The organism is Flavobacterium erciyesense (genome assembly GCF_018069925.1).
GTDB classification, from domain to species: Bacteria; Bacteroidota; Bacteroidia; order Flavobacteriales; family Flavobacteriaceae; genus Flavobacterium; species Flavobacterium erciyesense.
The window spans coordinates 57,672-251,369 of record NZ_JAGPXB010000004.1 but is presented as its reverse complement, the minus strand read 5'-3'; the positions used below and the strand labels follow the sequence as shown (position 1 = coordinate 251,369).

Below are 193,698 nucleotides of genomic sequence, written 5' to 3'. Positions count from 1 at the left end.
TATTTAACCCCTTTAACACTTATGTGTTAAAGGGGTTTTTATTTACCGAGGTTAATGTGATATTTATCTCCTTGTACATGGTAATTATCATTTACTTATTGTCTTTGTTTTATTTGATGATTTTTTAAATTTTATTTTATTTGTTTGGAACGTAAAAGAAAATATTTTCTTAGTACCTTACGTTATTCTATTGGATTTAACCATCAATCTTTTATCATAATGAAAACAAAAACTAATATATCGCTCGTTTTGGCTTCTATTTTCTTCATTACATCTTGCCAAGACAAAAAACAAGAAGTGGAAGGAACTTCAAAGAAACAAAATGCTGAAAAGCCATTGACTGTGCAATGTTACAAAGCTATTTATGAACGTGATACAATAAATTTACAAGTTGAGAAATTCAATGGTGGTAAGATTGGAGGAAATATGCAAATGCAATTTGATAAAATGCCCATAAAAAAGGGTACTATTTCAGGTGAATTTAGTGGTGACACATTGTTTGTTAGTTATACCTTTATCGAAGGTAGTAATGAAAAAATAACTTTCAAGAATCCCATGGCTTTTTTAAAACGTGGAGAGCAGCTGATTTTAGGGAATGGTAAAATGCAGACTACTATGGGGGCTACCTTTTTCGTAAAAGGGGAACCTATTGACTTTGATTCTGTTAAGTTTAAATTTGACAAGGTTGCATGTGAATGATTTTAATATCACATAATAGAGGTTTTTCAGTTTTTTAAATAAATGCTGTTCTAAGGTCTAGAGTTTATTTAATGTGTTTTATTCTCAAGATGATTGCTTTTTTGTTGCGTAGCAAAATTAAAAAGCTTCCGTCACTTCGAGTGCTTTTGTACAGCGTAGCGTAACAAAAATGTAGTTAACCGTCACTTCGAGTAGCGGAGCGTATCGAGAAGTCGATACACTTTTTACAATAAAGCTATCGCATTTTGGATTAAAACACTCGAACTGACGAAGCTGTCTTCCCGTCACTTCGAGTGGTTTTTTGTGGGGTAGCGTAACAAAAAAGTAGTTCACCGTCACTTCGAGTAGCGGAGCGTATCGAGAAGTCGATAGGCTTCGTACAATTAAGCTATTGTATTATTGTACAAAGCACTCGAACTGACGGCCTAAATATCGGTTTTGTCCAGCGAAACGCATAAAAGTGTATCGAGTAAATCAATTCTTTTTATTCTACTTCTTGACCAAAGGTTAGTAAGTTGTGGTCCGGATCAAGTAACGCAAATTCCTTCTGTCCCCATGGTTTAGCAGATAATGGAGCATGTGGATGTATGAGAGTTCCTTTGTCAATCAATTCTTTGTAAAATTTTTCTATTTCGTTGGTTCTGATGTAGGTTCCTGAATAGTTTTCTAACGAGTCTAATTCTTTAAATTCAAAAAAGTGAATTTCTACTTGGTCCCGTTTTACTATCAAATAGGCTTCATAATCATGGGCGCTGATATCAACAAATCCGAGCTGCTGTGTGCAATAAGCTTTGGTTATAGCTTTATTGCGCATCGGAAGTTTAGGATGAATTTGTGTCAACATTTAAATTTGTTTTTAAGTTCATTATCTTTTTATTTTTCTTGTCTGATGTAGTGGCTTTTAGTCCATAAAACGCTAAGGTAATTATTTTAGACTTTGCTTTTTACTGCATTTTAACTTATTCTTTGTGATTTTGTTGTTGTTTTTCAGATAATTGATGAACTACGATCTAAGCATCCACTTTATTTTATTACCATTGCTATTTGAGCGGATATTTTAGTCGAAAAATCAATAAGTGGTTGTTTTTGCATTTGTTAAAACCATCCTAAAATTGTTATATTTGTTTACTTTATTGGCCCAAGCATATTTGTTGGTTAGCCTTACAAAGTTCAATCCAAAAACTATGATCCCAAACGAACAAACCAATACCACTTGGCTGTTTGAAATAACACCTAAGAATAAATTTTTCTCCCTCAATTTAAAGGAAGTATGGCAATACCGTGACTTGTTATTTTTGTTTGTAAAACGTGACATTGTAACGGTTTACAAACAAACTGTTCTCGGACCACTGTGGTTTTTCATTCAACCTTTATTTACCAGTATCACTTTTACCATCATTTTTAATAATGTAGCAGGGATTACTACAGGCACAGTACCTCCTTTTTTATTTAATTTGGCTAGTATTACGGTTTGGAATTATTTTACTTCTTGTTTGAACGGTACTTCCAATACGTTTGCAAACAATGCTGGTATTTTCGGAAAAGTTTATTTCCCCCGAATTATCGCACCTTTAACAGTGGTGATTTCAAATTTGGCTAAGTTTTTAATTCAGGTGTTTATTTTTCTTTGTTTTTTTATCTATTACTACAGCCAGAATGCTTCAATTTCTTTTAACAGTGCTACTGTTTTTTTTCCTTTAATTGTTATTTTATTGGGAGTACTTGGACTTGGGTTGGGTATGATGATTTCGGCATTAGTAACCAAATACCGTGATCTAACGTATCTTATTGGCTTTGGTGTTCAATTGCTCATGTATATTTCTGCAGTCTTTTTTCCTTTACAGTTAATTGCAATTAAAATGCCCAATTATGCTTGGCTTGTAAAATACAACCCCTTAGCGTATTGCATAGAAGCTACTCGTTATATGTTACTGAGTACGGGAGAATTTCCGATTTGGGGTATGCTATATACGGTTACAATTACGGTTAGTGTTTTTTTAATAGGGCTACTTTTTTTTAATCATACTGAAAAGAAATTTATTGATACGGTTTAAAGTGAGAAGTGAGAAGTGAGAAGTGAGAAGTGAGAAGTGAGAAGTGAGAGGTGAGATGTGAGAAGTGAGAAGTGAGAAGTGAGAAGTGAGAAGTGAGAAGTGAGAAGTGAAAAGTGAAAAGTGAGTAGTGAGAAGTGAGAAGTAAGAAGTGAGAAGTAAGAAGTAAGAAGTGAGAAGTAAGAAGTGAAAAGTGAGAAGTGAAAAGTGAGAAGTGAAAAGTGATTTTTAATTATTCACGATTCACCATTTATCATTCACAATTCACCACTCACGATTCACCAACAAACATTCATTAAAATATAAATATATGGATCATAAGGATTTGGAGGTTTGGAAGAAGAGTATGGATTTGGTTGTTCAGGTCTATCAAATGACACAATTGTTTCCAGACACTGAGAAATATGGTTTAACTAGCCAGATGCGAAGGGCAGCGGTTTCAATTCCTTCAAATATCGCTGAGGGTGCGGCCAGAAACGGAGATAAAGAGCTCATGCAATTTCTTTCAATTTCAATAGGCTCGCTATCAGAGCTAGAAACTCAATATTTAATCGCCATACGATTAGGTTTTGTGACAAAAGAAGATAGTTTTGACCAGCAATTAATCGAGGTGAAAAAGCTTTTGATTGGATTTAAAAATTATATAAAAAGAAAGTGAGGAGTGAAAAGTGAGAAGTGAGAAGTGAGAAGTGAGAAGTGAAAAGCGAGAAGTGATTTTAATTATTCACGATTCACCACTCACCACTCAGCATTCACAATTCACAATTCATCACTCACCACTCACGATTCACCACTCACGATTCACCACTCACGATTCACCACTCACCACTCACTAAAAAAAGAATGAAGGATATAATATTAAAAGCAGAAAACATCTCTAAACAATACCGACTTGGAGTAGTAGGTACCGGCTCATTGATGCATGACCTTAATCGTTGGTGGCATCAAATACGTGGCAAAGAGGATCCGTACTTGAAAATTGGCGAAACTAACGATCGTTCTACGAAAGGGGAGAGTGATTATGTGTGGGCACTTCAGGATATCAATTTTGAAATTGGTCGCGGTGAAGTTATTGGGATAATAGGGAAGAATGGAGCTGGTAAATCGACCTTATTGAAAATTTTATCACGTGTTACGGCTCCTACAACAGGTAGCATTAAGTTTGGTGGTCGGGTTGCCTCGTTGCTTGAGGTAGGTACTGGTTTTAATGGCGAAATGACAGGACGTGAAAACATCTATTTGAATGGTGCTATTTTGGGTATGACCAAAAAAGAAATTACCTCCAAACTCGATGAAATAATCGAATTTTCAGGCTGCCAGCGCTACATTGATACTCCTGTAAAGCGATACAGTAGCGGGATGTACGTTCGTTTGGCTTTTGCCGTAGCTGCATTTTTAGAACCTGAAATTTTAATTATTGACGAAGTTTTAGCAGTGGGCGATGCTGAATTCCAAAAAAAGGCCATCGGCAAAATGCAGGATATTTCTAAAACTGGTGGCCGAACGGTGTTGTTTGTTAGTCATAATATGGCGGCAGTGAAGAGTTTGTGTACAAGGGGGATTTTACTGGAAAATGGGAAGGTAAAATATGAAGGTTCTATTGACCATATTATTGAAAGATATCTTGAAGATGAGAAAACAACAGCTCATCGAATTTTGAGTGATGAGATAATTAAAAATCATAATGCAGATTTTATAAAATTGATTGAGGTCAAGGTAATCAATACAAGTAATGCTATTTCAATAAATCATGGGATTGCAGATGATATCAACATTGAATTTACATATGATATTTTAAAAGAAAATGAACTTTTTACACATGGTTTTAATCTATTTAATATTGAAAATATTCATATATTAAGTTCGCATGACAAGAGATCGTTAACATTGAGTGAAGCTTTGCCAATTGGAAGATATAAGAAATCCGTGATTATTCCTGGAAATCTTCTTGCAGAGGGGAGTTATACTTGTAGTTTTGCTATTATGCGATACAATCCATTTTTTGTAGAATTTCATGAAATGAATATTGTTGGTTTTAATATAATAGATGAGTTTGGAGACAAAACAGTAAGAGGTAATTATTTTGGACACTTCCCAGGGATAATTAGACCTGAATTAACATGGAAAATTAAAAGTAATGAGTAAGAAATCTACAGGAGAAAGATTGGAGTTTTTTGATTTTTCAGATGTTACTGTTGAACATTTACATCGGTATGCAATAGCAAATGATTTTGTTGAAGGTAAAGTTATATTAGATATAGCATCAGGAGAGGGGTACGGCTCTTATATTTTATCTAAAAAGGCCTTAGAAGTTATAGGTGTTGACATTGATTTCGAGTCTGTTCAGAATGCAAAAGAAAAGTATTTAAAAGATAATCTTAAATTTATTGTCGGAAACGCAGATAATATTCCAGTTGAGTCAAACTCAATAGATATTGTAGTTAGTTTCGAAACGATTGAACATCATGATAAACATGAGGAAATGTTTTTAGAAATAAAAAGGGTTTTAAAGGATGATGGTATTTTAATTATGTCATCTCCTGACAAAAAATATTATTCAGATATTCCAAAATTTAAAAATAAGTTTCATGTAAAGGAATTATATTTTGATGAATTTGAGTGTTTGACCAAAAAGCACTTTAGTTTTTCAAAATTTTATTTGCAAAAAGCTTATAATTTGAATTCGTTAGTTTCAAATATTTGCGATTTTAATAATATTGTTGTTTATTCAGGAGATCAGTCAAACGTTAGTAAAAGTGCTAATCAACATTTGTATATTTTAACTATAGCTGCTCAACACGATATTAATGAATTACCCACTTCCTTTTTTAATGGAGCTGATATTAATAAGGTTATATTAGAAAATTACTTGATATGTATTACAAATACAATTAGAAACACTACATCCTATAAATTTGGAAACCTATTTATAAAACCTATTTATTTGTTTAGTAGTTTCATAAAAAAAAGATTCAAATAATATTAAATATAAATCTGTTTTTAAAGTGAATATATCTGTAGCTATTTGTACTTATAATGGTGAAAAATTTCTGAGGCAACAATTGGATAGCATCTTATTACAAACCGTATGTGTTGATGAGGTTATAATTTGTGATGATTTATCAACTGATTCTACGATTGAAATTCTTCATGCTTATAAAAATAAATACCCAGGATTAATTAAAATATTTATAAATGAAAAAACTTTAAAAACAGTAAAAAATTTTGAAAAAGCAATAGCCCTAACCACTGGAGACATTATATTTTTAGCAGATCAAGATGATATTTGGTGTTTAGATAAAGTTGAAATTATGCAACGCTTTTTTTATGAAAATAAAAATTGTAAGTTATTATTTTCTGATGCAAAATTAATTGATGAAGAAGGGGGTGATTTAGATGCAATGCTCTGGGATAAATGGGGTTTTACTGAAGAGATTCAAAATAAATGGAAAAACAATAAAAATGCTTTTAAAGATTTAATTGCAAATTGTAATAAAATAACAGGGGCAACGGTTTGTTTTCATAACTCATTAAAGTCATTTATTTTGCCAATAGAATTACCAGAAGGATATTGGCATGACGCATGGTTAGGATTGCATGCTTCGGCTCAACAAGGATTAATGTTTACATCACAGTCATTAATTAGTTATAGGATACATGAAAATCAACAGGTTGGCATATCTCGCATTATAAATGAAGATTCTTACTTTAAATCTATAAAAAAATATATTTTTGTGATTATATTTTTTAAGAAATTAATAAAAATTTATCCTAATGAGAAAGGGAATTTGCCCATCTTAGAAACAAAAAATATTTTAATTAAACTATTAAAAAAATTAAAAAAAAAGTTCAGAAGTATATTAAACTAATTAGAGATTTTAATATTATAATCTCTTTAAATATATTTTGTTGAATCAATTTGTAATCAACTAAATTATGAATATTGCCTTTACTATTTGTTCTAATAATTATCTAGCTCAGGCAAAGACTCTAGGAGATTCTTTTTTAGAATTCCATCCTGATTGGAAATTTATAATTGGTTTGTGTGATGAATTTGATTCGTCGTTTGATTATAGTGCTTTCGATAAATTTGAAATAATTAAAGTAAAAGATATAAAAGTTCCAGAATTTGAAAGTATTGTAAAGAAATACAATATTATAGAATTAAATACGGCAGTAAAACCAACATTTATTAAATATATTTTTACAACTTGTGATGCTAATAAACTTATTTATATAGACCCTGATATTTTAGTCACAAGTTATTTTGAAGAAGTTATTGCAATTTTGGATACGAAAGATATCGTATTAACTCCTCATATTTGCTCGCCAATTGATGATGAATACGCACCAACGGATTACCATACTTTAAGAGGGGGGATTTATAATTTAGGGTTTATTGCTTTGGCACGATATGATAAAATAAAAGATTTTATACACTGGTGGCATGAGAGGGTTTTGAAATATGGTTTTTGTGATTTTAGTAATACTATGTTTTATGATCAACTTTGGATAAATTATGTACCAGCCATGTGGGACGATTATTTTATACTCAAGCATCCTGGTTATAATATGGCAAATTGGAACTTGCATGAACGATTATTAACACAAACTAGTAATGACGGGTTTGTTGTTAATGAAAAATTTTCATTACGTTTTTTTCATTTCAGTGGCTATAAATATAATAATCCAACTAGTATAGCTTCCTATTTAACTCGATATAATTTTGAATCCAGACCTGATTTGAAAAATTTGTTTTTTAAATACCATAATTTATTAAAAAATAATAATATTGAACAAATCAGTAAACTAAAAGTTTATTATTTATTTGTCAATAAAAGAGTTGCAGTTTCTCCTAGAAAGAAGTCTTTTTTAAGGAAAATTATTAATAGACTAAAAAAAATAATTAAAGTTTTTCTAACAGGAAATGTTTAGAATCAAAAAAATCATGTTGTTAATTTAAGTTATATCGTGAGTAAAATAAAGTTTAATTTAGTTTGTGTGGTGGTTATACCTGTTCATAGCGATAGTCCATCTAATTTGGAGTTAATATCTTTTAAGCAGTGTTTTGATATTTTAAAAAAACATGCCATAAAAGTTATGGTGCCTAAAGGCCTTAATTTAGAAGCTTATTTAAAGGTAGTACCCAATTTTGAAGTTGTTGAAATAGAGCCAAATTGGCAAAGTAGCCTTTTTATGTATAATAAATTAAAGTTGAGTTCTTTTTTTTATGATTTATTTAAAGAGTTTGATTATTTATTGACTTACGAATTAGATGCTTTTGTTTTTAAAGATGAGTTAGATTTTTGGTGTGATAAAAATTATGATTACATTGGCGCTCCATGGTTTTTTGGTTATTCCGAACCACTTTCAAATGATTTTATTGGTGTAGGTAATTCCGGTTTTTCTTTGAGAAAAATAAGCTCTATGAGAAATGCAATTCAGAAAATTTATTTTGAAGAGCATAAATATTTTAGAATATCTAAGAAAAAACGATTTTTAAATACAATTCGAATGCCATTAGATTATTTTAATATTTGGAGAAACAAAAATAATACTATTCAAATTGCGAGACATTTTAACGAAGATTGGTTTGTGTCTTATGTAATTCCAAAATATATTGTAGATTTTATCATTGCACCAATAGATGATGCTATTAAATTTAGTTTTGAAGTTAAGCCGGATTATTTATTCGATATTAATAATCAAATGTTACCAATGGGCTGTCATGCTTGGGATAAATATAATTTTGAATTTTGGAAGCCTCATATTTTGAATTTTGGATATCAATTTTAAAGCAATAAATCGCATTTTTTTTAATTATAATATATAATCAATGCAGAAGGTTTCTATAATTACCATCAATTACAACAACCTCGAAGGTTTAAAAAAGACCGTTGAAAGTGTTGTCAATCAAACGTGGCAAGAGTTTGAGTATCTCGTTATTGATGGTGGTTCTACTGATGGCAGTGCAGCTTTTATTGAGAGTCAAAGTGAAACTATTGATTATTGGGTCAGTGAACCAGACCAAGGAATTTACAATGCCATGAATAAGGGTATTGCCCAGGCCAGCGGGGAGTATTTGTTGTTTTTGAACAGTGGGGATCATTTGTATGGTGATAGGGTATTAGCACATAGTGTTTCTCATTTAACTTCTTATGATTTGGTTTGCTTTGATATGGAGGTACTGGGAAGAGAAAAATCTTCTGTTTTTTCAGCACCGGATGCAGTGCGTTTTTCTGATTTGTATTTTGATTTTTTACCCCATCCAACCACATTTATAAAAAAAGAATTGTTTGTCAAAGTTGGGCTTTATGATGAATCGTTTGCGATTATTTCTGATTGGAAATTTTTTATTTTGGCGTTGTTCAAATACAATTGCAGTTATACGAAAATAAATGAAACATTATCTACTTTTTATGCAAACGGGATAAGTTCAACAGGAAATCATTTGCAAGAAAGAAGGCAGGTGATGGAAACCTATTTTAGTGGTTATCTTTTAGATTTTGATGAATTGGCTTTGCATCGAAAATGGGCTCAAACGAATCGATTTAAAATATTGTCAGAACTTGAAAAGTCTGCATTAGGGAAGAAGGCAGCATCCTTTTTTCTTAGAACGGGGCTTTTTTTGTTTTCAAGAAAAAAATTAAACGATTTGTAACACTATTTTGCTTTGGAGTTAAGAACTATTTACACTTTTACGTAGGATGGATTTATATAATAAGAAAATATTATTAGTAATACACCAAGGCAATTTAGGTGGAGCAGAACGACAAGGATTAGGGATTTCAAAAATTTTGACAACTAAATACAATTGTACTGTTAATGTTTTATTGACCTATTCGCCAGAAACAACCTCTGAATTTGAGTATTTTGCCAAAGAATGTCAGGTTCAAAATATTTTGCATTTTGGAGGTGGGTATTTATTATTAAAAAGAGAGTTTAGTTATAAAAATCTTCAACGATTGGTTTGGTCTGTAAAATACCTTCTCCGATTGCGAAAAGGCATTAAACCCTATCAGCCCGACATCATCATCCCTTTTTTGAATTTTCCTTCTAAGGTTTCTTATTATTTATATAAAATGTTGCCTTCGGTTCAATTTACTTTTTGGCATCAATTGGGTTTGGATAGTAACAGTCTTGATATTTTTGAAAGTATTGCGGTAAATAACATTCCTTGTGTTATTGGTAATGCCAGTAATTGTTTGGATATGTTTAAGAATATATATATAGTAAATCCTGAAAAATTATTTGTTTTGCCACAATATATTAGTTTAGAGTATATAGAAGCTGATAAAGATTTGCTTAGAATGAAATATAGTATTCCTAAAGAATCTCTTGTGATTGGTATGATCGCTCACTATCGAGAAGAGAAATACCATGATTTAGTACTTGATGTATTCAATAAGTTAGCTATAAAATATGATACTATACATTTAGTTTTTTTAGGTAATATAGAAAATCAAATTTACGCGCAGGAAAAGTACAGCCAGTTATCAAAAAATATTTTAGAAAATAGGACATCAAACAGAATATCCTTGCTTTCGGGTTTTAAGGTTCAAGATATTTTGGGACTTTTAGATATTGGTGTTTTAATGTCTCGAATAGAAGGCATGCCTAATGCGGTTATGGAATATATGTTATATGGTTTGCCGGTTGTAACTACAAATCATCCGGGTTGTATTGAGTTACTTAAAGGCTCATCATTTTTAATAGAAAATGATGAGGCATCATTGTTTGACGCTTTAGAGAAATTAATTATTTCAGAAGAGTTAAGAGTATCGGAAGGAACCCTTAATCTCAATAAAATTAAATCCTATGATATGGATTCTTACTTAGTAAAAATGAATCTTATAATCAATAAAGCGCTAAAGATTTAATTACGTCACTTCTATATTCTTCTATCTTTGTTAAAAAAAAATATTTTTAATGAATACAATACTTAAAAATAGTCCCTTGATATCTATTGTCATACCTTGTTATAATGATTTGAAATTCATAGAGCAATCGGTACAATCTGCTTTAAATCAAACCTATGAAAATATTGAAGTTATTCTAGTTGATGATGGATCTGATAGTGATACAAAAGCTGTTTTGAAAAGAGTAGAGCCCACAATTTCAAAATTAATAACTCAAGATAATCAAGGACAAAGTACTGCCAGAAATGTAGGAATCCGATCTGCAAAAGGAGAATATATTTTAGTATTAGACAGTGATGATTTTTTTGAACCTGACTTTTGTGAAAAGGCACTCTTTTTTTTTCTGAAAAATACAGATATAAAAATAGTGACTTGTCAAGCAAACTTACTTTTTGATAATGGATTTTCTACTGTATCTAAACCAAGAGGAGGTACAATTTCTGATTTCATGTATTTTAACGAAGCTTTTGGCAGTACAATTTTTAAAAAAATAGATTGGGAAAGGGTTGGTGGATATGATGAAATAATGCGAAAAGGATTTGAAGATTGGGAGTTTTATATTAGGGTGATTAAGGATGGGGGTTGCGTTTTTGTTTTACAAGAGGTATTATTTAATTACAGAAAAAGAAACGATTCTACAACCAAAAGAGCCAATGCCATAAAGTATGAGCTTTTATATTATATTTATACTAAACACCAAGAATTATATAAAAATCATTTTGATACATTCGTTAAGAATTTATTATTAAAAACAGAGAGAGAAGAAACGGAAAAGATTAAAAATACAGAAAGATTGGAGTTTTTAATTGGTAAACGAATTTTACAGCCTTTCAGATGGTTTAAATTATTTTTGAAATAATTGAAAAAAATAAAAATGAAACAAGCTATTTTAATTACTGCTTATAAAAATTATAATCATTTAGAAGAAATTATTAATTTTTTTGATGAAAATTTTGAACTGTACATCCATATTGATAAAAAGAGTAAAATATCAGAAACAGAATTAATAAATTTGAATAAGTATGAAAATGTTAAGCTTGTTTCTCGAAAATTTAATGTGAATTGGGGAGGTTTGAATCACTTGAAATGTATCTTGTATTTATGTGAGCAAGCGCTTAAAAATCCAGATATTTATTATCTCCATCTTATTAGTGGCAGTGATTATCCAATACAAAAAATTTCTTCATTTTTAGATTTTTTTAAAATTAATAGTAATGAGGAATATTTAAATTATTTCGAAATCCCTAGACCAAATGGAGCTGATAATGGAGGAATGGATCGCATTGAATATTTTAATCTATATGATTTTTTTAATGCAAAAATTCCCTATGAAAATAGAATAATCCGAAGACTAATTTGTTTTCAAAGAAGGATAGGTTATAAACGGCCAATATCATCGAAAATTCCAAAACTTTATAGTGGTTCAACTTGGTGGAGTTTGAGTAGAGAATGTGTACAATATGTGATGAGGTTTACTTTTGAAAATAATTTTTTACTTAAAAGGATGAAATATACCTTATGTTCTGAAGAAATTTACTTTCAAACTATAATTTTGAATTCAAAATTTGCACTTAAAGTGAATCAAAATACTTTAAGATACATAGACTGGGTTACTAGAAATGGCAATAATCCAGCTGTTTTAGATACGAGTGATTTTGAAAAACTAGTGACAACTGATGCTTTTTTTGCTCGAAAAATTGAATATCCGCAATCTGTTTTATTAATGAATAAGATTAAATCTTTTTTAGAGATATGAAGCCCAAAGTTACCATCATTATGGCCACCTACAATAGATCAAAATATATTGTAGAAACATTAAATTCAATACAATCGCAAGTCTTTACCAATTGGGAATGTTTAATTATTGATGATGGTGGATCTGATACTACTATTGATGTTATTGCTCCACTACTTGAGAAAGACAGAAGGTTTCATTTTTTTAAACGTCCAGATACTTATATAAAAGGATTGCCCGGCAGTCGTAATTATGGATTGGACCTAGCTAAGGGTGACTTCATAATTTTCTTTGATGATGATGATATTGTGCATCCTCAAAATTTAGAAATTTGTGTGGAGGAATTAAGTAAACAAAATGTTTTTTTTTGCAGGTATCTACGAAATGTTTTCTTTGATGATTTTGACTATAATTTTGAATTTTCAAAAGAATATACTTCTTTTTTTGTAACTAAATCTCATGTTGAAAAACTATTAATAAACGAACTTCCTTTTAATTCTTGTGCAGTAATGTGGCATAGAGAGTGTTTTAAGGAGAATCGATTTGAGGAGCATCTAATGTATGCAGAAGAATGGGAATTGTATTCCAGAATATTATCTTCTGATATCAAAGGAATTTCTATTGAAAAATGTTTGTTTTTTGGGCGTAAACATGCCAATTCCAATACTGGAGAATTTTATAATAATAATCCTATACGCAGGGCTTCTAAAAAAGAGGCTATTTTGTTGGTTATTAAAAATTTAAAGGATAAACAGTTGCTGTCTTCTTCGCTACTTCGTTATTTTGTAACCCTGGCAACCGACTTTAGGGAGTATAATTTGTTTACGCAAATCATCACTTTACTTGAATTGTCAATCTTTGAAAGAATAAAATGGCAGTTTTTTTATAGTACGTTCCCTTTGCGTTTGTCTGTGTATAAATTAAAAAAAACATTTCGAAAAATATAATTCATGAAAATTCTCCTTTGTTTTGGAACCCGTCCTGAAGCCATAAAAATGGCGCCGCTTTTTCATGAGCTACAAACAAATAATGTTGACGTCCAAGTCTGTGTAACAGCTCAGCATCGGGAAATGCTGGATCAGGTTTTGGATTTTTTTTCCATTGTTCCTGATTATGATCTAGATTTGATGCAACCCAATCAAAGCTTGAATGCGTTAAGTGCCAATATTTTATCAAAGATGGACGGGGTGTTTGCTGTTGCAAAACCTAATTTGGTATTGGTACACGGAGACACTACCACCTCGTCGATAGTGGCTTTAGCCGCCTTTCATAACGGCATAACTGTAGGACATATAGAAGCCGGTTTGCGTACGTATAATAAAAAGGCACCTTTTCCGGAGGAAGTGAACCGTCAGTTGACCAGCAGAATAGCTGATATTCATTTTACCCCGACTGCTGTAGCAACCCAAAATCTATTGAATGAAGGCATCCTTCCGGCGGCTATCGTAGAAACTGGAAATACCGTTATTGATGCACTATTGTTGGCCGTTGTAAAAATTGAAACGGAGCATTATCAGCATCCCGAAATAGATCGATTGAAGCGTCTTATTCCAAGACATAAGAAAATGGTTCTGGTCACAGGGCATCGCAGAGAAAATTTTGGAGCCGGTTTTGAGCACCTTTGTGATGCACTTTTATCAGTTTCAGAACGGGAGGATGTTACGATAGTTTATCCCGTACATTTAAATCCCAATGTAAAAGATATTGTATATGAGAAATTGTCCGATATCGAAAATATTTATTTGATTCCACCGGTTTCCTATCCTGTTTTTGTGTGGTTGATGCAACAATCCTTTTTGATTGTGACCGATTCCGGAGGTATTCAGGAAGAAGCTCCATCCCTAAGGAAACCTGTTTTGGTTACCCGCACGGTATCAGAGCGACCTGAGGGTGTTACTGCCGGATTTTCTATTTTGGTAGGTACGGATCAGCAAAAAATCAGCACCACCATTTGTTCTTTTTTAGACGGATTCTCAGGATTTGGATCTTCCATCAATCCTTATGGAACGGGTCATGCTTCCCAAAAAATTACCGATTATTTATTAAAACACTATTAAAATGAAAATCCTTGTTATAGTAGATTCCATTAATATTGAAGACAGCAGTGGTTCAAAAGCTAATGTGGCGCTCATTACTAATTTGGTAGCAGCGGGATTTGATGTTTTTGTATATCATTATACCCAAAAATTCATTTCGTTGGAAGGTGTTTCCTGTTATGCAATTCCTGAAATAAAATACAGTCCTCTGTATTTCTTAAGTCGGATGCAACGAATTATAAGTCGGAATTTCAAGGTTAATCCGGCTCCTTTCTTGGAGCAGTTGTTTGGTTTTTCTTTTACTTTTTATAATGATACACGCAGTATCACTGCCGCGTTACAACAACAAAAGTTTCAGCCTGATTTAGTAATAACCTTGAGTAAAGGCGCCAGTTTCAGGCCTCATTATTCCGTTCTTAAACTTCCTCAATGGCATGACAAATGGATGGCTTATGTGCATGATCCGTATCCGGCCCATTATTATCCGCGACCTTACAATTGGGTAGAATCCAGCCATAAAGCCAGAGAAGCCTTTTTTTGGGCAGTTTCTACAAAAGCTAGATATAGTGCATTTCCCAGTTTGTTGTTGCACGAATGGATGTCGAGTTATTTCCCTGATTTTGCCCAAACAGGAGTTGTTATTCCCCATCAGAATACAAAGTATGTCGTTCAGAATACCTCTTTTCCATCTTATTTTGATGTTTCAAAATTCAATGTACTGCATGCCGGTAATTTGATGAAGCAACGCTCACCGGAAGGTTTGATAGCAGGTTTTCAACTTTTTTTGCAGCATTATCCTGAAGCCGGAAAAGAATCTCGATTGCTGTTGCTTGGGCCTGCTTCCGATCATACCCAACTATTGGAAAGCCACCAGAAACGGACTCCTGAACTTTACATTCATAACGGTATGATTTCTTTTGACACCGTTTATTTGCTGCAACAAAGTGTATCGGTTAATGTTATTTTGGAGTCAAAATCGGAAATCAGCCCTTTTTTGCCCGCTAAGTTTCCACATTGTGTTGCCGCTAATACTGCCATTCTTTCGTTAGCTCCTTATTATAGTGAAACGAAACGGTTGTTAGGTCCTGACTATGCGTATTGGTCCGAAGTGGATGATGTGCCAAAAATTGCAGCCTTACTCGGGGAATTGTATCTTTTGTGGAAACAAAACCCGAACCAATTGCTTTTAAACAGAAGTGATTTAGCGGAATATCTTTCGGTTTCGTATTTAAAAAAGACTATTGAAAATTTGGAAAAAAATAATCAGATATGACGCACGCCACTTTTACTATACTATTAACCACCAAAAACCGTAAAACCGATTTGGCTGTTACTTTAGCTAAAATCCAGCCCTTGCTAGTTTGTGACGGGGTAGCGTGTATTGTTTGTGATGATGGTTCTACAGATGATTCCGCTGTTTTTGTTCAAAACCAATATCCTCAAATTCAATTAATTCAGCATAAAGAGAGTAAAGGGCTTATTTACAGCAGAAACCGATTGTTGGATTTAGTGACTACAGAATTTGCCATTTCATTAGATGATGATGCCCATTTTATAACAACTAATGCGTTGTCGGTTATTGCTGACTACTTTGCTGCCAACCCCAATTGCGGAGTATTGGCCTTGCGCATTTTTTGGGGCTTAGTAGCACCTCATACTGTTGTTACTACTGAAACGCCCTCTCGAGTGCAGGGATTTGTAGGTTGTGGTCATGTATGGCGAATGAAAGCCTGGCGGAATATTCCTGATTATCCAGATTGGTTTATTTTTTATGGAGAGGAAGATTTTGCCGCCTATCAGTTGTTTAAAAATAACATTGAGATTCATTATTTACCGGAAGTTTTAGTGCATCACCGGGTGGATGTGAAAGCCCGAAAAAACAGCTCAGATTACACCCTGCGGCTGCGCCGATCGTTACGATCGGGTTGGTATTTATACTTCTTGTTTTATCCACTTCGGATGATTCCTCGTAAAATGGCGTATAGCATTTGGATGCAATTGCAATTGAAAGTGTTTAAAGGTGATTTTAAAGCCTTATATGCTTTGGTTCTGGCATTGTCAGATTTAATTTTTGCAGTACCAAAAATCATCAGGAATGCCAATCGACTGACGCTAGAAGAGTATAGTATTTATCAAAAATTAGCACCCACACAATTGTATTGGAAGCCTTAAAATAATCAAAAAATACAGATGAAAAATTATAGTAATTATGACAGAGGGAATTGGGCAGCACTTCAATTAAGTTCCGTTATTGATGTACTGCCCAATCGTGTTGTCAGTGATATTGGTTCCGGTTGGGGTTGGTTTAGACCTACTGTCGAAAGGTTTAATTTGGAATGGCAGCCGTTTGATTTTGTCAAAAAAATTGAAGAGTCCACTATTTGGGATCTTAATTATAAGGCGCCAGAGAATGTTAAAACTCCCGGTTTTGTAGTTTTTATGGAAGTATTGGAGCATCTTTCGAATCCGGAATTAGGGATACGAAATATAGCGGCGCATATAGCCACAGGTGGTTATATGGTACTAACCACTCCAAATCCATTGAGTGCGGAGAGTAAGTTTACTTACTTATTTAAAAATAATTTGTATGCTTTTCAATCCAAACATTTACGGGAGCACCATGTGTACGTTCCTTTACCTCATGTGGTACGTTTTCATTTAGAAAACAATGGATTCGAGGTTCTTGAATCAGCTACTATAGGAGATGTGATTCCTCCAAAAATAGATTTTACAGTCCAGTACTTCAAAGAATTGGTGCGTTATCTTTTTTTACAATTATTTGTTGCCTTTCACCCGGAATCCAAGGGGCATACACAAGGTTTTTTTGTTGTAAAAAAATAATTTTTACGATGTAAAATGCTTAGTAGGATACAATAGAAGGTTTATTTTTAGTTGCTAAAGAGGAATTACGAAAAAGGGATTTCGTAGATTTGGTGGTGGTTTTGTATGGGGTTAGTGATGATGGCCTATATCCGCTGGCCTCTACAATGGAGTAACTGTCGTGGTATTTTGTAAATTTGATATTTTGAAATATAGTGTTAAGACTTTTTTTATTTTTTTAGGTGATTTGTATTTAAAGTAGTATTAAAGTTCAAGGAGTATTTTTTGGAATTATAAAAAATAAGTATTTTTACAAGGATATAATTTCGCCAATGAAAACTATTGCCATTATTCCTGCTCGCGAGAACTCCAAACGTTTGCCTAACAAGAATTTGTTGCTGTTAGGTCAAATCCCTTTATTGGTGCACAGTATTTTATTTGCTCAAAGAAATCCGTCTATCATTGATGAAATCTATGTTACTACAGATAGTGCTGCCATAAAAAAAGTTGCTTTGCAGTATGGTGTTCAAGTGATTGACCGACCTGATGCTATATCGGGAGATTTTGAACCTACTGTAACGGCAATACAGCATGTTTTAGATACGGTTTCCTTCACTCCGGATCATGTAATTGTATTGCAACCCACCAATCCGTTACGTCCGGATTATCTGTTGCAAGATGCTTTTAAAGCCTATGCGAACAACAGTTGTGACAGTTTATTCACTGTTAGCAGGAATCATCAAAAACTGGGTAAAATTAGCAACCAATCTTTTATCCCTTTCAATTACGCTATAGGGCAGCGCAGTCAGGATTTAGAACCACTTTATTTTGAAAATGGCTTATTGTACATTACTCAGACAAAATTGATACGGGAAGGTAAAATATTTTCTGAAAACAGCCTCCCTTATGAAGTAAATCATATTTTTGCGACAGTAGATATTGACACGCAAGATGATTTGGATTATGCCGCGTATTTAATCAACAAATCGTCTCGACTGCGCTCGACCTGACAGTTGTTGCGATTGGAGAATTTTGTTGTCAAATCGAGCGCAGTCGAGCTTGCTTCTTTCGGATATCATTCAAAGCAAGCTTAGTCGAGATTAATTTAAATATTTATTTTAAAATTTAACCTAAAACCATTCATTACCAAAATGAACCCATATATCGAAATTGCAGGAAGAAAAATAGGTCCCGATTATCCACCATTGGTGATTGCTGAAATAGGGATTAATCACGAAGGTTCTTTGCAGACCGCTAAGGAAATGGTTGATGCTGCCCACAGAGCCGGTGTTGAGGTGGTCAAACACCAAACTCATATTGTTGCGGATGAAATGAGTGGCGCTGCCAAAAAAGTAATTCCTGGCAATGCAACTGTTTCTATTTTCGAGATTATGGAGCGCTGTTCGCTGAACGAAGCGGATGAGCTGGCTCTTAAAAATTATGTAGAAAGTAAGGGGATGATATTTATATCGACTCCTTTTTCTCGAGCTGCTGCGGAACGATTGCGAAAATTTGATATCCCTGCATATAAGATTGGTTCCGGTGAATGTAATAATTACCCTTTATTGGAACACATTGCTTCTTTCGGGAAGCCTGTTATTCTGAGTACCGGAATGAATACTATTGAAAGTATTACCAAAGCAGTGGCGATTTTTGACCAACACAATGTACCTGTAGCACTATTGCATACTACAAATTTATATCCAACGCCCATTCATTTAGTCCGTTTTGGGGCTATGATGGAAATGCACGAAGCTTTTCCGGATAAAGTTTTTGGTTTGTCTGATCATACCCTGAATAACAATGCCTGTTTGGGCGCAGTGGCTTTAGGAGGCAGTATTTTGGAGCGTCATTTGACCGACCACATGCAACGCACCGGTCCAGACATTGTGTGCAGTATGGATGAGCAAGCCTGTGCCGAGTTGATTACAAGTTCCAATGAAATTTGGCAGATGCGTGGTGGAACCAAAAAGCCCGCTTTAGAGGAACAAGTGACCATTGATTTTGCTTTTGCTACGGTTTGTACAATTGCTCCAATACAAAAAGGGGAGTTGCTTACTAAAGAGAATATTTGGGTAAAACGTCCTGGAACCGGAAAAATTTTAGCCGAACATTTTAATGATTTGATTGGGAAAATTGCTGTTCGTGATATTGATTGTGATGAACAATTAGATTTTAATGATTTTACGTAATAGTGGATTGCCAAGTCTTAATTGTATAAATAGCAAAAAAATCAAATAAGTATTACGAATTATTGAAATTAAAAAGTTGTCTCCTCGAGCGCAGTCGAGAGGCCTTTACTATACAAAAGTGTCTCGAGTGCGCTAGACATGACTGATAAATAATGAAAAAAAAAGTCCTTTTCCTAACAGGAACCCGAGCTGATTTTGGAAAAATAAAATCATTGATTTCAATTCTTGAACAACAAGAAGGATTTGAAGTTTTTGTTTTTGTTACCGGAATGCATATGTTGGAGCAATATGGCTATACGGTATTAGAGATTGAACGTTGTGGCTTCAAAAATATTCATACTTTTATCAATCATACTCATGAAACTACGATGGATTTGACCCTGGCCAAAACCATTGAAGGGCTATCTGCTTTTATCAAAACCGTTCCTCCTGATATGATTATAGTTCATGGGGATCGAGTAGAAACACTTGCCGGTGCCATAGTAGGCTCGCTCAATAATATTTTAGTGGCGCATATTGAGGGAGGAGAATTATCCGGTACGGTAGATGAGTTAATTCGACATAGTGTCAGTAAATTAAGTCATATCCATTTTGTTTCAAATGCTGATGCGGCCAAAAGGTTGATTCAAATGGGAGAAAAGATGTCTTCTATATTTACCATTGGTTCTCCTGATATTGATGTTATGTTTTCGGATGCGTTACCGAATTTGAGCGTTGTACAATCCTATTATCAGATTCCTTTTGATACGTATGCCATTGCCATGTTTCATCCCGTTACCACAGAAGCTGCCGAAATGCAGCATCATGCGGATCATTTTGTAGCTGCTTTGCTGGAAGATACTCATAATTATGTTGTTGTTTTTCCTAATAATGATTTGGGAACTAACGCTATTTTGGAAGCCTATAAAAAATTAGAGAATAATGCCCGTTTTCGAATATTTCCTTCTTTGCGATTTGAATATTTTCTGACTTTGCTCAAAAACGCACAATACATCATAGGGAACAGTAGTGCCGGAATTCGGGAAGCCCCTTATTATGGGATTCCTATTATTAATATTGGAACACGACAACAAAACAGAGCTGTTCATGCCGCTATTATCAATGTAGATTATGAAGCAAAGAGTATTGTAGCAGCATTAGCACTAATAGATACGCATAAAGTAGCTGCTTCGGATACTGATTTTGGTCAAGGAAACAGTACGCAACTTTTTCTGGAATCTATTGATAAAGAGGCTATTTGGAGCATTAATCATCAAAAACAATTTAGAGATATATAAAATGCTAATAAAAATAGAGCGTTATTTCAACTATCCGGATTTAAAAAGGCAAACTCCCAATCATTCAATGCAATGGGGTAGATTTACTTTTACAGAAGATACAATTGATACCTGTGATTATTTAATTATTTTAGAGTATCCTAAAGATGATTTTTCTATCAAAGTGAATAAAAATAATATTTTACATGTTTGTTTAGAACCGCCTAATGAAGTTTCTAAATACAGACAGTATGCCAATAAAAATGTAAAACTGATATTTAATCAATTGGATATCAAAAAGAATAATATTCTTTCTCATGGTGCCTTGCCTTGGCATATTGACAAAGATTTTGATTTTTTGAATCGTTTAAAAGTGGAAAGTCTGACTAAAGAAAATACTATAGTTTGGATTACCAGTAATCAAAGATCTTCTAAGGGGCATACTATGCGAATGGATTTTTTGGAAAACATTAAACCTCTTTCGTTTGTTCGACTTTATGGCAGGGGTATATGTCCAGTTGCTGATAAATGGGATGTTTTAAGCACCTCTAAATATGCTATTGCTTATGAAAATTTTGAAAGTGATTACTATTGGACAGAGAAAATTGTAGATTGTTTTTTGAGTTATACGATGCCATTGTATTTTGGATGTAATGCAATAGAAGATTTTTTTCCTAAAGATTCTTTCATCCAAATTGACCCCAAGGATAAACACATTAAGTTATTTTTGAAAGAAATAGCAACCTCCACAAAATGGGAAGAAAATTTGGATGCTATTGTAAAAGCAAGAGAATTGATTTTAAATGAATATCAATTATTTCCTTTTTTATCTCATCATATAGAAACTTTAGAATTACAAAAAGGAGCACATTCATTTTTACAAAAAGAAGAAGTTTATTTTAGAGGGGGTAATGATTATTTTGACAATTATCCTATTAGTGTGGGAATTGAAAAACAATCCCAAAAAATGATCAATAGATTTAGAAATATATTCAAATGAAACCAAAAATAAAATATCTTTATATATTAACGGACAGAGGATTTGGTTCCGAAATAAATAATCTTCTTTATGCCATTAACTATTCAAATAAGAAAAAATATGAATTTATTTTAGAATCGTCAATATGGAATTTTAAATTTAAAAATGGATGGAATGATTATTTTTATTCTTTAAAAATTGATAATTTTAGTGTGTCATTTAGAATAAGGTTATTAAAATTGTTTATAAGTTCAATAGGTAAAAATTATACTAATCTACATTTCAATTGGGATAGTAGTTCACTACCAATTAAACAAAAAATTTTCAAAATTGTTATTTGCCTTATAAAGGGTAGATATATTATTACAAGTTTTGAAACTTTTAGTGATTTAAGAAGATTTACTGTTGAAGAAATAGTGTCTAATATGAATCCTTTTAAAATTTCAATAAATAAAATTTTGATTAAGATATGGCAATTAAGATTAGAAAATTTTGATAGTTTTAAAAAAACGAAAATTATTGGGAATGATTATATTGTAATGCATATAAGACGAGGTGATAAAATTTCTAGTGGGGAAGACATTTTGTATACTGTTCAAGACTATATTGATGTTATGTTAAATTTAAATACATCAACAAATACAATTTTTTTAATGAGTGATGATTTTGGTACTTTTTTAGAAATTAAAGAAAAATTACCTAATTATACTATTTTTACAATAGCTGATTCAGAGAGGAATGGACATATACAATCAGATTTTAATGAGCTCTCAATCTCTAGTAGGAAAAATGAGATGATTAGTTTACTAACGGAAATTGAAATTGCAAGAAATTGTCGTTTTTTTATAGGGAGTCACAGGTCAAATTTATATAGGCTAATAGAATATTTCAAATTGAATAATTGCTATAGTGTGTCACAAAGTACACTAATAGATCCTTAAATTAACAAACACACAAAAAATATTTTTAGTTATTAAATTTAAATTAAATATTAGTAATTAAAACAATTCAGTAATATATAATGAAAAAAATAGGCATAGTAATCACTGATGGTGTTGGATTCCGGAATTTTGTTATGAGTGATTTCTTAGCAGAAGCCAGACTCCAATTTGATAGTATTATTATCTATTCGGGCTTGCCTATTAGTGCTTATCCTGCTGTTTTGCCATCGGGGGTTACTATAAAGGAATTGGATGTTTTTGTAGAAGGCAAATGGACCTGGTTCTTCAGGAAATGGAAAGAGCTGGCCCATCTATACCAATTTAAGTCTTTTTATGGGATGAGAGACAACTTGCATTCCGGGTATCCCAAAACCAACTCTGCCCGATCTCTTTTAGTCAAACTCATTTATTTTTTTACCCAAACCGTTCACTCTTCTGCCAGTATTTTGTTTGCGGAAAAGCTACAGTTTTTGTCTTTTGCTAAACATAAAATTACGAAAGGCTATATTCAAATATTGCGAGATGATCAACCGACCCATATTTTTTTTACCCATCAAAGGCCCCCATATTTAGCCCCGTTTTTATATGCGGCTATTGAATCTAAAATACCGGTCAGCAGTTTTATTTTCAGTTGGGATAATTTGGCTTCCAAAGGAAGGATGTTAGGGACTTTTGATTATTTTTTGGTTTGGAGTGATTTGATGAAAAAGGAGTTGTTGTATTTTTATCCTAATGTAAAAGAGGAACAGGTAAGGGTGGTTGGTACCCCTCAATTTGAGCCCTATGTTATGGACAAATACAAAACCGAAAAACAGGATTTTTATACTAAGTTTGCCTTAGAAGGTAATCAAAAAATAATTTGTTTCAGTTGTGCTGATGCCAGTATCGGAGCCAATGACCCCGTTGTAATTCGGACTATTGCCAATGCCATACGAGAAAATAAAATGGGATTCCCCTGTCAGTTTTTGGTGCGGACTTCTCCAGCAGAAGGTCCAGAACGATTTGCTGCTATACAAAAAGATTTTCCTGAAATTATCTGGAATACCCCCAAATGGATTTTGACAAGGGAAAATCATGCGGAAAGCTGGTCGCAACGCATTCCTAGTGAAGAGGATATCAGGGATTTACGTTCTTTGTTGGAATATGTTGATTTGAATGTTAATATGTGTTCTACGATGAGTCTAGATTTTATGTTATTTGACAAACCGGTAATTAATACTGTTTTTGGAAATCCTGAAAACGGTTTGTATGATGATCAACGGTTTTTAGGATATGATCATTTCAAAAAAGTAGTTGACAGCCAATCCGTGACCATTGCCCAAAACCCGACAGAGTTAATTGACCAAATCCAGGAGGCTTTAGCCCATCCTTCTGCAAGAACTAAAGAAAGAAAGGCCTTGATTGAATTGCAAATAAGTGAGGATTTAGTAGGAACTAGTAAGCGAATTGCCGCTACTTTATCAGAATGGAATGACAGAACCTAAAACAATTGCGGTACTCTGTAATTATGAACTGTTACCTGAAAGAGTAGGCGGAATGGATTACTTTTTTTGGCAATTTGACAGCAAATGTGTCGCCAATGGCATTCAGGTTCATTGGTTTTTTCCGAATCAATCGGATCATGGGAAATATGCCACTTTAACCGTTTTTGAAAGTGGATATCAATCGATCGAAAATTATTTTCTTAGTTTTTGTAAGACCAATGCAATCGTGTATACGCATATTATCACCCATTTTATCGAATTATGCACTCCTTTTTTTTATAAAATAAAGCAGTTCAGCGCTGCTAAAATAATTGCAGTAGACCACAATCCAAGACCAATTCATGGCTATCCTTTAAAAAAGAGAATCGAGAAAAGAATCAAAGGCCTTTTGTTTTCTAGATATATTACTGTTTTTGTGGGTGTTTCTGATTATACTGTAAATGAAATTATATGTGATTTTGGTTCTCATCTAAAAAAGAAAACGTTGACAATTTATAACGGGGTTGTATTGGAGGGTATTTTGGAACGAAAGAATCGGAGTATGTTACATCCCCGCTTTTTGACAGCATCGCATTTGCGGGAATCCAAAGGGATTCAGGATTTAATAGCTGCTGTCGCACTGCTGCCTGCCGAAATAAAGAATACCATTACAATTGATCTTTACGGGGATGGGCCTTACAAAAGTATATTGGTTGAAAAGATGAAACAGCATGATGTAGAGTCTTGTTTTACTTTTATGGGCAGCAGTCCCAACCTGAAAGCCTTGTTTTCGAATTATGATTATATGCTGCAACCCACCCACATGGAGTGTTTCAGTTTGTCAATTTTAGAGAGTTTAGCGGCTAATGTTCCAGTTATAACAACTAATGTTGGGGGAAATGAAGAAGTATTAGTCGATGGTGAAAACGGCTATATCTTTAAAGCGAAAGATATAGTTGCTCTCAAGGATATTCTAGAAGCGATTTATTTGGGCCATCTACGAATTGAAACGAATACCAGAACGCTGGTAGAGGATTCATTTTCATTGCATAGTATGGTTACAAATCATTTGGCTTTGGTACTACCGAATAAATCTTAATTTTACATTGTCAAATCTGTTTCAATACATATGTTTTTTAATTCCTTGTCCTTTGCGATTTTTCTTCCTATTGTTTTTGTTTTGTATTGGTTTGTTTTCCATAAAAATAAAACCACTCAAAACACTTTACTTATTATAGCAAGCTATTATTTTTATTCTTGTTGGGATTGGCGATTTTTATTTCTGTTGGTTTTCTCTACTTTTTTAGATTATTATACCGGTATTCAAATTGAAAAAGCTAAAAAAGAGTCGGCTAGAAAGTTTTGGTTTTGGTTGAGTGTGGGAGTCAATTTGGGTTTTCTCGGAGTTTTCAAATATTATAATTTTTTTGCCAGTTCTTTTGCCAGTTTGTTAAATGGTTGGGGCATACAAAGCAGTCCTTTGTTGTTAGAAGTGGTGCTCCCGGTTGGAATTTCCTTTTATACTTTTCACGGGCTATCGTATGTGATTGATATTTACTTAAAACGAATTAAAGCTGAACGTAATTTTGTCGATTATTCGTTGTTTGTGAGTTACTTTCCTTTGCTTGTGGCCGGACCTATTGAGCGCGCCACACATTTACTGCCTCAAGTAAAGGTAAAGCGCAATTTTGATTTTGAAAAAGCCAAGCAAGGAGTGTATCAGTTCATTTGGGGTTTGGTAAAAAAAGTAGTCATAGCAGATACCTGCGCTACTTATGCTAATGCTATTTTTGATCATCATGAGAACATGAATTCATTGTCACTAATTTTAGGTGCTGTTTATTTTGCTTTCCAAATTTATGGTGATTTTTCAGGATACTCAGATATGGCTTTAGGAATGTCAAAGTTATTTGGAATCGACTTACTTCGAAATTTTAACTATCCCTATTTTTCAAGAGATATAGCCGAATTTTGGCGCAGGTGGCATATTTCGTTATCATCTTGGTTTCGAGATTATGTCTATATTCCGCTGGGAGGTAGTAGTGGAGGCATGGGCATGAAAGTTCGAAATACCTTTATTATTTTTCTAATCAGTGGATTTTGGCACGGTGCCAATTGGACATTTATTGCTTGGGGTGCAATCAATGCGGTTTATTTTTTGCCCTTATTGCTTTTGAACCGCAACAGATCGAATATGGGTACTGTCGCTCTACCGTGGGAATGGCAATCGGTTAGCGTTTTTTTTCAAATGCTACTCACATTTGCCTTAAGTTGCTTGGCTTGGATTTTTTTCAGAGCACCAAGTATTGAGGCAGCAGTAAGCTACATCGTTCGCCTTTTTACGGAAGGTACTTTTGCTTCGCAATATCTAGAAAACGAACGATACAACTACGAAATTTTGCTTTTGGTAGGTGTTTTTGTAATCGTAGAATGGTACAGTCGTACTAAAGTAGAACCTATTTCTGGTAAGCAATCTTGGCTCAAACTAGCGGCTTGCTTGCTCGCCATTATTGCTTTAGGGACCTATTCGGATTATAAAGAGTTTATCTATTTTCAGTTTTAAGAGTTGTTTACTCTTTGTTTTCTAATTGTCAAACTGAGTGTAGTCTTCTTGTCACATCGAGTTCTTTAACCAAGCTCACGACAGGCTTATTGAATTGTCAAATCGAGTCCTTCGTCTGCGCTCAGGACAGGTTCTTCGAGATCGGTTCAAAGCAGCTTTCTTTAGATTGAAAAGTTTGTTATTTACAGATCAAAGCGTCTCGACTGCGCTCGACGTGACAGAAAGGATAGTACTTGCTGCATCGAGTTGTCAGATCGAGCGCAGTCGAGATCGGTTCAAATCAGCCTTCTAGAGATTGAAAAGTCTGTTATTTGCAGATCAAAGCGTCTCGACTGCGCTCGACGTGACAGAAAGGATAGTATTTGCTGCATCGAGTTGTCAGATCGAGCGCAGTCGAGATTGGTTCAAAGCAGCCTTCTAGAGATTGAAAAGTCTGTTATTTGCAGATCAAAGCGTCTCGACTGCGCTCGACGTGACAGAAAGGATAGTATTTGCTGCATCGAGTTGTCAGATCGAGCGCAGTCGAGATCGGTTCAAAGCAGCCTTCTAGAGATTGAAAAGTCTATTATTTGAAGATTAAAGCGTCTCGACTGTGCTCGACGTGACAGAAAGGATAGTATTTGCTGCATCGAGTTGTCAGATCGAGCGCAGTCGAGATCGGTTCAAATCAGCCTTCTAGAGATTGAAAAGTCTATTATTTGAAGATTAAAGCGTCTTGATTGCGCTCGACGTGACAGAAAGGATAGTATTTGCTGCATCGAGTTGTCAGATCGAGCGCAGTCGAGATCCGTTCAAAGCAGCCTTCTTTAGATTGAAAAGTCTGTTATTTTCAGATTAAAGCGTCTCGACTGCGCTCGACGTGACAGAAAGGATAGTATTTGTTGCATCGAGTTGTCAGATCGAGCGCAGTCGAGATTGGTTCAAAGCAGCCTTCTAGAGATTGAAAAGTCTATTATTTGAAGATTAAAGCGTCTTGATTGCGCTCGACGTGACAGAAAGGATAGTATTTGCTGCATCTAGTTGTCAGATCGAGCGCAGTCGAGATCGGTTCAAAGCAGCCTTCTTTAGATTGAAAAGTCTATTATTTGAAGATTAAAGCGTCTCGACTGCGCTCGACGTGACAGTGAGAGTGCCTTTTGTTACATCAAGCCCTTCGACTACGCTCACGACAGGCTAGTCGAGATTGACTTATTGTAATCTAATCTATATTTGTTAAATTAAAAGTCAAGGATATGAAATTTTACTATGTATACATTCTTCGATGTAATGATAATTCGCTTTATGTCGGTGTAACATCTGATATTGAAAGGAGAGTTATGGAACACAATGCTGGAAAATATCCGCAAGCTTATACACATAGTAGAAGACCTGTTGTTTTGGTTTTTTATCAAGAATTCACAGATTCAAACCAAGCTATTGAATTCGAGAAAAAAATAAAAAAATGGAGTCGATCAAAAAAACAAGCATTGATTGAAGGTAATTATGATCATTTACAAAATTTATCAGAATGCAGAAATGCTACACACCATCAATATAAATCAGATATCGAAGATGCGGAGAAATAGTAACTTTGAGCGTCTCGACTGCGCACGACGTGACAGCGAGTGTTAATTATGTCAAATCGAGTCCTTCGTCTGCGCTAAGGACAGGCTCATCGAGTTGTCAAATCGAGCGCAGTCGAGATTGACAAGATTGTTAGTTTTTGGATTAAAGCGTCTCGACTGCGCTCGACATGACAGCGAGTATTGTAATTGTTGAATCGAGTCCTTCCTGGAAGTTAATGGAAGGTTACTTTTGTCAAATCGAGCGCAGTCGAGATTCACAGGTTTGTTTATTTTTGTCTTAAAGCGTCTCGACTGCGCTCGACGTGACAGCGAGTGTTAATTATGTCAAATCGAACGCAGTCGAGATTAATGGTTGGCTAGCTTATGTATATTTAAAGGTCATGTTTTTTGCATATTAAAGCGTCTCGACTGCGCTCGACGTGACAGCGAGTATTGAATTTGTCAAATCGAGCGCAGTCGAGATTGATCGTTTTGTTTATTTGGCATGTTAAAGCGTCTCGACTGCGCTCGACGTGACAGTGTAATTTAGGTCACATCGAGTCCTTCGACTACGCTCAGGACAGGCTCATCGAGATTGGTATCTCTATTTTGTCTAAGATTAAAGCGTCTCGACTGCTCTCGACGTGACAGCGAGTCTTATTTATGTCAAATTGAGTCCTTCGACTACGCTCAGGACAGGCTCGTCGAGATTAATGGTTTAAATTTAATGAAGGCCAATAATTTTTAAAACACAATTAATAGTAAAATTGTAAATGAAACATTTTTTAATTTTTATCATAAAAATAGTTGTAGTGACATTTTTGTTACTTGTTGTCTTGGATATAGCTTATACGAAAGTGTATTTGCAATATACCAATCGAGGGAAAATTGGGCATGTAATCAATTCAAAAGACAAGCAGTATGATGTGGTTGTATTGGGATCGTCGCGTGCAAACAATCATTTTGTGACTCCAATGTTTGAGGCTCAGGGATTGAAAGCGTTTAATTACGGTATGAGTGGCGGTCATCTGTTCGAAGCTTCTTTGATGCTGAAACTAATGCTGGAACACAACTATAAAATCAAAAATATTATTCTTGAAGCCGACTTGAATCTGTCCAACGAAAAAGAGTCCGAAACAGTAGCGGCCCGTTTTATGCCTTACTTACATGAATCTACTGTTATTGCAACTCATTTTGAAGAGCAGCAAGGTTTTAATGCTAAATATTATCTGCCTTTTTACAGGTATATAGTTGCAGATTCTCAAATAGGATTTAGAGAGATGTATCAAAGCGCATTAAAAATGCCGACTAATGCTTTAAACAATCTAGGCTATTATCCATTAGGAAAAAAGCCAAATGCTAATATGAAAAACAATATTACCAATCTGAAACCCTTGCGGAATAAATACTACGAAGAAATTAAGCATCTTTGTAAAGCAAATGACATCAATTTAATTGTTTTGATGACGCCGATGTGCGAAAATACAAAAGGCCTAAATTATTTTGATAAAGTTAAGAAGTTGTATCCTGAGATTTACAATTATGAAAATGCCGTTATTGAAGATCGTTATTTTTCTTCTTGCGGGCATTTGAATGATGCAGGAGCGCGTCAATTTACCAAAGTAATTATTCAAGATTTTTTTAATTGATAACTATGAGAATAGCTTTTTTAACGCCAGAATATCCACACCAAAAGACCGGAAGTTCGGGAGGAATAGGTACCAGTATCAAAAATCTGGCAACGGGACTGTTGGCTGAAGGATGTGCTGTTCGTGTTTTAGTTTATGCTCAAAAAGAAGAGGGAATATTTTTTGATAATGGCATTTGCATTCAGCAAATCAAAAACGTGAAATTTAAGGGCTTGTCCTGGTATCTTACTCGAAAAAAACTGGAAAACATTATTAATACTTTACATGATAATAAAGAAATTGATGTGGTAGAAGCTCCTGACTGGACAGGAATTACGTCATTTATATCTCCTAAAAAATGTCCAGTTGTCATGCGGTTACACGGTTCCGATACTTATTTTTGTCATTTGGATCAGCGCCGTGTAAAATGGGTCAATCGGTTTCATGAAAAACGAGCATTGAAACATGCAGATGGTTTGCTTTCTGTAAGTCAGTTTACCGCTGATTTGACCAATGCAGTGTTTGGTTTGGATAAAAAATTCACTGTAATTCCAAATTCTATTGCTATTGATGCGTTTAGTTCCGATGATTCCAATACTAGAAATAAGCATACTATATTATATTTTGGCAGTTTAATCCGGAAAAAAGGATTGTTAGAGTTGCCTTTTATTTTTAATGCTGTGGTCGCCAAAAATCCGCAGGCACAATTGCTTTTAATAGGTAAGGATGTTCCTGATATTATTTCGGGTAATGCTTCGACCTGGGAGATGATGCAAGGATTATTTACTGCAGAAGCAAAAGCGAATGTACGTTATTTGGGGAGCGTTCCGTATGAAAATATAAAGAAACACATTGATGAAGCTACTGTTTGTGTTTTTCCTACATTTGCTGAGGCACTACCTGTTTCCTGGATAGAAGCCATGGCGATTCAAAAACCAATTGTAGCGTCCAATATTGGTTGGGCCACAGAAGTGATTGATGATGGGCTCAATGGTTTTTTGGTACATCCTACGAACCACGAGTTGTATGCCGGTACGATTGTTAAAGTGCTGGAAAATGAAAGTTTGCAAAAAGAATTGGGAATACAGGCGAGAAAAAAAGTAACCCAAAAATTTAATATTGCTCTTATAGCGCAACAGAGTTTAGTGTTTTATAGAAAGGTGTGTCATTTATGAATACTACTCTCAGTTTTACAAAAAAGGGATAAGTGTGATTCACCTGACCTAAAGGAGTCGTAAAGTACAGTATGCTGTCAAGCAATTAGCGGATGTACATCCAGCTAAGAAAATAACTATTTATACGTTTACATTATCAGATGGAAAGAATACAATTAAAAGAATATACTACTGCCTCAGGTGAAATCCTATTATATGTTGGGTTACCGGATTTTCAACAGTTAGAGGTTTTGTCTGCCGGAGCAGGAGATATTTGGCATAGTTCTTTTGAACAAGGGTATAAAAATGCTTTTCCGGAATTAGTTTATCAGACGGCTGTTTTTTTTTGGTATTTAAATGATTTTGACGGTTTAAAGCAATGTGTCAGCTGGAGGATTAATCCCAATGCCTTTGCGGTTCGGAAATCAGTATGGGACCTCACAAAAGGGTTTGATATCGATTACGAAAATCCTCAAATGCAGGCTTTAGATTTTGGTTTCAGATGTATCCGTTTTTTGGGTGTAGTTCCTTTATATGTCCATCATTTATTTCCTGTTGCTGCAAAAGAAACAGTCTTTATTTCGCAAAAGGACCGTCATCTTTTTTTTAGAAAAAATTATAAAATAAGCCATGCACTTTTTATGATTTACAGACTGGGCTTCTGGAAAATTTCGGAGTGGAGTACTTTATTTACCGTTAAGAATACTTTTCAAAAAAGAACCATTTCTGAACGTCTTCCATCGAGAATTCTTCTTCCTGTTCAGGGAAAACCTTCGGTAAGTTATATTATACCAACGATGTTCCGTCAAGAATATACCATGCAATTGTTAGACGATTTATCACATCAGCACTATATTCCTACCCAAGTCATTGTGGTAGATGCCACTCCTTCGAGTGACAGAGATGAAACGGCCTATGAACAAAAGCCATATCCGTTTGAATTAAAAGTAATCTGGCAACAGTCTAAGGGCAGTTGCAGGGCCAGAAATGAAGCGATTGTTTTATGTACTGGGGATTATATTGTCTTTGGCGATGATGATATTCGGATACCTGCGGATTTTATCGAAAACCATATCCGGTTTTTACAAACCTATTCGGTTGGCGCCTGTAACGGATTGGATATACGGGCAGAGCATCACCAGCAGCATTTAGGCCATTTAGCGTCTAAGTTAGACCAATTGAACCGACCACCGTATAGTTCGGGTTGTGCTCAAATGTTTAGCAATGCTAATTCATGTGTTAAACGGGAATTTGTAAATCAGTTGGTTGGAAATGACGTCAATTTTGATGGTGGTTACGGCGAGGATAGCGATTTTGGAATGTCGTTAAGCAAAATCGGAGTAGTGGTATTGGCCAATCCATATGCTGCTAATCTGCATTTAAAACCCCCTGGCGGAGGCTATCGTTTTTGGGGAACCCAGGCTCAACTACTTGGTAAAAAAAGAAAATCCCAGCCTTGGGAATTGGATACCCCTGTAAAGAATATAACCCCTATACCCAGTCCTACAGTGATGTATGGCATTCTGAAACATTACACACCTAAGCAGTTGACAGAATATAAGTATAAGCACTTTACGTATTATTTGTTAAGTGGATCTAAGCTTGGTTTTTTGTATCGTTTGCTGCGTCTGCCTTATAAGAATCTTCAGTTTAAGAAATCTGTTTTTTATGCCCAAAAATTACGAAATTTAGGAACTCGACACGACTAAAATATGAAATTGTCCCTGATTATTTGTACCTATATGCGTCCCCAATCGTTGCAGCAATTGTTGCAATCGGTTCAGGTACAAACCGTATTTCCGGATGAAATATTAATTATTGACGGATCTGTAAACCAGGAGACGGAACAGATGATTGCTCAAAAGAAGGTCGCCAATCTTCGTTATTTTTTAGTTCCGGAATCCTTTCGAGGGTTGACTAAACAAAGAAATTTTGGATTAGATCACGTGGCTTCCACCAGTGACATTATTGCTTTTTTGGATGATGACACTGAACTGTCTCCCACTTATTTTGAAGCATTAATTGATACCTTCGCTACTGATGCAACTATTTCCGGTGTAGGTGGTGTTGCGGTTAATGAGAATGGTTGGAGCTTAACCGTCCCCGATACAAAATACGATGCGAATCGTTATTTTCAGTTTGAGGGATTTGTTTATAAAGAAGGACAGCGCAATGTAGTGCGAAATTATTTAAGATTGCATTCTAATGTCGGACCCGGAAAAATGCCGGAGTACTCCCATGGTAAAACCTGTGGATTTCCTTTGACAGGTCGGATTTATGAAGTGGATCTGTTAGTTGGTATGTCCTTCGCCTTTCGAAAAATGGTATTTGATTCTCTTCGGTTTTCCACTTATTTTGAAGGGTATGGCTTGTATGAAGATGCAGATTTCAGTATCCGTGCTTTACAGTTTGGCAAAAATGTCATCAATACAAAGGTACAGTTGAATCACTATCATCATCCATCCGGAAGACCCAATTCCTATAAATACGGCAAAATGGTGGTTCGTAATGGTTGGTATATTTGGAGAACCAAAAACGCGAATCCCGATATTTCGGCCACTTTCAAATGGCATGCTATAACGATATTGTTGACTTTGATTCGGTTTACTAATACCTTTACAACGACTAAGAAAAAAGAAGCTTTTGCAGAGGCTGCAGGAAGAACCATTGGCTGGTGGAGTTTGTGGTTTAATAAACCAAATTAAAAAAAACATAAATATGAACAAATTGCAAATTCATCATTGGACTCCTCATCAAAATATGTTAATTTATTCATGGTTTTATTACTGTAAAACAAATGATTATGATTTTTGTTTGGAAATTAATGAAAAATTGCCATGGGAAGCAGCTATCTTATTTTTAAATGCGAAAACAATATATTTTGATTATTCCGACAGTCCATCCTTTAATTTAGATCCAGAGCAGTTTGATTTTTATCTTAAAAGAGCATTATTGCCTAGTGTAAATATTAAAAATGTTTATCCTCTAAATTTACAAGTGAATATGTCATACAAAGCACTACAATTACTGGTTAAATTTCCTTTTAAACAATTTTTCAATAAAAATAATAGAATAGAATTAATCAGAGCATTAGACTTTTTCAATAGCTTCACTAATTCTTCACATAATGCAATAGATATAAGAAAAATACCTAAGACTAAAAGTGATTTTGGCGGTAGGGTTATTTTTCATACTCGATTATGGAATCCAGCTAATCATGTAGATAGTGAAGAAAAGGAAAGAAGAGTTATTCAAAATGAATTTAGAATTGAAGCTTGTCGCACAATAAACAAACATTTTAGGAACGTATCTGTTGGTTTGTTTCCTGATGCTTTATCTAGTCAATTAGCACCTGATGTTTTATTAGATTTAAAAAAAACATCCTTAAAGCATTATTTGCACTTTATGAAAGAAAGTGATATTGGTATTGCTGATGATGGACTAAAAGATACTCCCGGATGGAAAATTGGCGAATATGTATTATATGGAAAGGCAGTAATTACTACACCAATAAATATTGTTGTAGAAAATTTTAAACCACAGATAAACTTTGAAGCTTTAAGTTCGCGTTCAGCTTATCATGAATTACCAGATAAAATTGCTAATTTGCTTAAAAACAAATCTTATTTAGATATGGGTCTTGCCAATAAAGATTGGAGCGATCGCTATATACACCCTAAAAATTACATTGAAAGAATTGTATCAAATCTAAAAATATAATGATTATGAAAAGAGTTTTGGTACGAGTACAGCAAGGAATAAGATATTTTTTCATCAATTTTTTAGTGGCATTGAGTTTTGAAAAAATAAAATTGAATGAATTGAAATTCCCCATTCATTTAAGAAAAAATACATCCGACATATTAACCTTTCATCAAATATTTACTTTTAAAGAATATGGAATGAATTTAGGCTTTGTTCCGAAGTTTATAGTTGATGCTGGCGCCAATATTGGGCTTTCCGCTGTCTTTTTTGCAAATAAATTTCCAGATGCGACAATCGTTGCCGTCGAGCCAGAAAAGTCAAATTTTGAAATGCTTTTGAAAAACACTAACAAATACAAAAATATTTTTTGCGTAAAGAAAGCGATTTCCAATCAGTCGGATTTGAGTTTCGATGTTGTCGACAAAGGTTTCGGTAATTGGGGATTTGTAACTCAAGTCAAAAATAATGGTCAACTGGAAAAAGTAGTTCATCAAGTTGATTCATTAACTATTGATGAGATTTTGGTTTATTATAAATTGGAATGCTTGGATTTACTTAAAATTGATATCGAAGGAGCAGAAAAAAACTTATTTGAAAGTAATTATGAGAATTGGCTACCAAAGACAAAATGTATAATAATCGAATTGCATGATGGCATCACAAAGGGTAGTTCAAAAAGTTTTTTTGCAGCCATTAGCAGATACAACTTTTCATATTTTAACAGGGGTGAAAATTTGTTGTTTATAAATAATGATTTAAACTAACGATATTAGAATGCAAGTCACTTCGAGTGTTTTTGCATACAAAAATCGGGCAAGTTCTCCATACATTTTAATCAAAAAATCTATCGTAGTTTTGATTAAAACACTCGAACTTACGATTGTGGTCGAGGAAGAAGTTTCCGTCACTTCGAGTGTTTTTGCGCAGCGCAGCAATGATGACAAGTCCACGTCACTTCGAGTAGCGTAGCGTATCGAGAAGTCGATACACTTTTTAAAATAAAGCTTACGCATTATTTTAAAAACCACTCGAACTGACGGCTACCACTTATTGACTTTATTCCCCACTACGAGTGCTTTTTATCTATTGTAGTGCAATTACGTTGACAACTGCCACGTCACTTCGAGTGCTTTTGTGCAGCGTAGCGAAAGAAAAGTGTATCGAGAAGTCGAACTGACGGCTGACACTTAGCAACTGGATTCCCCACTGCGAGTGCTTTTTATTTATTGTAGCGTAATAACGATGACAACTGCCACGTCACTTCGAGTGCTTTTGTGCAGCGTAGCGAAAGAAAAGTGTATCGAGAAGTCGAACTGACGTAACCTCATTCCCGTCACTTCGAGTGTTTTTGCGCAGAGAAACGCAGCGAAAATGTATCGAGAATCACTACTTTGCTTAACTTCTTTTATTAGATAAGTAGCTAGTCATTTCATGTTCAAAAACAAAAAAAAACACCCGTTTATTGGGTGTTTTTCTAAATTGGAATCGAAAATTTTAAAGCACTTCAACGATATTCAACGTATTGTAAGAGCCACTTTTTAAGGAGTATGACACTCCGTTTACTTCCTGAAAAAATTCAATCAAAAGTAGATGTAAATGAATGCCTGTTCCAGTAGGCACTGCTTCTGGAATCATGTCAAAAGTTACCTCGGTGGATTGAATGGGGTAGCTGTTACGTGGACTATAGCTTTTTGTATATTGGCCAGTAGCCAAATCAACTACTACAAATGCAGTTCGCATACTAAAATGCGTCGCAGTTGCTGGTTTGCTCAATTGTTCTTCGGGAACAAAATCACTCATAGTTACCGTGCCAGTTGCTGGATCGAGCGTGTAGTTAGCATGCAAAACAGAAGCCATTGGTGCTTGGATATTAAAATCAAATCCTTTAAGTCGTTGTTTTCCCTCGATACTGCTCAGGCCTACTTGCACTTTGCGCTTGCCTCGCTCGGAGGTGGCATCTAAGTTTTTGATGCTGTTCATGAGTTGTAACATACGGCTCGATAATTTTGAATCTTTGGCGTTGTTCAGCATCAAACCAACCGCGTCGCGAATGAGCTTACCCGCTTTTGCATTCTGACCAAACTCGCTCAAATTTTCACGAGTACGCGCAAAGGCAGGATCCGTCATTATTCTTTTCTTGTTGACACCCCCTTTGGTTCGAACCAAATGACCGTCTTTACTTTTGTAGAACGTTAGTCCGTCTAATGTTCCTTCCAATTTAATAATTCCTGATAATTTTCCCATTGTTGTTTGTTTAAGGGTTAATAATGATCAAAACTACAGCGGTTTTGTTTGATAGCCAACAACTTGGTGCTGGGTTTGGCGTTTGTTATAATTGTTGGCGCAATAGTGTAAAAAGCTTGTTTTGTCTTAGACATAGCATAAAGAACAGAAACGAATACAGTAGACTAAAAACGATAAAATAAGTGCATAAATACCGTTTTGTTCACTTTTTACCGAAAACATATTTTAAAAAAGGACTTTTAATAGTTAAAGAGTGTTATTTCCATACAGTTAATAATTCAATTTTAACTAGGGACATACTCCATACATACTCCATACATACTCGGTACATACCCTATACATAATGCATACATGATTGCAACTTTAAAAGAATTGTTATGACGTAAATAAATATGTCATTTTTAGATAGATATTTTGCTTGCCGAAAAATTTAAAAAGCTGTCTTTTTTATCTCGTGTAGAACTCTTTAACGGGTGAGTGGTGGTTGTAAAGTAATCCATATGATAAAATAACGACGCAGTATTAATTCATAAAATTCTTATAATTTATAATAATTTAAAATTTTAGAAATTTTTTTATTAACAATAAAACAATGTATAAATATTGTTAAAATATTTTTTTTTAGTATTTCAACGGATAAATGATTTATTTAGTCGATTATATGTGTTTTAGACTTAATTACTTTACTGTAAGAGATTAATCTGTAAGGAAACCTGTCAATAAGTTCATGAGGACCTATAAAAAATGTTTCTTATGTTTGTAGTTGTAATAACTGTAGATAGCTCAAAATCATATGAATAGAATTGTATTATACCCAAGCGATATTGTCTTACTCACCGATAAAAGTGAGAGCTATGCGCGTAAGGAAATACAAAATTTGAAGAAGGCTTTAAAAAAAGAACAACATCAAAAAGTGACAATTAAAGAATATTGCACCTACTATGGTTTTGATTATCAAGAAGTGGTTGCTGTCTTGTCCCGATCCAAAGTACAACATGCCTCTTAGTGACCTAAAGCGTTGGAATTCCGTTGCCCATATTCGATTGATTCGTTGCCAATCCCTCTTTATTAATTATATTTACAGCTTGTATTCATCTGGCACCATTTTACATGTGTATTGATTCTTTTTCAGGTGCAGGTGGTATTTTAATTAAATTAGGGTTATGAAATTGCTTATTATCACACAAATCCCACATGTTGTTGACAACAGACGCTATTACTCCTATGCACCCTACATTGATGAAATGAATATTTGGGGTCAATTTGTATCCCAAATTACCGTTGTGGCACCTTGTTCAAAAGCGGAACCTACTGCCATAGACAAAGCGTACGAACATCCAGAAGTTAAGTTTACAGCCGTTCCTGCAATCAATTTATTATCCATACTGTCCGTTTTTAAAGTAATGGTAATGCTGCCGTTGTTGCTTTGGCGCATTGCAAAATCGATGAATCAATCAGATCACATTCACTTACGTTGCCCCGGAAATATGGGTTTGTTAGGAAGTATTGTTCAAATAGCTTTTCCTTCAAAACCCAAAACAGCCAAATATGCTGGCAATTGGGATCCAATGGCAAAACAACCTTGGTCCTATCGTTTACAAAAATGGATTTTATCGAACACCTTTCTTACGCGTAATATGCAAGTACTGGTTTATGGAGAATGGCCCGGTAGTTCAACCAATATAAAGTCTTTTTTTACCGCAACATATACTGACCAGGAAGCCACTACAACCATCACACCACAAGTTATAGGCATTACGAACTTAGTTTATGTAGGTGCTTTAGTTAAAGGTAAAAATCCGCTTTATGCCGTTCAGCTTGTTGAAGCGTTGGTGCGCCAAGGGTTTGTGCTGCAATTAGCGATGTATGGAGAAGGTCCAGAACGATCTAATTTGGAACATTATATTGATAAAAATGATTTAAAAGGTAGCGTTGTTTTATACGGTAATCAAAACAAAGCGACTGTACAACAGGCTTATCAGAACAGTCATTTTGTGATTTTGCCATCACAATCCGAAGGTTGGCCCAAAGCGCTTGCTGAAGGGATGTTTTGGGGTTGTGTACCAATGGGTACGGCGGTTTCCTGCGTGCCTACGATGTTAGATCAAGGTCAAAGAGGGTTATTATTGGAACTGGATGCCGATACCGATAGTAAAAAAATGGCGCGCCTACTCAAAAATGAAAAAAAATATCATGAGTTGCAAATGAGGGCTATGGAGTGGTCCAGAAAGTATACGACTGATACTTTTGCAAAAGCCATTCAGGTACTACTTTCATCCACAAATGATCAGCGAATAAATGATTTTAGTAAAGCTTTAAATAGCGATGAAAAAGTACCAATTCGAATTATGCAATTAATCGATTCGTTAGAAGCAGGTGGAGCAGAGCGAATGGCTGTAAGTTATGCCAATGCTTTATCAAAACTAGCCGACTACTCTGCTTTGGTGGTAACGCGAAAAGAAGGTCCTTTACAAGATCAATTGGATGCAGCAGTACCGTATTTCTTTTTAAGAAAAAAAAGGAGTATCGATCTTAAGGCAGTTTGGCGCTTGAAAGGCTTTGTTAAAAAGAACCGAATTCAGGTGGTGCAGGCGCACAGCACCTCATTTTTTACAGCGGTTTTGCTTAAATGTTGTTTACCAGCCCTTCAAATAGTATGGCACGATCATTATGGCGACAGTGAATTTTTGAAACAAAGACCAGCAACTGTATTAAGATGTACTGCGCCGTTTTTTAGTGGCGTCATCACTGTTAATCAGAAACTCAAAAATTGGTGCGAGCGTGTTTTAAAAGTACCTTATGTATTGTATTTACCCAATTTTACTGCGCAAGAAAAAAATACTGAACTTAAAACCAACCTGCTGGGCCTGCCAGGAAAACGCATCTTATGCTTGGCTAATTTAAGACCTCAAAAAGACCAGCACCTTTTACTTGAAGTGGCTAATAAATTGCGATATTCTCATCCAGAATGGACTTTTCACCTTGTAGGAAAAGATTTTGAAGATGAGTATGCTACAACAATTAAGAAGAAGCATTTCGACTTAAAACTAGAAAAAAATGTGTTTCTTTACGGCAGTAAAATCGATGTGGCCGCAATTATCCAGCAGGTAGATATTGCAATTCTAACTTCTAAATCAGAAGGTTTGCCGGTAGCCCTTTTAGAGTATGCTGCACATAAAAAAGCAGTGGTAGTTACAAACGTTGGCGAAGTGCAGGCTGTTGTACAAAATGGTTTAAATGGTTTAGTAGTGCCTGCCCAAGAGGTGCAATTATTTTATGACGCGATAGTGCAATTGATTGAAAATAGTACACTGCGAGATAATTTAGGACAAGCCCTTTATGATACAGTGCAAGATCATTACTCTGAAATAAGGGTAATGACCAACTATTTGAATTGGTTGAAAAATATATTAAAATGAGAAAAGAGGATCAATCCTACTTGATGATTATACTGTTTCATATCCTAATTGGTTTTATGGGATACGCTTTGCCGTTTACCACAAAAATTTATGGGTACGGTATCTTTTTATACGGCATTTATTATGTTGTAAAAAATCAAAACCGAAATAATGAAGCTCTTTTAGCAGCAGCTTATATTGTGGGCAGTGAGGTTTTTTTACGAATGACCGATGGAAATCCGTTGTATGAAATCTCAAAATATGCCGTGATTGTATTTATTTTAATTGGAATGTATTACAGTGGTTTCTCAAAAGGAGCGGCACCCTATTGGATTTTCTTATTATTATTAGTACCCGGAATTATTTTGGCAACAGTTAATTTGAATTTTGATACGGATATGCGGAAAGCAATTGCTTTTAATATGTCGGGACCGGTTTGTTTGGGGATTGCATCTTTGTATACCTTTCGCAGAAAAATAAGTATCGCCGAAATGAACCGAATTTTATTGTGGTTGGGTTTGCCAATTATTTCATGCATGGTATATTTGGCCTTTTATACCCCAAGTATCAAAGATGTAATCACAAGTACAGAATCTAATTTTCAAACCTCAGGTGGCTATGGGCCTAATCAAGTGGCAACTATATTAGGATTTGGAATGTTCGTGTTTGTATCAAGAATTATTTTAGAGAGTAAAACCACGTTACATATAATAATTAATACGATTTTAGTCTTAAATATAACTTATCGAGGTATGGTGACTTTTTCGAGAGGGGGAATGATAACTGGTTTTTTAATGATCATCCTGTTGTTAGTGTTCTTGTATTTTAAATCCAACACAAAAGGTAAAGTTAAGCTGAGTTATATTTTAATTATTTTGGCTCTTGCAGGATCAGCCACTTGGAGCTATACTTCTTTGCAAACAGGTGGCTTGATAGAAAAAAGATATGCCAATCAAGATGCTGCAGGGCGAACTAAAGAAAGTCAGTTCACAGGTAGGGAAGATGTAGCTCAAAATGAAATTAATACCTTTTTAAAAAACCCTATTTTAGGAGTAGGAGTAGGAGTAGGAGCAGAGATACGAAAAAAGGAAACTGGAACTATTGTGTTGTCACACGACGAAATTACCCGTATGTTAGCAGAACATGGCTCATTAGGTGTTGTAGGCTTGGTGTTGCTGTTTTTTACTCCCTTAGTTTTGTATTTAGAGAACAAATTCAACATGTACTTGTTGTGTTTTGTTGCTTTTTGGTTTTTGACTATTAATCATGCCGCTATGCGTACTGCGGCTCCCGCATTTGTCTATTCACTTTCTTTGTTGAATGTGCAATTAGGATTACCCCAAAAAAAGCGATTAGAGAATGATTGAAACTTTGATTGATAGTGTTAGTTTGGCAAAGTATACAGCATTAAAATGCAAATAGAACGAAAACTAACTACGTTGCTTTTATTAAAAATTTGTTAAAAAAAAACAACTTTAAAGCAAATTGAATTCAGTCAAAATATACTAAATTGCAAGCCCAATCAAAATACCACACATGTTTGCAGTTGATAAAATGCATTTTGAAATTTCAGAGCGAAAGATGTTACTTCGGCTTTTTGATGTGTTCTTTGTTTTAACTGCTTTGTATTTATTGACTTATGTAAAAGCTTTTAATTATTTTGCAGTTGAGGCTGGAACCTACCACCGAGCGATTTTATTGGCCGTTTATCTTAATTTATTCGGAACAATCTTCGAAATGTACAATTTACAAGTGGCAAGCAATCAGTTTCAGGTGCTTAAAAGTACTTTAATTACAGCCTCTACCACGGTACTGATCTATTTGTTAACTCCCTATTTTTCGCCTACTTTACCTAACAATCGACTTCAAATCGTCTTGTTTTTTATAGTTGTATTTCTGAGTTTATTTGCTTGGAGAATGCTTTATGTAAGCTTTTTAGCTTCCAATAGATTTTTTCAAAAAGCAGTACTGCTCTGTGATCGGGTACAAGTAGAAGAATTAATTAAAGGTCTAGAAAATATTGATCCGCACTACAAAATTATTGGATTTGTTCCTTTGGATTTCGAATCGCAACAGGAAGTCTATCCCTATGTAAAGGAACTTGATGGAGAGGGAATGCTTTCGTTTGTGAAAAAACATGGCGTTTCCGAGTTAGTGATTGCTTCGCAAATAACAACTGGAATGACTACTAGTTTATATCAGCAATTACTCAAAGCATTAGAATCGGGAATAATTATTAGAGAATATACACAAGTTTACGAAAGTAAAACGCAGCGTATTCCACTGCAACACATGTCTCGTGATTTTTATCGCTTTTTTCCTTTCAGCCGCTCCAATCAAAATAAATTATATTTAGTTACCCTACGTGGCTTTGACGTTTCAGTCGCTGTTGCGGGTTTATTAGTGGGTTTGGCTTTATTGCCTTTGATTCTGTTGGGGAATGCCTTGGCTAACCGCGGTTCTTTGCTTTATACACAGGAAAGAGTGGGCAAGGATGGGGCTGTTTTTTCTATTCTTAAATTCAGAACGATGGTTAAAAATGCAGAGCTTGACGGTGCCGTTTTTACAACAGCAAATGACCGGCGAATAACTGCTTTTGGTAAGTTCATGCGTAAAACCAGAATAGATGAATTCCCGCAGTTTATCAATATACTTAAAGGAGATATGGCTGTAATTGGCCCAAGACCTGAGCGTCCTGTTTTTGTGAAAGAAATAGCCGCAAGTATGCCATTTTATGAAACGAGACACATTATCAAACCGGGGTTGACAGGTTGGGCGCAAGTCAATTATTCGTATGGAGAAACATTACAAGATAGCTTGATAAAATTGCAATACGACTTGTATTACATCAAGCACCGCTCTATTTATTTGGATCTAAACATCGCTTTTAAAACCATCACTACTGTTCTTTTTTACAGAGGGCAATAAGGTTGTTTGATTTTGTTTTTTTTGTAGTGCTTTGTTCAAAGTCCCTAGTCCTTAGTTCTTGGCTTTTAGTATTTAACACTTAACACTTAATACTTACTATTCACAATTCACTACTCACTACTCACAATTCACCACTCACCACTCACCATTCACAAACTAAATAATAATAGGAATTGGTTTTTTGTTTTGAATTAACATTCTGACAGATAGTACAGCACTTGTGAGTACAATAGGAAAAACTAAAATTAAATGTGGTTTATTAAGGCAATAGGCGGTATAAATACCCAAAGCAATTAAATTCATGGTTGCCAAGTAGTAAATTATTTTTTTGTTTTTCATACCATAAGCCAACAATAACAAAAGTAATAGAGGATTAAATACCAATAGGTTATAGTTATTGGCTAATTCTGCGTGTAATGAAAAGCTCCACGCTGTTGCAAATAATACCCCAATAAGTCCTAAAACCGTCATAAAAAATAATGAAAGTCCTTTTTTATTGAAACCCACGATAGCAAATAAAATTAGAATATAGCTATAGGGATTATTCCACCACGAAAAAGGAGTGGGCTGGTTATAAGGTAATACCGTTACCGTTTCTTTGGCTATTACCGATTTATTAAACTGTACTTTCTTTAGGCCTTCTAACAAATCAAAAGGTAAAAAAATACGGTTGGCTGTTTGGTCTACTTTGGATCCGAAGATGATGCTTGTGCCGAGTTTTTCGTAAAAATGACCATCAAAATAAGGAAGCAAAACATCGCGATAACTGTTATCAGTAGCCTCTTTTTTTGTAATTAGGTTGGTTTTAGCTGCCTTATTTATAGCGTCTACAACCATGCTGGTGCAGTTTTTATCAATGAATTTGTATGTATAATGACTATCTGCGGAGGTGATATCGTGCTGTAGTTGTTCAAATAGCCGTTGTTTGGCAGCAAGTGGGAGTACTAATTCTTGCTCATAAACCGCTCTTTGTTCGTATTGGTATTGAGCAATAAAATCGGCATACGAATGTGCTACTGCAAAATATTGTAAATCGCCTTTAGCAAATTTCATGACAAAGTTGGGCGTTTTAAAGTCGAAAGCACCATAGTTGTACACTGCATCAAAGCCAGTAGTTGCGTCTTGAACTCGAACCGCTGTATGACCAAATAAGGAATACGACTCGTTTCCGGTACCACACGTAAGCACACTAACTTTGCTTTGTGGTGATAACGATAGCGGTTGGGCATTAATAGCAATGCTAAATATTCCGATTAAAAAGAAAATAATGGATTTGTAAATTGAAAATTTCTGCATGAAATTCATTTTTATAATGTTATTCAATAGCTGCGATACTGTTTCTTTTTCATTTGCGAAAACAAAAAAAGCGTTGCAACTAAATGTTATTGGGTTACCTTCTAAAAAGACCCAAATCGACTTTAATTGAAAAAATATTCGAGTATAAAGCGGTGCTTTGATCGCCAATATCAGTCAGTGCATAATCAATTTGAATGCCTTTGTATTTGAATCCGAGACCAATATTGGGTTGAAATCCTACTTTGTCGGTACCGTCTAATTGTTGTACATTTTGGAAATTTCCCATTCCTGCACGAAGAAAAACCAGATCGGTATAACCAAACTCAAAACCCACTGCTGGATCAATACTAACAAAATCAGTAGCAATGAGGTCATTGGTTTTTGTAAAACGCATATTCAAGTTGGCCGCTGCTTCAATACTATAATCGTATCGGATGATAAATTTTTTAGCCAGTCCCAGTTGTGCTTTTGGAGCTGTAATCTCTGTACTTTCTGGTAATTCTTGATTTTGTCCCGGAATGGCATTGGCAATTTTTTGGTATTCCTCTTCATTAATATTCCAAACGTTATAAGTTGTTGTGATGTCGCGTACCATCAATCCAAAAGACCAATTGTTGCGTTCAAATTGTATTCCTGCATCAAAACCAAATCCCCAAGCATCGGCAAACTTTCCAATAACTCTTCGGATAACTTTAGCATTCAGTCCATATTGAAAACCAGGAACAGGCAATTTTCTAGCATATGAAAACGTAAAACCATAGTCAGCAGTTGAGAATAAACTTATCCTATTGTAATCAATATTGCCTTCGCTGTCAATTAATTCAGTGGTGTTTAAAATGTCATCTACTCCAAAGCGGATAAGTGAAATTCCGTACGCACTACGATCGTCAATAGGGCTGGCATAGGCCAAATAATCGTACTGCGCAATATTTGCAAAATAATTGGCGTGCATGAATGAGACTTCATGATCCTCCAATTGAACCAATCCTGCGGGATTCCAGTAACCTGAGTTGACATCCTTTGTAGAGGCTACTGCCGTATTGGAGCGCCCTAAAGCAGCTGCATCAACACCTATGTTCATAAACTCATTAGAATATTTTCTAACTGTTTGTGCAAAGGTGCTCATTGAAAGCATTGCGAATACGAAGAGAAGGCTTTTGTGTAAGGATGTCATTTTTACAAACAAGGGGTTTGTTTAATTTTTATCAAAAATAGAATTTTTTATTCAGCTGACTTTCATTTCCTGCTGAATTCTTTTGGGTTGATATGGTCTAGTAAGGTTGCTAGATAACGTTTCTAAAACAATTACGACTAAGCTTTCAATACATGCATTAATGAGTATAAACTTAAAAACGACTACCGCTCCTAAAAACTATCTTAAAAACGTATTTTTCATTGGCATATTGTACTAAATTTGCGCACTTATACTTTAAATCACAAGTCCATGTCGTTTGTAAAACATCTTCCTAATTCTATCACCTTACTTAATCTTTTTTCAGGATGTATCGCTCTTGTTTTTGCATTTCAGCAAGATTTTGAAATGGCTTTTTATTTTGTGTGTTTGGGTATTTTTCTAGATTTTTTTGACGGTTTTTTTGCGCGTATGTTTCAGGTATCTAGTCCGCTAGGCTTGCAATTAGATTCATTGGCTGATATGGTAACTAGTGGCGTAGTGCCTGGCGTGGTGATGTACCACATGTTGGTAAGTCATGCTTCTACCGCTGCTGCGCCTCATTTGCAAATTCTCCCGTACTTGGGTTTTATCATTACTTTAGGATCGTGTTACCGTTTGGCAAATTTCAATATTGATACACGTCAGACAGATTCGTTTATCGGTTTGCCAACTCCTGCCAATGCATTATTTATCTTGAGTTTGCCTTTGGTTTTAAAATACACCGACTCATTAATTGCAATTGAATTGCTTACAACAAATTACTTTTTATTGCTCATTACTTTATTGAGCGCCTATATGTTGAATGCTGAAATCCCGTTGTTTTCTTTGAAAATTAAAAAATTAAGTTGGGCAGGTAACCGTTTACAGATTGTTTTTCTTTTGATTTCAGTTTTGTTATTAGTGTTTTTCCAATACCTAGGAATTCCGTTGATAATTCTTTTTTATGTTTTACTTTCTGTTGTAAACAATAAATTGCTTCAAAAGTAAATTTGTCGTCATGGCTAGGCAAAAAATAGTTAGAAAAACGCGTATTGTACGAAAACCAAAAAAGAACAGCAATTGGCGTCGCTTTTTGTTTTCAAAATATGTAATCGGTTTTTTAGTTGTTTGTTTACTACTGGCTCTGGCATATCATTACCGTAATGGTTTAGCTTATTATTTTAGTTTTAAAAGTGATAAATCAAACACTGAAAGCGCATTATCTAAAAAACTTTCAGACGTTAGAAACATACAAGTACTTGCAAAACATGAAGGTAAAAGCATTGGAATCGATGTTTCTGAATACCAAGGGCGTATCAGTTGGTCTTACGTAGATACTTTAGAACAAAAATATCCTATTGATTTTGTTTTTATCAGAGCAACTGTTGGAAAGGATCGAAAGGATCGCAAATTTGATCAAAACTGGCTTGGTGCCAAAAAGAACAAAATGATCAGAGGTGCTTATCATTATTACCGACCCAACGAAAATTCTTTAGAGCAAGCCAAGCTTTTTATTGAAACAGTACGTTTGCAAAAAGGCGATCTACCTCCGGTTTTAGACATTGAAAAATTACCTAAAAATCAATCAATTGCTAATTTGAAAATAGGTTTGCGACGCTGGCTGGAAGCCGTTGAAAAGCATTATGGAGTGCGTCCCATTATCTATTCAGGAGAGCGGTATTATGATGATTTTTTGAAAGACGAATTTAGTGACTACCTTTTTTGGATTGCCAATTATAATTTTTACCGTGAATCAATCGACTCTGATTGGTTGTTTTGGCAGTTTACTGAAAAAGCTACTGTGCCAGGAATTGATGAAAATGTCGACGTAAATATTTACAACGGCGATGTGCAACAATTGCGTTTTATTACCATAGAATAGTTGGTTGGTCATCCTTTCCAATAGTTTTGAGAATGGAAATGCTTTTGCAAAAAAAAAGAGTTCTCAATTAGAACTCAATTTTCTTTTTACGCAATTCAAAGTTTTGACCTAAGTATACTCTTCGAACCATTTCATCTTCTACTAATTCTTCAGGTATTCCTGCTTTTAAAATACCACCTTCAAACATAAGGTACGTTTTATCCGTAATGGCTAAGGTCTCTTGTACGTTGTGGTCGGTGATCAAAATACCGATGTTTTTATTTTTAAGTTGCGCCACAATACGTTGAATATCTTCCACGGCAACAGGGTCTACTCCCGCAAAAGGTTCGTCTAATAAAATAAACTTCGGGTCGGTAGCTAAGCAGCGCGCAATCTCGGTACGACGACGCTCTCCACCCGACAACAAATCACCACGATTGGTACGAATGTGCTCTAAACTGAATTCGGCAATCAAACTTTCCATTTTAGCTACTTGTTCTGCTTTTGTTAAATTGGTCAATTGCAGCACACTCAAAATGTTATCTTCGATACTTAATTTTCTAAAAACAGAAGCCTCTTGCGCTAAGTAACCAATTCCTTGCTGCGCTCTTTTGTACATTGGATAATCAGTAATATTCAAATCATCCAAAAAAATGTTGCCAGAATTGGGTTTAACCAAACCAACAATCATGTAAAAAGAGGTAGTTTTACCAGCACCATTTGGTCCCAATAAACCTACGATTTCGCCTTGGTTTACCTCTACCGAAATGCCTTTTACAACACTACGACCTTTGTAGGTTTTGATCAAATTCTCAGCTCTTAATTGCATTACTTCTTGTTTTTATTTTAATGATATAGTGGTTTTAAAAAACTCTAGTTTTTAGTTTCAGGGTTCAAATGAACAACTAAAACTAAAAACTAAAGCCTCCTTTAACAATTTATTTGGTTGCGTTTTCTTCTAGCGCTTCCCAAAATTCGTATGCACGACGCAAATGTGGCACCACAATAGTACCGCCAACTAGGGTTGCAATTCCCATTGCTTCCATCATTTCCTCTTTAGTTACACCTTCTTTGTGGCTTGTTTCTAAATGGTATTTTACACAGTCATCACAACGTAAAACAGCCGATGCTACTAATCCAAGGAGCTCCTTAGTTTTTACATCTAAAGCACCCTCGGCATAAGCGTTTGTGTCTAAATTGAAAATACGTTTTACAATTTTATTATTGTCTGCCAATAATTTTTCGTTCATTTTTGAACGGTAGTCGTTGAATTCTTGAATGATATCAGCCATTGATTTTTTGTTGATTTTTTACTACTATTTTTGATATTAAGATACTTGCTTCATAGATGATTAGCATCGGAATGGTAACAATAATTTGACTAACCACATCTGGCGGAGTTACAATTGCCGCTACAATTAAAATTATAATTACAGCGTATTTCCAATATTTTCGTAAAAATACAGGTGTTACTAAACCAAGCTTGGTCAGGAAATATATAATTATTGGTAATTCAAAGAATAACCCACAAGCGATGACACTGGTTTTGATTAAACTGATGTAAGAGTCAATACTAAACTGATTTTTCACCACATCACTTATTGTAAAAGTGGCAAAGAAATTTACCGACATAGGAACGATTACAAAATAACCAAACAATACACCCAAGAAGAATAATAGGGAAGAAGAAAAAATGAAAAGCTTGGCGTGTTTTTTTTCAGAATCATACAAAGCAGGGCTAATAAATTTCCATAATTCCCACAAAATAAAAGGGAAGCCAAGAATGAATCCTGCCGTGATACACGTCCAAATCAAAACATTGATTTGGCCTTCCATATTGGTGTTTTGGATGATAAATGGCATCTCAGTAACGCAAATAGTTTCAGCAAAACCCAATTGATAGGATAAATCACAGAAAAAGCGATAGGTTACAAAACTAGGTTTTGTTGGGCCAAAAATAACATCGTCAAAAATATAATCACTGATAAAAAAAGTGATGGTAGCCAATACTAAAATAGCAATGGTACTGCGCACTAACAACCATCTTAATTCTTCAAGATGATCCAAAAACGACATCTCGTTTAAATTCTTTTTTGCCATTATACGATTCCTTCTTTTAATATGTCATGCAAATGCAATACACCTTTGTAATTTCCTTCGTCGACTACAATTAGCTGCGTAATTGAAAAATCTTCCATAAGATTAAGTGCGTCTTCAAGGCGATTTGCTGAGCTAGTGACTTTGGGGTTTTTGGTCATGATATCTTTTGCGGTAAGCGTAGCAAAGGTATCCGTTTCGTTTAGCATTCTACGGATATCACCATCAGTAATAATTCCAATTACTTGCTCGTTTTCAACTACAGCTGTTACGCCAAGTCTTTTTTCTGAAATTTCAAATATCACTTTTTTAATTGGAGCGTCTGGGCTAACCATTGGTTTTAAACTATGCTCCAACAAGTCTTGTACACGCATGAGTAACTTTTTACCCAAAGCACCACCCGGATGGTATATGGCAAAATCTTCTGCTTTGAAACCGCGCATTTCCATGAGGCAAACCGCTATAGCATCGCCCATGACCAGTTGTGCAGTAGTACTGTTGGTTGGAGCCAAATTATTAGGACATGCTTCGGTATCAACTGTTGTGTTTAAAACATAGTCGGATCCTTTTGCTAAAAATGAAGTCATGTTTCCGGTGATAGCAATTAAGGTATTGCCAAATCGCTTCAATAACGGAACCAAAACTTTAATTTCAGGACTGTTGCCGCTTTTGGAAATACATATAATTACATCTTCGTTTTGAACCATTCCTAAATCACCATGAATAGCCTCTGAGGCATGCAAAAACAACGATGGTGTACCTGTTGAGTTGAACGAGGCTACCATTTTTTGGGCTATTATGGCGCTCTTGCCAATACCGGTAACAACCAATCGTCCTTTAGATTGGAAAATGGCAGTAACGGCTCTGCTGAAGTTTTCGTCCAGATAGTCAGTTAGTTTAGCAATTGATTGGCTTTCGGAAAGAATGGTTTTTTTGGCGCTGGCCAGTATATTTTCTTTAGTGATCAAAACAGAATGATTAAAATTTGTATGTGTAAAAGAAATTTGTACCTTTAGGTATTGCAAATTTATACAAAATACCACGTAATAAAGAATGAATTCAAACGAAATTGACATACACAAAGAATTAAAGAAGTATTTTGGCTTTAGCCAATTTAAGGGATTGCAGGAACAAGTCATTAAAAGTATTTTGAGTCAAAAAAATACTTTTGTGATTATGCCTACAGGTGGAGGAAAGTCACTTTGTTATCAATTACCCGCTTTGATTCAAGAGGGGACTGCAATTGTAGTTTCGCCTTTAATTGCCTTGATGAAAAATCAAGTAGATGCTATTCGTAGCTTATCTTCAGAAAATGGAATTGCTCATGTTTTAAACTCCTCGTTGACCAAAACTGAAATTACACAGGTGAAAGCAGATATTAGTTCGGGTTTGACTAAACTGTTGTATGTAGCGCCAGAATCGTTAACCAAAGAAGAGTATGTTACTTTTTTAAGAAGCGTGCCTATTTCATTTGTAGCCATAGATGAGGCGCATTGTATTTCAGAATGGGGTCATGATTTTAGACCGGAATACCGTAATTTAAAGCACATCATCAAACAGTTGGGCGATGTGCCAATTATAGGACTTACGGCAACGGCAACGCCAAAGGTGCAGGAAGATATCTTGAAAAACTTAGATATGTCTGATGCTACCACATTCAAGGCATCGTTTAACAGACCTAATTTGTACTACGAAGTACGCACGAAAACAAAAAATATTGAATCGGATATCATTCGATTTATCAAACAAAATAAAGGTAAATCAGGAATCATCTACTGTTTGAGTCGCAAAAAAGTGGAAGCTATTGCCGAAGTTTTACAAGTAAACGGAATTTCTGCAGTGCCGTACCACGCTGGTTTAGATGCCAAAACTAGAGCTAAACATCAAGATATGTTTCTGATGGAAGATGTTGAGGTAGTTGTTGCTACCATTGCCTTTGGAATGGGTATTGACAAGCCAGATGTGCGATTTGTAATTCACCATGACATTCCTAAATCACTCGAAAGTTATTACCAAGAAACGGGTAGAGCAGGTCGCGATGGTGGCGAAGGACATTGTTTAGCGTATTACTCCTATAAGGACGTTGAGAAGTTAGAAAAGTTCATGTCCGGCAAACCGGTTGCCGAACAAGAAATAGGATTTGCATTGCTACAAGAAGTAGTGGCTTATGCTGAAACATCAATGTCTCGACGAAAATTCATCCTGCATTATTTTGGTGAGGAATTTGATTCAGCTACTGGAGAAGGTGCCGATATGGATGATAACGTTCGCAACCCGAAAGTTAAAGTAGAAGCACAAAAAGAAGTGGTGCAATTGCTAGAAGTAGTGCGTGACACCAAACACTTATACAAATCAAAAGAAATTGTTTTTACACTTATTGGACGTGTCAATGCGGTAATCAAAGCGCATCGTACTGATTCGCAATCCTTTTTTGGATGTGGAGCAACTCATGATGAAAAATACTGGATGGCTTTATTGCGTCAAGTGTTAGTTGCAGGCTATTTGTCAAAAGACATTGAAACATATGGAATTGTAAAACTGACTCCAAAAGGAGCTGATTTTATAGCTAATCCGGAATCGTTCCTCATGTCAGAAGATCATGAATACAATGAATCAGTAGATGAGGCTATTGTTACTGCAGCCAAATCAACAGGTGTTGCTGATGAGGTTTTGATGGGAATGCTTCGTGATTTGCGTAAAAAAGTGGCTAAGAAAATTGGCGTTCCTCCATTTGTTGTTTTTCAAGATCCTTCGCTGGAAGATATGGCTCTCAAATATCCAATTTCAGCAGCTGAATTAATCAATATTCATGGTGTTGGAGAAGGTAAAGCTAAAAAATATGGTAATGAATTTGTAGCCTTAATTAGTAGGTACGTACAAGACAACGATATTGTCCGACCGGATGATTTAGTGGTGAAATCTACTGGAGTAAATTCTGCCAACAAATTATATATTATTCAAAATATAGACAGAAAACTATCTCTTGACGATATTGCTTCGGCAAAAGGTTTGAATATGGATGCTTTGATTAAAGAAATGGAACAAATTGTGTACTCCGGAACCAAACTTAATATTAAATATTGGATTGACGAAATGCTCGATGATGATCAGCAAGAAGAAATTCATGAGTATTTCATGGAATCAGAAACAGATAGTATCGAAAAAGCTTTGAAAGAATTTGATGGTGATTACGATTTAGATGAGTTGCGACTTATGCGAATCAAATTTATTAGCGAGGTTGCCAATTAATAACGAGTTCAAGAATTTTTTTCTACCCCAAATGTATGGTCATCAGCATAATTATTCCAACTTACAATGAAGCGCTCATAATAGAAAATACAATCTTGCATTTGCAAAAAATTATACCGCCTTCGAATTGTGAAATCATTATTTCTGATGGCGGTAGCACGGATGACACCTTACAAATTGCTGAAAAATTAGGTGTAGTAGCAGTCCTTTCGCCTGTAAAAGGACGCGCTGGGCAAATGAATTTTGGCGTGCAAAATGCATCAGGAGAAGTGTATTTTTTCTTGCATGCCGATAGTTTACCTCCTGCAGATTGCTATATATCACTACAAAAAGCCTTTGCTCAAGGGTATAATTGTGGAAGTTTCCGCACGAAATTTGATTCCGATAGTTTTCTGTTAAAAGTTAATGCCTTTTTTACACGCTTCAATTATTTATTTTTTAGAGGTGGTGATCAGGGAATTTTTTTAACCAAAGCACTTTGGGAACGTGTCGGTTCTTACAAAGAAGAGATGTTTATCATGGAGGATTACGACTTCATTGCTCGAATTTGGGAACAAGGAAAATTCAAATTAATTCCTAAAGCGACCATGGTTTCTGCTCGAAAATATACTGATAATACATGGTTAACCGTGCAGTTGGCTAATTTGAAAATTGTACGCATGTATAAAAAAGGAGCCTCTCAAATTGATATGGTGACCACGTACAAACATCTTTTAAACTATCGTAAAAATGCATTTTAAAGACAAAGTAGTCTGGATTACCGGCGCATCTTCAGGGATAGGAAAGGAACTTGCTTTGCAGTTGGATGCGTTAGGAGCAATTTTGATTTTAACGTCTTCCAATCAAAGTTTGTTAAGTGAATTGCAGCCACAGCTGCAAAAATCAAAAATACTAGTTTATAATTTATTAGACATAATAGGAATTCCGGGATTGGTTGACGAGGCTTTGTCTTGTTACGGGCGTATTGATTTTGTGATTCAAAGTGCTGGTATTAGTCAGCGTGCTCAAGCTACCGAAACTGATATGGCAGTTTATGAAAAATTAATGACCATAAATTATTTTGCTCCAGTTGCAATCAATCAGGCTTTGCTGCCTCATTTTGTTGCGAAAAACTCGGGCCATAGCGTTATAATTAGCAGTGTAGCTGGATTAATGGGATTTCCTTTGCGTTCTGGTTATGCAGCCTCTAAACACGCTATCAAAGGTTATGTCGAAACGGTACAATGTGAGTTACTTGAAACCAAAGTACTGCATTCTATCGTATATCCAGGAAGGATTGATACTCCAATCTCGAAAAATGCCCTTCAAGGCAACGGACAACAGTACGGCACAACCGATGCGAATAACGAAGTGGGAATGGACGTAAAAATTTGCGCTCAAAAAATTATTAAAGGTATTCAAAAAGGTAAAAAAGCAATCGTAATTGTCAAAGCTGAACGTATTTTGCTGTGGCTATGGTGGTTTTGTCCCGCTTTGTATTATAAAATTGCTCATAAAAAAGGTTTACAAAATTAATATATAAACAGTCTATGCATCAGTATTTATCAGGAATTCAACAAGTAGGAATTGGAGTTAGTCAAGCGACAAAAGCCATGCATACCTACAAACATCTTTTCGGAATGGATGTTTTGATTTTTGATGATGAGGCTAAAGCTAGTTTAATGACGCAATATACTGGTGGAGTTGTATACAGCCGACGTGCTATTTTGACCATGAATTTGCAAGGCGGTGGCGGTTTAGAAATTTGGCAATTTAAAGACAGATCTCCAACTCAAGGTGCTCAAGTTGTCTTAGGTCAATTAGGGATTAATGCGGCTATTTTAAAATCTCGAAATTTAAAACAATCGCACCAACGTCTTTCTGCAATACAAGGTTTGGTTGTGAGTGCAATTGCATCAGGACCTGATAGTCAACCTTATTTTTATGTAACCGATACAGACTCAAATCATTTTAAAATAATTCCCTCTACCGATTGGTTTCAAAATAATGATTTTGATTTGGGTGGCGTTGTAGGAGCGGTTATTGGTGTAAGCGATATGGAAAAATCAATTGCATTTTACCAAACTATTTTAGGACTTGATACTATCACATACGATGATTTCTACACTGAAAATGGTCATAATTTTAGAAAAGTAGGACTTTTTAAAGCGGCAACAGGTAAGGGAGCATTCAATACCTTGCTAGGAAATGTAACTGTTGAATTGCTGCAAAATTTAGATCAAAAACAACCTAAAATTTACGAAAATAGGTTTTGGGGCGATTGTGGTTTTATTCATCTTTGTTTTGATGTTATTGCTATGGATGCTCTTAAAAATCATGCAGCTACACACGGATTAGAGTTTACAGTAGATAGCAACAATACCTTTGCGATGGATAATGCCTCGGGTAGATTTTGTTATATCGAGGATCCAGATGGCACCTTAATTGAATTGGTAGAAACACATAAAGTTCCTATCCTAAAAAAAATTGGTTGGTATTTAGACCTTCGCAAAAGAAATCAAGAAAAACCTTTACCGAGATGGATGATTAAAATGCTAGCTTTAAGTAAGGTAAAGTAATTACAAACTTTTATAAGTTTTGTAAAACCAGGCGCTTAAAGGCATGCATAGAAAAAGCACCAACGCTATAGTCCAATTAAAAATTACTCCTGTAATAATAGCCAGAAAAGCTACCAAAATAGGATAAAATAGCAACAGTATACCAAACAACACGGAGTCGTAAAAAACAGTATTCTTAGTTTTTTGCAAGGCTATTTTTTTAACCGAGTAATAAATTCCATAATTAGCCAAAAAACCTACGAAGGCTGGTGTCGCAACAATGTACTTTATAAATTTTGCTTGTAAGATTACTTGCTTTGGAAATATTTCAATATCCTTGGTGTCACTTTTTACCAACAAATTAGTGGTCATACCTGTTTTTAATTGTTTGTTGAATTCATTGAAAAAAACAGCTTCGTTCTCTTGTACATTTCTATCAATCGAAAAGGTTGGATTAAAATGTATCTCAACTTCTTTCGGGTTCTTGCGAAAGGAAGAATAATTGATCGCAGTGGGTTGAATTCGTAGGTTTTTTAATCCTGCTTCAGCTGCCATAAGCGCCAGTCGAGCAGTTCCTTTTTTTAACAGGCGTAGTTGCCATTCGTTTTTACAAATTCCTTCGGAGAAAATTAAAATCGTTTGATTCTGTTGGAGTAAATTGATACAAGTTTGAAACGTATCATCGTTTTTACTCAAATTCTCTTTTCCTTCACTTAATCGGTAAATTGGAATTAAATGCAAGGCTTTTAAAAATTGTGCTACTAATGGTTTTTTGAACGCATCGCCTCTTGCTAAAAAATAAATGGGTTGCGGGTAGTGCACAGCGATTACGATAGCGTCAAAAAAAGAATTTGGATGATTACTCGCTAAAATGGTAGCTTGGTTGGCTACAAAAGGCTCGTGAAAACGCGCTATCGTTTTATTGGTGTACAATGGCAATGCCACAGAAGCTGCTAGTTTAAAAAAATAATACATAGACAGTTATTTCCAAATAAGCGGTAAGTCTTTCTCCTCGTCGATATCTGTTAATTTTGGAAGGTCGAAATAAGTTAAACTATTTTCTTGAATACCAGCAATTGTGTCTGGGTAAACCGTTTCGGTACTCCAAGTTTTGTTTAAAAAAACAAATCCATGCAACTTTTTCATCCCCAACAAATAATAGCCACCGTCAAAAGTAGGGCCTATCACTGTGTCGTATGTTTCAAGTTGAGTAAAGGCGTCATCAATAATTGTGGAGGTCAGTTCATAGCAATCGCTACCAATGATACAAACCGAGGTGTAGCCCAAACTAAAAACTTCTTGAAAAGCAGTCTTCATTCGTTCTCCTAAATCAGAACCGTGTTGCACTTTTTTATGAAATTCGGTTTCCGGCCATTGATCCTTTCGTACAATCGCATCAGAATAAAAAAGGAATTTATCGGCAGCAACTGGGGTAACAATTGTTTGAGTATGGTGTAATAGTTTTTTATAAATTTCTAAAGCTTTCTCATTTCCAATTGTTTTAGCCAAGCGAGTTTTTACTTTGCCTAATTCTGGATTCTTAGTAAATAAAATGATTGCATTTTTTTGCTGCATAATTTTAAATTAAAAAGCTGCAGTTGAACTAGAACTGCAGCTTGTTAGGTTTAACAACAACCACCTCCGTTATAATGAAACGTCGACTCGCTGATGTAAATATCACTTCTGTTGAGGTCTGCAAGCGCTTGAGCTGTTTTATCGCATACCGCAAGAGGCTGATTTTTTAGTAAAGTATGCCCTTTTTTATCGTCAAAGTAATCTTCTTTACCATAATAAATCGCCGCTTTTCCAGTAAATACGCACGGTCCATCACTTGGCATCGGGTCTTTGATGGCGCAAACTTCGATACTTTCAATAAAAATTAGTTCATCTGTCGCATAATTTGCAGGATCTAAAATGCGGTACGGTCTTCTTCCTCTAATTTCGATAGTTCCAAAACCTACATCAGTTAACATTTTGATGTATTCTTTAATCGGAATACTTCCGCTAAGGCATAAAGCTCTTAAGTGGTCATCATTACGCAGAGTTTCGTTCATTTCTTGCTCGCACGTAGGATCACTCATAACCAATCGACCACCTGGCTTTAGCACACGATACATTTCTTGTAGCGCTTTTTTCAAATCATCTGTTTTGAAAATATTAAACAAGCAGTTTTGTGCAGCAATATCGATACTTTCATTTTCAATTGGTAGGTTTAAAGCATCTCCTTTTTTTAGTTCGACAAATTCACTTTTGAACCAATCGTTTTCTTGTTCAGCAACAATAAAATTCTGACGAGAAGCTTCTAGCATTTCATCGACTACATCTACACCAACTACACCACCTTTTTGGCGAGAAAAATAAGCAAATTGTAGTAACTCCATTCCGCCACCTACGCCAACATAAAGAATTTTTGGGTTGTTAATTAAGTCTTGTGCAGAGATGGTGCTTCCACAGCCGTAATTCATTTCTTGCATAATTTTTGGAATCTCCAAACCTGGGAATTTCCAAATAGGTGTAGTCGTGCAGCACAATCCTACATCAGGTGTTAAGGCGGCATCGCGGTAAAGGTTGACGGTAGCGTCTAAATAATTTTCCATTCGATTGTATTTCTTCTTATTATTAATTTTAAGTTTTAAATTTCGTTTCAAAGAATCCTTTTAAGAAACGTTGCGCTATGCAACAGCTCCTCCACAACTACTTCCAGAACCTGCTGTACAACCGTAACAGTGGTTGTTTACAATTATAGAGCGATCTTGCAACGCACTTGCATTAAAAGTACTGATGTGTTGTGTTGTTGGGTTACTCACTTTTAGTTCTAACATTTGATTAAAATCACAGTCGTAAATATAGCCGTCCCAACCTATTGAAATGGTGTTTCTACACATTACATTTTCTGCTGCTGTTGGGTTAAAGGCATCGATTAATTTGGTCATATAATCTTCATAATTTTCAGATGTGATCAAATAATCAAGATAGCGACTTACAGGCAAATTGGTGATGGCAAATAGGTTGTTAAAACTAATTCCAAAATCATTAGCAAGTGCCGTTTTGTATTCTTTTTCAAGTGCACTTTGATCAGGCGGTAAAAAGGCTCCCGCAGGATTGTAAACCAAATTTAATTTTAATTCGGAGTCTTCTTTGCCATAGCCCACCTCGTTTAGCATTTGTAAAGCTTTGATAGAACTTTCAAAAACACCATCACCGCGTTGTTTGTCAGTTCTATTTTTCGAATAAAACGGCAAAGATGAAATGACTTCAATTTTGTGTTTTTTGAAAAACTCAGGTAGGTCGTTGTATTTTTTGTTGGCAGTAATGATGGTCAAATTACAGCGAACGTACATCTGAATTCCTAGTTTACTTACTTCTTCTACAAACCATCTGAAGTGCGGATTCATTTCAGGAGCCCCACCAGTCATGTCTACAATTTTAAAAGTAGGATTAGCTTTGAGAACTTCAATGATTGTTTCCATTGTTTCCTTGGTCATGATTTCCTTTCGATCCGGACCTGCGTCGACATGGCAATGCGTACAAACTTGATTACACATTTTGCCCAAATTAACTTGAAATACTTCAAGGGCGGTAGGACGAAGAGGGCGTAAACCAATTGTATTTAGTTGGGAATGAAATGGTGTAAATTGCGTAGGATTTTGTTCCAAAACTGCCAGTTGATGCTCTGCTTTTGATAAGGAATTAGCTGTAGCTTTGAGTGATTTTAATTTAATTTTTACAAATTCGCTCATAAACTTATTTTCTTGACTTTATTCATCATTTGAACACCATGTACCAAACTAGCTCCACCACGAATGGCTGCAGCAACATGTACGGCTTCCATCATTTGGCTTTCGCTGTATCCTTTTTCATAGGCATCAGAGCTGTAAGCATCAATGCAATACGGGCATTGCACAGCATGCGCAACTGCAAGCGCAATTAATGATTTTTCTCGTGCTGTAAGAGCACCTTCTTTAAAAACTTCTCCGTAATAGCCAAAGAATTTTTCGCCCATTTCTTTTTGAAACTCAACGATATTGCCAAATTTTTTGAGGTCATCTGCGTTGTAATAATTTATATCCATCTCAGTTTTTAGTATTTAAAATTTTCTAGAAATAAACTCCAATCGTAATCGTTGTATTTTAGTTTTGGTTTTGTGCCTTTGGGAATGATTTTTAAATCTTCACAAATTTTTAAAATGCCTTTTTTGTTTCCAAAGTCTCCTCGAAACCAACTCATTAATATAGGTAGGTGCAAAGTATTTTTATCCTTGTCATAGCGCGCATCATTGCTCAAATAACTTTTAGTAGCTATGTCAAGTTGCTCGTTTATTTTAGCGGGGTCGTAAGAGAAAATTGGTGGACAACTTTTTGCGCCACAATTTAAGCTAAAATGAATTCTATAATCCACCTTTTCTACACGGTATTTTTTTTCTAATTGCGTCGGAAACAACTTCGAAAGTTTTCCTAAACTCAATTTGATACTTGATTTTCTTAAAAAACCATGTTCAATCATGTCTAAACTCAATTTGTTTCCAGCAACTACAAATTGCTTCGATTTAAAAAAGGAGTTGCGACTTTTATATTTTTCAGGATCTTTTTTTAAAGCATAATTAGTAAACCCGTTATAAAGATTGATGAAGAAGGCTTTCTTAAGATCATCTGTACCTAGTTGAGCGAGTAGTTCTTTTTCATCTGCTTTTGCAATAGCCTCGATCAAAGCTACTGTAGTTGTGTCGCCATATTTAGCAGCTTCAATAAAATCTTGCGAAATTTTCACATAATTTTTGGGTTGCGCCAATGCAACTTGAACAAAACAAAGGATAAATATTATATTTTTCATGGCATTGTTTTCGTAAATTTATTATTATTTACGAGATTTACCAATAATAGTTTTATAATATGACATATTTACAAAAGATTTTAGAATCAACAGAATTTTTAGTTTCAAAAGGAATAGCAAGTCCATCACTTGCAGTGGTTTTAGGAACAGGTTTAGGAAAATTTTTAGACCATCTGGTAGTTGAGCAGACCATTGATTATGGTGATATTCCGCATTTTCCAGTTTCAACTGTTGAATTTCATAAAGGCAAATTAGTAATTGGAACAATTGGCGACAAAAAAGTAATTGCCATGCAAGGCCGATTTCATCTTTACGAGGGATATTCTTTGCAGCAAGTGACTTTCCCCATCCGAGTATTGCATCAACTGGGAGTAAAGCATTTGTTATTAAGCAATGCTGCCGGCGGAATAAATAGTGCTTTTAAAAAAGGCGATTTAATTTTACTAGATGATCACATCAATTTGCAAGGAGGTAGCCCGCTTTCTGGATTAAATAGTTTTGAATACGGAGGCATTTTTCCGGACATGAGCGCGCCTTATGATGGATTTTTGAATGAGAAGTTTCAACAAATAGCTGCGAAGTCATCTCTTGAATTAAAAACGGGAGTGTATGCTTCTGTATACGGACCGCAACTTGAAACCCGTGCGGAATACCGCTATTTAGGTCGAATAGGTGCTGATATGGTAGGGATGAGTACCACGCCAGAAGTAATAGTAGCCAATCAGTTAAAACTGCCGTGCGCTGCAGTAAGTGTAATTACTGACGAATGCGATCCAGATAATTTAAAACCTGTTGATATCGCCGAAATTATTGCAATAGCTGGCAAGGCCGATGAAAAATTAAGCCAATTATTTGTTGACGTGATCAACAGTTTAGCCTAATTTATTCTTGGTACAACTCGCCACGATGAGGTTTTAGTGCATCACGAACAGAAATCATGTTCTCATCGGTCACAACCATAAAGGCAATAGCTTGCATTTCGCCTTGTACAGTGAAACCAGTAATGGATAAGGGTAGTTTTTCGATTTGAATGTATTCTTTTAAATGGATTTCGTGGTGCTCGGCTGTTTTGGCTGCTGCTGGTCCGCGGAAATCCCAAATTAATTTTATTTTTCTTGACATTTTGTATCGTTTTGGTGCTTGATATTTTTCGAGCACCAAAGGTACAAAGACTATTTTAAAAAGGGAGTCTTTCCCTATTTTCAAAAGCCTTTATTGGAGCGCTACTAGATGTCAGTTCAAAATAGTACTTTTGCAAACTGATTCCGAGTTTCAATATTCTACTTGGTAATCTGTAGAATCCAATACGTTAAAAAAATGCCGCAAGAACTCTTATTACAAGTCTCTCCCGAAACCGCAGCAAGTGAGTCGCTTTTAAAAACTCATTTGTCAAAACAAATCAAAGTTGCTGTTCAAGATATTGATCATGTTGTAGTTTTAAAAAGGTCAATTGATGCGCGCCAAAAGGCCATCAAAATAAACCTTAAACTATCAATTTTTTTAAAAGGTGAGCTGTTTCAAGAGCAAAAGGTGCAACTTCCTGACTATCCAAATGTCACTTCTGCTCAAGAGGTTATTGTGGTTGGTGCAGGTCCAGCAGGTCTTTTTGCAGCTTTGCAATTGATTGAATTGGGTTTGAAGCCAATTGTAGTTGAAAGAGGCAAGGACGTTCGAGGACGACGCAGGGATTTAAAAGCTATAAATCGAGACCATATTGTTGATGAAGATTCTAATTATTGCTTTGGCGAAGGTGGGGCAGGAACGTACTCTGACGGTAAATTATACACTCGCTCTAAAAAACGAGGTGATGTAACCCGAGTTTTAGAATTGTTTGTTGCTTTTGGGGCATCGCCAGATATTTTGGTCGATGCACATCCGCATATTGGTACTAATAAGTTGCCGCAGATTATTCAAGACATGCGTGAAAAAATTATCGAATGTGGTGGTCAGGTTTTATTTGAAACGCGTGTTACGGATATTTTGGTGAAAAATAATGAGGTTGAAGGGATTGTAACCCAAAATGGCGATACCATTTTATCTCAAAAAATTATTTTAGCAACTGGTCATTCTGCTCGAGATATTTTTGAACTATTAGATAGAAAAAAGATTTTTATAGAAGCTAAGCCTTTTGCTTTAGGCGTGCGTGCAGAGCATCCGCAAACTTTGATTGATAGTATTCAGTACAGTTGTGATTATAGAGGCGAACACTTGCCGCCAGCGCCTTACAGCATTGTCAAACAAGTAGGAGGTAGAGGAATGTACTCTTTTTGCATGTGTCCGGGAGGCGTAATTGCTCCTTGCGCAACAAGTCCTGGAGAGGTGGTAACCAACGGTTGGTCGCCTTCAAAGAGAGATCAAGCTACCGCCAATTCTGGAATTGTAATTGAGTTGCAGTTGGCAGATTTTAAGCCATTTGCTAAGTTTGGAGCGCTAGCTGGAATGGAATTTCAAAAAAGTATTGAGCAAAGCGCTTGGCATCTTGCAGGAGAAAGTCAAAAAGCTCCTGCACAGCGAATGATTGATTTTACGCAAAGTAAAGTTTCATCTGATATTCCAAAAACATCTTATGTGCCTGGGACAACTTCAGTAGAAATGGGACAAGTTTTCCCTGGTTTCTTGACGCAGATTTTAAGGGAAGGTTTTAAAGAATTTGGAAAATCGATGCGTGGTTACCTTACTAATGAAGCAATTCTTCACGCACCAGAATCTAGAACTTCATCGCCGGTGCGCATACCTAGGGACGTGTATACTTATGAGCATGTTCAAATTAAAGGTTTGTATCCTTGCGGAGAAGGTGCAGGTTATGCTGGCGGAATTATTTCAGCTGCAATTGATGGTGAAAAATGCGCTCAGATGATTGCAACGGTATTAAAAAACAACTAGTTTTTATTTCAACCAAAATCACGACTTTCGTAAGTTTTTAATCTACCCTCAAGTTTTAAAATAAAATGCCGTTGTTTTTTGCTTTTTGAAGCAGGAACAACGGCATTACTTTTTATTTTTTGGAATTCATCTCCATATAATCAATGGTTAAATTTGATAAGGCTTTCATGCCCAATACAAATCCACTTTCGTCGATATAAAAATCTGGGGTGTGATGCGGTGCTGTTTCAGCAATTGGTTTTCCTTTTGGCGCACCACCAAGAAAGAAATACAAACCTCGGACTTTTTCTTGAAAATATGAGAAATCTTCGGCGCCTGTTACAGCGGGAGTTATTGAAACTTTATTTTTTCCAGCTGTGGCTTCCAGTGTGGGAACCATTTTTTCAGTTAGTTCAGGATCGTTGTATGTAATTAACGTTTGATTGGTAATTTTTACATCAGCTGTTACACCTGCGCTTTCTGCGATTCCCTTTACTACTTGGTTTAATCGATTGTGTAGCAGCTTTTGCACCTCTTTGTCAAGTGATCTGATGGTTCCCGTCATAATTAATTCTTCGGGAATCACATTAGAGCGAACACCTGCATTGATTTGACCTACGCTGATAACTGCAGCCGATTCTGAAAGGTTAACATTTCGGCTCACAATAGTTTGAATGCCCATAATCATCTGCGCTGCCGTAGCAATGGGATCTACGCCCAACCAAGGATAGGCTCCGTGTGTTTGTTTCCCTTTTAATTTAATAGTAAACCAGTCTGAAGCTGCCATTGTACCTTTCGAACGGTATTTAATTTGTCCTACTTCAGTTTGCGCATTAATGTGAAGTCCAAAAATAACATCAACCTTCGGATTTTGTAAAACGCCTTCTTGCACCATTAATTTGGCACCACCTTCTTCACCTTCTGGCGGACCTTCTTCGGCAGGTTGAAAAATGAATTTCACAGTTCCTTTTAAATCATTTTTCATTGACGCAAGGATTTCAGCAGTTCCCATTAGTATGGCAATATGTGTGTCGTGTCCGCAGGCGTGCATCACTGAAACAGCTTTCCCATTATATTCACCTTCTGCTTTGGATGCAAACGGGATAGCAACTCTTTCTTTTACGGGCAGTGCATCAATATCCGCTCTCAATGCAACTACAGGCCCGGGTTTACCTCCTTTTAAAATACCTACAACGCCTGTTTTTGCTACGCCTGTTTGTACTTCTAATCCTAAACTTCGTAAATGAGTTGCTATTTTTTCGGCTGTTTTAAATTCTCGATTGCCTAATTCAGGATTTTGATGAAAATCCCTTCTCCAAGAAATAACTTGAGATTCTAATGCGGTTGCTTTTTTGTCAATTTTTGCTTTTAATGATCCAGTTTGCCCGGAGCTTATGCTACTAACGGCTAGTAATCCTAATAGAGGAAAATATTTTTTCATGGTTTTTGGTTATTTGATGCAAGTTAAAATTTCCTGTGATTTTATTTTTATGTTTTCAAAGGAAAGGCTATCAAACAAATATATGGAATTTATAATTGTTCAGAAGGTAGTACTTGAACTTCAACCACTGCATAAAAAAAACGCCTTGTTCTCAGGGACAAGGCGTTGTTGTGGTATTACTTTTTTTTCAATCTGTTTTTGAATAATTTTTCAAATTTTTCTAGTTTGGGTTGAATGACCATCTTACAATAAGGCTGTGAACTATTGTTTTTGTAATAATTTTGATGATACGACTCGGCTTTGTAAAATGCAGTCAATGGCTCAAGCGTGGTTACAATTGGGCTATCGTATACCTTGGCTTTGCTTAAATCTTTTATCAAAGCTTGTGCTGCTTTTTTCTCATTCTCGTTCTTGTAAAAGATAGCGGAGCGGTATTGCGTTCCAATATCAGCGCCTTGTCTGTTGAGTGTAGTTGGATCGTGAACGGTAAAAAACACTTTAAAAATCTCATCTAAATTAGTAACATTTTTATCGTAAGTAAGCTGCACTACTTCAGCATAGCCTGACTGACCCGTGGACACGTCTTCATAAGTGGGGCTGCTCGTTTTTCCGCCTGCATATCCAGATACGGCGCTTTGAACACCAATCAAATTTTCGTAAACTGCCTCAACACACCAGTAGCAACCACCAGCTAATGTGATGGTTTCTAAATTTGGTTTGGGCTTGTTTTGGGCAAATAATCCCGTTGTTAAAAGTAGGAAGGTAAAAAGTAGCTTTTTCATATTATTTGGCATCAGGTATAAAATCTAAAGCGATGGAGTTCATACAGTATCTTTTTCCAGTAGGCTCCGGACCGTCATCAAATAAGTGGCCTAAATGTCCGTCGCATCTTCCGCAAAGGGCTTCGATGCGCTCCATTCCTAAAGAATTATCTTTTTTATAAACGACACTGTTTTTATTGTCTTGTTCAAAAAAACTCGGCCATCCGCAATTGCTTGCAAACTTGGCGCCTGATCGGAAAAGTTTGTTTCCACAAGCGGCACAATAATAAGTTCCTTTTTCGTCGGTATTCCAATATTTACCTGTAAAGGGTCTTTCGGTATCTGCATTTCGAGAAACTTCGTAAACATCCTCGGGTAAAACTTTTTTCCATTCCGCATCGCTAACCTTTAACTTGGTTTGGTCAGTATTAGAGTAATATGGATTTCCAGGTTTTGAGATGGTGTTTGTTGCACTTACAACGACAGGCGCGGCTTGTTTTTTTGAAGTTTGTGCACACGCAGTAAGCATGAATAGCGGTACAATAAACAATTGACAAAGAATTCGTTGAGCTGTTTTCATGATTTTATTTTTTAATTTCAACACAAATGTAAATTGCTTTTTGCAATTAAAGTGTCGCCTAAAGGACAAATTAATACTTGTTTAAGCGAATTTTATAATAGTATTTACGGTTAAAAATTGTCTTTGGATTGATGCTGAGTCAACGATTCTAATAATTGAGCTTGAATTTTCAGAGTTTTTTTAATTTAAATGAGATTTTCATCTTGTTGAGTCAGTTTTGTGTAGAATAAAATTCTTTTTTTAATGTTTGAGAGGTATAAAAAAGCACAATTTTAGTTTTTTAAAAGATTTTCGCTCAGATTTACAGCTGATAATTTTTGTAAAAGCAATGCTATTTTGCAATAGAAATAGTTGATTTTTGCTTGAGGTATAAAGTATAATTTTGAATCATCATAAACGATTCAAAACGGAATGTTAAAGACTAAGGGGCAAATTATTTTTTTGTACTTTTGGAAGCATAATAAAGTAAAATGGTAGAAGAAAATGTAATTTTAGTAAATGAAAACGATGAGCAAATAGGCTTAATGCCTAAATTAGAAGCACATCAAAAAGCAGTTTTGCATCGTGCTTTTTCCGTTTTTGTTTTAAACAGCAGCAACGAAATTATGTTGCAGCAACGGGCACATCATAAATACCATTCTCCTTTGTTATGGACCAATACGTGCTGCAGCCACCAACGAGAGGGCGAAACTAATATTGAAGCAGGAAGTCGCCGACTTTTTGAGGAAATGGGTTTCAAAACTCCGTTAAAAGAACTTTTTCATTTTATTTACAAAGCCCCTTTTGACAATGGATTAACCGAGCATGAGCTTGATCATGTCATGATTGGGTACTCTAATGAAGAACCCAATATTAATCCCGAAGAAGTTGAAGCGTGGAAGTGGATGAAAATTGAAGATGTAAAAACCGATATGCTGCAGCATCCTGATTTATACACTGTTTGGTTTAAAATTATCTTTGATGAGTTTTACCACTATCTAGAAGAACATAAAAGTCCATTAGCGCCTTAAACGCTTACCCTAATACTATCAATATGAGAGTTACTATTTCGAGAAAAGCCCATTTTAATGCGGCGCACCGTTTGTACCGTAAGGATTGGACCTTTGAACAAAACGATGCTATTTTTGGTAAATGCAATAATCCTAATTTTCACGGTCATAATTACGACATGACGGTTAGCGTAACGGGAGCTATTGATCCTGAGACAGGTTATGTAATGGATGTGAAGTTTTTGAGCGATATTATAAAAGAAGAGGTTGAAAATCAATTTGATCACAAAAACTTGAATTTGGATGTGCCAGAGTTTAAAGATTTGAATCCTACTGCCGAAAATATTGTAGTTGTAATTTGGGATAAAATCAGAAAAAGAATCAAACCTGAGTTTGATTTAGAAGTAGTTTTATACGAAACGCCGCGTAACTTTGTAACCTATCGAGGAGAATGAAAGAGCTAAAAGTTGGTGATGTGATTCCGCATTTCACCGCAACGGATACCGAAGGGAATTTGTTTGACAGTAAGACTGTTTTAGGTCAAAAGCCTCTGGTAATTTATTTTTATCCAAAAGATAATACACCGGGTTGTACCGCACAAGCTTGCAGTTTCAGAGATCAATATGAAGATTTTAAGGAATTGGGTGCTGAAGTAATTGGAATAAGCGGAGATAGTACTAGTTCGCACCAAAAATTTGCCAAGCAATTTAAGTTACCCTTTATTTTATTGTCGGATAGTAACAAAGCCATTCGTAAACTTTTTGGAGTACCAACGGGTTTGTTCGGATTGATGCCGGGCAGAGTAACCTATGTAACTGATAAGAATGGAGTGGTTCAAATGATTTTTGACAGTATGATGGCAACCAAACATATTCCTAAAGCGCTACAAGCTATCCAAAAGTTAACTTCTAAGTAGATTACGTTTTTATATACACGAACCGTTGCGTGCTGATTGTAAAAAATAGAGAAGCGGTTGCGAAGATTATTTTTCAGCAAGCAACAGTTTTAGGTCCTAAAGTAGTTCATACTTAACGGAAAAGCTTCTATTTTAGAAATTTACAAATCATAGCAGCTAATAGAAAGATTATGTGTACTTTTGCAAACGCAAATTAAAATTCAAATTTTAAATAAATAGAAATGGCAAACGTTAAAAATTTAAAGAAAGACATCAACTACGTTTTAGGAGATATTATTGAGGCAGTTTACTTGTTCGAGATTTCAACTACAGGAAAACCAACTACTGAAACTAACAACTTAATTGACGAAGCTATTGCTGCTTTTGATGTTTTGATTACAAAAGTAAACGCTAAAAACGTTGAAAATAAAAAAGCACACTTCAAGCAAATTAATGTTGAGTTGGAACAAACTGCAAATCAATTGATTGCTAAAATCAACGAATTGTAGTCGAAAAAACCGATAAAAAAGTGTAAATTTATTTTGGAGAAGTCAAATTCATCCTTATATTTGCACCGGAAATGAGACGCCAGCGTAGCTCAGTTGGCTAGAGCAGCTGATTTGTAATCAGCAGGTCGTGGGTTCGAGTCCCTCCGCCGGCTCATTGTAAAAACCACCTTTTTAGGTGGTTTTTTTTGTTTTATACTTAAGTTGTTCAGTTGCAACGGCTTTGAATTTTAATAAAAATTTCTTTTAAAAAAGATTTGTATTATTCAAAAACCGCTGTATATTTGCACCCGTAATGAGTCGCCAGCGTAGCTCAGTTGGCTAGAGCAGCTGATTTGTAATCAGCAGGTCGTGGGTTCGAGTCCCTCCGCCGGCTCTTCGATAAACCATCTAACTTTTGTTAGATGGTTTTTTTTTGAACTATATCCAAGGAGCTATGTGCGTTGTCAATTGTACTAGTTTTTTATTTGAGTAGCTTTATAATTCACTATGTGCAATTGCTTTTAATTATTTCTTAATACTACTTTGTTGTTTTTAACGTCTGCTAAGCGATTAAAATATTTTTTAAAATAAAGTTGTGTTTTTTAATTTTAGTTGCGCACAAAGCAAAAAAAAACCACCTCCTTGAAAGGAAATGGTTTTTATGATGGGGAAATTTTTGGAATTGATTACTGCTTTGCGGAAGTTACAAATTTAGTTAGTTTTTTACCATACAGCGATTGTGCTACTTTTGGAGACATCGCCTTTTGAATGGTATCTAAATATTTTATGTTGATGTCGTAAATCTCAGATAAGGCAATGTATGGTGCTACTTCAAGATCTCTGTTGTTCAAAGCAAAATTAGTTGCAAACAAATACCTGCGTTTTAGGTTAGAGTCTTGTTTGGCTGATAAACTATCAACTACAGCATTGTTTTGTCTTTTGATCGCTTTGAATTTTTTTTCAACCAAGGTTAAATTCTCATCTGTGAAACGGCTTTTTATTTTTTTATACTCTTCAAATACATCATTGTTTTTTGATCCTGTTACAACAGCATCGGCTAAATAATTATCTAATGAGGTTTCGATGGTTAGATTTCCTGGTTCTGCAAAAAATGATAGGTTATTATCTAATGAATTGGTTACTCCACGGTCTAATGACAGATATAACATTTCAGGAGATTCAAGTGTAAAGTGACTTTCAAAAGTAGATTTACCATCAATTTTAATAGAATCAAGAATTACTAATGAAGTGTCAACGATGCGCTGAAGGTATAAAGTTCCGTTTTTTAATCCTTTGATATTTCCGGTGATATGCACATTGCCTTTTGATTCTGTTTTAGAACATGCCGCTAGAACAAGTACTCCAAGCACTGCTAAAATTGATTTTTTCATTTGAGTTTGATTGTTTTTGATAATTCATTTTTGCGTTATTACTGGAATTTTTGCCCAGAAACGACCCCAAGTTTGAATTTGTTATTTTCGCGCAAAATAAAGAAAATTGTTGGAATGAACGGACGCTAGTTTCATATTTTGACAAAAAAAATCCTAATTCATTTCTAAATTAGGATTTGTTATATTGTTTACTCTTTTATTAGCCTTTCAACCAAGCATCTTTGAGTGTTTTTTTAGTTGAATCTGAGGCATTGAGGCTTTCTACTTCTTCGTAAGGTAGTTTTACTTTACCTGTAATCACTTGTTCTTTGCTATTACGTTTTATTTTTATCACAATTGTTTCGTCTTCTTTCCATTTTTGACTATCGGTAATCAAGTCGTAAATGTTTTCCAAGCTGTAAGCTTTGTTATTAAAAGAAAGTAGTACATCATCACCTTTTAAACCTAATGAAGTGAAAAAGACGTTCAATTCATTATTAGGTAAAACCAAAATTTCTTTTGTAGCTTGATTTACTGTGATGTAAGGTGTTTGGCCTTTTAAAAATACATTTCCAGGCGATTTTGTAGTTGTTTTAGAGACTCCCACTTTGGCTAAGAAATCTGCATAAGGTATTGGAGTAGGTCCTGCAACATAGGTGTTCAAGAAATCGCCAACTTCTGGATAAGTAAATGAAGTGATTTTGGCAAATAACTCCTCGTCATTAAATGGTTTTGAAGCGCCGTATTCAACAGATAATTTTTGCATTAAGTCTAAGATACCTCTTTCGCCATTACTTTTTTCGCGAATAATTATATCCAAACACATTCCTATCAGAGCTCCTTTTTCGTAGACGTTTAGGTATTGTGCTTTGTAAGGCTCTGTCAGAACATTGGCGCTCATGGTTGTAAATGGCATAGTGTCATTCATTTTAGATGCGTTTTCGATCTTTTGAGCCATTCGAGTGTAAAAATCTTCTTCGGTGATTAGGCCTTGGTTGATTTGGAACAAATTGGCGAAATACTCAGTTACCCCTTCGTACATCCATAAGTGTTTTGACATTTTTGGTGTATTGTAATCAAAGTAATGGATCTCTTTCGAGTGAATGGTTAATGGAGTTACAATATGAAAAAACTCGTGCGAAACTACATCTTTCATATTTTTTACTAATTCGTCTTTTGGCAATACTTCAGGCATTACAACCGTTGTAGCTGTAGGGTGTTCTAAAGCGCCAAAACCCTTAGCATCATTAGGTTTCATGCTTGATAAATACAACAATACGGTGTATTTTTTAGTTGCATTGATTTTGCCCATAAATGTTTTTTGAGCAATCATCATTGTTTTCATTTCAGGCGTGATGCTTTCTGCAGTTATTTTGCCGCCAGGCGAAAATACTCCAATCAAAATTTCCATTCCATCAACAGTAAAGGTAGTATAGTCAGGTTTGGCATACATCACCGGATTTTCGATCAATTCAGCATAACGAGGCATGCTAAATACGTCATTGGTTTGACTTGCATCTCGATCAGTCATTGAGGTAGCTCCCCACAAGTTTGCAGGATGGGCAATGTTTACGGTATATGGCAAGTCGTTTTTGTCTTTAAAAAAACCTACAAAACCGTGCATGTTCAACATGAAATTAGTTCCTGAATCAATATTAGTTCCTGCTGGTGAAAACACATCGTTATTGCCAAAACCATTACCTTTTTCGGTGTCAAAAGTATCATTTACCAAATAAGTAATTTTCGCTAATGTTTTTGCATTTTTTATTATCCAAGTATTTTCATCTGCTTTGCTAGTGCTTAGTAAATTTCCTTTGCTGTCAAATGCTTTAAAGTCTTCGATGTATTTGCCGTAATCATCAACAGAGTAGGTCCCTGGAATTATCTTTGGGACACTATATGTTGTTTCATCAGCATTTATTTTTGGAGCAACAACGGTAACCAAAACCTTGTCGTCTTTTACATCCGTTAAGTTAATGTTTACATTAATTTGTTCTTTGGCTTTTGCCGATGTTACGGTATTTGTTGTTTTACAACTCCATAGTACGCTTGCAAGCGCTAAGGAATAAAGTATTCTTTTCATTGTGTATATTTAATTTTGCTTATTGGTCGGTGTAAAGCACCATTTGTTACAATTGTAGTTTTTAAAAAAGTAAAAGAGTTTGGCTTTTATCGTTTTACAATTGGAATACTATGTTTGATAGTGGAACTCTTGGATTAAAGCTAGTGTTTCTAGAGTATTGGGTACTTCAATGAATAATTTTTTGAAAGTATGATTTTGTAATTCTACAATGATACTTTTCGATTTGTCGCACACATCCCAAAAGTTTTTACCGTTTTGGTAATAGGTTCCTGCTGTAATAAGTCCTGGTATTTCGGTACCAGGACATCTAAAACCTTGCCAAAATTTAATTTCAGTTTCATCCTGATAAGCTTTCGTAATTTGATCTTGTCTAACCGTTATTTGATTTTCAAAAGCCCATAATTTATGCCATCCTTGAATTTCAAAAGTTAAACAATCATCTTTTTTAGTAACGTGAACCATGTTTTTTGGTGGTTTAAAACAAAAAAACTCCTGATAAATTCAGGAGTTTTCAGTATTAGTCTAATTTATTCTTTATGTAATATTTGCCGTCTAAGTCTTCATCAAAATCGTCTATTTTGAGTGGTTTTGGTTTTGGTTTATTTGCGATTGCTTTCTTTTTCCACATTTCGAATTTTTCAACTGGCATTTTCTTTTTCATGATTTCGAGAATCTCTTTTTCTGCCAGACCAAATTCTTTTTTTATGATTTCAAAAGGATTTTTTTCTTCTAAAGCCATAGCAACAAGTTTTTCTGTTTGCTCCCAGTTTAATTCTTTTCGGTTACTCTTTTTCATCACGTGAAAATTAATTCAAATAAGTTGTTAATGATTAATAAATTACAATTGTATTTGATATCAATATTAATAAAAAAAGTAATTAGTTTTCATCAAATACCGTTTTTTTTTACGCTCTTTCCAAATTTTTCTTTTAAATGTACTTGTATGAGTGGTGTTTTTTAAAATTGGAATGTAGGATATCGTTTTTGGAAGAGTTATTTTATGATTCTAAACGTTAAATTGATTCGGTTGCCAACTGGTTTTGCGGTTTTCGGAATTTGATGTTTCCAGCAATGTTGCGTGGTTCCTTGCATGAGTAAAAAACTTCCGTGCTCTAGGGTTATGCTTTTCTTTAAATTGGTAATCTCGTTGTGCTTGAGTTGAAATTGTCTTTCGGCGCCAAAACTAAGTGATGCAATTACCGGATTAACACCTAATTCTTTTTCGTTATCGGCATGCCAGCCATTGCTGTCTCTTCCGTCGCGGTATTGATTGAGTAGCACAGTGCTAAAATGCGTTTGGGCCACAGCTTCTACTTTCTCCTTTAGCTGAAGTAAAAGTGGCGACCAAGGATGCGGTTGCATGGTGATATTAGAATACGAATAGGATTTTCCCTCGTTGCCAAACAAAGCGGTAAGGCGTGGCTGCGGATGCACTTTGCCAAAAACACGAATATCGTCTTGTTGCCACGGGATATTTTGAAGCAAATCAGTAAAAATTCGGTCGGCTTCTTCTTTTGAAAAAAACTGAGGAAAGTATTGAATGTCTGCATCAGGAAGCTGAAGTAAAGGCGATTCCGAAGAATTGACAAACAAGGAGTTCATGGCTTTTAGGTGTATTGGTACGCCCAAAACATTAAAGCGAACTGCAATGGCATGCGCAAAAGCAATAACCATTTAGGTAAGCCCATATGTGCTTTTGGGTCAAAATACATGTACAAATGCGTTGGGAAAATAGCGATCAACAAAGCAATCACACCCCAAGCAGCATAGGTAGAGAGCACAGGTACACACAATGCGATTCCTAAAATAATTTCGGCAGCACCACTTGCGTAATTCATAAGCTTGTGGTTTGGGATGTAGGGCGGAATGATTTTTAAATACAATCTAGGATTGCGAAAATGATTGATTCCCGCAATGAAATAAATAAAAGCCATCCCGTACAAATGCCAAGGTAAATTCATGATAAATAGATTTGTCACGAATTTATAAAAATTTAAATGAAATTAGCATAAATGTTGTAAATAGATATTAAGCTTTTTTCTTAAAATTCACATTCATAATCACAATTGCCAAGATGATTAAAACAATTCCAACCCATTGAAGTAGAATTACTTTTTCGTTCAAAAGAAAATACGCCATAAGTACTGATACGGGGAGTTCCAGAGCCGAAACAATACTTCCCAAACCAATTCCTGTTAAAGGAAATCCTGCGTTTAAAAGCATTGGCGGAATAATTGTTCCAAATAGAGAAAGTATAATTCCCCATTTGAAGAAAATACTAAAATTAAAATCTTTTGCCGTAGAAAAAACTCCTAAAGCATCAGCTATTGCTGGAAATTCATTTGGAATTATTTGTGTAATTAGTGCGAAAATTAAAACCATTATTCCGCCACCAAAAAGCATGTAAAGACTTCTTTGCGCCGATGAAATTTCGGTTGCAATTCTATTTGCAGTAAACATGGTTGTGGTAAATGAAGTTGCTGCTAACAATCCAAAAAAGATTCCTAATGGATTTAATTTCACATCTGAATTTAGTAAGTTAGTTGCTAAAACAGTACCAATTAAAACAATAATTACAGATATAGTTTTGACTTTAGAAGGAGCTTTTTTCTCTAAAAACCATTCTAATAGCACGCCAATCCAAACTGTTTGCATTAAAAGAACAATAGCAATTGAAACAGGAATGTCAAATTTTACCGCTAAATAATAAAAAACGCTCGTTAGTCCAGTTGAAGTTCCAGCAAGCATTAATTGTGATTTGTTTTTTTTAGATGCTTTCACCGCTGTATTGTTGTTTCGGTTTCTTTGAAATGCATTGATTAATAAAATTCCAATAATTCCAAAAACAAATTGTGAAACAGTTACTTCTGCAGTTGTATAATTTTCATCATAAGCCATTCTTACAAAAGTTGCCAGCATTCCGTAGCTTGTAGCGCCTAATCCAACTAAAAAAACTCCTTTAAGTACACTATTATTTATCATCTTTGTTTCAAATTTTAAAAGCGGGCAAAGATAGTTTTTTAAAGTGATTAAAAAAGCCCTTTCACGGGATCATTCATAAGTCCGATTTTTTTAGGGTCAAATTGCAGTTTGTTTTGCAGTAAGGACGCGTACACACTTCTGAAATCGAGTTGGTATTTTAAATCGCCTTGATCTAAATCAACTAAATTCGGGTTGGCTCCAATTACTTTTCCTTTATTGCTTCCGCCAATGATAAACATTGGAGCCGCAGTGCCATGATCGGTACCGCTACCATTGTCTTTTACACGGCGACCAAATTCAGAAAAAACGACGATTGTTACCTGATACAGTTGTTGTGATTTCTTTAAATCCTGGTAAAAACTAAAAACTGCATCATTCAATTCAGTAAGTTTGTTTTTATGAATAGCCAGTTGATTGTCATGAGTATCAAAACCGTTGAGCGATGTGTAATATACTTTTGAGTTCAAGTTTCCTTTGATAAGTTTGGCAATCCACTCTAAATTTTTGGCTAATCCTGTTTTTGGATAAGCAATCTCTGAAGCTGCAGCTTTGCTTATCGCATTTTGAATATCGTCTGCGCCTTCAACTACTGAGTTGGCAATTTTTCGAACAAAATCCAATTGGGGATTGGTTGAAAGCTGAACGGGAGCTTCCGAATTTCTTTTTACCACAAATCGGCTCGGATCTTTTACTGTAATAGAATTGGGAGCATCGCCTTTCAATGCTAAATTATCAATCGTGTCAATATTTACTCCTGCAGTTGGTTGGTGCTCTTTGCATTGTAAATCCAAATAGCGACCCAGCCAGCCATCATTCAAATACTCTTGTTCTTTTGGGGCTGTTTGCCAAATTTCTTGACTGCGAAAATGGGAGCGAACCGGATTCGGGTAACCTACATTTTGCAAAACACTCAAATCGCCGTTTTGTTGCATTTGCGCAAAGCCACTTAAAGCAGGATGAAAGGCCATATCATTTGTGGCCGAAGCAACATCACCTTTACTAATGGCGATTTTTGGGCGGAGTTCGTAATACAAAGGATCTGAAAACGGAATAAAAGTATTCAAGCCATCATTACCGCCATTGAGTTGTACAAATACAACACATTGTTCACCAACTACCAAATTACTTTGTGAACCATAAGAATATAAAAAGTCAGGAAGCAGCAATGCGCCACCAGTTAGCGTTCCTGTTAGTGTTAAAAAGTGTCTTCTGTTCATAACTGTAGATTTAAATGATTTGAAACTCGGGCGATTTTACCATATAATTAAACAAACGCAATACGGCATAATCAGCCCCAATGGCATTGCTGTCAAAATCGTATTTTATTAATTTTTCAAAGTCGGCTTGCGCGTTGGCTTCTACTTGAAACAGCAAACGGTCAGACAATTGGGCAATTATTTTTTTGTGTGATGCCTTTTTATCCCAATTAAGTTGCACGGATGTTTGGCGCATTGGCTTATCGCTCATCATTTTGTTCGCATTTTGGTTCCTAAAATTTCCTTTTCCGTTACAAAGCAAATCGGCTACATTGTTGCGCTGTAAGTACATTTGAGAACTCAGCCACGAGTTGCCGCCATCCCAACCTTTTACATTGGGTTGATTGAATAAATCCATGCCTTGTTCTTTCATGAATAGCACCAAACCTCGCGTATTTGGGTTTTTTATTTGTAATTCATCTAAAAGTTGCAGACTGAATTCAAGTGGATTTTTAATCTTCGAACCAGCCGTTTTTTTATCATATTCTTCGGTTATCATTTTTACCAAAAGCGGTTGTATTTCAAAGTTTACTTTGCGGAAATAATCACCGTAGTACAGCACCAAATCTTCGGAAGGATTATCATAAATAAACCATTGCAGTATTTTTCGAGTGATTAAATAAGGTATAGCATTTTGTTCAAAAATAGCATCAATGAGCTGATCGGCTTTTAAATTCCCTTTTTTACCCAAATAAGTAAAAGGCTCATTATCTTCAAGAAACTTCCTGTATTGCGCTTTCTCTTCACCAATACCCAAACCTGCGAGTCCTTTTGCTCCGTTTTTGATATCCATTTCGGTGTAATTCCCAATACCAAGAGTAAAAAGTTCTAGGAGTTCTCGACTTAGGTTTTCGTTCCATTTTCCTTTTCGATTGTCAACATTATCTAAGTAGCGCACCATGGCATTGCTTTGAACGATTAATTTGGTAAGCGTTTTGAAATTCCCAAAAGCGTGTGTTCTTAGGATTTGGTTGTGTTGGTAAATCCAATAATTGACTTTTACTTTTTGAATGGTCGATACAAAATGGTTGTGCCAAAAGCAGGTCATTTTTTCACGAAGCGGAAAAGCATCTTGCTGCATTTTTTCGATCCAAGCCATTTTCATTTCCAATGACGTTTGCGCTTCTTGCTTTCGGATGGCTTTGGCTTGATCTGAGTTTGCATCTTTGAGTGTTTGTCTCAGCTCTTTAAATTCAGCCAATGTTTTTGGGCTTGTAGCCAAATAATCGGGCAATTGGTTATCGATTGTGGTAGCAAAAGATTTTTCTAGAAAATCATTCACGCCATTTTTTTCAATAAAATCGGCTTGCTTGGCCGAAAATCCGAGTCGTAACGACCATAATACAGATGATTTCATATCGGTAATTGCTTTATTATTAGATGGCTTGAGTTGTGAAAGGTTTAAGGATGTAGCTAATTCTTAACATTTACCATCAATAAAAACAATTTCATGAACCGTGCCACTGTAACATATTCTCTACAATTGCTACTTATGGGCATCAATCAAATCAATTATGAAAAAAATCATTGGCCTAGCAGTAGTAAGTATGTTTCATTTTTACACAGCTTCTGCGCAAACGGCCCCAGAACAAAAAACAGAAGTCGAAACTGAAAAAACGAACGAATTAAAAGAAGTAACAATCGTTAAAAACAAAAAGGCCATCGAGCAAAAAGCCGATCGAACTATTTTTAACTTTTCGGAACAGGCCAATCTCAATACCGGTTCTGTTTTAGAAGGAATCAAAAAATTACCCGGTTTAATTGCTTCGGATATTGCCGGGATGATGTATCAAGGTAAGCAATTGGATGTTTTTATGGACGGGCGTCCGCTGAATATTTCTACTAATGAATTAAACGCTTTTTTGGAGGGAATGCCGGCCAATGCTATCGAAAAAATCGAAATTATTACCCAGCCAGGAGCCGAGTTTCCTGCTACTTCGGGTGGCGCAATCCTTAACATTATTACCAACAGGAATGCGAAAAACTATTTGAGTGCAACGTATACCAACAGTACCAGTATTACAGATTATGATGATGTTCGTTTGCGAATGAATAACAGTTTGTTATTAAGTGCTAAAAACAAATATTTTGGATGGCAGCTTAATTTTGGTCAAAACTACCGCGAGTCTGCAGTTTGGACGGCTTTGGAGCGCAAAGAAAACGGAACAACTACAGTATTATCACAAACTGATGCGGACCGATTAGGACGCACTAATTTTGTGAAATCGGCTTTGACATTCGATATCGGTAAGGATCGATTGCTGTTGAATTATGACTTTACAAAAAACGATAACAACAGTAATACCTTGGGTTCAGGTCCTGGATTTAACACTGATGATACTTCGGTAACTGATGGTTTGCGTCAGGATGCCGTAATTACGTACCAGAAAAAATTTGATAATCCTGCAAAGAAATTAGAATTCAAATTCAATTATAATTCCAATACTAACGATTTCCTATTGCGTCCAACTGCCAATACAACACCAACATTGGATAACACTTCGCATCAGAAAGTTTACAACGGAAAAGTAGATTTTTCGCAACCTTTTGATTTTTCTGACGAAGGTAAATTGAGTATTGGAGCTTTGTACGAAGAGTTGCTTTTTGATACTTCAAACAGAGGTGTTACCAATTTAGAGTACAAACGAAGAACAGCCGCGAGCTACTTTGAAGTTCAAACAAAATTTGACAAACTGAATTTCATTGTTGGAGGCCGTGCCGAAGATTACAATATAACGGGTAATACGGATGTGGCTGCTTTGAGCACTTTTAAACAATTTCGATTTTTTCCTAATGCAAGTGCGCAGTACAATTTTACCAACGCCATCAATTTTAATGTAAATTACAACAAGAAAATTACCTTGCCAAGTACATCAGCATTAAACCCAAACAATACTAACTATCAAAACCCAAATATAGAATACTCAGGAAACCCGAACCTACAGCCAACTATTTTTGATAATTACGAAGTAAAACTGAGTGCTTTTGATTATGCTTTTATCAGTTATAATTTGAGTTCGGCTAAAAATCAAGTTATTCAAAGGGTAATGGTTGACGGCACTGTTGTTGCCAATACCAACGAAAATATTCCGGAAGTAAAAATTCACAATTTCAATATCGGGATGCCAATTCCGTACATGCTTTTTACGAAAGGATTAGCAGAGACAATGAAAATGAACGTAAATCCAGATACCATGAATTTTTTATACGTGTATGCTGGATACCAATTGCACGATATTCCTAGAGTTGACACCAAAGGTTTTTGGGTTTTAAACTTCATGTCGCAGTTAGTGTTGCCACAAAAAATAAAATTTGTTGCCAATTACAATTATATCGTACCAAAGGGAAATTACTTCTATTTTATTGCCGTGGCTCCCATACGCAATTCGCTTGATTTGACTTTTTCGAAAAAGTTTTTAAAAGATCAATTGACATTGTCTGTGTACGTAGATGATGTTTTAGATAAAAATCGCAATGCGTTCAATGCTTTTGAAACGCCAATTTTTATCAGTAACAAGCAAGATACGAGACGTTTTGGTTTTAGTTTGAATTATAAAATTCCAACGCGCAACAAATTGGCTAAAGAAAGTCCGAGTTTGTTAAACACCGATAAAAAAGAAGAAGGTGGTTTGCTAAACCAATAATTGTCATCATCTGCTAAAATAAAAATGCTTCTAACAAATCTGTTTAGGAGCATTTTTTTTATTTTTCATTTTGTACCAAATCGCTCAGGTGCAAGCGCAAGGCATTAACAGATATTGATATTTCCCAAAACGATAAGCCGAGGGAAAGTAATAGGAAAAACAAACTTCCACCAAACAAATAGATACCTGCCGTTGCTTGTTCTAAAAAAAGTAATAGCATGGCGAAAACACTTAAAAACAAGCTCAGAACACCTACCATTTGCATGTTGCGAATGAGTGTAAGGCGTAGGTTCAAATTTTTAATTTCTAGTAATATGAGCGCGCTTTCTTTCTCTTTGTATGTTTTTTTTAAGCCACGAACAATGGTAGCAATGGTTAAAAATCGGTTGGTGTACGCCAATAAAATTAGCGAAGTAGCGCCAAAAAGTAGGGCAGGAGTTTCAATTTGTAAATTCATGTTTACTGTTTTATGAAGAAGGTTCAATCTTTATGGTTTGGCTGTAGCCGATGTAAATTGTTACTGTTTATCGGCGTGAAGCAAAGGTACTAAAACAATATAGCGCTTTCGCGAATGCTATTCGCTCACTTGAAATTAAAATGCTGCAATTGCAACTTTCATCTTTCAATTTGATTATTTTTGATTTGCCAATCTTGTTACAAAAAGATTTTTTTTCGAGTAAATAATTTTCAAAGAGTCAATGGTAAAAAAGACTTGGCATTGAACGAGAACTTTTTTTACAAAGCAAAGATGTACCAATAGGAATTCTTTTTTTAAGAAAACCAGATTAACTAACTGTATTTTAATACCAAAACTGAAATGATGTACCATAATATCAAATACCAAGTAAAGAACATGTTTATTCATCAGTTAAAAGATGTAGGTACTTTTTTGGGTGTTTTATACGTCGTGGTGATTGGCTCTGCGGTGATGTTGCTTGAAAAAAATGTTGATTTTGGGCAAATCCTTCATTTAGATATTCGTGCTACTTACGAGAGTTTGCTCTCTGTAACCAATATTTTAGTTTCTATTTTGATAGGTATTTCATTGACTACTTTTTCGGTTATTTTTGTGGTGATGCAGTTGGCTTCGTCACAGTTTTCTCCGCGAATTCTGAGGCATTTTTTGATAACCGACTTTAAAATGCAGAAATTCATCGGTCTTATTGTAGGTAGTATTTCGTTGTGCATCTTGCCGCAATTAGTGACTGTCTTTTTCCCTGAAACTCCGTTTTTAGTTACTTTATCATTGGGCACATTGTTGGCTTTTTACGGTTTATCGTGGTCGTATCCCAACATGATTACCTATTTGAGCATCAATATGAATGTGTCTAGTATTACCAACAGCATCAAGGTAGATATGATGGCAGAGATTAATTTGCTTTACCAAGAAAATTGGAAAAAAGGGAGTAGTTTGTTGTACAAAAGGGCTTTAATCAATTCAGATAAATACAAGATACAAGTTTTAAGTCCGTTTGATTCCGGTTATTTAGATAGTGTCAATTATGTAAAACTCAAGACAATTGTTGATGTACTCACGGATTCCGATGTTGGTGCTTGTTTTGAAAATGCGTATCAAAAACCCATTATTGGTGAGTTCATCATGAAAGAAACTACTACTTTGGTGACTTTGGTTTTTAATCAACCTTTAACGGAAACCCAAGCGCAAGTGGTGCAACGTAGGGTTAGTGCGTTGGTTAAGAGCGCCTTCAAGGTAGAGCAGTTCAGGAGTCATACGCAAGACATCAATTTTGGAGTACGTAAATTAGTTGATATTGCTATCAAAGCTATATCTCCAGCAGTGAATGACCCTACAACTTGCTTGAATTGTATTGATCAAATAGGGGAAATTGCTAAGGAATTGGCTTTGAAATCTTTTCCTTCAACGGATGCAAGAGCTTTGAGTACAGCTAAAATTCAGGTCAATGAGTTTGACTTTGAAGAATTCATCGACTTTTGTTTTGATCAAATTTTTCAATGGGGAAAAGAGGATCCAACGGTTGTAAAAAGAATTCTGAGAGCCATTCGATCCATAATTCCTTTGGTAGAAAATCCTTTTCATTTAAAGGTTTTAATTCAGCAAGTAGAGGAAATGGAATTGAGTACACTTTATAATTTAGAGAATTATCAAACGGGAGCTTTAAAAATTTCTAAAGAAAAATTGATCACTATTGAAAATGAGCTGCTTCATTTTAAAAACAAAGCGAAACAACAAATTGCTTCAATTGATCGTGCAGGTACATTGTCTTTTTACGAAAATGAGTTTGTTCTTCAAAATGAGGTGATTGCTGTAGCGCAACAACAAGCCATACTCTATTTGCGTCAGTATGCAAGCTAATGTAATGCTGTAAAAAATGCGATAGTTCCTTATTTAATTTAATGTTGTAGTTAGAACTTCACAATATCATTCTCATTTCCCTATGGTGTTTGAATACGAATAAAATGCAATTCTCTCGCATTTAAAAATCAACTGCTAAGCCTCTACTTTTACTGAACTATCAAAATTATTATTTGCTAAAAGCTTCTTATGATAGTCACATTTGGTTTAATCATAAGCTAACAATTGTTTCAGGATTTTTTTTTAATTGTTTTATCTTGTCTTTTTGAGCGTATGTGTTTGATCTTTAGTTGGTATTTTTAATTTTACCGTGATGTATTAAAATTGTTTATGATTATCATTATAAATATAAATAAAAATTAATGATTAGTCTATTATACCTTTGCACTATGAAAAACAAAAGCCCCAGTATGAAATAAACTAAAAGCAAAAAAGGCATTTTTAACTTTAGTTTTTGTTTTTTACTTGGGCTTAAAGAGCAATCGAAATGACCGAAAATATCATTTGATATTCGCTTTAGCAATATTAATTTTTTATGTTCTATTTCACTTTGACACCAAAAAAGAAAGCATGAAAAAGCAATTTCAATTTAAATTAATCGAGGGAAAATTTGAACCTCTTGAGGCAGGAAAAGTTTTGTATTCGCTGATCAAAACCAAAGTAAATTACCACAGTTTGGAAAAATACGGCAGTGAATTTAAGTTTAATAGAGATTTTCAGCATTCAAAACGACGACAAGAAACTTTAATAGAGGCATCTGATTATATTAGAATGCTGATTAAAGAGGCTGAGGAAAAAGATTTAGAATTGCTCATCAACGGCATCATTCAAATTGAGGTAAGGCCTAAAGCCAAAACAGATGGAGCTATTTAAAGACAGAAAGTTACTGATCGTAACCAAACATCAGAAAGAGCGGGTAATTGCACCCATTTTTGAAAATGGGCTTAGTGTAAGCTGTTTTGTTCCTACTGCTTTTGATACCGATATTTTTGGCACTTTTGCTGGTGAAATCGATAGGCAATCAACTGCTTTACAAACGGTTCGCGAAAAATGTCTTGCTGCGATGACCGCTTTTGATTGTGATTTAGCCATAGCAAGTGAGGGGTCGTTTGGTGCTCATCCCAGTTTATTTTTTGCGCAAGCGGATGAAGAATTTTTGATTTTTATAGATAAAAAAAACGAACTCGAAATTGTGGTTCGAGAAATCAGTTTAGACACTAATTTCTATGGAACAACAACAGAAACTTGGCAAGATTTATTGGATTTCGCAGAGAGAATTCACTTTCCTTCTCATGCTATTATTTTGCGCAGCGGTCCCAAAAATAACGAATCAATTTTAAAAGGAATTGACAACATGCTGCAATTACAAAGTTGTTTTGAGCATTTGCAAAAAATATACGGCTCTGTTTATGCCGAGACCGATATGAGAGCGCATAACAACCCTACACGCATGAAAGTTATTGAATTAGCGGCTCAAAAGTTGCTTCAAGCCGTTCAATCTGTTTGTCCGGAGTGCAGCACGCCAGGATTTGTAGTTACAGAAGCTAAACTTGGTTTACCTTGTGAATGGTGCAAATCACCTACACGTTCTACTTTAAGCCATGTTTATAATTGTAAAAAGTGTCAACACACACTTGAAGTTTCATTTCCGTATCAAAAAACAACAGAAGATCCCATGTATTGTGATTATTGTAACCCTTAAGTAATGAATACTATATCAAAATCTATCCCAGAGGCAATTGCATTATTAAATCAAGAAGAAGTTATCGCCATTCCTACAGAGACTGTTTATGGGTTAGCAGGAAATATTTTTAGCCCTAAAGCTATCGCTTCTATTTTTAGTATCAAAAAAAGACCAACTTTCAATCCTTTAATCGTACACTTAAAATCAGTTGAAAGTTTGCCTCAAGTTGCACGAGAAATTCCAATTAAAGCTGCGCACTTGGCTGCTGCTTTTTGGCCGGGTCCCTTGACGATGGTTTTAAAAAAGCAGTCCAATGTACCAGATTTGGTGACGGCTGGTAAAGACACTGTTGCAGTACGTGTGCCTAATCATGAGCTTACTTTGGCACTTTTAGAACAGCTCGATTTTCCTTTGGCTGCACCAAGTGCCAACCCGTTTGGGTCTATTAGTCCAACACAAGCCAGTCATGTAGCGCAGTATTTTCAAGAAGAGGTTCCCTTAATTTTAGATGGTGGAAGCTGTCACAAAGGCATCGAGTCGACCATTATTGGTTTTGAAAACGACGAGCCTGTTTTATACCGTTTGGGTTCTCTTGCTATTGAGGACATTGAGGCGGTAGTTGGGCCTGTAGCGGTACATAATTACAATGAAAAAGCACCGCCAGCTCCAGGCATGTTAGCCCGCCATTATGCGCCCGCTACAACTACGCAGTTGACTACTGCTATGAGTTTGGATTTAAACCAAAATTTGAAATTGCGAGTTGGCGTGTTGTCTTTTAGCAACACTTATCAAAGTGACTGTATTGTTGCGCAGGAGGTGCTTTCAAAATCAGGCTCATTAGCAGAAGCAAGCTCCCGTTTATACGCAGCATTACACCGCTTGGATAGCCAAAAATTAGATTTGATTTTAGTGGAGCGTTTTCCAGATATTGGATTGGGCAAAACTATTAATGACAGACTAAAACGCGCAGCTAAAAAATAAAAAACAAGTATTCTTTACTTTATCTATCAATAAAATTACCAAGCGAAATCGGTAATTAAAAGACACTTTACTATGAATTTGAATTTATTAATTGAAAACCTTACCAATCCCGCTTTACTTTTTTTTGTCCTCGGAATCATAGCCGTTTTAGTCAAAAGTGATTTGCAAATCCCAGAAGGCAGCTCCAAGTTTATTTCTTTGTATTTGCTTTTTGCAATTGGGTTTAAAGGAGGTCAAGAGTTGGCCCATAGTCATTTTACCATTGATATTTTATGGTCGATTTTTTTTGGAGTTGGAATCGCTTTGATTATTCCATTGTATTGTTTTTTTATTTTAAAGAAGAAATACAGCATTGAAAACGCGGGCGCGATCGCTGCAACTTATGGATCTGTAAGCGCAGTAACTTTTGTAACAGCAGTTTCATTTTTAGAATTGCAAAATTTCAATTTTAGTGGTCACATGGTAGCCGTAATGGCTTTAATGGAAGCTCCAGCTATTATTGTAGGTGTAATATTAATCAGATTGTTTAGTAATAATAATGTGCTGAAAACAAAATTATCCACCATCGTAACTCATTCTTTCACAAACGGAAGTGTGCTTTTAATTTTAGGAAGTTTAATTATTGGTTTGCTCGCTAGTGATCAACAGGCATTGGGAATAAAACCTTTTACTACTGATATTTTTAAAGGTTTTCTGGCCTTATTTTTATTAGATATGGGAATTGTGAGTGGCCGTAAATTGGGTGATTTCTTTAAAAGTGGCTGGTTTAGTTTTGCCTTTGCCGTAGTAATTCCTTTAATCAATGGGAGTGTTGTTGCCTATTTGAGTCACTTTGCAACAGCCGATATCGGGAACCGTTTTATATTTGCAGTTCTAGCTGCAAGTGCCTCTTATATTGCTGTTCCAGCGGCCATGAAAATTGCAGTTCCTAAAGCAAATCCGGGAATCTTTTTGCCAATGGCACTAGCAGTAACGTTCCCTTTTAACATCACTTTTGGGATGCCAATATATTTTGCCATCATTCAATGTTAATTTCAGTCATAATTATTGAAAAAAAAAGAGGTAGTCTTTCAACTACCTTTCTTTTACAATTCTTTTTCTATTACTAGTTATTTTAATAAACTATAAGTTAAACTTAAGTCCCAAGTTATAACTAAGGGGTAAGTTTGGGCGATATCCCTGAGGTAAATTAGCTACAATTGATTTGTTATTTGTTACATTATTGAATAGCGTGAAAATGGTTAAATTTTTTGTTAATATATAATTTGATGATAAATCAATAATTAAAAATCCATCTATTGCTGTTACATTATTGTACAAAATGCCATTTTGTGGCACTACTTCATCACTTTGACCAGGTTTAATTCTGGTGGTACCAGTGTATCTTCCAGTAAGTGTTGTATTAAATTTTTTATTTTCAAAACCTAAGCTACAAGTCAAAAGATTAGGTGTAATAAATGGTATAAAGTCACCTTTGTTTATGGTTCCTGATCCCCAGTCGCCACCTCCATTAACGAATGTATCTTGGAATTTTGCATTAGTGTGAGTATATGCAATGTTAAGCGGCAGTTTAATATTAGGATTGTTAATTTTTAATGCATCGGCAATATTTATATCAATTGAGGCTTCAATTCCTTTAATTTTTGCATTTCCTGCGTTAAATAAATCACCTGTACCTGCTCCGCCACCAGATATATTATCAGATCCTAAAATATTCGAATAGTCATTGATAAAACCACCTATTTGTCCAATTACATATCGTTTTTCGATACGGTAACCGAGTTCGTAATTTAAAGATTTTTCTATTTTTGCCTGTCCGACAGTTGAAGTTACTGAAGGCATTCCCGGAGGTGAAAATCCTTTGTGAACACCTCCAAAAATATTCATAGATGTGTTAATGCTGTAGTTCATGCCAATTCCTGGTAAAACTGTTGATAATTCATTCTTTGCTTTTCTCAAATTAGTTCCCAATCTAGCATTGTCGGCATTTCCGTAATTTTCAAAGTCTAATTGAATTTTCTCGTAACGCACGCCTGGGCTAAGCTTCAAGTTTTTATAGTTTATTTCGTATGTGATATATGAAGCTAAACTTTTTGCATTTCTGATCTGGTTTTCTTGATTTCCTTTCACACCAGCATTTGTCAATATCATTATACCGTTAGTCATAGCATATGTTGAAGTTGTTCCAAATCTATCAGCTTGGTCTTCGTGAAAGCGAATGCCAAGTTCTATTTTATTTTTTATTTGTCCTGTATCAAACTGGTAGTTTAATGCTGTTTGAATACCTTTAGTGTAATATGTTCTTGCAGCACTTTGATACGAAATGTTGCCATTTGCCACACCTGTCATAATATTATATGCAGTTTGGTTAGCAGATGGATCAGCAAGAATATTATTTATACTTTGTCCACCAAAGGTGTTTGCTCTGGCCCAATCTCTGAACACTTTTGTATAATATCCTGATGTAGTAACATAGAATTTATCAAAAGGGTTTATGTTGTGAGTAATGCTAATCTGTTCTTGACGTAAATCTAAAAGGTCTCTCTGCGTTCCTAAGTACCTTCTTCTGGAGTTATTGTTATAGTCATCAAGGGTAAGACCTAAGTAAGTTTCTTTACTGTCCTCGAATGTGTTCCCTACTTTAAGTAGAACAGATTGACTAATTTTAGCCGTTTTACTTGTGTGCCAACGCAGTTTTCCTAGTACATCCCTTCTGTCAAAACCAGTATTAGCACCATTTTCCATTTGCTTAAATCCGTTGCTGGCTATCCTATTGAATTCAAATAAGTAATCAATATTTTTTTTACTATCTCCAATCCATATTCTTTGTTGATTTGTATTAAAACTCCCCGTCGAAAGTTGTGCAAATCCTCTAAATTCATTTGGTATTTGTGTTGAAATTAAATTAATAGCTCCACCAATAGTATATGGGCCATATTTTATTTGGCTGCTTCCCTTGAGTACTTCTACACCTTGTATTCTTGCGAATGTAGGGAAGTAGTATGCTGATGGATCAGAATAAGGTGCAGGTGCAGCAAGGATTCCATCTTCCATTAATGATATTTTTGCACTTCTGTTTACAGGTGTACCTCTTAAACCAATGTTTGGTCTTAAACCAAATCCTTCTTCATCCCTAATATTGACTCCAGGTATAATTCTTAAAACATTATTAATGTTTGTTTGATTGAGTTTTTGTAATTTTTTTGCATCAATGTATTGACCAGCTCCCGTTATTGTTTTTACTTTCTCCTTAATAATCTTAACTGTTTCCAGTTCGTATTCGTTAATTGTGTCTTGTTCTTGAGCAAAACACACTGCACTGCCTAAAAAAGAAATACAGAAAATGAATTTTTTAAATGACATATTGTTTTTATTTAGAATAATTAAATTTAAGCAAATGTACATATAAAATATTATTGTTTCAAAAAAAATTAAAAGAAATATTTTCGTCTCATATCTTCTGCTGGGTCTGAGGTTAGCAAATAATTTTAGTGTTTAATTTTTTTAATAAATCGTCACAATTAGCTTGAGTTTAGTCATGATATTAAATTAAATGAGCCCGACATGATATCGAGCTCATTATTAATACAATAATTGTAAATTTGTATATAATTTTGATTTGTAAGTTAAACTTTAAAAGTAAATGACATATATCTGGTACTGTATAATGGTAGATTCAATTTGTATTGCATCTAAAATTTAATCGTTTTAAGCATTTCTTCAACAGCTCTTTCTAATTGTTTGTCTTGTCCGTTCAAATAATCTTCGTATTTCATCGCAACGGGAATATCTGGATTGACTTGCAAGTTTTCAGTAGGTCTGTTTTCTTTTCCGATAGTAGCTACCATTGGAATTCCGAAAACTAAAGAAGGATCAATTTGAGTTTCCCACCAAACAGCCGTTCCTGTTCCTGGTACTCCCATTCCAATTAACTTCCCGATTCCGTTTTGTTTGTACACGTATGGGAAAATAAATGCATCGGAGTAATTGCCTTCACTCATTAAAACACAACTAGGTTTGGTCCATCTTCCTAATGGTTCCGCATCTTTCAAGCGGTTGCCTTGTGGTGCAAATTCAAGGTAGCGTTTGCCACTCAATAAAGTATTTAAATCATCGTGTAACCAGCCACCACCATTAAAACGAGTGTCGACAATCAAAGCTTCTTTTTCGAAATTTTTACCCATTACTTGGTCAAAAACTTCTCTAAAACTACCGTCATTCATACCTTGTACGTGAACGTAGCCTACTTTACCGTTACTCAATTTTTCAGTAATCTGATTCATCTTGCGAATCCAACGATTGTACATTAAACCCGATTCTTCTCCAAATGAAATCGGTTTTACAGATTCTTGAAAGGCAACTCCATTAGCATCTACACCTGAAATTAAAATTAATTTTCCTGTTTTTCTGTTTAGAAATTTAGCCCAATCTGTATTGGCCGTTATTGCTTCGTTGTCAATTTTATTGATAGTAGCACCTGCTTTTAGTTTTGAGCCTGTTTTATCAAAAGGTCCGCCTACAATTACTTCAGTAACTTTTAAACCATCATCAGCATTTTTTTCATCGTACAATAAACCCAAACAAGCTGTTACATCCATATTAGGGAAACTAGCGCTGTAGCGTCCTCCTGTATGCGAGGCGTTAAGTTCTCCTAAAATTTCGCTCAATAATTCTTGGAAATCATAGTTGTTATTGATGTGTGGTAAAAATTTAGCATAAGTATCTTTATACATTTTCCAATCTACGCCATGTAATTTTGGATCGTAAAATTTCTTGGCGGTTTGTCTCCACATGTGATTGAAAATGTAGTTACGTTCTTGCTCTGTATTTAAAACCATCTCAGCCGATACGTTAACTCCCGTAATTTTTCCGCTTTCCGTATCAATTTTAGACAAGCTTCCGTCGTTTCGAACAAACAATGTTTTGTTGTCTTTGCTCAAAAATAAAGTACTTGGAGATGATCCTAGTTTAGCTAAAATTTTAGTTTCTTTGGTTTTAGTATCGGTTACCCAAAGGTCGAATCCTTTTTCAAAAGAAGCTAAATAGAACAACTTACTACCTTCATCATTAAACACAAAATCTGCAATAGATGAACTGTTGATGGTTACACGAACTTTTCTAGTTTCAAGGTCAGTCAAATCTGGATTCCAAACTACAGCTTCCTCTTTTTTAGGAGTGTCTTTCTTGTTTTTACCAGTATTAGCAGCCGTTTTTTTATCTTCGGCTTCTTTTTCTTTGTCTTTTATTTCTTTTGCAAGAGCAGCTTCTTCTTTGGATAATTTAAAATTTTCAAAGTCTTTTTTATCGAAAAATACCGCGTACACGTCAAGTTCTCTGCTGCCTTGATTGGCCAATGATTTACGACCTTCTTTGCTGCTCAACCAAGCAAGTGCTTTGCCTTTCATTTGTTGTTTGGCAGCGTCTTCGCCAAAACCACTCATAATTGGGTATTTAGTTTCCGAACCATCGGCTTTGATCATCGCGGTATGCGTTGCATTAAAATTACCCATGCTATCATCTACAAAAAGCCATTTGCTATCATCGCTCCAGTTGAAACCAAAATCGCCATCAGAATAACTGTGATTTCTACCTTCTGGTAAAATAGTTCTTATGGTTTTGTTTGCCAAATTGTAAACACGAACAATGTTGCGTTCTTCAATAAAAGCAATTTCTTTTCCGTCTGGGCTAAATTTAGGTAGGAACTCTTCCTTGTCAGATGTAATTAATTTTTCTTCTTTGATTAAAGTAGCAGCGTAAAAATAAGCTTCTTCTTTTCGTTCTACTTTTGCCGTAAATAAATCCCAACTGTCACCACGCTCTGAGGCGTAAATAAGGGTTTTGCTGTCTGGTGACCATTGCACGTGACGCTCTTGCTCCGGAGTGTTGGTAATTCTTTTGGTACTTCCGCCGTCGGCATTGGTCACAAAAATTTCGCCTCTAGAAACAATTGCAATTTCTTTTCCGTTCGGGCTTGGTACAAACTCTGAAATAGAACCTGCAATAGGTACGTTTTTCTCCACATTGCCTTTACCATCATTTTGAATCGTAATTTTTATTTTTTGTGGACTTTGGCCTTCCTTCAAAGTATAAGTTTCTCCGTCTTGCGAAAAGCACAAAGTATTGTCTTGTGCTACGCTTAAATGACGTACCGGATTGTTTTTGAAAGTAGTTATGGCCGTTGCTGTTTTAGTAGAAAGGTTTTGTTTGAAAATATTTTGATTGCTACCATCGGCTTCGCTCAAAAAGAAAATATTTTGATTGTCGTTGCTGTATACCGGCTCGCGGTCTTCACCTTCGTAAGTACTTAACTGCGTGTAGGTTTTTTTGTTAACATCAAATACCCAAATATCACGAGTTACACTACTAGTGTGGTGTTTGCGTAACGGGTCTTCGTAGCCTTTGCGGTCTTGAAAAACAATTTGATTTCCTGCTGCATTGTAGCGCGCATATTCTATTCCACCCTCAGTAACCAACACCGGTTTTCCGCCAGTTGCTGCAACTGTGTAAAGGTTTTGGAACAAACGCGGCGAGTAAAAATGAATGTTATTGCTGCTTGTTTGACGGCTAGAACCAAATAAAACCTTTTTGCTATCAGGTGAAAAATCATACGGATAATCAGCCGCTGAATTAAAGGTTAGTCGGGTAGGCGTTCCTCCAGTTACGGGCAGCGTAAACACATCAAAATTTCCGTAGCGGTCACTAGCAAAAGCAATTTGCTTTCCGTCTTTGCTCCAAACAGGCATCATGTCATGTCCTTCGTGTATCGTAATTGGAACTGCGGTACCACCTTGGGCATTAACAACATAAATATCACCTTTATAGCCAAAAGCAATGTTTTTACCATCAGGAGAAAGCGCGGGATGGCGCAACCAGAGTGCATCTTGTGCAAATGTTACCGTACTTGCTACTAGTAGCAAGCCACAGTATAATGAAGATTTTAAGTTCATAGTTTATTAGAGTTTAGTTCTTTATTTAGTAGCTTAAAAACTTGTTTTGTTACAGATTTGCTTTAATTTTTGAGATTTGAAAAGCAAAAATGAAGCAGGTCTTTTTTATGTTCAAGTCTTATTTATTGGTCAGCTTTACAAAGGAGGATATGCTTAAAAGTGAAGGTTTACCGTGTAGTTCTTTAATATTTTTTTAAAATAATACCATTTTGAGGTAGGGTAAAGTACTTTATAGTTGTCTTACTATTGAAATTAGAAATAAAATAGATAGTAACTGCATTAAAAAATTATAATCATGAGAACAATTAAATCTTTACTGATCCTACTTTTTTTGGGAACAATAGCAACAACACGCGCACAAGAAGCCAGTGTGAAAAGTGAAACAAACATAAATTTCAATGCAGATAAAATTACTTATTATCAGCAAAGGGGCAGAGAAGATGCCAATTATGAGTTGACCTTTACTGCTAAAACCAAAGCCGAAGAGAAGGCTTTTTGGAAAGAGCAAAAAGAGTATGAAAAGGAGCTAAAGAAAAAGAATAGAAAAGCCTACAAGGCCTATATTGCCAGCAAGCAAGATGTTTACACAACGCATCATTCTCATTGTGATTCTCATTGCCATCATAGCGATGCCTTTTATGGACACGCAGGATTTTATTATTATGAATACGATCAAAGGAATTATCATAGACCAAGTAATACTTCGGTACGAACACAAATAGGAGTGCGTGCTCCTAGCATACGATTAGGTCTTTTTTAATATATTGAAGTAAACAAAAAGCCGTTTTTTCTCAACTCGAAAAAACGGCTTTATTTTTTTACAGTAGGGTTTTGTTGCTCAGTTGTAAGTATAATATTTTCCAGCATTTTTTTTACTCACTTTTCACTCTAGTAGAATGCAACATGTCAAACTTCCAGCCTTTATCGGTTAAAATGGCCGTAGCACTTTCTAGCCAATGCGCTTTTCTAATAACTTTATCATCAACAGAAATAGTTGCATAGTTGTGGTAGGCCACCCAAGCCGTTTTGTTGGTCACTTTTATATCAATAATTTCAATTGTGTTTACTCGTTTTGGCATGGGTAATTTGAGTTTGGCTTTGTTCAAATGTGCTGCAATGGTATCGTTATTCCAAACTTCGCCGTGTTCCAATAGCAGGAAATCTTTGGTGTAGTATTTCTCAATGTTCTTAGGTTCTAGTTTGGACCAAATTTCATCAAACGATTCGAGTACTAAATTCTGAATTTGTTTTTTGTGGGTTTCATTTGAAACTTGACCGAATGCTATCGAATTAAAAAACAGCATCAAGATTATGGTGTTACGTGTTTTCACTGTTGTTGAAATTAAGTTTATTACTAGATAAAAAAATAAATGTAGCTGTTTTTTAGATTTCTGCAATTGTCTTGTCCTGAAATAGCGATACATAAAAAGTACTGTTTTAGAAAATCATCAAGAAATAGCAGTGATTGCCAAAACAATAAATCGGTAAAAAATCAACGAAATAGACTTCTAATTCTATCAAAGATATTTCGCTTACGGACAATAACAACCTCTCCCATCATCATTTCAGTCGGAATCATTTCTATTTTAAGATTGTTTGTTGTTTTCAGTACTTCAATTTCTTTACTTTCCATTCCGATGTAATGAACAAGTAGCCACTTCGATTTTGAATAATCTTTGAATGGTATCTTAATTGTAAATGTCCCGTTGAAATTTGTTCTTACACTTGTTTTAGATTGTTTATGTTCAATCACTGCTCCGGGAAGTGGTGTGCTTGTTTTTGCATCAGCGGTTAATTTTTCTAAAACAATACCTGATACGGTTACAAAAGTAGTGTCTGTATGTTCTGCAGTAGCAGAGCTAGATTTCGACTCAATAATTTCTATTTTCGCTTTTTCTTTTTGAGCCAATACTGGCAATGCGGTCAAAAGAGACGTAAAACTAAAAAGTACTCCCCAAAAAGGCGCTGGTGTAGGATTTGAATTTGTAAACTCTGAATTAATTTGATTTTTAGATAATCTACCGCAAACGGATGTGCTACTCGATATTCTACTCAAAATTTGAGCATTGGTCAAAAACTCAAAATTGATAACTTCTTTTTTACAACTTGCGCAAAATTTACCTTGATTTGTAGCACTCATGGAATTCCAATCTGTGTGGCATGGTTTGGGTATTTCTAGTTTGTATTTCATATTTTGCTACAAAGTTTAATTCAACAATTTGATAGTTTGACTTTTTTTTTACATTAGCTGCTTTGCGAATGTTTCTGAGGTCGCACAGCAGTCCAAATTTTTTAAGAACTTTTTTTAAACACTTAGATCAGCTGGTACATTCGTACAGCAGCCTAGAGTTATGTGAATGTTTTTTTTAAACACTTCGATCAGCTGGGGGAGCCGTCTAATCGATTAGCAGATGGCTTTTTTATTTATTCCGCTAATCGGTTTTCAATATTCATTCTTTCGTGTAAAATTCTAACGACTTCAATTTCATTTGCTTTATCTTTTTTAAAGAAAATTAAATGTGATTTTACTTTTGAGTATCTATATGATTTTCTAATTTCCCCAAAGTCACGAGCCATATCTAAATTATCGACGATATATTCAATTTCGTCAATGATTAAGTTATAATATCGATCTGCTTGTTCAACAGACCAATTTTCGGCCGTATAAATCCAAATGTTATTAATGTCTTCTAATGCCTTTTCACTAATTATATACGCTGGCATTATTTTTGAAAATTAGCTTTGAGTATTTCAAGATTTTTATTGCGGTCAAAATTTCTGATTTTACTACTCTTTTCACCAATTTTTAGTTCATTGATTAGAGATTTTGTTTTAATTTCTTCTTGCTCAAAAACTCTTAAAGCAGTTCTAACAACTTCACTTACTGAACTATATTTTCCTGTAGAAATTTGTTCGTTGATAAAGTTTTCAAAATAGTCTCCTAATAATATTGATGTATTTCGTGCCATAATTTTTTTTATCAAAGATACCAATAATTGGTATTAAATTGAATTTTTTTCGATTTTTGCGCAAAAGTTACTGCTAACTAGCTGCTACGCGAATGTCCTTGACCTCGCATCCTAATTTTTAGCGTATTGCCACACACATTCGTACAGCAGCCTACAGTTTTAAGAATGTTTTATTTTAAATACTTCGAGCAGCTGGGGGAGCTGTGTATACTGGTCTTACAGTAATTTTAGAAATTAAATCTCCTAACTTTTGATTGTTTTTTGTGGAAATTATAAATAGAATATAAATCAAAGGACAAACTAACTCTATCAAATCAAAAAGCCTTCTTAACACTATTTTTAAATACTTGCGATACCCATTTAAATCCGATGGTTTTTCAAAGTTTAATTCTAGTTTTAGCAAATATTTTCCAATTGTTTTTTTGAAAAAAATATCTTGAATTAAGTAAAAAGAATAAAATAAAATAAGTACCAAACCACTGTCAAAAGAATAGGTGCCATCAAGATTTTTTTCTCCGAAAATTGGTTCTAAAAGTTTGCAGCAAATAGCAAATACAAGCAAATCCACTACAGCCGAACTAGCTCGACGTACTAAATAATTAATTTTTGTCATTTCAAAATAGTATACTTGGTTTCATCACCGCTACCGCACGAATCCTTTCGTGTGGTACTTTCTACTTAATCACTGAACATTCTAAAAACGATGACATCATCAACTAAACCTTTTTGTCCTGAATAATCAATAGCACTACTATACACATAATCTTCTGGTTTGTAAACTAAACCTTCTTCCACAGGATTATTGTGCACATAATCTATCTTTTGTTGAATAACTTTATTACTCCAAAGTTCGATTGGTTTGTTATCATGTCGCCAAAACTGATAGTGCTTTACGTTAGAACTTTTTTCAGCTTCTTTCTTAAAAAAATCTAATAAGAACTCTTTTCTACTTTCCTTAGAATTTTCTTGAATACTTTTTACAATAGATTGACTAGTAAATCTTTTCAAATCTCCAATCAATAAATCCGGTTTTTGATCGTTTATACTTCTAAAAACTAAATGCACATGATTACTCATTATACACCACGCATGAATTTCTAATCCTTTATTTTTTTGACAAAAAACCAAACTTTCTAAAAACAAATCTTTATACTCATTCCTAGTAAACACATCTAGCCAACCTACCACTGCAAAACTTATGAAATACAATCCCTCTGGATTATGGAATTTATAATTTCTACTCATAAATATTTCTTTAGAGTTATCAAATTAGGTTCTTTAAGTACGCACCACACGAAAGGATTCGTGCGGTAGCGGGGGTCAGAGACATTCGCACAGCAGAGTACTTATAACTTTATTGTTTGTAGAATTCCAAAAATGCCTTTACTCTTGATCGACTTATTTTGAAATCATCAGATATATTTATAGTTGTGAGGGTTAAATTAAAATTAGATATCTGCTTAATGAAATTTTTATTGATGATAATTTTTCTACTTATTCTGAAGAATATTTTTGGATTCAATTGATTTTCTAAAAGTTCTAAAGATTGACTTATTATGTAGCTTTTAAAATCTTTTGTAGTCAAAAAAGTAGTATTATTTTCGCTCTTAAAATACACAATTTCTTCCATAACAATTTTCTTTAAAGCACTTCCAGTAGATACTAAAAAAGAAGTTTTAAACTCTACTTGTAAAGCATTCTCTAATGTTTTTAAATCATTTTGGTTGGTGTTCAGTAAATTATTATTTTTTATCTTTACAAATAATTTATCAAGTCTTTCAACAGCGATGGGTTTCAATAAATAATCAATTGAATTGTATTCAAAAGCTTTTAATGCGTATTCATCAAAAGCAGTTGTGAATATTATTTTAGATTGAATTTCAACTTTTTTAAAAATTTTAAAGCATAAATCATCTCTCAGTTTTATATCCATAAAAACTAAATCGGGATGATGGTTATTTCGAAACCAATTTACAGCCTCAATCGTAGATTGTAAAATAGTAAAAACGGTTATGTTTTTTTCTACTAATAATCTTTCTAAGCGTTTTCCTGCCGGAATTTCATCTTCTATTATAATTACGGTCATTATTCCTGAATTTTAACAATGGGTAATTTTACAATAAATAATTCAACGCCATTTATTACTTCTATCTCCTTGTTAATTAGTATTTTATATCGATTATTGATATTTTCTAAACCTATAAAAGTTGACTGAACTTTTTGTTTCAAGTTTTTAGAATTTGAAATTACAAGATAATTATTATCAATATCAAAATTAATTAGCAATGGAATATTTTCATCTAAAATATTGTGCTTAAAAAAGTTATCAATAATTTCTTGTAAGCAAGAGGATAAAATATTAAAATCAGTATCTGTACTAAAATTCAAGTTAAACTCAAATCCTGATTCAAATTTCGATTTATAAATTTCCAAATATTCGTTAATGAAATCCATTTCTTCTTTTAAAGAAACAAAATCTTCTGTTTGATTTTTTAGATAATACCTGTAAACATTTGATAAATTATGACCAAAAGCAACTGCTTTTTTAGGATCTAATTCTATTAATGAAATCATCACATTCATATTGTTAAATAAAAAATGTGGATTTATTTGATTTTTTAGTTCGAGATATTCAGCTTCTCGCTTTGAATTTAATTTTTGTAGGTTCCAAATTTGTCTGTTTTTATTTTTTTTATCCAACCTGAAAAATAGTACAAAAATAATAAAAGCAGGAACAAATAATTGTATAGCATAAAATGAGCCAATAAATCCAGAGTAGAAGTTCATTGAATTTGGAAAACCCAAAAAAGCAATTGAGGGCAATGAAATTATAGAAGTTAAGAATATTATTAAGAGAAAATTACCTTTTACAACGTTCACTTTATTTAATAAATAAATAGAGAAATGAGAAATTGTGGTAACAGATAATGAAAATCCAAACATTTTGAAGAATAATATTCCAAAGGCCTCTGTTATGGAATACAAATTTGAATAATCAAAAATGTAGAAGAATATCAGAAAAAAGGTCAGAAATAAAGTTAAACCCGAAATTAATTTTACGTAAAAAGTCTTACTTTCTTCAAAAATCAAATCGTTTCTTTTAAGCATTTTTTTATTGACTTCAAGAATGAAAATATAAAATAACAAAATCGAAATAGATAAAGACAAACGAAATATATGATAAAGAAAATTAAATTTTATTGTTACATTAGAGAGATAAAAATAGTCAAAATATAGTTCCGAAATGGTAGTAAAAACAGTTAAACAAATTATTGCAGAAGTGACTTTTTTGAAGAAACTACCTTTAATTTTTTCAAAAACATAAACACTGCTAAATGATATATTTAAAAAGAAAGTAGCTACAAAATAATTGATTCTCATATTGGATAAATCCGATAGTGAGCCCCTAGATATAACAAATATAGAAATGATTAGTACTGGCAACAAACCAAGAAGTAAAAATTTTTGAAATGATTTCATATTGATATTATTTTAAATTCATTTCAAAAATCATACTTTAAAGGATCAATTAAAAATTAAAATTTGTGAACGGTTAGTATTTTCTTGTGAATGGTAATTTTACTGCAAAATATCCAAACTTCCTTTCCGGCTCCTTGAATTCTTACTTTTTAGCACAAAATGTTATTATAACTAGTTGCTGAGAGAATGTCTGTGACTTCGCACGCTGAAATTTGAAGTCCCATCTCACCATATTCATTTCTCAAATATATTAAAATAATCTTACAAATTGTGTTTTAAAAAAACGACTTTGTAAATATTATCTGTCTCAAATAGCCCCGATAGCAGCGAAAATCCTTTGCGGTGGCGGCAGCCAAAAGCAAAGATTATAGCGTATAGCGGGAGTATACGCCTGCTGAAAATGGCTAATCTGCTCCCAAAAAAAAACCTGCAAGTCCCGATACTTCGGGGTCGCTTGCAGGTTTACTCTAAAAATCTTACGATCTAAAAATATAATATTTATTTTATAAGCTCGAAACTTCTTTTAACAAATGCGGTTAAGGCTTCGCCTTTTAGCAAGTTTTGAGATAGTTTGGCTAAGTCTAGTGCTTGTTTTACTAGGCTTTCTTGAGCGTCTTTGTCTTTGTTGTTTAGGATGCTGCTGGCCAATTCAGAGTTTGTGTTTACTACTAAATTGTACATTTCTGGCATGTTGCCCATCCCGAACATTCCGCCGCCACCGGTTTGGCTCATTTCTTTCATACGGCGCATGAATTCTGGCTGTGTGATGATAAATGGAGCCGAGTTGCTGTCTAGGGCTTCTAGTTGTACGCTGTACGTTTGTTTTGGTACAATGGTTTCTAGAACGGTTTTTAGGCTGGTTTGTTCTTCATCTGAAAGTTTTGAAATGGTAGTTTCGTCTTTCTTGATCAAGTTGTCAATATGGTCTGAATCGACACGTACAAAAGTCAGGTTGCTGTTGTCACCTTCAATTTTCTGGATTAAGTGCGAGATAATTGGCGAATCTAGCAACAATACTTCGTATCCTTTGTCTTTGGCTGTAGCAATGTAAGAGTGCTGCGCATCCTTGTTTCCTGCGTACAAGATCACCAGTTTACCATCTTTATCGGTTTGTGTGGCAGCTAGTTTTTCTTTTAATTCCTCAAGCGTGTGGAATTTGCCATCTACGGTTGGGTAAAGTACAAAAGCGCCTGCTTTTTCATAAAACTTGTCTTCGGATAACATTCCGTATTCCAAGACAATTTTAATGTCGTTCCATTTTTGCTCAAAATCTTCACGGTTTTCTGTGAACAATGATTTTAATTTATCGGCAACTTTACGCGTGATGTAATTAGAGATTTTTTTAACGGCAGCATCAGCTTGCAATCCGGAACGAGACACGTTCAATGGAATGTCTGGCGAGTCTACCACACCTTTTAACATCATTAAAAATTCAGGTACAATTCCTTCTACGTTATCGGTAACATAAACTTGGTTTTGGTACAACTGAATTTTGTCTTTTTGGATTTGCAAATCAGATCCTAGTTTTGGGAAATACAAAATACCAGTTAAGTTGAACGGATAATCTACATTTAAATGAATGTGGAATAACGGTTCGTCAAACTGCATTGGGTACAACTCGTGGTAGAAGGCTTTGTAATCCTCAGCAGCCAATTCTGTTGGTTGTTTGGTCCAAGCTGGATTTGGGTTGTTGATGATGTTGTCTACAGTGATGGTTTCGGCAACGGCATCTTCTGGAGCGTCTTCTGCTTTTGGAAGAGTTTGTGTTTTGGTTCCAAATTTAATTGGAATAGGCATGAATTTGTTGTACTTGTTCAACAATTCTTTGATTTTGGCGTCTTCTAAAAATTCTAAAGAATCTTCAGCAACGTGCAAAATAATTTCAGTACCACGTGTGGTTTTATCAGCTGGTTCTAATGTGAATTCTGGGCTACCATCACAAGTCCAGTGTGCAGCAGGCTCATCTTTGAATGATTTAGTAATGATTTCTACTTTCTCAGCTACCATAAAAGCAGAGTAAAAACCAAGACCAAAATGTCCGATAATTCCAGAATCTTTAGCAGAATCTTTGTACTTGTCTAAGAACTCTTCGGCTCCTGAAAAAGCAACTTGATTGATGTATTTTTCAACCTCATCAGCAGTCATTCCTAAACCTTGATCGATGATGTGGATTTTCTTTCCTTCTTTGTCAATTTTTACCTCGATCATTGGGTTGCCGTATTCTACTTTGGCCTCGCCAATACTGATCAGATGCTTTAATTTTAAAGTGGCATCGGTACCGTTCGAAATTAATTCTCTCAAGAAAATTTCGTGGTCGCTGTATAAAAATTTCTTGATTAAGGGAAAGATGTTTTCTACTGAAACATTAATTTTACCTGTTGTCATATTTTTTAAAGTTTAAAATTAAATTGGTATCAACGTAGCTTTCAAATAGAATACCAATTGTAATGAGAGTGACAAAATGTCGGACTTGGGAATTATGATACAAAAAATTAAAATTCTGAAACAAATTTGTCACATTTCGCAATATCTTTGTGTAAGTATTAATTCATTAAAACTTTTGAATATGAAAAAAATTATTTTAGTGTGCGCATTGGCTGTTTTGATGTTTGCTTGCAAATCATCATCAGCTACAAGTACCAAGACCGATAGAAAATCACAAGTAGCCATTAAGGGTGACTGGGTAATTAGTGCAGTAACGTATCCAGGATCTCAATATGTAAAAGTAAATAGTTTTCAGTTAGCTGATTCAGATTGTTTTGTAGGCAGTACTTGGAAATTTGTTTCAAATAATAACAAAGGTTCTATGGCTTTGACTAAAGCGAATTGTGTTTCGTTTAGCTCCCCAATTACTTGGTTTGTAAACAACGAAGGTCAGTTTGTTTTAAAAGTTTTAGACGCAGGTGTCAAAGCTAAACGAGTAAGAGACGGTTATGTTTTAAAACTTGCTAACCAAACCGAAACTTCATTTCAATTGGTAGACCGAATTGATGTAGCCGGAAAAATGACTGATGTTGTGTACCAATTTCAAAAAGCGAACTAAAAAAATAAAAATATGAAAAAGATTTCAGTAGTTGCTATAGCAACAATAATGGTTATAGGTTCAATATTTACAAGCTGTGAGGCTGTAAAAAATACCAATCAAAAACAACGTGGTGCTGGTATTGGTGCTGTTGCTGGAGCCGTAATTGGTGGTGTTTTGGGTAACAATCTTGGTAAAGGTGGTAAAGGCGCAATGGGTGCAGTTTTAGGTGGTGTTATTGGTGGTGTTGCCGGTGGTGCTATTGGTAACAAAATGGACAAACAAGCCCGCGAAATTGATGCTGTACTTCCGGGTGCTGAGGTAGTGCGTGTAGGAGAAGGAATCAAATTAGTATTGAATGAAAATGCAGTACGGTTTGATACCAACAAATCTACTTTGACTGCTGCTGCAAAAGCAAACCTAAACAAATTAGTTCCAGTTTTTGGAGAATATCCAGATACCAACATCACAATTTATGGTTACACAGACAGTACAGGTCCAGCAGATTATAACTTGAAACTTTCAGGCGATAGAGCAGCCTCAGTACGTAATTATTTGGCAAGCAAAGGAGTATCGTCTTCTCGTTTTCAAGTAACTGGTTTGGGGATCGCTGATCCAATTGCTTCTAACGAAACGGCAGAGGGCAGAAGCCAAAACCGTCGTGTAGAGTTTGCAATCACAGCCAACGAAAAAATGATTAAAGACGCTGAAGCTGAAGTTAAAAAATAAGCTAAAACTACATTAATAACAAGAGCTGTTTCTTTCTAGAAGCAGCTTTTTTTGTGTTTAAAATTGTTTTAAAGATTGTAAATTTGCGCTTTAATTTTTGATGATGCTAGAAATAAAAAACATACACTTTTCCTATAGTGACACTCCGGTGATCAAAAACATCAGTTTCACGGTAGAGAAAGGACAAAATATAGCCATTATTGGCGAAAGCGGTTGCGGAAAAAGTACGTTGCTAAAACTCATCTACGGCTTACTTGACCTCAACGAAGGCAGTATTAGTAATGATGAAAAACCTATTCTTGGACCCAAATACAACCTCATTCCGGGAGTAGATTACATAAAATACTTGGCACAAGATTTCGACTTAATGCCGTACACCACCGTTGAGGAAAATGTAGGTAAGTTTTTATCTAGTGCTTTTTTGCCCCTAAAAAGACTTCGTATTCAGGAATTGCTTGAAATGGTCGAAATGACCGAATTTGCCAAAGTAAAAGCGAAAGACCTGAGTGGTGGTCAGCAACAACGGGTGGCATTAGCCAAAGCGTTGGCCCTCGAGCCTGAAATTTTATTGCTTGACGAACCCTTCAGTCACATTGATAATTTTAGGAAAAATGCTTTGCGTCGCAACTTGTTTGCCTACTTAAAGAAAAAAAAGATCACCTGTATCATTGCCACGCACGATAGCGTAGATGCTTTGTCATTTGCTGATGAAACCATCGTTTTGCAAAAAGGCGAAGTAGTGGTAAAAGGACCTTCAAGAGCAGTTTATGAAGTGCCGCCAACCAAATATGTAGCCTCGCTTTTTGGCGAAGTCAATGAGTTCATGCTCTCGCAAATTATCGATATTGACCCCGCTGACGACGAATATTTACTGCTCTATCCGCACCAATTAAAGGTGGTTGATAACTCAAAAATGACAGCAATCGTGAAACAATGTTATTACCGAGGCGGCCATTTTTTAGTAAAAGCAGCCTTTGATCGCAGAGCTATTTTCTTTGAGCACGACACCGAGTTAGACTTTAATCAAGAAGTGCGCTTGATGCTAGCCTAAAAATCAAAATCGAAATAAAAAAATATCCCCCAAAAAGTCAATCGCTATGTGGGGCATTTTTTATGCAGAAAAGCCAAATACAAAGGCATTCGGTTCAAGTAAGATACATGGTTGTAGGTAATACTTTTTTTAGGGAGCAGTAGTTTATTGCCTCGCACACGACTTGTCCCGCTGTCGTTATATCTTGCTGGCAATCCCGATGTTTCGGGATTAGCCCAGCAAGGATGCCACTTCCATCGGGGCTATAGAGTTCGTTTTGTTTTCAGAACTTGACAACCAAAAACTTCTCGATACAATTTTGAATCGTAAAGCTGTCGCATTACAATTCAAAATCACTCGAAGTGACGAGCATGCGCACATAAATTTGTCATTCCGACAAAGGAGGAATCCCAACATTTGCTCACTGCACAGAGACGCTTCGTTCCTCAGCAATACAAAAGAAACACGTACAGCGTAACCGATTTGACGAGCATAAAACCCACAAATTTGTCATTCCGACAACGGAGGAATCCCAACATTTGCTCACCGCACAGAGATGCTTCGTTCCTCAGCAAGACAAAACAGGCACATAAAGAGAAACTTAAGTGATGTATAAATGCCTTATTTCACAAATAAACCAGCCCGAAATCATTTTGATCCCGGGCTGGTTTATTGTTGTTAGCTCTACTGCAGAAAAGCTTTTAGTTTTTTAAATGTTTCTCTAAAAACTGATCTTGTTCCCAAAGCAAGTGCAAAATATTTTCTTTGGCTACATATCCGTGCGCCTCTTTTGGTAAAATCACCATACGTGTTGGGCCACCCAATCCTTTTAGGGCTTGAAAATAACGCTCTGTTTGCAAGGTAAACGTTCCCGGATTGTTATCCGCTTCACCGTGTACCAATAACATAGGTGTTTTCATTTTGCCAGCGTTCATAAAGGGAGACATCGCTGTGTACACTTCTGGACTTTCCCAGTAATTGCGTTGCTCACTCTGAAAACCAAACGGAGTCAAAGTCCTGTTGTAAGCACCACTGCGGGCAATTCCACACGCAAATAAATTAGAATGTGTTAGTAAATTAGCGGTCATAAACGCTCCGTATGAGTGTCCGCCAACGCCTACTTTTTTACGGTCAATGTAACCTAAAGCATCAACTGCATTAATAGCAGCCTCAGCATTGTCAACCAATTGCGTTATGAAATTATCATTTGGTTCTGTAGTTCCTTCACCAATAATAGGGAAAGCTGCATCATCAAGTACCACATAACCTTTGGTTACCCAGTACACAAACGAACCATAACTTGGGAAAGTGAATTCATTTGGGTTTTGGGTGCTTTGTCCCGCTGAATTTTTGTCTTTGTATTCTGCTGGATATGCCCAAATCAACAATGGCATTTTTTCTTTTTTAGCCTTGTCGTAACCTACTGGCAAGTATAAAGTTCCTGATAGTTCCACACCATCTTTACGTTTGTATTTAATGACTTCTTTACTCACGTTTTTGATACTTTCAAACGGATTTTTGAATGATGTAATCGGTGTCAGTTTGTTTTTTTGGTAAATGTTACGCAAGTAATAGTTTGGATACTCGTTTTTAGATTGAATTTGTACCAAAACGGTTCCTTTCTTGAAATCTTCAATTTCGATAACATCTTCTTTTTTATCTGTGTAAGTTGATGTGTACAAGCGCTTGCTTTGCAATGTTTTTAAATCGAACTCACTTATAAAAGGAAATTGTCCGTTTTTAGTAAAACCAGCACCAATTAAGAACGCTTTGTTGTTCTCTAAAGCGAGTACATATCTGTTGAATTCGTTTTTGCGAGTTTCAAAATTTCCTGGATCAGAATAAACGTCTTGTGAATTACGGTCAAAAATTACTTTTGGCGCTTGCTCTGGTTGCGATGGGTTAAAAAGATAGGTCTTGGTATTACGTGTATCGTACCATTCGTCCATCAAAACAGCAACATTTTCATTACCCCACATGATGCCGCTAAAACGTTGCGGTGTTTTTACAAGTGATTTTGCAGGAGCTGTAAAAGGTGCACTCCAAGTAAATACCTCATCTCTAAATTCCACTTTGTTGGCAGGATCACCAGCATCAAGTGCTTCAACATACATCAGCGTAGCAGCTTGATCGGCTCTCCATGTCATGTTGCGTTTGCCTTTGCGTACGGCCATAAAACCTTTAGGAATAATTTCAGTCAGCGGAACTTCGTTTACTGTTTTTACCTCGTTACCGTCTTTGTCAAACACCACTGATTTACTTGGAAAACGACTTAACGGAACAATATATGAAAACGGTTTTTGAATGGTAGTAAGCATCAAGTAATTGCCATCAGGCGAAAAGCTTTCTCCGGCGTACATAGCTGCTTTTTTGAACAAAGTTGCCGTTCCATCTAAACTAACTTTGTACAACTCAGAGGTCATGATGTTCTCAAAATTGATCTCATCATTGGCGTTTTTCAACATATCAGGATACGTTCTGTTTTGGGATTTCGATCCATCGGCATTCGAAATAATAGGACCAGCAGGCAAGTCCTTTTTTGCATCCAAAAGTGCCGGTCTGTTTTGAGGTAACATTTTAACCAAAATAGTGGCATTGTCTTTCAACCAGCTAAACGGATTGCCAATATTAGCATTGACACGAGCTTCAGTAAGTCGAGTCGCTTTTGCCGTAGCAACATCAATAACCCAAAGTTCAACACCTGTTGCTGTGGTATTTGAAAACGAAATTTTACTGTCGTTTGGCGACCAACCAATATTACTAATTTTAGCATTTGCTGGCAAACCAGCTACTTGCATTTCGTTGCTATCTTTTACTTTTCGTAGTTTTAAGTTGTTGACGTAGGTCACGGAGCTTGAAATATTCGTCACCGGATTGATACGCAAACCGCCCAAACGCAGTTCATCTTGATTCAAATCATCTAGCGTTTTGTAGGTGCTGCGGTACGAAAGGAGTAGGTATTCTTTTTTGGTATCCATCGATACGGATGGAGCGCGTTCGTAATCGGCCAATTCGAGTATCGATGCCGATGGTTTTTGATAGCTAAGATTTTCTTGCGCAAAAGCCGATATGCTCAGCCCAAGCGCAATAAATAGCGAGATTTTAAATTTCATACTTGATAATCATTTTAAATTAGAGTTAGTCTTGTTGTATTACAAGTCTAAAATACCGCAAACTTGTTACATTTGAAAAAATTAAAACACTTTTAACTTTTTCCAACCTACTCAGGATACCCATTTTAGCTCCAAATTGGATTATAGCACCGTTTTTTTTCCTTGATTAAGACTTGTAAAGTCCCGTAAATAGCTAGAAACTGGTAATTTGGTAAAAAAGTATTAATTTAGTAGCCCTAATTTTAAGGTATGTTTTAAATTTGCAAACTGATTTTAATAAAATAACAATTATATGTATCATTCAAAAATAGCAGGATTGGGTTATTACGTTCCCGAAAATGTAGTAACAAATGACGATTTATCCAAGATTATGGATACCAATGATGAGTGGATTCAAGAGCGAACTGGAATTCAAGAACGCCGCCACATCATCAGAGGAGAAGATACAACAACCTCAATGGGTGTAAAAGCAGCCGAAATTGCAATTGAACGCGCCGGTGTTGCCAAAGAAGATATTGACTTTGTAGTTTTTGCTACGTTAAGCCCTGATTACTATTTTCCAGGACCTGGAGTTTTGGTACAAAGAGATTTAGGTTTAAAAACTGTGGGTGCATTAGATGTGCGCAACCAATGTTCTGGTTTTGTTTATGCTTTATCAGTAGCTGATCAATACATCAAAACGGGAATGTACAAAAACATTCTGGTTATTGGTTCAGAGGTACATTCAACAGGTTTAGACATGACGACTCGTGGACGTGGCGTTTCGGTAATTTTTGGTGATGGAGCAGGAGCGGCTGTTTTGAGCAGAGAGGAAGATGTTACCAAAGGAATTTTATCAACGCACTTACACTCAGAGGGACAACATGCCGAAGAATTAATTGTAAAAGCGCCAGGTATGGGTGGCCGTTGGGTAACTGATATTCTAGCCGATAGTGATGCAGATGACGAAAGTTATTTCCCGTATATGAACGGACAGTTTGTATTTAAAAATGCTGTGGTTCGTTTTAGCGAAGTGATTAATGAAGGATTGCAAGCAAATAATTTGCAAGTTTCTGATATTGATATGTTGATTCCACACCAAGCCAACTTGAGAATTAGTCAATTCATCCAAAAGAAATTTAACTTAACGGATGATCAAGTGTACAACAACATTCAAAAATACGGAAATACTACTGCAGCTTCTATTCCGATTGCTTTAACTGAAGCATGGGAAAAAGGAAAAATCAAATCAGGTGATACTGTGGTTTTAGCAGCATTTGGTAGTGGTTTTACTTGGGCTAGTGCCATTATTAAATGGTAGCATTTTGATTTTCGACTCCTTTTGGTTTGACCGATAAAAGTAAAATAATAAGTAACCTACACTTTTACAGTGTAGGTTTTTTTATATCCATCTGAAACTATATCTTTACTTTTAGATCTAACACCAAAAAAAGCATTTTATGGCTAATCGTCGAGACTTTTTGAAAACGGCTGCAATGGCTACCGCAGCGGCTGCATTACCTTCTTTGGCAGATGAAATTGTATCCCAAAAAGAGTCGTTTTCAATAAAAGGAACAAAACCTATTGTACTTTCTACCTGGAACTTTGGTTTGCAAGCCAATGTAGCTGCTTGGGAAGTGCTAAAAAATAACGGTAAAGCGCTTGATGCAGTTGAAGCAGGTGTGAAAATTCCAGAAGGCGATCCAACCGAGCGCAGTGTAGGTTATGGTGGAAGACCCGATCGTGATGGTCGTGTGACGCTTGATGCTTGTATTATGGATGAGAATTCGAATATTGGTGCTGTTGGTTGCCTCGAACACATCAAGCATCCTATTTCTGTTGCACGTGCCGTAATGGAAAAATCGCCTCATGTAATGCTTGTAGGTGAGGGCGCACTTCAATTTGCCTTAGCGCAAGGATTCAAAAAAGAAAATTTATTGGTTGCCGATTCAGAGCGGGAATGGAAAGAATGGCTTAAAACTAGCGAGTACAAACCTATTGCCAATATTGAAAATCACGATACGATTGGGATGATAGCGCTTGACGCGAATGGCGATTTGTCGGGTGCTTGCACAACAAGCGGAATGGCTTTTAAAATGCACGGCCGCTTGGGAGATTCGCCAATTATTGGAGCTGGTTTATATGTGGACAATGAAATTGGAGCGGCAACGGCAACAGGTCATGGCGAAGAGGTAATTCGTATTACAGGTTCTCACTTGGTGGTTGAGTTGATGCGCCAAGGAAAATCTCCGCAAAAAGCTTGCGAAGAGGCAGTAGCTCGCATTGTAAATTTGAGTAAAAAACGCAACAAGTATTTAAAAGATATTCAAGTAGGGTTTATTGCACTAAATAAAAAAGGAGAATTTGGTAGTTATTGTTTGCAAGGCGGTTTTAATTACGCAGTGCATGACGCAACGGGAAATCGTTTGATTGATCCGCCTTATTTTTTAAAGTAATCAAAAAAGGTACAACGAGAGTTGGTTCTAAATTCGTTTGATTCTTATGATAATTTTACAAAAATCAAAAACCCGAAGTTGGCAAACTCCGGGTTTTCTTTTGATAATTAACTACTAAAATCAATGCTAATTTGTTATGAAACTGCATTTATTATAATTGTAAAGCCAGTTTATTTAATAATGTAGACGTAACTTTATAATTACATATGATAAATAAGACTACTTGTTGATGGGTTTGTTACACAGAATTTCATTTTTTTTCAATTTTTATTTTTCGCTTCTTTAAAATTAGAATCTACCTTTTCAATGAAAAATGAGATTTGTATTCTTTTTGGACGTTATCTTCGATATAAGAAATTGTAAACCAATAGTCATCCGCTGGCATTGGATTTCCGTTGTAGGTACCGTCCCAACCGTTGCCATTAGGGTCGAGTGTTTTTAAAAGTTTTCCGTAGCGATCAAAAATATAAAGATTTAGAATTCCTTCCCTTGGTATTCCGCTAATGTTCCAAGTGTCATTGTAACCGTCGTTATTCGGCGTAAAAAACTTTGGACTAGAAATTAATCGGATAAAAATAGGAGCACTGACTAAGCCACAATTGTTTTCTAAAATGGTAATTTCATGTCGTCCACTTGGTACATTGGTAAAAACAGGGCTATCTTGATAAGGTCCGCCGTCAAGTGAATATGAAAAATCACTTTCGGTTCCAACTAACATGCTCGGGATAATTGTTAATGTTTGATTGTCAGTAAACCAACCACTTGTTGTGTAGGTGATAGCGGTTGGTAACGCAGAGGCAACAACTTCAAAAGGCACAGGTCCTGATGAACACCCAAAAATATCAAGATTTATTACATTTAAAGTGTAATTTCCTGGACGGTTTGTACTAAAACTGGAAGATGTACCTACAAGGGTTCCAGTTTCGTCGCGCCATTCAAAGCCGTATTGAGGTGCCGAAAAGCCACTTTCGATTACGGCATTGGTAGTGGTTCCGTTTGCAGTATCGATGCATATTGATGGTACTGTTAAATTAGGTCGCGGGCTATCGGTTATTGTAATTTCAAATGGTTGTTCAGCAGGGCATAGTACAGTAGTTGTGGTGCCTGATTCGCCATAGGCATAAATTGTTGTTGAGCTAGTAATTACATCTCCGGGAAAAAATTCAGTATTGGTTGTACTTGGTCCACCTGAATTGCGAAAATATCGCGTCACCTGAGCAGGATACGCCGGCAATGCATACGATTCGCAGCGCGTAACCGGAGAAATCGGGACAATTGCAGGTGTGTTGTAAATGGTTACTGTAAAAGCATCTTCGTCGGTACAATTTACTCGATTGTTATTTTCAACAAAAACATAAAATGTACTTGTGGTGGTAACAGGATTGTAAGGAGGTGTCAGCAGAACGCCTGTGCCATTCGGACCGTTGGGTGCTGTGTAATAACTTCCCATACCTACTATTGGTGGTAAATTATAACTGTTACAAGCATATTGATCGTCAATTTCGTTAACAAAAGTCACTAAAATAGCGATGCTGTATTCAGAAACACAAGTATTAGGACTGCTAGCTGATGCATAAACATAAATTGTACGAGAAGAATCGATAACGGTCCCAGCTGGTAACACTGGATTAGTGCTTGAAGGTCCGCCAGAAAAGGCATAGTATTCCCCGTTTCTTAAATCGTCTAGAATATAAGGTTGTCCGCAACGAATTACTTCAGTTGGTTTTGCATCAATAGGAGGCGACCTGTTTATTGTTACAAAAAAATCTTCTTCTACAAAACAACTACCACTTGGAGCTCTGTCATAAAAATAGATTCGCTGTGATGCTGTAATTGGTGTTCCAACAGCGAGTCTGCGACCAGTCCCTTGTGTTCCAGTGAAATAATTTCCTGCATGTGGCACGGCAGGTAAAAAATAGACATCGCATTGTGGAGCGGTATCAGGGAAATTTGGTAATGGTTCGATATTAACTGTTATAGTGAAATTTAAGTTATCGGTACAATTTTGTCCAGGAACATAGAACCATAAAGTAGTTGTTGTGTTAATTAGAGTTCCTGCAGCGATTAGAGATCCATTTCCTGCAGCTGCAGTTCTATACTCGCCTACTGTTAGTGCTGGAAGTGGGTAGGAAGAACACGAGTCGACATCTGCAGGAGGGGTAATGCTAGGAAGGCCAATAAAGACGTCAAACGGTACTTCTGAAACGCAATTTACAGGTAGGGTTAGACTTTCTTTGTAAGCGTATATCCGAATGGAACTTGTAATTATTGAGCCAGGCAAAACTACCAAACCTGTTTTGTTGCTTCCAGTATAATAAGTGGCTCCATTAGCATCTGTAGGTATGGTGTAGCTTGAGCAGGCAAATTGATTGGTATAGGTTGGTAGTGGTGTAAAAGGAATTATGGTTACTGTAAATTGTCGCTCTAAAGTACAAGTAGGGGTGCTGATCGTATCTTCGAACCAAACGAAAATTGTATTGTTTCCTCCATTATTGATGATAGTTCCTCCCGGTAAATTTACGTTTCCAGCGGTAGTAGGTCCACCACTTTGTGTATAATAACTAGCATACGGTATTGCTGGTAATCGATATTGAGTGCAATAAGTGCCTGAAGGTGGTGTAATGTCATCCAAATCGGCTATTGTAACATTAAATGAGTCTTGATTGGTGCAAAGTGCCGATTGATTGTAAACGTACAAATTTCTCGTTGTGGTTGTAATTGTATTTCCGGGAAATAGTTGAGTACCGGTTCCGTTGGGTCCTGTCCAATATTGTGCGCCTAAACTATTCAAGTTGGGTAAAGTGTACGAAGTACAAACAAAAACATCAGGAAGAATGTCAATTGATGGCAAAGGATCTACAACAAGTTGAAAGCTGGTTGTCACGAAGCAATTATTTTCGGAAATGTTTTGTAATCTAACCCAAATAGTAGTTGTTGCACTTAAAAGTTGATTACCCGGGCCAATTGTAATTCTATTAGCATTGTTGTTGGCTCCTACTGATGAGGAATGAAAACTGATTCGATTATACGTTGTGTTTTGCGTCCCTATAATTTCAGCAATGGCAGTTGAAAGATTAAAGTTGGCTCTCAAAGGAGTTTCAGTACTATTTCGTGCACATAAAGTCATAGTACTAGGTTGAGTAGCAATTTGAGGAGGATCTACAATTTGAAGTTGAAATGATCGCACTTCAAAACATAAAGTTGTTGGGTTTTGCACACGAACATAAAGTGTTATTCCATTTTGTGAGGTTGAAATAGTTTGACTGGTAGTAAGTCCTCCCGTGTTGGCCTCCGCTTCAGTTTGTGAAGAATGATAAGAGATTATGGTTGAAGCTGGTAAGTCATCTAAAGCGCCAGCTGCGCTACTCTGTTGATTGATTCCTGCTAGGAGTATGGTACTCATTTGTGTCAAGTCAAAGATATAATTGCTTGCAGCAGTATCACAGCGATATAGATTTGGCAAAACAGACAAAATTCCAATTTGTGGATAAATTTCTACTAGAATATCATCGGTGACAGCCACGCAGCCCGGCTCTTGGTAGGTTACAGTATACCGATGTATTCCTGGCCCGATAAGCGGATTTAAATTGTTTAGGTCTAGTGTCTCTCCCGTTTGTGCAGGTGAAATTGCTATACCCTCTTTGCTCCAAGAAAATGTGGTGCCTGCTGCCAAACCTGCTGCAGACAAAATAGGCAAAGTACTCCCAGGACAAAATGCCCTATTATTAGCAACTGTGTAATCTAACCCTAAAACATCTTGACCAATATTAAAACTATTGGCTTGTAAAAAGATAGCCGAGTCGTAAGCCGTATTTGCCCCGCCATCTGCTATGACAATTTTAATACGGTACACGTGATTGATATCCAGTCCGGTAGCAGATGCAAGCATAGGGACGGTTTGACCGTTTAAGTTTATTGCAGTTCCAAAACCGCTACCGTTAAACGCACCAAAATAGCTAGCATTTTCTGAAGAACAATTGGAGTTATATGTCATGTCTCTGATAGTTTCTACAGATACAGGAATACTAGTATTTGGAATTACTGCCAAGTTTTGCGCAGCGCCACCAGCAGTTATATCCTCAAGCAAAAATGCAAATGCATCCGAGAAGTTGCATTGCGAGGTTCCATATTCCTCTGAGGCAAATAAAAATGAAAAGTTGAAATTACTGGTTTTTGGTTGAAAATCGAATTGAATAAAACTCGCATTGATTGAATTTATGGAAACTCCTGATTGGGAAAGAAGAACGGACTCAAGACTAGTATCACCGGCCCATGAGGTAGTCCCATCGCTCAAAATAGTGTTGTTGGGTCCAGGAATTCTGTTGACATCTCCAGTGGATAAAACTACGCCTCTAGCAAATGGAAAATTTGGATTGCTGTTTTCGAAATAACCAATACCATTGCTCGATCCAAATGAAGTTCCCGTTCGAAATTGGATATTGGTACCAAAAACACAAGGAGAGTTAATAAGCACTTGGTTGACTAGTTGTTCTGTACTATAGGTCGTGGTGTTAATGCTAACAGACTGACAGTAAAATTGGTAGGTTGATAGGAGCGAAATGAAAATAAGTAATTTTTTCATATCCGAGTTTGTTGTGTTCGTTACTCAAAAATAATCAAATTAGCTGACTTAACCTCTTCTGAAGCTGTTTTGTTCTAATAACGATTTTCATAAATTACATTTTAGACTTATCATCCCTATAAATATCTCATTAAGCAATTTCGAGTTTCCGGCATTATACCTATCTTTGCGCACTTAAATAAATACTTAAAATGTCATTACAACAAATTCTTACGCCATCTATACAAAAAGCTGTCCAAGCTTTATTTGAAGTTACAATCGATAAAGTTGAATTTCAAAGTACTCGGAAAGAATTTGAAGGCGATATTACAATGGTGATTTTTCCGTTGCTAAAAGTTTTAAAAGGTGCGCCAGGCGCTTCTAATCCTGTAGAATTAGGAACTAAAATTGGTGATTATCTTGTAGAAAATCTGCCAGAAGTAAGTCGTTTTAATGTAGTGTCGGGTTTCTTAAACATTGTAATTTCTGATAAATACTACCTCGATTTTTTCAGTAGTATCAAAGATAATACAGCCTATGGTTTCGTAACTCCAGCTGCTGATGCTGCTGCGGTAATGGTTGAATATTCGTCGCCAAACACAAACAAGCCTTTGCATTTAGGTCACGTTCGTAACAATTTGTTAGGATATTCTGTTGCCGAAATTATCAAAGCTTCTGGGAAAAAAGTTTACAAAACCCAAATCATCAACGACAGAGGAATTCATATCTGTAAGTCGATGATTGCTTGGCAAAAATTTGGTAATAATCAAACTCCTGAATCAACAGGTTTAAAAGGAGATAAATTGGTTGGAAACTATTACGTTGCTTTTGATAAAGCATACAAAGAAGAAATTACGCAACTAATGAACGCGGGTAAAACCGAAGAAGAAGCTAAAAAGCAAGCGCCAATTATGCTCGAAGCTCAAGAAATGCTTCAAAAATGGGAAGCTGGTGATGCTGAGGTGAAGGCACTTTGGGCTAAAATGAACCAATGGGTTTATGATGGTTTTGCTATTACATATAAAAATCTTGGAGTTGATTTTGATCGTTATTACTATGAAAGTGATACCTATTTGTTGGGGAAAGATGTAGTTCAAATTGGACTTGAAAAAGGAATTTTCGACAAAGATCCTGACGGTTCTGTTTGGATTGACCTAACAGATGAAGGTTTAGATCGTAAAATTGTGTTACGCTCAGATGGTACGGCAGTGTACATGACTCAGGATATTGGAACGGCAATTCAACGTGTGAAAGATATGCAAGATGTAGGCGGAATGGTTTACACTGTAGGAAATGAGCAAGATTACCATTTTAAGGTGTTGTTTTTGATCCTAAAAAAATTAGGCTTTGAATGGGCGAAAAACTTATATCATTTGTCATATGGAATGGTAGATTTACCATCAGGAAAGATGAAATCTCGTGAGGGAACTGTTGTTGATGCTGATGATTTAATGCAAGAAATGACCGCTACGGCTCAAAAAATTGCTGAAGATTTAGGAAAATTAGAAGCCTATTCTGACGAGGAAAAAGCTAAACTTTATAGCACCATTGGTTTAGGAGCATTGAAATATTATATCTTAAAAGTTGATCCTAAAAAGCGCATCCTATTTAATCCGGAGGAGTCTGTTGATTTTGCTGGAAATACAGGGCCGTTTATTCAATATACTTATGCTCGTATTCAATCGATCATTCGTAAAGCAACTTTTGATTATAGTTTGACATCGAGCGTAGTCGAGATGCACGAAAAAGAAAAAGAATTGGTTAAACAATTGGAGTTATTTCCTGAAGTGATACAAAATGCAGCTCAGCACCATAGTCCGGCATTGTTAGCCAATTATACTTATGACTTAGTTCGCGAATACAATTCGTTCTACCAAGCAGTGCCTATTTTGGGTGAAGAGGATCTAGAAAAGAAAAAATTTAGAGTACAACTATCTAAAAAGGTGGCCGATACTATTGCGGCATCTTTTAAATTACTCGGGATTAATGTCCCTGAGAGAATGTAAAATAAAAATCCAAAACGACTGCTTTCTGCGGTCGTTTTTTTGTTTTCAAAAAGCGTAAAAAGCCTTACCAATAATGTAAAGTTCTAATTGCCTAATTTCCTAATTAGTTTATCTTTGCATTTCAAAATAAATCAATACTATGTTCGATAATTTAAGCGATAAACTAGATAAAGCCTTTCACATACTTAAAGGTCACGGAAAAATTACCGAAGTAAACGTAGCCGACACTTTGAAAGAAGTGCGCCGTGCGTTACTTGATGCCGATGTCAATTTTAAAATTGCAAAGGATTTTACCACCAAAGTAAAAGAAAAAGCGATTGGTCAAGATGTATTAACTACGCTTCAGCCAGGTCAATTATTGGTAAAATTGGTTAAAGATGAATTAACTGAATTAATGGGTGGCGATGTAGCCGGAATTAATTTATCAGGTAATCCATCTGTTATTTTGATGTCAGGTTTGCAAGGATCTGGAAAAACAACTTTTTCTGGAAAATTAGCCAATTATCTTTTAACTAAAAAGAATAAAAAGCCATTATTGGTTGCCTGTGATATTTACCGTCCTGCGGCGATTCAGCAATTGTACGTTGTAGGAGATTCTATCGGTGTTGAGGTATATTCAGAACCAGAAAATAAAAACCCCGTTGAAATTGCTCAAAACGCAATCAAACACGCTAAAGCAAATGGGTTTAATGTTGTCATTGTAGATACCGCTGGTCGTTTGGCTGTGGATGAAGAAATGATGAACGAAATTGAGCGCGTACACAAAGCCATTCAGCCACAAGAAACTTTGTTTGTTGTTGATGCGATGACGGGTCAAGATGCCGTAAATACTGCAAAAGCCTTCAACGACAGATTGAATTTTGATGGAGTTATTTTAACAAAATTAGATGGTGATACTCGTGGTGGAGCAGCGCTTTCTATCAAGACAATTGTAAACAAGCCAATCAAATTTGTAGGTACAGGCGAAAAAATGGAAGCTATTGATGTTTTCTATCCTGTGCGTATGGCCGAGAGAATCTTGGGTATGGGTGACGTAGTTTCCCTTGTTGAACGTGCACAAGAGCAGTTTGACGAAGAGGAAGCGCGCAAAATTCAGAAGAAAATTGCTAAAAATGAATTTGGTTTTGATGATTTCTTATCTCAAATTCAGCAGGTAAAGAAAATGGGTAACATGAAGGATTTGGTAGGAATGATACCTGGTGCCTCAAAAGCAATGAAAGATGTTCAAATAGAAGACGATGCCTTCAAACATATTGAGGCCATCATCCATTCGATGACTCCATTAGAAAGAAGTAAGCCGGCTGTAATTGACGTGAAAAGAAAAGCGCGAATTGCAAAAGGATCTGGAACTAAAATCGAGCAAGTTAATCAGTTGATGAAGCAGTTCGACCAAATGAGCAAAATGATGAAAATGATGCAAGGTCCGGGCGGAAAAAACCTAATGAAAATGATGGGCGGAATGAAAGGCGGAATGCCAGGAATGCCGGGAATGAAATAAAATTTAGAAAGTCTTAAAGTCGTCATGATTTTAAGACTTTTGTCTTTACTATATTAAACAACACAACAATGCAACTACTAGACGGAAAAAAAACAGCAGAGGATATCAAAAGCGAAATTGCTGTTGAAGTACAAAAAATGAAAGCCAATGGTGAAAAAGTTCCTCACTTGGCAGCACTTATTGTAGGGAATGATGGCGCAAGCTTAACTTACGTAGGAAGTAAAGTAAAAGCCTGCGAAAGAGTAGGATTTGAGTCTACTTTGATTAAAATGCCCAACACCACTACAGAAATTGAATTGCTTAAAAAGATCAAAGAATTAAACGAAGACGATCAAATTGATGGGTTTATTGTGCAATTGCCACTTCCTAAACAAATTGATGAGCAAAAAGTCTTAATGGCAGTTGACCCAAGTAAAGATGTTGATGGTTTTCATCCGGAGAACTTTGGGAAAATGGCGCTTGACATGACTACTTTTATTCCTGCTACTCCATTTGGTATTCTAGAATTACTAGATCGCTACGGAGTTGAAACAAAAGGAAAACACACCGTAGTTATTGGGCGTAGCCATATTGTAGGCAGACCTATGAGTATTTTGATGGGACGCAAAGGTTTTCCCGGTAACTCAACGGTAACACTGACACACAGTTATACCAAAAACATAGAGGAAATTACCATTCAGGCCGATATTATTATCACAGCCTTGGGTGTTCCTAATTATTTAAAAGCGGATATGGTAAAACCTGGCGCTGTAGTTATTGATGTGGGTATTACTCGTGTTCCTGACGAAAGCCACGAAAAAGGTTACGTTATTACTGGTGATGTCGATTTTGATCAAGTAAGTAAAAAAGCATCATTCATTACGCCAGTACCAGGCGGAGTAGGGCCAATGACCATTGCTATGTTGTTAAAAAACACACTCTTGGCAAGGGAGATGAAACGAAACAAATAAATATTTTTTAATGCTTAGAAGCCTCAAATTCATTTTTGAGGCTTTTTTTGTCTAAAGTTGAGCTAGAAATGGGTTTGTAAAAGTAGCGTTTGCTAATAACTCACTCTATGTTTGTAATTGTTAAATAAGAAATTTGTTTCCATTTTCAAGGTTTAAAAAAGTTACGTAGAAATTATTTTTATGAAATATTTGATTAGTCGTTTTTATTTTTAACTTTGTAATTCAAAGTACTTTTATTATGAGTCACAATATTCAAGAAGATTTAGTTCACATTCGTTCCATGATGGAGCGTTCTTCGAGGTTTATTTCCCTAAGCGGATTGTCAGGTGTTTTTGCAGGAATCTTTGCGCTACTTGGTGCGGGTTATGCTGCTTTTTTGTTTGAGTCAAATGGGATGTCTTATTTTGATGGATTCGATAAAGTGTATACTGATGAGTTTATTTACAAACTTATTGTGTTGGCGATTGTAGTTTTAGTACTAGCTCTTCTTTCTGGATTTCTATTCACTTATAAAAAGAGCAAGAAAAACAATTTACCAATTTGGACTTCTACCACCAAAGTGATGCTTTTGCAATTAGCAATTCCTTTAGTAGTTGGAGGCGTGTTTTGTTTGGCATTAGTTTATCATGGTCTTTTTGTCTTTTTAGCGCCTGCTACTTTACTTTTTTACGGATTAGCATTGGTCAATGCGGGTAAGTATACGTACTCAGATATTCAGTATTTAGGTTACTTTCAACTATTTCTTGGTAGTGTTTCTTTATTTTTTCTAGGATATGGATTGATTTTTTGGACCCTTGGTTTTGGGATTTTGCATATAGTTTACGGAACGATTATGTTTAAAAAGTACGACTAATCATGGGTATAATCGATCAACTGAATAAAAATTTCGAAAGCAGAATCCGATTAGGGTTAATGTCTGTATTGATGGTAAACGATTGGATCGATTTTACAGAGATGAAAGCATTACTAAATACTACTGATGGAAATTTGGCAAGCCATTCGGCTACATTAGAAAAGGTAGGTTATATCGAAATCAAGAAAGAATTTGTTGGCAAAAAACCAAAAACCTCATACAGAGTAACCAATATTGGGCGTGCTGCATTTACGGCGCACCTAAGTAGTTTAGAAAAATTATGGAAACCTAAATAAACTTTTTTTTAACCAATTACTTTGAAAAACAAAGTACTTTATATTTGTTGCTATGAAAAAACATCATTTAATTTTTGCGAGTTCTGTTATGTTTACAATCCTTTTTTATGACCAAAATTTGGGTCTTAATTTGGCTTTTTTTGGACTTTTACTTATCTCATTATTAGTGTACAATTATCGGGAGTCTTTGAATTCATTGACTACTAAAGCTTTACTTATCACATCAATATTATCGTGTTTGGCATTTGCGTGGTATGGTGATTTTCCTTCTTTTTTGGCACTTTCACTTTCATTATTGTCATTGCAGTATAAAACGCAACATGCAAAACTTAAAATCATTCAAGTTTTTGTAGTTATTATTGTCAATAGCTTTGCCTCGCTAGGACGGATTTTGATGTTTAGTCAATGGCTTCCTAAACAAGAGGTACAAGGTGATTTTGCAAAGAAATTGGTTGCATTTGTTTTAATTCCACTTCTTTTTATCGGATTGTTTTTTGGAGTATATGCTTTTGGTAGTGATCTATTTTCTTCTGTTTTTAGTGACTATACGCTAGATGTTAATGTATTTCAATTGATTGTTATTGCTGTGCTCGGGCTTTATGTGTCATTTAGTTTTTGGAATTTTTGGGTTCCAGATTTTTGCATCAGTTTTAATTCCCAATTAGAAAATGAATTTGAAAGCAACTCGTGCGATAAAAGTGATACTTCGCTTTCATGGCTTGATTTTGACTTTCAAAGGAAAAGCGGTGAAATTACTTTTGTGTTGTTGAATACTCTATTGCTGTTTTTTATAGTAACCTATAATTACGAACAGTTTTTTGAAATTCAAAATCGTGCACAATTAAGTACTGCAACTCACGAACGTGTTAACGCCGTTATTATTTCGGTTTTAATGGCTGTGGGACTTATTTTACTGTACTTTCGAGCTAGGTTTACCTTTGATGAAACAACGAATAGACTGAAAATACTAGCTAAAATTTGGATGGTATTGAATGCGGTACTTGTTTTGTCTGCCGCTTTAAAAAATATGGAATATGTACATCAGTTTGGCTTAACCTATAAGCGATTGGGCGTTTTTGCCTTTCTTATTTTAGTATTTATAAGTTTGCTACACACGTGGTTGAAAATTAGTTTACAAAAAACCAATGCATACTTATTTAATCATATGGTTTGGTATGTGTATGGAGTACTTTTATTGTGCAGTTTTGTGAACTGGGGACAATTAATAACTAGCTATAATTTAGCCGTAAATAAAGGAGTAGATCCGGTTTTTATAAGTCGTTTAGAGTTTAATGACTCAAGTAGGAGAGACTATTTACAAGAAAATCAGTTAGATGGTCAACAGCCTGAAATGTATCGCGAAGATGAAATTAAAGAGTGTCAAGAACAGTCATTCTTATCGAAAGTGTTGTATTACGAAACATTGCAGTCTAATTAACAAAAAAAAGCCAAATCTTATTCAAACAAGATTTGGCTTTTTGGTTTTAAAAAATGATATGTTTAAAAACACTATTTTGTTACGGGTAATCAATTGAGGTTTATGAAAAAAAGTAATTTAATAATCCCCACGTTTCTTAAACCTAGGATCGTCTCTTTTTATAAATTCGGTGCGCTTTCTTGGTGTTTCTACTTTTGGTAAACTAGCTTCTTCTGTTTTGCTGGATGGCTCGATAAGGGCGTTGAGTTCTTTTATTTCGGCATCAGTCAAATCACGGTAGCGGCCTACAGGAACATCGAGTGAAATATTGATAATTCGAATGCGTTTTAAGGCGGTTACGTCATAGCCAAGATATTCGGTCATTCTTCGGATTTGGCGGTTTAAACCTTGGGTAAGGATGATCTTAAATGTGAATTTACTGATTTGCTCTACTTTACATTTTCTGGTAACAGTGTCTAGAATAGGTACACCATTGCTCATTCTTTCTATAAAACGATCGGTGATGGGTTTGTTAACAGTAACGGTATATTCTTTTTCGTGATTGTTGCGCGCACGCAATATTTTATTGACAATATCGCCATCATTTGTCATGAAAATTAAACCTTCACTGGCTTTGTCTAAACGCCCAATTGGGAAGATGCGCTTTGGATAATTGATGTAATCGACGATGTTATTGCGCACGTCAAGATTTGTGGTACACTCGATTCCTACTGGTTTGTTGAATGCGAGGTAAACAGGTTTTTCTGTTTTTTCACGAATTAATTTGCCGTCAATACGTACTTCGTCATGAGGACCAACTTTGGTCCCTAATTCGGGTACAACTCCGTTGATGGTTACGCGACCTTCTTCGATGATTTTATCCGCTTCGCGGCGGCTGCAAAAACCGGTTTCTCCTATGAATTTATTGAGGCGTTTTAATTGATCTTCCATCCTGCAAAAGTAATGAATTTGCAATTTATAATAGCTATTGATTTTGAGATTGGTTGTAGAACGAATTTATCAATTTTGCGACGGATTCGCGTGAAGGATAGCAGCGGAAATCCTTTTTTAGGGCTTTTTTTGCCCAAAAAAGATTGCAGCGAATAGCCTGGTCGCCGCGGCGGCACGCTCTAATTTTGAATGAACTGACTAATTTTTTCGTATAAATTGTGGTCGTGCATGCTGTGGCCGAGGCCAGTTGTGGTGATAAAAGTAGCGTTTTTCCAAGAGGTTGCTATTTTTTTTCCTTCGTGAATAAGCACTACTTGGTCTTGTTCATCATGGGCTAGAAAGCCTTGAGTTAAAATATTTTTTGCAAAATGTTGTCCAGCAAATTCATCTGTATTGAGTTGAAAAACATCACGATAATATTTTTTTAGGCCGGTTAAAATTCTAGAATTGAGGCTTAAAAGTGTGATGTAATTGTCTAAAATTATCTTGAAATCACTTGGAGCGCCCAAAATTACCATTTTTTTTAAGTCGTCGCTTTGGTAAATGGACTGGTAGTACAAGCAGGTTTTGCCACCTAGTGAGTGTCCGATTAAAGTTTGTGGTTGAAAATGCTGAACCACTTGGTGTAAAAATTCGGCGTAATGCGGAATATTGAAGGTAGTTCCGCTAGAGAGTCCGTGCGCAGGACCGTCAAGTGCTACGATGGTGCTGCCGGTTTTAGTGAGGTAAGGCAATAGTTTTTCCCAGCGCGAGGCGTTACTCTCCCAACCGTGTACCAATAAAATGACATGACTATTGCCAGGCCAAGTGTAGGTTTGTATTTTTTGATTTTGAAACGAGAGTGTTTGCGTTTGGGCTTGTTGTAGTACGGTGGGTAATTGGTCAACTTGTAACTTTCCGTCACGTGGTTTGCTGAACAAGTTGTAGGCGAGTTGTATAGCTTTTGTTGGGGCAAGGTAGCTGAGTAGGTTGATGTAGGCACCTACTGACTTGGTAAATATTTTATAGACTATCTGCTTGATCATAAAAAAAAGTCCCGATATCATCGGGACTTTAAAGGTATTATATTTTAGCGAACATTTGTTCCATTTTTTCTTTTTCTTCTTCAGCAAGAACGCTATCAACAAGAATTCTTCCAGAATGTTCATCGGTGATGATTTTTTTTCTTGAAGCAATTTCTACTTGAGTTTGCGGTGGAATGGTAAAGAAAGATCCTGCAGATGCGCCTCTTTCAATTGAAACTACTGCTAAACCGTTGCGAACGCTACTTCTGATTCTTTTGTAAGCATTTAATAAACGCTCTTCAATTTGTCCTTGGAACTCAATTGATTTCTGAGACAAGAATTCTTCTTCCTTTGCAGTTTCGGCCATGATAGCGTCTAACTCTGATTTTTTGTGTTTTAAGTGGTTGGTTTTTGCTTCTAATTTTTCTTTAGAATTAGCAATCACTTCTTTTTTGTGCTCTATAGAAGCTTTCATTTCTTTAATTTGCTTTTCAGCCAATTGAATTTCAAGTTCTTGAAACTCTACTTCTTTAGTTAAAGAGTTGAATTCTCTATTGTTACGAACAGTTTCCTGTTGTTTTGTATATTTTTTGATGGACTCTTTGTGCTCCTCAATTGCAATTTTTTTAGCTTTAATAAGGTCTTCAATTACTTCAAGTTCCCCTTTTAATTTTTCTGAACGTGTGCTTAAACCGGCCACTTCATCTTCTAAATCTTCAACTTCTAAAGGCAATTCACCTCTTACGTTTCTGATTTCGTCAATTCTCGAGTCAATTAGCTGTAAATCGTAAATTGCTCTTAACTTGTCCTCAACACTTAATTCTTTCGTATTCGCCATATTCTATAAGTACTTAACTGGATTTGAATTTTCTTCTGATAAAACAACGGCAAAATTAAGGATTTTTTTTCGAAGATACTCTACAATATAATTTTTTGTATAGCGTTCGCTTTCAAAATGTCCAATATCGGCTAAAAGAAGTTGGTTTTCTGCCTCATAAAACTGATGGTACTTTAAATCAGCGGTTAAATACGCATCAGCTCCTGCTCGAATTGCGTTTGCAATAGCGAAACTTCCCGCGCCTCCCAAAACAGCTACTTTTTTGATCGGTTTTCCTGTAAAGGCTGAATGTCTGATGCCACCGCATTGCATTTTGTCTTTTACAAAAAGTAAAAAGTCGGTTTCGCTCATGGGCTCAGGTAATTCTCCTATTTGACCCAAACCTATATTTTGATGCTTGTTTTGTAGTGTGTATATTTCGTGAGCAACTTCTTCGTAAGGATGACTTTCTAGCAAAGCTTTTAAAATTTTGCCTTCAAGATGTTTTTCGTAAGTTACTTCAATTTTAATTTCGGTGGCTTTTACCAATTCAAAACGCTCGCCAAGAACCGGATTGCTTTTTGCATTGCCTTTAAATGTTCCGATGCCATTGGAAGTAAAACTACAATTTTCATAATTGCCAATTGTTCCTGCGCCTGCGGCAAATAGTGCTTCGAGTACTTCATTCGCATTTTCAGTTGGTACAAAACTGGCGAGTTTGCGAATGTATTGCTCTTTCGGAATCAGTATTTTGGTATTGATTAGTTGTAAAGCATCACAAAATATTTTGTTTACTCCGTCTTGGTGGATGTCTAAAGCGGTGTGTACTGCATAAATGGCAATGTCATTTTTTATGGCTTTGATGATGGCGCGCTCTACGTATGTTTTTCCAGTTATTTTTTTCAATCCCGTAAATAATATAGGATGAAAGCAGACAACCATGTTGCATTTTTTAGTGATGGCTTCCTCAATAATATGTTCGAGCGCATCATGACACACTAGTACGCCCGTAGCCTCAACATTTTGGTCGCCTACAAGTAAACCTACGTTGTCAAAATCTTCGGCATAGGCTAGTGGAGCCATTTCTTCGAGAACACGTATAATATCTTTGATTTTCATAACTGTTTCAATTGAAAGGTAGATCGTTTTGTGAAGAACAAAATAACGAATAAAGAAAAGAACATTAAAATAAAATATTCTACTTTCGTAAAATGAATTTACTGCGAAAACTACTTTTTCCGTTCGCTGTTTTGTACGGCGCTGTTACGGGTATTCGGAATTTTCTTTTTGACAAAGGAATTATACAATCGTATTCATTTAAGTTGCCAGTGATTGCTGTCGGGAACTTGAGTGTAGGCGGGACCGGTAAATCTCCGCAGATTGAATATTTAATACGGTTGCTATCTTCAAAATATAAAGTGGCAACTTTGAGTCGCGGATACAAACGAGAGTCTCAAGGTTTTGTTTTGGCAAAAGCAAATGCGACAGCCGGTTTGTTAGGAGATGAACCGTATCAGTTTTTTAGAAAATTTAAAAACATACAAGTTGCAGTAGATAGTGATCGAAATAATGGAATAAATCAATTACTTTCGCAGGCCGAAATTCCAGAAGTCATTTTGTTAGACGATGCCTACCAACACCGCAAAGTAAAAGCAGGTATGTATGTGCTTCTCACAGCTTATGGCGATTTGTATGCGACCGACTGGATGTTACCAACCGGAAACTTACGAGAAAGTAGGAGCGGAGCGGACCGAGCTGCCGTGGTGGTGGTGACCAAATGTCCTCCAGATTTGAGTTCTCAGGAACAAAAAGAGATTCAGAAAGAATTAAAGTTAAGAGATAATCAACAATTGTTTTTTACTGCAATTGGTTACGATGATCAAGTCTATGGTGAAGCAAGTACTTATTCGGTTGCTGCAATTTTAAAAACTGAAAAGGTATTGATAGCTGGTATTGCCAAGCCGGAGCCTTTTTTTAATCATTTAAAAAACACCAATGATGTTTGTTTGTCGTTTCCGGACCATCATAATTTTAGTGAAAAAGAAATAGAAGAAATTAAAAAAATAGCTCAAAACAAAATCATTATTACTACTGAAAAAGATTATGTGCGTTTGCAAGGTAGGTTGGCAGTTGAGCAATTGTATTATCTGCCGATTCAAACTGTATTTTTGCCAAATGCAACTTTATCAGGAAATGATTTTGATCAAACAATTTTAAATTATGTGGGAACAAGTACAAGAAACAGTTAGTTACATTCAAGATAAAATCAATTTTACACCGGAGTACGGTGTTATTTTAGGTTCCGGTTTAGGCAGTTTTACAACTGATATGGAAGTTTTACATACTTTGCCTTATCATGAAATACCTAATTTTCCGGTTTCTACTGTCGAAGGGCATCAAGGAGCTTTGGTGTTTGGTACAATTGGCACTAAAAAAGTGGTAGCCATGCAAGGTCGTTTTCATTATTATGAAGGCTACTCAATGACCGAAGTTACGTTTCCGGTACGAGTGATGAAGTTTTTAGGAATTGATAAATTAGTCGTGTCTAATGCGTCAGGAGGAGTAAACCCGAATTATCAAGTCGGGTCTATTGTTATGATTACAGATCATATTAACATGACGCCAGAGCATCCGCTACGAGGGAAAAATGATGAAAGATTCGGACCTCGATTTGTAAATATGAGCGAGCCGTATTCTCGAAAAATGATTGCAAAAGCTACTGAAATTGCTCAAAATTTAAATATTGACGTGCAAAGAGGAATTTATCTTGGTTTACAAGGCCCTACATTTGAAACCTTGGCAGAATATAAAATGGTTCAGATTCTTGGAGCAGATTGTGTTGGGATGTCAACTGTTCCAGAGGTGATAGTGGCCCGCCATATGGATGTAGAAACTTTTGGAATTTCAGTAATTACAGATATGGGAAATGCGGAAAGTATTGATACCATCTCTCATGACGAAGTATTAGAAGCAGCAAAAGCAGCTGAACCTAAAGTTCGTAGTTTAATTAAGGAGTTGATCTTGAATTATTAATACCACATCGTCTTACAATAGATATCGTTATTTTTAATAAAGTAAGGATGGTCAAAAAACAATTTTAATAGGTTGTAGTTACAGTTGCTCGCCAATTGTTTAGATGTGGTGAGCAATTATTTTGTAAAATTCATCAGGGATAAATGGTTTTGTAATTACATCGTTCATACCAAACGAAAGCAGCATATCACGATTTTCGTGAAGTGAGATGGCAGTTAAAGCAATTATCGGCGTGGTGTTGTCAAAAGTTCTAATAGTTTGAGTCGCAATAGTGCCGTTTATTCCAGGTAAGTGCACATCCATTAAAACCATATCAAAGCTTGATTTGCGCATCCTTTCGATAGCTTCTTCACCATTATCGATAACCTCGCAAATAATTTTCTTGTTGTGGAGCATTTTTTTGGTAATCATCTGATTGATTTTATTGTCTTCAACCAATAAGATTTTTTTGTTAGCCAAGAATTTATTTTCAGCAGTATTGTCTGAGAGTACTACAGTAGCAGGTTTTTCACCAATTTGAAATCCTAGAGTAAAAGAAAAAGTAGATCCTTTGTTTACAATACTGCTTAATTGGATTTCTCCTCCAAGAATTTTGATCAATTTTTTTACAATGGTTAATCCCAATCCAGTACCGCCATATTTGCGATTTACCTCAATTGATCCTTGAGAAAAACTATCAAAAACACTTTCTAGTTTATCAGCGGGAATACCAATTCCGGTATCAGTGATTTCAAAGTAAACGAAAGCTGTTTCATTTTCGTTTTTTTCTAAATTTGCGCGTACGTACACTACCCCGTTTTTGGTGAATTTCAATGCATTATTGATTAAATTCAAAACAATTTGAGACAACTTCGTAGGGTCGCCCACAAGGTAATCCGGAATAGTATCGTCAATTTCGAGGCTGAATTCGTTATTATTTACTATTGCTAATTCCTTCAAGGAATGTTTGATATTGATTAAGAGTTGTTTGAGGTGAAAAGGGATTTGCTCAATTTCTAGTTTGTGCGATTCGATTTTGTTGATTTCTAAGATTTCGTTAATGAATTTAGTTAAATAATCTCCCGAAAATTTTAGCGAACTCAAGTAGTCAATTTGTGATTTTTTTGGATTTTCTTGTAGAAGTAAATGCGTGATTCCATTGATGGCATTCAAAGGAGTACGAAGCTCATGACTAACAGTTGATAAGAACTCTGCTCTGGCTAGCGACGCTTTTTCTGCTTTGTTTTTGGCGAGTTCTAATTCGTTGTTTTTTTCTTTTAACAATAAATTAGATTGGTTTCTAATAATGTTGTTTTTGTAAAGAGAAAGACTTAGTAGTGATAAAATCGAGATTAAGGCAATTGCCAAAATGCTAATTAGTTTTGAAAATTTATTGGCTTTTTGTTGCTCTCGAGTCTCGTTGCTGAGCGCCTTAATTTCTTTGAGTTTTTCAGATTCTTTGAATTGAGTATAATCGTCAATACCCAACCTTTCATTTGTAATTATTGCTAATCTCTCTTTAAGATTGAGGTGCAACTTTAAATAGGTGTAGGCATTATTCTTGTCTAATATTTTATCGTGAGCAATACTTAAAGCAAGTAGTATATCTGTTTTGAGTTCTAAATCATCTCTTTTTTGAGTTAGTTCTAAAGCTTTCTTTAAATAGTTAATTGCTAAATTGTAATGCTTTTGCTCAATTTCAAAACGTCCAATCTGATACAATGCGGTAGCTTTTGCTGGCAGTAGTTCAGTTGCATCTTTTTGCGCTATGATTGTACCAAAAACTTTAGCTGCTTCTGTGTTTTTCTTTTCTGCAGCCAAGAGTAAACCTTTTTGAAGTAGTATTTTCTCGCTTTTATCAGTGTAATTTAATTTTTGATGCAGTTTACTTGCTTTATCTAAATGAGCAGCGGCATTTTTATAGTCTGATAATTCTTGGAAGGTAGCAGCTAGATAAAAATGCATATTAGCAGTTGCCAAAGTAGGTGGGAGTGCATTATAGAAACGAGAACTTCTTTCTAGCGATTCTTGCGCGTCTTTGTATTTTTTTAGATCAAAAAAAAGCTTTCCTAAATTGAAATGTTGAAAAGCTAAGGAGGATACGTCATTTGTGTTGTGGGCCAATTGTATGGCTTTTTCTGTTAGATTTAATGCGTTCTTGTAGTTGTTTTTTTGAACTGCCGCTTGAGATTGCTGAGTGTAGAGGGATATGCTGTCTTTAGGCTCTTTCTTTTGCGAAAAAAGCAATTGCGTTAGCATTAAAATAAACAAACAAGAGTATTTCATGCGCAGTTAATAAGGTTAATTTTTTTGTTGAGATGTTAGTAAAATCAAATCAATTATTCGGGATGAATAACCAATTTCATTGTCGTACCAACCCACTACTTTTACCATCTTATCAATAACTGAAGTAAGTTGAGCATCAAATATACATGAATTTTTGTTTCCTATAACATCTACAGATACAATTGGGTCTTCGGTGTAATCTAAAATCCCTTTTAAGCTGGTTGCCGCTGCATTTTTAAATGCGGTGTTTATCTCCTCAATACTCACTGCTTTTTTAACATTAAAAGTAATGTCTGTAAGTGATCCGTCAGGGACAGGAACGCGAATTCCACACCCTCCAATTTTTCCTTCAAATTCAGGAAAAATTTTAGTTAGTGCCTTTGCAGCTCCCGTGGTAGTAGGAACTATCGATTGACTTGCGCCACGCGCTCTTCGTAAATCTTTGTGCGGTTGATCATGTAAACTTTGATCTGTGGTGTACGAGTGTATGGTGGTAATGTATGCTTGCTCAATACCACAAAGCTCATTGATAACTTGTATCATTGGAGCTGCATTATTGGTAGTGCAACTCGCATTTGAAATTATGATTTCAGAACCATCTAAAATATGCTCGTTTACTCCAAGAACTACTGTTTTGATGCTATCCACTTCTGATGGAGCAGAAAGAATCACCTTTTTTGCACCAGCTTCAATGTGTTGGAATAATTCTTCATAGGTTTTGAACTTACCAGTTGATTCAATAACGTAATCTATGTTGCAATCTTTCCAGTTTAAGTTGGCAATGTTTTTTTCGTGAAAAAAAAGTACTTTTTTACCTCCAACAATTATTCCTGTGTCATCATGGCTAACAGTTTCTGATAAAACACCGTGTATACTGTCGTATTTGACAAGGTGTGCCATTGTTTTTTTGTCAGCAATATCGTTGATAGCCACAACTTCAATGGTTGGGTGATTAAGGAGTAATCGGAATAAATTTCTGCCGATTCTTCCAAAACCGTTTATAGCAATTCTAATCATAAGTTTTAAAGTCTTAAAGTATCAAAGTCTAAAAGTCAGAAAGTCAAGATATTTAGCCTTTCGACTTTCTGACTTTTTAACGTTTGACTACAATATATGTTTTTGTGCTTTGTATGATGAACGAACCAACGGGCCGCTCTCTACATGACGAAAACCAAGTTCCAATCCGTATTGCTCATATTTTGCAAATTGTTCTGGCGTGATGAACTCTTTTACCGGAAGGTGTTTTTTACTAGGCTGTAAATATTGACCAATTGTTACAACGTCAACATTGGCAGCTCTAAGGTCTCGCAAGGTTTGAAAAACTTCTTCTTCTTGCTCTCCTAGTCCTAGCATTATTCCTGATTTTGTACGATTGATACCTTTTTCTTTCAGATAGCGCAAAACTTCAAGAGTACGATCGTATTTTGCTTGAATTCGAACTTCGCGCGTAAGGCGTCGAACTGTTTCAACGTTGTGCGAAACTACTTCTGGGTTAGCTTCTACAATTCTATCGATATTTCTCTCAATTCCTTGAAAATCTGGAATCAAAGTCTCAAGTGTTGTGTTTGGGTTCATTCTACGAATTGCTTTTACCGTTTCAATCCAAATGATTGAGCCTCCATCTTTTAAATCATCTCGATCTACACTTGTAATTACTGCGTGTTTGATATTCATGATTTTTATAGAACGAGCTACTTTTTCTGGTTCATCCCAATCTACAGTTTCTGGTCGGCCGGTTTTAACACCGCAAAATCCACAAGAACGTGTGCATACATTTCCTAAAATCATAAAAGTAGCGGTACCTTCGCCCCAACATTCACCCATATTTGGGCAACTTCCTGACGTGCAAATTGTGTTTAAGCTATATTTATCAACCAAACCTCTTAGTTCAGTATATTTTTGACCTATTGGTAGTTTTACTTTCAACCATTTCGGTTTTCCAGTTGGCAAAGCAGTATCTAAAACAGTTTCCATATTTTATTTTTTCAAAGTACAAAGATAGCGAAACTTGTTTGAAGATATCCTAATGTAAAATGCCTTTTAGCAGTTGTTTTACCTTGAATCAACCTTCCTAAAGATAGATTTAACAATTGTTCGTTTGCGCAGTAATCGAAACATTCATTTGCTCAGCAGAAAAGGTCTGAAATCGCTACTTATTGCCGACCATTTTGTTTGTGATCTGTATAAAAATGTATCTTTGAAGTCAATATCAAAAATAAATCTAGCAAATGAAAAATAAATTGAAAACTAGTTTGGTTTTAGGAACTTTCATGATGTGTCTATCTTCTCAGGCGCAAATTAATTTAAAAGAAGGAGCCCTGGGAGCCCTGAGTAAAGGTGTAGCTGGTCTTACTTTTAGCGATGCTGATGCGGCGCAACTATCAAAGGCAGCAGTTACAAAATTAGATGCTGAAAATACTGTGGCTGGACCTACGGATCCTTATACTGTGCGCTTGAATAGGGTTTTTGGTAAACACACTAAAAGCGAAGGGTATACTTTAAACTACAAGGTGTACAAGTTGAATGAAGTAAATGCATTTGCAACAGCGGATGGAAGTGTTCGTGTATATTCAGGTTTAATGGACATCATGGATGATAATGAACTTTTAGCTGTAATTGGTCATGAAATAGGTCACGTTGCCAATAGTGACACAAAAGATGCAATTAAGGCTTCGTACAAAAAAGAGGCTTTAATAGGATTGGCCGCTTCGCAATCAGAAAAGGTAGCCGCTATAACCGATAGTCAATTGGGTAAAATTGGAAGTAGCATGATTGATAGTAAACACAGTCGCAAGCAAGAGTCTGAAGCGGATGAGTTTTCATATAACTTTATGAAAAGCAACGGCTACAATGTGAATGCAGTAGCTTCTGCTTTTTCGATTTTAGCTAAAATGAGCGAAGGATCGCAAGCATCTTTTCTAGATAAAATGATGAGTTCGCATCCAGATCCCAAAGAGCGTGCTGAAAATGCTAGACTTAGAGCTGAGAAAGATGGTTTGTTCAAGCCTTACGTACAGCAAAAACCAGTTGTTAAAAAGCCTGTGGCGAAAAAGCCGATAGCAAAAAAGAAAAAATAGTTTTCTGGTATAAAATCATAAAAAAAGCAGAACTTTTGTTCTGCTTTTTTTATGTCAAGACTATAGATTTTTTAATTTAATTGCACTACAATTGGTAGGCTATAGGCAGTTCGTACCGGTTTGCCATCTATCATTCCTGGTGCCCATTTGGTGCGTAATGATTTAAGTACTCTGATAGCCTCGCGACCTAAACCGTGTCCAGGATCTTTTTTAACTGTAATGTCGGTCATGCTTCCATCTCGCTCAATAACAAATGCCACATAAATTTTCATGATACCGCTACCGTCAATTTCTTGTTTTTCGAAATTGTTTCCTACATAGGTGTAAAATTTATTAATTCCTCCCGGAAATTCTGGTAGTTTATCTAATGCGGCACTTACTACTACCGTGTTTCCTGGGTCAGTACTAGGAAGTGTTCCTGTTGTTGAACCTGTACTTGTGCTTGAATTTGCGCCAACTGTTCCCGAGCCTTCACTTGTGGTAGGAGTATTTGCAATAATAGCTGCTGTAGTAGGAACATCTTGAGTAGCTTGATCCGTAGCTACTACCACAGGGTTTACAAATGGAACATTCTCTACAGGATTTGCTACTTTATTTTTGATAGGCGGCAAAGCACGTTGTATTGGCTCTTCAATTTTAACAATATCAGTTAGGTTGACAGTAGTTTGAATAATTGGAGGCAACACGGGTTCAATAATTTCACTAGGGTTTATTGCTCGAAGAACAGTAGGGATACTTATTGCGGTAACCAAAACACTAACTCCAAAAAATAATGCTCTCAGAGTTGTTTTTGTGCTTTCTTGACGCAATTGATAGGCGCCATACTCTTTGTTTCTGTCTTGGAAAACAAAATCAATCCAACCGGTTTCGTAAATGCTTAGTTTTGACATGATAATTAGATTTAGTGGTTAGGTACAATTAAATCATAAGCCAATAGTTTTTATTATCAATAACGTGGTAATAGGAATTTTATTGTCTAAATTTACTAATTTATTTTTAAATTGTGTAGTAAAATCTTAAGTATTTAACGAAAGTGATGAATATTATACTTTGAGCTTTTGTGGTAGGCTTAGCGACATAAAAAAACGGCATTTCCATTAGAAATGCCGTTTTAAATAGTAATTAATTAAGAATTAAAAGCCGTATTTGATACCCAATTGTATTTGAAATGGATTACCAGACAAGGCAGGCAATCCTGCATTGTTAACTCTGTAATTAAATTGCTGTCTTGCGCTGTCAAAACCAGGAACTGCTGGATTTCCATTAGCAGCAGGTGTCCCTAAAGCATAAAGTGATTGTGACCCTAATGATTCGTTTACACCCCAATCTTTTTTAATCATGTTGGCAACGTTAAAAATGTCTGCAGTGAAGTCTAAAAATTGCTTTTTTGCTATCGTTACTTTTTTATTGATTCGAATGTCAACTAAGCCGTAAAAACCATTTATTCCCCCGTTGCGCTCTGCAATTTTTCCAGAATATTTGTTGATGTAATCTTTTAAACTTTGACTCGCAGCCGGATTATTCAAAATAGTTTCTAATCCTGTTTTAATGTTTTGAGGTGTTGATGGGCTGTTGCTATCAAAAATATACGCTAGATCATTTGATGCCGTGACAAAGTCTCCATTCGTATTCCCACCTGAAAGTAAGCTGTATCGAGTTCCCCCAATTCCAGAATAACGAATTCCTACACTAAACCCATAAAAGGTAGGCAAGGATCCATAAAGAACTACTTTATGACGGAAATGATTGTCAGAGTAGGTCATCTTCCTCAAATTTCTAGGATCATCTTCAACTGGTAATACCAATGTAGCGGTGTTAGCTACGTTTCCGTTAAATGAAGTGTTGTCTTTGGTGTCATTCCAAGTGTAACTGGCAGATAGTTCTCCATCCTTGAAATAACGATAAGTAGCATCTACAACTAATGCAAATTGATTGACTTTACCTTCACTATTTAATTCTAAAACGCGGCCAAGAGCAGTACTTTTTCTTCCTTGTAACCAATCGGCAGCGCCATTTGCAGGAATAGAACTTGCAGGTACATACACGCCACGGTTATTTTCATTTGCCAATCTAAAAAATGGATTATCAACCATGTTGCGATCTACATACACGTAGTTGTTTCGAGCCAAAGTAGCGTATCCTGCAATGCCTGCTTTTAAATTATCAGTAAAAAAGTGAGAGTAGGAGATGTTTGCCTTATAAACTACCGGAACTTCTGCATCATCTCCGGTATAATTGATAGTTGGTAATTGAAAAGCAGCAAGAGTTGGGATATTGGCATAACTATTTCGGTAATCATTAAAGTTCGGCGTAGGTACGTTTGGATTTCTAACATCTACCGTTGCTGTTTTTTTTCCGTCAAAATATAAATTGTTAATGATAGTGTAGTTGTTCAAATCAGAAGCAAATACTCCTGCACCAAAGCGCAAGTAGTCTTTATGGTTATCATTTATGTCCCATGACAATTGTATTCTTGGCTGAAAGATGGCTGATCGTAACTTGTTATTGGTTTTAATGCTTAATTCATCAAAAACTTTTTGGTTAAATGGCGCTGTTGGGTAATGTGCGTAATCAAAACGCAATCCAAAAGTTAGATCAAGTCCCAGAGCAATTTTTGATTGTAATTGTCCGTACAAACCGGCATTCCAAATATTCGAAATTACTGAAGGATCAGCAACCAATGGTACTTCTCTAAAATAGCGGTAGGGAGTTCCATTATCAAAATTTGCTACACTATTAAAATGAAAGCGGCCGTTAACCTCGGAGCCGTAAACTGATTTAGAGTTGGTTTGCATTAAATCGATACCAAAAGTATATTTTACTTTGTCGGTGTTGTAATACAGGTTGTTGATAATTTGAAACACATTATTTCTGAATTTTTCTTGAGCAAATCGATGCCCTCCAATTTGGATATTGGTGGTACGCACTGCACCATTTATAGTTGAGGCAACATTTTCAACAATAGCTCTTGGAATGTTAAAAGCAGGCAATTGGTCACCTGGATTACTGTCTTGGAATGTGTACAAATGTTGTACTTTAAATTCGTTGGTAACTTTTGAGTTTACCATGGTTCGCAACGATGCTAAAATACTATTGTCAATATTATAATCATCACCAAATGATTCGTAAAGATTAATGGCAGTATTATCTTGAAGTCCTAATTTGTTGTCATCAAAGGTGAAGTTGTTTCGAATGGTCAGCAAGTTTTTGCTATCAATTTGCCAGTCTAAACGAGCAAAAGCAGCGTCAGAATTTCTTTTTTTGTCAAAAGAACCATATTGCGGAGCACTAGATACACCGTACTTATTACGGGCAATGTTTACAAAATTATCTAGTGTGGCTCTAGTTACATTAAAACGTAATTCGTCTTCAGGCGATTGAATATCAGCTATGATTAGTGGTCGAGAATCCAATTGATGATCCCATGCCACAAAAAAGTGCAGTTTGTCTTTAATAATTGGCCCACCAAATGTAAATCCATACTGCGTAGTTGTAAAGTCGTTTTGTCTTCGGTTTCCTCTAATGTCATAGGCGCTTGATAACCAATCGGCTCTATTATAAGCAAACATACTTCCTGAAAAATCATTGGTTCCCGATTTTGTTACAGCACTCACCGTTCCGCCACCACTGCGACCGTATCCTACATCATATTGATTGGTTACCACTTTAAATTCTCTTACGGCTTCAATCGAAATAGAATACGGGGCACCACTTCGACTGGTAGTTGCCCCTGCGGAAGTTGGGTTTTTGGCGTTCATACCATCTAAAGTATAATTGGTTGATGAAGCTAACTGACCAGAAATTGTTCCTCCTCGAGTTAGTGGAGACAAATCCATCAAGCTTGTGAAATTTCGTCCGTTAACTGGCAAGGTATTTATCAATTTGGCAGTTACGGCTGTTGCAGCACCCAAGTTTCCAGTTTTGTTTTTTAAACCTCGACCTACGACTTCTACTACTTGTAGGTTTTGCATTTCGGTCTGCATTTCGATTGGAATCGAAATTAAATCGCCTTGATTTAAAGTGTAACCTGTACGTTGTTGCTCTCCGTAACCCATAGCCGTTACAATAATGGTATAAGGACCACCAAGTGGTAACTCTTTAAAGGTAAAAACTCCTTTAAAGTTCGAAACTGAACTTGTTTTAAATCCAGTCGATTCGTTTTTAATCAACACATTAGCATCTTTAATAAGTTCTGCATTAGATCCTTTTACGGTACCAGTAATGGAAGCTTGTGTAGTTTGTGCATAAATGACTGCTTGATAGAGGAGCAGGTAAACGATTGTAAAAGCAATCTTGGTAATTTTTTTCATGAATTTAGTTTTTTGTTGTGTGCCACAAAGAAATTCACATTCAAAAGAATAGGTGTTAGATTAATACTAATTGAAAAATAATTTTGTGTAACCAAATAGTGGCTTTCAAACGATTTCAGCCTTTTTTTGAGGATTTTCTTAATGATTTAGCAACAATAAGGACTTAAATTCAGCATTTAAATTAGATTTTTGATAATCATTTGATAAAATACAGGTGTAAGATTTACTGTATTTTTCAAACAAAAAAATATGAAAATGAGAAATCTTGTAATGGTTGCAGCTGCTTCATTATTATTGAGTAATTGTGCATCAAATTCTTTTATTGTTTGTGGGCATCGTGGCGCGATGGGTCATGAAACAGAAAATACAATTGCTTCAATAAACAAAGGAGTAGCGCTCAAAGCTGATATGCTTGAAATTGATGTATTTAAAATAAAAACTGGCGAGTTGGTCGTTTTTCATGATGACAATATGGAACGTTTGACCAATGGAAAAGGAAAAATCGAAGAGTACTCTTTTGATGAATTGCGAAAAGTTTTGGTGTCAGGTAAGCATCAAATTCCAACTCTCGAAGAAGTAATAATTGCATTAGATAAAAAAGCCGTACTTAATATCGAATTAAAAGGAGAAAACACAGCCGAAGATACGCATCGAATAATAGCTGAATTCAGAAAAAAAGGTTGGAAAAATAAAGATTTTTTTATTTCAAGTTTTAAAGTCAATGAATTAAAGAAAATGAGGGCTCTGGATCAAAAAATTGCTATTGGTTTATTGACGTATAAAGATCCGTTAGAAACCATATTAAAAGTAGGCAAGGAGCTCAAAGCGCAAGCGATAAATCCGTATTATAAAATGCTGACCGCAGAAAATGTAGCAATTATGAAAGCAAATAATTTTAAAGTTTTACCTTGGACAGTTAATGAACCAGCTGAGATTGCTGCTTTGCAAAAGCTTAAAGTTTCAGGAATTATAACTGATTTTCCAGACCGAATTGTTCCTTAAAAATAGATTTGAAAATATCTCAAGAGCTGTCTGTAAAAGGGCAGCTTTTTTGTTTGATTCAATCATGTAACTACACTCATCAGAAAAAAATGCGATTCATTAAAAAAAGTGCTCGAAGAGATTGTTCGGTTGGAGTTCAAAGCCAAATCAAGGAATATCAATCCTATACCAGAAAGTTGTGCAAGCAAAACAAAGTAATGAGTTGTACTCTATCTGGCGCTCGTTTTCAACCTGTTGTTTCAATCAATTAGAAAAAACCAAAATAGCAAACAGCAATTTAAAATAATAAAAAAGCTACTTAGAAAACACAAATTCTTCCCTTTGCACCATAGCTTTTTTACAAACTTTATTAAATTCTTCCACTGATTTAAACTTTAATTGCTCAATAATTTTATATTCGTAAAAAATCGTGAAAGTATCATTTTTAAAAACCCAAGGCTCTACTGTAATTTCTTTTTCAGCTTTGTAATAGGTCTGACTCATATCACCGTCAGGGCTTTCGGATACTTCCATTTTACGTCCTTCAGGCTGTATTTTGTCCATGCAAATAAGAAGTGAAAAAGCATCGCACCATTCCACAAGGCGGTACAAGCGATGCATATAATTTTCGGTTATATTTAAATGTTTGAAAATATTTTTGCGATTTTTTGCTTGCTCTTTCAAAAAAATTTTCAAATTCTGGTCTTGACTGTGAATTGAATCACCACAAATAAAATCTAAATGTAAGGAGGTCAATAATGCATTTAACTGACTCTTTGAAGTTGCATTTTCCATTACATTGAGATATCGCTTTAAATCCGTTTTTTTAGATTCATCGTTGACTAAGAAATGCCTTGGTGCACCTACCTTGGTTAAATTTTTATTTTCTAATGTTTCTACAATCCCGTCATCGTGCTCAGCAATTGCAATAAGTGTTGGCACAATTCTATCATTTGGCAAATCAATATTATATTGATACCCTATCATCGGAGCTAGAAGGCCGTGAGAACGCTGGTTTATAATTTTCCAACCTTTAGCATGTGATGCAACAATCATATCATAGAGGTTTTGAAATTAATTTTTTAAGCAAAAAAGATTTCAAGTTAGAAAAATGTCTGGTAACTCAAATTTAGCAAAATATATCCAAAGAAGACAATAATTCTAAACTTAGAGGTAATTAAAAAAAGTGGAAGACCTCACACTGGTGCTTGTTTGTAACGAGTGCTTATTTATCTTTTAGAAACAATTCGTAGCGTTTGCAACGCGGTAAACTAAAACAAGAGTAACTTTAAGTAAGTATATTCGCAGTATATCTCATTTGTAATGAGTAATTATTTACCCCAGATGCTCGAATTATTCTAAAAAAACATCTTAAAAACGCAACTGCACGGATGTCTCTGACTTCGCGCCATTTTAAAACGTATTTTACAGTAGATTCGCAGATTATGGTATGATAATTTGTGAATCTGCGGTTGTATTTTTAGTTTCCAGCTACTTAAATTATTTTGAAAAAGTGTTCTAAGAAAACCCCGCTCCGCAAAGTCTCCTGACTTTGCGTTTTTTTTTTAAGTTCGTAAAAAGCGTAAACATGTCGAAAGTCTCCCGACTTTTAACATAAATGCCTATAGCATGATTACTTCCTTTTCAAAAGCTTTAAATAAACTACAAAGTAACCATCGGACTATTTTTTAGTTTTTTGTTTTAAAATGTTTTTTTATTAGGTTATGAAAACTAAAATGTGCTCACTAGCCCCGATGGTAGTGGCATCCTTGCTGGGCGAGGCCCGAAACTTCGGGACCGGCCAGCAAGATATAACGACAGCGAGACAAGGCGTGTTATGAAAAAATGAGTGTGTGCTGCTTAAAAAAAACTGGATAGTATTTTTGTAAAGTACTTTAAATTGAATAAGTAACTACCTTTCGGTTTATCTCTACTTTTAGAAAGGGTTTGTTTTTTGGGCTTGATTGCGTGGCGATAAAAAAACTTACTTAGCAAGAGCTTTTGTATTCCTGCGTATAGTTTACTTTGTGGCTTTACCTTGAATAATAGCTGCAAGTAGTTTTTTGGCTCGCAATAATCTTATTTTTACATTAGGTAAAGGATCACCCGTTTTATCGGCTATTTCTTGGTAGCTCAATTCTTGAAAGTAGCGCAATTGAATTACTTCTTGATAAATGGGTTTTAATTCTTTGATGAATTGCAATAATTGCGATAGGTTTTGCTCGGTGATTAACTCGTCTTCGGCTGATGGTGTAGTATCGGCAATATTGTAGGCTTGTTGGTCTTCTTCGTCAGTGATTTCAATAAAAAGATTGGTTCTTTTTTTTCGCAGCAAATCAATATGCACGTTTTTGGCAATAGCAATTAACCAGGTGTTAAACTGAAATTCAGGATTATAACTACTTAGTTTATCGAATGCTTTTGAGAAGGTTTCGATGGTGATATCCTCAGCATTAGTCTCGTTTTCGGTACGCTTGAGCATAAAGCCATATACCTCATTCCAGTAATAATCCAATAGAAAGGTAAAGGCAATTTGGTCGCCTAATTTTGCTTTTTCTATTTGTTGTATTATTTCCACGAGGCTGGTTTTGAGAATAGGTTAACTATGAAAATATTGAGTTGGGTGAATATCAACACTAATTCAACTATAGGAAACCATAATTTAAGACCCTTTTCTTGAAGTTTTCCTGCTGAATAACCAATCATAATCCATGCCACAAGATAACGAACTCCAATTAAACTTACTACTGCAATCCATTGAAATTGGAATATTAAAAGCGGAATAGGAAGAATAAAAAACAATAATTGTGATCCGTAAAAGGTTCCTAGTTGTAACTGATCTGCAAATTTATAATGACTTGCAGTGGCTACATGTCGGCGTTTTTGGGTTAACCAATCCGAAAATGTTGTTTTTGCAGTTGATTGTGTGAAACTTTCAGGGGCAAAAACAATTGTTGTATTTTTTTTGGTAGCTACTTGATTAACGAACAAATCATCATCTCCTGAACGTACTTTCATATGTTCGATAAATCCATTGGCGTTAAAAAATTCTTCACGTTTGTAGGCTAAATTACGACCTACGCCCATGTACGGACGGCCTATTTTTGCCCATGAAAAATATTGGACTGCAGTCAATAAAGTTTCAAATCGAATCAGTTTGTTTAAAAATGAACCTGAAATTCGTTCGTATTTACCGTATCCCAAAACAATTGTTTTTTGCATGGTAAACTGCGAGCTCATTGCGGTAATCCAATCTTTAGAGGTTGGGAAACAATCAGCATCAGTGAATAATAGGTATTCTTTTTTCGCAGCTTTAATACCCAACGTGAGAGCGTATTTTTTGTTTCCCCAAAAGGCTTCATTATTAGCTACTTTTACTAATCGAATGTTGGAGTATTGTTTTTCATATTCCTCAAAAATGTCTAGTGTACCATCGCTTGAAGCATCATCGATCAATACAATTTCAAAATCAGGATAATCCTGAGCAGCCAAAATCGGGATGAATTTGGATACATTTTCCTCTTCATTCTTCGCACAAACAATTACCGAAATCGGGATGCGTTTAGATGTGATTTTTTGTGCTTTTGCGAAAGCAAAGCTTCTAAAAACACCTAAATAGTAAGCAATTTGAACAAAAACAATAAAAATAAAAAAGTAAAATAGGATAATAAGCATTTGAATTTAGTGAGTTTTAAAACCGATGTTTTGTGGGCTGCAAAGGTATGAATACAATTGCTAAATGTTTAACTACTATTTTAAAATTTCGAAAGATTTTAAATCGGACATTTTTTCATTTCCTGTGCTGTATCAATTGACTGGTGCGAATTGATTTTTTCTAGTTCTGCAATGATATTTTGATAGTTTTTTTGATCTCTGTTTTGAGACATTTTTCGATTAGCATGGATTTCAGTGATTTCAATTTCAAAAGCTATTATTCCGTTGGCTTGCTGCATGGTTTCATCTGATAAATCCTCGATACGAACCGGATTTTGCTGGTCTTTTTCGTATTTGTCAACTAATTTTTTTAGGGAATCAATTACAGCGTCGCCCGTCACTATTTTTATCTTACCATGAATTTGTACCGCAATATAGTTCCAAGTGGGTACGTTTTCATGATCGTACCAGGATGAGGAGATATAGCTATGCGGCCCTGAAAACACAGCCAAAACTTGATCGTTCTCTAAAAATCCTTGCCATTGTGGGTTGGCTTTTGATAAGTGCCCGTATAAAATTTCGGTACCATCTGGCCTTGTTTCTAACTCTAACGGAATGTGAGTGGCACACAAACGACCTTGCGTTTGATTAATTAAAATACCGAAACTATTTTCTTGCAGAAATTTTTGGATTTCGGCTTTGTTCTCATTTTTGTAAATTTCAGGTATGTACATGGTTGGTAGTTTTTAAAGCGCTACTTTTACTAATTACAATTTTAAATGATATTGACTTCGGCCTCTATTTTAATGCCAAAGGTTTTGAAAACGGTATCTTGAACAATTTGGGAAACTTCTAGAATTTCTTTGCCAGTAGCCGAGCCGTAGTTTACTAAAACCAACGCTTGATTTTTATGAATTCCAGCATCCCCAAAGCGTTTTCCTTTTAAACCAGCTTGCTCAATAAGCCATCCTGCAGGAACTTTTACCTCGGTAGCTGAAATATCAAAATATTTCATTTCTGGAAACTTTTGGTGAATGGCTTCAAAATCAGTTTTATTTAAAATCGGATTTTTAAAAAAGCTGCCACTGTTTCCTAACTCTTTAGGGTCAGGTAATTTACTTTGGCGGATGGCAATTACAGCCTCGCTTACGTCTTTTAATGAAGGAGTTTCAATATTTTTTTTAGCCAATTCGGCTTTTATATCTCCGTATGAAATGTTGATATTGTGGTTGTGTTTGGTCAATTTAAAAACTACTGAGGTAATGATGTATTGGTTTTTGACCTCATTTTTAAAGATGCTCTCACGGTAACCAAACTGGCATTCTTCTCTAGTGAATGTTCTCATTTCTTGGGTAGCGATTGCCATTGCAGTACAAGACTCAAAAGTATCTTTGATCTCAGTACCATAAGCCCCAATATTTTGCACGGGTGTTGTGCCTACATTTCCAGGTATGAGCGACATGTTTTCCAAACCTCCAAAATCTTGCGCGATAGTCCAAAGCACAAATTCGTGCCAGTTTTCGCCAGCTTGGCTTTCGACCCAAACAAAATCATCATTTTCATCAATGATTTTTTTTCCTTTTAAATCAATATGAAGTACAAGTGCATCAATATCTTTTGTAAGTAGCATATTGCTGCCGCCTCCTAAAATAAATTTCGGTTTATTGGCATAGGACTGTAAAACCTGCTGCAAAGTACCTATGTTTTGAATAGCAACAAACTCTTTTGCATGAGCGTCAATACCAAAGGTATTGTGTTTTTTTAATGAAAAATTAGAATGTATTTCCATGAATGGGACTGCGTTTTTTGAATCGTTTTGTATGGTTCAAAAGTAAGGATTAAAATTTACTTGTATAGGTTTTCATCCAGATATGCATCATGAACAATGGCATAATGTATGGCGTCATGTTAGTGTTGCCATTTTCAAGTTGTTGAATCATTTTTTCAATTTTAATATTTTCAAAATAGGGCATTTGAAATAAATCACTTTTTGAAAATGCCTGTAATTCCTCTTTAAAAGCGGGACTTTTGGTAATGTAATCACCCCAAGGAGCGCTTAATCCTACTTTTTTAAAATCAAGAATAGCACTTGGTAATCGCTGTTGCATTGATTTTTTGAGAATGTACTTCCATTTTTTACCAGTAAAAAGCCATTTATCGTCTAAGGTACCTAGTCCTACAATTAATCTTGGGTCTAAAAATGGTTCTCTACATTCTATTGAAGCGCCCATTGTACAACGATCATTGCGGTCCAGCAAACTACATAAATAAGTGTGTTGGTCAAAATACAGGGCTTGGCGGCGCAGGTTGCCTGGATAAAGTGACTTTGCTTCTTTGTAAATAAGGTTACGGTATTCGTTTTTGGGTTGATTGTTGATTCCGTACTTATCTGCAATATCGTCTGGATAAATATTCGATCCGTTGAATAGAATCAAATCCGACTTTTTTTCGATTTTAGAGTAGCGCAGTAGTTTGTCGTAGCGTGGATTTTTCGAAAAAACATCAATTGAACTAATGGCATTAATTGATTGTAAAACAGATGGGTATTGCAAGGCTTTGTATCGCACATAGCCTCCCATTAGTTCGTCTGCTCCTTCACCTGATAATAATACTTTTACTTTTGGTTTTGCCATTTGGGATACTGCCAAGAGGTGAGGTTCGCTCAAGTGCATCAATGGTTCGTCTTGGTAATAGGTGGCCTGAATCATTTGATCAAATAAGTTTTGATCTTCTAATTGCCTGCTGTGAAAACCATAATCTAATTGGGCCGCAAATGCTTTGGCAAGATGTGATTCGTTATGTTCTTTTTCTTTGAACCCGATGTTAAAGGTTTGGATATCTTTAAACCCTTGATGGTGTAACGATGCCAGAATTGAGGACGAATCCAAACCGCCACTAAGCATAACGCCCACGGGTACGTCACTAACCATGCGTAATTTCACGGCATCATCAAAAGTGTTTCTAAACCACTCTTCGGGGTTTTTAATTGGCGATTGATTTTCGATTTCCGATTTTAAATTCCACCAGCGATTTACTGTTGTTTTGCCGCCCTCTTCAAAAGTCAAAACATGACCAGGTAGCACTTTGTGTACATTTTGATACAAGGTGTTTTCGCCTGCCACAAATCGATTGAAAACATATTCTTCTAAACCATCTTGAGCCAATTTTAAGGGTATACCAGCTATAAAAAGTGCTTTTTGCTCTGAGGCAAAATAAATAGTATCATTAAATTGACTGTAATACAAAGGTTTTACGCCCATTCGGTCACGAATAAGTGTTAGTTTTTTTAAATGACTATCCCAAATGGCAATAGCAAACATCCCGTTCAGTTTAGGTAACATTTGTAAACCATACAGTTCGAATAATTTCAATAAAACTTCGGTATCAGAACTGGTTTTTATCGAGAATCCGTTGGCTTTTAAGTCTGGATAAAAACTTTTAAAATTATAAATTTCACCGTTATAAACCATGATATAACGGCCGTCATCAGATCGAAAAGGTTGATGGCCAGCGGTCGAAGTGTCAAGAATCGAGAGACGTCTGTGTCCCAGTCCTATATTTTGATTGATAAATAGCCCTTTGTCGTCAGGGCCTCTGTGTTCGAGAGCGTCTCGCATTTTTGTAAGGACATGTTCATCTACTTTTTTTTGTGGATGTAAATGATAAATTCCGTTAATTCCGCACATTTTACTTGGGGCTATTTGTGTTTATTAGTTCGTGGTATTTTTTTGCAATAATTTTCATGTTCGTGGCATAATTTGCATTTTGTTCCAAAAACAATCTGTTTTGCAAAACCGCCTGTGTACGATATTCAGGCTGTTCAAAGGCCCAAATAAGTTCGTTGGCGAGACTTATATAATCATCAACAGGTATTAATTGTCCGTTTTTTCGATGAGTAATCCAACTTTGGTTGCCTGGTATATCAGTAACAATAGGATAACACTGGCTTGCCATCGCTTCAAATAAAGAAGCCGAAACGCCCTCTGTAATGGGCATGCTGATATAAAAATTTGACTGTTGCAACAGTTGTGGCAATTGTGAATTGTGAATGCGTCCTATAAAATGAACTTTAGTATCTATATTTAAATGTTTTGCTAGATTCTTTAATTTTTCGAGTTGGGTACCATCACCAATAATAGTAAGTACGAAATCGAAACCCTTCTGGTTGATAATAGCAAAAGCTTTTAAGATAATATCATGACGGTATTCTGGCAACAGTGAGCGCGTAACAATGGCTTGTATTTTTTGTGGATTGGCAGTGTTGTTATTGCTAAAATTCTGTAAATCGATTCCTTTAGGTAGTATCAGCACCTTATTCATATCAACCTTTGCAGCAATCATAGAATGTGTCATAACAGGACCCCACGCATGAATTAAATCTGCTTTTTGAAAAGCATAGTTTTGGATCACTTTTTTTAAGGGCAAGAGGATTGAGTTTTCTGGCCACAAATCAGTTCTGCCTTGTTGCGCAATAGCTATTGGTTTTAAGTTGGATAGCGCAGCTAGAAATCCATAACTTGTAGTGCGTTCAGCAATGATCATATCAGGCTGTTCCGCTCGAATTAATTTTTTAATTTTAAAAATGGCTAATTTGTATTCCAGAATTCGTAAAACTCTGTTGTAAAAAGAATTGCTTGGGGTTTTTAGCTCCCAAGTTATCATTTCAAAATCTCCAAATTCTTGTAAACCTTTGATCCATGTCATGGCATCGGCTCGGTAAGATTCTCCAAGAAAAAGTATTTTTCTTTTAGCCATTTCGCACTATTCGGAGGTTAAAGCTCTATTTATAAAATCGTTCAACGGTTTTAAGAGAATTAATTTGTGAGCCACAGTAGTTACAAAATCAGGTTGTGAGGCTGCTTGAAAATCTATTTTTTGTGAAGTTTCAAAACTTTTTAATTTTAAAAATTCAATGGCTGGATGCTCTTTTTCGTAACCGCGAGGTGGATTTTTCAAGGTGTTTTTTTCGTCGCGATCAAAATCTCCAAATTCTTTTTTGAAGTTTTTTTCTTGTAATATAGCTTCAAGATCGTCATAAAAAAAAGCGATTTCCTTGCGCATTTTTTTTAAATCTTCAGCTTCAGGACAATACAAGCCGCCAGCAATAAAACTAGCACCATTTTCTAAGTGAATGTAATATCCGGAACGGGTGATGCCTTTTCCTCCAGATGAAAGCCAAATGCCTAAATGCGATTTGTATGGTGTTTTATCTTTTGAAAATCGGATGTCACGATTGATGCGGAATGTACAATTTTTAACCTCCAGCATTTCTAAAGTAGGATCCAAAGGTTTCATGACATCCAGTAAAGTGGCTACCATATTTTGATAATCTTTTTTGAAAGCTTCGTATTGTTTTTTATGATCTAAAAACCAATCTCTGTTGTTGTTGGCTTTTAAATCATCTAAAAAAGCGAGTGTGTTTTTTGAAAGCATTGTGCTACTGTATTTGTTTTCTTAAATCTTCCTCACTCACAAAACCTGATTGTCTCCAAACTAAAGCTTGGTTGTCATACAGTAATATAGTAGGTAATTCGCTAATTTTAAGTTCGGTCATAAGTGTTTTGTTTGCATCGGCATCAAGTCTTATGATTGTTGTGGCTCCTTTCTCTTTTTGCATGGCCGTAACATAGGGTGCCATTTTTTTGCATGGCGCGCACCACTCTGCGTAAAAATTGATTAATACTTTTTGATTAGATTGCAAAAGTTGCTTGTATTGGTCTTGAGTCATACCCATTATTTTACCAGAAGGTTTTGATAATCCTGCGGCATCCCATTTTAAGATACCTCCTTGTAGTTCGTAGATAGTGGTAAATCCTAATTGCTCAAGTTTTTCAGCGGCACTTTCACTGCGACCTCCGCTTTTGCAATACACAAAAACAGGTTTTGACTTGTCAAGTGTTGCTACTTGTGTTGTGAAATCGGTTCCCATCCAGTTGATGTTTTTGGCATTGTCAAGATGGTCTGCGGCGAATTCAGACGGTGTACGAACATCTATTAGCTGTGCATTTGGTGTTGTAGCTAATTTTTCTGCAAATTCTGTAGCGGCTAACTTTTTAGCGTTTTTAGAAGTTTGACCCGAACAAGAAATAAATGTGAAAACTAATAGTAAAAGAAATGACTTGTAATTCATGGTTGCTATTTATTTAGGCTAAAATACGGATTTTCTCGATTATCTTACTGTGTGTAAGATTAAATGTAACGTTATAAATTAAAAATAGAATACGTTTGCAAGGTCGATTTTACAATTGCCTCAGTGCGTTCCGAATGCGTATCTGAAATAAATAATTGGCCAAATGTATCGCTGTTGACCATTTCAATTATTTTTCCAACGCGAGTTTCATCTAACTTATCAAAAATATCATCAAATAGAAGCAGTGGTTTTACGCCACTTTGCTTTTTTAAAAATTCAAATTGAGCCAACTTCAAAGCAATCAAGTAGGATTTTTGCTGGCCTTGTGATCCAAATTTTTTAATCGGATGCTCGTCAATACAAAATGACAAATCGTCTTTGTGAATACCAACAGAGGTGTACTGTAATGCACGGTCTTTGCCAAGGTTTTCAGCCAAAAGTTGCAATAAATTTTTAGTTTCTAAATGGCTCTCGTATTTTAATTGAACGGTTTCTTGTGATCCTGTTATGGCTCGATGGTGTTTGTTAAAAATAGGAACAAACTGTTCTATAAAAGCTGTCCTTTTTTCGAAAATAGAACTACCGTACTGCTCTAGCTGCTCATTATATATAGATAAGGTATCCGCATCAAAAACATGATTCAACGCAAAATATTTCAACAAAGCATTGCGCTGGCTAATTACTTTTTGATAATGAATTAACTGTTGCAAGTACTGCGCATCCAATTGAGAGATCACGCTGTCCATAAACTTGCGACGGGTTTCGCTGCCCTCAACAATTAAATCGCGATCTGCCGGGGAAATAATCACAAGCGGAATAAAACCGATATGATCCGAAAATTTGTCGTAAGCCTTACCATTGCGCTTTAAAACTTTTTTTTGACCTTTTTTTAAACTGCAAACAATTTGCTCGGTGCGATCGTTTTTCTCAAATTCGGCATCAATCACAAAAAAGTCCTCGCCATGCTTGATATTTTGTACCGCAAGCGGGTTAAAATAACTCTTGCCATAGGCCAAATGGTAAATAGCATCTAATACATTGGTTTTGCCAATTCCGTTTTTACCCACAAAACAATTGATTTTATGGTCGAAACTAAAACTGACTTCAGAGAAATTTTTATAATTGAATAACGAAATCTTTTTTAAATACATGAGTGGTGCTTGTGCTGGTATTGTTTGCTTTCAAGAGTATTTTTTTGGCTTTGAAAACGGGTGCAAATTATCGAAAATTATCCATATAACTTTCTTTTTGTTGGTCTTTGAAGCGGAAATAATGCAAGGTTTTGAGGCTGTTTCAGTACATTCTAAAATTTTTTAATATAAAACCTATTTTTTTGTGTGGGTTTGAATAAAAATTTTATTTTTGCCACTCACTAAATTAAATTGAAATGGCAACTTACAATAAGAGAGGATATAAAGTACCAAAAGAAAAAGAAGTTAAGGAAGAAGCAGTAGAAGCAGTGGTTATTGATGATAAAGACAGTACAACTGCCGAAGTATTTTCTAAATTAGACGAGACTGCATCCAAAACGGAAGATTTTGTTGCTAAAAATCAGAAAGTTATTCTAGGATTTGTTGCTGCCGCAGCTATTGTAACTATTGGTTACTTGGCTTACCAACGATTTATTGCTGCTCCAAAAGAGGATGAAGCTGCTAATGAAATGTTTGTTGCACAACAAAACTTTCAAAAAGCTACCGATGGTGTAGCGAGCGACTCATTATACAAATTAGCTTTGAACGGATCTGAAGGAAAATTTGGATTTGTAAAATTAGCGGATGAGTATTCTGGTACAGCTGCCGGTAATTTAGCGAACTACTACGCAGGTGTCGCTTACCTAAACACTGGAAAGTACACAGAAGCTATTGATTATTTAAACAAATTTTCATCAGATGATATCGTGCTTTCAGCTTTGGCTAAAGGAGCAATTGGAGATGCTTATTCACAAAAGAATCAACAAAAAGAGGCTTTAGAGTATTACATCAAAGCAGCTGAAATGAATAAAAACGACTTTACTACACCACGCTTTTTGCTAAAAGCTGGTAAAGTAGCATTAGCTCTTGGTAACAAAGCGGATGCCTTGAAGTATTTTACAGATATTAAAGAAAATTACGAAGCAACTCCAGAAGCAGCATCTGTTGATGTATTGATCGGATTGTCTCAGTAAGTTTTACTTACAATACATAGCGAAGGTTAGTGGTTGCATTGGCTTTAAGATTTTCATCTTAATCCTTGTAACTTCTAGCCTTCTCTCGTATCTTTAACTTTTAAAATCATACAATAAAATTAACCTTTATGGCTACTGAAAATAAAAATTTATCTGATTACGACAAAAGTGCAATTCCTGATGCAAGTAATTTTCGATTCGGAATTGTGGTTGCAGAATGGAACGAAGTAATTACCGAAGGCCTGTTCAATGGCGCTTATCAAGCATTGATTGAAAATGAAGTTCCTCAGGCGAATATTGTGCGTTGGAATGTTCCTGGAAGTTTTGAACTTATTTATGGTTCTAAAAAAATGTTGCAAACTCAAAATGTAGATGCTGTTATCGCTATTGGTTGTGTCATTCAAGGTCAAACAAAACACTTTGATTTTGTTTGTGAAGGCGTTACTCAAGGTATTAAAGATTTGAATATTCAAACTGATATTCCGGTTATATTTTGTGTTTTAACCGATAATACCATGCAGCAGTCTCTTGATAGAAGTGGTGGTGTACATGGAAACAAAGGTACCGAAGCAGCTATTGCAGCGATTAAAATGGCCTACATTCGTCAGCAAGCTACTTTACAACACCAATTCAATCATCAGCCAAAATTAGCCGCTGCCGCTTTGCAAATTGAAGATGGAACGCTAAAACTAGAAGAATAAAATTATTTTATAAGTTCCCAGAAACCCATATTGTTGCAAAAACAGTATGGGTTTTTTGTTTTATTTAAGAGTGCAAAGTAGTCCTTTGCAGCTATAATTTCCTTAAATTTGTGCCTCTTGGTTTAAAAAAATAAACCACCAACTTTTAAATCTATTTTTTTAATGTCGAGTATTATTCAATTGCTTCCTGATCATGTTGCTAACCAGATTGCTGCCGGTGAAGTTGTTCAAAGACCAGCATCAGTAGTGAAGGAATTGCTGGAAAATGCGGTTGATGCGAAGGCCACTGATATCAAATTAATTATTAAAGATGCCGGTAAAGCGCTTGTGCAAGTTATTGATAACGGGCAAGGAATGAGTGTAACAGATGCGCGCCTGTGTTTTGAGCGCCATGCTACTTCAAAAATTCGTTTGGCCGAAGATTTGTTTTCGCTACATACAAAAGGATTCCGCGGTGAGGCTTTAGCTTCAATCGCTGCAATTGCACACGTAGAGCTGAAAACCAAACAAGATCAAGAGGAGTTAGGACATCATATTATAATTGAAGGAAGTAAGTTCGTTTCACAAGAAATGGCGGTGCTTCCAAAAGGGACGTCGTTTGCTATCAAAAACTTATTTTTTAATATTCCGGCGCGCCGAAATTTCTTAAAATCGGATGTGGTCGAATTTCGTCATGTTGTCGATGAATTTCAGCGCGTAGCATTGGCACACCCATCTATTTATTTTACTTTTTACCACAATGGTAGCGAGATGTTTAATTTGCCTCCAGCAAGTTTTAGGCAACGTATTGTTGGTATTTTTTCTGGAAAAACCAACGAAAAATTGGTTCCGGTGCAGGAAGAAACAGATATCGTTACCATTCAAGGTTTTGTGAGCAAACCCGAATTTGCTAAAAAAAGCCGAGGGGAACAATTTTTCTTCGTAAACGATCGCTACATCAAAAGCGGTTATTTGCATCATGCAGTCATGTCTGCCTACGATGGGATTTTAAAAGACGGTGCACAACCTAGTTATTTTTTATACCTACAAGTGCCACCAAATACGATAGACATCAATATTCATCCTACCAAAACTGAAATCAAGTTTGATGATGAACATGCTTTGTATGCTATTCTACGTGCGGCTATCAAACACAGTTTGGGTCAGTTTAATGTTGCTCCAGTTTTAGATTTTGATAGAGATGCCAATTTAGATACGCCTTATCATTACAAGGATTTGACTGGCGAAACACCAACCATTCAGGTGGATGGCAATTTTAATCCTTTTGCAGAGCAAAAACCAAAAGCGTCTTTTTCGTCGTATAAAAAAACAGAGCCTACCGCTAGCTGGGAAAGCTTGTATGTAGGTCTTAAGCAAGATACTTTTGAGGTTGGGCAGATGAATTTTGAAAATGAAGAGGTAACGTCGTCCTTGTTTGGCGATGATGAGGTGGAGCAAGCCGTTCATAAAACGTATCAAATTCATAAAAAATATATAGTCTCGTCCATAAAATCCGGAATGGTGATTGTAGATCAGCAGCGTGCGCACCAAAGAGTTTTATACGAACAATTTTTGGTAAACATGACGGTAAATCAAGCGGCAAGTCAGCAATTGCTTTTCCCTCTCAATCTATTTTATTCGACAACTGAGATGGAGTTAATCAAAGAGTTGCAACAAGCATTGGTTCACACAGGTTTTGTATTTGATGACAATGCTACTGATCATATTGTTATTTCGGGGATTCCCGTTAATGTGACTGAGAGTGAGGTTTCGATGGTTTTAGAGCAATTGTTAAGTGATTTGCAAGACGGAATTCCAGATAGTAGTTTCAGTCAAAATGATACTATTGCCAAGTCTATGGCCAAAAGTCTAGCCGTTAAAACAGGCACGCATCTCTCCGAGAAAGAGCAAGAAAATTTAGTAAACGGCTTGTTTGCTTGCAAGGAGCCTAATGTGTCCCCATTTCAAAAACCGACCTTTATCACAATGCGTGTAGAGGATCTTGATAAAAAATTTGCAGTATGAGAAATATGACCGAAACCGTAAAGCAACTAATTATTATTAATTTTTTGTTTTTTGCAGGAACGTATTTACTTGGTGAGCCTGAGCCTGTATATAAAATATTGTCTTTATATTTTCCTGAAAACACCCATTTTAAAGTGTGGCAACCGTTGTCGCACATGTTTATGCATGGTGGTTTTATGCATATTTTTTTCAATATGTTTGCGCTGTATTCTTTTGGATCGACTCTTGAACAACGTTGGGGCAGTAGCAAGTTTTTATTTTTTTATATTTCTTGTGGTTTAGGTGCCGCTTTGCTGCATACAGGAGTAAATTATTATTTCTTCCAATCTGGGATTGACGCTCTTGCTTCGAATGGTTTTACAAAAGCAGAGGTGATGCAATTGTTGCAGCAAGGGCAGGTTAATCCAAAATGGCAAGAGGCAATGTCTCCAACTGCTTTCTATAATTTTGTTTCGGCTTATGGTGGTACTGCTGTTGGTGCATCTGGTGCTATTTATGGGGTTATGGTGGCTTTTGCTTTTATGTTCCCAAATGTCGAAATGTTTATGATGTTTGTGCCAATTCCTATCAAGGCCAAGTATTTTGTTCCCGCCGTTTTACTTTTGGATTTGTATTCAGGAATAGTTGGGAAATCAGTTTTGGGTGGTGGCAGCGGAATTGGGCATTTTGCGCACATAGGCGGAGCGCTTGTTGGTTTTTTTATGATGTGGTATTGGAAAAAAAATCAATTCAATAAAAATCGTTGGAACTAACTTTTCATTTTGCCTGAAATTAATTATTTTTAAATGCCGATTTATTTAATAGCTGAAATCGTATGGGGATTATTGATGATTTAAAATTACAATACAAAATGGGTGGCATCGTGATCAGACTCATTTTTTGGAATATCGCTTGTTTTGTTTTGCCTTGGCTTTTGTTTTCAATCCTTTCTTTGGCTGGAGTACAAATTGATTACTTGCAGTATGTAAGTTTGTCTTCAGATCCTGTTGATTTGCTTTGGAAGCCGTGGTCATTGCTTACCTATGCCTTCTTTCATAATGATTTCATGCACATTTTGTTCAATTTATTGGTACTTAACTTTTCAGGACGATTATTTTTAACCTATTTCACAGGCAAACAATTATTTGGTTTGTACGTTCTCAGTGCCATTTTTGCTGGTTTGGTGTACTGTTTGGTGTTTTATTTGTTGGGTGTGAGTATGCCTATCATTGGCGCTTCAGCTGCTATCATGGCTATTTTAGTAGCAGTAACTACTTATAATCCTTTGATGGATTTGCGATTATTAATCATTGGTAATGTCAAATTATGGCATATTACTGCTGTAATTTTAATTATGGACTTGATGCAATTGCGCTCTGCTAACATGGGAGGCCATTTGTCGCATTTAGGCGGAGCATTGTTTGGTTACATTTTTATAAAGTGTTTACAAAATGGTACTGATTTATCAAAAGGTGTTACTCAATTAATAAACTTTTTTGTAAACGGATTGAAGAGGAAACAAGGAACACCGTTCAAGGCAGTTCATAAAACGTATCAAAAACCTGTGACAAACACAAGTTCACGAATTGTAATAAAAGATGAATCTCAGCAACAAATTGATGCTATTTTAGATAAAATTAGTCAATCAGGTTATGATAGTTTGTCTAAAGAAGAAAAAGAATTTTTGTTCAAAGTAGGGAAGTAGTTCATTATTTTGCAAAGCGCAAATAATGGTTTAAATTAGTTGGCATGAAAAATCTTTCTTGGTTTAATAAAGGAATGTTCTTATTGAATATCCTGTTAACTCTAGTTACATTTATCGCTTATTTGTTGCCTTTTTTGGCACCAAAATCGTTTCCGATACTTTCGGTGCTCACGCTTTTTATGCCTGTTTTTTTTATTTTTAACGCCTTGTTTTTTGTTTATTGGACCCTTCAATTTAAAAAACAATTGGTGGTATCGGGTTTGGTTTTATTAATCGGAATCACTTTTATCAATAAATTTTACAAGTTTTCGCATCCAAATTTTCCAGTTGAAGAGAAAGATTTTACTGTAATGAGTTACAATGTGCGTTTGCTCAACGTTTTCAAGTGGATTGATCGCGATGATGTGCCAGCAGATATTCTTTCATTTGTTAACGAAAAAAATCCAGATATTCTGTGTATTCAAGAATATTCTGCAAGTGCCGGAATCGATTTAAAAGTGTATCCGCACCGTTACATTCATACTTCAGGAGATCAAATCAAATCGGGTCAAGCTATTTTTTCTAAATTTCCTATTATTGATCGCGGTGATATTGTTTTTCCAAACTCTAGTAATAATGTGATCTATGCTGATATAAAGCGAGGAAAAGATATTATCAGAGTGTACAACATGCACTTGCAATCAATCAAAATTTCGCCTGACGTAAATGAAATTGATGAGAACATTGATGCCATCAACCAGAGCAAATCGCAGAAACTGTTTTTTAGAATAAGCAAAGCGTTCAAACAACAACAGCAACAAGCTGCTTTATTTAGCGAGCACAAAGCGCAATGCACTTATCCTATCATCATTTGTGGTGACATGAACAACAGTGCATTTTCGTACGTGTATCGCAATATAAAGGGTAAAATGAAAGACAGTTTTGAAGAAGCAGGTAAAGGTTTCGGCGAAACTTATAAATTCAGATACTATCCGGCGCGTATTGATTACATTTTTGCCGATGAAAAAATGAAAGTGAAAGACTTCGAGAGCTTTCCAAAGTTCATCAATTCGGATCATTTTCCAATTATGGCGCGCCTTTCCTACGAATAAAATTTTTTATAAATGCAGTAGCGGTTGTTTCTTAAGATAATCCAAAGCAAATTTTCCTTCATTAAAAAGTAAATCCAACGTACTTAAGTTGTTTAAGAATCCAAACTTATCATCAAATACTTGTGTATAAGGTTCAAAAACAGATGTGTCTTTTTTTCCGTTTGCTAAATGTCTAAAATCAATAGTTTGACCATCTGTAATTTCAGGTGAATAGACTGTTGTTTTGGTATAATCGAGTTTTAAACGCAGGCATTTCAAAACGATTTCTAGCGCTTGAAAATTTAAGTCTAATAAAAACTCGTGCTGTTTTTCAAACAAAGGTCTGATATCGTCTTCAAAAAATTCAAAGAACGGTGAACTTCTATAAGCAGCTTCTAATGATTTAAAATGCTGTTTTTGCCATCCAAAATCGTTCTCTATGCGAATGTCTTTTGTTTTTTGACGGTTCTCTTTTGAATGTTTTATAGGGATATTTAAAAGCTGAATTCCGTTTGGACTGTAGATGTAGGTACGGTTACGGCTAGTTTGTTTTTGGAAATTATCTTCTACTTCAAAGCTTACTTGATCCGCTTGTGCAATAGCAGCAAATTGACTGATGGATGGGAAGTAGGTAGGGTGTAAAATAATATTCATAATCGTTTGAAATAAAATGAGTAATAAAAAACAAAAATTCATAAAGGAAATCAACTGCTTTCCTTTATGAATTTTATTAGAGTATTTGAATTTTAAACTTTCGAAGCTTTTCTCTTTTTCCAGAAATAGTCTCCAACGAAAAACACGACTAATCCAATCAAAAATAATTGTAGGTACGATTGTGGTTGTCCTTCGCCACTTACGGTGGTAAACACGCGTTCCCAACGAATTTTATTCAATCCTTTTCCGTTTGGATCAATGCTCAACCAAATGAAAATTGGTTTCCCTACAATGTGATTTTCGGGTACAAAACCCCAATAACGGCTATCTTCAGAGTTGTGGCGGTTGTCACCCATCATCCAATAGTAATTTTGTTTAAAAGTGTAAGTAGTAGCTACTTTTCCGTTGATGCGGATTTCATCTCCTGTAACTTTTAAGTCATTTTGCTCGTAATCGCTAATGATCGTTTTGTAAAAAGGCAACGTAGCGCTGTTCAAAGCTACCGTTTTTCCAGCTTCAGGAATGTAAATAGGTCCGTAGTTGTCACTATTCCACTTTTGTACATGAGGGAAAACACCTTTACCAAAGTTAGCCTGATCAACATCTCTCGCAATTTGTCTAACTACTGCTGTGACGCCAGGAGTATTTTTTAAAACCTCTGCTGATGCTTCGGTTAAAGCGCTCATGAAAATAGTATCTTTCGTTGTTTCATTGGTATAAAAAGCGCGATCAGTAATATCCAATTCTTTAAAAAGATATTCTAAATCAATAGGCGTTTTACCATCAAGTGCAACTTTGTATGAGAATTGCGGTTTTGCGCGTTCAGGCAACGTTAATAATTTGCCATCAATATAAACGTAACCGTCTTTAATCGATAATGAATCACCAGGGATACCAACACATCTTTTTACATAATTCGATTTTTTGTCAATAGGTTTGTCAGCTCTTCTTTTCGACGTGTCAAAAAATCGGTAAACGGTATCCACAGGCCAGTTGAAAACCACTATATCAGTACGATCTATTTTTTGAGTGCCAGGCATGCGCATGTACGGCAATTGAGGCCATTTTAGGTATGATTTTTTGTGCGTTAATGGGATAGAATCATGTACCATTGGCAATGCAACAGTGGTCATAGGTACTCTTGCGCCATAATTTACCTTACTTACAAACAAAAAGTCGCCAACCAACAATGATTTTTCAAGCGATGAAGTCGGAATTGTGTAAGGTTGAATAAAATACGTATGTACGATTGTTGCAACCACAATGGCAAACAATAAAGAACTAATTGTATCAGCAGCTTTCGTTTGCGGTGTCAAATTTCTATCCGCTATGTACGTTAATTTTTGAGTGTAATTGATGTAGTAGATGTACAATCCTAAAGTTACAATTCCTAAAAAGGTATCTAAAGAACTTTTTTTTCCAAAACTGCGTAAGGTTTCAACCCAAATTACTGGAAATAAAATTAAATTGATAATCGGAATAAAAAGCAACACGGTCCACCAAGTTGGTCGGCCAATTATTTTCATTAAAACAATGGCATTGTACACCGGAATTGCTGCTTCCCAGCTTTTTCGCCCAGCGGCAACATACAATTTCCAGGTACCTAAAAAGTGGATCAATTGTACTATCAAGAAAAAAACGAACCATTGATATGCTGTCATGATATAATTGTTTTAGTAAAAGAGCTGCATTTTATTATACTACTCTAATTAAAGTTATTTGATTGATTATAGTTCTAGAACGTCGCGCATGGTAAATATTCCTGTTTTGCCTACAATCCATTCAGCGGCAATAACTGCGCCTAATGCAAAACCTTCACGATTGTGTGCCGTGTGTTTTATTTCGATGGCATCAACAGTAGAGTCGTACGTTACGGTATGTGTTCCAGGAACTGTTCCTATACGTTTGGCTTCAATGTGAATTTCATTTGCCGTAGCATTTTCCAATGTCCAATTATTGTAATTGCTGTTTTCAATGATTCCTTTGGCTAAAGAAATGGCGGTACCACTTGGAGCATCTAATTTTTGTGTATGGTGAATTTCTTCCATGCTTACGCCATAGCTATTAAATTTAGCCATCATTTTAGCAAGGTATTCGTTCAACTCAAAAAAGATATTGACACCTAAACTGAAATTAGAGCTCGATATAAAAGCACCTTTTTTTTCTGTGCAAAGTGCAGCAACAGTTTCATATTGGTCTAACCAGCCTGTCGTGCCTGATATAACAGGTACATTAGCATGAAAACAGCTACTGATGTTGTTGGCTGCAGCGCATGGTACACTAAAATCAATTGCTACATCAGCTTGTTCTAGTCCATCAAAGCTATTATTTTGATCTTTTTTTAAAACGATTTCATGGCCCCTTTCAAGAGCAATTCGCTCTATAACTTGACCCATTTTTCCGTATCCTAAAAGCGCAATTTTCATTTTTTATTTTTTAAATTTTTTATAATAGAGACCAATTGGAGCCAAGCTTATCAACGCTCCCAAGAAAAACCCTGAGAAAAAATCATTCATTTTAATCGGCGCAAAAAAACTGATTTCAGAATAATTTACAACTGTTATTACCAGCAAAGCGGTTATTAGCAGCAGGTATTGGTTTCGAGTTGTATTTGCTAGCAATGCCATAGCGATGTAATTTTTAAAAGCGATAATTTAATGTTAGTCCAACATTAGTGCGCATTGTTACATCATTTGGATAAAGAACTGGTTTTAGCGATAAGTTTTCATCAACATTAAACTGCAATAAAGCCGCATCAACATTGGCATCAATGATGTTGAGAGCATAAAAAGCTGCAATAAACAAAGCTGATAAATCGCGGTTACGTTGGTAAAATTTTTGACCAGCAATCAAACGGTTATTGTCTAAAAATGCTAAATCTTCGGTCACTACACCTTCCAATCGTGCTTTGTAAGCAGTGCGATACTGACGGTACCTTTTGTTGCTGTCAACATAAAAGTAAATACTGGTTCCAATAGCTCCATAGACTAGCGGAATTTTCCAATATTTTTTGTTGTAGGCTTGTCCTAAACCAGGTAAAACAGCCGAATAAAAGGCTGCTTTGGCGGGGGTTAATGGGTCGATATTGTTGGATTGTACAGAATCTTTTGCAACTAAAATGGTAGCGTTTTCCTCTTGGGCAAAAACAGATACGCTGGTTAGCAAAAACAGAAATAATACAAGGATTGACGATTTAAACACTAGGTTTTAATTAATTTAATAATTCTATTAAAATCTTCCTCAGAGTGAAAAGGAATAGTAATTTTTCCTTTACCGTTACCAGCTACTTTAACATCTACTTTGGTTCCAAAATAGGAGGCAAAATCATTTTTATGATCTTCGGCAATTTCAAATGAAGCTGCTTTTGGTTTACCTGCTGCTTTTGGTTTCAAACTTTCTTGATAGTTTTTTACCAAAGTTTCTGTTTCACGTACCGATAAATTTTGACTTACAATTTTTTGGTAAATATCAGCTTGAGCATCTTGGTCCTCAATATTAATGATAGCACGACCATGACCCATGCTAATAAAACCATCGCGTATTCCGGTTTGAATAATCGGATCTAATTTTAACAGACGTAAATAATTGGCAATCGTAGATCTTTTTTTACCCACACGCTCGCTCATTTGCTCTTGTGTCAACTGAATTTCATCCATCAAACGCTGGTATGAAAGTGCAATTTCGATCGGGTCAAGGTCATGGCGCTGAATGTTTTCCACCAAGGCCATTACCAGCGACTCGTTATCGTTAGCAATTCGGATGTAAGCAGGTACAGTAGTTAAGCCTACAAGTGTAGAGGCACGCAAACGACGTTCCCCTGATATTAATTGAAATTTATTGAAATCTAATTTTCGTACAGTAATAGGTTGAATAACCCCGAGTTCCTTGATCGAAGTGGCCAATTCACGCAATGATTCCTCATTAAAATTACTTCTTGGCTGGAACGGGTTAATTTCAATTGCTGCAATTTCAAGCTCAATAATATTACCTACAACCTTATCGGCATTTTTATCATCAACGGATTTGATATCGTTTTCAGGATCTTTTAACAATGCTGATAATCCTCTTCCTAAGGCTTGTTTTTTAATTGCTTGTGCCATAAAATTATTTACTGTTTTTCTTTATTATCTCTTGTGCAAGGTGCAAGTAATTTACAGCTCCTTTACTTGTAGCATCATAGTTAATAATGCTTTCACCAAAACTTGGTGCTTCGCTTAGTTTTACATTGCGTTGAATGATAGTTTCAAAAACCATATCGTTAAAGTGTTTTTGAACTTCTTCAACAACTTGGTTAGACAAACGCAAGCGCGAGTCAAACATAGTCAGCAATAATCCTTCAATGTCTAAGTTTGGATTGTGAATTTTTTGGATACTCTTTATAGTATTCAACAATTTCCCCAGACCTTCTAACGCAAAGTATTCACACTGAATAGGAATAACTACTGAATCTGCCGCCGTCAAAGCATTCAACGTTAATAAACCTAACGATGGTGCGCAGTCTATAATAATATAATCATACTCTTCGCGAACACTTTCTAGCGCTTTTTTAAGCATGTATTCACGATTTTCCTTGTCAACCAATTCAATTTCTATAGCAACAAGGTCAATATGCGCAGGAATAACATCCACATTGGGAGCTGAACAGGTAACAACAGCCTCCTTTGGAGTGTGACTGTGCTCTAATATTTGATACGTACCGATCTCAACTGATTCTACATCAATACCCAATCCTGACGAAGCATTGGCCTGCGGATCAGCATCTATTAGTAATACTTTTTTTTCTAAAACGCCTAGTGAAGCAGCAAGATTGACCGATGTAGTAGTCTTTCCAACGCCTCCTTTTTGATTAGCAATCGCGATGATTTTGCCCATTTATTTTTCTGAATTTTGAACCGTAAAAATACAATTTTTTATGGTTCGTGAAAATCTATTTTGTTAACAATCGATTAACCACAATTTAAAAGTAGTACATCAACTATTCTTTTTTGTCTTTACTTTTTTTATTTTAAAGCCATTCCAGCTGTGCACTTCAAGGTTTTGCAGTTGTATTTACTTTTTATAAGCCCCAAAAGGAGTTTCCTTTGGTCGCTCTTTTAGGTCTAAAAAAGCAGCATACAACCTGCGCAACGCTTTTCGTTGCCATCTGGGCTAGGGTAAAGTTGCCCTCTTCAAATGTAATGAGGCTTAGCTGATCTATTATTAAAAAAATATTTCTAGTCGATATTAAATAAAATACTTGCGCAAGCCAAAAATAGTTGTATATTTGCACCCGCTTTCGGGGTGTAGCGTAGCTCGGTTATCGCGCCTGCTTTGGGAGCAGGAGGCCGCAGGTTCGAATCCTGCCACCCCGACAAAAGCCGAACAATCTTGTTCGGCTTTTTTTATTTTTAAAATTAAGTCTCCAATTTTTATTTTGATCTTAAATTATTTGCTGATGATGGAGATTATTTGGTTGTTACGGGGATTTTACAATAAAACAGTTTTGAAAGTTATTTTTCGAATATGAAAAGCTAACCCTAAAGTCTCTTTTTTAGTTTTAAAATTGATTGATCAATTGCTAATTGTATTGCATTTTGTAAATTGGTGTACTCTCCATTTTTATCCCAATCACCATTAATTTTAGTAGTTGTTTCAGATTGCTTTTGTTGTAAAAGTGAATTGTCCTTTAGGTCAATTACTTGTGAATGCATCAAAACATATCCTTTTTTAGTAGCTCGTATTACGCCTGAGTATACTAGCAATAAGCCATAATGATTCACTTTAACAAATAAAATTTCATCTACATTATATTTTTTTTTCATAAACCGAAAGTCATATTTTGAATATTCTGTATCTGATTCAGGTGCTTTAAATTTTGATAAAGTTAGCTCGTTAAAATTGTCAGATATCATTTCAAAAGACTTGTTTTTACTTGAAAGCGTATTGGATATCTCCTTTTTTAATAACTCCTTAAAGGTAATGTTTGATTTTATTTTTTCTACACCAACATAAAATTTGTTGTCGGGATCTGTTATTGTTGTTACCAAACCATCCGTAGTTGCTTTAATAACTTCTGGTTTTTCCTCCATTTGTATTAAAATACCAACTTTTGTCTTTCCGTAAAACCCAGTATTTAGTGGTACTGTTGTTACACAACTTGTTACGATAAAAAGGACGATAAACACTATACCTAAACTTAATTTTTTCATATTTGATGTTATTTATATTGCACGAAGTTACATTTTTTGTCGAAATTTTACTCTTTTTCTCATAAATAAGGCTAATTATGGAGACAGTTTTATAGTTTGCAATTCTTCAGTTTTTAAAATTCAGCAGATCCCATTTTAGTACGATTGGTGCATTTTGAAAATTTATATTTGAGTTTAGTTGCTAGGTACTGCATAAAGTAATTTCTGGGATCGATTTTAAGATAATAAATAGCAAAGTGTCTGGTAAGTGTTCTTAAGTTCAGCTTTTTTTATTCCTCTATAATCAGATAATAAAAACTGATTCCAGCCTCTATTTTTTACAATAATAAAAACTTACTTTTGTGCTGTTACAAAATTAAATCGCAAGTATTATGTCAGATTCAATCGAAAAAATAAAATGCCTCATCATAGGATCAGGACCAGCAGGTTACACAGCAGCTATTTATGCTGCTAGAGCTAATATGAATCCAGTAGTATACCAAGGAATGCAGCCCGGTGGACAATTGACCACTACAAACGAAGTAGAAAACTGGCCAGGAAATCCAGAAGGAATTACAGGACCAGAGATGATGGTGGGTTTGCAAGCGCAAGCGCAACGTTTTGGTACTGATGTGCGTGACGGTTGGGCAACCAAAGTAGACTTTTCAGGACCAATACATAAAGTTTGGATCAATGATACTAAAGAATTACACTGTGAAACCGTAATCATTTCAACAGGAGCATCTGCTAAATATTTAGGTTTACCTTCGGAGCAACATTACTTACAAATGGGTGGTGGAGTTTCTGCATGTGCCGTTTGTGATGGTTTTTTCTATAGAAATCAAGAGGTTGTAATTGTGGGTGCAGGAGATTCTGCTTGTGAAGAAGCGCATTATTTATCTAAACTTTGTAAAAAAGTAACTATGCTAGTTCGCAGCGAAAAGTTTAGAGCGTCAAAAATTATGGAGGCCCGTGTTCGTAAAACTGAAAACATCGAAATTTTACTAAACCATGATACTGTTGAAGTATTAGGTGACGGTCAAGTGGTAGAGGCTATTAAGGTTTTAAATAAATCTACTAACGAAACCTACGATATACCAGCAACTGGATTTTTTGTAGCTATCGGTCACAAACCTAATACAGATATCTTTAAGGAATACATCACTTTAGATGAAACTGGTTACATAGTTAACACTCCAGGAAGTTCTAAAACTAATGTAGAAGGTGTTTTTGTAGCCGGTGACGCTGCTGATCATGTTTACCGTCAGGCAATTACTGCTGCTGGAACAGGATGTATGGCCGCACTAGATGCAGAGAGATATTTGGCTGCACAAGAATAAGAAAGTTAATTTTAAATATAAAAGTCCCATTTGCTAAAGCGAATGGGACTTTTTTGTAATACTGCGTTTTAGTGCCGAATTTATTTTAGTTTTTTTATCAATTTGGCTTCATCACTAAACTGTTTTAATTCAATTTTTGGATTACCAATTAGTTGTACTTCAGCTTTTGTTGAAGCAGAAATTGTTATTGTACTGCTAGCATTTACTGAACTTGTTGTGTAACCCTCAGCTACCAAAGTTACATTTTTCAAAGTAAGTTTGTTGGCTGTCAATGTAGCATTGTTGTCAAGGCGAATAGTTGCTGTAGTTGCGTCTCCTTCAATTTTTGCTTCTGATTTTTGGTACTGATCAATTTGTAAATCAGTTGCATTTATTAATGCTTTTACTGTTGCATTTTTACTTAATTCCAAACGACATTTTTCGGCTTTAATATTTAGTTCAGCCTTTACCTTGTCATTGGCTTTGTATTCAAAATTAGTAGTATTAATGTTCATAAAGAGCGCAGCATTATCTGTAGCTTCCAAGTTCATTGAAGGCAACAATAATTCTTGTATGGCAGTAACTTTTGTTTCGCCTTTGGCCATAATTTGTCTTAAGGCCGCAGTGTAGGTTAATCGTACTAATAGTTTTTTATAAGAAGTTGCATTTTTGGTGGAATAAATGCGTAAGGTTCCATCGCGTTCTTCTACTTTAATTCCATCTTGTAAATTCTCATCAGCCTCAATTTTTAAAGCTGCTTTCTCACCACGTTCTAGGTTGATTTCTAGGTTGTCCTCAATTTCTAAACGTTCAAAATCAGCAATATATCTGCTTTCGACAGTGACTATTTTACTGCCTTTTATTTTTTCTTTTTTTTGAGCAGTTGCAATTGTAAAGCAAAGCAGTAAAAGTAGGGCGGCATATTTTTTCATAGTATAAACGAATTAGGTACGTAACAAATATAAAAAAATCATCCACTTGTGATGGATGATTTAATTTCTTTTTGTGATTTGTTATTCCTGTCGGCTAATGCTTCCGCCTGAGCTTGTATTTTTTTGAACGCGTTTGGGTGTGTTGTAATACGTTATCGAACCACCGCTTGAAGCTTCTGCTACTAAGGATACTATTGGATGTATGCTGGTACTTGCCCCGCTTGACACATCTGCTATAACCTCGTTAGCGAGTAATTCATTGGCCTTAATTTCGCTCCCACTGGAGGCACTAGTTTTTACTTTTAATGCTTTGCCTTGCACGTTTATGTCACTTCCGCTACTACTATCACAGGTTAACATATCCGATTCAATTTCGATGTTAATGCTACCGCCACTTGATGTATTCAATCGAACATTTTCGCCTATTATTAAATTAACACTTTCTATAGATGCTGTACTTGTAGCTTCTAGTTCGTCAATAGTTGGCATTTTAACAGTAACCTTTAACTCGCTAGCATCACTAATTGAAATTTCATCTAAAGTTATGACTAAGGTTCCGTTTTCAACAGTCGTAGTCAAGTGCTTTTGCAAATTGTCATCGGTTTCAACCACAACTTCTGTTTTATCCCCTTGTTCTAATAAAACTTCTATTGAATTGTTTACCTCAATACTAGTAAAACTACCGCTGATGTTGCGTTTTTGCGTGGTAATATTTCCGCTGCCTTCAATCGAGTTGAAGTTGATGCTATGGTTGCAGGAGCCTATTAACAAAGCTGTAAGGACTACTGCAATAAATTTGGTTATTATGGTGATTAGTTTTAACATGATTAGTTTCTTTTTTCGATTATACCATCTTTATTTATTGTCAATCCTTTTCCAGTTGTTTTTTGATTTCCTTTTTCGGTAACATTAATAACTTCGCCATTTACTCGAACGGTGGTAGTGGTAATGCTATCGTTTTCAGTTTCATTATTTGATACATCGATTGATATGTTTTCGGTATCCACATCATTATATTCATTTTCATCAGTAAGACAATTTAGACATCTTATTTTATTATCTTCTACCTTGTAGATTTCGTTATTTGAATCTGGATTCCATAAGAAGTAATCTCCATCAGTACGATCATAATTTCTCATGGATGCATCTGGTTTTACTAGAGTTCCTTTAGGTAAATATAATGTTATTTCAATTTCCTGATCGCGGTATTTATTTTTTAATTCTGTCAATAAATAGTTATTAAATACCAAGCGATTACCATTAATTGTATAGTTGTATTTAATTGCCTCAGCTCTGTTTTTTGCTTCGGATAACGATTTACCTCTGGCTTCTTTTTCAATTTGGACGTAAGCCACTTTCTCGTTTGTTTTTTCAATACGAATGCTCACTTCTGTTGAGTAAATGATATCTGTACCTGTAGAGTCTTGCGTTACAATAAAGTCATTACGATCGTCTACATTTTTAGCAAAGTAATCATTGTGTTTGAATTGAATGAAAAGCGTATCGTTTGGTTGTAAAGTTAAATTTTCTTTTTTAACCACACGTCCGTCAACTGCAAAGGCACTTGCTTGTTTAATACCTATCGAAATGGCCAGCGAAACTGCAATAATCCACAAGGCTAGTAAGGTATATTTCGCGATAGATCCAATCGATTTCATGTTAGGAGCCAACAATTTAAAACCTAGTAACGATAGGAAAAAGAACGGAATTCCTACTGCAAAAAACATTAATAATCCGAAAGACCAAACAGGATAATCTGTATAATTGCCCGCCTCTATAAAGTTTTGCCAAGGAAAATCAATAAAAGCTCCTGAACCTATTGTAAATATTCCGATAAGTAAAAAGATCAAGGTTGAAACACCAGTCATGATTAAAATAATACCTAAAAACTTAGCAAATATTTTAAAAATAGTCATTACAAATTCGCTAAAAGAGTTCCCTAATTTTCCAGCACCATTTTTAATTTGATTACCATATTTGTCGTAATCTACATTTTTAAATTTACCAGAAACGTTCTCAAATTCTTCACGTACTTTTTTTTCGATGTTCGAAATATTAACCGGTTCTCCGGTCATTTCAAGTTTTTCAGAAGTGGTAACAGCTTCTGGTGTCACAATCCAAAGAATAAGATAAGCCAAAATTCCAGTTCCAAAACCCGCAAAAACCAAAAGTACGAGTACAATTCTAATCCAAACGGCATCAATTCCAAAATAATGACCAAGTCCTGCAGCCACACCACCAATCATACCTTTGTCTCTATCACGGTACAATTTTTTACTTTTACGGTAGTCTCCAGTGTTATAAGTAGCTCCAGTATTTGTTTCGTCCTCAATAACATAGTCTTCCGGTTGACCCATTACAGCAATTACGGCATCTACATCTTTTAAACCAACCACGTGTTTGTCACTCACTTGTTTTTCATTCAACAACTCAGAAATACGCATTTCAATGTCTTTAATAATTTCATCATGTCCTGACGAATTTGATAAAGAGCGTTTAATTGCATCAAAATATCGAGTTAATTTTTGGTATGCATCTTCATCAATATGAAAAAACATTCCGCCTAAGTTAATATTTACTGTTTTGTTCATGACTATTGTTTTTGGTTGGTTATTAAGGTTACGGCATCTGAAAGTTCAGTCCAAGTGCCACTTAGTTCTTTTAAAAATGTGTGTCCTATTTCGGTTAAACCGTAATATTTTCGGGGTGGTCCTGAGGTTGATTCCTCCCAACGATAGTTCAGTAAACCATCGTTTTTCAAGCGGGTCAATAGCGGATAAATGGTTCCTTCTACTACCAGTAATTTTGCGTTTTTCAAAGTGTCTAATATTTCCGATGTGTAGGCATCTTGCTCTTTTAAAACAGATAGGATGCAAAACTCGAGAACACCTTTACGCATCTGTGCTTTTGTGTTTTCAATGTTCATAAGTACTTTTTTTTGATTTTTTGTTGATTAAACGATTCATTTTTTGATTGATGATTGATGATTTATTTTTGATGTTTTTTATCAGGAGCTGTTTCCCGCTTTTCATTACAATCTTTTTTAAGTAACTCGCTGCTTCGCGCTTCGTACTTTAAAAAAGGATTTCCATTGCAATCGGGGCTAGGGGCCAAATCCTTACTTTCTAAAATCCCGTTCTAAAACTTATTTTAAAAACGGAATAGTAATTGGGTATTTGTATTTTTCTCCGCTAGATGCTTTGATAGAAGCGTAGATAATTAAGAAAAACTCCGAAACTTTTAAAACTGCCAGTAAAGCAATACAAACAAATCCTGTTGTTAAGGCTACAATATGATTTTCAAAATTGAAATTCTCAATAGTAAAATGATGATCATGTACCAAAGTACTCAAAGGCATATCTTGAAACACCGAAATGATAAAAGCAGGTACCGCAATTACAAGCAATAGCAACGAGTACAATAACAAACTCAATTGAAAATTAAGTACTTGTTTCCCGTGGTGATCTACAAAAGTCGATTCCTCTTTTTTTGTACTCCACAAAACGATCGGGAAAATATAATTTCCAAACGGAATAAAGTACTGTGTTAAACTACTCAATTGAGTAAATGTGGCAATGTTTTTTTCTGATGATGTTTCCATGTTTTGATTTTTTTTGATGATGATTGAAACTCGGCTTTCGTTTTTAAATTAGGTTACCTAGTAATTTCTTATGCAAATATATCTTCAAAAGACAGTATCTTGTTTCGCATAGTACCGAAAATTAACATAAAATTAACAAAATAAAATACTAGGCACGCATAGTAAATTGTTGTATCTTAGCCAAAAAACCAAGTAATACGCATCTTGCAGCGAATGAGAGTTTACTTTTTAAGGAAAGTAAAATGGCTGCAATATTTTCGATACAAATTTTAAAAAAATAGTTACTATGACTCTAACTGCCTCAAAACTGAATAAATTTTTGTTTTTTAAATTGCCTTCTGCTTTTATATGCGGAGTACGAGTACAAAGCATAAACGAATCTGCTTGTGTGGTATCAGTAAAACACCGTTGGATCAATCAAAATCCATTTAATTCGATGTATTTTGCTGTGCAAGCCATGGCTGCCGAGCTTGCAACGGGTGCTTTAGTCATGTTTCAAATTCAAAAAAGTGGCCGCAAAATATCCATGTTGGTAGCTAATAATAAGGGTAATTTCACCAAAAAAGCAACTGGTCGCATTACTTTTACTTGCCAAGATGGTCATTTAATTGCCAAAGCTATTTCTGAAACAATTGCAACCGGCGAGGGGCAAACCTTCTGGATGAAATCAATTGGCATTGACGAAAAAGGGGTTCAAGTATCCGAAATGGATTTTGAATGGAGCGTGCGCGTAAAATAAAGTAAACCACTATGCTTATTACTAAATCCTCAAAATATAGATTTAGCACAAAGCGAAGTGGTTTCAATAGGTGTTTATTTTTTCCTTTTACGGGATAATAATTTTTTTATTAAGCTGCCCTTTAGTGGTTTTTACGGACACAACATAAACGCCAGGCGTCACCGATTTTATTGGTAAAATTCCCTGCTGTACTCCCTTTTCTTTAGCATCCCATTCTGCTATTATTTGACCCAAGATGGAATACATTTTTACAGTTTCTACACTATTATCTATTGTGGTATTTGTAATTTCAAGCTGACTTTTGCTTCGAGAATGGATCACTATAATTTGATTGTTTTCAATTTCTTGTTCGTTAGTCCCTAAAGTTTTATCGGCGAATGTCAATACAAAACGGTTTTCGATTTTCCCTTGAGGCAAATTAACCGTAAAACTTCCATTTTGAATGTTATGATAGGTATTGTTACTCATGTCATGAATAAACATCATTTGCTGATTATCAAAATTTTCAGTTCCATCAAGTAGAAAAGTCACTGGGCCTTCACGATCTGTTTTTATACCCAAAGGATAACTAGCAGTGGTATCAAAACGTCCTACTCCTTGAATTACTAAAGGATTTGTTCCTTGTAAAAAATACATGTCTGCAGGGAAGTTATCCATTATCATACCATCATAACCAAAATCAAATCCGTCTGTTGCCTTGTCTTCCATGAAAGCCAATAGTAATTGTCTATGGTAGCCACTAGCTGTATTGAGACCCAAGCGCACTCTTTTAAAAGTGTCTATGGGTACACTATCATTGTTGTTATTTGGTGCTGCAGTAGTGTTCTTTGAGTTGTTTTTAGTCTTGAATAATGTAGTTGACACTGCAGCAGTTTCTTTTTGAAAAGCGCGTTGCCCATTATTAAAATTGACAGTTCCGCCGCCGCCATTTTTGCCATAAACAAAAAATCCTTGACCTACTGGAATAAACTGCTTCGGTATTTTATTGCTTAAACCAACGCCAGCAATTAAAGTGGGAACTACTGGTGGCAGACCTCCGGACAAATTAAGCACAGCATAGCCACCCAAGTAATCTTTAAGGTAATGAGAGTTGTTATTTGACGCATGTTCCCATAAGTATAAAGTACCGTTGATTCCTGTATTTTCAAAATTGTCTATTGTAGTTATATTATCCGTTATAAATTGATAAGCATTTAAGGCAGAAGGGTAAGGGTTGCCGGTGAGCAAAAGTTGATTAGCACTTACCGTATTGGTTGTGATAGTTCCGTTGTTGGGTTTGCCCACAAAAGTATAATTTTGTAAAGCGGTGCCTGCTCCTGAACCTTTCAGAGTAAAACCTTGTCCCACGCGTAGCGGACTGTTTTCAGTAATTTTAATCCAATTGGCATAGGCGCTGGCATTGTTTTCAAATTTGTAAAGCCAATAGCGGGTTACACTAAGTGGAGCAGTAGGCGAACTATTTAATCCGTCGATCCAATTAATTTCAACAGGATTTGCGGGGTTGGTTCCATCTTTAAAAACACTTTTTACGCTGTAATCTGTATTGTTAGTCGTGGCATTGATCGGGCTTACAGGAGAACTCCAATAATTGTAATTGTACAAATTGGTTTGGCCTTGTTGGTCACGCTCAATAAATCCGGTACTAGTGGGAGCAAGGTCGCTTTCGGCTGTTTGTACTAATTGCGACATTCCTACTAAATCAATTTTGCCGTTTAGTACCAAGTACCAATCGTTTTGCAATTTTGAGTCGTTGGTTACAGTTACAACTTTACCGGCATCAACAATCATCCCGAGGTCAATTGTATTGGCTGATTCTGTTACATCGTGTCTTACATGCACAATAGACCAGTCTTGGTCCATAATATCTTGACCACGGATTTCTTTGGTTGGACTGTTGGCCGCAATAGAAAAATCGCCATTACGCTCTGTAAGAAAAGGCATTGGAGCTTCTTGCACATTCATGTTTTTAAAATTGAATAATTTAGCGCCTATCAAATCGATACCAACTGTAGTTAAGTCATCAACAACATCATCTTTGTAGGTATCCATTCGGAAATAATGAAGCATGTCAGTAATTCCTAGCAACTCGGATCCACTTGCAATATTTTTCGGAATCACAGTTCCTTGAATTTGTGATCCAACAGATTGAATTTCTTGATAAACCATTCTTTGCAATTGCACATCCGTTAGTGCCTTGCCAAAAACGCGTATCTCATCTATTTTACCTCTGAAGAACTGTGTGTTTAACAAAGGATTTTTACCTACCGTAAAAATGGATAAATCAGGAGCAATACTATCACTAATGGCCAGTACACCAACTACATTTCCGTTCAAAAACAGTTTTAACGAGTTGCCATTAAAAACAGCTCCTACATGATACCATTGTGATGTATTCAAGCTAACGCTTGTTTGAATGCTTTGACCGTTTAGAGTCACTACAAGTTTACGACTTGCATCAATTTTGAGATGAAATTTATCTTGACCTAATAGTATTCCTTCTGCTGAGAAAGAAGGATTAATGTCAATCCAACACATGAGCGTCGCACCACTCAATCCGCCAAGGAGCGAGCTACTTTGAATAAAATCATTTCGACCATCAAAGTTTAAAAATAGTTTGGTGTTGATGTCTCTTGGTGAACCAAAAACAGCGGTATTGGTATCAAATGCATCTAAAATACCATCCTTGTCAATATCTGCACCACCATCAATAATTCCGTTGTTATTAGCATCTAATATTTTATTTGGATATAAAACTGCTGTGTGCGAAATATCGAAAGTAATTCCATTAGATTTTACGTCTAAATAATTAGGAATTCCGTTTCCATTTGTATCTAGTAAAAAGTCTAAAAAGGGTGCAAGTAAACTGCCTTGACCTAAATTTCCGTATTGGTTAATTCCAGTTCCATAATCATAAATATCTAAAATTCCGTCACCAAATCCTTCCGTGGTTCCATCGCCGTTCATGTCTTTGTTTCTAAAAGATTCTGTCTCTAGACCGTCACCCACACCATCTCCGTTGATATCACCGTCTCCATTTTCAAAACCTAAAACCGCATTGACATTGCCAGCACCTGATTCATCTACATCAAATATACTATCGTTGTCGCTGTCTAAATCCAAATAATTTGGTACGCCATCACCATCACTGTCTAAGGTTGGCAATGCTGCTATAGGCTCAGCCAAGTCATGTAAGCCATTGGCGTTGATATCAACCCAAGCGGCATCAATTTTCCCTTTACCGTTGCTTAAGCTACCCAATCCTATTTCAATTACATCTTCTAGTCCATCGTTGTCAGAGTCTAAATCAAACAAATCTGCAACGCTATCGCCATCACGATCGCATAAAGTTTGCGATATTAGAATGTCATCCAAAGCTAAGTCATTACCTCCGCCGCCTGGTGCATTGTTTTTGAACCGAATGGTAAAAGCATTGACATTGCCGAGATTAACACTAGTAGAAAACTGCATCCATTGACCTTGTGTACAAGAATTGTCAAGTACATTGCTGGAACAACGACCGATATCTCCAGTATTAAACGTATTCAATAAATTGTTGGATAGGTCATAAAATTCAACCGTAATATTGGGTAAAATAGAACCAGGATAGGTATTAGCTGCCATGATATTGAGCGCCCAAAAACTATAAGTTATGGGTAAGTTGGATAATATACCGGTTATGGTAGTTTCATAAAAAGTGCCAGGTGTAAAACTCGCATTAAATACGGCCATTCTTCCGTTTGTATCTCCCGGAGTATGATCTTCGCCATTATACCAAGCTAAATCGCCATGAATATTTTCAGGGTCGCTAGCAACTGTACCAGTTATTTTTGAAACTACAGTATACTCACCATCATCTAAAATTTTTGAAGATTGAGACGGGCAAGCAGTTGTATTAGCTCCTACAATACCATCCTCATAGCAATACGTAGTGGTTGCATTGTAAATAGCTGTAAAGTTAGCGGTGCGCCCCCCAGTTCCAAATGTTTCGTTCAAAAATTTATAGTCAACCTTGCTACCGTTTGAACTGTTGCAATTATTTTCTTCTGTAATATCGGTAATGCCGTCGTTATCATCATCAATATCAAAATTGTCAAATACACCATCGCCATCACTATCAAAAAAACTCTGAATACCTATTCCTTGTATCGCAAAATCGAAAGGGTTTTCGTTGCTATCATTGTTGGCGATAGATAAAGTGGCATTTTTTATTCCAAGAGTACTCGGATTAAAACTTATAGAGAATGCGCTTGATGCACCACTTGCGATTATTAAACTAGGCGACGTATTTACACTAAAATCAGCAGCATTGGGCCCGCTAAAACTAATGGCTCCTATGAGTAGTGGTGCGTTTCCGGTATTTGAAATTGTAAACGTTTTTGTGATAATTCCTGTGCTGATTTCCATAGATCCAAAGCTGGTCCAATCGGCTGTTGTAGGAGTGAGGTCACCATCACTTATTGCTACGGAATTACCTGTTATTGAAATTTCGGGTTCAGCAACTGTTGCAGTCACAGCCACTCGGGTGGGTGAAGTACAAGATAAAGTGCTTGTTTCAACATAATAGGTGGTTGTGGTATTGATAAGTGGTGTAATAAAAGTTGGGCCTACACCTAGGGCTAAGCCGCCACTTGGCGCGCTAAACCACGAGATACTGCCTGCGGATGCAGTTGCTGAAAGCGTTACTATACCGGGTCCGATTGTGCTGCCGGCAATTGTGCCGGTAATAGTTGGTACCGCATTCACAGTAATGTTTGCAACATTGTTTAATGATAGAGTTGCACTGCAAATAGTTGGTGACACCCCACTTGAAAGGTTTGTAATGGTTAAAGTGGTAGCTCCCGCATTGTTCAGTGCCGTAGTAGAAAAACTTCCGCTGCCTAGCAGGTTAACTGCCATAGTGGCTGTAAGTCCTGTGGCGGAGTTGGCTCCTGATAAATTATAAGTTACTGTGTAATTACCCGAAGGTAAGTTTAATGCGAGACCGAGTACGGTAATTGTACTGCTTGCTCCTGCACAAATTGGAGCTCCTGCTGTGGTAGAAAGTAATAAATAGGAAGGACAAAGCCATGTTAAAGCTACTTTTCCTGAAGCACCAAAAGCGCCGTTATCATTGTTTTTTCCTCCGCCACCTCCGCCTCCGGGATTGACTCCCGCAGTAGCGCCTCCGGCTGCGGCACCGTTGCCACCATTGCCGCCTCCACTTGGGGCGATTGCTCCAGTTTGTGAGAGCGCGCTTGTGCCTGCAAGTAAGGTTCCTGCTGATGAACCTCCACCGCCACCGTTAGTGCCTCCATTGGCTCCATTTCCGCCCGAAAGGGTAAAGTCACCAATACTGGTTGCACTGCTGCCTCCGGTTGCTCCGGTCGTTCCATTATTAGGAACTGTATTTCCTCCTTTGGCTAAAAGTGTACTGTTGTCAATCACCCATGAATCTCCTCCCGGTGACGTAGCAATGCTGCTTCCAGCTCCTACAGATAAGTTGTAAGTAGTACCATTTGAAACGGCTATGGTTTTGCGGGCATAGGCTCCTCCGCCGCCCCCGCCATAAGTGCTGTTACCTGAGGATTTACTGCCGCCTTTACCGCCGCCGCCCCAGGCTTCTGCCTGTATAGTGGTTACTCCTGATGGGACAGAAAAAGTATGAAGTCCTGCTGTAGTATAGGAATACGTTTGTGCTAAAGCAGTATATTGTAAGGTTACAAAAAGACAAATAGTACTTATAAACGTGAATAGAGGTAGAGTTTTATTCATAATTTAATATGGTTTAATTATTAATTTATGGTATTAAGTTTCTTTCTCTTGTTCTGTCTTTTTTTAGAGAAGTGTTATACTAGATAAAAATACTTGATTTTTTAAAAAAAACGTTTAAAAGTATAAAACAATCGATGAATGACACTTTAATTTACATTAAGTAAGATTAATTGTATTTTTAAGAAATATTCTTATTTCTTTCTTAATGTTGTTAATGGATTGATTTTGAATGTTATAGTAAAATTATAAAAAAAAGAGACTTCTCTTGTGGAGAAGTCTCTTTTTTTAAGTTCGAGAAATTAAAGTTATTTGACAATAATTTTTTGTGTCATGATACCTTTTGAAGTTTTAATTTTTACAATGTAAAACTCAGAGCTATTTTCTGTAATTGGTAACTTATGATAAAATTGCGTTTTATCTTTGATGTCCCAAGTTTTGATACATGATCCTTGAATATTGTATAATTGTACTGTCTCGATAGTGGCATCCTTAACACCGTTTGTGATGTTTAAGGTGTTGTTGTACCTTGTGAATATTGCTTCAATTTTATTATTGGTAGCATTAGGATCCTCAATAACAGTTGCTGCTTTTTTATCTGTAAAGTGCAAAGCAAAACGAGTTTTGTGTTCCCCTTTGGCAACGAGTACTTCAAACGGTCCTTTTTTGATACTGTTGTAGGTATCGGTTTGAGCATCGTAGATAAAGTAGTTTTGATCAGCGTCAAAGTTTTCTAGCTTATCAATTACAAACGATACTTTACCTTCTTCTTCCATTTTTACAGCAATAGGATAGGAGGCTTCTTTATTAAAGTAGCCTTCACCTTGAATGCTCAACATTTGATCTTTGTTCAATAAATACATATCACTTGGTGATCCATCAATATTTGGTGCATCATAACCAGGATTAATTTCGCTGTCGGCTCTTTCATCCATAAATGCTAAAAGCACTTGACGATGGAAATTATTACTTAATAAATTAAAGCCGATGTGGATTTTTTTATTTGAACTAGGCTCTATTTTTGTACTGCTGTTATCTGTCCAATGGTCTTTTACAGGAACTTTACTTGATGTTGTGCGATACATTGTTTGTGATTGTGCCTCACCTTCTTTAATAAATTCTCTTTGACTGTTATTGAATTTTAAGTTGGTACTAGCACCACTTGCATTACCAATGACAAAGAAACCTTGCCCTACAGGAATAAATTGATTCGGCGCTGCTTTATTTGTTGCTCCAAATCCAGAAATAGTTGTTAATCCCATAGAACTTGGTTCAGTTCCACCTGAGAAATTACGTACTCCATAACCTCCTTGATATTGTTTTAAAAAGTGGGAGCTGTTATCTGTGTAATGTTCCCAGAAATACAAGCTTCCTGTAATTACATCGTTGCTTCCGCCCAAATTATCAGTAATAAATTTATCTGCATCCAAGGCTGATGGGTACGGATTTCCTACTAATAACAACTGATTTTTATTTACTGTATTAATAATCTCTCCGTTGTTTGGTTTACCAACAAAAACTAGGTTTTGTGTCCCAGTTACTGCACCACTTCCTTTTAGTGTAAACCCTTGTCCAGCACGAAGGTTGCCTTTTTCACCAATTTTACTCCAGTTTGCGTAAGCATTTGCTTGGTTATCAAATTTATTAATCCAATACCTTGATAAAGTTTTAGGAGTTGTACTCGGATTTGCGTTTAATGCATCAGTCCACTTTAGTATACCGGGTGCGGAAGCAGTAGTACCATCGCGAAGTACGCTCTCCACTGTATAAGCGTTATTGTTACTTGTTGTATTCGATATTCCAACAGGCGATCCCCAATAATTGTAATTGTATAAGTTAGCTTGTCCTTGTTGGTCTCTTTCTAAAGTACCACTACTCAAAATATCCAAATCACTACCCGTTTTTTGTACCAATTGTGAACGACCCACTAAGTCAATTTTTCCATCCAAACGTAGGTAGTTCGTAACTTCTATTTTAGAGTCACTTGAAGCGCTCAATGTGTTACTATTAACGAATAATCCTAACACTGTTTTATTAGCATTTGATGTTACATCGTGGGCGGTACGTACAATATTCCAATCAATAGGAGTGTTATTATCAATTATTGATGTGCTGTAAGGTCTATCTTGTACCGCACTGTTTGTCCATGTGGCAGGAGTTTCCCAATTTCCATTTGCAGCCGATTCGTAAGGCAATGGAGCCGTTTGATAATCGACAGTATTTAAATTTTTAATCGCTGCTGTAAAATTATTATTTGAAATGTCCTTCGCATTCGTGTACGTGTACGTAGACATTGGATAATAGGCACTTAAGCTTGACCACGGAATCGCGCTAATTTCGTTCAAAGTAATATTGTTCGGGATAATTACGCCATTTGTGAAAGTCCCGTTTCGTAGGATTTCTTGGTTCATGCTGTAACGCAATTGGTTTACTGTTAAAGCAGTACTCCACACGCGAACTTCATCAATATTTCCATCAAAGAACCTGTTTGGTGAAGCTCCATTAGCAGCTCCAATCAAGAACGACTGTGTATTCGCAAGTACAGCAGGGGCTGTTACACTTGTATTAGCTACACCATCAATGTACATGGTCGCTATTGTGCCATTATAAATTACCGCTACATGGTGCCAAATGTTAGTTGGTATTGGAACTGAACTTGTTAACGTGTGTGTACTTCCATTAAACCAAGACATTTCAGCATGGCCTGTACTGTTGATGCTAAGGTCATAACCTTCTGTAAAAGCAGCATTTCTTTTGGATAAAATAGTTTTGTTATTCGATGCCTTTTTAACCCAAGCCGAAACTGTAAAGTTTGTTGGTAAGTTCAATACATTGCCAGCATCCATATAATCATTTACGCCATCAAAGTCTACTGATCGAACAAATGTTCGTTCTGGTGCATATCCAAAGGTGATGTATTTGGTACCGTTGAAATCGTATAAAGCTTCCAGATTAGAACCATTCATATTCATGATGCGGTATTCGGCTGTTGGGCTAAAGATTGGGCTGTCAGAAATGAACATCAAGAAGTCTCCTGGAGGGGTGATTGTTGCTGTTAGCATTACCGAAGGTATAGATACTTTTACTGTTCCAATAATTCCATTTTCAATAACTTTCCAGGTACGTCCTACCGCAACAAAGTCAACATCAGTATTTAAGGCTGGAGTAATTCCGGAACTCATGTTTACCACAATAGGGGCTTGTGCTGCCAAGGTATTGTTATTGTGTCCCCACATCAAGAATGTTCTATCAGCACCAAAAGTGTTGGTGTTAGCAGAGTTTGTTGCAAAAATATCTCCCAGACCAATGGTAATATCACTGGCAGTGTTTTCTGATTTGGATTGCTTTTGATTTAATTGTGAATTATCGTCGCGTCCAATACCAGCAATGTTATAATTGTATCCTTGGTTGGCGCCGTAAATGGTTGTACCAGCTGAATTCACATACGGTAAACTAGTTCCATTTGTTCCTAAAGTAATACCATATTTTATAGCTAAGTAACTTTCGATACGGCTTTTGTTTGAGTCACTGTTTCTAGAATCGTAGTTAATGACCTCAAGAATTGCACCGTTAAAACTTGCGTCAAAGAATTCGCTTCGACCCAACCAATAGCGAGTATTTACCATATCAATATAAGTGCCTGTAGCAACTGATGTAGTTGATAAGATATTACCATTATTGAGAATTTCCATCGGAGGTGTTCCCGAAACAGTTTTTCTAGGGTTAAACATATTAACACCAGTGTATGATTTAGTAGTACTGATTTCAGCTACTCCAAATACTGTATTGGCTGCTTGGTTGTATGCTACTACTTCGTCATCGTATCTTGCTGAAGAGGCACCCATTTGAAAACCAGTAACATCTTGACTAGCTTGGTTCGTACCAACATCGTCACCACTGTAGATATCTTGAGCGCTAGTACCACGATTAAAGGTAACGGTTGGTTTAACAACTATGTAAAAGTCAGAGTTGTTAAATCCTTGACTGCCTGACATCCAGTTGTTCCCATTAAATTGAACTACTGGATTAAAGTTTACATTAAATCCTGCTGCATCACGAAAACGCGGTTCTTTGGTAAAACGAGCTACAGCGTTTTTAGTACTGGCCGTAGTTTGGTCTGTCCAGTTTGATAGTAGTGTATTATCACTGATAGCACCAATATTACTATTGGCTTTAAGCCAAAATTTGAGGTTGCCAGTCACCCCACCTGGCGCAACTATTTGCGCAGTAGGAGTTTGTACTTCTGCTCTTATTGCAAAGGTATAAGTTCCTTCATTGGGATCATTACTTACAACAGTCAGAGTTGCTGTTTTTATACCTAAAGTTGAATTAGGTGTAAAAGTTACTACAAAACTTGCAATTTGTCCAGGGTCTAAGGTACCGGATATTGAAGGAACACTAAATTGGCTTGCATTCGTACCCGAAATAGTTATTGAGCTTATTGTTAATGTATTATTACCTTGACTATAAATTTGAAATGGTAATTTTATTTGTGTGGTGGTGTTAGTAGTTCCAAAGTCAGTTTGATCTGCTACATTTGGGGTAGTATCACCATTAGTAATTGAAATTTCATTTCCTTGAATGTCTATTTCTATGCCTGTTACCGTAGCGTTCGCTTTGATTGCGAAGTCGTATATTCCTTCATCTGAGTCACTATTCTCTATTGTAACAAGTGCGACAAAAGTACCAGCTATTAATGGCGTAAAAGTAATCGTAAAATTAGCACTTCCACCAGCGGGAATAGAAGTACCAGGTGGCGGTGAAGACACAGTAAATGTAGCGCTTCCTGAAAGACTCACCAAAGGTGTTCCAGTCAACAATAAAGGTCCTGTTCCCGTATTTTGTATAGTAAATACTCGTGATTGTGGAGTTCCTACTAAGGTTGATGCAAAGTCGGTGAAGTTTGTCGCCACCGGTCCTGATGCACCATCTAGAATATTATTGCCATTACCTCTTAAATTTATCTCAGGTGCTACGCCTGTTCCTCCAGTACCAGCAATATCAAAGTTAAAAGGGTTTTCATCAGCATCATTGGTTGAAAAAGAAACTGAGGCAACTCGATTTCCTGAAATTGTAGGTGTAAATGTGATATTAAATGTTGTGCTTCCTCCGGGAGCCACGACAGCTGCAGGGACAGTAGTTACAACAAATTCACTCGCATTTAGTCCGCTTATGTTTATTGTTCCGACCGTCAAATTTATTGTGCCCGTGTTCTGAATAGTGTACGTTTTAGTCGAGGCAACTGTTAAGTTAATAGTGCCAAAATTAGTGTTATCTGTCACAATCGGTGTAGTGTCCTCATCAGGTATGTTAAAGCCATTTCCAGATACTGCAATTTCTGGTAAATCTATGGTAGCAATGACTGGTACTCTAGGTGCAGAAATACAGCCAGCATTTACAGCTTCCACATAGTACGTTGTAGTAGTTAAAAGGACTGGTGTAGTGTAGGAGGTATTAGTTTCTAAAATTGCGCCTCCTGTAGGGTTGGCGTACCAACGCACATTACCGATTGATGCTGTTGCGCCTAAAGTTACGGAACCTATTCCTACTCTTGATGCAGGAGTTGTAGTTGCTATTACAGGTTGCTGATTAACAACAATTGTAGCTGAGAAATTTACTGATGAAGAACAGATGCTAGGAGCAGTACCACTCGATATTGTGCTTACCGTAATTGTTGTACTACCTGCATTGTTTAGTGCTGGTGTAGTAAAGCTAGCGGTTCCTGCCGCTACTGTTACATTTGCAGTATAAGTTCCTGCATTTGGAGCACTTATTGTGTAGGATATAGTGTAGTTTCCGTTCGGTAATTGTGCCACTGTGCTGTTTAATGTAACTGTAGCCGAGGTCCCAGTACACAATGGTGTAGGAGTTGTTATACTAGCGAGGTTGTAGGTTGGGCAGGTCCATGATACAATAACACGACCATTACCTCCTGCGCCCCCCGTATTTCCATTACCAAAAGCACCACCACCACCACCACCGGGAATCGATCCCGCCTGACCGTTGCCATTAGTAACACGACCGTCACCGCCACTACCACCTGGGTTGTTGCCAGTACCACCTACGTTATCGTTACCATTTGCGCCATTATTAGCGTTTCCTGCGGCTGCACCACCACCACCTGAAAAATTTCCTAGCAAAAGGATAGAGCCTCTAGCGGCTCCATTTCCACCGCTAAACTTAGTAGCAGGATTTCCAATACTCGCAGCTGCAGAACCTCCAGTTGCACCATCAGTGCTATTGTTTGCCGCAGAATCTCCGCCCTTAGCCATGACGGTAGTGGCGCTACCAAACCAAGAATCTTCACCAGCCGCGATAGTGGTGCTACCCAGTCCAACCATTATTGTGTAGGGAGAAGCTGCAGCCGAAACTGAAACAGTTCCTTTAGCATAGGCTCCACCACCACCACCGCCACCACGGCCAGCCGATGTTCTTGTCGCACCACGTCCTCCAGCTCCCCATGCTTCAACAGTTACGTTTGTAACTCCTGCAGGTACAGTGAAAATGCCATCTGCATCATATTGTATTGGGATCTGTGCAAATCCCTCTGCAACAACCAATAATAATGCTATCAGGTAGTAATTTTTTTTGAAAGAAGGTAAAGTTTTCATCATAGTTTCAAAAATAGGTATGTGTCAAATCTATTATTTCTTAGTATTTACGTTACTTTTTAAGTAACGGTTTTTGTTAAATACTTTTTCTTAAGCATTTTAACCCAACAAAGATATTATTTTTTGGGTTTCGTTAATATTTTTATATCGATAAAATGCAATTTTCATCGGTTAAGTACGTTTTTTCTGTTAGTTTTTGTAGTGTTTATGTTGTTAATGCTTTAATATTGGGTTCTTGTTTGATAGTTGCTATTCCTTGCTGATGTGTTAGAGTAGCTAGTCATTTTATTTTTTCGGTTTGCTTATTTTTCTTGACCTTTGGTTGCAATACTGCATTCGAGTATTTTTTACTCAGTTTAAATTGTTCGTGAATAAAAAAAAACTAGAATCAAGATAATTTATCTTTAGATTCTAGCTTTTTATTTCTGTATTTATGCCATTCTCATTTTTCTAATTACTGTGTGCTTGATTTTCTTTTTTACTAAAATGAAAATAGGCATACAAAATCCCGGCTATGATCAATATAAATAATTTGCTATTAATTGGAGCTGCAGTGGGTTCAGGTCCTTCTAAATCTCCATTTTCACTTTCGTCTCCAGGTACTGCAAACATAACCATGCTACTAAGAAGAAAAAAAATAGTGCAATAGGTAGTAAATAATTTGTATCTCATTCTGTTTGTTTTTTTTTAAACCTGCTTGCTAGTAGCAGGTTTATTAGTGCAATTAGTAAATTATTTTTTTGTTTACTGTTTCGTTGTTATTTGAAATAATTTTAACAATCAGCGTTTGATTGGCATCAGTAAAGTTAGTCAGGCTAGCCGAGTTACTATTTAGGTTATCTTTTTCAAATAATAAGCGTCCTCGGATATCGTAAATACGTACCATTTTCATAGTAGTTTTTCCGCTATTTAGATGAATTATTCCGTTTTGATTGTAGACAATTACATTGTTTTCATCAAAGTTAGAAGGAAGTCCAAGTGTAGTATCTGTTTTGTAAACTATGGCAAAGCGGTCGTTAAATGTTCCTGACGTTGAAGTAAATTTATAATCAGATTTTTTTAGATCATGCTCTATTGCGGTTTGCTTGTCTTTAATGAAAATGTTTTGCTCTCCAGAAAACAATCCATCAACATGATCAATTCCAATTGTAAAGTTTCCAGCTGAATTAGTTTTGAAAGTTAACGGTACTGCATCGGTATTTTCAAAAGGTAAACTTCTTCCTTGGATAACAAATTCTTCATTGTCAATCAAAGAGTTTAATGCAATAGCATTGTCATTGATGTATCTACCATCAATTGTAGCATCAATTCCAGCTGTAGCTTTTGGCATATAGGCAATCATCATTTGGTTCGCAGGCTCAGAATCTTTACTTAAATTAAGCCAAATGCGGTGCATATCTGATTCTCCTGTTCTTAAAAATTGGTTATCGTTGTTCGCAACACGCATTGTATTGTTAAAAGTTACTGAGGCTGTAGTTGGCTTCACAATAAAACCTTGACCTACTTGAATGAAACCATTTGGCACTATGCTACTACCTCCACCTGCATTTGCAGTACCTCCTGCGGTAGTGTAGGTTGCGTAGGACGTTGAAGTTGTATTGTTGGTTTTTCTCCAAAAATATAGTGGCTCTGTAATGTTATTGGTACTTATAAAAGTATTTGCACTGATAGTAGATGGATAAGGATTTCCTACGCCGTTAAATTTATTAGCAGTTGTAGCAATATTGTATGTGCCGTTATTTGGAACTCCTTGAAATCTACCTTCCCAAACAGTTGGCGTAGTGGGATGATTATTTGGTAAGCGAATTAAAAATCCTTTTGCTAAAGTGAAATTAGAGGTTGCAGCCATTGCGCTGTACAAATCAGTAGCAGAGTTGTACGTATAAAAACGATTACTCAATGTTGCCGGCGAAAATGCTTGTAGTTGTTGTCCTGCAACCGGCGAAGACCATAATACATAATCTAATAACATCAGTGGCGACGTTCTACGTTTTACAATTATAGATCCGCTGTTGCTATTGGTAGTTTTAGTTTGTAATAAATTAGTATTGTTTTCAAATGTTAATGATGATCCTGCAGCTACAGTGATATCGTTTGCAACTGTAAAGTTAAATCCACTTGGTACTGTAACAACGGCGTTGTTGTTTACAGTTAAACTACAAGCAGTTAGATTTGCATTTGCAGTAAAGTTACCCGAAATAATTACTCCTTTTGTTGCAACTGGTAATCCGTTAGACCATGCAGAACCATTCCAGGTAGTACTCTCGATGGTTACTGTTGTTGCGGCAGAAGGTGTAGCATTACATGAACCATTTTTAACTACAGCTCTAAAACGAGTTGTTTCAGTTAACGATCCTGAGGTATAGGTGTTTGTTGTATTGGCAATAGTTGTCCATGCAGTGAAAGGGCTTATGGCACTTTCCCAATTTATAATGTTCCCGGTAAAACCTGTTAAAGTCAATAGGCCACTATTTGAATTAGAACAAATTGTAGTTCCACCATCAACTGTTCCGCCAACTGATACAGGATCAACAGTAATTGCTAATGTGGTTGTAGTACCACATTGTCCCGCATTTGGTGTAAATGTATAAGTCGTTGTAGCAGTATTGTTTAGGGCAGGTGACCATGTTCCCGTTATACCATTTAAAGATGTTGTTGGTAATGCAGGGATTGTACTACCTGAACAAACGGGCCCAACAGCTGAAAAAGTTGGTGTAATTGGAGAGCAAATATTCAATGTAGCTGTATTACCACCTGAATAAGCGTTATTAATTCCAGTAATGGTATATGTAAAATTATCAGGTGCTAAGTTCGCTCCGTTGTGCGTGTAAGTTATTAAATTGTTGTTGATATCCAATTGTGTAAAAGTACTACCCACGGCCAAGACATTTCCATTTAATCTTAAAATTCCATTAGTAGGTAATGTAGTCACATTGTAAATTAATTGTATTGGATTAGCTGTAGGCTGGCTTGCCAATAAAGTGCTTTGGCCAATTGTTATGTTACTTCCTGTAAGCACGTTAGGAGTAGTGTATGCAATTGTAATATTGTTTACCACTTGTAATTTACCACAAATAGTTATTGAAAAATTGCTAAAGGTACCACCAGAAGCATTAGGACCTCTGTCAGTTGCTAATAATGTCCACTTTCCTAAAGAACTTGTTCCATTAAATTTTGACAAGGGTTGACTTGCCTGCTGTATGCCCTCTAGTCCTGCATTTGTTGTATTGTCAACATTCCCGCAAGTTAATGGAGTTCCGTTGTCATCAAAGGTTACGTCAAAATTAGCTCCTACACAATCTCTATTGTAAACTTCTACAAATACACCAGTTGGTCCACTAAACTGCATTTTGATGTCATTCAAAGCCGCGTGAGTAGCTTTCATATAAAAACTAGCTTTGGTAATGTTGATGTTGTCAGCAATATTAATAACTGCTTGCACTGCATTTGTCGTGCCTGTTTCCCATGTAGCATTCGGAGAAAAAGTTACATTTGAGTAAGTGTTGCAAAAATCACTAGCAATTTGAAATACAAAACTATCAGAGAAGTTTCCAGGGTTACAGGCGTTAATTGGTTGAACTCTCCAGTAGTTAATTGTACCTGAAATCAAACTGGTTGTTTGATAGGTGTTTGTCGTTACTGTTGCTGTTTCGCGAATGCTTGCAAAAGTTGGACTATCTGAAATTTGTACCAAATATGAAGAAGCATTAGCTAAATTACTCCATTGTAAAAGCACTGAAGTAGCTTGGTTTTGTGCGCCATTACTTGGACTATTCAAAGTTACATTACTAATAGTAGCATCAAATACACGCAAAGTTAAAGGCAAATCGATAGCTGCAGTGGTCGATGTACCTCTAACTGTAAAATTGTAAGTTCCTATTGCTAAATTTGTAATGCCTGAAATGGTAATTCCCAAATTGCCTGCTGTTGTTCTTGTGGTTGGAGAGAATGTTGCAGATGCTCCAGCAGGTAATCCTACGGCTGAAAATGTAACGGTCTCTGAGAACCCTGGTGCAGGAGTGAATGTAGCAGTGTAAGTAGCATTATTTGGTTTACATACTGAAGCTGTAGCGTTTGCCGTAGTTAAATCAAATTTGTTCGATTTTATTTCAAAGTTAACATTTGAAATATCAAAAAAGATATTTCCAACCGCTTCAATTAATATACGATTCGTTGTTCCAATATTAGAAGGTACAGTTATAGCTTGTGAACCATCATTAGGAGTATTTGCTGCTAATGTAATAGGATAGGTTAATCCTCCATCGGTAGAAAGTTTAATGTTCACGTTGGTAGCATAAGTAGCTGTATTGGTACCAGTCATGTTCCAAGTTACAGTTTTGCTTTCGCCCACGTACCAAGTTTGGGCTGTGTTTGGTGCTGTAACGGCAAATGGCCCTACATTCCCAATTGTTATTGCAGTATTGGCTTGGTTTGTTTGTCCTCCCGCTGCATTGTTATCTCGTACAGTAACTCTAAAATTAATCGTTCGAGCTACACTTGGTAAAACCTCCCATGTTGGAGCAACGTTATCAATTAGAGATTGCATGTTTGGAAAAGTGCGTGAAGGTGAAGAGGAAGGCATAAACGACCTAAAGTTTGGTCCTGTTGTTCTATTGGCTTGAGGGGTTCCTGTTACGCCAGCTGCTGTACCATTCATTTGTTCCCAAGTGTAAGTTAAAGCATCACCATTGCTGTCAGCGCCTACTGCGGTTAATGTAAAAGGTGTTGACAAAGGAATACTGTATGATGTAGTTGTTGTAACAGTAGGGGCAGTGTTTGCTATTGTAGCTTCTGCTTCGCATGTATTGCGATTGATGGTAGTAGTCATTTGCGATATACTAATGGCGTGGAAGTAAGCATCGCTGTTGTTTTGAATATTTGGTGGACAAATACCTGCATAACCCATAATTGTTGATCCACTACCTGGCTCTAAACCTGAGGCAGCTGAAAACTGGCATGCATTATTTTGAGTGTGCCCTGCACCAAATTGGTGACCTATTTCGTGGCATACGTAGTCAATATCGAAAGGGTCATATTGAGGTGTTACAATGCCTGTCACCCCTTTTCCTTTTGTGCTTGGTTCGCATGGTTCAATACCCGCGATACCGCCGCCACCAGTGCTAAATACATGTCCAATATCATAACTATTCACACCAATTAATCCTGTGATGTTAGCCGTATTTACGCTTAACATTTGGCTTCCGTCATAATTATCGTAAGGATCTGCAGCAGGTGTGGCGTCAGAGTTTACTCCATTTCTGTAAATCAACCTATTATTTGATGCAACTACTTGAAATTGTACTGCTAAATCACGTCTGTAAACGCTGTTTACGCGCACCATTGTTGCATTTATCCCTGCAACCGCACCTGCAATGGTGTTCCCATAGTATTCGGTATACTCAGAGGTACAGGCAATAGCAATGCGGTACGTTCTCATTTTAGAATCTTTGAGATTTGTTGTTTTTTGATTGCTTTCATTTGTTTTTACTGATTCTTGAGCATCCATATCTGTATTACAAACGAAAGAGTCCGTTGGGCTTCTTTCAAAGTCTGCGCGGTCGTAAACAATATAGTCTGTTAGGTTGTTCTTAGAAAACGGATCGATATAAATAGTTCGCTCACCGGTAATTAAACCGGTAAAACCTTCTGGAGAAATACTGATATAAATTTGGTTTAGAGGATTTTTTTGGCTCACTCCGTAAAATGATTGGATTTCCGGAAATTTAGCCTCTAAATCTGGGTGAAGTACACTTGTTTTTTCAATCAAGAAACTCTCCACTTTTCCATTAGCTAGTGGGAAATCGAGGATAACCGCAGAGGCAAGTCTATTATTATTGTCTCTTTTTACTGCAGATTTAAAGTTTGATTTTAAAGTTTTGAAATCTAGCGAAAAAACTTTGTACTTTAACGGGATGTTTTTTCGCTCCGGGTTGTTAATTGCTCTTGAATTGTCGGAGCTGCTTTTGAGTTGCCAGTTGTTGATCGACTGCGCCGAGGATACCTGATGCAATAGCAATACTAATAATGTTAGTAGGAAGTAATTTTTCTTCATAAAAATTGGATTTGGAACCTCAAAAATATGTTAAAATATCAGTAATTACAATCGTTTTCGTTGAATTGTTAATTTTTCTTTAAAATTAATCTTTTTTGTTAATAATAGTTATCAACAGCTTTTAGTGAAACGAAAATAAGAGTTAATTTACCTACGTATTTTTTGATAAATTGGTTTGCATTCAGTTGCTAATCATTTTATTTATAGTTACTTTCTATGTATCTTTATCTAATAAATTATTCTTATGAAAACGAAAACCTGCTATGTTGTTGTTTTTTTACTTGCTTGCTTTTTTGGTCAAGCCCAAAAAAAGTTAACGGGTAAGGTTACTGATTTTAAAAATAGACCCATTGTTGAGGCTCGAATTTATGTTGACTCGCTTGATGTGAATTGCGCGACAAACAGCGAAGGTGAGTTTGAATTGCTGCTGCCGCAAAAAGTAAGTTTTATTAATGTTTACAGTAAAGCATACGGCCTGTTATCTTCAAAATATAATAACGAGGATCGTATGAGTTTTAAATATTTAGAGTCGCAAAAAAATAATAAAATTCGGTTACAAAAAGGGGAGCAGTTGCCTTTGATTTATTCTACCGTTGATAATGAATATAAAATAAACGCTACTAAAAACGTGAACGAGCAAAATCAAAAATACCAAGGCGTATTTACTAATATTTATGACTTGTTACGAGGTCGTGTTTCGTCTGTTGTAGTGTCTAGGAACAATAAAATTTCTATTCGAGGGGTTAGCTCCATTCGTAATACGGCAGAACCTTTATTTGTGGTAGATGGAATGATTATTACAAGTTTAGATTATTTATCTCCAAATAATGTAAAAGAAATAACTGTTCTTAAAGATGCTGCTGCGGCTGCTTACGGAGCGCAAGGGTCAAATGGAGTTATCGTAATAAAAACCAAATAAAATTTTCATTTTAGATTTGGTAAAAAGGTGTGTCTAGTTTTAATAATACATCCTAAAATCCAGAAATTTACATAATTCGTACTGCTTTTGATGCAATTCTTCAACTACATTAAATATCGAATCATCAGCCTCAAACAAGCTAAAAAACAGTTGATCCAATGCGGTGCTGCTTACTGCTGCATGCGGTGAACCATAACCAGATATGGCTTTGGCACAAGTAATGTCTAAAAAGTATTGCGATTCATCAGGAGTTAAATCTAATGCTTTGGTGCTAGCAAAATGAATGATTTTACCTCTCATTTTTCCTTCGAATAATTCTGCAATTTCCTCTAAAGTATAAAAATAATTGTTCAAACAAATGGTGTTGGCTTCGCCTTGCATAACCAAGTAAATGATTTCATAATTGGTGAAGTTATGATCGTCATACAGTAAACTATGCAGTCGTTCCTCTAATCCTTCAATCGAATCGCAGGTGGTATGTATGCTGCTGATTCCTTTGTCAAAAGCCAATCGTTCTAGGTGCTGTACCACTTCGGTGGCAGTAACTTCTTCAATATCAGCAACTGCTTCAAGGCAAAAAATAAAGGTGTCGTTCTCCATAAATTATAAGGTTCGGTGGCAGAAACTCTCCTTTATTTTTTAAGGGGTCTGAATTTCTAAGTGAAAAATTTTTCTTTAACAAAGATACTAAAGCCTTTCAAAACCCGAAAAAAACAACTGTGAAGGAATCCTTAATTTATACTACTCTTATCCTAATTTTGTGACCTACAAGCGGACAAAATCCTTATTGAATAGTAATGAAAAGTTAATTGTTAAATGCAGTTTCAAGTATTTGAGCAATAAGAAAGGATCAATAGTCCGCAACGCTATTTGCATTTCAAAATGTATCATTTTCAATACGGCTTGGTTTTCTTCCTTGGAGGTATTGAGCTGCAATGCATTACGCACAACTTGGTAGGTGCTGCGGTTGTATAATCTTGTTTTTTTGTTCAAACGTTTAAAGCGGCGCGAGCTTAAGGAATTACGGAGTTCTCTCTTTTTGACCAAAATACTGTCAATAAAATCAAATTGATAGAAACGCGCTGTTTTAATCCAAAAATCATAATCTTCAAATTGTAAATTTTCATTAAATCCCTGAAAACGATCGTAAACTTCTCTTCTTGCCATGGCCGAAACAGAACAGACATTATTTTCAAGTCGCAGCAGACTCAAATATATATCGCCTACAGCCTGTGGTTTTATTCTTCTTTTGTTTTCGTCAACCTCAAAAAAGTAACAAAAATGAGTGTCGTCTTCAAAAACTAATTCTGCATTACCATAAACAATTCCAACATTTGAAAATTGACTTTTTGCAAAAGCTTCTAATTGCAGCTCTACACAGTTGTCAACCAATGCATCATCAGCTGCTAAGTCAATAATATAACTTCCGTTGCTTTTTGCAAATGCTTTGTTGAATGATTGGGTGTTTCCTAAATTGTGTTCATTTTTTATAAAAACAATTTCAGGATTTTTTTTCAACCAGTCCGCAATCGCTTCCACAGAGTCATCAGTACTGCAATCATCTACTATAATAAGTTCAATATTAGTGTAGCTTTGATTTTTTACCGACTGCAATGCTTCTTGCACATATTGGCCATGATTGTAGCAAAGACATATTATGGAAACTAGCGGTTTGTCATTCATTTGTACGGCAAAGTGTTTATATTTGGTGCTAAAATAGTAATTTATTGCATGAGTACTGGTAAAACTAAAATAGCATTGGTGGGCGATTCTCTTGGTGGAGGCGGTGCTGAGAGAGTGCAGGCACTTTTGTCTATTTTTTTTGAAAGTAAAGGCATAAATGTACACCACATTATTTTTGTTGATGACACCTCTTATGAATATGCTGGAGAATTATATAATCTTGGCAAGCAAAAAGTCGAATTAACCCTTGATAAACTAAAGCGTTTAAAAAAGATAAAAACCTATTTAGCCGAGCATAATTTTGATATCATTATCGATTTTAGGTATCGTGTAAATTTTTTTAATGAATGCTTGATGGCGCATTGGGTATATAAAAAACCTGCTGTTTATACCATTCACAGTAGTTTATACACGAATTATATTCCTGAAAGTCGTTTTTTAGCGCGACTTATCTATAAAAAGCATCGTTGGGTAGCCGTTAGCAAAGCGGTTGCATCTGCAGTGGCAACCCGTTACAAGAAAAAGGTAACTTCTATTTACAATCCAATTCCTTTTAAGCAAATTCAGGAATTGGCTGCCGCCGAAGTTGAAATCAAAAATCCGTATATTGTAGCAGTGGGGCGAATGAACGAACGAGTGAAACAATTTGATGTTTTAATTCAGGCTTTCGCCGAATCGATATTGCCACAGCAAGGCGTACAATTAATGTTAATCGGATCTGGAGCTTTAGAAGCGGAGTGGAAAAAAGTCGCACTAAATTGCGGTGTGCAAGATTCAGTAGTTTTTGCAGGGCAGCAAAAAAATCCTTTTAAGTACCTTAAAAAGGCACTTTTTACAGTGGTTAGCAGTCAGTATGAAGGACTTTCAAATGTATTAATTGAAAGTCTTGCAGTTGGCACTCCCGTAGTTTCGTTTGATTGTTTTGCTGGTCCGAACGAAATTATTGACCATGAAATAAATGGTTTATTAGTGCCTAATCAGGATCAGCAAGCGCTAACGCAAGCCATAAATAGAATGATCGAGGATACTAATTTGTACCAAAAATGCAAGCGCAACGCAGCAGGCACCATAACTCATTTTGAGCTGGAACACATTGGTCAGCAATGGCTCCATTTTTTAAACTTAAATTCCCATTCATGCAAATAGAAATTATTGATATCCCTAAGATTGAAAATGTTTTGGGCAATATCGCTGTTATCGAAAATGAGGTAATTCCTTTTGAAATCAAGCGCGTGTATTACTTGTATGATATCCCAAGTTCATCCAAGCGGGGCGGTCATTCACATAAAAAATTACAGCAGGTTTTAATTGCTATTTCAGGAAGTTTTGATGTGGTGCTAAATGATGGTAAAAGTCAAAAAACAATAACATTAAACAAGCCTGATAAAGGTTTGCTGTTGCGAAATAATACTTGGCGTGAATTAGAGAATTTTTCGTCAGGAGCTGTTTGTATCGTCTTGGCTTCCGAAGTTTTTGATGAAGCCGATTACATTCGGGATTTTGATGTCTTTTTACAATCGGTACAATGAAAATCTTGTATGTAGTTCCCAGCATTAATAATGACGGAGGCGTAGCGCGTGTTTTGGCGCTAAAAGCCAATTATTTGATTCGAAATTGGCAATATGAAGTGCATATTGTGACGCAGAATCAAGGTCACACACCGCTTTTTTATGAGTTTGATGCTGCTATTGCAATACATGATATTGTTCTGAAAAAAAACGCAGTAGGCTTTGTTTTCGATTATATTACCAAACTAAAAAAAATCATCAATACCGTTCAGCCCGATTTAGTTTTGGTTTGTGATAATGGTTTGAAAGCTTTTTTATTGCCTTTTTTTCTTGGTGTAAAAATGCCATTAATTTTAGAAATTCATAGTTCTAAATTTATTGAAGAGCGCCCTGCTCGACATTTTTTAGATCAAGGATTTCGATGGATGAAATACAAATATAAAAACTTTTGCGCCAAGCGCTTTTCGCAAATAGTGTATTTGTCTGAAAGTAGTAAAAAGGAATGGAACAATATAGATGGCGTCATTTTGCCTAACCCGGTTTGGATAGAAAATGTTCCAATTGGTAAGGATAAACAAAAAATAGTTTTGGCAATAGCACGAAACTGTTATGAAAAAGGTCTTGACCGACTTTTGCCTATTTGGTCAGCGGTCACAAAAGAGTATCCGGATTGGAAACTGCATATAATTGGAGATCAAGTAGGGCAGTTGCAAGCGCAAGTTGATGGTTTTGGTATTTCTGATAGTGTGTGTTTGCGGCAATCAGTTACCGCAATTGATGTTGTGTATGCTAATGCTGCAGTCTTTGTTTTAAGTTCTCGTTTTGATTGTTACCCGATGGTTTTAATAGAAGCCATGGCTAGTGGATTGCCTTGTATTGCTTACGATTGTCCCTGCGGTCCAGCAGCTATAATTGAATCTGGAGAGACTGGATTTTTGATTCCAAATGGAAACCAAGAATTGTTTGTTTCTCATTTAAAACAATTGCTAGTAAATGAAAATTTGCGTCTTGACATGGGAAAAAAGGGTAAAGAAAAGGTCGTTCAACAAAGTATTGATCTCATTATGGAGCAGTGGCACGCTTTTTTGAGTGCTATCTAAAAGCGTTGCTTTTTTGGGCCAAAGTACACAAGTAACCAATTTTAAAACATTTGAAAATCCATAATCGAGGATTTTTACCATTTAAGTTCTTTTCAATCCATTTTTCATTTCGAAGGTATAAAAATGAAGTAAAGTGAACTAGTTTGAACTTTTGCAACAGCAGTAAAACTTGAATAATTTTAATAAAAGAAGCGGCTATTTTTTGGTCTGTGTATAAACTTAAAGCACTATCCAATGCTTCTTTGGTTTTTAAAAGGTACATTGAATTAGAGTCAAGATCAGCATGTGCAATGGGGTTGTCAATATGCTGAATGCTAGCATTTATTAGACTTAATTGATAAGCAAGTTGCGTATCTTCATGGCCGTATTGTTTTTTGTAAGGTTCAAATTTTATTTGATCAAAACACGATTTTTTTATCACCGTGTTATTAAACAATAAGGCTTGGTATTTTCTTTTTTGTCGCTGTGTTGCCGTTTGGTCTTCTGTAAATTTGCCGTATTTCCACCTTAGTTTTTGATTGTCTGACGGACAAAATTCTGGGTGCACACGCCCACCATAAACCACATCGTATTCTACAAGATACTCTAAGTAGGTTGCTATAAAATGAGTACTGATGCATTCTGAATCACCATCAATAAATAACAAATACGGATGTTGGGCTTGGGCAGCTAGTGAATTCCGGTTTTCTCGATGGCCTAAATTTTCCGTCAAGGCCGTAAATTGGCAATTGGAAAGTGTGTTAACTTTTTCGTTTTCGGTATTGAAAACAGGTCCAGAAGCATCATCTTGACACAAAATTTCAAAATCAATACCGCAAGTTATGCATTGTTCGTGTAAGGCTTCTACCAACGGAAGTACGTTGTAGTTGTATACAGGAACAAGTATAGAGAGCATTATGCCGTACGTTGTTGAATAACTTCAAATATTTTAGAATCTTCGCACTTTAAAGTTTTTGATGGGAATTTCATTAGCAAAGCGTAATCATGCGTTGCCATAATGATCGTTTTTCCGTTAGCGTTGATTTTTTTCAATAATTCTAAAACTTCAGCACTAGTTTGCGGGTCCAAATTTCCAGTAGGTTCATCGGCCAAGATTAATTCAGGGTCATTTAATAAAGCACGAGCAATGGCTACACGTTGTTGCTCACCACCAGAAAGTTGATGTGGCATTTTTTTACCAAAATCTCTCATGCCTACTTTGTGCAATACTTCGTCAATTTTCGCATCCATTTCGCCTGGATTCGTCCAGCCAGTAGCTTTCAAAACAAACAACATATTGTCATTGATAGAACGGTCCGGAAGCAATTTGAAGTCTTGAAAAACAATACCAATCTTGCGTCTCAAAAACGGAATATTATCCTCTTTTAATGTAGCTAAATCAAATTCTACCACGTGGCCTTCTCCTTCTGTCAAAGGTAAATCAGCGTATAAGGTTTTCATTAAACTACTTTTTCCAGAACCAGTTTTACCTATTATGTATAGAAATTCCCCGTGGTTAACTTCTAAATTTACTTCACTTAAAATAGATTTTCCTTCTTGGTATATGGATACGTTTTTTAAAGACAGTACGGTTTGTGACATAATTTGTATTTGTTTGTGCGGTAAAAGTACTAAGATAACGCTGGTATTACAAATAAATTATTGGCTTGGAACTCAAATTTTGTAATTTGGTCACGTTTAAAGATGCTAAACGAAAATGGTAAGGCTTTATGGTACAAAAGTTGCTTCGAGTACTTGGGCTTTGACACAAAAGCATAATAAAAACGATAACGGATTCGTTATCCATTGCAGAATACAATACATTTGAATTATAAAAATAAAATCACAATGCATAAACTTTCTTGGAGTACGCTCTGCATCCTTTTTGGAATGTCAACCAGTATTTGGGCACAAAAATCTACTATTTATACCCATGATTCAAAGGATTTTAATACTGCTGTAGCCATGTTCAAGGACGGGCAATATACCTCTGCACAACATTTGTTCAACCGAGTAAAAGCCACTGCATCAACAGAAGAATTACAATCGGATTGCGCGTATTTCGCAGCTTTTTGTGCAATTAAAACCAATCAGTCGAATGCTGATGAGTTGATGGAGCAGTTTGTAGATACCTATCCTACAAGTGTAAAACAAAATCAGGCTTACGCAGAAGTAGCTCAGTTTCATTTTGCACAAGGCAATTATCCGCAAGCTTTGCAATGGTTTGAAAAAGTAGAAGAAAACGCAGGCACTAGAGCAGATCAAGAAAAATACAACTTTCAAAAAGGATACAGTTATTTTGCTGCTAAAAATAAAAAGCAAGCAACTGCCTATTTGAATAAAGTAGTCAACTCAGCAGAGTACGGTTCTCAAGCCAAGTATTATTTGGGTTTTATGGCTTACGAAGGCGATGATTACAAAGAAGCTACCAAATATTTTGATGCGGTTTCAGGGGAAGAAAAATACAAAGAAAAACTTTCCTACTACCAAGCAGACATGAATTTTAAGTTGGGTAATTTTCAAAAAGCAATTGATTTGGGTAAAAAAGCTATGCCTAATTCGTCGGCTTTAGAAAAATCAGAGCTCAATAAAATTATTGGCGAAAGTTATTTTAATTTAAAGCAATACGACCAAGCTATTCCGTACTTGGTAGCATACAAAGGCACTAAGGGTAAATGGAATAATACTGATTTTTACCAATTGGGTTACGCGTACTACAAACAAAAAGATTTTGAAAACGCGATCTCACAATTCAACAAAATTATAGGTGGAAAAGATTTTGTAGCTCAAAATGCCTACTATCATTTAGGAGAAAGTTATTTGAATACTGACAAAAAGCAACAAGCGCTCAATGCTTTTAAAAATGCTTCTGAAATGGATTTTGATCTTGCCATCCAAGAAGATGC

Annotated in this window: 165 protein-coding genes and 3 tRNA genes (1 of these 168 cut by a window edge); 88 read left to right on the top strand and 80 right to left on the bottom strand. The window is 35.8% G+C overall.

Annotated elements, in window-relative coordinates; translation table 11 throughout:
• The first annotated feature begins 219 nt into the window (after window positions 1-219).
• The gene (locus KBJ98_RS06870; protein ID WP_210788967.1) at window positions 220-699 is read left to right on the top strand and encodes a hypothetical protein; all 480 of its coding nucleotides are present in this window, start codon (window positions 220-222) and stop codon (window positions 697-699) included.
• A gap of 484 nt (window positions 700-1,183) precedes the next feature.
• Here KBJ98_RS06870 and KBJ98_RS06865 read toward each other — a convergent pair whose 3' ends face one another.
• Window positions 1,184-1,543 (bottom strand): bleomycin resistance protein, encoded by a 360-nt coding sequence (locus tag KBJ98_RS06865; RefSeq protein ID WP_210788965.1) that lies wholly within the window; start codon window positions 1,541-1,543, stop codon window positions 1,184-1,186.
• Window positions 1,544-1,883: 340 nt separating this feature from the next.
• Here KBJ98_RS06865 and KBJ98_RS06860 point away from each other — a divergent pair, with 340 nt between their 5' ends.
• From KBJ98_RS06860 to KBJ98_RS06705, 32 genes are all read left to right on the top strand, one after another.
• The gene (locus tag KBJ98_RS06860; RefSeq protein ID WP_210788964.1) at window positions 1,884-2,753 is read left to right on the top strand and encodes an ABC transporter permease; all 870 of its coding nucleotides are present in this window, start codon (window positions 1,884-1,886) and stop codon (window positions 2,751-2,753) included.
• A 307-nt stretch (window positions 2,754-3,060) separates the two neighbouring features.
• On the top strand, window positions 3,061-3,408 hold the full coding sequence (locus KBJ98_RS06855; RefSeq protein ID WP_210788962.1) for a four helix bundle protein: 348 nt from the start codon (window positions 3,061-3,063) through the stop codon (window positions 3,406-3,408).
• 185 nt (window positions 3,409-3,593) lie between these two features.
• A complete protein-coding gene (locus KBJ98_RS06850) occupies window positions 3,594-4,895 on the top strand; it encodes an ABC transporter ATP-binding protein (RefSeq protein WP_210788960.1) in 1,302 nt (433 codons plus the stop codon).
• Window positions 4,888-5,730 (top strand): class I SAM-dependent methyltransferase, encoded by an 843-nt coding sequence (locus KBJ98_RS06845; protein ID WP_210788958.1) that lies wholly within the window; start codon window positions 4,888-4,890, stop codon window positions 5,728-5,730. The genes KBJ98_RS06850 and KBJ98_RS06845 overlap by 8 nt, the downstream gene beginning before the upstream one ends.
• Before the next feature lie 25 nt (window positions 5,731-5,755).
• A complete protein-coding gene (locus KBJ98_RS06840) occupies window positions 5,756-6,619 on the top strand; it encodes a glycosyltransferase family 2 protein (RefSeq protein ID WP_210788957.1) in 864 nt (287 codons plus the stop codon).
• Between the two features lie 67 nt (window positions 6,620-6,686).
• Entirely contained in the window at window positions 6,687-7,685 is a 999-nt protein-coding gene (locus KBJ98_RS06835) for a glycosyltransferase family protein (RefSeq protein WP_210788956.1), read from the top strand.
• 36 nt (window positions 7,686-7,721) lie between these two features.
• Window positions 7,722-8,546 carry a DUF5672 family protein gene (locus KBJ98_RS06830; RefSeq protein WP_210788955.1) on the top strand — a complete coding sequence of 275 codons (825 nt, stop codon included), beginning with the start codon at window positions 7,722-7,724 and terminating at the stop codon, window positions 8,544-8,546.
• Between the two features lie 40 nt (window positions 8,547-8,586).
• On the top strand, window positions 8,587-9,411 hold the full coding sequence (locus KBJ98_RS06825; RefSeq protein ID WP_210788954.1) for a glycosyltransferase family 2 protein: 825 nt from the start codon (window positions 8,587-8,589) through the stop codon (window positions 9,409-9,411).
• Between the two features lie 46 nt (window positions 9,412-9,457).
• A complete protein-coding gene (locus tag KBJ98_RS06820; RefSeq protein ID WP_210788953.1) occupies window positions 9,458-10,630 on the top strand; it encodes a glycosyltransferase family 4 protein in 1,173 nt (390 codons plus the stop codon).
• A 49-nt stretch (window positions 10,631-10,679) separates the two neighbouring features.
• Window positions 10,680-11,528: a glycosyltransferase family A protein gene (locus KBJ98_RS06815; protein WP_210788952.1), complete on the top strand. Its 849-nt coding sequence runs from the start codon at window positions 10,680-10,682 to the stop codon at window positions 11,526-11,528.
• A 15-nt stretch (window positions 11,529-11,543) separates the two neighbouring features.
• On the top strand, window positions 11,544-12,425 hold the full coding sequence (locus tag KBJ98_RS06810; protein WP_210788950.1) for a beta-1,6-N-acetylglucosaminyltransferase: 882 nt from the start codon (window positions 11,544-11,546) through the stop codon (window positions 12,423-12,425).
• Window positions 12,422-13,351 (top strand): glycosyltransferase family 2 protein, encoded by a 930-nt coding sequence (locus KBJ98_RS06805; protein ID WP_210788948.1) that lies wholly within the window; start codon window positions 12,422-12,424, stop codon window positions 13,349-13,351. The genes KBJ98_RS06810 and KBJ98_RS06805 overlap by 4 nt, the downstream gene beginning before the upstream one ends.
• A gap of 3 nt (window positions 13,352-13,354) precedes the next feature.
• Complete coding sequence (gene wecB, locus KBJ98_RS06800) at window positions 13,355-14,461, top strand: non-hydrolyzing UDP-N-acetylglucosamine 2-epimerase (protein WP_210788946.1); 1,107 nt, start codon at window positions 13,355-13,357, stop codon at window positions 14,459-14,461.
• A 1-nt stretch (window position 14,462) separates the two neighbouring features.
• Window positions 14,463-15,713 (top strand): glycosyltransferase family protein, encoded by a 1,251-nt coding sequence (locus KBJ98_RS06795; RefSeq protein WP_210788944.1) that lies wholly within the window; start codon window positions 14,463-14,465, stop codon window positions 15,711-15,713.
• A complete protein-coding gene (locus tag KBJ98_RS06790) occupies window positions 15,710-16,612 on the top strand; it encodes a glycosyltransferase family 2 protein (RefSeq protein ID WP_210788942.1) in 903 nt (300 codons plus the stop codon). The genes KBJ98_RS06795 and KBJ98_RS06790 overlap by 4 nt, the downstream gene beginning before the upstream one ends.
• An 18-nt stretch (window positions 16,613-16,630) precedes the next feature.
• A complete protein-coding gene (locus tag KBJ98_RS06785; RefSeq protein WP_210788939.1) occupies window positions 16,631-17,281 on the top strand; it encodes a class I SAM-dependent methyltransferase in 651 nt (216 codons plus the stop codon).
• Between the two features lie 311 nt (window positions 17,282-17,592).
• Entirely contained in the window at window positions 17,593-18,270 is a 678-nt protein-coding gene (locus KBJ98_RS06780) for an acylneuraminate cytidylyltransferase family protein (RefSeq protein ID WP_210788937.1), read from the top strand.
• A 141-nt stretch (window positions 18,271-18,411) separates the two neighbouring features.
• Complete coding sequence (locus KBJ98_RS06775) at window positions 18,412-19,452, top strand: N-acetylneuraminate synthase family protein (RefSeq protein ID WP_210788936.1); 1,041 nt, start codon at window positions 18,412-18,414, stop codon at window positions 19,450-19,452.
• Between the two features lie 152 nt (window positions 19,453-19,604).
• On the top strand, window positions 19,605-20,729 hold the full coding sequence (gene neuC, locus KBJ98_RS06770) for a UDP-N-acetylglucosamine 2-epimerase (RefSeq protein WP_210788935.1): 1,125 nt from the start codon (window positions 19,605-19,607) through the stop codon (window positions 20,727-20,729).
• Window position 20,730: 1 nt separating this feature from the next.
• Entirely contained in the window at window positions 20,731-21,708 is a 978-nt protein-coding gene (locus KBJ98_RS06765) for a glycosyltransferase family 10 domain-containing protein (protein WP_210788934.1), read from the top strand.
• Complete coding sequence (locus KBJ98_RS06760) at window positions 21,705-22,628, top strand: O-fucosyltransferase family protein (RefSeq protein WP_210788933.1); 924 nt, start codon at window positions 21,705-21,707, stop codon at window positions 22,626-22,628. The genes KBJ98_RS06765 and KBJ98_RS06760 overlap by 4 nt, the downstream gene beginning before the upstream one ends.
• An 80-nt stretch (window positions 22,629-22,708) precedes the next feature.
• A complete protein-coding gene (locus KBJ98_RS06755; protein WP_210788932.1) occupies window positions 22,709-24,112 on the top strand; it encodes a hypothetical protein in 1,404 nt (467 codons plus the stop codon).
• Window positions 24,099-25,190 (top strand): glycosyltransferase family 4 protein, encoded by a 1,092-nt coding sequence (locus KBJ98_RS06750; RefSeq protein ID WP_210788931.1) that lies wholly within the window; start codon window positions 24,099-24,101, stop codon window positions 25,188-25,190. The genes KBJ98_RS06755 and KBJ98_RS06750 overlap by 14 nt, the downstream gene beginning before the upstream one ends.
• A gap of 30 nt (window positions 25,191-25,220) precedes the next feature.
• Complete coding sequence (locus KBJ98_RS06745) at window positions 25,221-26,654, top strand: MBOAT family O-acyltransferase (RefSeq protein WP_210788929.1); 1,434 nt, start codon at window positions 25,221-25,223, stop codon at window positions 26,652-26,654.
• 1,232 nt (window positions 26,655-27,886) lie between these two features.
• Complete coding sequence (locus tag KBJ98_RS06740; protein ID WP_210788927.1) at window positions 27,887-28,219, top strand: GIY-YIG nuclease family protein; 333 nt, start codon at window positions 27,887-27,889, stop codon at window positions 28,217-28,219.
• A gap of 752 nt (window positions 28,220-28,971) precedes the next feature.
• Window positions 28,972-29,847, top strand: coding sequence for a hypothetical protein (locus KBJ98_RS06735; RefSeq protein WP_210788925.1), 876 nt, complete (start codon window positions 28,972-28,974; stop codon window positions 29,845-29,847).
• Window positions 29,848-29,852: 5 nt separating this feature from the next.
• The gene (locus KBJ98_RS06730; protein WP_210788923.1) at window positions 29,853-31,001 is read left to right on the top strand and encodes a glycosyltransferase family 4 protein; all 1,149 of its coding nucleotides are present in this window, start codon (window positions 29,853-29,855) and stop codon (window positions 30,999-31,001) included.
• Between the two features lie 140 nt (window positions 31,002-31,141).
• Window positions 31,142-32,689, top strand: a complete 1,548-nt coding sequence (locus KBJ98_RS06725) for a glycosyltransferase family 2 protein (protein WP_210788921.1) — start codon at window positions 31,142-31,144, stop codon at window positions 32,687-32,689.
• A 3-nt stretch (window positions 32,690-32,692) separates the two neighbouring features.
• The gene (locus tag KBJ98_RS06720) at window positions 32,693-33,685 is read left to right on the top strand and encodes a glycosyltransferase family 2 protein (RefSeq protein ID WP_210788919.1); all 993 of its coding nucleotides are present in this window, start codon (window positions 32,693-32,695) and stop codon (window positions 33,683-33,685) included.
• 13 nt (window positions 33,686-33,698) lie between these two features.
• Window positions 33,699-34,700 (top strand): hypothetical protein, encoded by a 1,002-nt coding sequence (locus KBJ98_RS06715; protein ID WP_210788917.1) that lies wholly within the window; start codon window positions 33,699-33,701, stop codon window positions 34,698-34,700.
• 5 nt (window positions 34,701-34,705) lie between these two features.
• The gene (locus KBJ98_RS06710) at window positions 34,706-35,449 is read left to right on the top strand and encodes an FkbM family methyltransferase (protein WP_210788915.1); all 744 of its coding nucleotides are present in this window, start codon (window positions 34,706-34,708) and stop codon (window positions 35,447-35,449) included.
• A gap of 10 nt (window positions 35,450-35,459) precedes the next feature.
• Window positions 35,460-35,654, top strand: coding sequence for a hypothetical protein (locus KBJ98_RS06705; RefSeq protein ID WP_210788913.1), 195 nt, complete (start codon window positions 35,460-35,462; stop codon window positions 35,652-35,654).
• 525 nt (window positions 35,655-36,179) lie between these two features.
• On the opposite strand, the gene KBJ98_RS06700 is transcribed toward KBJ98_RS06705, so the two are convergent.
• Entirely contained in the window at window positions 36,180-36,929 is a 750-nt protein-coding gene (locus KBJ98_RS06700; RefSeq protein WP_210788911.1) for a hypothetical protein, read from the bottom strand.
• A gap of 793 nt (window positions 36,930-37,722) precedes the next feature.
• On the opposite strand from KBJ98_RS06700, the gene KBJ98_RS06695 reads away from it, so the two are divergent.
• From KBJ98_RS06695 to KBJ98_RS06675, 4 genes are all read left to right on the top strand, one after another.
• Window positions 37,723-37,935, top strand: coding sequence for a hypothetical protein (locus KBJ98_RS06695; RefSeq protein ID WP_210788910.1), 213 nt, complete (start codon window positions 37,723-37,725; stop codon window positions 37,933-37,935).
• Window positions 37,936-38,092: 157 nt separating this feature from the next.
• Window positions 38,093-40,348, top strand: coding sequence for a glycosyltransferase (locus KBJ98_RS15260; RefSeq protein WP_225899076.1), 2,256 nt, complete (start codon window positions 38,093-38,095; stop codon window positions 40,346-40,348).
• The gene (locus KBJ98_RS06680) at window positions 40,345-41,694 is read left to right on the top strand and encodes an O-antigen ligase family protein (RefSeq protein WP_210788909.1); all 1,350 of its coding nucleotides are present in this window, start codon (window positions 40,345-40,347) and stop codon (window positions 41,692-41,694) included. The genes KBJ98_RS15260 and KBJ98_RS06680 overlap by 4 nt, the downstream gene beginning before the upstream one ends.
• A 169-nt stretch (window positions 41,695-41,863) precedes the next feature.
• Window positions 41,864-43,255, top strand: a complete 1,392-nt coding sequence (locus KBJ98_RS06675; RefSeq protein WP_210788908.1) for an exopolysaccharide biosynthesis polyprenyl glycosylphosphotransferase — start codon at window positions 41,864-41,866, stop codon at window positions 43,253-43,255.
• A gap of 156 nt (window positions 43,256-43,411) precedes the next feature.
• Here the strand turns inward: KBJ98_RS06675 and KBJ98_RS06670 are convergent, their stop codons facing one another.
• Complete coding sequence (locus tag KBJ98_RS06670; protein ID WP_210788907.1) at window positions 43,412-44,551, bottom strand: lipoprotein N-acyltransferase Lnb domain-containing protein; 1,140 nt, start codon at window positions 44,549-44,551, stop codon at window positions 43,412-43,414.
• 94 nt (window positions 44,552-44,645) lie between these two features.
• Complete coding sequence (locus KBJ98_RS06665; RefSeq protein ID WP_449536183.1) at window positions 44,646-45,725, bottom strand: putative type IX sorting system protein PorV2; 1,080 nt, start codon at window positions 45,723-45,725, stop codon at window positions 44,646-44,648.
• A 270-nt stretch (window positions 45,726-45,995) separates the two neighbouring features.
• Between KBJ98_RS06665 and KBJ98_RS06660 the strand changes: the two genes are divergently transcribed.
• Together KBJ98_RS06660 and KBJ98_RS06655 are read left to right on the top strand one after the other, a co-directional pair.
• Window positions 45,996-46,712, top strand: coding sequence for a CDP-alcohol phosphatidyltransferase family protein (locus KBJ98_RS06660; protein WP_210788906.1), 717 nt, complete (start codon window positions 45,996-45,998; stop codon window positions 46,710-46,712).
• A 10-nt stretch (window positions 46,713-46,722) separates the two neighbouring features.
• Window positions 46,723-47,586, top strand: coding sequence for a glycoside hydrolase family 25 protein (locus tag KBJ98_RS06655; RefSeq protein ID WP_210788904.1), 864 nt, complete (start codon window positions 46,723-46,725; stop codon window positions 47,584-47,586).
• Window positions 47,587-47,653: 67 nt separating this feature from the next.
• Here KBJ98_RS06655 and lptB read toward each other — a convergent pair whose 3' ends face one another.
• The 4 genes from lptB to KBJ98_RS06635 all read right to left on the bottom strand — a co-directional run bounded on the left by lptB (window position 47,654) and on the right by KBJ98_RS06635 (window position 50,630).
• The gene (lptB, locus tag KBJ98_RS06650) at window positions 47,654-48,394 is read right to left on the bottom strand and encodes an LPS export ABC transporter ATP-binding protein (protein ID WP_166136374.1); all 741 of its coding nucleotides are present in this window, start codon (window positions 48,392-48,394) and stop codon (window positions 47,654-47,656) included.
• 109 nt (window positions 48,395-48,503) lie between these two features.
• Window positions 48,504-48,857 carry a carboxymuconolactone decarboxylase family protein gene (locus KBJ98_RS06645; RefSeq protein ID WP_166136377.1) on the bottom strand — a complete coding sequence of 118 codons (354 nt, stop codon included), beginning with the start codon at window positions 48,855-48,857 and terminating at the stop codon, window positions 48,504-48,506.
• The gene (gene tatC, locus KBJ98_RS06640; protein ID WP_210788902.1) at window positions 48,850-49,665 is read right to left on the bottom strand and encodes a twin-arginine translocase subunit TatC; all 816 of its coding nucleotides are present in this window, start codon (window positions 49,663-49,665) and stop codon (window positions 48,850-48,852) included. Before tatC ends, KBJ98_RS06645 begins: the two co-directional genes overlap by 8 nt.
• Window positions 49,665-50,630, bottom strand: coding sequence for a KpsF/GutQ family sugar-phosphate isomerase (locus tag KBJ98_RS06635; RefSeq protein WP_210788900.1), 966 nt, complete (start codon window positions 50,628-50,630; stop codon window positions 49,665-49,667). The genes tatC and KBJ98_RS06635 overlap by 1 nt, the downstream gene beginning before the upstream one ends.
• An 85-nt stretch (window positions 50,631-50,715) precedes the next feature.
• Between KBJ98_RS06635 and KBJ98_RS06630 the strand changes: the two genes are divergently transcribed.
• Genes KBJ98_RS06630 through KBJ98_RS06615 form a run of 4 tightly spaced genes read left to right on the top strand, consistent with a single transcriptional unit; the run spans window position 50,716 to window position 55,469 of the window.
• Window positions 50,716-52,911: an ATP-dependent DNA helicase RecQ gene (locus KBJ98_RS06630; protein ID WP_210788899.1), complete on the top strand. Its 2,196-nt coding sequence runs from the start codon at window positions 50,716-50,718 to the stop codon at window positions 52,909-52,911.
• A gap of 35 nt (window positions 52,912-52,946) precedes the next feature.
• Window positions 52,947-53,651 carry a TIGR04283 family arsenosugar biosynthesis glycosyltransferase gene (locus KBJ98_RS06625; RefSeq protein WP_210788897.1) on the top strand — a complete coding sequence of 235 codons (705 nt, stop codon included), beginning with the start codon at window positions 52,947-52,949 and terminating at the stop codon, window positions 53,649-53,651.
• Window positions 53,641-54,426 (top strand): SDR family NAD(P)-dependent oxidoreductase, encoded by a 786-nt coding sequence (locus KBJ98_RS06620; protein WP_210788895.1) that lies wholly within the window; start codon window positions 53,641-53,643, stop codon window positions 54,424-54,426. Before KBJ98_RS06625 ends, KBJ98_RS06620 begins: the two co-directional genes overlap by 11 nt.
• A gap of 14 nt (window positions 54,427-54,440) precedes the next feature.
• Window positions 54,441-55,469, top strand: coding sequence for a VOC family protein (locus KBJ98_RS06615; RefSeq protein WP_166136395.1), 1,029 nt, complete (start codon window positions 54,441-54,443; stop codon window positions 55,467-55,469).
• On the opposite strand, the gene KBJ98_RS06610 is transcribed toward KBJ98_RS06615, so the two are convergent.
• The 6 genes from KBJ98_RS06610 to KBJ98_RS06585 all read right to left on the bottom strand — a co-directional run bounded on the left by KBJ98_RS06610 (window position 55,470) and on the right by KBJ98_RS06585 (window position 60,278).
• Window positions 55,470-56,423, bottom strand: coding sequence for a 1-acyl-sn-glycerol-3-phosphate acyltransferase (locus tag KBJ98_RS06610; protein WP_210788894.1), 954 nt, complete (start codon window positions 56,421-56,423; stop codon window positions 55,470-55,472).
• A 6-nt stretch (window positions 56,424-56,429) separates the two neighbouring features.
• Window positions 56,430-57,023 carry a TIGR04282 family arsenosugar biosynthesis glycosyltransferase gene (locus KBJ98_RS06605; protein WP_210788892.1) on the bottom strand — a complete coding sequence of 198 codons (594 nt, stop codon included), beginning with the start codon at window positions 57,021-57,023 and terminating at the stop codon, window positions 56,430-56,432.
• A 50-nt stretch (window positions 57,024-57,073) separates the two neighbouring features.
• Window positions 57,074-58,045 (bottom strand): arsenosugar biosynthesis arsenite methyltransferase ArsM, encoded by a 972-nt coding sequence (gene arsM / locus KBJ98_RS06600; protein WP_210788890.1) that lies wholly within the window; start codon window positions 58,043-58,045, stop codon window positions 57,074-57,076.
• Between the two features lie 75 nt (window positions 58,046-58,120).
• Complete coding sequence (gene arsS / locus KBJ98_RS06595; RefSeq protein ID WP_210788889.1) at window positions 58,121-59,188, bottom strand: arsenosugar biosynthesis radical SAM (seleno)protein ArsS; 1,068 nt, start codon at window positions 59,186-59,188, stop codon at window positions 58,121-58,123.
• A complete protein-coding gene (locus KBJ98_RS06590) occupies window positions 59,185-59,520 on the bottom strand; it encodes an arsenosugar biosynthesis-associated peroxidase-like protein (RefSeq protein ID WP_210788887.1) in 336 nt (111 codons plus the stop codon). Before KBJ98_RS06590 ends, arsS begins: the two co-directional genes overlap by 4 nt.
• Window positions 59,521-59,528: 8 nt before the next feature.
• Window positions 59,529-60,278, bottom strand: coding sequence for a DUF547 domain-containing protein (locus tag KBJ98_RS06585; protein WP_210788885.1), 750 nt, complete (start codon window positions 60,276-60,278; stop codon window positions 59,529-59,531).
• 59 nt (window positions 60,279-60,337) lie between these two features.
• Between KBJ98_RS06585 and KBJ98_RS06580 the strand changes: the two genes are divergently transcribed.
• The gene (locus KBJ98_RS06580; protein ID WP_210788884.1) at window positions 60,338-61,159 is read left to right on the top strand and encodes a purine-nucleoside phosphorylase; all 822 of its coding nucleotides are present in this window, start codon (window positions 60,338-60,340) and stop codon (window positions 61,157-61,159) included.
• 1 nt (window position 61,160) lies between these two features.
• Here the strand turns inward: KBJ98_RS06580 and KBJ98_RS06575 are convergent, their stop codons facing one another.
• A complete protein-coding gene (locus tag KBJ98_RS06575; protein ID WP_210788882.1) occupies window positions 61,161-61,400 on the bottom strand; it encodes a hypothetical protein in 240 nt (79 codons plus the stop codon).
• 195 nt (window positions 61,401-61,595) lie between these two features.
• Between KBJ98_RS06575 and KBJ98_RS06570 the strand changes: the two genes are divergently transcribed.
• Window positions 61,596-63,161 carry an NAD(P)/FAD-dependent oxidoreductase gene (locus KBJ98_RS06570; protein ID WP_210788881.1) on the top strand — a complete coding sequence of 522 codons (1,566 nt, stop codon included), beginning with the start codon at window positions 61,596-61,598 and terminating at the stop codon, window positions 63,159-63,161.
• 112 nt (window positions 63,162-63,273) lie between these two features.
• Here KBJ98_RS06570 and KBJ98_RS06565 read toward each other — a convergent pair whose 3' ends face one another.
• The 3 genes from KBJ98_RS06565 to msrB form a co-directional block, all read right to left on the bottom strand.
• Window positions 63,274-64,581 carry an amidohydrolase gene (locus KBJ98_RS06565; protein WP_210788880.1) on the bottom strand — a complete coding sequence of 436 codons (1,308 nt, stop codon included), beginning with the start codon at window positions 64,579-64,581 and terminating at the stop codon, window positions 63,274-63,276.
• A gap of 176 nt (window positions 64,582-64,757) precedes the next feature.
• Window positions 64,758-65,363, bottom strand: a complete 606-nt coding sequence (msrA, locus tag KBJ98_RS06560) for a peptide-methionine (S)-S-oxide reductase MsrA (protein ID WP_210788879.1) — start codon at window positions 65,361-65,363, stop codon at window positions 64,758-64,760.
• Window position 65,364: 1 nt separating this feature from the next.
• Window positions 65,365-65,922, bottom strand: a complete 558-nt coding sequence (gene msrB, locus KBJ98_RS06555; RefSeq protein WP_210788878.1) for a peptide-methionine (R)-S-oxide reductase MsrB — start codon at window positions 65,920-65,922, stop codon at window positions 65,365-65,367.
• 470 nt (window positions 65,923-66,392) lie between these two features.
• Between msrB and idi the strand changes: the two genes are divergently transcribed.
• The 6 genes from idi (at window position 66,393) to KBJ98_RS06525 (ending at window position 68,688) form a co-directional block, all read left to right on the top strand.
• Entirely contained in the window at window positions 66,393-66,932 is a 540-nt protein-coding gene (gene idi, locus KBJ98_RS06550; protein ID WP_210788877.1) for an isopentenyl-diphosphate Delta-isomerase, read from the top strand.
• 23 nt (window positions 66,933-66,955) lie between these two features.
• Window positions 66,956-67,366 carry a 6-pyruvoyl trahydropterin synthase family protein gene (locus KBJ98_RS06545; RefSeq protein WP_166136434.1) on the top strand — a complete coding sequence of 137 codons (411 nt, stop codon included), beginning with the start codon at window positions 66,956-66,958 and terminating at the stop codon, window positions 67,364-67,366.
• Entirely contained in the window at window positions 67,363-67,827 is a 465-nt protein-coding gene (locus tag KBJ98_RS06540; protein ID WP_210788876.1) for a peroxiredoxin, read from the top strand. Before KBJ98_RS06545 ends, KBJ98_RS06540 begins: the two co-directional genes overlap by 4 nt.
• Before the next feature lie 221 nt (window positions 67,828-68,048).
• Complete coding sequence (locus KBJ98_RS06535; RefSeq protein ID WP_166136440.1) at window positions 68,049-68,315, top strand: hypothetical protein; 267 nt, start codon at window positions 68,049-68,051, stop codon at window positions 68,313-68,315.
• A gap of 78 nt (window positions 68,316-68,393) precedes the next feature.
• Window positions 68,394-68,467: transfer RNA gene (locus tag KBJ98_RS06530), tRNA-Thr, on the top strand.
• Between the two features lie 147 nt (window positions 68,468-68,614).
• Window positions 68,615-68,688, top strand: a tRNA-Thr gene (locus KBJ98_RS06525).
• Window positions 68,689-68,980: 292 nt separating this feature from the next.
• Here the strand turns inward: KBJ98_RS06525 and KBJ98_RS06520 are convergent.
• The 9 genes from KBJ98_RS06520 to KBJ98_RS06480 form a co-directional block, all read right to left on the bottom strand.
• Complete coding sequence (locus tag KBJ98_RS06520; protein WP_210788875.1) at window positions 68,981-69,685, bottom strand: DUF4369 domain-containing protein; 705 nt, start codon at window positions 69,683-69,685, stop codon at window positions 68,981-68,983.
• A 199-nt stretch (window positions 69,686-69,884) separates the two neighbouring features.
• Window positions 69,885-71,747 carry a M61 family metallopeptidase gene (locus tag KBJ98_RS06515; RefSeq protein ID WP_210788874.1) on the bottom strand — a complete coding sequence of 621 codons (1,863 nt, stop codon included), beginning with the start codon at window positions 71,745-71,747 and terminating at the stop codon, window positions 69,885-69,887.
• A 108-nt stretch (window positions 71,748-71,855) separates the two neighbouring features.
• Entirely contained in the window at window positions 71,856-72,209 is a 354-nt protein-coding gene (locus KBJ98_RS06510) for a hypothetical protein (protein WP_210788873.1), read from the bottom strand.
• 55 nt (window positions 72,210-72,264) lie between these two features.
• Window positions 72,265-72,543, bottom strand: a complete 279-nt coding sequence (locus KBJ98_RS06505) for a DUF2805 domain-containing protein (RefSeq protein ID WP_210788871.1) — start codon at window positions 72,541-72,543, stop codon at window positions 72,265-72,267.
• A gap of 197 nt (window positions 72,544-72,740) precedes the next feature.
• Window positions 72,741-73,349: an alpha-ketoglutarate-dependent dioxygenase AlkB family protein gene (locus KBJ98_RS06500; protein WP_210788869.1), complete on the bottom strand. Its 609-nt coding sequence runs from the start codon at window positions 73,347-73,349 to the stop codon at window positions 72,741-72,743.
• 5 nt (window positions 73,350-73,354) lie between these two features.
• Complete coding sequence (locus tag KBJ98_RS06495) at window positions 73,355-73,708, bottom strand: DoxX family protein (protein WP_210788868.1); 354 nt, start codon at window positions 73,706-73,708, stop codon at window positions 73,355-73,357.
• 67 nt (window positions 73,709-73,775) lie between these two features.
• Entirely contained in the window at window positions 73,776-74,729 is a 954-nt protein-coding gene (locus KBJ98_RS06490; protein ID WP_210788866.1) for a DMT family transporter, read from the bottom strand.
• A 47-nt stretch (window positions 74,730-74,776) separates the two neighbouring features.
• Window positions 74,777-75,946, bottom strand: a complete 1,170-nt coding sequence (locus tag KBJ98_RS06485) for a DUF1501 domain-containing protein (RefSeq protein WP_210788864.1) — start codon at window positions 75,944-75,946, stop codon at window positions 74,777-74,779.
• A 10-nt stretch (window positions 75,947-75,956) separates the two neighbouring features.
• Window positions 75,957-77,342 (bottom strand): DUF1800 domain-containing protein, encoded by a 1,386-nt coding sequence (locus tag KBJ98_RS06480; protein WP_210788862.1) that lies wholly within the window; start codon window positions 77,340-77,342, stop codon window positions 75,957-75,959.
• Window positions 77,343-77,499: 157 nt separating this feature from the next.
• On the opposite strand from KBJ98_RS06480, the gene KBJ98_RS06475 reads away from it, so the two are divergent.
• Entirely contained in the window at window positions 77,500-79,629 is a 2,130-nt protein-coding gene (locus KBJ98_RS06475) for a TonB-dependent receptor domain-containing protein (RefSeq protein WP_210788860.1), read from the top strand.
• 58 nt (window positions 79,630-79,687) lie between these two features.
• On the opposite strand, the gene KBJ98_RS06470 is transcribed toward KBJ98_RS06475, so the two are convergent.
• Window positions 79,688-80,086, bottom strand: a complete 399-nt coding sequence (locus KBJ98_RS06470; RefSeq protein ID WP_210788858.1) for a DUF2721 domain-containing protein — start codon at window positions 80,084-80,086, stop codon at window positions 79,688-79,690.
• A gap of 360 nt (window positions 80,087-80,446) precedes the next feature.
• Between KBJ98_RS06470 and KBJ98_RS06465 the strand changes: the two genes are divergently transcribed.
• The 5 genes from KBJ98_RS06465 (at window position 80,447) to KBJ98_RS06445 (ending at window position 85,661) form a co-directional block, all read left to right on the top strand.
• Complete coding sequence (locus KBJ98_RS06465) at window positions 80,447-81,964, top strand: DUF2254 family protein (RefSeq protein ID WP_210788856.1); 1,518 nt, start codon at window positions 80,447-80,449, stop codon at window positions 81,962-81,964.
• A gap of 570 nt (window positions 81,965-82,534) precedes the next feature.
• Window positions 82,535-82,837, top strand: a complete 303-nt coding sequence (locus KBJ98_RS06460; RefSeq protein WP_210788854.1) for a hypothetical protein — start codon at window positions 82,535-82,537, stop codon at window positions 82,835-82,837.
• Entirely contained in the window at window positions 82,824-83,666 is an 843-nt protein-coding gene (locus tag KBJ98_RS06455) for a DUF6671 family protein (RefSeq protein ID WP_210788852.1), read from the top strand. Before KBJ98_RS06460 ends, KBJ98_RS06455 begins: the two co-directional genes overlap by 14 nt.
• Before the next feature lie 3 nt (window positions 83,667-83,669).
• Window positions 83,670-84,629 (top strand): L-threonylcarbamoyladenylate synthase, encoded by a 960-nt coding sequence (locus KBJ98_RS06450; RefSeq protein WP_210788850.1) that lies wholly within the window; start codon window positions 83,670-83,672, stop codon window positions 84,627-84,629.
• Window positions 84,630-84,701: 72 nt separating this feature from the next.
• The gene (locus KBJ98_RS06445; protein ID WP_210788849.1) at window positions 84,702-85,661 is read left to right on the top strand and encodes a sodium-dependent bicarbonate transport family permease; all 960 of its coding nucleotides are present in this window, start codon (window positions 84,702-84,704) and stop codon (window positions 85,659-85,661) included.
• Between the two features lie 90 nt (window positions 85,662-85,751).
• Here the strand turns inward: KBJ98_RS06445 and KBJ98_RS06440 are convergent, their stop codons facing one another.
• On the bottom strand, window positions 85,752-87,992 hold the full coding sequence (locus tag KBJ98_RS06440; protein ID WP_210788848.1) for a TonB-dependent receptor family protein: 2,241 nt from the start codon (window positions 87,990-87,992) through the stop codon (window positions 85,752-85,754).
• Between the two features lie 329 nt (window positions 87,993-88,321).
• Window positions 88,322-91,576, bottom strand: coding sequence for a S41 family peptidase (locus KBJ98_RS06435; RefSeq protein WP_210788847.1), 3,255 nt, complete (start codon window positions 91,574-91,576; stop codon window positions 88,322-88,324).
• 295 nt (window positions 91,577-91,871) lie between these two features.
• Between KBJ98_RS06435 and KBJ98_RS06430 the strand changes: the two genes are divergently transcribed.
• Entirely contained in the window at window positions 91,872-92,336 is a 465-nt protein-coding gene (locus tag KBJ98_RS06430) for a hypothetical protein (RefSeq protein WP_210788846.1), read from the top strand.
• Window positions 92,337-92,448: 112 nt separating this feature from the next.
• On the opposite strand, the gene KBJ98_RS06425 is transcribed toward KBJ98_RS06430, so the two are convergent.
• From KBJ98_RS06425 to htpG, 9 genes are all read right to left on the bottom strand, one after another.
• Window positions 92,449-92,907 (bottom strand): DUF4440 domain-containing protein, encoded by a 459-nt coding sequence (locus KBJ98_RS06425; protein WP_317192481.1) that lies wholly within the window; start codon window positions 92,905-92,907, stop codon window positions 92,449-92,451.
• Between the two features lie 161 nt (window positions 92,908-93,068).
• Window positions 93,069-93,767 carry a carboxypeptidase-like regulatory domain-containing protein gene (locus KBJ98_RS06420; protein WP_210788845.1) on the bottom strand — a complete coding sequence of 233 codons (699 nt, stop codon included), beginning with the start codon at window positions 93,765-93,767 and terminating at the stop codon, window positions 93,069-93,071.
• Window positions 93,768-94,000: 233 nt separating this feature from the next.
• Window positions 94,001-94,300 (bottom strand): type II toxin-antitoxin system RelE/ParE family toxin, encoded by a 300-nt coding sequence (locus KBJ98_RS06415; RefSeq protein ID WP_210788843.1) that lies wholly within the window; start codon window positions 94,298-94,300, stop codon window positions 94,001-94,003.
• Complete coding sequence (locus tag KBJ98_RS06410) at window positions 94,300-94,545, bottom strand: type II toxin-antitoxin system ParD family antitoxin (protein WP_210788973.1); 246 nt, start codon at window positions 94,543-94,545, stop codon at window positions 94,300-94,302. The genes KBJ98_RS06415 and KBJ98_RS06410 overlap by 1 nt, the downstream gene beginning before the upstream one ends.
• Before the next feature lie 175 nt (window positions 94,546-94,720).
• Window positions 94,721-95,158: an RDD family protein gene (locus KBJ98_RS06405; RefSeq protein WP_210788841.1), complete on the bottom strand. Its 438-nt coding sequence runs from the start codon at window positions 95,156-95,158 to the stop codon at window positions 94,721-94,723.
• A 65-nt stretch (window positions 95,159-95,223) separates the two neighbouring features.
• Window positions 95,224-95,790 carry an REP-associated tyrosine transposase gene (locus KBJ98_RS06400; RefSeq protein WP_210788840.1) on the bottom strand — a complete coding sequence of 189 codons (567 nt, stop codon included), beginning with the start codon at window positions 95,788-95,790 and terminating at the stop codon, window positions 95,224-95,226.
• 109 nt (window positions 95,791-95,899) lie between these two features.
• Window positions 95,900-96,631 (bottom strand): LytR/AlgR family response regulator transcription factor, encoded by a 732-nt coding sequence (locus KBJ98_RS06395; RefSeq protein ID WP_210788838.1) that lies wholly within the window; start codon window positions 96,629-96,631, stop codon window positions 95,900-95,902.
• Window positions 96,631-98,025, bottom strand: coding sequence for a sensor histidine kinase (locus tag KBJ98_RS06390; RefSeq protein WP_210788835.1), 1,395 nt, complete (start codon window positions 98,023-98,025; stop codon window positions 96,631-96,633). Before KBJ98_RS06390 ends, KBJ98_RS06395 begins: the two co-directional genes overlap by 1 nt.
• Before the next feature lie 498 nt (window positions 98,026-98,523).
• A complete protein-coding gene (htpG, locus tag KBJ98_RS06385; protein ID WP_210788833.1) occupies window positions 98,524-100,410 on the bottom strand; it encodes a molecular chaperone HtpG in 1,887 nt (628 codons plus the stop codon).
• 181 nt (window positions 100,411-100,591) lie between these two features.
• On the opposite strand from htpG, the gene KBJ98_RS06380 reads away from it, so the two are divergent.
• The 3 genes from KBJ98_RS06380 (at window position 100,592) to KBJ98_RS06370 (ending at window position 102,827) form a co-directional block, all read left to right on the top strand.
• Complete coding sequence (locus KBJ98_RS06380) at window positions 100,592-101,068, top strand: lipocalin family protein (RefSeq protein ID WP_210788831.1); 477 nt, start codon at window positions 100,592-100,594, stop codon at window positions 101,066-101,068.
• A gap of 12 nt (window positions 101,069-101,080) precedes the next feature.
• Window positions 101,081-101,776, top strand: coding sequence for an OmpA family protein (locus KBJ98_RS06375; protein ID WP_210788829.1), 696 nt, complete (start codon window positions 101,081-101,083; stop codon window positions 101,774-101,776).
• 103 nt (window positions 101,777-101,879) lie between these two features.
• Entirely contained in the window at window positions 101,880-102,827 is a 948-nt protein-coding gene (locus tag KBJ98_RS06370; protein WP_166137005.1) for an ABC transporter ATP-binding protein, read from the top strand.
• Window positions 102,828-103,507: 680 nt separating this feature from the next.
• Here KBJ98_RS06370 and KBJ98_RS06365 read toward each other — a convergent pair.
• The gene (locus KBJ98_RS06365) at window positions 103,508-105,919 is read right to left on the bottom strand and encodes a S9 family peptidase (protein WP_210788828.1); all 2,412 of its coding nucleotides are present in this window, start codon (window positions 105,917-105,919) and stop codon (window positions 103,508-103,510) included.
• Between the two features lie 292 nt (window positions 105,920-106,211).
• Here KBJ98_RS06365 and KBJ98_RS06360 point away from each other — a divergent pair, with 292 nt between their 5' ends.
• Together KBJ98_RS06360 and KBJ98_RS06355 are read left to right on the top strand one after the other, a co-directional pair.
• The gene (locus KBJ98_RS06360; RefSeq protein ID WP_210788827.1) at window positions 106,212-107,219 is read left to right on the top strand and encodes a 3-oxoacyl-ACP synthase III family protein; all 1,008 of its coding nucleotides are present in this window, start codon (window positions 106,212-106,214) and stop codon (window positions 107,217-107,219) included.
• Between the two features lie 139 nt (window positions 107,220-107,358).
• Window positions 107,359-108,354, top strand: a complete 996-nt coding sequence (locus tag KBJ98_RS06355; protein WP_210788826.1) for an isoaspartyl peptidase/L-asparaginase family protein — start codon at window positions 107,359-107,361, stop codon at window positions 108,352-108,354.
• A 295-nt stretch (window positions 108,355-108,649) separates the two neighbouring features.
• Here the strand turns inward: KBJ98_RS06355 and KBJ98_RS06350 are convergent, their stop codons facing one another.
• Window positions 108,650-112,936 carry a T9SS type B sorting domain-containing protein gene (locus KBJ98_RS06350; RefSeq protein WP_210788825.1) on the bottom strand — a complete coding sequence of 1,429 codons (4,287 nt, stop codon included), beginning with the start codon at window positions 112,934-112,936 and terminating at the stop codon, window positions 108,650-108,652.
• A 191-nt stretch (window positions 112,937-113,127) separates the two neighbouring features.
• On the opposite strand from KBJ98_RS06350, the gene argS reads away from it, so the two are divergent.
• The 6 genes from argS to KBJ98_RS06320 all read left to right on the top strand — a co-directional run bounded on the left by argS (window position 113,128) and on the right by KBJ98_RS06320 (window position 119,956).
• On the top strand, window positions 113,128-114,921 hold the full coding sequence (argS, locus tag KBJ98_RS06345; protein ID WP_210788824.1) for an arginine--tRNA ligase: 1,794 nt from the start codon (window positions 113,128-113,130) through the stop codon (window positions 114,919-114,921).
• A gap of 139 nt (window positions 114,922-115,060) precedes the next feature.
• On the top strand, window positions 115,061-116,419 hold the full coding sequence (gene ffh / locus KBJ98_RS06340) for a signal recognition particle protein (RefSeq protein WP_166136533.1): 1,359 nt from the start codon (window positions 115,061-115,063) through the stop codon (window positions 116,417-116,419).
• 68 nt (window positions 116,420-116,487) lie between these two features.
• Window positions 116,488-117,369: a bifunctional 5,10-methylenetetrahydrofolate dehydrogenase/5,10-methenyltetrahydrofolate cyclohydrolase gene (locus KBJ98_RS06335; protein WP_210788823.1), complete on the top strand. Its 882-nt coding sequence runs from the start codon at window positions 116,488-116,490 to the stop codon at window positions 117,367-117,369.
• Between the two features lie 238 nt (window positions 117,370-117,607).
• Complete coding sequence (locus KBJ98_RS06330) at window positions 117,608-118,222, top strand: hypothetical protein (RefSeq protein WP_210788821.1); 615 nt, start codon at window positions 117,608-117,610, stop codon at window positions 118,220-118,222.
• A 2-nt stretch (window positions 118,223-118,224) separates the two neighbouring features.
• On the top strand, window positions 118,225-118,518 hold the full coding sequence (locus KBJ98_RS06325; RefSeq protein WP_166136545.1) for a winged helix-turn-helix domain-containing protein: 294 nt from the start codon (window positions 118,225-118,227) through the stop codon (window positions 118,516-118,518).
• 52 nt (window positions 118,519-118,570) lie between these two features.
• Window positions 118,571-119,956 carry a DUF4153 domain-containing protein gene (locus KBJ98_RS06320; RefSeq protein WP_210788819.1) on the top strand — a complete coding sequence of 462 codons (1,386 nt, stop codon included), beginning with the start codon at window positions 118,571-118,573 and terminating at the stop codon, window positions 119,954-119,956.
• A 117-nt stretch (window positions 119,957-120,073) separates the two neighbouring features.
• Here KBJ98_RS06320 and rluF read toward each other — a convergent pair whose 3' ends face one another.
• The 4 genes from rluF to KBJ98_RS06300 all read right to left on the bottom strand — a co-directional run bounded on the left by rluF (window position 120,074) and on the right by KBJ98_RS06300 (window position 123,826).
• Complete coding sequence (rluF, locus tag KBJ98_RS06315; protein WP_210788818.1) at window positions 120,074-120,886, bottom strand: 23S rRNA pseudouridine(2604) synthase RluF; 813 nt, start codon at window positions 120,884-120,886, stop codon at window positions 120,074-120,076.
• 179 nt (window positions 120,887-121,065) lie between these two features.
• Complete coding sequence (locus KBJ98_RS06310; protein ID WP_225899075.1) at window positions 121,066-121,911, bottom strand: alpha/beta fold hydrolase; 846 nt, start codon at window positions 121,909-121,911, stop codon at window positions 121,066-121,068.
• A gap of 37 nt (window positions 121,912-121,948) precedes the next feature.
• Window positions 121,949-122,728 carry a zinc ribbon domain-containing protein gene (locus tag KBJ98_RS06305; protein WP_210788816.1) on the bottom strand — a complete coding sequence of 260 codons (780 nt, stop codon included), beginning with the start codon at window positions 122,726-122,728 and terminating at the stop codon, window positions 121,949-121,951.
• A 3-nt stretch (window positions 122,729-122,731) separates the two neighbouring features.
• A complete protein-coding gene (locus tag KBJ98_RS06300) occupies window positions 122,732-123,826 on the bottom strand; it encodes a Nif3-like dinuclear metal center hexameric protein (protein WP_210788814.1) in 1,095 nt (364 codons plus the stop codon).
• A 92-nt stretch (window positions 123,827-123,918) separates the two neighbouring features.
• Here KBJ98_RS06300 and lpxK point away from each other — a divergent pair, with 92 nt between their 5' ends.
• The gene (lpxK, locus tag KBJ98_RS06295) at window positions 123,919-124,956 is read left to right on the top strand and encodes a tetraacyldisaccharide 4'-kinase (RefSeq protein ID WP_210788812.1); all 1,038 of its coding nucleotides are present in this window, start codon (window positions 123,919-123,921) and stop codon (window positions 124,954-124,956) included.
• The gene (locus KBJ98_RS06290) at window positions 124,928-125,740 is read left to right on the top strand and encodes a purine-nucleoside phosphorylase (RefSeq protein ID WP_210788810.1); all 813 of its coding nucleotides are present in this window, start codon (window positions 124,928-124,930) and stop codon (window positions 125,738-125,740) included. The genes lpxK and KBJ98_RS06290 overlap by 29 nt, the downstream gene beginning before the upstream one ends.
• Window positions 125,741-125,839: 99 nt before the next feature.
• Here the strand turns inward: KBJ98_RS06290 and KBJ98_RS06285 are convergent, their stop codons facing one another.
• The 3 genes from KBJ98_RS06285 to lipA all read right to left on the bottom strand — a co-directional run bounded on the left by KBJ98_RS06285 (window position 125,840) and on the right by lipA (window position 129,979).
• A complete protein-coding gene (locus KBJ98_RS06285) occupies window positions 125,840-128,005 on the bottom strand; it encodes a tetratricopeptide repeat-containing hybrid sensor histidine kinase/response regulator (protein ID WP_210788808.1) in 2,166 nt (721 codons plus the stop codon).
• Window positions 128,006-128,020: 15 nt separating this feature from the next.
• Window positions 128,021-129,022, bottom strand: a complete 1,002-nt coding sequence (gap, locus tag KBJ98_RS06280) for a type I glyceraldehyde-3-phosphate dehydrogenase (protein WP_210788807.1) — start codon at window positions 129,020-129,022, stop codon at window positions 128,021-128,023.
• A gap of 87 nt (window positions 129,023-129,109) precedes the next feature.
• Window positions 129,110-129,979, bottom strand: coding sequence for a lipoyl synthase (gene lipA / locus KBJ98_RS06275; RefSeq protein ID WP_166136576.1), 870 nt, complete (start codon window positions 129,977-129,979; stop codon window positions 129,110-129,112).
• A gap of 254 nt (window positions 129,980-130,233) precedes the next feature.
• Here lipA and KBJ98_RS06270 point away from each other — a divergent pair, with 254 nt between their 5' ends.
• Window positions 130,234-131,082, top strand: coding sequence for a M48 family metalloprotease (locus KBJ98_RS06270; RefSeq protein ID WP_210788804.1), 849 nt, complete (start codon window positions 130,234-130,236; stop codon window positions 131,080-131,082).
• Window positions 131,083-131,153: 71 nt separating this feature from the next.
• On the opposite strand, the gene KBJ98_RS06265 is transcribed toward KBJ98_RS06270, so the two are convergent.
• Window positions 131,154-131,972: an energy transducer TonB gene (locus tag KBJ98_RS06265; RefSeq protein ID WP_210788802.1), complete on the bottom strand. Its 819-nt coding sequence runs from the start codon at window positions 131,970-131,972 to the stop codon at window positions 131,154-131,156.
• 243 nt (window positions 131,973-132,215) lie between these two features.
• The gene (locus KBJ98_RS06260; protein ID WP_210788801.1) at window positions 132,216-135,392 is read right to left on the bottom strand and encodes a TonB-dependent receptor; all 3,177 of its coding nucleotides are present in this window, start codon (window positions 135,390-135,392) and stop codon (window positions 132,216-132,218) included.
• A gap of 255 nt (window positions 135,393-135,647) precedes the next feature.
• Between KBJ98_RS06260 and KBJ98_RS06255 the strand changes: the two genes are divergently transcribed.
• Both KBJ98_RS06255 and KBJ98_RS06250 read left to right on the top strand, forming a co-directional pair.
• On the top strand, window positions 135,648-136,394 hold the full coding sequence (locus KBJ98_RS06255; RefSeq protein WP_225899074.1) for a glycerophosphodiester phosphodiesterase: 747 nt from the start codon (window positions 135,648-135,650) through the stop codon (window positions 136,392-136,394).
• Between the two features lie 89 nt (window positions 136,395-136,483).
• Entirely contained in the window at window positions 136,484-136,645 is a 162-nt protein-coding gene (locus KBJ98_RS06250) for a hypothetical protein (protein ID WP_210788797.1), read from the top strand.
• A 43-nt stretch (window positions 136,646-136,688) separates the two neighbouring features.
• On the opposite strand, the gene KBJ98_RS06245 is transcribed toward KBJ98_RS06250, so the two are convergent.
• The 10 genes from KBJ98_RS06245 to recF all read right to left on the bottom strand — a co-directional run bounded on the left by KBJ98_RS06245 (window position 136,689) and on the right by recF (window position 147,308).
• Window positions 136,689-137,429 carry a DUF3891 family protein gene (locus tag KBJ98_RS06245; RefSeq protein ID WP_210788796.1) on the bottom strand — a complete coding sequence of 247 codons (741 nt, stop codon included), beginning with the start codon at window positions 137,427-137,429 and terminating at the stop codon, window positions 136,689-136,691.
• A 964-nt stretch (window positions 137,430-138,393) separates the two neighbouring features.
• Window positions 138,394-138,951 (bottom strand): RNA polymerase sigma factor, encoded by a 558-nt coding sequence (locus KBJ98_RS06240; RefSeq protein WP_210788795.1) that lies wholly within the window; start codon window positions 138,949-138,951, stop codon window positions 138,394-138,396.
• Complete coding sequence (locus tag KBJ98_RS06235; protein ID WP_210788794.1) at window positions 138,942-140,048, bottom strand: glycosyltransferase; 1,107 nt, start codon at window positions 140,046-140,048, stop codon at window positions 138,942-138,944. Before KBJ98_RS06235 ends, KBJ98_RS06240 begins: the two co-directional genes overlap by 10 nt.
• 98 nt (window positions 140,049-140,146) lie before the next feature.
• Complete coding sequence (locus tag KBJ98_RS06230; protein ID WP_210788793.1) at window positions 140,147-140,761, bottom strand: FMN-binding negative transcriptional regulator; 615 nt, start codon at window positions 140,759-140,761, stop codon at window positions 140,147-140,149.
• 41 nt (window positions 140,762-140,802) lie between these two features.
• Window positions 140,803-141,849, bottom strand: coding sequence for a UDP-N-acetylmuramate dehydrogenase (gene murB / locus KBJ98_RS06225; protein WP_317192484.1), 1,047 nt, complete (start codon window positions 141,847-141,849; stop codon window positions 140,803-140,805).
• Window positions 141,850-141,865: 16 nt separating this feature from the next.
• Window positions 141,866-143,713 carry an asparagine synthase (glutamine-hydrolyzing) gene (asnB, locus tag KBJ98_RS06220; protein ID WP_210788791.1) on the bottom strand — a complete coding sequence of 616 codons (1,848 nt, stop codon included), beginning with the start codon at window positions 143,711-143,713 and terminating at the stop codon, window positions 141,866-141,868.
• Window position 143,714: 1 nt separating this feature from the next.
• The gene (locus KBJ98_RS06215; RefSeq protein WP_210788789.1) at window positions 143,715-144,782 is read right to left on the bottom strand and encodes a glycosyltransferase family 4 protein; all 1,068 of its coding nucleotides are present in this window, start codon (window positions 144,780-144,782) and stop codon (window positions 143,715-143,717) included.
• Between the two features lie 6 nt (window positions 144,783-144,788).
• Window positions 144,789-145,460 (bottom strand): DUF2461 domain-containing protein, encoded by a 672-nt coding sequence (locus tag KBJ98_RS06210; RefSeq protein WP_210788787.1) that lies wholly within the window; start codon window positions 145,458-145,460, stop codon window positions 144,789-144,791.
• 4 nt (window positions 145,461-145,464) lie between these two features.
• Window positions 145,465-146,157, bottom strand: a complete 693-nt coding sequence (locus KBJ98_RS06205) for a thioredoxin domain-containing protein (protein ID WP_210788786.1) — start codon at window positions 146,155-146,157, stop codon at window positions 145,465-145,467.
• A gap of 71 nt (window positions 146,158-146,228) precedes the next feature.
• The gene (gene recF, locus KBJ98_RS06200) at window positions 146,229-147,308 is read right to left on the bottom strand and encodes a DNA replication/repair protein RecF (RefSeq protein ID WP_210788785.1); all 1,080 of its coding nucleotides are present in this window, start codon (window positions 147,306-147,308) and stop codon (window positions 146,229-146,231) included.
• A 236-nt stretch (window positions 147,309-147,544) separates the two neighbouring features.
• Here recF and KBJ98_RS06195 point away from each other — a divergent pair, with 236 nt between their 5' ends.
• The 6 genes from KBJ98_RS06195 (at window position 147,545) to KBJ98_RS06170 (ending at window position 153,801) form a co-directional block, all read left to right on the top strand.
• The gene (locus tag KBJ98_RS06195; RefSeq protein ID WP_210788784.1) at window positions 147,545-148,321 is read left to right on the top strand and encodes a tetratricopeptide repeat protein; all 777 of its coding nucleotides are present in this window, start codon (window positions 147,545-147,547) and stop codon (window positions 148,319-148,321) included.
• A gap of 128 nt (window positions 148,322-148,449) precedes the next feature.
• Complete coding sequence (gene ribH, locus KBJ98_RS06190; RefSeq protein WP_210788783.1) at window positions 148,450-149,022, top strand: 6,7-dimethyl-8-ribityllumazine synthase; 573 nt, start codon at window positions 148,450-148,452, stop codon at window positions 149,020-149,022.
• 162 nt (window positions 149,023-149,184) lie between these two features.
• Window positions 149,185-151,026, top strand: a complete 1,842-nt coding sequence (gene mutL, locus KBJ98_RS06185; protein WP_210788782.1) for a DNA mismatch repair endonuclease MutL — start codon at window positions 149,185-149,187, stop codon at window positions 151,024-151,026.
• On the top strand, window positions 151,023-151,778 hold the full coding sequence (locus tag KBJ98_RS06180) for a rhomboid family intramembrane serine protease (protein ID WP_210788780.1): 756 nt from the start codon (window positions 151,023-151,025) through the stop codon (window positions 151,776-151,778). Before mutL ends, KBJ98_RS06180 begins: the two co-directional genes overlap by 4 nt.
• Window positions 151,779-151,840: 62 nt before the next feature.
• Complete coding sequence (locus KBJ98_RS06175) at window positions 151,841-152,710, top strand: rhomboid family intramembrane serine protease (RefSeq protein ID WP_210788778.1); 870 nt, start codon at window positions 151,841-151,843, stop codon at window positions 152,708-152,710.
• Window positions 152,711-152,754: 44 nt separating this feature from the next.
• The gene (locus KBJ98_RS06170; protein ID WP_210788776.1) at window positions 152,755-153,801 is read left to right on the top strand and encodes an endonuclease/exonuclease/phosphatase family protein; all 1,047 of its coding nucleotides are present in this window, start codon (window positions 152,755-152,757) and stop codon (window positions 153,799-153,801) included.
• A gap of 6 nt (window positions 153,802-153,807) precedes the next feature.
• Here the strand turns inward: KBJ98_RS06170 and KBJ98_RS06165 are convergent, their stop codons facing one another.
• The 6 genes from KBJ98_RS06165 to KBJ98_RS06140 form a co-directional block, all read right to left on the bottom strand.
• Complete coding sequence (locus tag KBJ98_RS06165) at window positions 153,808-154,434, bottom strand: WbqC family protein (protein ID WP_210788773.1); 627 nt, start codon at window positions 154,432-154,434, stop codon at window positions 153,808-153,810.
• A 92-nt stretch (window positions 154,435-154,526) separates the two neighbouring features.
• Window positions 154,527-156,095 carry a signal peptidase I gene (gene lepB, locus KBJ98_RS06160; protein WP_210788771.1) on the bottom strand — a complete coding sequence of 523 codons (1,569 nt, stop codon included), beginning with the start codon at window positions 156,093-156,095 and terminating at the stop codon, window positions 154,527-154,529.
• 66 nt (window positions 156,096-156,161) lie between these two features.
• Window positions 156,162-156,860 carry a 4-hydroxy-tetrahydrodipicolinate reductase gene (gene dapB, locus KBJ98_RS06155; RefSeq protein ID WP_210788769.1) on the bottom strand — a complete coding sequence of 233 codons (699 nt, stop codon included), beginning with the start codon at window positions 156,858-156,860 and terminating at the stop codon, window positions 156,162-156,164.
• A 214-nt stretch (window positions 156,861-157,074) separates the two neighbouring features.
• The gene (locus tag KBJ98_RS06150) at window positions 157,075-157,635 is read right to left on the bottom strand and encodes a DUF5683 domain-containing protein (RefSeq protein WP_317192480.1); all 561 of its coding nucleotides are present in this window, start codon (window positions 157,633-157,635) and stop codon (window positions 157,075-157,077) included.
• Window positions 157,635-158,534: a ParB/RepB/Spo0J family partition protein gene (locus KBJ98_RS06145; RefSeq protein ID WP_210788767.1), complete on the bottom strand. Its 900-nt coding sequence runs from the start codon at window positions 158,532-158,534 to the stop codon at window positions 157,635-157,637. The genes KBJ98_RS06150 and KBJ98_RS06145 overlap by 1 nt, the downstream gene beginning before the upstream one ends.
• Window positions 158,535-158,538: 4 nt before the next feature.
• Window positions 158,539-159,306, bottom strand: a complete 768-nt coding sequence (locus tag KBJ98_RS06140; protein ID WP_166136650.1) for a ParA family protein — start codon at window positions 159,304-159,306, stop codon at window positions 158,539-158,541.
• Window positions 159,307-159,710: 404 nt separating this feature from the next.
• On the opposite strand from KBJ98_RS06140, the gene KBJ98_RS06135 reads away from it, so the two are divergent.
• Window positions 159,711-159,785 (top strand) — tRNA-Pro (locus KBJ98_RS06135).
• Between the two features lie 165 nt (window positions 159,786-159,950).
• Here KBJ98_RS06135 and KBJ98_RS06130 read toward each other — a convergent pair.
• Window positions 159,951-160,622 carry a hypothetical protein gene (locus tag KBJ98_RS06130; RefSeq protein WP_210788765.1) on the bottom strand — a complete coding sequence of 224 codons (672 nt, stop codon included), beginning with the start codon at window positions 160,620-160,622 and terminating at the stop codon, window positions 159,951-159,953.
• A gap of 371 nt (window positions 160,623-160,993) precedes the next feature.
• Between KBJ98_RS06130 and trxB the strand changes: the two genes are divergently transcribed.
• Window positions 160,994-161,941 (top strand): thioredoxin-disulfide reductase, encoded by a 948-nt coding sequence (trxB, locus tag KBJ98_RS06125; RefSeq protein WP_210788763.1) that lies wholly within the window; start codon window positions 160,994-160,996, stop codon window positions 161,939-161,941.
• Between the two features lie 80 nt (window positions 161,942-162,021).
• Here trxB and KBJ98_RS06120 read toward each other — a convergent pair whose 3' ends face one another.
• The 5 genes from KBJ98_RS06120 to KBJ98_RS06100 form a co-directional block, all read right to left on the bottom strand.
• Window positions 162,022-162,852, bottom strand: coding sequence for a GIN domain-containing protein (locus KBJ98_RS06120; protein WP_210788762.1), 831 nt, complete (start codon window positions 162,850-162,852; stop codon window positions 162,022-162,024).
• 81 nt (window positions 162,853-162,933) lie between these two features.
• The gene (locus KBJ98_RS06115; protein ID WP_210788761.1) at window positions 162,934-163,677 is read right to left on the bottom strand and encodes a head GIN domain-containing protein; all 744 of its coding nucleotides are present in this window, start codon (window positions 163,675-163,677) and stop codon (window positions 162,934-162,936) included.
• 2 nt (window positions 163,678-163,679) lie between these two features.
• Complete coding sequence (locus KBJ98_RS06110) at window positions 163,680-165,443, bottom strand: PspC domain-containing protein (RefSeq protein ID WP_210788760.1); 1,764 nt, start codon at window positions 165,441-165,443, stop codon at window positions 163,680-163,682.
• Window positions 165,444-165,445: 2 nt separating this feature from the next.
• The gene (locus KBJ98_RS06105) at window positions 165,446-165,778 is read right to left on the bottom strand and encodes a PadR family transcriptional regulator (protein ID WP_166136665.1); all 333 of its coding nucleotides are present in this window, start codon (window positions 165,776-165,778) and stop codon (window positions 165,446-165,448) included.
• Window positions 165,779-165,997: 219 nt separating this feature from the next.
• Window positions 165,998-166,453 carry a DUF4870 domain-containing protein gene (locus KBJ98_RS06100; protein WP_210788759.1) on the bottom strand — a complete coding sequence of 152 codons (456 nt, stop codon included), beginning with the start codon at window positions 166,451-166,453 and terminating at the stop codon, window positions 165,998-166,000.
• A 286-nt stretch (window positions 166,454-166,739) separates the two neighbouring features.
• On the opposite strand from KBJ98_RS06100, the gene KBJ98_RS06095 reads away from it, so the two are divergent.
• Window positions 166,740-167,192, top strand: coding sequence for a DUF4442 domain-containing protein (locus KBJ98_RS06095; protein ID WP_210788758.1), 453 nt, complete (start codon window positions 166,740-166,742; stop codon window positions 167,190-167,192).
• A gap of 87 nt (window positions 167,193-167,279) precedes the next feature.
• Here the strand turns inward: KBJ98_RS06095 and KBJ98_RS06090 are convergent, their stop codons facing one another.
• The 4 genes from KBJ98_RS06090 to KBJ98_RS06075 form a co-directional block, all read right to left on the bottom strand.
• Window positions 167,280-172,943, bottom strand: a complete 5,664-nt coding sequence (locus KBJ98_RS06090) for a choice-of-anchor D domain-containing protein (RefSeq protein WP_210788757.1) — start codon at window positions 172,941-172,943, stop codon at window positions 167,280-167,282.
• Between the two features lie 305 nt (window positions 172,944-173,248).
• Entirely contained in the window at window positions 173,249-179,554 is a 6,306-nt protein-coding gene (locus tag KBJ98_RS06085) for a choice-of-anchor D domain-containing protein (protein WP_210788755.1), read from the bottom strand.
• Window positions 179,555-180,001: 447 nt separating this feature from the next.
• Window positions 180,002-180,223, bottom strand: a complete 222-nt coding sequence (locus tag KBJ98_RS06080; protein ID WP_210788754.1) for a hypothetical protein — start codon at window positions 180,221-180,223, stop codon at window positions 180,002-180,004.
• 52 nt (window positions 180,224-180,275) lie between these two features.
• The gene (locus tag KBJ98_RS06075) at window positions 180,276-185,603 is read right to left on the bottom strand and encodes a reprolysin-like metallopeptidase (RefSeq protein ID WP_210788752.1); all 5,328 of its coding nucleotides are present in this window, start codon (window positions 185,601-185,603) and stop codon (window positions 180,276-180,278) included.
• 244 nt (window positions 185,604-185,847) lie between these two features.
• On the opposite strand from KBJ98_RS06075, the gene KBJ98_RS06070 reads away from it, so the two are divergent.
• Window positions 185,848-186,522, top strand: a complete 675-nt coding sequence (locus tag KBJ98_RS06070) for a TonB-dependent receptor plug domain-containing protein (RefSeq protein WP_210788750.1) — start codon at window positions 185,848-185,850, stop codon at window positions 186,520-186,522.
• Window positions 186,523-186,561: 39 nt separating this feature from the next.
• On the opposite strand, the gene KBJ98_RS06065 is transcribed toward KBJ98_RS06070, so the two are convergent.
• Window positions 186,562-187,122 carry a DUF6642 family protein gene (locus KBJ98_RS06065; RefSeq protein WP_210788749.1) on the bottom strand — a complete coding sequence of 187 codons (561 nt, stop codon included), beginning with the start codon at window positions 187,120-187,122 and terminating at the stop codon, window positions 186,562-186,564.
• A 165-nt stretch (window positions 187,123-187,287) separates the two neighbouring features.
• Window positions 187,288-188,205, bottom strand: coding sequence for a glycosyltransferase (locus KBJ98_RS06060; protein ID WP_210788748.1), 918 nt, complete (start codon window positions 188,203-188,205; stop codon window positions 187,288-187,290).
• A 48-nt stretch (window positions 188,206-188,253) separates the two neighbouring features.
• On the opposite strand from KBJ98_RS06060, the gene KBJ98_RS06055 reads away from it, so the two are divergent.
• The 3 genes from KBJ98_RS06055 to KBJ98_RS06045 are packed head-to-tail and all read left to right on the top strand — an operon-like array spanning window position 188,254 to window position 190,813.
• Window positions 188,254-189,351: a glycosyltransferase gene (locus tag KBJ98_RS06055; RefSeq protein WP_210788747.1), complete on the top strand. Its 1,098-nt coding sequence runs from the start codon at window positions 188,254-188,256 to the stop codon at window positions 189,349-189,351.
• Window positions 189,342-189,734: a sugar 3,4-ketoisomerase gene (locus KBJ98_RS06050; RefSeq protein ID WP_210788746.1), complete on the top strand. Its 393-nt coding sequence runs from the start codon at window positions 189,342-189,344 to the stop codon at window positions 189,732-189,734. Before KBJ98_RS06055 ends, KBJ98_RS06050 begins: the two co-directional genes overlap by 10 nt.
• Complete coding sequence (locus KBJ98_RS06045; protein ID WP_210788745.1) at window positions 189,731-190,813, top strand: glycosyltransferase family 4 protein; 1,083 nt, start codon at window positions 189,731-189,733, stop codon at window positions 190,811-190,813. The genes KBJ98_RS06050 and KBJ98_RS06045 overlap by 4 nt, the downstream gene beginning before the upstream one ends.
• On the opposite strand, the gene KBJ98_RS06040 is transcribed toward KBJ98_RS06045, so the two are convergent.
• A complete protein-coding gene (locus KBJ98_RS06040) occupies window positions 190,806-191,708 on the bottom strand; it encodes a glycosyltransferase family 2 protein (protein WP_210788744.1) in 903 nt (300 codons plus the stop codon). The two genes, KBJ98_RS06045 and KBJ98_RS06040, sit on opposite strands and share 8 nt — an antisense overlap.
• Window positions 191,708-192,394 (bottom strand): cell division ATP-binding protein FtsE, encoded by a 687-nt coding sequence (locus tag KBJ98_RS06035; protein ID WP_210788743.1) that lies wholly within the window; start codon window positions 192,392-192,394, stop codon window positions 191,708-191,710. The genes KBJ98_RS06040 and KBJ98_RS06035 overlap by 1 nt, the downstream gene beginning before the upstream one ends.
• Window positions 192,395-192,640: 246 nt before the next feature.
• Here KBJ98_RS06035 and KBJ98_RS06030 point away from each other — a divergent pair, with 246 nt between their 5' ends.
• Window positions 192,641-193,698: the beginning of a tetratricopeptide repeat protein gene (locus KBJ98_RS06030; protein ID WP_210788742.1), read on the top strand. 1,957 nt of this gene lie beyond the right edge of the window; the window shows 1,058 of its 3,015 coding nt (coding positions 1-1,058); the start codon lies at window positions 192,641-192,643; its stop codon lies off the right edge, out of view.

Excerpts from the sequence above, each read along its gene's own strand:
- KBJ98_RS06870 (WP_210788967.1), top strand. The coding sequence starts at position 220 with ATGAAAACAAAAACTAATATATCGCTCGTTTTGGCTTCTATTTTCTTC.
- KBJ98_RS06865 (WP_210788965.1), bottom strand. The coding sequence starts at position 1,543 with ATGTTGACACAAATTCATCCTAAACTTCCGATGCGCAATAAAGCTATA.
- KBJ98_RS06860 (WP_210788964.1), top strand. The coding sequence starts at position 1,884 with ATGATCCCAAACGAACAAACCAATACCACTTGGCTGTTTGAAATAACA.
- KBJ98_RS06855 (WP_210788962.1), top strand. The coding sequence starts at position 3,061 with ATGGATCATAAGGATTTGGAGGTTTGGAAGAAGAGTATGGATTTGGTT.
- KBJ98_RS06850 (WP_210788960.1), top strand. The coding sequence starts at position 3,594 with ATGAAGGATATAATATTAAAAGCAGAAAACATCTCTAAACAATACCGA.
- KBJ98_RS06845 (WP_210788958.1), top strand. The coding sequence starts at position 4,888 with ATGAGTAAGAAATCTACAGGAGAAAGATTGGAGTTTTTTGATTTTTCA.
- KBJ98_RS06835 (WP_210788956.1), top strand. The coding sequence starts at position 6,687 with ATGAATATTGCCTTTACTATTTGTTCTAATAATTATCTAGCTCAGGCA.
- KBJ98_RS06825 (WP_210788954.1), top strand. The coding sequence starts at position 8,587 with ATGCAGAAGGTTTCTATAATTACCATCAATTACAACAACCTCGAAGGT.
- KBJ98_RS06820 (WP_210788953.1), top strand. The coding sequence starts at position 9,458 with ATGGATTTATATAATAAGAAAATATTATTAGTAATACACCAAGGCAAT.
- KBJ98_RS06815 (WP_210788952.1), top strand. The coding sequence starts at position 10,680 with ATGAATACAATACTTAAAAATAGTCCCTTGATATCTATTGTCATACCT.
- KBJ98_RS06810 (WP_210788950.1), top strand. The coding sequence starts at position 11,544 with ATGAAACAAGCTATTTTAATTACTGCTTATAAAAATTATAATCATTTA.
- KBJ98_RS06805 (WP_210788948.1), top strand. The coding sequence starts at position 12,422 with ATGAAGCCCAAAGTTACCATCATTATGGCCACCTACAATAGATCAAAA.
- wecB (WP_210788946.1), top strand. The coding sequence starts at position 13,355 with ATGAAAATTCTCCTTTGTTTTGGAACCCGTCCTGAAGCCATAAAAATG.
- KBJ98_RS06795 (WP_210788944.1), top strand. The coding sequence starts at position 14,463 with ATGAAAATCCTTGTTATAGTAGATTCCATTAATATTGAAGACAGCAGT.
- KBJ98_RS06790 (WP_210788942.1), top strand. The coding sequence starts at position 15,710 with ATGACGCACGCCACTTTTACTATACTATTAACCACCAAAAACCGTAAA.
- KBJ98_RS06785 (WP_210788939.1), top strand. The coding sequence starts at position 16,631 with ATGAAAAATTATAGTAATTATGACAGAGGGAATTGGGCAGCACTTCAA.
- KBJ98_RS06780 (WP_210788937.1), top strand. The coding sequence starts at position 17,593 with ATGAAAACTATTGCCATTATTCCTGCTCGCGAGAACTCCAAACGTTTG.
- KBJ98_RS06775 (WP_210788936.1), top strand. The coding sequence starts at position 18,412 with ATGAACCCATATATCGAAATTGCAGGAAGAAAAATAGGTCCCGATTAT.
- neuC (WP_210788935.1), top strand. The coding sequence starts at position 19,605 with ATGAAAAAAAAAGTCCTTTTCCTAACAGGAACCCGAGCTGATTTTGGA.
- KBJ98_RS06765 (WP_210788934.1), top strand. The coding sequence starts at position 20,731 with ATGCTAATAAAAATAGAGCGTTATTTCAACTATCCGGATTTAAAAAGG.
- KBJ98_RS06760 (WP_210788933.1), top strand. The coding sequence starts at position 21,705 with ATGAAACCAAAAATAAAATATCTTTATATATTAACGGACAGAGGATTT.
- KBJ98_RS06755 (WP_210788932.1), top strand. The coding sequence starts at position 22,709 with ATGAAAAAAATAGGCATAGTAATCACTGATGGTGTTGGATTCCGGAAT.
- KBJ98_RS06750 (WP_210788931.1), top strand. The coding sequence starts at position 24,099 with ATGACAGAACCTAAAACAATTGCGGTACTCTGTAATTATGAACTGTTA.
- KBJ98_RS06745 (WP_210788929.1), top strand. The coding sequence starts at position 25,221 with ATGTTTTTTAATTCCTTGTCCTTTGCGATTTTTCTTCCTATTGTTTTT.
- KBJ98_RS06740 (WP_210788927.1), top strand. The coding sequence starts at position 27,887 with ATGAAATTTTACTATGTATACATTCTTCGATGTAATGATAATTCGCTT.
- KBJ98_RS06735 (WP_210788925.1), top strand. The coding sequence starts at position 28,972 with ATGAAACATTTTTTAATTTTTATCATAAAAATAGTTGTAGTGACATTT.
- KBJ98_RS06730 (WP_210788923.1), top strand. The coding sequence starts at position 29,853 with ATGAGAATAGCTTTTTTAACGCCAGAATATCCACACCAAAAGACCGGA.
- KBJ98_RS06725 (WP_210788921.1), top strand. The coding sequence starts at position 31,142 with ATGGAAAGAATACAATTAAAAGAATATACTACTGCCTCAGGTGAAATC.
- KBJ98_RS06720 (WP_210788919.1), top strand. The coding sequence starts at position 32,693 with ATGAAATTGTCCCTGATTATTTGTACCTATATGCGTCCCCAATCGTTG.
- KBJ98_RS06715 (WP_210788917.1), top strand. The coding sequence starts at position 33,699 with ATGAACAAATTGCAAATTCATCATTGGACTCCTCATCAAAATATGTTA.
- KBJ98_RS06710 (WP_210788915.1), top strand. The coding sequence starts at position 34,706 with ATGAAAAGAGTTTTGGTACGAGTACAGCAAGGAATAAGATATTTTTTC.
- KBJ98_RS06705 (WP_210788913.1), top strand. The coding sequence starts at position 35,460 with ATGCAAGTCACTTCGAGTGTTTTTGCATACAAAAATCGGGCAAGTTCT.
- KBJ98_RS06700 (WP_210788911.1), bottom strand. The coding sequence starts at position 36,929 with ATGGGAAAATTATCAGGAATTATTAAATTGGAAGGAACATTAGACGGA.
- KBJ98_RS06695 (WP_210788910.1), top strand. The coding sequence starts at position 37,723 with ATGAATAGAATTGTATTATACCCAAGCGATATTGTCTTACTCACCGAT.
- KBJ98_RS15260 (WP_225899076.1), top strand. The coding sequence starts at position 38,093 with ATGAAATTGCTTATTATCACACAAATCCCACATGTTGTTGACAACAGA.
- KBJ98_RS06680 (WP_210788909.1), top strand. The coding sequence starts at position 40,345 with ATGAGAAAAGAGGATCAATCCTACTTGATGATTATACTGTTTCATATC.
- KBJ98_RS06675 (WP_210788908.1), top strand. The coding sequence starts at position 41,864 with ATGTTTGCAGTTGATAAAATGCATTTTGAAATTTCAGAGCGAAAGATG.
- KBJ98_RS06670 (WP_210788907.1), bottom strand. The coding sequence starts at position 44,551 with ATGCAGAAATTTTCAATTTACAAATCCATTATTTTCTTTTTAATCGGA.
- KBJ98_RS06665 (WP_449536183.1), bottom strand. The coding sequence starts at position 45,725 with ATGACATCCTTACACAAAAGCCTTCTCTTCGTATTCGCAATGCTTTCA.
- KBJ98_RS06660 (WP_210788906.1), top strand. The coding sequence starts at position 45,996 with ATGTCGTTTGTAAAACATCTTCCTAATTCTATCACCTTACTTAATCTT.
- KBJ98_RS06655 (WP_210788904.1), top strand. The coding sequence starts at position 46,723 with ATGGCTAGGCAAAAAATAGTTAGAAAAACGCGTATTGTACGAAAACCA.
- lptB (WP_166136374.1), bottom strand. The coding sequence starts at position 48,394 with ATGCAATTAAGAGCTGAGAATTTGATCAAAACCTACAAAGGTCGTAGT.
- KBJ98_RS06645 (WP_166136377.1), bottom strand. The coding sequence starts at position 48,857 with ATGGCTGATATCATTCAAGAATTCAACGACTACCGTTCAAAAATGAAC.
- tatC (WP_210788902.1), bottom strand. The coding sequence starts at position 49,665 with ATGGCAAAAAAGAATTTAAACGAGATGTCGTTTTTGGATCATCTTGAA.
- KBJ98_RS06630 (WP_210788899.1), top strand. The coding sequence starts at position 50,716 with ATGAATTCAAACGAAATTGACATACACAAAGAATTAAAGAAGTATTTT.
- KBJ98_RS06625 (WP_210788897.1), top strand. The coding sequence starts at position 52,947 with ATGGTCATCAGCATAATTATTCCAACTTACAATGAAGCGCTCATAATA.
- KBJ98_RS06620 (WP_210788895.1), top strand. The coding sequence starts at position 53,641 with ATGCATTTTAAAGACAAAGTAGTCTGGATTACCGGCGCATCTTCAGGG.
- KBJ98_RS06615 (WP_166136395.1), top strand. The coding sequence starts at position 54,441 with ATGCATCAGTATTTATCAGGAATTCAACAAGTAGGAATTGGAGTTAGT.
- KBJ98_RS06610 (WP_210788894.1), bottom strand. The coding sequence starts at position 56,423 with ATGTATTATTTTTTTAAACTAGCAGCTTCTGTGGCATTGCCATTGTAC.
- KBJ98_RS06605 (WP_210788892.1), bottom strand. The coding sequence starts at position 57,023 with ATGCAGCAAAAAAATGCAATCATTTTATTTACTAAGAATCCAGAATTA.
- arsM (WP_210788890.1), bottom strand. The coding sequence starts at position 58,045 with ATGGAAAATTATTTAGACGCTACCGTCAACCTTTACCGCGATGCCGCC.
- arsS (WP_210788889.1), bottom strand. The coding sequence starts at position 59,188 with ATGAGCGAATTTGTAAAAATTAAATTAAAATCACTCAAAGCTACAGCT.
- KBJ98_RS06590 (WP_210788887.1), bottom strand. The coding sequence starts at position 59,520 with ATGGATATAAATTATTACAACGCAGATGACCTCAAAAAATTTGGCAAT.
- KBJ98_RS06585 (WP_210788885.1), bottom strand. The coding sequence starts at position 60,278 with ATGAAAAATATAATATTTATCCTTTGTTTTGTTCAAGTTGCATTGGCG.
- KBJ98_RS06580 (WP_210788884.1), top strand. The coding sequence starts at position 60,338 with ATGACATATTTACAAAAGATTTTAGAATCAACAGAATTTTTAGTTTCA.
- KBJ98_RS06575 (WP_210788882.1), bottom strand. The coding sequence starts at position 61,400 with ATGTCAAGAAAAATAAAATTAATTTGGGATTTCCGCGGACCAGCAGCA.
- KBJ98_RS06570 (WP_210788881.1), top strand. The coding sequence starts at position 61,596 with ATGCCGCAAGAACTCTTATTACAAGTCTCTCCCGAAACCGCAGCAAGT.
- KBJ98_RS06565 (WP_210788880.1), bottom strand. The coding sequence starts at position 64,581 with ATGAAAAAATATTTTCCTCTATTAGGATTACTAGCCGTTAGTAGCATA.
- msrA (WP_210788879.1), bottom strand. The coding sequence starts at position 65,363 with ATGAAAAAGCTACTTTTTACCTTCCTACTTTTAACAACGGGATTATTT.
- msrB (WP_210788878.1), bottom strand. The coding sequence starts at position 65,922 with ATGAAAACAGCTCAACGAATTCTTTGTCAATTGTTTATTGTACCGCTA.
- idi (WP_210788877.1), top strand. The coding sequence starts at position 66,393 with ATGGTAGAAGAAAATGTAATTTTAGTAAATGAAAACGATGAGCAAATA.
- KBJ98_RS06545 (WP_166136434.1), top strand. The coding sequence starts at position 66,956 with ATGAGAGTTACTATTTCGAGAAAAGCCCATTTTAATGCGGCGCACCGT.
- KBJ98_RS06540 (WP_210788876.1), top strand. The coding sequence starts at position 67,363 with ATGAAAGAGCTAAAAGTTGGTGATGTGATTCCGCATTTCACCGCAACG.
- KBJ98_RS06535 (WP_166136440.1), top strand. The coding sequence starts at position 68,049 with ATGGCAAACGTTAAAAATTTAAAGAAAGACATCAACTACGTTTTAGGA.
- KBJ98_RS06520 (WP_210788875.1), bottom strand. The coding sequence starts at position 69,685 with ATGAAAAAATCAATTTTAGCAGTGCTTGGAGTACTTGTTCTAGCGGCA.
- KBJ98_RS06515 (WP_210788874.1), bottom strand. The coding sequence starts at position 71,747 with ATGAAAAGAATACTTTATTCCTTAGCGCTTGCAAGCGTACTATGGAGT.
- KBJ98_RS06510 (WP_210788873.1), bottom strand. The coding sequence starts at position 72,209 with ATGGTTCACGTTACTAAAAAAGATGATTGTTTAACTTTTGAAATTCAA.
- KBJ98_RS06505 (WP_210788871.1), bottom strand. The coding sequence starts at position 72,543 with ATGAAAAAGAGTAACCGAAAAGAATTAAACTGGGAGCAAACAGAAAAA.
- KBJ98_RS06500 (WP_210788869.1), bottom strand. The coding sequence starts at position 73,349 with ATGAACTCCTTGTTTGTCAATTCTTCGGAATCGCCTTTACTTCAGCTT.
- KBJ98_RS06495 (WP_210788868.1), bottom strand. The coding sequence starts at position 73,708 with ATGAATTTACCTTGGCATTTGTACGGGATGGCTTTTATTTATTTCATT.
- KBJ98_RS06490 (WP_210788866.1), bottom strand. The coding sequence starts at position 74,729 with ATGATAAATAATAGTGTACTTAAAGGAGTTTTTTTAGTTGGATTAGGC.
- KBJ98_RS06485 (WP_210788864.1), bottom strand. The coding sequence starts at position 75,946 with ATGAACAGAAGACACTTTTTAACACTAACAGGAACGCTAACTGGTGGC.
- KBJ98_RS06480 (WP_210788862.1), bottom strand. The coding sequence starts at position 77,342 with ATGAAATCATCTGTATTATGGTCGTTACGACTCGGATTTTCGGCCAAG.
- KBJ98_RS06475 (WP_210788860.1), top strand. The coding sequence starts at position 77,500 with ATGAAAAAAATCATTGGCCTAGCAGTAGTAAGTATGTTTCATTTTTAC.
- KBJ98_RS06470 (WP_210788858.1), bottom strand. The coding sequence starts at position 80,086 with ATGAATTTACAAATTGAAACTCCTGCCCTACTTTTTGGCGCTACTTCG.
- KBJ98_RS06465 (WP_210788856.1), top strand. The coding sequence starts at position 80,447 with ATGATGTACCATAATATCAAATACCAAGTAAAGAACATGTTTATTCAT.
- KBJ98_RS06460 (WP_210788854.1), top strand. The coding sequence starts at position 82,535 with ATGAAAAAGCAATTTCAATTTAAATTAATCGAGGGAAAATTTGAACCT.
- KBJ98_RS06455 (WP_210788852.1), top strand. The coding sequence starts at position 82,824 with ATGGAGCTATTTAAAGACAGAAAGTTACTGATCGTAACCAAACATCAG.
- KBJ98_RS06450 (WP_210788850.1), top strand. The coding sequence starts at position 83,670 with ATGAATACTATATCAAAATCTATCCCAGAGGCAATTGCATTATTAAAT.
- KBJ98_RS06445 (WP_210788849.1), top strand. The coding sequence starts at position 84,702 with ATGAATTTGAATTTATTAATTGAAAACCTTACCAATCCCGCTTTACTT.
- KBJ98_RS06440 (WP_210788848.1), bottom strand. The coding sequence starts at position 87,992 with ATGTCATTTAAAAAATTCATTTTCTGTATTTCTTTTTTAGGCAGTGCA.
- KBJ98_RS06435 (WP_210788847.1), bottom strand. The coding sequence starts at position 91,576 with ATGAACTTAAAATCTTCATTATACTGTGGCTTGCTACTAGTAGCAAGT.
- KBJ98_RS06430 (WP_210788846.1), top strand. The coding sequence starts at position 91,872 with ATGAGAACAATTAAATCTTTACTGATCCTACTTTTTTTGGGAACAATA.
- KBJ98_RS06420 (WP_210788845.1), bottom strand. The coding sequence starts at position 93,767 with ATGAAATACAAACTAGAAATACCCAAACCATGCCACACAGATTGGAAT.
- KBJ98_RS06415 (WP_210788843.1), bottom strand. The coding sequence starts at position 94,300 with ATGCCAGCGTATATAATTAGTGAAAAGGCATTAGAAGACATTAATAAC.
- KBJ98_RS06410 (WP_210788973.1), bottom strand. The coding sequence starts at position 94,545 with ATGGCACGAAATACATCAATATTATTAGGAGACTATTTTGAAAACTTT.
- KBJ98_RS06405 (WP_210788841.1), bottom strand. The coding sequence starts at position 95,158 with ATGACAAAAATTAATTATTTAGTACGTCGAGCTAGTTCGGCTGTAGTG.
- KBJ98_RS06400 (WP_210788840.1), bottom strand. The coding sequence starts at position 95,790 with ATGAGTAGAAATTATAAATTCCATAATCCAGAGGGATTGTATTTCATA.
- KBJ98_RS06395 (WP_210788838.1), bottom strand. The coding sequence starts at position 96,631 with ATGACCGTAATTATAATAGAAGATGAAATTCCGGCAGGAAAACGCTTA.
- KBJ98_RS06390 (WP_210788835.1), bottom strand. The coding sequence starts at position 98,025 with ATGAAATCATTTCAAAAATTTTTACTTCTTGGTTTGTTGCCAGTACTA.
- htpG (WP_210788833.1), bottom strand. The coding sequence starts at position 100,410 with ATGACAACAGGTAAAATTAATGTTTCAGTAGAAAACATCTTTCCCTTA.
- KBJ98_RS06380 (WP_210788831.1), top strand. The coding sequence starts at position 100,592 with ATGAAAAAAATTATTTTAGTGTGCGCATTGGCTGTTTTGATGTTTGCT.
- KBJ98_RS06375 (WP_210788829.1), top strand. The coding sequence starts at position 101,081 with ATGAAAAAGATTTCAGTAGTTGCTATAGCAACAATAATGGTTATAGGT.
- KBJ98_RS06370 (WP_166137005.1), top strand. The coding sequence starts at position 101,880 with ATGCTAGAAATAAAAAACATACACTTTTCCTATAGTGACACTCCGGTG.
- KBJ98_RS06365 (WP_210788828.1), bottom strand. The coding sequence starts at position 105,919 with ATGAAATTTAAAATCTCGCTATTTATTGCGCTTGGGCTGAGCATATCG.
- KBJ98_RS06360 (WP_210788827.1), top strand. The coding sequence starts at position 106,212 with ATGTATCATTCAAAAATAGCAGGATTGGGTTATTACGTTCCCGAAAAT.
- KBJ98_RS06355 (WP_210788826.1), top strand. The coding sequence starts at position 107,359 with ATGGCTAATCGTCGAGACTTTTTGAAAACGGCTGCAATGGCTACCGCA.
- KBJ98_RS06350 (WP_210788825.1), bottom strand. The coding sequence starts at position 112,936 with ATGAAAAAATTACTTATTTTCATTTCGCTCCTATCAACCTACCAATTT.
- argS (WP_210788824.1), top strand. The coding sequence starts at position 113,128 with ATGTCATTACAACAAATTCTTACGCCATCTATACAAAAAGCTGTCCAA.
- ffh (WP_166136533.1), top strand. The coding sequence starts at position 115,061 with ATGTTCGATAATTTAAGCGATAAACTAGATAAAGCCTTTCACATACTT.
- KBJ98_RS06335 (WP_210788823.1), top strand. The coding sequence starts at position 116,488 with ATGCAACTACTAGACGGAAAAAAAACAGCAGAGGATATCAAAAGCGAA.
- KBJ98_RS06330 (WP_210788821.1), top strand. The coding sequence starts at position 117,608 with ATGAGTCACAATATTCAAGAAGATTTAGTTCACATTCGTTCCATGATG.
- KBJ98_RS06325 (WP_166136545.1), top strand. The coding sequence starts at position 118,225 with ATGGGTATAATCGATCAACTGAATAAAAATTTCGAAAGCAGAATCCGA.
- KBJ98_RS06320 (WP_210788819.1), top strand. The coding sequence starts at position 118,571 with ATGAAAAAACATCATTTAATTTTTGCGAGTTCTGTTATGTTTACAATC.
- rluF (WP_210788818.1), bottom strand. The coding sequence starts at position 120,886 with ATGGAAGATCAATTAAAACGCCTCAATAAATTCATAGGAGAAACCGGT.
- KBJ98_RS06310 (WP_225899075.1), bottom strand. The coding sequence starts at position 121,911 with ATGATCAAGCAGATAGTCTATAAAATATTTACCAAGTCAGTAGGTGCC.
- KBJ98_RS06305 (WP_210788816.1), bottom strand. The coding sequence starts at position 122,728 with ATGGCGAATACGAAAGAATTAAGTGTTGAGGACAAGTTAAGAGCAATT.
- KBJ98_RS06300 (WP_210788814.1), bottom strand. The coding sequence starts at position 123,826 with ATGAAAATCAAAGATATTATACGTGTTCTCGAAGAAATGGCTCCACTA.
- lpxK (WP_210788812.1), top strand. The coding sequence starts at position 123,919 with ATGAATTTACTGCGAAAACTACTTTTTCCGTTCGCTGTTTTGTACGGC.
- KBJ98_RS06290 (WP_210788810.1), top strand. The coding sequence starts at position 124,928 with ATGTGGGAACAAGTACAAGAAACAGTTAGTTACATTCAAGATAAAATC.
- KBJ98_RS06285 (WP_210788808.1), bottom strand. The coding sequence starts at position 128,005 with ATGAAATACTCTTGTTTGTTTATTTTAATGCTAACGCAATTGCTTTTT.
- gap (WP_210788807.1), bottom strand. The coding sequence starts at position 129,022 with ATGATTAGAATTGCTATAAACGGTTTTGGAAGAATCGGCAGAAATTTA.
- lipA (WP_166136576.1), bottom strand. The coding sequence starts at position 129,979 with ATGGAAACTGTTTTAGATACTGCTTTGCCAACTGGAAAACCGAAATGG.
- KBJ98_RS06270 (WP_210788804.1), top strand. The coding sequence starts at position 130,234 with ATGAAAAATAAATTGAAAACTAGTTTGGTTTTAGGAACTTTCATGATG.
- KBJ98_RS06265 (WP_210788802.1), bottom strand. The coding sequence starts at position 131,972 with ATGTCAAAACTAAGCATTTACGAAACCGGTTGGATTGATTTTGTTTTC.
- KBJ98_RS06260 (WP_210788801.1), bottom strand. The coding sequence starts at position 135,392 with ATGAAAAAAATTACCAAGATTGCTTTTACAATCGTTTACCTGCTCCTC.
- KBJ98_RS06255 (WP_225899074.1), top strand. The coding sequence starts at position 135,648 with ATGAGAAATCTTGTAATGGTTGCAGCTGCTTCATTATTATTGAGTAAT.
- KBJ98_RS06250 (WP_210788797.1), top strand. The coding sequence starts at position 136,484 with ATGCGATTCATTAAAAAAAGTGCTCGAAGAGATTGTTCGGTTGGAGTT.
- KBJ98_RS06245 (WP_210788796.1), bottom strand. The coding sequence starts at position 137,429 with ATGATTGTTGCATCACATGCTAAAGGTTGGAAAATTATAAACCAGCGT.
- KBJ98_RS06235 (WP_210788794.1), bottom strand. The coding sequence starts at position 140,048 with ATGCTTATTATCCTATTTTACTTTTTTATTTTTATTGTTTTTGTTCAA.
- KBJ98_RS06230 (WP_210788793.1), bottom strand. The coding sequence starts at position 140,761 with ATGTACATACCTGAAATTTACAAAAATGAGAACAAAGCCGAAATCCAA.
- asnB (WP_210788791.1), bottom strand. The coding sequence starts at position 143,713 with ATGTGCGGAATTAACGGAATTTATCATTTACATCCACAAAAAAAAGTA.
- KBJ98_RS06215 (WP_210788789.1), bottom strand. The coding sequence starts at position 144,782 with ATGGCTAAAAGAAAAATACTTTTTCTTGGAGAATCTTACCGAGCCGAT.
- KBJ98_RS06210 (WP_210788787.1), bottom strand. The coding sequence starts at position 145,460 with ATGCTTTCAAAAAACACACTCGCTTTTTTAGATGATTTAAAAGCCAAC.
- KBJ98_RS06205 (WP_210788786.1), bottom strand. The coding sequence starts at position 146,157 with ATGAATTACAAGTCATTTCTTTTACTATTAGTTTTCACATTTATTTCT.
- recF (WP_210788785.1), bottom strand. The coding sequence starts at position 147,308 with ATGTATTTAAAAAAGATTTCGTTATTCAATTATAAAAATTTCTCTGAA.
- KBJ98_RS06195 (WP_210788784.1), top strand. The coding sequence starts at position 147,545 with ATGGCAACTTACAATAAGAGAGGATATAAAGTACCAAAAGAAAAAGAA.
- ribH (WP_210788783.1), top strand. The coding sequence starts at position 148,450 with ATGGCTACTGAAAATAAAAATTTATCTGATTACGACAAAAGTGCAATT.
- mutL (WP_210788782.1), top strand. The coding sequence starts at position 149,185 with ATGTCGAGTATTATTCAATTGCTTCCTGATCATGTTGCTAACCAGATT.
- KBJ98_RS06180 (WP_210788780.1), top strand. The coding sequence starts at position 151,023 with ATGAGAAATATGACCGAAACCGTAAAGCAACTAATTATTATTAATTTT.
- KBJ98_RS06175 (WP_210788778.1), top strand. The coding sequence starts at position 151,841 with ATGGGGATTATTGATGATTTAAAATTACAATACAAAATGGGTGGCATC.
- KBJ98_RS06170 (WP_210788776.1), top strand. The coding sequence starts at position 152,755 with ATGAAAAATCTTTCTTGGTTTAATAAAGGAATGTTCTTATTGAATATC.
- KBJ98_RS06165 (WP_210788773.1), bottom strand. The coding sequence starts at position 154,434 with ATGAATATTATTTTACACCCTACCTACTTCCCATCCATCAGTCAATTT.
- lepB (WP_210788771.1), bottom strand. The coding sequence starts at position 156,095 with ATGACAGCATATCAATGGTTCGTTTTTTTCTTGATAGTACAATTGATC.
- dapB (WP_210788769.1), bottom strand. The coding sequence starts at position 156,860 with ATGAAAATTGCGCTTTTAGGATACGGAAAAATGGGTCAAGTTATAGAG.
- KBJ98_RS06145 (WP_210788767.1), bottom strand. The coding sequence starts at position 158,534 with ATGGCACAAGCAATTAAAAAACAAGCCTTAGGAAGAGGATTATCAGCA.
- KBJ98_RS06140 (WP_166136650.1), bottom strand. The coding sequence starts at position 159,306 with ATGGGCAAAATCATCGCGATTGCTAATCAAAAAGGAGGCGTTGGAAAG.
- KBJ98_RS06130 (WP_210788765.1), bottom strand. The coding sequence starts at position 160,622 with ATGAAAAAATTAAGTTTAGGTATAGTGTTTATCGTCCTTTTTATCGTA.
- trxB (WP_210788763.1), top strand. The coding sequence starts at position 160,994 with ATGTCAGATTCAATCGAAAAAATAAAATGCCTCATCATAGGATCAGGA.
- KBJ98_RS06120 (WP_210788762.1), bottom strand. The coding sequence starts at position 162,852 with ATGAAAAAATATGCCGCCCTACTTTTACTGCTTTGCTTTACAATTGCA.
- KBJ98_RS06115 (WP_210788761.1), bottom strand. The coding sequence starts at position 163,677 with ATGTTAAAACTAATCACCATAATAACCAAATTTATTGCAGTAGTCCTT.
- KBJ98_RS06110 (WP_210788760.1), bottom strand. The coding sequence starts at position 165,443 with ATGAACAAAACAGTAAATATTAACTTAGGCGGAATGTTTTTTCATATT.
- KBJ98_RS06105 (WP_166136665.1), bottom strand. The coding sequence starts at position 165,778 with ATGAACATTGAAAACACAAAAGCACAGATGCGTAAAGGTGTTCTCGAG.
- KBJ98_RS06100 (WP_210788759.1), bottom strand. The coding sequence starts at position 166,453 with ATGGAAACATCATCAGAAAAAAACATTGCCACATTTACTCAATTGAGT.
- KBJ98_RS06095 (WP_210788758.1), top strand. The coding sequence starts at position 166,740 with ATGACTCTAACTGCCTCAAAACTGAATAAATTTTTGTTTTTTAAATTG.
- KBJ98_RS06090 (WP_210788757.1), bottom strand. The coding sequence starts at position 172,943 with ATGAATAAAACTCTACCTCTATTCACGTTTATAAGTACTATTTGTCTT.
- KBJ98_RS06085 (WP_210788755.1), bottom strand. The coding sequence starts at position 179,554 with ATGATGAAAACTTTACCTTCTTTCAAAAAAAATTACTACCTGATAGCA.
- KBJ98_RS06080 (WP_210788754.1), bottom strand. The coding sequence starts at position 180,223 with ATGAGATACAAATTATTTACTACCTATTGCACTATTTTTTTTCTTCTT.
- KBJ98_RS06075 (WP_210788752.1), bottom strand. The coding sequence starts at position 185,603 with ATGAAGAAAAATTACTTCCTACTAACATTATTAGTATTGCTATTGCAT.
- KBJ98_RS06070 (WP_210788750.1), top strand. The coding sequence starts at position 185,848 with ATGAAAACGAAAACCTGCTATGTTGTTGTTTTTTTACTTGCTTGCTTT.
- KBJ98_RS06065 (WP_210788749.1), bottom strand. The coding sequence starts at position 187,122 with ATGGAGAACGACACCTTTATTTTTTGCCTTGAAGCAGTTGCTGATATT.
- KBJ98_RS06060 (WP_210788748.1), bottom strand. The coding sequence starts at position 188,205 with ATGAATGACAAACCGCTAGTTTCCATAATATGTCTTTGCTACAATCAT.
- KBJ98_RS06055 (WP_210788747.1), top strand. The coding sequence starts at position 188,254 with ATGAGTACTGGTAAAACTAAAATAGCATTGGTGGGCGATTCTCTTGGT.
- KBJ98_RS06050 (WP_210788746.1), top strand. The coding sequence starts at position 189,342 with ATGCAAATAGAAATTATTGATATCCCTAAGATTGAAAATGTTTTGGGC.
- KBJ98_RS06045 (WP_210788745.1), top strand. The coding sequence starts at position 189,731 with ATGAAAATCTTGTATGTAGTTCCCAGCATTAATAATGACGGAGGCGTA.
- KBJ98_RS06040 (WP_210788744.1), bottom strand. The coding sequence starts at position 191,708 with ATGCTCTCTATACTTGTTCCTGTATACAACTACAACGTACTTCCGTTG.
- KBJ98_RS06035 (WP_210788743.1), bottom strand. The coding sequence starts at position 192,394 with ATGTCACAAACCGTACTGTCTTTAAAAAACGTATCCATATACCAAGAA.